Origin of the sequence: Halomicrobium mukohataei DSM 12286 (assembly GCF_000023965.1) — an archaeon.
Classification (GTDB): domain Archaea; phylum Halobacteriota; class Halobacteria; order Halobacteriales; family Haloarculaceae; genus Halomicrobium; species Halomicrobium mukohataei.
In genome coordinates this window covers 1-221,862 of sequence record NC_013201.1, presented here as the reverse complement: position 1 = coordinate 221,862, position 221,862 = coordinate 1, and the positions used below count along the sequence as shown (strand labels likewise).

Here is a 221,862-nt window from a genome sequence, read left to right as displayed (position 1 = left end):
ACAGTTTCCGACAATAGGTTTATTGTCCGTCTGGAGTGAGTTCGAAGCGAATGAGCCGAAGTCCTCAGGCGCTCGCGGCCGCAGTGACCGAACCGGCGCTTCCCGACCGATACTTCGAGCGGCCCGAGCGAAGCCAGGAACAGTTAGAACGGGCGTTGACGGACGCGATCGAGCGGATCGGCGAGAACCTCGACCGGTACTACGACCGGTTCCCGACGGCTTCGAGCGACGACCTCGTCTACGGGTCGACCGACAACACCGACGGGTGGACGACCGCCTTCTGGACCGGACTGTGCTGGCTCGCCTACGACGTGACCGGCCAGCGGCGGTTCAGAGACGCCGCCGAGGCACAACTGGAGACGTTCGCGCACCGCCTCGACGACGGCCTCGTCGAGACGCACGATCTGGGCTTTCTGTACACGCTGTCGGCGGTCGCCGGCTACCGGCTCACCGACGAGGAGCGGTATCGATCGATCGCGCTCCGCGGGGCCGATCTGCTCACCGACCGCTACTGGCAGGCTCCCGGGCTCCTCCAGGCCTGGGGGAGCATGGACGACGAAGACGACGAGAACCGCGGGCGGATGATCGTCGACACGATGATGAACCTCCCGCTGCTGTTGTGGGCCAGCGAGGTCACGGAAGAGCCGCGGTACCGAGCTATCGCGGCCTCCCACGCCCGCACGAACGCCGCCCACATCGTCCGCCCGGACGCCTCGACGTTTCACACGTTCCGGTGTACCGTCGATGACGGGACGCCACTGGGTGGTGAGACGGCCCAGGGGTACGACGACGACTCCTGCTGGTCGCGCGGGCAGACGTGGGCGATCTACGGCTACGCGGTCGCCGCCGACTACCTCGACACCGCTGCCTACGCGGGGCTCTCGGCCAAGGTCGCGAACTACTACCTCTCGCACGTCGAGGACGACCACGTCCCGCTGTGGGACTTCGACGCCCCGACTGACCCGGCGATCCGAGACAGCTCGGCCGCCGCCGTCGCCGCCTGCGGGCTGGACGAACTCTCCCGACAGCTGCCAAGCGGCGACGAGCGCGTCCCGGCCTACCGCAACGCCTCGCTGGCGACGCTGGCCAGTCTCACCGAGCACTACACCGCGGGCGCGGACTCGAACGGACTCCTGACCGACGGTGCGTACCACCCGTCGGACGGCGACTACGGCGAGTGTTGCATCTGGGGCGACTACTTCTACGTCGAGGCGCTCGTCCGGGCGACCCGACACTACGACCGGTTCTGGTAACCGCCGACCGACCTCTCGGTGCGGTGGCCGCGGCGAGCGGCCACCATCACGACGCTTCGACGTTCGCGAGCTGTGCCGCGCCGACGAGCCCCGCCGCCGACAGGAGCACGAGACCCAGCATGCCGAACGCGACCGTCCAGCCCAGCCGATCCGCGACGCCGCCCGTGACGACGCTCCCGAGCGACCCGAGCAAGACGTACACGGTCCGCACGAGTCCGAAGCCGGTGCCCCGCTCCGCTCGGCCGAGCTGATCGAGAAAGAGCGCCTGGATCGGCGTGCTCCAGCTCATCGCGTACCCGGCCAGCGTGACCCCGGCGACGACCGGCACCAGGCCCGTGGCACCGACCAGCAGGGCGTACCCGGCGACGCCACTCGCCAGGGCAAGCATCGTCGCTCGGGCGCGACCGACGGCGTCCGACAGCCAGCCGGTCGCCGGCTGGGCGACCGCCAGGACGACGAAGTAAAGCGAGAACAGCAGGCTCGCTCGCTGGAGGGACAACCCCTGTGCCGCCACCAGAAAGGTCGGGAGAAACGACGTGGCCGCCATCCCGACGAACTCCGCGAGCACGGCCACCGCCGTCCCGTAGGCCAGCACCGGCCGAGAGAGGATGTCCCGGAGCAAGCCCGCGTCGAACTGTCGACGGACGCTCACGTCCGGCCGACGCGGCGGCGTGGGCCGGACGGCCGCCCAGAACAGGAGCAGTATCGGCGCGGCGACGACCCCGACCAGTAACCCGGCCCGCCAGCCGAACCGGACGCTCACGGCCGCGACCGAAATCGGGGCCAGCAGGCCCGCCGCCTGTCCGCCGATCCGATGGACGCCGATCGCTCGACCGACGCCGTCGAACTCCCGAGCGAGGAGCGTCGTCCCGGCGTTGTAGTACAGTCCGACGCCCGCGCCCAGGGCGACGACGACGAGGACGAACAGCGGGAAGGTCGCCACGACGGCGAGCAGGACGCTTCCGACGGCCGCCGTCGCGAGCGAGACCAGCACGACCGGGCGCTCGCCGAACCGGTCACCGAAGACACCGGCGGGGTACTGCACGAGCGCGTACGCGGCCCACATGCCCGTCAGCGCCGCACCGATCGACCCCTTCGACACCTCGAACGCCCCGGTGATCTCTGGGACGAGCGGACTGATGACGAGTTGGCCGACGCGGCTCCCGAAGAAGGCGAGCACGCAACTCGCGAGGACGACGTGTCGATAGCCCCGCTCCATCTATGCCAGGTAGAACGGCTGGGTCCAGGCCGCGTCGTCGCCCCGGCCACGACATTCCACTCGAACGTAGCTGTGCTCCCGTCCGTAGACCAGATCGTCCGGCAGGTGGAATCGGACCGTCTCGCCCGCTCTCGTTCGCTGGACCCGCCCCCAGTCGCTCACCAGACGGGCCGTCACGCGCTCGCTCGCGTCGAGTTCGATGCTCCCGTCCTCGACCGCGATTCGCTCGATATCGACGCCGGTCGAGACGTACGTCTGTCCGGCAGTCAGGGCTTCGAGCACCGCCGCGGGCGTTCGCTCGGCCACCTGTACGACCGTCCAGGCGTTCCCGATATCGACCGCGTCGTGGGTGTCGTCCGTTCCGAAGCCCCAGACGCGCCGCCCGGCCGACAGGAGCTGGTCCCACCGATCGGTCGCCAGCGGCGTGCCCGGGCACCGCTCGATGTTGCCGTTGTAGATCTCGATGCCGTGATAGCCGGTCAGCTCCGATAGCCGGCGCTGTGGCCAGTGGTCGAAGTCGGCCTCCCAGTTTGGGTGTGCGGGGATCGCCATCGCCCCCTGTTCTCGGATGTCGTCGACGACGGCCTGGCGGTCCGCCCGCGGCTCGACGACCGCCGTCGCCCCGACGTGTACCACGTGGGTGCCGTTCGCCGTCACTTCGACGGCCGGCAACAGCGTCAGCGACGTGTCCGCCCGATACCGGTCGGGATCGACAAGCAGGTCGTGGTCAGAGATTGCGAGGAAGTCGTGTCCGATCGACTCGTAGGCGTCGAGTACTTCCTCGACGGTGTCCGCGCCGTCGGTCTCCGTCGTGTGCGTGTGGAGGTTCCCTCGCAGCCAACGCCCGTCGCCGGTGTAGGGGTGTTCGATCTGCATACTGTTGGCGAATTAATCGGATGGTATTAAATCCACTGCCACTTTGCCCGCTCTCGAACACACACTCTTTTGGGTCGGAGCACGCACGGTGAGCCATGATCGAGAACCGAGCGACACTGGAGCGCAGTCCGGACCACGCTCTCGCACTCGACTGTCTCGAACGCGCGATCGCCGCCGCGGCACCCGAAGCGGCGATCCGGTCGGCCGTCTCTGTCACGGATGAAACGCTGTCGATCGCCGACACCGAGTACGACCTCACCGCGTACCGCGACGTGTTCGTCGTCGGCGGCGGGAAAGCCGCCAGCGGCGTCGTCGCCGCGCTGGAATCGATCCTCGGCGACCACGTTACCGACGGACTGGTCGTGACCAAACACCCGACCGACGGCGACCGCGTCCGGTGTGTCACCGGCGACCATCCGCTTCCGTCCGAGCGCAACGTCCGGGCCACGACCGACCTGCTGGAACTGGTGGCGGCCGCCGACGCCGAGACGCTCGTGCTCCCGGTCGTCACCGGCGGGACGAGCGCACTCCTGACGGCTCCGGCCGGCGACCTCTCGCTGACGGAACTCCGCGAGACGACGGCGCTGCTGCTCGACAGCGGCGCGCCCATCCACGAAATCAACGCGGTCCGCAAACACCTCTCGGAGGTCAAGGGGGGCCGCCTCGCACGGGCGGCCGCGCCGGCCACGGTCGCAACGCTCGTTCTCTCGGATGTCGTCGGCAACGACCTGTCGGCCATCGGCAGTGGGCCGACGGTCCCGGACGAGACGACCTACGGCGACGCCCTGGCCGTGCTCGAATGGTACGACGTTACGCCGCCGGACGCCGTCGCCTCGCACCTCGCGGCCGGGGACGCGGGTCGGCGGTCGGAAACGCCGACCACCGCTGCGCTGTCGGCCGAGCGCGTCCGGACGCACCTGGTCGGGGACAACGCGCTGGCGCTCGACGCGGCCCGCGATGTCGCACGCGAGGCGGGGTACACGCCGCTCGTGGTGACTTCGCGCCTGCGTGGCGAGGCCCGCGAGGCCGGCACGACCTTGCTGGCCGTCGCCGAGGAGATCGCCGCCACCGGCGACCCGATCGAACCGCCGGCAGTCGTGCTGGCCGGCGGGGAGTGTACCGTCTCGATCACCGGCGAGGGCGGGACCGGCGGTCCCAACCAGGAACTCGCGCTGTCGGCCGGGATCGAACTGACCGGCGAGACGATCGTCGCCGCCGTCGACAGCGACGGCGAGGACGGGAGTTCGGCGGTCGCTGGCGCGCTCGTCGACGGCGAGACGGTCACGGATCGGGCGGCCGCCCGAGAGGCGCTCGCCGCCAACGACGCGGGCCGGTTCCTGAGCGAGACGGACGCGACGATTCGGACCGGCCCCACGGGAACGAACGTCAACGACATCGTGGTCCTCGTGGTTCCCGATCGCGCCTGATACCGTCGGCTGTCACTTCGTAACGGGATTCGCTGTCGGGATATCGAAATCGCGGACAGATGGACGGCCGACAGTACGACCGACTCCGCCGGCCGCGCTCGTCGCCCCTATCGGCCGACGACCGGATTCCGAAGCGTTCCGATACCTTCGATCTCTGCCTCGACCGTCTGGCCCGGTTCCAGCACCTCGACCGGATCGCGGAAGATGCCGACGCCGCCGGGCGTCCCCGTCGAGATCACGTCGCCGGGCCGCAGCGTCATGGCATCGCTGATGTAGGCGACGAGCTCGCCCACGTCGAAGATGAACTGCTCGGTGTTCGAGGACTGCTTCGTCTCGCCGTCGACGCGCAACTCCACGTCGAGGGCGTTCGGATCGATGTCGTCGCCGGTGACCAGTCGCGGCCCCATCGGGGCGAACGTGTCGTAGCTCTTGCCCCGGAAGAACTGCCCGTCTTCGTTCTGGGCCGTTCGCTCGCTCACGTCGTTGAGCACGGTGTAGCCGGCGATGTGGTCGTAGGCGTCGGCCTCGTCGACCGAGGAGATCGTGTCGCCGACGACGACGGCCAGTTCGACCTCGTAGTCGACCTGGGGCGGCCCCTCGGGATCGGGGTGGACGATCGGATCTGCCGGGTTGGTGACGGCGGTCGGGGCCTTCCCGAACAGCATCGGGCTGTCCGGCACCGTCTCGTCTTGCTCCTGGGCGTGATCGTGGTAGTTGAGGCCACAGCAGACGATCTTGCCCGGCTGTGGCACCGGTGCGAGCAGCGACACAGCGGTGGGATCGATCTGCGTCGACGCCCCGTTCTCGATGCGGGCTGCGACGTGTGATCGGTAGCTGGGGTTCGCGAGGTCGTTCAGTGACGGCTCTCCCCACGGGAGATCGGACAGTGCGTGAATCGTCTGTTCGCGTTCCAGACCCCACGCTGGGGTCGTTCCGTCGGTGTATCGAACGAAGCGCATCAGTTCGATAGGCGGCAGTTCGACCCTTAAATCTTGAGATCCGTCGACACCCGCCGACCGGCGGTATCAGCCACGTTTATGACGCTCTCGCCACACAGTGGGCGCATGGAGCGAAACCAAAGCGCCAGCGAACTCTCGGTTCCGGAGGCGACGATCGTCGACGCGTGTGGCGATCTCGACCTCCCGAAACTCGGTGTCGTCGAACAGGTCTGGGAGACCGATCCGATCCCGGCCGCGGCCATCGACGCCCACGTCGAGAGCGCCGTCGATGCTCTCGAACTCGACGACGTGCCCGCGGGCGGCGAGATCGCGCTGGGCGTCGGCAGCCGGGGAATCGACAACGTCTCCGAGATCGTCGCAGCGGCCGTCTCGACGCTCGAAGACAGGGGGTACGATCCGTTCGTCTTCCCGGCGATGGGGAGCCACGGCGGCGCGACCGGCGAGGGACAGGCCGAGATGCTCGCGGAACTGGGCGTCACGGAGTCGTCGATCGGCTGTGAGATCCGGTCCAGCATGGACGTGGTCGAGGTGGGCCGAACGCCCGAGCGGGACGTGCCGGTCGTCGCCGACGCCCACGCCGCCGGGGCCGACGCCATCGTCCCGATCAACCGCGTCAAGCCCCACACCGACTTCGACGGGGCCGTCGAGAGCGGGCTCTCGAAGATGCTCGTCATCGGGATGGGCAAGCAACGGGGCGCGAAGATCGCCCACGAGTGGGCCGTCGACTGGTCGTTCCGGAACATGATCCCGGAGATCGCCGGGCAGCTGCTCGACGCGTTGCCGGTCGTGGGCGGGATCGCCCTGCTGGAAGATCAGCACGACGAGACGACGCTGATCGAGGGCGTCCCACCGGGTGGCTTCCTCGACCGCGAGCGGGAACTGCTCGAACGGGCCTACGATGTCATGCCGACGCTGCCCTTCTCGGAGCTCGACGTGGTCGTGTTCGACAGACAGGGCAAGGACATCAGCGGCCAGGGGCTCGACACGAACGTCATCGGCCGTCGGGCCTTCGCGATCAACGAGCCGGCACCCGACGAGCCGACGATCAAGCGCATCTACACCCGCGGGCTGACGGCGGCGACCCACGGCAACGCGATGGGCGTCGGCTCGGCGGACCTGATCCACGAGGACGTGGTCGCCGAGCTGGACGCCGAGACGACCCTGATCAACGCGCTCACCGCCAGCACCGTCCGCGGCGTCCGTCTGCCGCCGGTCGTCGAGAGCGACAGGGCCGGTCTCGTCGCGGCGCTCTCGACCATCGGCGTCGTCGATCCCGAGACCGTTCGCGTGGTCCGGGCGCGTGACACCATGCACCTCGCTCGCTTCTTCGCCTCCGAGGCCCTGATCGAGGACGCACGCCAGCGCGAGGACCTCCGGGTCGTCGAGGAAGCGACGCCGATCGAGTTCGACGACGGCGCGTTCAGCGCCTCGCTGGCGGACTGACGGTCGCTGCTACTTCTGTTCGAGACTGACTGTCTGTACCGTCTCTCCCTCGCCGTCGCCGACGGTGACCCCCGACCAGGTCCACTCGACGGTCGGCGGTTCGGTCCAGGCCGTCGGGCTGGCTGTCCCCGGCACGCCGAGGACGGCCGACGCGAACCGGTAACTGCCGGGCTCGAAGGAGCGAGAGAGGACCGGGACCGCGGTACGGGGATGCTGGACGTTCGTGTTCGGGACCGGTGTGGTCACCGCTGGCTCACAGCGGTTCCCGCCGCCGACGGCCCGGAGACCGCTGAAGTCCTCGAACGACACCGCCGCCATCTGTCCCTCGGTCGTCTCTCGTACGTCGTCGGCGTACCGTTCCTCGGTCGTCGGCAGCGCGAAGCCGCCCTCCGCGGTCTCGATCGCTCGCGCGGCTTCGAGCTGGTGGATGCGGACGTGCCACGGTCCGACCGGGAGCACCTTCGTCCTGACTGTCACGTCGTCGAAGGGGTCCCACGTCGACGCCGCGACGCCGTCGTCGACGCTGCCGTCGAGGTCCGCCGTCCGTCCGCGGAAGTGCTCGCCGTCCGTACTGACCACGAGCGTGCTGTCGATTCCACAGGCGTCGAGTCCGGCGATCCCGTCGTCGACGCCGAACCCGAAGTGACTGGAGTAGGCGAACTTGTCGTACTTGTTCCGGTAGCGGGGCGTGGCGGTGTCGCCGGTGAACGCGACGACGTGGTCCGGCCCGCGCCGGACGAGCAGGTCCGCCGCCTCGATCGGCCGCTGGCGGTCGAGTTCGGGCAGCGGCCGTTCCTCGGCCGTCCAGAAGGGGTGGTCCGCGTCGGCGATCAGGGGCAGGAACGCCCGAAACGCCCAGTACGGCGAGGACGGGGAGTTGTACCGCTCGGTCATCTTCTGTGAGGGGTAGCGGTAGCCGACGGTCAGCGTCCCGTCGGCGGCGAAGATCGGCTGGTCGAACCACCACCGGAGATTCCGGAGCCACAGCCCCCTGATCTCGCCCCACGGGAGGTCGGCGTCTCGACCGACGAGCGCGAGCGCGCCCCAGAACGCGGCCTGGGCGAACCGGTAGGTGAGACTCCGGCCGTAGGGGACCGCGCGCCCGCTGGGCTCGAACAGGTGGCGGTACTCGCTTGCGAACTCGACCGCCCGCCGCCTGAACCGGGCCGCTCGCTCGGCATCGTCCTCGGCCAGCCAGGCGTAGAGGAGCCCCTCGACGTGCATCGTCCACGCACAGTAGTAGTCGACCGGGGCGTCCGGACCGTCGGCGTACCAGCCGTTCTCCAGCGCGAACGTTTCCAGACGGTCCAGGTCGGTCGCGACCTGCTGGCGGTCGAACGAGGCACCGACCGACGACAGCCCGACGTTGGCCAGCACCCGGAAAAAGCGCCAGTTGTTGTCCGGGATCCACTCGCCGTTGGCCGCCGTCAGCCAGGTCTGTACTCGCTCGCGTTCCGCCTCGTCGAGTGGCTCCCAGAGCCGCTCGGGGACGAGCCCGAGCGCCATTCCCAGACAGGAGCCCTCGACGACCTTCTGTCGCCCGTCGGCGATCGTGCCCCAGTACTCAGGGTGATCCGGGTCCGTTCCGTTGACCAGTCCCGCCCGATACCGTTCCCACCCGTCGAACTCGCCGCCGCCGGCCGCGAGTGTGGCGAGGCCCCACAGCGAGCGAGCGTACCCCTCGATCCCCGCTTCGTGGTTCGGGAACGACGCGCCGGCCGCGCCGACGCGAACGAGTGCCCCGCCCGGACTGTGGTGTGCTTCCAGGGGTGCGACGAGCTGTCGCACCGCTCGCTGTACGTCCGACCGCGTCTCCAGTGGGTTCTCCGTGACTGGATTTCCCATACCACCCCAACCGCGCTGTGGACAATGTATGTTGTGGCTCTGCCCTCGACGCGCGGCCGGCCCTCCGACCGCCGATGTGGCCGACAGCATGCTCTCGTTCGGTGCGGAAACTCAAGGATTTATAAATAGCGGTGTCGAAAGAGCTTCGCATGGGTCAGTCGAGCAGTGGCTCCAGCCATCCGGCTTGACTCGACGACGCAGAACCACAGACCACTATGAGCTACAACGCAGCGATCATCGGAACGGGCGGTATCGCCGGCATGGGCATCCTCGGGATGCACGACGAGGACGCCATCGGAAACGAAAAGATCGACGCCAGTCACGCTGGCGGCTACGCCAGCACGTCGGAGATCGAACTCGTCGCCGTCGCGGACGTAGACGAGGACAAGCTCGACACGTTCGGCGACGCGTGGGACATCCCCGACAGTGGCCGCTATCTGGACCACGAGACGATGCTCGCGAGCGAAGACCTCGACGTGGTCTCGATCTGTACGCCGTCGTATCTCCACGACGGCCACGCGATCGACGCCGCACAGTCGCCCGCCGATCCGGACGTGATCTGGTGTGAGAAGCCGATCGCCTCGGACGTGTCCCGGGCACAGGAGATGGTCGACACCTGCGCGGAGACGGGGACGGAACTGGTCGTCAACCACTCGTTTCGGTTCACCGAGAAGCTCCAGCGGCTCCGCTATCTCATCCAGCACGAGAACATTCTGGGCGACGTGCGGTCGGTCAGCACCCAGTACCGCATGGAGCTGATGCGCAACTCGACACACGTCCTCGACACGCTCGTCTTCCTGCTCGATACGGTGCCACGGGAGGTCAACGGCTACATCACCGGCGAAAACGAGGCCGTCGACTCGCTCGACGTCGACGAGACGGTCGACGACGCCGGTGGCGGCGGCTACGTGGTCATGGAGGACGGGACCTTCGTGACGGTCGACTGTACGATTCCCCGCGATATCTCTTCGATGACGCTGAACTTCGTCGGCACCGAGGGGAAACTCTATCTCAACAACGACGACGGCGAGTGGCGCTACTGGCGGCTCGAAGACGGCGAACACGTCGAGACGCCACTGGACAGCATCGACGGCGAGTGGACCTGGGACGACGACTACAAGAACTCCTTCGCCAACGCCGCCGCCCACGTCCAGGACCTCCTCGCGGGTGAATCGGAGAACTACTCGCCCGGCGAGGAGGCCGTGCGATCCCTGGAGATGATCGTCGGCTTCTACGTCTCACACTACACCGGCGGCGTCGTCGACGTTCCCCTCGACCGACCGCTGCGTGACGTGACGATCACGTCCTGGTGACACTGTCGGCCGTCACTGCTTCTCGATCGCGGTCGCGAATTACTGGACGATCGCCGGTTTCAGAGCCACGGCGCGCCGTCGCGCTCGACGAACCGCTCGGTCCGGTCGATCGCCTCGATCGCCTCGACGTCCTCCTCGTCGAGTTCGAGTTCGCGCGACGCGAGGTTGTCGCGGATGTGTTCTTCGCTCGACGCCTTCGGGATCGGCGTCACCACGCCTTTGGACTGGAGCCAGGCGAGACTGACCTGTGCCTCACTGACGCCGTGTTTCTCCGCGATCGACTGGAGTTCGGGCAGCTCGAAGACGTTCCCGCGTGCCAGCGGCGAGTAGGCCACGAGGTTGTAGTCGTGTTCGCGTGCGTGAGCCAGCAGTTCGTCCTGCTGGAGCAGCGGATGCATCTCGACCTGGTGGGCAAACAGCGGGGCGGAGAGCTCAGCAAGCGCCTCGTCGAGGAGTTCGGCCGAGAAGTTGCTCAGGCCGACGTGGTCGATCAGGCCCCGCTCTCGGAGTTCGTCGAACGCCGGCATCGTCTCCGCGGGATCGTAGTTGCCCACCGGCCAGTGGACGTACAGCAGGTCAAGCGAGTCGAGTCCGAGGCGGTCGAGGCTGGCTTCCAGTCCCTCGATCACTTCCTCGTGGGCGAGTCCGAACTTCTCGGCGTGGACTTTCGTCGCGACGAACACTTCCTCTCGGGGCACGTCGGCCTCGGCGATGCCCTCTCCGACGAGCCGTTCGTTGTCGTAGTACTGTGCGGTGTCGACGTGGCGGTAGCCCGCTTCGAGTGCGAGACGGACGCTCTCTCGACAGGTGTCCGGGTCGGTGTTTTGCCACGTACCGAGTCCAATCGCTGGCATCTGACGCATATCTGGTCGATTAGGCCCCACTCATTTAGCCTCTTTGGAAGCCTCGACCGCCGGTGTCCAGCCCCTAGCAGCCGATTTTTCGTGGGACACGGACCACCGCCCGTTCGGACATCGGCGACCGCCGTTCAGTATTGGTGGAGTAGCTTTATTATCACACACGGGAAAGACGACACCGATGCCCCAACGGAACAACTCCGGCGAGATACAGTCAGTGCAAACGGCCTTCCAGATCCTCGAAGAGTTGCGCCGCCGCAACGAGGCGAGTCTGATGGAGCTGACCGACGCCTTCTCGCTGTCGAAGAGCAGCATCCACAACTACCTGAGCACGCTCGAAGGGGACGGCTACGTCGTCAAGGACGGCAGCACGTACCGGCTCAGTCTCAAACACCTCGCGCTCGGGGGCAAGGCCCGACACAGAGAGCAGATATACGACATCGCCCGTGACGAAGTGACCGACCTGGCCGAGGAGACCGGCGAGATGGCGAACCTCCTCGTCGAGGAGAACGGCAAGGGGATCTACATCCACCGGGATCACGGAGCCGACGCCGTCAAGACCGACTCCTACGTCGGCCAGCGGGTCAACCTCCACAGCACGGCGCTGGGTAACGCGATCCTCGCACACCTCCCCGAGGAACGCGTCGACGAGATCATCGAGCAACACGGCCTCCCGGGGATGACCGAGAACACGATCACCGAACGCGACGAACTGTTCGAGCGCCTGAAACGCGTTCGAACCGAGGGCGTCGCCTTCGACGACGAAGCCCGCGTCAAGGGCCTGCGGTGTGTCGCCGTCCCGATCGTGAACAACGACGACGTCGTCGAGGGCGCGATCAGCGTCTCCGGACCGACGAGCCGACTCCAGGGAGATCGCTTCCGTTCGGAACTCCCTGCGAAGCTCAAGAGCGTCGCCAACGTCATCGAACTCAACATCACGTACACGTAGTCCGACACCGGGTAGTCCAGGGCCTTGCCGCACCAACTGGAACGCTGCTGTCCGACGGTACGGTCGACCGTCCACGCGCGTCGACGCACGGCGAAGCCGAAGTCGTCCCACGGAGAACATCCACTTATGCCATACGATCGTCCAATATCGCTCGAAACTGCCTGTATGCGGGAGAGCGGTCACGCTACCGCCGCTACGTCTCGACGAACTCCGCGTACGGTCTGTGTTGGTAAATACTGTACAGTAAAACACGACCAATATTATCTAAAAGAGAACAAAAGTCTGTATGGTAACACGATATTCGTCATATACAAATCCCATCCAGTTAGCTACCGTCGTCGAGTCGACCATTGTAGGACGCTCTCGACGGGATCACACTCTGACCAGTGTCCTCGCTCGCCCGTGCTAGCAGCTAGTTGCCACCAAGCTTTACAGAACTAAGCGTGTAAAGCAGGCCGTCGGCCGGTGACGAGCAGCGGGGGACGCCGCTCCGCTATCCCGTCGGGTCCGATGTTCGTTCTTTTCCCACTGCGATCCAGCATCGTTGGACTAGCGTACTGTCGTCCGGTATCGATCACTGTTCGTCGAGCGATGCTCGACGGTCGCTCGTTCGCTTCCCCAGTGCAGGATGTCGTTCGTCTTTGCACGAGTTCTGTCTTGTATGGCTCGATGACTGCCACTGATGCTGTAAGAGGTCCCGATACTGTCATTCGATGTGATAGATTCTCCAATACGCGCCGTCCGGTGTCGCTTTCGGGAAACCCGCCGACTAAACGTCACTCGACAGTCACGTCTGGCCACTCTCTCTCGCCGGATCGCCACTTCCGCTCACCCTCTGCTGGCTCGTCAGGTATCTGCCGTCGCCAGATCTCCGAGGACGCGATCACCGAGCGCGAGGACGAGCACTGCGCCGACGAGGTCGAACAGCAGATCGAGCAGCGTATCGCGCTTGCCGTAGTTCACGAGGACCGGCTCGACGCCGATTTGATCGGCTCCGACGTGGATGGCGTACTCGACGAGCTCCCACAGCAGGCCGCCACAGGCGACGGCGGCGACGACTCTCGGACCGGGATCGCGGCCCGTCCGCCGACAGATCGCGAAGACGGCCCCGCCGAGAATCGTCGCCGAGTGGATGTGGGTGACGTGGTCCCACCACTGGATGTCGTCGTAGGGCCCCAGCATTCCCACGGCGTGGGTGATCATCGCGGTATCGACGTACAGGTGGTGCCACGGTTGCAGTTTCACGCCACACGTTCGCTCGACGAACTCGGTCAGGTAGGTGCCGATCACGCCGACGGCGGCGTTTACCACCGTCCCAGGGTCGCGACGACGGAGCCCCAGGACGAAGACCGCTACTAACCCGTATCTGATGGTCCGCTCGATCTCTCGTTCGTCCGGTGGCATCGTGATCGTACTGCTCGGTCGACACACATAGCGGTGTCGCGTGCCACCGCCGCGCGGTCGTCGACGTGCTCATACTGCCGGCCGTACGTCTGTACAGACTGTTGCGACCCCGTGGTCGCGACCCTCTTGACACAGTTACAGCCGGCAGTATCAGGACGATTCGACCGGCGTCTTCACGACCGTTACGGGCCGTTCCGACAGTCGAGCAACCCGCTCTGCGACGCTGCCGAGCAGCCGACGGTACTCTCCGGCCCGGTTTTTCGACCCGACGACAGTCAGGTCGATGTCGGCTTCGTCGCCGTACGCGAGGATCTCCTCGTGTGGGACACCGTGGCGGATCTCGCTCACCGTGTCGATCCCCGCGTCGGCCGCCCTGGCGGTGATCGCTTCGACCGCGTCGCGGCCGGCTTCTTCGAGCGCGTGTTCCAGTCCTTCGAACTCGTGGACGTACTCGTCGCCGGGGTAGGAGCTGTAGGCGTCGGCGTCGACGACGTACAGCACGTGGAGGGCGGCGTCGTATCGCTCGGCGGCGTCGATCGCGTGCTCGATCGCCCGGTCGACACCGGGGCTCATGTCCGTCGGGAGGAGGATTCGGTCGTACATCACCGCGATGTTCGCCCAGCAGTCAGATAAATCGGTGGCATCGCTCCCGACCGCAGAGACTACTGACTCTCGCGGTAGCGCTCGGGGACGTAGGACAGGACGGGTGTCGGGAGCAGGCCGACGAGGTGCTCGGCCAGCGTCGCCAGCGACTTGCGCACCAGGACGTACACGGCCGAGACAGCCAGCAACGCGACGGCGACCGCGGTGACGGCACTGCCGGCGACGGCGGCGAGTGACACGGTCGCGATGCCGGCGACGGCGAGATCCTCGGGAGCACCGTCGTAGCGGACCCACCGCCGGGGACGGATCCAGCGGCCGTGATAGTGGCTGTAGACGGCCCGATCAGAGTCGGCGAGCCACGGTCGGAGTTCGAGGCCACCGCCCGCAGCGTCGGTGACGGCGTGGAGCGCCATCGCGGTGAGGCCCACGGCGATCCCGACCGTCACCGTCGAGGGCGTGGCGATCGCGAGTGTGACCGCCGGGACAGCGGCCAGCGGCGCATACACCGGATAGTGCAGCGTCTTCCGGTGGCCGGCGTAGAGATCGAGGTCGGGGAGCAGACCACCCGCGAGTCCCGCTCCGAAGGCTACCGGCGCGAGTGTCGGCTCGCTCGCCAGGACCGGCAACGCGACCGCCATCCCCCAGAGCGCGTGGGTCGTCGCCATCATCGTGACCGCTCGTAGCCGTCGGAACGCTAAATAGTTCTCGGCGGTGGACTCACAGCTCCGTCATCGGGACACAGCAGACCGGCACGTCGGCGTTGCGAACGACTGTCTCGGTCACGCTGCCGATGAGGTACCGGTCGATACCGGAACGGCCGTGGGTCCCCATCACGATCAGATCGATGTCGTGGTCGCCGCTCTCGGCGAGGATCACGCGCGCGGCCGGTCCGCTCCCAATGTTGCCCGCGACACTGATGTCGGCCGCCCGAGCACGCCGTCGGACCGCATCGAGCGCGTCTCGGCCGACCCGTTCCAGCGCTCCGTGGATCTCGCTCGCTCTCTCGGACCCGGACAACAGGCTCGTATCGACCGAGTAGATGGTGTATACCATCGCACCGTACAGCGTCGCCAGCGTCATCCCCCAGTCGATCGCGACCGACGCGCCATCGCTGTTGTCCGTCGGCAGCAAGATGTTCTCGTAGCTTCCCTCGCCGGGCTCGATCTCGTCGGCGGTCGACGGGACTGCAACGACCGGGACACTCGCAGTCCGAAGGACCTTCTCGGCGACGCTGCCCAGCAGGAGTCGCTGGAGGCCGGTCCGTCCGTGGGTCCCCATCGCGACCACGTCGATGTCGTGTGCCTCGACGTACTCGTTGATCGCCTGGAACGGCACGCCTCGCTCGACTGTTCCGGTGACTCGACCTGAGAGGTGTGTCCGTGCGAGCCCGGCGACGCTATCGACTGCCCGCTTGGCCTCGTCCTCGAACAGCTGTTCTCTGTCTGAACGGTCCTTGCCACCGAACCGCGACAGCGGCGGCTCGATCTCGCGGGTGTCGACCACCGACAGCACGTGTACGTCCGCGTCGGCCGTCGCCGCCAGGTCGATCCCGCGCTGTGCGCCGACTGTGGCTCCCTCGCTCCCGTCGGTCGGCACGAGTATCGAATCGATCGCTGGGCTCATACCGACTATTCGCTCCGCTGGGGCTTATACTGTTGGCTGTCACTTCGTGACGATACTCACCACCCAGGGGTGGGGAAAGCGTTCGCAGATGTACAGCCGGCGGTAGTAACTCTGGTCCGATCCCGCTGTGGCGACCCATTGCTCGGCGCTCCTCGCGTGCGACAGCGACCCCACCGACAGTGCACTTATTGTGTTCCCCGCCGTCCTGTCAATCATGGCGAAAGACACTCCGGTCAGTATGTCGGCCGCGGAGCGCGACGAGATCCTCGACAGCGGCGGGACGGGCGTCCTCTCGCTCGCTTCCGGGGACGAGCCACCGTACTCGATCCCGGTGTCGTACGGGTACGACGCGGCGGCCAGTACGTTCTACTTCCGACTGGCCGTGGGCGTCGACACCACGAAAGGCGATCTCGACGACCGGCCGGCGTCGTTCGTCACGTATCGGGAGGAGTCCGGGGACTGGCAGAGCGTGGTCGCCCGCGGCAGACTCGAAGACGTCGAGCGCGAGGGTATCGAGACCGAGACGCTGGAAGGACTCGAACACGTCGACATCCCGCTGGTGGACATCTTCGAGCGACCACTCCGAGAAGTGTCGTTCGAGTTCTACCGGCTCGTTCCCGACGAACTGACCGGGCGGACAGAAGTCTAACGGCGATACGGCTTCAGAAGACGAGTACCAAGTAAGAATACGTCTAATTGGTCACAGACATCTATTTATGTGTCTGATCTGTCTAAAATGAGTGTAAAAGCGGCGAAACTGTCGCTAACTCCCGCTGTTCTCTGGCCGTCTCACGGTCATCACGGGAGCCGACGACGTTCGGACGAGCTTTTCGGTGACACTGCCCAGCAGGAACCGCTCGACGCCGCTTCGGCCGTGGGTGCCCATGACGACCAGATCGATGTCGTTCTCCTCGACGTAGGTCCTGATCTGTCGGTACGGATCGCCGAACTCGACGGCGGTTTCGATCGGTCCGAGCGACGCGTTCGCGGCTCGCTCGGCCACGTCGTCGACGGCCGACTGGGCCCGTTCTTCGAGTGCCTCCACGATGACGTGTGACCGAACATCGACGCCCATCGACAGCGGCTCTATCGCCGAGAGCGCGTGGACGCTGGCGTCGTACGCACCGGCGATGTCGAGGGCCGGACCGATCGCCGCGTTCGCGGCGTCGCTGCCGTCGGTCGGGATCAGCACGTCTTCGAAGGGCGTCGGGCGCTCGTCGGCGTCCGCTTCCCGGACCGTGAGCACGGGCGTCTCGGCCAGCCGGAGCACCTTCTCGGTGACGCTGCCCAGCACGTATCGCTGGACGCCGGTCCGCCCGTGCGTGCCCATGACCACGAGGTCGACCGACGCCTCGTCGGCGTACTCTACGATCACCTCGTGTGGCAGTCCCCGCTCGACTGCTTCTACGACGCCGATCTCTGCCGAGAGATCCTCGCTGGCGTCGCGAACGATCGTCTCGTGTGCCGCGTGCTGACTCTCGTCGCCGACGGTGTGGTCCTCGATCCGTGAATCGGCCACGGACAGGAGATGAATCGTCGCTCCGTATCGCTTCGCTACCTCTTCGGCGGCGCTGAGCGCGACCGCTGCACAGGTACTGCCGTCCGTCGGAACGAGGATGTCGTCGAACACAGTGTTCCCGATTCGCCCGTCTGGAGTATGAACGTACCGCCGCTCCGTGGGCCGTCCGCTCGGTCGACGCCACGACGTGGCGAGCCGGTCGAGTCACACCGCTGTCGCTACACGTCGCTCCCGGCCGCTGTGCTCGACTCTGGATACGCTCGTTTCCAGAGTCCCCGCAGCGTGAGGGTGGCGAACGGCAGCACGAACACCCCGTACAGCAGCGCCGTCGACGAGGACAGTGCCGGCACGAGCACGACGGCCACTGGAGCGAGGACGATCACGCCGACACAGCCCGCGACGACGGCGGCTACCCGCCGATCGATGGGCGCGAGTGCCGTCGTCCTGACGGGCAGGTCGAACGCCGTCACGAGGGCCTCGGCGTCGGCGACGGGTCCGAGCGAGCGCCGCGGATCGTCGCCCCAGCCCGCCGCCAGCGAGACCGTGCGCGTCCCCAGCAGCCGGTCTGGGAGCCGATCGGACGCGACCTCGGCGTCGCGCAGCGACCCGATCGAGGCCCACCACTGGGGCTCGTCGAGCAGGCTGTCGTACGCCACGATTCGGTCGTCGTACCGACGGTATTCGAGCGGCCCGTACCTGAGGTAGAACGTCCCGACACGCAACGCCAGGAGCGCGACGAACAGACAGACCAGGACGAGACCGGAGCCGAGCGCGACTTCTCGGGACGGCTCCTCCCCGCCGAGGATCACGAGCGAGAAGAGCCAGACGATGACGAAGGACGTCGCGTAGACGGGGGCTCGCTCACTCAGCGCCCGGAGTGCGCCGGTGTACAGCACCGCGCGGTCGTCCGTCCGAACGCGCGCGTCGGGCTCACCCTTGGGCACGCCGTCGACCTCTCGCTCACGGCCCGACTCGTCGGGTCCGGAGAGCCACCCGGTAAGTCGCCCGCCGTCGCCGTGGCTCGCTCGATAGCCCGACCACTCCACGAGGATCTTGACGACGACGAACACGCCAAGCGTCGCACCCGTGCCGGCCACGGCCGTCACCGGGACGACGAACAGGACGAACGCCAGGAAAAACGCCTGCCGGGCCGGCGTCTCGATCACCGCGTACGGCGTGGTCGTCTCGTGGTGTCCGTTCCGCAAGTCCCGCCAGGTCTCGACGGTCTGGCCGACGACCAGTGTGCCGACACTCAACAGGACCTCGGGGCGGCTGACGACCGCGGTGATCGGGATCGTCTCGTTGACCACGACGCCGATGGCGATCCCGAACCACGCGGCGACACCGCCGACGGCGAGGGCGAAGGGCACGTTCCGCGGGTAGACCGGCGGCAGCCACGGGACCACCGTGACGCTCCCGCGCTTTCGGGTCAGCTCGTCCGAAACGCTGATCACGGTCGACCCCTCGTGGTCGGTCCGCGGCGGTTGCTGTGCGAACAACGCCTTCACGCCCGCCAGCGGGAACGCGAACAGCACTTCCAGCGTGTAGACGATCACCAGCGTTTCTGGCTCCCAGCCCAGTCGGACGACACCGACCAGCGGGACCAGATTCGCGAGGGCGACCGGAACGAACCCCGCCGCTGTCGGCAGGTGCTCACTGCTCGTGGAGGGCATCGCCGGGGAGTTACGGACAGTGGCTCATAAGCGTACTGACCGGGGTGGGAGTCGGCGACGCTCCCGGAGATCGACGAAGACGAGTGCGAGCGTGTCCTCGACGTGAACCAGACCATCGTCTGGCTGTGCTCCGACGAGGCGTCGTTCGTTACCGGCCACGCCCTCCCGGCCGACGGTCCGATAAAATATAGCTTAGCTACTAAGCTAAGCTGATTTGTAACGCTCCGCTGACTTCCGGCCTCACGACAGCACAACGTATACCTCGGGCCGGCGTAGCTCGGCCCGTGACACGAGACGAGGAAGGCTCCGAGACCGAAGACGGAACAATCGAGTGTCTGGACCGTCTCGTGAACTTCCTCGCGACCGACCTGCCCTGACGCGCCTGTCCGCGCGCAGTCATACGGACGGTTGTAGCAATGTACCGGTGAACGTCGCCACGGGAGAGACGCTCACCGGTACGCAACGACGACTTTCCGTATCAGGCGGTGTCGACGACGGCGACGCCGTCGGGGTCGATCGCGACCGAAACCGTGGTCCCGACGGTCGTCTCCTCGGCGGTGCCGTTCAGGCGCAAGCGCAACTGCTGTCCGTCGGGCAACTCGCCGACGGCGCTGGTCGTCTCACCGAGGTACTGGTACTCCCGGATCGTCACCGGGATCGAACCGCTGCCGACCGCGATGTCGTCGGGTCGGACCACGACCGTCGCGTTCCCGCTCGTGTCGTCCGTGACCGCGTGCAGCCGCGTAAACCCCAGATCGACCGTGCCGTCGTCGAGCTGTGCGTCGAGTAGGTTCGCCGAGCCGACGAATCCGGCGACGAACTCGTTTGCGGGCGACTCGTAGATCTCGCGAGGCGTTCCGACCTGTTCCAGGCGGCCGTCGTTCAGCACCGCGATCCGGTCACACATCGCCATCGCCTCCTCCTGGTCGTGGGTCACGTACAGCGCGGTGACGCCCAGTTCGTCGAGCAGGCTCCCGATCTCGCGCCGGAGCCGATCCTTGAGCTTGGCGTCCAGCCCCGTCATGGGCTCGTCCAGCAGGAGGATGTTCGGCTCGATCGCGAGCGCACGCGCCAGCCCGACCCGCTGCTGTTGTCCGCCGGAGAGGGTTTCGGGCGCTCTGTCGGCGAGTTCGGCGATGTCGAGCAGCTCCAGCAGCTCCATGGCGCGGTCCCGTCGCTCGGTCTTCTCGACGCCTTGCATCTTCGGGCCGAACGCCACGTTCGCGAGGACGCTCATGTTGTCGAACAGCGCGTACGACTGGAACACGAGCCCGACGTTTCGCCGCTCTGGTGGGACGTGGGTCACGTCCTCGTCGGCGAACCGGACCCGACCGGCCGTCGGCGTCTCGAAGCCGGCGATCGTCCGCAGCGTCGTCGTCTTGCCACAGCCCGAGGGGCCGACGACGCCGAGGATCTCGCCGTCGGCGACGGTCAGGTCGAGCCCCTCGACCGCGACCTCGTCGCCGTAGGTCTTGCCCACGCCGTCGAGTTCAACGGCGACCATGCGTCTGCCTCCCGTGAGTGTGTGTTCGAGCGTTCATGTCGTAGTGAATCCGTGTCGGCCGACGGTCTGTAGCACGAGGATGGCGGCGACGACGAGACAGAAGTACATCGAGATGGCCGCCGCCGACTGCAGGAACGGAGCGCGACTGATGTTCTCGTAGAGAAACAGCGAGAAGGGCCGTGGGCCGCGGGTGTACACCATGTAGGTGAAGTTGAACTCCGCAGCGGCCAGCGTCCACGTGATGATCGAGCCCGCGAGGATCCCGCCCCTGGCGTTGGGGACGATGACGGTGACGAACGTTCGGGGCCACGACGCTCCGAGCGAGCGGGCGCTCTCTTCGAGTTGGCGGAGATCCATCGACTGGAACGCGCTCTGGACGGTCAACACCATGTACGGCGACTTCAGCAGCGCGTAGCCGACGACGAGTCCGAAGGCCGTCCCGGCGTTGTCGGGATAGGTTCGCAGGAACGCGATTCCGAGGATGATCCCCGGCACGAGCGGCAGGACCGCGAGCGTGTTCAGCCACTCTCGGCCCCGGAACTCGTAGCGGGTCAGCGCGTAGGCGATCGGCACGCCGACGACGAGGTTGACGACCATCCCGCCGGTCGCCAGGAGGACGCTGAACCACAGGCCGGAGCCGATCCCTCTGCGCGCGCCCACGTCGGTCAGGCCGAGCGCCGTCCGCCAGTGTTCGGCGGTGACGAAGCCGGTGGGAACGACACCGGTGGCCGACTGTGCGAACGAGGAGACGAACGTCACCGCGATCGGGACCACGAGTACCGCGAGGACGAGTCCCGTCACCAGCGTGACCGCGGCCTTCCCGAGCGACTGGGGCGTCCGGAGCGTCGTCATCGCCGGATCACGTCCGCTTCGGTGTAGCGCAGGCCGACGAACGTGACCGCGAGGATGAACGCGAAGTACACCAGCCCGATGCTGGCGGCGATCTGGCTCTCGTAGCCGACCGAGATCACCTGACTGAGCTGGAGCGTCGCGACGTTCAACCCCTGCAAGACCAGGACCGTGCCGAAGATCGCCAGTGCCGTCCGGAACGTGAGCAACAACGCGGCGACGATCCCGGGACGGATCTCGGGCAGCGTGACGTAGTAGAACGTCCGAAGCGGATCGGCACCGAGCGCTCTGGCCGCCTGCTCGGCGTCGGTGTTGACCTCGGCGTAAGTCCCGCGCAGGACCATCGTCGCCCGCGGGAGCAGCGAGTAGACGTACCCCACGAACAGCCCCGTCACGGTCGTCGCGGTCGCCAGGTCGATCGGCCCCTGACCGCTGAAGAACGCGACCGCGTTCGTCACAAGTCCCTGTCGGCCCAGCAGGGCGACGACCATGAACGCGACGACGATTCCGGGGAGCGCGATGGGGAACGAGACCACCGAGACGAGCACGCGTTCGAAGGGTAGCGAGTACTTCGCGAACGCGTGTGACACCGCGACGCCCAGCGCGACGCTGACGGCGCTCGTCGCCGCGGCGAACCAGAGCGTGTTCACGGCGACCCGTCGATACAGCGGGTCCGTCGCCAGCGTCCGCCAGGCCGACACCGAGAACCCGACGTTCGCGAACCGGTCCGCGGAGACGCTCATCCGGATCATCGTCGCCAGCGGGACGAACGCGGCCACCGCGGCCAGGACGAGGAAGGGCGCACACAGGACGAGGATGCGCCGCCGTCGCCGGTCGCGCTCGGTCTCGGGTGTGAGGGTGTCTCTGGCGGCAGACAGTTCGAACCAGGTGGTGGTGCTCATAGCTGCCCCCGAGTTACCCCTGGATGCCGGGAATGTCCGACTCCGAGGTCACCTGATCGATGATGGACTCCTGTCGCTCGACGAGATCCAGTTGGTCGACGGTGAACTCCGCCGCCTCGTAGGTCGTCTGGTCGGGGAACTCGTCTGGCATCTCCAGCTCGCCGGCCCGGATCGGGCGGACGAACGCGTCGAAGAACAGCCGCTGGCCCTCCAGTGAGAGAACGAAGTCCATGAACAACTTCGCCGTCTCCGGATTCGGTGCGCCGTCGAGCATGCCGTAGCCGTACGGGATGTTCATCGCTCCGGCGTCGCCCTCGGGGCCGGGCAGGATCGCGACGCCGACGTTCTCCGCGGGCACCTCCTCGTGGTTGTACTTCATCTCCAGGGCGGTGTAGTCGTACTGAGCGACCGCCGAGACCTCGCCGCTGGTGAAGTCGCCGGTGATGTTGCGACGCACGTCTGCCCCCTTCTGGGCGATGTCGTCGTAGTACTCGACGACCGGTCCCAGATCGTCCATCGTCCCGCCGTAGGCGTTGTTGATCGACAGCGCCGTCGCCAGCCCGTTGGCCGAGTGGGGCGGGGTCACACAGAAGTCCTTGGCGGCGTCGGGGTGTTTGAAGTCCTCCCAGCTCTCGGGCTCGCCCAGCCCGCGCTCCTCGTAGATGTCCTTGCGGTAGGTGACCGCCGTCGTCATCTGCCGGGTCGCGGTGAGGTGGCCGTTGTCCGTCTTCAGATCCGGCGGAACGGCGTCCCAGTTGGCCGGCTTGTAGTCCGTGGTGAACCCCTCCTCCATGGCGGTGATACCGAACGAGTAGCCGCCGTTGTACGCCGAGTGGGTGGGGTTCTCGGCGTTCGATCGGATGTGTGTGAGCGCCTCGCCGGAGGTACGCTGGTCGTCGTTCAGCTCGACGCCGTACCGCTCGTCGAAGGCGTCCATGACGGCACCCCAGTTCGACCACCCCGTCTGGACGGCGTAGATGTAGAGTCTGTCCGAGGGGAAGTCGCTCTCGCTGACGGTCGTCTGGTAGTCCCCGTGGCCGACCTCGTAGGTCTCGCCGCCACCGCCGCCGATGGCTTCGGTGCCGCTACACCCTGCGACCGTGGCGGCCGTCGCCGAGCCCGCCACGGTCAGGAACCCGCGTCGTGTGTGATCTGTCACACGCGGTGGTCCGGCAATCCCGATAAAGGTGCTTTATATTATATCTCTATACCGCGATCATCGGGTGGGGACGGTACGTCGTGGTACCGACCGGGCGTGAGGGCTATATAGACGCCGGACCGCTGGGCCGACCGAGGGGGCCCCGCTGTCAGAGCGACTGTCCCGCTACTCGTCGGCGAGACGGCCGGGCGTCCACTCGCCGTCGAACGCTTCGTGGGTGAAGGCTCTGGCGTCGTCGCCCGCGTAGGTGGCCACGAGCTGGCCGTCGCCTTCGAGGTAGTACTTGTAGGTCGTCAGCCCGGCCAGGCCGACCGGGCCGCGAGCGTGAATCTTCCCCGTCGAGATGCCGACCTCCGCGCCGAGGCCGTAGCGGTAGCCGTCGGCAAAGCGCGTCGAGGCGTTGTGGAAGACGCTCGCGGCGTCGATGCCGGTCATGAACAGCTCGGCGGTGTCGGCGTTCTCCGTGACGATCGACTCGGTGTGTTTCGAGCCGTGAGCGTTGACGTGCTCGACGGCCTCGTACACGTCCGAGACGACCTTGATCGACAGTTCGAGGTCGCCGTACTCGCTGTCCCAGTCGTCGTCGGTCGCCTCGCCCACGTCGACGATCTCGCGGGTCGCCTCGTCACCGCGGAGTTCGACGCCGGCCGCCTCGTAGCGCTCGACGATGGCCGGCAGGAACGTCTCTGCGACGCTGTCGTCGACCAGCAGCGTCTCGACGGCGTTACAGACCGCCGGGTACTGGACCTTGGCGTCGAAGGCGATCTCCTCGGCCTGTTCGAGGTCGGCGGCCTCGTCGACGTAGACGTGACAGACCCCTTCCGTGTGCCCCAGCACGGGGATCTGGGTGTTGTTCTGGATGTAGGAGACGAACTCCGAGGAGCCACGGGGCATCAGCAGGTCCACCTTGTCGTCCATCTCCAGCAGCGCGTCGACCTCCTCGTGGGCTTCGATGAGCTGGACCCAGCCGTCGGGCAGCTCGGCGGTCGCCTCGCGGATGAGTTCGTAGAGGACGCGGTTGGACTCGCTGGCCTCGCTGCCGCCCTTGAGGATGACGGCGTTGCCGGACTTGAGCGCGAGGGCGGCGATCTGGACCAGCGCGTCCGGCCGCGACTCGAAGATCGTGCCGACGACGCCGATCGGCACGGCGACCTTGTACAGTTCGAGGTCCTCGTCCAGCTCCCGGGCCGCAAGCGTCTCACCGAGGGGATCTTCCCGTTCGGCGACGCTCTCGACCATCTCGGCGATGCTGTCGAGTTTCGCGTCGTCGAGCTTCAGTCGGTCGACGAGCGCCTGGGTGTACTCGCCGCGTTCGAGCATGGCTTCCGCGGCCTCCACGTCGGTCGCGTTGGCCTCGCGGACCTCGGCCTCGTGGTCGCGAATGGCGTCGGCGATCGACTCAAGCGCCGCGTCGCGTGTCTCCTCGTCGACGTTCGCCAGCCGCAGTGCGGCGTGCTGTGCATCGGTCACCTGGGATTCGGTGTCGTACTCAGTCATCTGTGGCTCCGTTTATCGGGACGAATAGCGTGCCCACCGATTTGGCAGTAGCGATCCGTTCCAGTACGTCGCGGTCCGCCGAGCCGGCGATGATCGCCGGTGTGCCGTGTTCGCTCACGTCGCGCGCGCCCTCGACTTTCGTCTGGATGCCGCCGAACTCGGCGGTCGTGCTGTCGTCGACGAGCGACTGGACGGCGTCGTAGTTCGCGCCGACTGCCTCGATCAGCGCCGCGTCGTCGTCGTCTTTCGGGTTGCCCGTGTAGACGCCGCCAACGTCGGTCAGGGTCACCAGCAGGTCGGCGTTGACGCCGATGGCGACCGACGCCGAGAGCATGTCGTTGTCGCCGATCTGGATCTCCTCGGTCGCGATCGCGTCGTTCTCGTTGATGATCGGCACGATCCCCCAGTCGAACAGCGTCTCGATGGTGTTGCGGACGTTCGTAAAGCGCTCGGGGTTGGCCAGATCGTGCTCGGTCAGCAGGATCTGTGCGACCGTCTGGTCGTAGCGGTCGAAGCTCTGGGTGTAGTGGCGCATCAGGTGGCTCTGTCCGACCGTCGAGAGGGCCTGGCTCTCCTCGACGGTCTCGGTCTCCTCGTCGATCAGCCCCTTGCCCGCACCGACCGCGCCAGACGAGACCAGCAGCACGTCCTTCCCCCGCTTCCGGAGGTCCATGATGTCGCTGACAAGCTTGTCGAGTTTCACGCGATCGAGCTGGGAGTCCTCGTCGGTCAGCGAGTTCGTCCCCGCCTTGACGATCACGCGCTGGGCGTCGGCGGCCTGCTCGCGCGCCTGCTCGACGGTCGCCTCGCCGACGCTCTCGATCGCCGACTGCTCACTCATCGTCGAACTCCTCGGCGAGTTCTCGGGACCGCTGCTCGGCGGCTTCGACGGCCTCGATAACCGCCGCGTCGGCGTCGCTGTCCCACAGGACCTCCATGCCCTCGATGGTGGTCCCGTTGGGCGAGCAGACGGCGTCGATGAGCTCGGAGACGCTTCGGTCGTCCCGGAGGACCGTCTCGGCCGCGCCCTTGAACGTCTGGGCCGCCAGCGTCTCGGCCTGCTCGGGGTCGAGACCGCCGTCGATGCCGGCCTCCTTCATCGCGTCGATGAGGTAGAAGGCGAAGGCCGGGCCGCTGCCGTTGACCGCCGTCGACACGTCCATCAGCTCCTCGTCGATCTCGACGAACTCGCCGACCGCGTCCAGCAGTTCCCGCACGTTGTCGTCGATCCCGTCGCGGGTGGCCGCGGCGGCCATGTCGCCGGTCTCGGCCGCCAGATTCGGCATGATCCGGACGACGGTCGCGTCGGTCTCCCCGGCGACGAACGACCGCGGGACGCCCGCCGCGATGGTGAGAAGCGACTGGTCTGGTCGGAGATCGAGATCAGCGAGGACTGCCGAGACCGCCTTCGGTTTGACTGCCAACACGACGATCTCTGCCTCCCGGGCCGCGTCGATGTCGTCGGTCGTCTCGTCGGCGTCGTCGGCGACTGACGCCAGCGCTTCGGGATCGAGGTCGATCGCTGTCACTTCGTAGGCTCCGGTCTGGGCGAGCCCCTTCACGAAGGCCCCACCCATGTTGCCACAGCCGATAACGCTCACGTGTGTCATCCTATCTCCACAGGGGAGACTGAGGTACATACCAACTACGGCTTCATCCGAGCAGCGCGACGCTGCCCGCTCGACCACACGCTACCTGGCCTCACGCCGTGTACTGTTCGACGAGCGACCGCAGCTCGTCTTCGCCCTGGACGCCGACGATCTCCTCGACCTGCTCGCCGTCGGCAAAGAGGACGAGCGTGGGCACGCCACGGACGCCGTAGGCCGTCGCGAGCTGCTGGTTCTCGTCGACGTCGACTTTCGCCACGGCGGCGTCCGTCTCGGCCGCCAGCGTCTCGACGACCGGTTCGAGCATCTGGCAGGGGCCACACCAGTCGGCGTAGAAGTCCGCCAGAACGACCTCGTAGTCGGCGACCGCGCCGTCCAGCTCGGACTGGCCGTCGACGTGGACTGGCTCCGTGGGCGTACCTGCTCCGGCTTCGGCTTCGATATCTGTTGTCATCAGTTCACCGTAGGCGACTCTCGTAGTTAAGGGTTTTGGACGTACTAAACAATACTGTCCCCAGCACGAGCCGGCCGACGACGGGCTGTCGCACTACCTACAGCAGCTGCGACCTCGGATCGCGAAGACGGTGAAAATCCACAGCGGGCAGTCCCAGCGGGAGGGGTGTCGCGTGGGGACCTCGTACGGATTATTGTCGCCGCTTGCCCGGCCGACCACACGACGGCGTGGGGCTGCTCCGGGAACGATCGACAGTAATCCGTAGCAGTGGTCCGTCGAACTGGGGGCTCAGCCCTCGACCGACGGCGCTGTCGCGTCGCGGTCTTCGTACTTCGTCTCGAACTCCTGAATGAGCTGGCCCATCTTCGCGTACCAGTCGTTGAGGAGCCGCTGCATGTCGTCCGCGATGTTCGCGGGGTCGGTCGGTCTGTAGACGTGGTAGTACCCTCCCTGGTCGTAGTTGACCTGTTCTTTCTGGATGAATCCGGCCTGGAGGAGCCGCTGTACGGCCCTATATGCGGTCGAGCGCTCACGGTCGACGGCGTCTGCGATCTCGTCGACGGTGAGCGCGTCCTCGGTGTCGACGAGCGCCTGAAAGACCTCTCGATCGAGCTGTTTGAGTCCGTGGAAACACTCCAGAAGCCCCTCACACTCCATGTCCCGCTGAAGCTGTTCGGACATCGAATCTGGCATCGGTATCGGGTGAACGTACGGTCCTCCTCGTTAAAAGACTTGTGTGCGAATTTCACAATGCCGCACGAACACTCACCAGACTGGCGACGACACGGTGCCGGCGGTGAACGCAGACTCTCTGCCGGCTACCGGTCTTGTTTCTTCTGGAAAATACTGTCTCGTGCAGACGCCCGGGACGCCGTTCGCTTTCCGACGCAGATCGATCGGCTGCCGTCTCGACGTGTGACCGCGCGGTGTCTCCGCTGGTGCCTACAGTAGCAGGGACGCGGCGACGTACGCGAGCACGAACGACAGGCCGAACGACCCTGCCCACGCTCCCACGGTCACGAGTATCTTCCGTGCGTCCACCGCGTCGCGTCCGCCGACTGCGGCACCGCTCCCGATGATGGCACTGACGACGATCTCGTTGAACGACACCGGAACGCCCAGCAGCACGGCCAGTTGTGCGATCAGGAACGACGGCACGAGTGCCGAAATGGAGCGCCGCGGTCCCAGCGAGGAGTAGTCCCGTGCCAGCGACTTGATCATCCGGGGCGCGCCCGTCCACGACCCGGCGAGCATTCCCAGCCCGCCGCCGACGAGCACGGTCATCGTCGACACCATCCCGATCTCGTCGAGCAGGGGCAGCAACGGCCCGACGGCGAGGCCGACCTGACTCCCGCCCGCGGAGAAGGCGACGAGCGAGCCGAGCGCGAGCAGGACGCGCCGCAGGCCGCCGCGTTCGTCACGGCGAACGTCCCATCGGACGACGGCGGCGACGGCCAGCGCGACGACGCCGGTCACGACGAGCCCCGACGCGAGACCGTCCACTGCCAATACGCGTTGCCCGAGCCCGCGGACGGTCCCCGACGCGGTCCCCTCGCCGAGGAAGCTGAAGTCGACGTTCACGAGGACGGCCCCGACGAGGCCGGCAAGGAGGGGGATGCTGAACCGTTCGGGGACGTCGGGACGGGGCAGGAGGCTGGCGATGACGAACGCGATGCCGCCGCCGACGACGGGCGTCAACACCCAGACGGCGGCGATCTGCTGGTACTTCGGCCAGACCGGCGTCCCGCCCAGTGCGAGGCCGACGCCGACGACGGCACCCGTCACGGTGAACGCGGTCGCGATCGGATAGCCCGTCGCGATCCCGACCGCCATCAGCCCCGCTCCCAGCACGAGCACGAGGATGACCCCGCCGACGGGCAGACTGATGCCGCCCACGAGACCGCTCCCGACCGCCTTCGAGACGCTCCCGCCCTGTGTGACCGCCCCTGCGAATCCGAAGATGCCGACCAGAAAGGCGGCCCGCATCGTCCCGATGGCGTTCGCGCCGACGGCTGGTGCGAAGGGAGTCGCGCCGCTCGATCCAGCGCCGATGACCCACGCCATGAACAGGCTGGCGACTGCTGCACCGACGAAGAGAGCGATGAGTGCGGGGTCCATAGAACTGGCTAGTCCGCGCCGGTGGCGGTGTCACGCGCTCGATTCTGACTCCGCCAGTACCCCTGAGCGTACGCGCCCAGGAACATCCCGGCCAGCGCCCAGAGGATCGTGACGTTGCCGACGCCGAGGCTCGCGTACGCGGCACCCGGACAGATGCCCGAGAGTCCCCAGCCGACGCCGAAGATGGCTCCGCCGACGAGGACGTTCCGGTCGAACGGCTTCAGCCGACGCTCGTAGCGGTCGCCCGTCAGGGGTGCCACGTTCCGAATCCGGGGCATCACTGCGAACGCGATCCCGGAGACGACGGCCGCGCCGAACATGACGAACAGCAGTCCGAAGTCCTCGAACTGGAGGAAGTTCAGCACCACTTCCGGACGCGCCATCTGACTGAACCCGAGTCCGAACCCGAAGATCAGGCCGCCGACGAAGATCAGCGGCTCGAACAGCGGATGTCGGTCGTCGCTCACGTGTCGCTCCCTCCGTTCGCTCCCGTTCGCGTCTGTCGAGGCCTCTCGCTGGTCGGCCTCGCTGCCCACGTGTCGCTCCCTCCGTTCGCTCCCGTTCGCGTCTGTCGAGGCCTCTCGCTGGTCGGCCTCGCTGCCCACGTGTCGCTCCCTCCGTTCGCTCCCGTTCGCGTCCGTCGAGGCCTCTCGCTGGTCGGCCTCGCTGCCCACGTGTCGCTCCCTCCGTTCGCTCCCGTTCGCGTCCGTCGAGGCCTCTCGCTGGTCGGCCTCGCTGCCCACGTGTCGCTCCCTCCGTTCGCTCCCGTTCGCGTCCGTCGAGGCCTCTCGCTGGTCGGCCTCGCTGCCCACGTGTCGCTCCCTCCGTTCGCTCCCGTTCGCGTCCGTCGAGGCCTCTCGCTGGTCGGCCTCGCTGCCCACGTGTCGCTCCCTCCGGTCGCGCCTCGCTGCGCTCGCGTCTCGCACATCACGGGCTCACCCCCAGCGCGGCGACGACCTGTGCCGTCCCGATCGCCACCGTCAGGAAGGTGGCGACGCCGACGAGCGAGGTCTTCGACGCCGACCCGACGCCACAGACGCCGTGGCCCGAGGTACATCCCTTGCCGACGCGGGTGCCGATGCCGACGAGGACGCCGCCGACGAACAGCCGCCACGGCTGGACGTTCGTCGTCCAGAGCGTCACGCCGCCGACTTCGTACAGCTGCCCGGTCGTCCCCGTCTGGTAGAGCGCCGTCGACACCAGACCGGACTGGACGGTCGCGGCGAACGCCAGTCCGCCTAGGACGATCCCGAGCGTGAACACCACGCGCCAGTCCCGCGAGCCCACGTACTGCTGGAACCGCGACTGGTCGGAGACGTACGACAGCGTCGACTCCAAGAACGTACTCGCCCCGGCCGGAATGCCGGTCCCGACGTAGATCACGACCGCGCCGAGGCCGACGAGCAGTCCACCGACGGCGTAGCGGCCGATCCCGTTTGGAAACAGCTCGGCGGTCACCTGAAGCGCGAGTGGATCAGTCATCATCGCCCTCCTCAGTCATCCGCCAGCGAGCCCTGGCTCGCGGCGCAGTTGTTCGGGCCGAGTTCGAGCGTGAACGCCTTCTCGTCGTCGACGGCGTTCTGGCCGAGGTTCGTCGCGATGATCTCCTCGTAGTTGGCCGGCCGCGGCGGCATGTCCGAGAGGATCAGGTCGACGAACGCCTCTTCGTCCATCGTGAGCGCGTCCATCTCCGCGACGAGCTCGCCGATTGGGGCGGTGTAGGTGCCGTCGTCGGCGGGTTCGGCGGCGTCGCTGAAGTGGGCTCCGCCGATCAGCGTGTCGTCGGGCAGCGTCAGCACGCGCTCCTGTAGCGACTCGTAGAGCGTGCGCGCGGCGTCGGGCGCGCCGTCGTCGCCCTCTTCGAGGTCGGGGCGGGCGACGCTCTCGATGAACAGTCCGTCGCCGGTCGCGAGCAGGCTGTCGTCGATCAGATACGAGGTCATCCCGGTCGTGTGGCCGGGCGTGTGGACGGCCTCGATGGTGGCGTCGCCGACCTGGAAGGTGTCGCCGTCCGCGGCCGTGGTGAGGGCGTCTGCGTCCTGCCGAGCCTGCGAGGCAGGGCTCGCGGAACTTCCGTCCGCGGCGTACGTGACGCCGCGGTCGACGGCCGCCTCGGGAATGACGCCCTCGACACCCTCGTCGTCGAGGGCGCGCACGCCCGAGATGTGGTCGGCGTGGACGTGGGTGTCCAGCGCGTACTGCAGGTCGACGCCGAAGTCCTCGTCCTGCCGAGCCTGCGAGGCAGGGCTCGCGGAACGGAGTTCTGCGGCGTCCGCGAGATAGCGGTCGGTGAACGCCCGCAGCGGGTCGATGACCGCCGCCTCCCCGTCGTCGTAGAGCAGATAGCCCAGACAGCCCGTGGAGGGTCGCTGGTACTGGAGTAGCGTTCCCGCCCCGTCGTAGCGCTGGACCTCGACGGCCTCGTAGATGCTCGCCCAGCCGTTCATCCCGTCTTCGAGGTGGTCCACGTCGTAGCCCTGCTCGACGAGCGTGCCCGCGACGTACTCGCTGGCACCGCCCTTCGCACAGAGGACTGTCACTTCGCGGTCGTCGGGGATCCGGTCGAGCACGCTCTCGTCGATCTCGTCGTCGAGGAACTCGAAGTAGGGGACGTTGATCGACGTGACGTTCTCGCCGTCGACGTGCCACTTCTCGTACTCCGTGCTCATCCGCGCGTCGAGCAGCGTCACGCTCTCTCCGTCGTCGATTCGATCCTTCAGCGTCTCCGGCGCGACGCTCGCAACGTCGGCGTCGGGAGTCGGGAAGTCTTCGGCGTTCATGTCGTACACCCCCAGCTACTGGGTCGATGCAGAAAAGGGTTTGCAAAGAATTTCACTAACTACACAATACAGTGGTCTGGGTAAGAGAGGAGGAGATCTCTAAAATCCTCTAAAGGCACTTTGAGGACATTATCGTCTATATTCGACTGTGTGGAATGTTGCAGTACACACAATAACCAACATTCTTTTAACCCCGAAGACGATATTGTGCGATAGCTCCAATACGACTCAACGGAGCAGATACACTATGAGTGCTGAATTCGACATCGCGGAGACGCTCGACGTGAAAGGTGCATCGTGTCCCATGCCAGTGGTGAAAACGAAGTCCGCCATCGACGACCTCTCCGAGGACGCCGTCCTCGAAGTGCTCGCGACCGACGCCGGCAGCATGAGCGACATCGACGGCTGGGCCTCCGGAACCGAGGGCGTCGAGCTGCTCGACCAGGAGGAAGGCGACGACGTGTACAGACACTACGTCCGCAAGACGGAGTGACGATGAGCACGGACACGCCAGACGCGCCCGGCGACGAGACGCCCTCTCGTGCGGAGCTCGCCGCGCGCGTCGACGAACTGGAAGACGAGCTCGCCGAGGCCACCAGCGAGGACGACGGCAAGAAGATGAGCATCATCGCCACCAAGGGGACGCTGGACATGGCGTACCCGCCGCTCATCCTCGCCAGCACCGCCGCCGCCTTCGGCTACGAGGTGACGGTCTTTCACACGTTCTGGGGGCTGGAGATCCTCCACGAGGAGCGCTCGAAAGACCTCAAGCTCAGCTCCGTGGGCAACCCCAACATGCCCGTCCCGAACGCCGTCGCCGCGCTCCCCGGCATGGACCGCGTCACGACGAAGATGATGGAAAAGAGGATCGCGGACAACGACACCGCCACCATCGAGGAACTCGTCGAGACGAGCCTCGACATGGGCGTGGAGTTCCAGGCCTGCCAGATGACGATCGAACTGATGGGCTACGACGAATCGGAGTTCTACGACGGCGTCACGACCGGCGTCGGCGCTGCGACGGCACTGCAGGACATGGCCGACGCCGACATCCAGCTTCTCGTCTGACCTTCACTATTTTTAGGTACACCTAAGGATAGAAATTCTTTTGTGTTATTAGGCTGGCCTAAAACTCATGGACGACGACGAGACACAGTCCGACGTACCGACGCGGCGCGAATACATGAAATACGGCAGCGCAGTCGTTGCCGGCGGACTCCTCGCCGGTTGCAGTGAGCAGTCCGGTTCCGAAGCGACACCGACACAGTCGAGCACTCCCACGGCATCGACGCCGACGGAAACGTCGACACCGGAGACAGAGCGCTACTCTGTCACGATGGAACCGGTCGGCACGCTCGAATTCGACGGCGTCCCGGAGAGAGTCGCACCGTTCACCGCCGACTACATCGACATGATGGTGGCGCTTGGCCACGGTGATGCCGCCCAGTCGATCTGGTACCAGGGTCGGTACAAGACACGCCACTACGAGGAGCTCGACGGCGTTTCGATCGACCTCGACTCGCTCACGCAGATCTGGAACGACGGGATCTCCAAGGAGACGTTCTACGACATCGACGCCGACCTCCATCTCATGGATCCCTCCGCGGTCACCGACTGGTTTCAGGCCTGGGATCAGCAGGATCTCGAAGAGATCCGAAGCAACGTCGCCCCCTTCATCGGCAACGTCATCTTCCGGCGGACGGACTCGTGGCACGACTACCGGTACTACTCGCTGTACGAGGCCTTCGAGAAGGTCGCCGAGGTGTTTCAGGAGCGCGACCGGTTCGAAGCGATCCGGTCGATGCACGACGAACTGGTCGCGACGGTCCAGTCGCGTCTCCCCGCCCCCGACGAGCGGCCAAACGCCGCGCTCGTCTTTGCCGGCGAAGAGCCCGAAGAGTTCTCGCCGTATCGGCTGTCGGGCAACGGTGCGAACAAGGAGCACTACCACACGCTGGGGTTGTCGGATGCGTTCGCGGGGAGCGGCGTCGACGGGCTCTCCACGACCGACAGGGGGACCATCGACTACGAAACACTGCTGGAGATCGATCCCGACTCGCTGCTGTTGCGCTATCACAAGCGGGGCAAGAGCCGCGAGGAATTCGAGGACACGATCCTCTCGTACATGCAGGACCATCCGGTCGGCAGCCAGCTGACCGCCGTTCAGGAGGGGCGGGTGTTCCGTGGCGGTCCGATCTATGCGGGGCCGCTTCACAACCTCTTCATGATCGAGCGCTACGCGACCGGCTACTTCCCCGAGGCGTTCACCGAGGACGAACTGTTCGATCGACAGCGCCTCGCCGACATCATCAACGGCAACGTCTGATACGGAACGTTGTCGTTGCTTACCGGTGAGCGTCTACCCCGTGGCGACGCCCACCGGTACATTCCGACAACCGTCCGTACGACCGCTATCCGGTTCGGCGCGCACCTCGACCGTGGTCGTCGAGCGCGTGTCCCAGCACGCTGGCTGGTCGGGCTACTCGCGCTGTCTGCCGTCTGGTACAGCGGTCGTTCCGACGGTGAGACAGCTCCCAGTAGGCCACGGACCGTAGCGTTTTGTCTCCGGGGTTCAATTGTCAACCATCCATGTCCACGTCACGTACGCGCGACGTTCGTCGCCGACGCTCTCTCTCGTCCCGCCACGACGAAACGGCCTGCGACTCACTCGCCGGTCGCTGATGGCTCTGGACTCACTCGCGTCTGCACGCATTCTGCTGGTCGGGTCCTCGGAGTGGGTCGACGACGCTGCGACCGCGTTCGACGAGCGGACGACGCTCCTGCGGGCCGACACCGCCGACGCGGCGCTCACGCTGGTCGCCGAGCAGTCGCCGGACTGTCTGGTCACGGCGTACGACCTCCCCGACTCGACCGGGGTCGCCCTCCTGGGAGACGTTCGCGACGTGGCCCCGACGCTCCCGGTCGTCGTCGGTGCGGCCGACGGCAGCGAATCGGCAGCCAGCGACGCGATCGCCGCTGGCGTCGACGACTACGTCGTGATCGACGAAGCGGCCGACCGACCGAGCGACGTGCTCCTCGACCGGACGAGGGGGGTACTGGAAGCGACGCCGGACCGCGACGGTCACGAGCGACGGGCACGCCAGTTCGAGGCGATGTTCGCGGACGCGCGGACCGCGACGTGGGTGCTCGACCCCGACGGCTCGCTCGTGCGAGCGAACCAGACCGCTCGCGAGATCGGCGACGACGCGGCGTCGGCACAGACGGGTGGCCCGTTCTGGACGCTCCCGTGGCTGTCGGGCGACGAACGCACCAGGGCCGACGTGCGACGCCTCGTGGAGCGTGGCGTCGACGGGGCGTTCGCCCACGCCGTCGTCACGCTGGCGGCGATCGACGGGCCGTCGCGAGTGTTCGACCTGTCGGTCCGGCCGGTCGACGACGGCGGCAGCGTCGATTCGATCGTCGTCGAGGCCGTCGACATCACGGACCGGGTCGAACTCGAACGCGACCTTCGCCGATCCGAGGAACTCCACCGAGTGACGCTGAACAACATGACCGACACCGTCCTCATGACCGACGAGGACGGGGAGTACACGTACGTCTGCCCGAACGTCCACTTCATCTTCGGCTACACGGCCGCGGAGATCCGCGAGCAAAAGCCCATCGAGGAGCTGCTGGGGGAGGACCTCTTCGACCGCGAGGAGCTGGCTCGGCGTGGCGTCTGCAAGAACATCGAGTGTACGGCCACGGACAAGGCCGGACGCGAACACACGCTCCTGGTCAACGTCCGGGAGGTGTCGATCCAGGACGGGACGCTCCTCTACAGCTGTCGGGACATCACCAAACGCAAGCGCCGCGAGGACGCGCTGGCCGCGCTGCACGGGACTGCACGGCGGTTCCTCTACGCGGAGACCCACCAGGAGATCGCACAGCGCGTCGTCGACGACGCCCCGGCAGTCCTCGGCGTCGACGCCGTCGCGGTGTACCTGTTCGACGACGCGGCCAACGAACTCCGGCCGGCGGCGTACTCGCCGTCGGCGACAGAGCTACACGGGCCGCTCCCGACGGTCGCGGTCGACGACGAGACGCTGCCGGGACACAGCTTCGTCGCGGACGACACGCTGTTTTTCGACGACGTTCACCACGCGGACCGACTGGACAACCGGGCGACGGAGTTTCGCGGGACGACCTACATCCCGCTGGGTGACCACGGCGTGTTCGTCGCCGCCTCGCCCGAGGTCGGTGCCTTCGACGACGTGACCCGAGAGCTGTCGGACCTGTTCGCTGCGACCACCGAGGCCGCACTCGACCGCGTGGCCCGCGAGGCACAGCTCCGCGAGCGAGATCGGCAACTCCAGCGCCAGAACGAGCAGCTGTCGGCGCTGAACCGCATCAACGACACGATCCGCGAGATCGGGCGGACGATCGTGCGAGCGGAGACCCGCGAGGAGATCGACCGGGCGGTCTGTGAGCGACTGACCGACGGCGACCGGTTCAGCTTCGCGTGGATCGGCTCCGTCGACCCCGCACACGAGGTCCTCGAACCGCGGGCCTGGGCCGGCGACGAGCAGGGGTATCTCGACTGCCAGTCGTTCGCCGTCGGCGCGTCCGACGCCGAACCGTCCGGCCAGGCCGCGGCGACGGACACCGTGACTCTGGAGACGAACGTCGCGGCCGGACTGCGAGACGAGCCCTGGCGAACGGAGGCGCTCCGGCGCGATTTCACGTCCGTCCTGAGCATTCCGCTCGTGTACAACGACCTCAGCCACGGCGTCCTCTCGGTCTACGCCGACTCGAAGGACGCCTTCGACGAGACGGCGCGGGCGGTGCTCGCCGAACTCGGCGAAACGATCGCGTCGGCGCTCAGCGCTCTCGAACGGAAGAACGCGCTCCTCACGCCGTCTGTCACCCGCGTCGAGTTCGCGGTCGACGATCCGACCTTCCTCCTCTCGCGGCTCGCCGACCAGGCGGAGTGTACGGTCAGCTATCAGGGCGGCATCCGACAGACCGACGCGGGTAGCGCCCTCTTTCTCACCGTCGAGGGTGCGCCGGTCGACGCCGTCGTCGACCACGCCACCGAGATGGCGGCGGTCGACGAGGTGCAGGTGGTCAGCGCCGACGAGAACGGCGGCGTCGTGCGGCTCGTCGTGGCGCGCTTTCTCGCACAGGAGCTGGCCGACCACGGCGCGCTCCTCCGGGAGGTCACCGCCAGTCAGGGGGGCACCGAGCTCCGTGTCGACGTGCCAGAGCGCATCACCGTGCGGGAGATCACGGAACTGATCGGCCAGACGGTGTCCAACGTCGAACTCCGCTCCAGACGGAGCGTCGAGCGACCCACACAGCACGACGTTCGCTCGACCGTCCTCGACGAGATGACCGAGCGGCAACTGGAAGTGGTCCAGACAGCCTACTACAGCGGGTTCTTCGAGTCGCCCCGAGAGACCAACGGCAAGGAACTCGCGGCGATGCTCGACATCTCCCCACCCGCGTTCTACCAGCACGTCAGAGCCGTCCAGCAGAAGCTGTTCACGGCGGTGTTCGAGGCATACGGACTCCTGGAGTCTGGCAGGTTCAATAGTTAACCACGACCACCGCCATGCACCTCGATAGTGAACCACTGAATACTCCCTAAAACACCTAATACTCCTTAACCGAGTGCCGCCGATGGCACTCGTGACCCTACATGAGAGATGTCAATCAGGAGCCCGAAGAAGAGACGCCGTACGAGTGCTTCGACTGTGGAACGATCGTCGTCACCGAGGACAAGCCGACCGCCTGCCCGGAGTGTGGCGGCGAGATACGGAACCGCCTGACACCGATCGAGTGATGGCCTCAGAATCAGTAGCGGCCGACCGCGACGAGTCGGAAGCGGCGTCGGACCCGGAGTCCGCCGTCGAAACGGCGCGCCGACAGCTCTACCGAGCCGCGGCCCACCTCGACATCGATCCCGCCATCGTCGAGCGGCTCAAACACCCAACGAAGGTCCAGGAAGTTACCGTCCCCATCGAGCGTGACGACGGCTCTGTCGAGGTGTTCACGGGGTATCGAGCCCAGCACGACAGCGTCCGTGGACCTCACAAGGGCGGTCTCCGGTACCACCCCGAAGTGACCAGAGACGAGTGTGTCGGCCTCGGGATGTGGATGACCTGGAAGTGCGCGGTCATGGACATCCCCTTTGGCGGAGCGAAAGGCGGGATCGCAGTCGACCCCAAGCGACTCAGCCCGTCCGAGAAAGAGCGGCTCACGCGTCGATTCGCCGAGGAGATCCGTGACAGTATCGGCCCGAACAGGGACATTCCGGCCCCGGACATGGGCACCGATCCACAGACGATGGCCTGGCTCATGGACGCCTACTCGATGCAGGAAGGCGAGACGGTGCCCGGCGTCGTGACGGGGAAACCGCCGGCCGTCGGCGGGAGCTACGGCCGCGACGAGGCCCCTGGCCGGAGCGTCGCGATCGTCACCCGCGAGGCCGTCGAGTACTACGAGACGGACCTCTCGGCGACCACGGTCGCGATCCAGGGGTACGGCAGCGTCGGCGCGAACGCCGCCCGACTCCTCGACGACTGGGGCGCGACGGTCGTCGCCGTCAGCGACGTCAACGGCGCGATCTACGATCCGGACGGCCTCGACACCCACTCGATTCCCAGCCACGACGAGGAGCCAGAGGCGGTTACGCGCCAGTCGGTCCCCCACACGATCACCAACGACGAACTACTCGAACTCGACGTCGACGTGCTCGTTCCGGCCGCGCTCGGCAACGTCCTGACGGCCGAGAACGCCGCCGACGTGCGGGCCGACCTCGTCGTCGAGGGTGCCAACGGACCGACGACCAGCGCCGCAGACGAGATCTTCGCCGACCGCTCGCTCCCCGTGATTCCCGACATCCTCGCGAACGCGGGCGGCGTCACGGTGTCGTACTTCGAGTGGCTCCAGGACATCAATCGCCGCTCCTGGTCCAGAGAGCGCGTCAACGACGAACTCGAAAGCGAGATGCTCGCCGCGTGGCGCGACGTTCGCGACGCGTTCGACGAGCGAGACGTTCGGTGGCGCGACGCCGCCTACACCGTCGCCCTGGAGCGCATCGCAGCGGCCCACGAGGCCAGAGGTCTCTGGCCCTGAGCTGTTCACTCTGCCCGGCTCCCGCCGGGGAGGACGAGTGTGACGGCGCTCCCTCGTGGCTCGGCGTCGTCGAACTGGAGTGTGCCGTCGACGGCGGTCACGATCCGTTTGACCAGCCAGAGCCCCATTCCGCTGCTGGTAATCGACCGCAGCGATCAGTTCACTCGCACCCTCGATCGCGTGCTCGTACTGCCGGAGCTGGGACTCTCGCCGACGCTGTTCCGTCGTGTCGTTTTGAATCGCGACGTACGACACCACCTCACCGTCGTCGTCGGTCAGGGGGGCGATCGTCTGATGGGCGTAGTACAGCGCTCCCGACTGCCGGCGGTCGCGGATCTCTTCTTCCCACACGTCGCCGCTCGTGATGGTCGACCACAGGTCCTCGTAGTACTCCTCGGACATCGTGCCAGAGGAGAGGATCGCGGGCGTCTTCCCGAGCACGTCGTCGCTATCGTATCCCGTCATCTCCTCGAAGGCGGGGTTGACGTAGGTGATCGTGCCGTCCGGGTCGGTCATGTAGATGGCGTGTCCGGCCGCCTCGACGGCTCGCTGGAACTGTCGGAGCATCTGCTCGTCGGCTCTCCGTTCGTCGATGTCCCGCACCACCAGCACGGTCGCCGGGCCGTCGCTCCAGCGGACTCGCGTCGCGGTGACTTCGACCGACAGTTCTCGGTCCTCGCTGGTCGTCAGGGTCGCTTCGAACTGCTCGACTGGCTGGTCGCCCGACTGTACGGCAGCCAGCGACGCGGTGAGGTCCCGTCCGTCGGGCGGCGACAGCCACGACTCGATGGGACGGTCGGCGGCCTGACCTCGGTCGTCGAGGGCCAGCAGATCGAGGCCGGTCGCGTTGACGTACTTACACTGACCGTCGCGAACGACGCTGATCATGTCGTTTGCAGCGTCTAACAGCGTAGTAGCTCGCGTCTCGGGATCGAACAGGCCCTGCTGGCTACGGTGGTAGTCGACCGCGTCGACGACGAGCGTCGCCAGCTGATCCCACTGGTCGTCGTGACGCCCCTTGACGAGATACTCCGTCACGTCGGCGGAGATCGCGTGGCTGGCGATCTCTTCGGTCCCTTCGCTGGTGAACAACACGAACGGGAGCATCGGTGACTTCGTCCGGACCGATTCGAGAAACGCGAGCCCGTCCGTGTCGGGCAGATCGTGGTCGCTGACGATGCAGTCGACACCCCTGTCGCCAGCGAGTCGTTCGATCGCCTCTCCGACCGTCCCCGCCGTGGTGACGGTGAGGGAGTCGTGTTCGCCGAGGTGGCGCTCACAGGAACTCGCGAACGAGGGGTCTGCCGTCACCGCGAGCACGCGCACGCGCTCACTCCTGTGGGTGGTCATACTCGGCCGGAGTGGATTGACCGGGATATGTCTTTCAGGACGGGCCGAATATGTTCAACGACACCACGGGCGGTACGCGCACGCCGAGGCGCTCACTCGCCGAGTCGCTCCGCCGTCTCGCTGATCTCGCGGATCGTCTTCGTTTGCTCTTCGTTTGCGGCTGCGACTGCCTCTACCTCGTCGGCGACCTGGTCGGCCTGGTCGACGAGTTCGTCCACCATACCCGCCACCGCCTCTGCAGAGGCCGCCTGATCGTCGGTCGCGTCCGAGACCTCGTGGATTCCACGAGAGGCCTCGGCCACGACGTCGACGATCTCCTGGAGGGTCTCGGTCGCCGATTCGACCCGCTCGATTCCGCGGTCGACGTCCTGCGCGGTCGCTTCGAGACTGGCGACTGCGTTCTCGGTGTCGGCCTGGATCTCCTCGACCATCTCCTCGATCTCGCTGGCGTGTGTGCGAGATTCCTCGGCGAGGCTCTTGACCTCGTCTGCGACGACGGCGAAGCCGTCGCCGGCCTCGCCGGCACGGGCGGCCTCGATGGAGGCGTTCAGCGCCAGCATGTTCGTCTGATCGGAGATGTCGTTGATCATGTCCACGATCTCGTCGATCTCTGCGACGCGCTCTTCCAGCCGGTCCACGTCGCTGACGACGTCTCCGGACGACTCCTGAACTCGCTCCATCGCCTCGATCGCGTCGGCGGCGGCGGTCCGCCCGTCCTCGGCGAGTCGCTCGGCACGCTCGCTCGTGGCCGCGACCTCGTCGGCCGTCGAGGCGATCTCCTCGACGGTCGCGCTGACGTTGCTGATCTCACGGCCGACGGTTTCGGTCGTCCCTGCCTGTTCGCGAGCGATGTCGCTGATTTCGTCGGTGCTGGTGGCGACGTCCTCGGCGGAGTCACGGAGCGTCCGAATCGGATCTGCGAGGTCCTGTTCGATATCCGTCATGAGCTGCTCGCGCTCTTCGATCGACTGTTCGAGCTCCTGACTGTAGGAGTGGATGTACGTGTCGGCGACGACCTGCATGTCGAGGTTGACGATCCGCAACACCGCGAGGATCTCTTCGAGGCCGCGATCCAGTTCTTCGCCGACGATCTCCTCGACCGACTCTCGGGTTCCTGCCTCGACCGCCTGGGGACCGCCGTCGCCCGCGAGAGCCGCTGTGTCTGTCAGTCGGTCGACGAGCCGTTCCTCGATCCGGTCGAACAGGAGCGGGAAGATGAGGTCGTAGTAGACGCCGTACTGACCGATGTAGTGTTTCATCGGCATTTCGAGCAGATCGTGGATCTTGCCGATCCGTGCCCGGTCGCGGAAGTAGTCCATTCCGTACTCTCCGCTGGCGAGGGTCACGAGATACGCGGACTGGGTCTCTTTGAGCTGCTGGAGGGACTTGTCCGACCGACCGATCACGTCGCTGGTCTGCTGGTGATCGGTCAGGTTGTCGTAGAAGCCGTCTGCGATCTCGTCGGTGTGGGCCCGAAACAGCTCTTCGAGCTCCGAGAGGTGCTGTTCGTCGGTCTCGTCGAAGCCGACGAACTCCTTTCGCCACTCGATTTCCGACTCGTCTATGCCACACGCGGCGACGAGCGAGTCGACGTCGAGGAGGGCGTTGAGGCCGCCGTCTCCGAAGGTGTTCGACCAATCTTTCATACCGAGAGAGAAAAAACGCCCGAAAGTAAGCCTGTCCCTCCGTTCCCAGCAGTGATAACTCCAGGGCATCCGGGCAATCCGAAGGGCCCACTGCCCGAGACCAGCTCTGTCGGGAGTTGTCGAGAGACAACCTCTGATTTACTTTCCGGTGTGGTGTACTGGACTCTATGACACGGATCCCGCTCTCGTGGCTGCCGCTGGTGGGACTGCTCACGATCCCGTCGGCACTCGCGTTCGTGATCTGGCTGGAGCCCGTCGCGGTGCTCGCGATCCTCAATACTGTCCTGATCGTGGTCGCCGTCCGCATCATGTTCGATTCGGCGGACGAACTGCGTCTACCCGGCGGCCTCGCCTGACTCGATGTCTGTCCCGCAGGTGTCTGGTGCCCTCTCTGGGCAGGTCGAGCTGGTCGTCTTCGCGCTCGTCGGGCTGCTTGGTGGTGTGCACTGTCTGGGCATGTGCGGACCGCTGGTGACTGTCTACGCCGATCAGATGGGGACAGACGGTCCGGCGACCTGGCGGACGATCCGCCAGCACCTGCTGTTTAATCTGGGTCGGACCGCGAGCTACACCGTTCTCGGGGTGCTGTTCGGCGGGCTGGGTGCGCTGCTGTACGACGCTGCGGCGGTCGCGGCCGTCGCGAACGACGTTCGCGCGGTCGCCGGTCTGGTGATCGGCGGTGTCATCCTCCTCGTCGGCGCGAACTACTTGTTGACGGGAACTGGGGGACTGTTCGGTCACGCCCCGACACCGGCGGTCTTCGAACGGGTGAGTACTGCGTTGCTCGACCGAATCGAGCGGTGGGTTCGTGGCCCCCAGATCGTCGCGCTCGGCGCGGCCCACGGGGTCCTCCCGTGCCCGTTGCTGTACCCCGCGTTTCTGTACGCCTTCGCGACGGGATCGCCGGTCCGTGGCGGCGTCGCGCTCGCCGTGCTGGGGCTGGCGACGGTGCCGACCGTCTTTGCCTACGGCGTCGCGTTCCAGTCGATCTCGCCGCGATTTCAGGGACCGCTCCACCGCGTCCTCGGCGTCACGTTCTTGCTGCTTGGCTACCTCCCGCTGGCACACGGTGCGATGTTACTGGGCATCCACCTCCCGCATTCGAGCATTCCGATCTACCAACCACTGGGATAACTATGGGCGAGTGTACTCTCTGTGGCCTGCCGACACCCGATCCGCCCCACACCGCTCCGGACGTGGACGGTGCCTTCTGCTGTCAGGGGTGCCTGACGGTCGCCCGCACGCTCGACGACGCGCCCGCCGACGCCGATCCCCAGACGGCCGTCGACACCGGGCCAGACGTGGACTCCGTCGATGGCGATCGGGCCTACTTCGACGTCGACGGAATGCACTGTGCCACCTGCGAGACCTTCCTCGAAGCCACCGCGACCGACGCTCCGGGCGTTCGGGCCGCCGAGGCCAGCTACACCGCTGGGATGGTCCGTGTCGTCTTCGATCCGGCGACGGCCGAACCCGACGCGATCGCGGACCGCATCTCGGGGCACGGCTACGACGCGACCCAGGAGGGCGCGGCGTCGGCCGACGACGCCCAAGAGACCGTCGGTCGTCTCATGGTCGGTGGCTTCTTCGGGATGATGGTGATGGCCTGGTACGTCCTCTTTCTCTATCCCGTGTACACGGGCGTCGCGCCGTCGTCGCTGCTCGTCGACCTGGACGGTCCCGCGGGTGGGTTCCTGTTCGCGAACGTCTGGGTCATGGCGACGGTCGTGGTGGCCTACACCGGCTATCCGCTGTTCCGTGGTGCGGTCGTGAGCCTGCGGGTCGGCCACCCGAACATGGACTTGCTCGTGGCGATCGCGGCGGCGACGGCCTACGTCTACAGCACGATCGCGATGGCGCTCGGTCAGACGGATCTGTACTTCGACGTGGCGGTCGTCGTCGTCCTCGCGGTGACCGTCGGCGACTACTATCAGGAGCGTGTCCGCAGACGGGCCATGGGCCGCCTCGCAACGGTCTCCGACGAACGAGCGGACGCGGCACGCCGCCGGACGGCCGACGGCATCGAGTCGGTTTCTCGGTCGGCAGTCGACGGCGGTGACGAACTGGTAGTCAAAGGTGGCGAACCGGTCCCCGTCGACGGGACGGTCGTCGAAGGCACGGCCGCGGTCGACGAGTCACTGGTCACCGGCGAGTCGCTGCCCGTCTCGAAAGCCACCGGGGACGCGGTTCTCGGCGGGACGACGGTCACGGACGGTGGGGTCGTCGTCCGCGCTGACGAGGACCCGACGAGCACTGTGGACCGACTCGCAGAGACGCTGTGGGAGGTACAGAGCGCGACACCCGGCGCACAGCGCCTCGTCGACAGGATCGCGGCGGTGTTCGTCCCGCTCGTGTTCGTCCTGGCTGTCGGGACGCTGGTCGTCCACCTGCTCGCGGGCACTGGAGCGACCGCGGCACTGTTGACCGGCCTGACCGTCCTCGTCGTCTCCTGTCCCTGTGCACTGGGTCTGGCGACGCCGATGGCCGTCGCCGCTGGGATTCGAGACGCTCTCGACGCGGGCATCGTGATCACCGACGACACAGCCCTGGAGACGGCACCGGCGGTCGAGACTGTCGCGCTCGACAAGACGGGCACCCTCACCACTGGATCGATGACCGTTCGGACGGTCGTGGGCCACGACGAGAGCCTCGCGTACGCCAGCGCCGTCGAACAGTTCGCGACCCACCCCGTCGCGGAGGCGATCTCCGAGGCGGGGACACCGCCCGACGAGCCCGTCACGGCCTTCGAGACGATCCCCGGACGGGGCGTGCAGGCGACAGTCGGCGACAGGACCGTGCTGGTCGGCGACGAGTCGCTGTTCGCGGCGCGGGACTGGACCGTCCCCAGCGGCGTGGCCGCCACCTACGACGGTGCCGGTGACGACGCGATCGCGAGCTACGTCGGCTGGGACGGGCGCGTTCGCGGTGCCGTCGTCGTCGGTGACGAGGTGCGCGAGGGGTGGCAATCGGTGCTCGATCGCCTCGCGGCCGACCGCCGCGTCGTCGTGATCACGGGCGACGACCGGGCGGCAGCCGAACAGTTCGCGTCCCACCGCTCGGTCGACGAAGTCTTCGCCGGTGTCCCGCCCGAGGCCAAGGCCGCGGTCGTCGATCGGCTGGGGGTCGACGGCACCGTGGCGATGGTCGGCGACGGGAGCAACGACGCGCCGGCACTGGGGGCAGCTGACCTCGGGATCACCGTCGAGAGTGGCACACGGCTCGCGTTCGACGCGGCGGACGTGGTCGTCACCGACGACTCTCTCGCCGCGCTGCCAGAGGTGTTCGCCACGACGGAAGGGACCCGCCGACGGATCCGCGAGAACCTCGGCTGGGCGTTCCTGTACAACGGGATCGCGCTGCCACTCGCCGTCGTCGGTGTCCTGAACCCCCTGTTTGCCGCCGTGGCGATGGCGACCAGTAGCCTGCTCGTCGTGCTCAACTCGACCCGTCCGGTCGGTAGCGAGGCGGGGTCGTAACCGTCGACCACGGTGCCGTCCTCCCGAAGTTGTCCTGTGACAACCCAGAGTACATGTCAGTTCGCTCGAAGCCAACCGAGTATGAGGGGTCTCCAAATAGCACTGGCCACAGCGTCGGGTGGTGGTTCCGGCGGGAGTCGCATGTTACTTCTGACGACCGCGATCGGCCTCGGAGTCACCGCTGGTATTCTACTACTCAGCTATCGGTTCGGGTGGCACGATCAGCCCGACACGTCGTTCGAGTCGCACGGCGACGAGCGAACGGACACACAGCGAGCAGCCGGGGTGATGTACGAGTCGTCGGTGGCCGAATCCGAGACGGAGTCGGTCGACCACGACGCGTTCGACCCCGTCGGGACGGCGACGTTGCTGGCTCTTTACTTCGCCGTCGTCTCCCTGACCTGGCTGTTCATGTACTTCGTCGAGTTCCTCGACAACGGACCAACGGTGATCGGGTGACTATGCACGTCCACAGATTTGAACGCATCTGGCTGGTGGGATCGCTGCTGTTGATCGCTCTGTTCGTCGCGACGGTGACCTACGGGGCCGTCGGTGCTGGCTACGGGATGGTCGACGCGGAGGGTGGACAGGTCGACGGGACCGACCCCACCGCGAGCGAGAACGTCCGCGAACCCGGTGTCTACAACGGGAGCGAAGACGGCCACTACGACGTCTACGTCGAAACGCAGCGGTTCCTGTTCGTCCCCGGAACGAACGAGCCAATCCGCGTGCCAGCCAACAGTACCGTGACGTTCCACGTGACCAGCCGTGACGTCCTCCACGGGTTCGAGATCGTCGGCACGAATATCAATACGATGACTGTTCCGGGACAGAAGGCGATGGTCACGGCCGAGTTCGACGAGCCCGCGGAGTACGGCATCGTCTGTAACGAGTACTGTGGCAGCGGCCACCACACGATGGAGGGATCACTGCAGGTGGTCCCACCGTCGGAGTTCAACGAGACGAGTGAGGTGCAGTAACGATGGCACATGCACACGACGACCCGACCAGCGAGAGCCGAGCACAATCCGAGCTGACTGCCGGCAATCGAGTTGCCTTCGTCGACCAGTATCCCACCGCGGCACGCGTGACGCGACTGTGCTTTGGCGTCTCGTTTACCGCCCTGTTGATCGGTGCGGTGCTCGGGATCGTCCAGGCGCTGCACCGAACGAACGTCTTTCGGGGCGTGATCAGCTCGGTCGACTACTACACGGTGCTGACCGGTCACGGCGTCTTGCTCGCGCTGTTCTTTACGATCTTCTTCCTCTCTGGGGTCTTCTCCTGGGGCGTCGCCCGGAGTCTCGACCGCGACCTCCTCTCGCGGCGCTTCTCGCTGTTCTGGTTCGGGCTCCAGCTCGTTGGTGCCACTGCGGTCGCCCTGGCTATTTTCGGCGGCTTCGTCGGCGAGATCCCGTTCGAGGCAGACGTGCTCTACACCTTCTATGCGCCCCTGCAGGCCCATCCGCTGTTCTACGCTGGACTGGCGGCGTGGCTCGTCGGCACGTGGCTCGCGGGAGCCGACTGGATCCGCCTGTACGTCCACTGGCGGCGTGACAACGGCGGTGAGCGGATCCCACTCCAGACGTTCATGGTGTTGACGACGACGCTGATGTGGTACATCGCTACCATCGGGGTCGCCGTCGAGGTGCTCGTGTTCCTCCTGCCGCTCTCGCTGGGGCTGATCGACAGCGTCGATCCGCTGTTGACTCGGACGCTGTTCTGGTACTTCGGCCACCCGGTCGTCTACTTCTGGCTCATGCCGGCGTACTTCGCGTGGTACACGATCCTGCCCAAGCTCGCCGGCGGCCGGCTGTTCAGCGACCCGCTCGCGCGCGTCGTGTTCGTCCTCTTCTTGATCCTCTCGACGCCCGTCGGATTCCACCACCAGTACGCGGACCCCGGGATCGCGGAAGGGTTCAAGTTCGTCGCGATGACCAACACGATGTTCCTGTTGCTCCCGAGCTTCCTCACCGCGTTTACCGCCGTCGCGAGCATCGAGTACGGCGCTCGACAGCGCGGCGGGAAGGGCTACCTTCGCTGGATGACCGCCCTGCCGTGGTCGAATCCGGCCTTCGCCGGGTGTGCGCTCGCCGGCCTGATGTTCGCCGCGGGCGGGTTCTCCGGGATCGTCAACGCGGGCATGAACATCAACTCGCTGATCCACAACACGCTGTGGGTGCCGGGCCACTTCCATCTCACCGTCGGGACGGCCAGCGCGCTGACGATGATGGCGATCAGCTACTGGCTGTACCCACAGGTCACGGGCAAGCGCCTCCAGTTCTACGGTCTCGCACAGATCCAGCCCTACGTCTGGTTCATCGGGATGGCCCTGATGTCCAACGCGATGCATCGGGCGGGACTGGCCGGCGTCCCGCGCCGGACCGCCGAGCCGCAGTACCAGCAGTTCTCCTTCGAGGCGGTCTTCGGATCGGTCCCGGAGATGCGGCTGCAGATCGCGGCCGGCGCTCTGCTGTTGACGATCGGTGCCCTGCTGTTCGTCACCGTGATGGTTGGCACCTGGCTCGCAGAGCGTGGCCGCGGACGGCTCCGTGTCGACAGCCACCTCCCCGAACCGATCTCTGGGGTCTCGGACAGTCCGCGCGTGCTGGACAACATGAAGCTGTGGGTCGTCGTGGCCGTCGTCCTCGTGGCTATCGCATACGGCTTCCCGATTTACTCGATGCTGGCAGACGGGGCGTTCAATCCGGCTGCTCCGCCGGTGCCCGTCTGATCTGCGACCTTCTCGATCGAGACCGAGACGCCGTCACGTCGACGAGAGGAAGGCGTCGACCAGTTCCGCCTCGGCTCGCCTGAGTCGGTACGAGACGGTCGAGCGGGGCTCGTCGAGCCGCGACGCGACCGCTTCTAGCGTCGTTTCCCGCGGCGTCTCGTAGTATCCCATCTCCGCTGCGAGTTCGAGCACACGGCGCTGTTCGGGGCGCAGCGACAGCGAAGCCAGTGGGTCCGCCGGTGGTGTCGTGACCGTTTCGAGGTGTTCGAACCGGAAGGTAATTCCTTCCCTGAGCTTCCCGCCGATCGTATCGTAGAGCAGTCCGATCCGCTCGTCGGTCTGCATCAGGACGCGCCAGCGCTCCTCTGTCCCCCGCCGCGTGACTTCGATGAGGACCGCACCCGGCAGATAACGGTTCGCGACCAGCGAGACGGAGTCACAGCTGCTCGCGTCGACGATATGTGTGTACACCGTCGCCTGACCGCCCGAGGACGCGAGCACCTCGCTGTGGCGATCGCCGCCACAGCGCCTGTCGCTGATCGAGAACCCGCCGTACTCGTCGCTCGTGAGCAGCCCGGCCGCTCGCTCGACCGACTCCTGGCCGCCGCTGAGACGATCCAGCCGCCAGAACTCGCGGTCGGTCATCGGACAGATCAGCGTCGTCGCGTGCATCTCGGGAGCGTCGATGAACACGTCCATCACGGCATCGGCTCCCTTCGCGTAGTTCAGTGTGAAGACGAACTCCCGCATCTAGCTGCACTGATTTCCCGAGGGGCCAGTCTCTTTCGGTCTCCCCGTCGACTGACGGTTGTCCTGGGCCAACGGAGGATTCACGTAGTCGACTCCCCGACGGTGAGGTATGAGCGATACGGGCACTGGTGAACAGTCGATGCCGTGGTTTCTCAAGATGATCATCCTCGTTGCCATCCTCGTGGTGCTTTTCATCGTCGCCATCGATCTGCTGACCTTCGCGGGAGCGCTGTAACGGCCGGTCGGGGTGGCCGTGTGCCGGCGTTTCCGTCGGCACCCGCTCTCTGTCACCTACGGAACCGTCAGTTGCATTCGGCTCCAGTACCGAGAGTCGGTGATGAGCGACGGGCCGACAGCGGTGACACCCGACGCCGACGACGTGCCGACGACGACGGACGGCTGTGTCGTCTGGCACCGCCGCAATCTCCGGACGACCGACCACGGCGCGCTCTCGTACGCGGGCGAGGAGTACGACACCGTCTTGCCGCTGTTCGTCTTCGACCCGCAGTTCTACGGTAACGACGGACTCGCCTGTGACGCCAGACTCCTCCTCCTCCACGAGTCCGTCGAGAGTCTCCGGCGACTGTACGAGGCTGTCGGGGGAACGCTCAGCTACGCCCACGGTGATCCGCTGTCGGTGCTCTCGGCTCTGGCAGCGGCCGGCTGGGACATCGTCGCGACGGCCGACCCGACCGCACGCTACGGGCGTCAGCGAGACGACCGGGCCGCGGCACACTGTGACGTGCGCTTCGTCGACAGTGACGGGCTGGTTCGAGACCAGGCGTGGCCGCGTGCGGGGTGGAGCGACCGCGTCGAGGCGTGGTTCGAGTCGTCGCCCCACTCCTGGGACCCGGCCGACGTTTCGTTCGCCTCGCTGCCGGGGACGGTGTCCGTCGCCGATATCGAGCGTACGTACGACGTACACGCGGCGAAGACGACGGTCCCACCCGGCGGCCGAGCGGCGGGGGCCAGACGACTCCGACAGTTCGTCGCAGACATCGAGCAGTATCCCGGCAACATCTCCGCGCCGACAGACGCACGGACCGGTACCAGCGGGCTCTCGCCGCACCTCCGGTTCGGATCGCTGTCGGTACGGGAAGTCTACCGGTACGTGATGGACAACGCACCGCCGTGTACCGGCCGCGAGATGTTCGTCTCCAGGCTCTACTGGAACAAACACTACCACCAGAAACTGGAAGACTGGAGCGGCTGGACGACGACGGCGGTCAACCCCGCAATGCGAGGGTGTCGGGCGGAGTCACACGACCCCGAGCTGGTGACTGCCTGGAAGCGGGGGACCACCGGCTTTCCCATGGTCGACGCGTCCATGCGGTGTCTCGTCGAGACCGGGTGGCTCAACTTCCGGATGCGAGCGATGTGTGCGAGCGTCTTCGCCGACCTGTTCCAGCAGCCCTGGCAGATCGGCGCGGACTTCTATCACTACCACCTGATCGACGCCGATCCGGCGATAAACTACACCCAGTGGCAGTCACAGGCCGGTACGGTCGGAACGAACCTCATGCGCATCTACAACCCGATCAAACAGGTGCGTGACAACGATCCCGACGGCACGTTCGTCTCGACGTACGTCCCGGAACTGGCTCCTCTCCCGGCCGAGTACCTGCCACGCCCCGAAAAGACACCGCTCCACGTTCAGGAAGCGTGTGGCGTCGAGATCGGCACGGACTATCCGTACCCCGTCGTCGAGTACGAGGCAGCCAGACAGCGTGCGATCGAGCGCTACGAACGTCTCGAACCGGCCGCCCGCCAGGCCCTCCAAGAGCCGGCGGTCGCTCGACGAGCGTCACTGTCCTCGCAGTCACGGCCACCGGACGGGTCGGACGACACGTCGACGGTGACCGAAGCGGGTCCACAGCAGCGCGGCCTGGACGCGTACACGGAGACAGACAAGGAGTGAACGCCAGCGCCGGTTCGGCCAGTACTCGGCGTGACCACGCCGTCCCCAGTGACGGTTTTCTGGCTCGGAAAACCGGCGTCCGGGGTTATGCCGTCGGGCGGCATCTGGCTATCTATGGGTGTCCTCCAAGCACTCCAACGTACGCCCGGCGCACTCAAGCGTGCCCCCGGGCTGTTGGTCCCCCAACTGATCGTGTTCGTACTGTTGCTCCCCCAGTTGCTGTTGCAGTCGGCAGCGCCGCTCCTCTCCTCGCTGGTCTCGCTTGGCGTCTCCGGAATCTTCCTCGTCGTGACGCCCTTCATCCAGGGCGGGATGTTCGGCATGGCCGACGAGGCACTGCGGGGCCGGAGTTCGCTGTCGCGGTTCTTCACCGACGGGAAGTCGAACTACGTGCAGTTGTTGCTCGCCTACGTGCTCTTGCTGGTCGTCAACGGCGTTCTCGGCGTCGTCGCCGTGTTCGCTGGCGTCGGCGCGTTGCTGGGCCACGGCACTGCCGGACTGGTGCTCCTCGCCGTCGTCGCCGTCGTCGGCCTCCTGTACCTCCTCGTGACGTTCTTCGTCCAGTTCTACGGACAGGCCATCGTCGTCGACGGGGAGTCCGCGATCGCTGCGTTCGCGCGGAGCTACCGCGTCGTCCGGGCGAATCTGCTCGGAACGATCGGCTATCTGGTGATCGCGGTGCTCGTCGGCGGAGTGGCCGGCGGACTCTACGGCGGCCTGTCGGTGCTGGCGACGCCCGAAGCCGCGGCGTACGGCCTGCCGTCGCTCTCGATCCCGCTGCTCGTCGTCGTCGGCCTCCTGGCAGCGGTCGTCGGGAGCGTCGTCTCGGCGTTCTCGCTGACGTTCTCCGTCGCGGTCTACGACGAGTTCACGGTCTGACGCCGTCGGGAACGGTCCGTCACTTCGAGTGGCGGATGTCCGGCAGCGAGAGTCACGTACTGTCGTTCTCGTCATTTCGGACTGCTCAGTACAGAGAACTCACGGATCGCTGGGTACGGGGAAACCAATGTGTAGAGAGTAGTCATCAGTATATCTGAACGACATGCCGACTTTTATATCGAATGGCTGAAAAACCACATTGAGGTGACTGTATCGATGGGTATGCTTGAGTCGTTCGGCGGCCTCGTCAGTAGTATTATCGCATCAATCATCATGCTCGTGTTCGCCATCCTCAGTTTCTTCGTCACCGTCTTCGTCGTCAACGCCGGAGCAGGACTGGCTGGTGTTACTCCGGATGAGGGTGGGTTCATCGTTCTCGCTGCCGCAATTATCGCTGGCGCTGCGATTGCCGCTGGTGCTGCACCGCTGACCGGACTGAGCAGAGACGATACCTGATCAATCAGTTCGCACACATCTCAGTATCTGGTTACGAAATGGGTAGAAGTGTGAACGACCCCGAACTAATCGCCATCCGTGGGTGATATCCAATATCATCGTAGCCTTGATCGTCAGTCATGAAGATAATTATATTGGGTGGACCGTCGGTCACGGTCTTTGAGGAGACATTGCTTTGCGGTGCTTGGCAACCGGCAGCTATTGTGGATACTGATGAGGTCGCAGCAAGGAACGCACGCCGGGTCGGTTTCGGGTTCTCGCGTGTCGACGAATGATCAGACGTTGTCACTTCCCGGTAATTAAGTGCCGCAGCTAATAGTTCCAGTGGAGGCTAAGTCTCGTCGTGGGAGGACGAGTTTTGCACCTCACGGTAGGTTCAAAACGACCGAAGGGTATGCGACTTTCACCAATCGCATTTGTTCACGAGATACTCTACGTCCGTTCTATAACTGAGTCCTGTCCCGTCTATAGTAGCCATTGAAAATCAATGCACACCCGATCGCACGACGGCAGTGCGATCGGTGTGTAAATCGTTTCAATTGTTACTATAGTTCGCATATCGACAGAAACCACGCGCAAATGGATTGAAAGCGACATCCAGAGAACTGCACTCCGGTAGCCTTCGAACTGGTGACGGCCGTAGTGCCGGCTCCCCATGCCGCCGAATTAGGTGCGGCGGTACAGGGAGTAGAGGATGGTGACGAGGCCGACGACCTCGATCGTCCTGGTGAGAATCGGAACGTAGTAGCTGTAGACGATCGGCCCGAAGCCGAGGACAGTTCCGGCCGACGTGACGACCAACGAGACCACGAAGGGGACGACCGTGAGCAAGACCAGTCCGACCGCGAGCAACAGCATCGGTTGGCTGTCGTTGCGCCGGTACCCGCGATACGCCTGGAACACGATCGCGAAACTGAGAACCAGGCCCAGCAGCGTTACTGCCAGTAGCGCGAGGTAGTGTGCGTACAGTCCCGTGCTGCCGGTTTGTATCATGTTAGATCCCCTCCCAGAGGTTGGTAAAGCGGTCGGCGGGGTCCTCGGGTTCGCCCGCGTCGATCGTCACCGAGAGCTCTCCCTCGTCGAGTTCGACGGTGAGTCGATCGAGACACGCCTCGAAGACAGTGTAGTGGTGGCCGTTCTGTCGCACTTTCGTCTGTTCTACGAGCAGGTCACACTCGACGAGCCGTTCCGTCCGCCGGTAGATCGTCGGCAAGGACGCGTCACATCGGTCGCTCAACGTTTTGGCTGACATCGGTTCGACACTCGTCTGAGTAAGGATCTCCCGTGCGTACTCGTCGTCGAGGAGTGCGAAGATATCCTCGTCGGCGGGATCCTCACTCACGGTCGGCCCTTCTGGACGGACCAAGTAATAGCTACCACTTCTTTTCCAGCTCGGAAAATCGGGTGGTGCTCATACTGCCGGCTGTACGTCTGTACAGACTGTTGCGACCCCGTGGTCGCGAATATTTTGAAACAGTGACAGCCAGCAGTCTCAGATCGCCGCGGTCCCTTTCTGGCCTACAGACACCGACCGCCCTCGCCACGCTGGACGGATCTGTGTCGGAGACGCTCCTGCCGGTCGACTGTTCCGACACGGAGACAGTCCGTAGAATTGAACTCAGCGGGTGACAAATCCCGCGGCATGGCCCTCCACGTTCGACAGACGATCACCGGCGGTCTCGCACGCGCGCTCTCGCGAAACGGCGCTCTCCTCGTGGCGACGTTCTTCGTTGCGAGCGTCCTCCAGGGCGCGTTCGTGTGGGTGCTGGCGACGACGTACATTCCCCTCGGCACGAGCGGGGCGATGACACCGGCCAACACGCCGGCACCCGGGACGGCGCTCCCGGCGTTGGCGTCGGCGGGCGCTGCGCTGCTGGGTGGACTCACCGGCGGGATACTCACGCTTCCCATCCAGGTGGTCGCCGTTCGTGCGCTCGTCGACGACGGGCGCGATCACATCCCCGAACAGTTGGTCTTTCGATCGCTCGGCTGGGCGACGCTGCGGCTGTTCGTCGCCTCCCTGTTGAAGATAGCTGTCATATTTGTTCTGACGATGCTCAGTATGATCGCCGTCTTTCTGGCGGCGATCGGGGTTTTCCTGGTGCTCCCGGAATCACTGCAGACGACACTCGTCGGCTCGTGGTACGCGTCGCTGCTCCTGGTCCCGGTGTTCTTGCTGGCGACCCTTCCGATCGGTGTCGTCGTCGTGGTGTTCGCCTTCGTCGATCACGAGATCGTCGTCCGGGACGCGTCGGTCCCGTCGGCGTTCGTTCGGAGCTGGCGCGTCGTCGCCGGCAACCGACTGCGACTGGGACTCGCACTCGTCGTCCCCTACGGGGTGAACATGGCCTTTAGCCTGCTTTTCGGACAGCTCACGCCGGACGCGACGTTCCAGTCGCCGACGTTCCTGGCCAGCCAGGCGATACTCTCGCTGGAGTCTGCGGTGGTCTCGATCGTCGTTCTCGGTATCACCGCTCAGGCGTGGGTCCAGCTGACCGGTGTCGACGGCCCGCTCGAAGCGTACTGGAACGCGAGCGACACGGGATCGAGTCCCGCTCCAGACGGTGCCGCGACGGACGCGGTCGAGTGAACGCCCGCTCCGTTCTCGACGGTATCGACACTGTCTGTGATTCGATCGTTTCCGAGAGTAGGCGCAGGCGGTCGTCGTACCCATCTGGATGGGCCCCATCCGTGGTCTTTGTGTGAGTGGGATCGGGGTGAAGCGCTGGCGAGTCAGTGGTGTCTCTGAGAGCGACTGGACGGTCGGCTGGCCCTGTTGTTGGAGATGGTGGAAGAGTTCCTCCTCGTCGGTGACCGATAGCGACGGTGATGGTATTCCGGATTACCGCGAAGAAGCCGGCCTGCTAGTAGGTAACGGAACGAGAATCGAGACAGACCCGACTGCGGCCGACACCGACGGAGACACCCTCACTGACAGTCAGGAGTTCGACTTCGACGATCCCGAGACCCATCCGACGACAGATCGGGAATTCTATGACACTGTCAGCGATCCGAACAAGCGGGACACTGACGGTGACGGTCTGAACGACGACATCGAACGGGAGGGCTGGGATATTCCGGTCGTCTCAGCTGACGGCGCTGACAGACCGCTCCGCTTCGACTCAGCGTGCCAGCAGCGAGAAACGGACAGCGGGACCATCGAATGGAAGGGAGAAGACTGTACGCCAAATGACGATGTCCTTCAAGTCTCGTCTAGCCCGCTTACCGCAGATACCGATGGAGACGGTCTCACGGACGATGTCGAGCGTAACCGAACCTACACCGATCCGACCGCAGAGCAGACGTACGCGATTACCGATCGTCACGAGCAGTATCTCAAGCCCGTGCTGGAAGCGAAGCTCGAAGGGATCGGCGTGCCGGTTTCACGAGTCCGCAGTGGCGACGGTGATATCGAGCTGACGGACGCAACCGACGACTTCGACTTCCAGTTCGACCGCGTCGAAGGCCCCGACGAAGACTTCGATGCACCAGGCCGGATCGATCGTCTGACGCTCGAAGAGACAGACCTGAGCGGGGCTCCAACTGACACCTGGTACGCGAACAAGCAAGAAATCCGCACAGACCCTTGGGTTTCAGATACTGACGACGACGGACTTACTGATGGACAAGAAGCTCGGTACCTGACAAGAGTTGAATGAATTCTCAGACAAGGCTGGCGGCCTGACACGGATCCAACTGCGCCAGATACCGACGGTGATGGACTGATCGATGGTGAAGATAGATGTCCCACAGAGGCGGCAGTACAGGGCCAGACTGGTTGTAAACCCGGTTTCAAAACGACGACGACGCTCTCCACAGACGCCGAGGACACGCTCCTGCACTTTAGAGCGCGGCCACGTGAAGAGCGAACGAATCATGGTGGCCAGTACATTTTCACTGTCAGTGACTCGTCTGGAACCAGCAAGCGTGTAGCGGCCTCAACACCAGCCAACAACGATCCCGGAAGTGGTCTGACCGCCCCTGTCATCACTCACCGCGCTGACCTCGGAGAGTTTGCTGGGGAGCGCGTTACGATCGAACTTGAGCCACCGGGGAGAGCACAATTCACGCACTTCGAAGTGGGAACGGACACCGACCGCGATGGAGTCATCGACGCCGTCGAGGACCGGCAGTGGGTCCTCCCCACGCTCAAGGAAGACGGGTCACTGACGAGCGAGTTCGAACTCGACAGTTCGAGGGCGGATACCGACGGGGACGGGCTGATTGACGGTCGTGAGGTGACGTTCTACCGTGTTGACGGACAGTGGGCGGTCTACGGCCCCCAGTCGTTTTCGAACCCGAGCCTGACCGACTCTGACAAAGATGGGCTCGGAGATGCTGAAGAAGTCGGACCTCTCTGTCCGAGCGCGGTGGTCGTCGACAGTGACTCCGACGGGCTCACCGACAAACGTGATCCGAATCCTTGTGACTCCGAGAATATCGGCGCAGCACTGAACGAGAACGGCCGCGCGATGATCGAAGGGGCCGCGCTGGGTGAAACTGGAATGCCTGACGGTGTGGTCACCAGCGGTTACAACGACAACCCTGGCTACCTGATCGGCTGGATTGGCCTATCAGTAGTCCCCGTGATCGACATTCCGGCGGACCTCCGTGACGCCGCACAGAATACCGGACAAGGTGATTACGGGGACGCAGCTCTCGACGCTGTCAGTCTCGCTCCCTTCTTGGCATCTGACGCACCGAAGGCTATCAAAATCAGTAGCAAGTGGGCCAAAGTCAACCCAGGGAAGTCCGACGAGGCCTATGCAGCACTCCGGAAGTCGGGACTGACCAAGAATCTCAAATTGGATGATCGGGTCAAAATCGCATCGGCCTTCAAGCAATATGACGCAGCGATCATCCGCATTGGTGAAGAATCGGACAAAGTATCATTAAATACAGCAAAAGCACTGGCAAGTAATCTTGGAAAAAAGAATGCAAAGTATTTGGTCACCTACGACGGTCCGTATGCCCTAAGTATCAAACGGTCAGTCGTGGGATTCTATGGAGAAGGGCGGACAATCAACGGCAAATTCATACCATATATGAATCGAGGCCAGATTGACCGCTTTGCTGACGAACTGCGATATCTCCAACGCAGTGATATCGAATATAGAGAAAGTATAGCAGATATTGCGTCACAAGACGGATTTAAAAAAGGAATTGGGATCCTATAAAAGGATATATGTTTGAGACCCGTCTGGGTGTAGCGCTATCGAAACGGGGAGAAGACGTGACAGCGATAGGAAAAAATGTCGAGTATCCATCATGGACTAAATTAACGGATAGCGAAAAGCAGAAGATACTAAATAATATGCCGGATGAGGTTTCCAAAGGTCGAGTTGCGCAGGCATTAAATGGAAAAAGTATGGACCTCGACGTGATAGCAAATGGGAATTACGTTGAGGCGAAAAATACACCCTCAACTAATAGTAGAGTGAAACCAGAGAAAATACTCGACAAATATATCAGATTCAAGGCTCTTCAAGCACTCGGAAAAGCCCCAGATGGTCAGATGATTATACGCCCAAGTAATATCGCCGATAAGAATAACGCTCTCTCAGAAGTTCGAAACAGCAAGAAAATTAATGGAATAAATGATATAAAAATAAAAAGTGGTGAAAAAGCTAACGAGTTCTATCTCAATGACGACGTAAAAAATAGTCTGACAAGCCAAAAATCAGACGCTAAATACCTTGACTCACCCTCTAGTAAACAAATTAATAATGCGGGTTTAGACAACATTGAGAATGATAACTCTGTGACCCACACCGACGAAGTACCTAACAGTAGAGGGAAGCTTCAATCGGCACGTCGATCTTCGGTAGAACCCGCCACTGGTGACTAACATGCTAGAAGACGAAGCTCGGTCAGTTATCGCGATACCGCAAGAACAGACAGAGTATGGTCTCAGTCAGGTGACTGAGCTACTAAAAGAGAGTACTGAAAATAAGGTTATAGAGGTCCAGAGAGACGCTTTTCACGGCAAGCACGAGGTTTTTTTCTCCGTTGGCGACGTAATAATGAGCATCTTAGTCATCGATGGCCACAAGATCGAGCATTATCCAGGGTACTGTCTTATAGAGTTCACAAACAATAACGTCCGGGATCTTGAAAATACGAGCGATTTCCTTAATACAGATCACATGGACATAATGGTAGCGACTGCGACCGATCTGTACGACCGTCTAACTGAACTCCCGAAGGTAGGATTTGGGATTGAGACGTACCAGAGCGAGGGAATCCCAATCAGTGGCGAGTCGTTCCCACCAGCGGATCGAGATTTCTTGACGTGGTTCGACATCTTTTCGCCGGCGGAAGTCGAGGCAATCGGCCGTGAAACGCTCCTGTCTGCGCCGGCACCACGCGTCGAAGCGCTTGAAGATGGGAGCATTTTGCTTATCTCAAAGAATCCCGTAGACAATGCACCGCCTGAAGAGGTCTCCGAACATGTCGGTATCCAGACGATGACGGACTACTCCGATCACGTCTCTCGAAGTGAATTCTACGACGAATAACGCCGTCCTGGCTATCTTGGAATTCCGGTAGTCAGCCGTTCTCCTGCTTCACAGATGCGAAAGAAATATATTAGACCTGACAGAACGTAGGTGGTTTGGATGATATAAAATCGGCCTAACAGGGCTATAAATTAGTTTTACGTCAGAGATAGAGTGGATGACAAACTGGTATGCAAAGAAGATTCGTCATCTAACATCCGTATCGGACCAGTCACTGATGAAGAAAGGCTACAGGTCGAAGCTGATAGAAATATCGCTCAACCAGATCTACATCCTCCCAATCAAAGAGGCTTTGCAGTAGGCACTCGACCATCAGTACGAGCCGCTGCTCAAGGATAACATGCTAGAAGACGCGATCAGAGTGATTGTCGCGGTTCCAAAAAAAGAGAGAGACCATATGTCCGAGCAGGTTACTGAACACCTGAAACAGAATGAGGCCTATGAAGTTGCGGATATACTACCAGAAGCATACGAATATATGACTGAAATAATCTTCTTTCGTGGAGACTTCATCTTGAGTGTCTACATTACTGATGGATTCCGACTGCAGGATTATCCGGATTGTACGCTAATAGAAGTGGATCTCAACATTGGCCAAGAGATAGACGAATCTTCGGAATCGGACTTCCTTGCTACAGACGAAATTCAGGCGTTGATTGAGACGACGGTCGATTTATACACTGGGCTCAGTACGTCGCCAAAGGTTGGATTCGGCGAAGAAACGTATCAAAGCGAGGTCTCACCTATCAGTGGCGAGTCGTTCCCGCCGGAAGAGCGACGGTTCCTGACCTGGTGCGATATATTTTCGCCGGCAGAAGTTGATGCAATCGGCCGTGAAACACTCCTATCTGCGCCGGCGCCACGCGCTGAGACACTCGCAGACGGGAGCATTCTGCTTATCTCAAAGAATCCCGTAGACAATACACCGCCTGAAGCGGTGTCAGAACACGTCGGGATCCAGACGATGACGGACTACTCCGATCACGTCTCCCGAAGCGAATTCTACGACGAATAGCTCCGTCTTGGCTATCTCTACATTCCGATAGCTGCCGGATTCCTGCTTCATAGAGACGAGAAAACTAGACAATAGACCTAATCGGGGAGTATTTGTTTAACAGAACGATGGCAAGAATAGTTCACGTCGCCAAAAGTCTACCAGTAGAGGAGACCTACCAGAGACTGCTATCAGACACCGATAGTAGCGATCAGTACACGCTCCGAAATAATGGCGAAAATGCGTTCGGAGAAAAGCGTATAAATGTTAAGAAAGATGCTCTCAGGTTTAAAATCGTCATCTCAGAGGGGACAGGGCATGAATACCCGGAAGGAACAATCGTCCGGATATTTGCGCCGTACGATACCTTTGAGCCTGAAACTGTAGTAGACGCAACGAAGGCCTACGATGCACTCATCAAGACGGCAAAGGAAACGTACGCAGAAATCGAGACCGCCGCAAAGGCGTCGTACGGTATCGAGGAACACCAGCCGATGCATCACCCGGTGTCGGCGGACGACCTGCCGCCGTCGGATCGACAGTTCCTGACGTGGCTGGATATCTTCCCGCCAGCGGAGGTCGAGACCATCGGTGAACAGCGTCTGTTGACCGCGCCGGCCGACATCAGTGAGCAACTCCCAGACGGGAGTATTATCCTCGTCTCGAAGCACATGCCAGACCACCCAGAGCCACTCGACGACATCGCAGACCACGTCGGGATCCGTTCCTGGCAAGACTACCCGGAAGAACGCGTCTCTGAGACGAATTTCGAACGCTAAGTGCCGAAACCGGCGGTTGATGGCAATGTCGTGGTTGATCGATCTCGTGCTCGACAACGGGTGTTCTCTGATCGTCTCGAACCATCCGCTTTCCGACGATCTCATTGAGGAAATCACAGATCACATCGGAATTCAGTTCTGGGGAGAAGACCAGGAATTCGTGCCGTAGCCAGCCCCCGAACGAACTGATATGCGGACACATAGCCGTCCTACTGTTGCTTTTGCTTGAGAATGGTGATACCAACCTTCGCCTGCTTAGCATTCCGATGCTCTCCACCTCTATGCCACTCCAAATTCGGCAATCGCGATGAGTGACACATTTCCCACTGCAGTACTTCGACGACGCGCCCACGAATCCGATACGGCGCAAACACGTATCAGCCGTTCGCTTACCGTAGCTACTTGTGGTACCGATCAGAGACGGCGAGGGTGATCACGACTATCTTGATCATCCGCGAGACACGGGTCGTCCGTCGCGTTTCGACCACTTGCCCCGCCGGATCAGCTTCTCGGCCTTGGTCTCTTCCCAGATCGGTTCGGGCACTCGTTCGAGTACCCGCCGCTCGATCGTTTCGGCGTCGGCGGGCATTCGACCCTCGGCCTCCTCTTGGGCCGTCTTGGCGAGTCTCGACCGCGTTTCGTCGACGTCGACGATCCCATACCGGAGCAGATCCGTCGCGAACGACCGCGCGACACTGGGGTCGGTCTCACCCCGTTCGAAGAGGTCGCCGGCGACGCGACAGACGGTATCGGTCAGGGCGTCGGGATCCTCGTGAGCGAGCTGGACGGCGTTCACGTCGGCGTAGTACCGCACCTCGTCGTCGGCCGTGTCGAGCTGATAGGCCCGGATCTGGACCTGACTCGGCGTCGTCTCCTGATTCTCCCACTGACTCACGCGGTAGCGCAGCCGGCGGAACAGCATGTAGACGCCACGTGCAATGATCTCGGCGGCAAACGACAGCGCCAGGCCGGCGACCCACGGCAGGCCAAAGCCCAGCGCCAGCAGGTAGACCGTCACTATGACGACGATCGGGACCCCCCACCGGAACAGTGCCAGCCGAACCGCCGTATCCGCCCGGAGGTTCGCCAGCGCGCCGCGGACCTCGGGCGCGGAATCGCGGGCGACCCACGCGGTCACGCCCAGTGAGACCAGCACCAGTAGCACGGTGGCGGCCTGGACGGTCGTCGACCCAGCGAGGAATCCCGCCCAGTTGGCCGTTGATCGCGGCCGCGAGAAGGTAGATCGGCACTAGCGGTGCCGCGACTGACGCAGCGAGTGCGCCGACGCGCCGGACGACCAGGTAGGCGACCGCGTCGCGGTCGGGATCGTCGGCGACACACACGAGTGTCCGAATGAGTGAACCCATGAACGAGGCGGAATCGCCCGATAAACAGTCACCCTACAGACTGAATAAAAATCATATTACCACAACTGGTATGGCCGGTCTAGTCTCACTCCGTGGGCGACCACGCTCGTGATCGCACTGGTGGCCGCAGCGGCTCTTCCGGGACGCTGGTACGTCCTGCTGGGTGCCATCGGCGGCGGCCTAACCGAGGTGTTCCGCTTCGATGGTTGATCTCGCCTTGGATCCGGCCGTCGTCGCCGTCGTCCTCGCCATGAGTCTCGTGACCTACGCCACCAAAGCGGGCGGGCTCTGGGTGCTGGGCCACGTCGACGTCTCACCCCGGCTCCAGTCTGTCTTAGAAGTGCTTCCCGGTGCTATCGTCGTCGCGATTGTTGGTCCTGAACTCGCGACCGGTGGCCCAGTCGAGTGGATCGCGGGCGGTGTCGTCTTACTCATTATGTGGCGGACGGAGAACGTCCTCATTTCGTTACTCGCTGGTATTGCCACCGTTCTGGTGCTCCGACCACTAGTGTAGCATCGCAGTCCACGCCGGATCACTGGGACGTTCCCGAATAAGCTGCGTAATACTATCACTGGCGTACCTTCGTCGGAATTACCCATACCTACAAGCTAGTGTAGTGGGTAGTGTTCAGATTAGCTGATTCATGCGAAGCTGAAGGATCTGACCCAGTCGTCAGCTGTGTCTGTATCGACGTGTCTGAAACAGTTTGAAAACGAAGGGGTTTGTCGCTTTACCTCTCGAAGGACACGTCCAACGCTATTCCGATTTCCATGTTTTTGGTGGTCGACACGCTACGAGATGGAACCCTCTTTCGCGTGTTCGTGCTGAAAGAACTTTGTACTCAATTTGGCGAGCGGTCGATTTGCACGTCCAAGTTGAGTTGACGGGCGAGTACGAATACGCACCGATTGTGCAGCTGACAATACGCTCACGCTGCTGAAGATGGAAACCGGAATCAGATAAGGAGGTACTCTGTACGGGGTCAGGGTGGATTCCTGAGTGGCAACACTGTCCGAGATCTCGGAAGTCCACCGATTCAGTTGGTAGTGCAACATGAGTAGGCTATCGAGAGGAATCCGAAGCAGCTTCCACTCACAAATTCGTCCGAAAAAGCGCATCACAGCCCCGATAAAGCCGGTGTAGTCTCAACTTCCAACTGGTGACAGTAGTTGAGACTGGTGTTCTCAATGCATATGGTCCCAATCATCCGCGCCCACTAATCAAGTCTAATTGTACTACATCAATCCTATTGGGGAAGTTTTATCTGACAGCCTTTACCACCATATATTGCGGTTAAAATCGAGAAGTACCACATATAGGGTTAAGACCATAGAGGATTAAGTAGTGACAACTATGAACTGCCCGGACTGCGGGAACGAGCGAACACGCGTCATCGATACAGAAACCAGTGCCGACGGAACCTCCGTCCGACGGCGTCGCGAGTGTCAACGCTGTTCGTTCCGCTTTACCACCTACGAACGTCCGGAGTGGGAGTCCCTCCAAGTGAAAAAACGCGACGGAACCATCGAATCGTTCGACCGACAGAAACTCCGCGCAGGGATCGAGCGAGCCGTTGAGAAGCGAGATGTGACCGAGACAACAGTGACTGCTCTCGTCGACGATGTCGAGAGCGAACTGCAAGGTCGAGAGGCACGTATCGTCTCTTCGAGTCTCATCGGCGAACTCGTCTCTGAAAGCCTCCGCACGCTCGATAAGGTAGCCTACATTCGATTTGTCTCCGTTTACAAAGCATTCTCTGAGCCGCAGGAATTCCTGAGAGAACTTGATGCAGTCTTGGATGCGGAACTCGATGACTTCGAAGCCTCGAACAGTTCACAATGACACAAATATACGCAGATCAAACGAATGTTCGGTCAATTCCTGACCGGGCGAGCATGGCCCACGTCCAGGCGTACAGAAAGCGACACGGGTGCCTTCGAACGCACCGAACGAATGAACGACGGCAACAGAAGCCAACCAACAGAGGGCGACTCCTCCGGAGTACGTGCCAATGACTGAAAACAAAACCACAGGCGGAGATACGGAGACCGACATCTTCTCCGAACGGACACAGCTCAAACCGTACGAGTACCCTGACGTCCTCGAGTACAAAGACGCGATACGGAACAGCTACTGGGTTCACACGGAGTTCAACTTCTCGGGAGACGTGCAGGACTTCAAGGTCAACACGACTCCGGCAGAAAAGGCCGTCATCAAGCGGACGATGCTGGCCATCGCGCAGATTGAGGTCCAGGTCAAGACCTTTTGGGCAGACATCTACGACGAGATGCCCAAAGCGGAGGTCGGGAACGTCGGCATGACCTTCGCCGAGAGCGAGGTCAGACACATGGACGCGTACAGCCATCTCCTCGACATCTTGGGGATCACGGAGGACTTCGAGGAGGTGACCGATGTCCCCGCAATCGAGGAGCGGATCGACTACCTCGACGAGTACCTCGAGAAGAGCGAGAGCGACGACACACAGGAGTACGTGATGAGTCTCCTGCTGTTCTCCACGTTCGTCGAGCACGTCTCGCTGTTCTCGCAGTTCCTCATCATGACGAGCTTCGACAAACACGAGAAGAAGTTCAAGGGGATCGCGAACGCCGTCGAAGCGACCAGCAAGGAGGAGCAGATTCACGGACTGTTCGGTGTCGAACTCGTGGAGACGATTCGCGAGGAGAATCCGGACCTCTTCGACGAGGACTTCGAAGAAGAGGTCCAAGCGGCCTGTCAGCAGGCGTTCGAGGCAGAGATGAAGATACTGGACTGGATCTTCGGTGAGGGCGAACTGGAGTTCCTTCCCCGGGCGCACGTCGACGCGTTCCTGCGGGACCGTTTCAACCAGAGCCTCGAGAACGTCGGTGTCGAGCCGATCTTCGAGCCGGACGAGGACCTGCTCGAGGAGACGCGGTGGTTCGACGAGGACATCATGATGACGAAGGACAACGACTTCTTCAGCAAGCGGTCGACCACGTACAACAAACACGCACAGAGCGTCACCGCGGAGGACATGTTCTAACGATGGTACAAACAGAACCAGCACTCGACGAGGTCAACCAGCAGCACGAGGAACCGTTCTACTGGCTGAACGAGGACAGCCGGGCGTTCCTCGACGAGGGGTACCTGATCGAGGGCGTCACGGCCGAGGAGCGGGTCAGGGAGATCGCGGAGCGAGCCGAGGAGATCCTGGACGACGACGGCTTCGCGGACAAGTTCTACGACTACATGAGTCGGGGCTTCTACAGCCTCGCGAGTCCGGTGTGGTCGAACTTCGGTCTGGACCGGGGCCTGCCCATCAGCTGCTTCGGTAGCTACATGGAGGACAACATGGAGAGCATCCTCTACACGCAGGCCGAAGTGGGCGAGATGACCAAGCTGGGCGGCGGGACCAGCGGGTACTTCGGCGAGATCCGGCCCCGAGGTAGCCCGATCACGAACAACGGCAAGAGCAATGGGAGCTACAGCTTCACCGAACTGTTCGACACGATCATCAACGTCGTCAGCCAGGGCGAGACGCGGCGCGGCCAGTTCGCGGGGTACATCGACGTCGAACACGACGACCTGGACGAGTGGCTCAACATCAAGACCGAGGGCGACCCCGTACAGGACATCTACTACGGCGTCATCATCGGTGACGATTGGTTCCGGGCGATGGTCGACGGCGACGAAGAGAAGCGAGAGACGTGGGCAGAGATCATAGAGACGCGGATCAACATCGGTGTCCCGTATATTATCTTCCGGGACAACATGAACGACGGGAAGCCACAGGTCTACAAGGACAGGGGCTACGAGATCAACGGCTCTAACCTGTGTACCGAGATCGCGCTGCCGGCCACGCCAGACGAGAGTTTCGTCTGTTGTCTCTCGTCGATGAACGCGCTCCACTACGACGAGTGGAAGGACACCGACGCAGTAGAGACGCTGACGCGGTTCCTCGACGCCGTCATAGAGGAGTTCATCCAAGAGGCGGAGGGGACGCAGTTCATGGAACGCCCAGTACGGTTTGCGAAACGGCACAGGGCGGTCGGCATCGGCGTCCTCGGCTGGCACAGCTACCTCCAGAGCGAGATGATTCCGTTCGACAGCATGGAGGCGATGGAGAAAAACGAGGCAATCTTCCGCACGATCAAGGAGCGAAGTTACGAGGAGAGTCGTCGGCTCGCCGACGAGTTCGGCGAGCCGGAGGTACTCGAGGGCTACGGTCGCCGGAACGCGACGACGATGAGCGTGGCCCCGACGAAATCCAGCAGTGTCATCCTGGGGCAGGTCAGTCCGAGCATCGAACCGCTGAAATCGAACTACTTCGTCCGCGACGGTGCGAAGCTGAAGTCGACGCAGAAGAACCGGTTCCTTGAGGCGATACTGAAAGAGCGAGGCAGAGACGAGCGCGAGGTCTGGGACAGCATCGCACAGAACGACGGGAGCGTGCAACACCTCGACTGCCTGACCGACGAGGAGAAGGAGGTGTTCAAGACCTTCGCCGAGATCCCACAGATGGCGATCATCAACCAGGCGGCGCAGCGGCAGAAACACATCGATCAGGCACAGAGCCTGAACGTCTCGATCGATCCGAGCGAAGTGAGCGTCAAGGAGATCAACCAGCTCTACATCGAGGCCTGGAAGAAAGGGGTGAAGAGTCTCTACTACCAACATAGCGTGAACGCCGCACAGAAGTTCAGCCGAGACATCCTCGAATGCAAGGCCTGTGAGAGCTGATATCCCATCGGCCGGTATGATAGAGTGGTCCATGTAAACTACGCCACCCTACCCCTCGGCGTATGCGTACCTCGGTCGTTGACGGCTTCGGAGTGGATCTCATCAGACAGATTTGGTCGGAGAATCCCGGCGTGTGGACCGACGAGTTCGGCGACGAGGTAGCCGACCAGATTACTGAAGCGGTCGAGATAGAGAAAATTACACCTATGAGGCGTATCCTGACGAAATACTTGGCATGAGTGCCGAGCAGTTCGCCGAGTACGTCGAACACATCGCCGACCGGCGCCTTGGACAACTCGACTTACCGGAGCAGTACGGGACTGACAATCCGTTCCCGTGGATGTCCGAGCAAGTCAACCTGAACGCGGAAGAGAATTTCGAGACGCAGGTGACCGAATACCAGAGCGGGGGTGGCCTCGACTAGTAGCATCCGACCGCGTTCCACATAGCAATATGGTCCCCTAGCTGCCTTCGAAGCATAGCTGTCTCTCCTGACTGAAGAGACCTTACAACTGCTCTGTTGAAGAGCGATCTTATCAACTGGTATCACCGGTTTAGAAGGCTGAAGCCGAGGTGATCGAACCTGGCATGGAAATCGATATCCTCGACTTCATTGAGCAGTGTCGTCACCTGGCTAAACAAGCGTTGGGGAAGCACGCGGACTACGGTCAAGCGATACTATCAGTTGCACGTGGCGTCCGCGATGACGAATCGGACGTTGTCCAATCGGGTATCGAGTCGATGCTCTCGTTCCACGAACAGGACATGCACGAAGACAACGTCGTCGACCAGATCATGTCCGTCCAGGCAACTGCACACGTCATCCTGGCACGGGCACTGGGCTACTCACCAACACTCACGTCACCGTTCATACCCGAGAATCTCGTCGAAGCAAGTCTCAGTACGATCGATTTGTGAGCTACTGTTGGATTCCGGCAGCGTGAGTCAGTCAAGAGTGCTGGAGTGCATTCGATACTGAAGCTAAACCCCCTGAACAAGCTTCATGACTCAATCAGGTCTCGTACCGCTCGCGCAGTTCCCGTTCGTGCTCGTTGAGGAACCGGTCGATTGCGTCGCGGCTGTCGCCCGAGAACGGGGCCGAACGGTCGATGTGGTCTGCCGCGAAGGTGTAAGGGCGATCACGACAGACGTGAACGCCGGGAGCATCAGTGCTGTCCTCTCGCGACTCGAAGATCGCGGGCTCGTTCGCCACGAAGCAACTACTGGGCACTTGGCGAGGCCGACGACGTCGCACGATTCGAGTTCGTTATTCGAGACCTCTCAAGGCGTTCGGTCAGAGAGGTCGATACCACGTTCTTGCATGACTGTGATTACTTCCTCGTGGACGCGTTCAGCGGGGTGTGTACCGCCGGAGAGAATCTCGAACTCATCCCCCGATTTTCGTAGATCACGTTCCCGCTCTGCGAACGCAGCTGACATCTGGCTTCGCCCCACATTCTGTACACACAAATCCAAACTTCGCCAATAATGCTGTACCATAGATTGTCTCCTTTATTATACCGTGTCAAGCACTCCTCTGTGGATTGTTCTTGGATATATCACCCATCATCTATCATAGCGAACGATGGCTATTACCCATTGCTGACGGCTCACTCGAAAATATCGTCCGACCAAGCAATGGGGTGTTAGTTCATCAACGGGCCGTATTGATCGCTCCTGTGTACAATCATAGCTCCCGCGATCCATCCAGAGCGATGAGAACGGCGTTGGCTCGTGCTGTCGCTCGATATTTCCGCCACTTCCCCTCTTTTCGGCGAGTGATGAGTCCAGCGTCGGTGAGTTGGGACAGTGCATGGCTAATTGCGCTGTCACTGACGTCGAGCAGCGGCGCAAATTCACAGACGCAGAGCTCTTCGCCAGCGATATGGAGGATACGAACAATCTTGTACCGAGTCTCGTTCGCAAGCGCGGATAGCAATTCAACGTCTTCGTCCAGTGCAGGCCCACCTGCGGCCGCGTCTATCTCTTCGAGTTCCGATAGACGCTGGCATACCTCTTCGTCGCCACACCCACCTCGCTCGTCGGCAAGGTACCGTTGTAGCCGCTCGGTTGATGACATACAAATCGATTAAGCAGATAACGAATTAAGTATTCTGGAGTGGCTTATGCACTGGGACACTCGATTCCAGTCTTGTTGCTTTAGCACTCCGTGAGATATACTGGAGATCTACCGACAGAGGCAAACGACTCGACGAGAAGAACCATCTGTTCAGTGCCTTTAGCACGATTAGAGTATTGACTACGTCTGTGCGAGCCGAAGATCTTATGAGCATGATTGAACAAGTACTCAATTGAATGCGATGGAACAACAGCTGCGATATGATCGGTGACCGCCGGACTGATGGCCAGACAATTGAGAAAACACACCTTTCAGCTCAATGACTGAACTTTCCCTGTACGAAGAAGCGATGTGTTGTTCCACCGGCGTTTGTGGACCTGACCCCGACGACGAACTCGTCGAGGTCAGCGCCGCACTCGATCAGCTCGAAGCGGAATTCGAAGATGTCGATATCTCTCGGGCGAACATGCAGCACAATATCGATCAGTTCCTCGAGACCGAGTCTATCTCCGACCTCGTCGAGGAACACGGTCCATCGATTTTGCCGATCACTGTCGTTGACGACGAAATTGTCGGCAAGTCCGAGTACCTCTCGTACGACGAACTCGCGGCAGCACTCGAAACAGCCACTCCGACCCAGGAGGCCTAACGCATGAGCACGACGCCCCCCGACGTACGAGCGGTCGTAGAGCCGACCAGCAAGGAGACCGAATTCGTCTTTTTCAGCGGCAAAGGCGGTGTCGGTAAGAGTACTGTGAGCTGCGCGACGGCGACTTGGCTCGCGGACAACGACTACGAGACGCTGCTGGTGACGACCGATCCTGCACCGAACCTCTCGGATATCTTCGGCCAGGAGATCGGTCACGATGTCACTGCTATCGACGACATCGAGAACCTCTCGGCCATCGAGATCGACCCAGACACGGCGGCCGAGGAGTATCGACAGGAGACGATTGAACCGATGCAGCAATTGCTCGACGACGAGCAACTCGAAACCGTCGAGGAGCAACTCAACAGCCCGTGTGTCGAAGAGATCGCCGCCTTCGACAACTTCGTAGACTTCATGGACTGCCCCGAGTACGATGTGGTCGTCTTCGACACGGCGCCGACCGGTCACACGATCCGGTTGATGGAGCTGCCCTCCGACTGGAACGCTGAACTGGAGAAAGGCGGCTCGACCTGTATTGGGCCGGCAGCCTCGATGGAAGAGCGCAAACAGGACTACGAGCGTGCCATCGACACGCTCCAAGACGGCGAGCGTACGTCCTTCGCGTTCGTCGGCAAGCCCGAGGACTCCTCAATCGACGAAATCGAGCGCAGTGCAAGAGACCTCGGCGAGCTTGGGATCGAGTCCCAACTGCTGATCATCAACGGCTATCTCCCCGAGCCGGTGTGTGAGGATCCGTTCTTCCAGGGGAAACGCGCAGACGAGCAGGCAGTTATCGAGCGCGCACGGACGGAGTTCGACGCCGACGCGATGGCGACGTACCCACTCCAGCCGGGCGAAATCGCAGGGCTCGATCTACTCGCAGATGTCGGTGGCGTACTGTACGACGGCGACGAGGCGACCGTCGACGTTGGGACGGCGACCGATGTAGACGCAGAGACTGCGGTCGACTTCGAGTCGATGGCTGACTCCGAGGCGGTCGCCGACCAGCTCCAACCGGGCGATGAGACGCGGTATCTTTTCTTCACTGGGAAGGGCGGCGTCGGCAAGAGTACGATTGCCTCGACGGCGGCGACGAAACTCGCCGAAGCTGGCCACGAAACGCTCGTCGTCACAACTGACCCGGCCGCCCATCTTGAGGATATCTTCGGCGAACCGGTCGGCCACGAGCCGACATCGGTCGGTCAAGCAAACCTCGACGCGGCACGGATTGACCAGGAGAAAGCGCTCGAAGAGTACCGCACGCAGGTCCTCGACCACGTCACCGAGATGTACGAAGACAAGGAGGACACACAGATTGACGTGGACGCGGCGATTGCGAACGTCGAAGAGGAACTGGAGTCTCCGTGTGCCGAAGAGATGGCCGCGCTCGAGAAGTTCGTGAGCTACTTCGACGAAGACGGCTACGATGTCGTCGTCTTTGACACCGCTCCCACGGGACACACGCTCCGACTGCTCGAACTCCCCTCCGACTGGAAGGGCTTCATGGATTTGGGTTCGCTGACAAAGGGTGCCGCGCCCGCGAAAGGCGACCAGTACGACGAGGTCATCGAGACGATGAAGGACCCCGAACGGAGTACGTTCGCGTTCGTGATGTACCCTGAGTACACCCCAATGATGGAAGCCTACCGGGCCGCCGCAGACCTCAAAGATCAAGTCGGGATCGAGACTTCGCTGGTGGTCACAAACTACCTGCTCCCCGAGGAATACGGTGACAACGCCTTCTTCGAGAATCGCCGCGCTCAGCAGGCGGAGTACCTCGGCAAGATCAACGATCGGTTCGACGTGCCGATGATGCTCGCCCCGCTACGTCAGGACGAGCCGATTGGACTGGACGAACTACGCGCGTTCGGTGAAGAGATCACCGGACTGGACGCACTCACTACGGAGACGGAACAGGAGGTGACGGTGTCGTGAGCGAAAGTGTATCGGAGGCACCAGCCGTCGAAGCGTCGTTGCAGGCGTTCATCGAGACGCTCCGAGACTCGGAGACCTATCAGCAGTTCGTCGACGCGAGCGAACAACTCGAGGCCGACGAGGAGGCGCAGTCTCTGCTCGAAACGTACCAAGAAAAACAACAGGAGTTACAGCGAGACGAGTTCGACTCGTCAGTCATGAGCGAATTACAGGAGCTACAGACCGAACTCTCGAACAACGAGACGATCCAACAGCATCGGGCAGCGCAAGAGGAACTCGTGGCGCTACTCGAACAGACGAACGATGTGATCAGCGAACAGATCAGGCGGGAGTTCGCGCAGTCATCCGGAGGTGGGTGCTGTTGAGCGCCTCCGACGATGAAGTTCTGATCGCCGCTGAAGCGCTCGGTGAAGACCTCGATATGGCACAGTCGGAGGTGACTGCTGACGAGTTCGAGTCACTGCTGACCGAGTGTAACGAAGCGATCAACGACGGGATTGGTCTCGAGTACGGTGAGGTCTGCGGCGCTGGAAGCGACTGCTGCTAACAGCTACTCTGGTGACTTTTCCAGTAGTGTGAATTTCGAGAGGCGGTTGCTAAAGCGTCTCGAACGATTCTTGTCAAAGCCCAGACCGCCGGCGTTACTTTCCCGTGGGAATTAGAACTACCATCGGCAGTTCCGTGAGAGCATCCTCCTGTTCACGCTCAACAATATCAAGAAACTCGCCGAGACACTATGATCCCACTCCCGTCCCGCATTTTCGATAGAGCAGTGGAGTCCAATCTTGGCGACTGGCACAAACCAGCCAAATTTGTGCGAATGCAGCATTATTTGAATGTCTAGGACGACAATAAATCTACTAGCGGCAGTTTCGTCCGCCGGCCTATATTTTAGGTAAGACTAAAAATTCGACACGCTTTTGTATTTTAAGGTTAGCCTAAAATTATGGCGCTGGATGACACCACGCACCGGGTACCGACGCGCAGAGAATACATCAAAGGCGGCACCACACTCCTCGGCGTCGGCCTTCTCGCCGGCTGTTCCGAGAGCGAATCGGAGTCGATCTCGACGGAGCAACCGACGACCTCTGAGACCCAGGCCGAGACCACTACGGAGAATCGGTCGTACACGGTCACGATGGAACCAGTAGGCGACGTCGAGTTCGACAGTGTCCCTGAGTCGGTGACGGTCTACAATCCGGACTACATCGACATGATGGTTGCACTGGGCCACGGCGATGCAGTGGAGTCCGTCTGGTACAAGTCCCGTTACGTTACGCGTCACTACGACGAACTGGATGGGGTCTCGATAGACGTATCAGCACTGACACAGCTATACAGCGACGGTATCGCCAAGGAGGTGTTCTACGACATCGGAGGGGATTTGCACCTGATGGATCCGAACCTCCTCGTCAACAAGTACAAGAACATCGAACAGTCAGACATCGAGGAGTTAGAGTCCGAGATTGCACCGTTCTTCGGGAACACGATCTTCCGCCGGACGGACGACTGGCACACGTATCGCTACTACACCCTGTACGAGGCTTTCGAGAAAGTTGCGGCGGTCTTCCAGGAACGCGAGCGCTACGAGGCGATCCGGTCCATTCACGACGACGTCGTCGCCGATGTCGAAGCTCGGGTGCCGGGGCCGGACGCGCGGCCGAACGCTGCGCTGGTGTGGCAGGGCGAGAACGAGCCCGAAGAGTTCTATCCGTACCGGCTCTCTGGAAAGGGCGCGAACAAGGAGCACTTCCACACGCTCGGGATCACCGACGCGTTCGCTGGTACCGGCGTCGACGGCCTCTCGACCACGGACCGAGGCACTCTCGACTACGAGACGCTGCTCGAAGTCGACCCGGACGCAATCCTCCTCCGTGGCCACGGCGACAAGTCCAGAGAAGAGTTCCGTAACACGGTCCTCTCGTTCATGCGAGAGCACTCCGTCGCCAGCCAGTTGACTGCCGTCGAGAACGAGACAGTGTTCCGTGGCGGTCCGATTTACGCGGGGCCGCTCCACAACCTCTTCCTGCTCGAACGGTTCGCCCAGTCGTTCTTCCCAGACATCTTTACGGAGGACCAGCTGTTCGACCACCAGCGCGTCGCCGAGATCGTCACGGACAGCGCCTGATCCTCCGCGAGTCTTCGGTGATGGAGTGGGAGTAACTGTCTTTTCACGAACTGCTCCCGCCTGAAAGGTCGTGTGGGACCGTCAGTCGTCGTCCGCCGGCTCTGGGCCGGCGTCTCCCATCAGGTCGGTGCCCCGCCACGTCCCCCGGGAGTACCAGGCGAACGCAAGGAGGCCGCCGACGACGTTCGACAGTGCGAACCCGAGCCAGATCCCGGTCGGTCCGAGGATGTCGGCCGCGCCGTAGGCTGTCGAGAGGCGAACGACGCCGAGGACGCCGACGACGATGATCGCGGCGGTGCCTGTCTTGCCGGCGCCGCGAAAGCCCGCGTTGAACGCCCGCCGGACCCCGATGAATCCGAACGTCGGAGCGACGAATCGAAGGAAGGTCGCCCCGGCTGCGACGACATCCGGGTCTCGGGTGAACACGTCCACGATGACAGGTGCACCGACCCACACGACCAGCCCGACGAACGTCAGCACACCGAACAGGGCGACCGCCGCGAACGAGACGGTCCGCTCGGCGCGGTCGTGTTCTCTCGCGCCGATGTTCTGCCCGGCCATCGTCTCGACGCCGCTCGCGAACGCGACAGCGGGGAGGACCACCAGCGAGAAGACGCGGATGCCGACGCCGTAGCCCGCGACAACGGCCGTTGGGAACAGTCCGACGATGAACAGCATGAGGTTGATAGCGAGCGCACGCGCACCCTCTTCGACGGCAGACGGCAGCCCGACACGACCGATCTTTTTTCCGAATTCGATATCGGGGATCATCTTTGCGGGCCGAATCTGTAACCCCTGGGTCCCGTACAGGAGGAGAGCGACGCCGAAGGCTGCCGCGAGTCCACGACAGGCGACCGTCGCAAACGCAGCACCCCGAATTCCGAGCTCGGGCACTGGACCCCATCCGTATATGAGGATCGGGTCCAGGGCAACGTTGAGGACGACGGAGCCGAACATGACCAGCATCGGCGTGACTGTGTCGCCGTAGCCCCGAAGCAGCGAGATGAACACGACGAACGTGAAGAGGAACCCGATGCCCAGCGAGATGATCCGGAGGTACGCGGTCGCTTCGGTGAGGACGGCCCCCGAGGCACCCAGTACCGCCAGCAGGTCGTCGACGAAGAGGTAGCCGATCGCACCGAGAACGACGGAGGCGACGGCCGCGTACGTGATCGTCTGCGAGGCGACGAAGTTGGCTTCCTCCGTGTCTTCAGCGCCCGTGTGCTGGGCGACGAGGACACTCCCGGCGACCGACACGCCGAGACCGAGAGACAACAGCAGGTACACCATCGGAAACGCGAAGCTCATCGCGGCGAGGGACGTGGTGCTGTATCGGCCGATCCAGAGCGTGTCGGCGAGGTTGTACGCCGTCTGGAGCGCGTTCGTCACGGCGATAGGGATGGCAAGCCAGAGCAACGGCCTGGCTATCCCGCCGGTCGTTAGGTCGTCGGTCGGGCCGTCGAAGAGAGCACGGAGTCGCCCCCACAGAGTCATGTCGGACACCCGTCGGGGAAGGTCGTCGCGAACGCCTCCGGCCGGTGCTCATACTGCCGGCTGTACGTCTGTACTGAATTTCGCGACCCCGTGGTCGCGAATATCTTGAAACAGTTATAGCCGGCAGTCTCAGTCGACACGCGGCACCGATCCGGTTGGCTCTCGCTGCCGTCCCGGTCTGTCGTCGTTGTCAGTTCCATGGCTGTCCGTTCAGACGACTGATTCGTGCCAGTGCGAGGCAACGTCCGCGCACGTCCCAACCCAGGTGTCGTCGGTAGCGAGCACGCGTTCCAGCAGGCGGTCGAGCATGTCTACGCGACTCGCTCGGCCCACGACTTGGGGATGCATCGTCGGAACGAACAGCCGACGGCGATCGTAGAGCCCCTCGAATTCGGCCCGCCAGGCCTCGAACACCTGCTGAACCGGCGCGATTCCTGCCTGGAACTCAAACGCCGGGGACATGTTGTACCCCCAGTAGACAAAGTCGTCCAGCAGGTAGCAGTTCGGGATCTCGACGAGGTCGCCGCTGTCTCGCAGATACGGTACGTCCGTCGCTTGCGAGGAGGCGTCGTATGTCATTCCGGCGGCCAGAACCAGTTCCATCGTCTGATCCGTCGTGCCACCGGGTGTCCGGTAGCCAGTGGGCGTCTCCCCGAGGAGGTCGTCGAACAGGTCGAGTGCCTGCTTGAACTCGCGCTCCTCACGTTCCGGGGGCATGTTCCGTGGCGAGTCGTGGGTGTATCCGTGGTGAGCGATCTCGTGACCCGCCGCGTGTATTCGCTGGACGACGGCCGGCCAGTCGGCAGCGACTTTCCCAGGGACGAAGAAAGTACACTGAGCATCGTGGCGGTCGAACACGTCGAGGATCCGCGGGACGCCGACTTTGGGACCGTACTCTCCCCGATAGCTGATCCGTGCGAACTCCGGGTCGACGCTCCCTGCCGCCCGCCACAATTCGCCTGCGTCGAGGTCGAACGTGAAGGTTGCGGCCGCCTGGTAGTCGTCTGGCCAGGGATCCTGGTCGGTCTCCCACGGGACGCCCTCGTCGATTAGGTCGCGCTGTTCGCCGGTCGATCCGTCGGTGGCTACTGTGGTGTCGTTTGTCATCGATTTCTCCGGTGAAGTGGTCGTTCGGTCGGTCGTCGGTCGTCGGCTCTCCGAGTCACAGCTGACTTGCCTCCTGTGTCGCGACAAGTGGGTTGTCAATCTCGGTGTAGACCGACTGTGTCTCGGGCGACCCGGTGAGTTCGTCCATGTCGTGGAACCGCGTCAGTAGGTTCGCCTTGCAACTGATCGTTTCTGCAGTGAGCAGGTCAGTCAGGAGCGACGATGCTGCGTGGTCGTACTGTCGGAGGTGTTCCAGTTCCGTCCGGAATACGTCGAGCAAGGCCCGCTCGTCGACCAGACCTGCGGTCCCGAACGCGTTGACGACGCCAAAGACGTTGTTCAGGACGACGTAGTAGCGCACCCGTTCGTCCGCGATGGCGTCGGGACAGACGGTGTCCGTTCGATCACACACGCCTGGCAGGAGCGCGTCGAGGTCGTCGGCCGCGGACTCGGGGATGTAGTACCCCTGGCTGTCGCGGTACGCGAAGCTCGTGGGATAGCCGTCTTCGAGTTCGAGCACGCCGTTTTGCTGGTGGGCTTCAACGCCGAGTCCGCAGTCGAGGTACAGCCAGAGGACGGGGCGGATTGCCGTCTGCAGGTATTGTTCGAACCAGTCCTTGCTGACCGCCTCGGTCGTACGGCCCTCACGCTCGGCCAGCGTCCGGACGATCGTCTCCAGCTGTGAGATGCCAGCGACGCCGTCTTGACAGAGGGCAACGACTGGCATGACGTTTGCTCCGGCGTCGCCCTGGTATGGGTTCTTCCGGAGGACGGTCTCGAATCCGGATTCCGGCCCGCCTCCCACGTTCACTGTCAGGTACGCCGGGTCGTGGAGCATGTCGAATGACGGGAACTTTCGGTCTACCGTCCGTCCGAGTGCCGTATCGAACAGTTCTGTGATGGCGGCTCCTCGGTCCAACTCGCGCCGCTTGTTCACTCGCTTGGAGTTCGTGATCCGGACGCCGAGGGACGTCTTGACCATGAACGGCGCGTCTGGGCTGTACAGCGTCCGGACGGAGGAGGTCGGATGGAAGACTTGACCGACCGGGCCGAGCGAGACGATGTCATCACCCAGGTGCTCTCGAACGTGTGGCTGTGATTCAAGATAGTCAGCCTGCCAGGGATGGGCCGGGATCAGGATGCCGTCTCCGTCAACGTGGTCGGCGACGAAGGACTCGTCGACGGCATCGTCGGCACGGAGCGCCCGTTCGATCCACTCCGGCGCGCTCTCGGTCAGCGCCGAGCCGTGCTCTACGAGCGAAGGGGCTACCTCGAAGTAGTGCAGTCGAAACGAGCCGCCGAGTTCCGGCGCGTACGTCTCGCGCTTGTGTGGTGGAATCCCTTCCCGGCTCTTCGGCGTCGGGTGGAGGTGGTGACCGAAGACGAGCGACTGTTCGGCTTCGAGAAACGTCGTCTCGAAGCTATCGAGCCCGTCACCACGGCGTGCTTCAACAAACCGTTCGACGTTCTTGCAGCTCTGGATGACCCGCAGTAGCAGTTCGTCGGCGGCACCCGAGCCACTCCGCGCCGCTGCCAGTTCCGTCGTCACCAGCGTGACGAGCGTCGGATAGGTGAGTTTCAGTACCTCGCCGTCCGGGAGCCGGTAGACGCCGGGCAGGTCGAACAGGTGGCGGCCCGTCGGGGACTCGTACGCCAGCGGGACGAACAGGTCGACGCCTTGCGTCTCGAAGTGGACGTGGATCGCCTCCTCGGGATCCGCGTCGAGCGGGGTATTCTCTGCCGAGCGAACGGCGTACGCACCCGTCTCACGGAGATAGCAGTTGAGGAAACTGTGCGTCGTGGCTGCCCTCGCACGTTCGTTCGCGTTCATCGGCGGCCTCCGTAGTGGTTGCCGACGCGCTCGGCGGACGTATCGGCGAGGAACTGTTCGACGTCGAAGTCCTGGAAGACCGTGTCCTCGTCGATCGGATACACCTCGCGGCCGGTGAGCTGTTCGACGATGACGGCGTTGCGGTAACAGCCCAGACCCAGATCCGGGGTGCCGACGCCGTGGGTGTGGACCCCGGCGTTCTGGACGAACAGCCGCCCCGTACAGTCGCTCTCGACGCGGTACTCTTCGGTGATACGGAGCCGCCCCTTCGGATCGCGTTCGAGCGCGTCTTCTAGCGGTCCCAGGAACGACGGCGTCGGCCGGTGGTAGCCGGTCCCGAGGACGACCGTCGCCACCTCGTGGACGAATCGCTCGTCCTGCTGGGTCTGGTGGCACGTGAGACGGTACCCGTCGTCGGTCGCCTCGATATCCTCGACGGCGGTCGTCGCGAGCATCCCGAAGTCGGGATCGCGCGAACCGATAGACCGCTCGTACAGCGTGTCGTAGATCCGTGCGCTCGTCTGCACGTCGATCCCCTTGTACAGGAGGTCCTGCTCGGAGAGCGTCTCGTCTCTGGTCTCCCGATCGAGGTCGGAGAAGTATCGCGTGTACTCCGGGGTGAAGTGTTGCAGGCCGAGCTTCGAGTACTCCATCGGGAAGAAACCGTCCGACCGGGTGAGCCAGTCGAGGCGGTAGCCGTGATCGGTCTGGCGTTCGAGCAGATCCAAGACGACCTCGGCGGCGCTCTGGCCGGAACCGACGACGGCGATCGCGTCGCTGTCGAGAGCGCCGTCGCGGCGGTCGCGGTACTGTGCGGTGTGAAAGACGGCGTCGCCGAGACAGTCACGGAACTGCTCTGGAACGTAGGGCCGTGAGCCGACGCCGACGACGAGGTCGTCGGCAGTGAACGCGTACCGCTCGCCGGTTTCCGGGTCGACGGCTTCGACCCGGAAGCCTGCATCGATCTCGGTGACACTCGTGACCCGGCGGCTGAACCGACAGCTGTCGAGTCGATCCGCGACCCAGCCGAGGTAGGCGTCGTACTCCCGACGAGGCACCTGGAACGTCTCGTAGAAGTAGAACTCGTAGATGCGGTCGGTCTCGCGCAGGTAGTTGAGGTAGCTGTACTCACTGGTCGGATCGGCGAGCGTGACCAGATCCGCGAGGAACGGCACTTCGAGGGTCGCTCCCTCGATGAGCATCCCCTCGTGCCAGGCGAACGCCGACGCCTGTTCGAGGAACGCCGCCTCGACGTCCGTGTCCGCGAGCAGGGCCGCGAGCCCGAGGTTGAACGGTCCGAGTCCCACACCGAGGACGTCGACGTGGCCACGGTCGGTCTCAGTCATTCGCTCTCACCTCCGCCACTGCGGCGCGGCCGTCGGGCCAGATCGTCTCCTCGAAGGTCTCGCGGTGGCAGTACATGAGCATCGCGTCTTTCTCGTCCATGGCGATCTCTCGGACCGGTTCGAACCCACAGCGTCTGAACACGTGTCTGACGACCTCGTTGCGAACGTCGGGCTCGACCACGATCCGGTCGGTCTCGGCGTGTGTGAACTGAAAGCGCAGCATCGCTCTGACGAGCGGGACGGCCAGCCCCTGTCCGACGAACTCCGGCGGGCCGACGAGGAGGTGGAGCCCCTGGTCGGTCGGGTTCGCGTCGAAGTGCTCGCCGACCTCGTCGTCTGTCGCCCAGTAACACTCCCAGTAGCTCATCGGGACGTGATCGACCGATCCGACGTAACAGCCCACGCCCTCGGTCGCCAGCTTCCCCGCCATCGTCTCTCGAAACACCGACAGCGGTTCTGCCAGGTCCCAGAACGGCTGGACGTGTTCGGCGTTGAGCCACGCGTGCAGCCGGCCGAGATCCTCGGACAGCGAGACCGGACGGAACGCGATCGTCCGGTCGATCGTCTCGTCGTGGGCCCGGAAGCTGTCGTCGCGGCCGACCGACGTGGCGGGCGCGGTCATCGCATCACCGCCTGTGAGAACTCCTCGACCAGGGGATTGGGGACGGCAGCGTACACCGACTGGTCGTCCAGCGAGGGGGCGTCGAGTTCGTCGAGTCCGCGGAACCGCGTGAGCAGGTTCGCCTTGCGTGGGACGGTCTCGGACTGGAGGAGCGGGTCGAGCAGCGACGAGGACGGACGGTCGAACTGCCGGAGCGACGAGAGGTGGTCGCGCAGGAGTTCGAGGAGCCGACGTTCGTCCACCAGCCCGGCGGTACCGAAGGCGTTGATCACGCCGAAGGCGTTGTTCAGGACGACGTAGTAGCGGATCCGCTCGTCGGCGACGGCGTCCGGGCAGATCGTGTCGGCCCGCTGGCCGACGCCGGGACAGACGGCGTCGATCCGATCGTAGGCACCCTCCGGGAAGTAGTACCCCTGGTTGTCGCGGTAGAAGGCACGGTCCGGATAGCCGTCGTCGTCGAGCGTCAGGACCGTGTTCTGCTGGTGGGCCTCCAGTCCGAGCCCCCATTCGAGGAACAGCCAGAGGACCGGCCGGATCGCCGTCTCCAGATACCGCTCGAACCAGTCGACGCTCACCGCGTCGGGGCTTTGCCCCGTTCGCTGTGCGATGTCGCGAACGACCCGCTCCAGGCGGGACGCCCCCGCAATGGCGTCCTGACACAGCGCCGCGACCGGCGTCGCTCGCCGCCGGCCCGACGGAGCGAACGGGTTCTCTCTGAGGACGACCTCGAACCCGGACTCGGCGCTCTCGCTCTGGACGGTCAGATAGGCGGGGTCTCGGATCACGTCGAACGCGGGGAATCGATCGTCGATCGCGTCTCCGAGTTCGGTGTCGAGCAGTTCCGAGATCGCGACGCCACGGTCCAACTCCGGGCGCTTGTTCGTCCGCTCGGCGTTCGTGATCTTGACCGCCAGCGAGCCCTTGACCATGAACGGGGACTCGGGCGCGTACAGCGTCCGCACCGAGGAGGTCGGTGCGAACTCCCGGCCGATCGCTCCGAGCGATTCGAGACGCCCGTCGGCGAGCAAGCTCCGTGCCGGCTCCCGGTCGAGCAGGTACTGGGCCTGCCAGGGGTGAAGCGGAACGAGGACGCGCCCGTCGTCGACGTGGCGGTCGACGACGTCGTCGGAGACGGTCGGATCGTCTCGGAGGGCCGACGCGACCCACTCGGCGGCGCTGTGCTCGCGCGTGGACGCCTGCTCGACGACGGCCGAATCGGCGCTGACGTAGTGCAGCGAGAAGCTCGTCCCGAGCTCGGGCGCGTAGCGCGGCCCGTCTCGGCCCATCCCGCGCCGGCTCTTCGGGGTCGGGTGCATGAGGTGGCCGAACACGAGCGACTGTTCGGCCTCGCGGAACGTCGCCTCGGGATCGGTGAGCGCGTCGTCGCCACGACGGGCGTCGACGAACCGCGCCGTCGCCCGACAGCTCGAAACGACACGGGCGAGCAGCTCGTCCCGATCGGCGTCGCCCCCGCGCGTCAGTTCGAGCTCCTTGGTCAGGAGCGTCGCGAGCGTGAGGTAGTCACAGTCGTGGATCGTCTCCTCGACGCGGTACTGCACCGGCGTCTCGAAGAGGTGGCGCCCGGTCGGCGAGCGGTGTGCGACCCGCGCGTACAGGTCGATGCCCTGGGCTTCGAGGGGACAGTACAGGACGGTCCCCTCGGTGTCGATCGGCGTCTCGTCGGCGGGTCGAAACGCCCCACTGGCAGTCTCGTGGCAGTAGCAGTTCAGGAAGCTGTGCGTCGTGGCGTGGCGCGCGATCTCGCGCGCCGAGTCGTCGTAGTGTCGTGTCAGTCGCGTCATGTCGATCTCTCTCGTTCGATCTCGGTGCCGTGTTCGACGACCGATTCGAGCAGCGCGCGGAGCGACGAGCGCGTCGCGCGCGGGTTCAGCAGGGTGAACTTGAGCGTCGCCGTCCCGCCGACTTCGGTGCGGGCGATCACCGCCCGCCCCGCCCGGAGGAGCCGATCGCGGATGGCCGGGTTGATCTCGTCCGGATCGCCCTCGTCGGGCCGGTAGCGAAACAGGACGGTGCTCAGCTGTGGTTCACACACCAGTTCGAGCTCGGGGTGGTCACGAACGTCGTCGCCGACGGCGGTCGCGAGGTCGACGACGTACTCGACCCAGTCGGCGAGGCGCTCGCGTCCCAGCGTTCGGAACGTCACGTACGGTTTCAGGGCGTCGAACCGACGGGTCGTCTGGAGGGACTTCCCGACGAGGTTCGGGACGCCCGCCTCGTCGTCGGCCTCGGGGTTGAGGTACGCCGCGTTGCGGTCCTGTAGCCGGAACTGGCTGCCGTCTCCGAGCAGAAAGGCCCCACAGCTGATCGGCTGGTAGAACAGCTTGTGGAAGTCGACCGCGACGGAGTCCGCTCGGTCGATCCCGTCGAGCGTCGACCGCTCGCGTTCTGAGAGCAGCAGCGCACCGCCGTAGGCGGCGTCGACGTGGAACCAGAGGTCGTGCTCGGCTGCGCGGTCGGCGAGTGCCGGGAGCGGGTCGACGGCACCGTGGTCGGTCGTCCCTGCGGTCCCCAGCAGCGCGAACGGTCGGCACCCCGCCGCTGTGAGATCCGCGAGGGTCGCGTCCAGCGCGTCCGGGTCCATCCGGTAGCCGTCGTCAGTTGGGACCTCGACGACGGCGTCCTCGCCGAGACCCAACTGTGCCGTAGCCTGGGCCGCGGTGAAGTGAGCCGCCTCGGAGGTGACGACTCGGAGGTCGTCGGCGTCGGCGGGGAGCCCCTCGGTCTGTACGTCACAGTCCAGTCGCTCCCGACAGTACCACTCCCGGGCCAAGAGCAGGCCCTGGAGGTTCGACTGGGTGCCGCCGCTCGTGAACACGCCGTCAGCGCCGGCAGGGAACGACAGGAGGTCACAGAGCGCGTCGACGACCCGCTCCTCGCAGACGGAGGGCGCTGGGGCCTGGTCGAACGAGTCCATCGACTGGTTCGTCCCCGCGACGAGCGTTTCGGCCGCGAGTCCGGGGATCGTCGGCGGACACTGGAGGTGAGCGACACAGTCCGGGTCGAAGACGCCGACGACGGACGAGAGCACCTCGTCCGTGACCTCGCCGAGCGTCTCTTCGACAGACTGCCCGCGCTCGGGGAGGACACGCCGTCCCGCGAACCGGTCGCGGAGCGTGTCGGGGTCAGCGCCGGAGTACGGCGTCGCGCGGTCGGTCGCGGTCACGACGGCGCGTGTCGCCGCGTCGGCCGCAGCCGCGTACGCGCGGTTTCCCTCGTCGCTCCCGAGGAACGCGTCGTCGACCGGTGGCTGGTCCAGGCGCTCCGTCGCGTCGGGAGCCCCGCCGCTCATGCGAGCACCTCCGCGCGTTCGTCGGCGTCGATCGCCGCGCGAACGCTGCGGTGGAACAGCTCGGCGATGTCGTCGACCTGTCTCGGGGAGACGACCAACGGCGGGAGGAACCGAGCGGTCGCGCCGTCGCGCCCGCCGGTCTCGACGATGAGCCCGCGATCGAACGTCTCGGCCTGAACGCGCTCTGCGAGGTCGCCGTCGGGCGGGTAATGGCCCTGCGGGCCGGGCTCGCCGGCCGGATCGACGAACTCGACGCCCAGCATGAGGCCACGTCCCCGAACGTCTCCGACCGCTTCGCTGATCGCAGCGGTGTCTTCGAGACGCTCGCGGAGCCGCTCGCCCATCGCTGCGGCGTGTGCATCGAGGTCGTTGTCGAGGACGTGTCGCATAGTCACCGTTCCGGCCGCCATCGCGAGCTGGTTGCCACGGAACGTCCCCGCGTGCGCTCCCGGCTCCCACCCGTCGAGTTCCTCGTCGTAGACGACGACCGCGAGCGGAAGCCCACCGCCGACGGCCTTCGAGACGGTGACGACGTCGGGGACGATGTCGGCGTGCTCGAAGCCGAACAGCTCTCCGGTGCGACCGAGCCCGGTCTGGATCTCGTCGGCGATCAGCGGCACGTCGTGTTCGTCGGTGAGACGCCGGATCTCGCGCAACCACGGGGCCGGCGCGGGAACGGACCCTCCTTCGCCCTGGACCGACTCGAAGATCATGCCGGCGGGCGAGACGACGCCGCTCGCGGGATCGTCGAGCACCCGTTCGACGTACCGGGCGCTGGTTCGCCAGCACTCGTCGCCGCCCGCCCCGAACGGACACCGGTACGTGTAGGGGTACGGGAGATGGTGGACGGCCGAGGACAGTCCGGGCAAGGACTCCTTCGGTCCGGTGTTGCCCATGAGGCTCAACGCCTCGCCAGTCATCCCGTGATAACCGCCCTGGAAGCCGAGGATCGGCCGATTTCCGGTGGCCGTTCTGACGAGCTTCAGTGCCGCTTCCACCGCGTCGGTCCCTGCGGGGCTACAGAACTGGACCTTCGCGGTGTCTGTCAGCTCGTCGGGGAGACAGTCGAACAGCGTGTCGACGAACCGCTCTTTCTCCGGCGTCGTGATGTCCAGCGTGTGGATGGCTCGCCCGTCGGCGAGCACGCGCTCCATCTCCTCGACGACGGCCGGATGGTTGTGTCCGAGAGCGAGCGTCCCCGCCCCCGCGAGACAGTCGTAGTACTCGTTGCCGTCGACGTCGACGACCGTCAGTCCCGAGGCGGTCTCGATCGCCAGCGGAAGATATCGCGGATAGGTCCGCGCGCTCGATTCGCGAGCGGCCTGCTGGGCGAGCAACTGGTCGGCCGTCGCGTCAGCGTAGTTCACTCACGATCACCTCCGGTCCGGGAGGCCGTCCCTCCGGACAGCGTGTGATGGCTCGTCATCGATTGTTTTTAGGCCTGCCTAAAAACAAAAAGCTACTGGTAATAGTTGGAGTTCTAGTAAAAAATCGCGGAAAAGTCCTAGAAACTCGAAATATTCGAAATAATACACCGAGAGCTAACCGACCGTCAGCAGCCGGCGGATAGACTGGAACCGTCGAAAGTCACTGCACGCCCGAGCGCGACGGCAGTGCGGTCGGTGAGCGAACCGTTTCACACGGTTTATTCTCGTCGCTTACCGGCTATCGTCGCCCAACTCGGCGAGCGTGTTCGTCACGGTCCCGTGAGCGGTCACACCCGGTGGCTCGGGATCGTCGCTGTACCCGTAGTCGGTCAGGCGGCCGCGGTTCAGACAGAGGCGGGTAAACTCGGGTTCGAACAGATCGAAGCGGTCGAAGCGCTGCTCCAGGTCCGGGTGTGCCGACTGGTACCGCTCGATGCTGTCCCGGACCTGCCGCCAGAAGGTCGTCTCCTCGTAGCCGACTTCCCGTTCGAGGAGGTCGGAAACGTATCGGAGGACACAGATGAACACGGTCCCAAAGATGTGCTGACACAGCGCCTCTGGCCCCTTCTGATGGAGGATGTCGGGATGATCGTACAGATCGTCGGGAATCGCGGACGCCTCGGGGAGGCGTTCGTCGCTCAGCGCGATCTCGTCGACGTAGTCCTTGACCGCGATCCGGACCGGGCGTCCGTCCCGGTGGATCACGAGGACGTTCGTCCCGTGTGGCATGAACACCAGTCCGTACTTGTACAGGTAGTGCAGCAACGGCTCGAAGAGGACGTCGAGGAACTCGTCGATCCAGTCCGACAGCGAGAGCCCAGCCCGAGAGGCGAACTCGGAGACGATGGGCGAGCCGTCGAGATCGCGGTGGAACAGCGCGGAGAGTGGTACCGCCCGCTCGGAGGCCGTCGTGAACGACTGGACGCTCTCGCGCCAGACCGCGCCCAGCAGCTCCTGGTACTGGTAGGGCGCGCCCGAGAGCTGGGAAAACTGGGGGTGCTCGTAGTTGATACTCGCGATCTCGCCGGGGAGCACGAGGTCACACTCGTCACTGAGGAACGGGTCCCGATCGCGAATCTCCTTGACCGCCGCCGTCACGCGGGGCGCGGCCAGCGCTTGCTCGCCCGGTAGACCGCGATACACGATCGTGTTCAGTATCCGCATCGGAAGCTTGACGTGTGGTTTCGTCGGGTCCGAACGGTTGGTGAGGGTCCGGATCGACTGCTGAGGGAGGTACGTGTCGGGGCCGTCTCCGAGTGGCACGATCTCGTCGGCCGCGATCGCGGGCGCGAACAGCTGGGCCAGCGTGTCCCGCCACTGCCACTCGTGGACGGGCATGAGGTAGTACCCGGCGGGTTCGAGACCCTGCTCCGAGACGAGGCGTTCGAACTCGCCGACGTGGTCGCCGAGGTGTGTCTCCATCAGCCCGTCGTAATCGAGCCCGTCGACGCTCGCGAACGTCGCCTCGGACCGGCGAACTGCGACCCACTGCAGTGACTGGGGACGCTGGTTCTCCGGCGCGTACCGGAGATAGTCCTCGTAGTCGAAACCGACACGCCCCTTGTTGACCGTGAACCACGGGTGACCCCGCATCTCCCCTTCGATCTCCATCGCGTCGAGATCCAGGATGCTGTCGGCGGCGTCGGCGGCGTCGGCGTCGATGTGTGTGTCCGCCAGGAGCGTGTTGTTGTACTCCCGGACGAGGTAACTCGCCGTCTGATCGTCGATCCCCAGCGTCTCGCGAGCGTCGAGCAGGAACTGGATCGCGTCGCTCGCCGCCGTCCACGCACCGTCGCCGACGCGTTTCCGGATCGACGACGAATCGACGCGGTAGCTGTCGAAGACCCGCTCCTGTGCCCGGAATTCGTAGGTGGTGTCGCCCAGCGGGACGCGATAGACGCGCCAGTCGCCGTCGACGGCGTACTCCTCGGGGTCGAGGAGTTTCTCGTAGGTGAACTCCGCGAGCATCTTCGCGAGCAGCGCACGATCGGCGCTCTGCCAGCGGTCCGTCTGCAGGGTCGTCCGGAGCCGCTCGACCGCTGTACTCGAGACGCCACGACTGGCCTCGTCTCTCATGTAGAATTTCACCCGTTGATCTTTAGGCTAGCCTAAAACGTAATAAGTGTTTCTCTCGCTCGCGTCCGTCAGGTCGTCGTCCGGTGGTTTCGAGCGACTGGAACGCCGGAGCGACCGGTGCAGCGAGACAGCGAAAAGACCGCGGATCAGCGGTTAGTTCGACCCGGTGACGGCCGCTGCGAGCGCCTCGCGGTCGAACAGCCGTTCGTCCCCTGGTATCGTCGGCAGCTCGTCGGCGGTGACCTCGCCCGACCACTCGCCAATATGCATTTTCTTCGCGTCGGTCGTGCCTCGTCTCCGCCGTCTTTCACCGTAGGTTTTAGTCCATCCTAAAGTGATAAATGGCCTTCGATTTTAGGATAGCCTAAAATCTACAACAGTTGGCGAACGTGGCAGCGCCGTACAGTGACTCTGAGTGGCTGAAAGGACGATCCAGAACCGTCGGTGAGAGCGACGATTCCCCACCGGGCGACTGTTCGGCCGCTCGAAAACATCTAGCAGAACGGAGTTCGGCCTACCGTCTCGTGGCGATCACGAGGAACGTCTCAGGGCGAACGGCGTCGTGTTCGATGGTGAAGCCGGCGTCTCGGAGTGCGTCCGTCGCCTGCGACGCCGTAAAGCGCTCGTCGAGAGGTGGACCGGCGTCGCCGCTGCCACTGGCCGCCCAGTCGGCGACGACGAGTCGCCCGCCGTCGGTCAGCACCCGTGCGATCTCCGCGAGGGCAGCCTCGTCCGCGAACTCGTGGTACGTCATCGTCGAGAACGCGGCGTCGAGACTGTCAGTGGCCAGCGGGAGGTCGGCGACGCCGCTGGTCACCAGGTCGACGTTGTCTGGAACGCCCTTCTCCCGGTAGTAGTCGTGCATCTCGCTCTGTACGTCGACGGCGTACACCGTGTCCGCGATGGCAGCAGCGTCGTCGGTGTAGAAACCGGTCCCGCTGCCGAGATCCGCGATCACGTCGTCGCCGTCCAGCGAGAGCGCCCAGAGCAGTTCCTCGGCCGAGAGAGCGCGGTACCGCCGGGCCGCGTCCTCCAGCTTGTCCGCCCGCGCGGCGTCGAACGTGTGAAATCCCATCTCAGAGGTTCTCGAAGGCTTCGTCGACCATCTCTCCGGTGTCGGCGACGATATCGGCCATCACGTCGTCGTCGGGGGCCATGCCGACCAGGCGCGCGAGACGCATGATCGAGACGTGGTAGACGCGCTGTCGGCCGGGCGCTTCCTCCCAGACGACGACGTTACAGGGCATGAGCGCGCCGAGCCGGTTGTCGGTCGCGTCGAGCGCCCGATCCGCGACGGCCGGGTTGCAGGCACCGAGGACGTAGTAGGGGTCCCGGTCCGCGTCGACCTTCTCGTTGAGCATCTCCGACGGCGAGAACTCGACCGGAACGCCGAAGCCTGCAGCCGTAAACACCTCTCGGACGTGTTCGACGGCGTCCTCGTGGTCCATCTCCAGGGTCGTCTGGGCCTCGCCGATGTCGTCGGGATCGATCTGTGTCGGGTCGATAGGGAGCGTCATTCCTGTCGAATATTGGGGCCACTCAGAAAAACTCTTTCGCCGTCGTCCCAGCGCGGCGAGCGAGACCGCCGACGGCGAACGGGGGAGACGCCAAGAAATTCGACTTCGTTGGCCGCTTTCTCGACACGAGCGAACGGGACGGTAGAGACTGTTCGTCGGTACGACACTGTGACGTGATAGCTGTCGAAAAGGGGCGATCGAACCCGGGTCCAATATTGCAGTTTCGATGAAAATCTATTCGAGAAGACGGTCACATTCGTCGGACGCTCGTTTCGACGTCTCAGTGTCGAGAAGGTGATCGAGGCGTTGCCGAAATTCCTCGTGGCTCAGTTCGCCTTCGGCGTATCGCCGTCGCAGGGTTTCGACTGGTGTCTCGGCCGCGTCGTCTCGCTCGTCGTGAAATCGGGGTTTCGGGGCGTCGTTCGCCTGCTTGACGACACCGACCGTTAGCTGCGCGGCGACGTAGAGCATCGCCAGAGCGGGGACGAGGAGCAAGAATCCGGCCACGAGGTTACCGACCAGTCCGAAGAACCCGACGACCGCTGCCGGCACGCCAATCAGAGACGCGACGACTGCGACGGCGGTTCGGCCAGCGGGACTCTCTGGCGCGTATCGATGAACCCGTTCAGACTGCCTTGTTGAATCCAGGGACGGCGTAGCGATCACTCCTTGATGGCTTGTTCGAGGTTGTAGACGGCGACGGTGAGTACCAGTTCTCGGAATTCGCGGTACCACGCGCTCGGCCCGACAGCGGACCAAATCGGCGCTTGATGGCCGAGAATGCGGTCTCGGCCATCCATCGCTGCCCGTAGAGATCGCTGTCCAACCGTGCGTTGTGGGCGTGATCGTAGTGCGCGAACAAGCGGTGTCTGATGACCGGCCGGACGCCTTCGGAACGCAGTGCGTCCCGCAGTGACTGATCGTCGTAGCCTTTGTCACCGGCGAGACTCTCGATTTCAGTGGTATTGCGCAGCGCCACTTGACGGCCGACCTGTGTATCGTGGGGCCAGTGTGCCGAGCAGTGGAGGTCGAGGACGGCACACGCCTCCGTGTCTACGAGGGCCGTCGTTTTCAGCGTGCGTATGTGGCGATCCGACCGGTCGACGTAGTGGCTGGATGCCGCTTCACGGTCGAAAAACGTGGCATCCAGCGCCCCATGATTGCCGGGATCGCAGCGGGTCGCCGACCGACGGAGCAGTTGCCGCCAGATACGGATCGGCACCCGTTCGAAGGATCGACACAGCGTCGAGGGGGCCGGGAAGTCGGTCCGAGCCAACTGCAACAGGCCACGAACGCGATCCATCTCACTCGCCCAATCGACGATCTCGCGGTAGCTCGCGTCCATGTGGATCCGCAAGAAATGCAGCGTCAGATGCTTCCAATCCGCAAATCCGTTGCCAGCCGGGTCACTCACCACCGCCGTGGGGCTGGCGGCACAGCGTTTTTGAGCCAGCGATGCGGCTTGTGTAACGAAGCGGAAGAGTGGCATTGGTACATTCACTCTCTCCGCTTCGCTTCCACCTTCACAGCAACGCTATCCAATCGCCGTCATCGGATTCAACAGAGCACAGCGGTCAGATCGCATCGATTTTCGATCTCATCATCAGTAACCGTTAGTCGGCGGCAAAATCCTGAACAGATCTAGTGGAGAACTCCTCTGGGTACCAAGCCATCAGCTCCCGGTGTCGGGAACGAGTGTTCCATTCTGCTGTCTCAAACCCTCAGTCACAAGCGGCCGCTGATCGGCGTTGTTGAACGATTCGTACTCGATCGTTACGTGTGCCGGTGTCTGTGCGAGCGTGATGGTGATCGGGGATTTCCAAGCCGAATCGTTGCCGGTTGTGGCTATCAGCGTGCCGACTTGCACAGTCCGATAGATGGCTGTCGTGTTGTAGAACAGCACACGGACACCCTTTACCGAATCACCCATTATCCCGCCATGTAACTCTGCTCGTCCATCGAAGACGACTGTCTCATTGTCCTGCTCAAGTTCACCATGCACGTGGAGACTAGCGGGTTGCTCTGGTGGTGGGCGAGGATAGACAAACGAGGCAGCGATAGCGGCCCCGAGCACCACTCCAACGAGGAGTAGCATCGTCGCGAGCAAGCCGAATCGGTGGCGATTCAATGATTCGAGATTGATCATGCGGGGCCTCTCGCTAAACCATGGGTTTCTCCGACAGCATTATTGAATTCGATCGTCAGCAGTTCCTCTATACTGTATGGGGTATAGTTCCCGTTCATTGGGGGAGCCAATGATTCTGTCTCTCTCCAACCTGCACGCATGACGCTCCACTGTGTGTAGCGCTGTTGCTCTTCTTCAGTCTCCAAGATCACCCGCTCGGGGGTGCCATCGTCCGGACTCCCACTATACCGTTCGCGTGGACTACCCAAGAAGTCGTTGGGATCATCGTTTTTCCCCACAGACAGCACATGACCAGTTTCGTGAGAGATCACCTTCTGCAATTTTGCCACTTGGTTCGGCGGTGGGCTACTGAACTCAAAAATCACAATACCGTAGTCCTCCAAGAAGTTTCCACCACCATCACTGGAGGCACGCCCTCCGGTTCCTGCCCACCCTCCGGCACCTTGAGTCGTTAAATAGAGGTAGACGCTATCCTGATTGTTGTGGAACTTCTCCTCAATCTCGTCAATATCGTCACGAGATGTGGGCGGACGCTCGTCGTCCAAGTCAAGTCTATCAGCTGCAAGATCTTGGTCGTCTAGTTCCTCATCAATATTGTATGATACATCCATACCATACAACCGATAGAACTTCTCCGACCAGTTGATCCCATCAAAGGCGGCTTGATCGACATCATCGTCGTAGTCAACTTCAACAGTTATACAGGGGGATGGCGTAGTTTCCTCATCGTTCGGGTGCCCCAGTTGGCTATCGTCGTAGAATTGCCAATGTAGCTCACCGATATGGATGTTCGAGTGTTCTATGTCATCGTCGCGATCAAGATCTGCTCCAAGTGCCGAAGAGACTTCTTCAATATCGTGGACGCCTGCCTGCTCGGAGACCATCTCGTCTGCTTCAATCCCGTCGCCACTTTGGAGATGGTCGCGATACAGTACGACGTTGTCAGTCCGTCCAACGTCGTAGACACCGATCCAACCGTCCCAGTACCCATCACCGTCACTGTCTGGGTTCGTCGGTTCGGTCGTGAACGTCACATCTTCATCTTCTTGCAGGTAGTCGCCGATAGTCCGGTCTTGTGTGAGTCCATGGACCTCCTGTCCGTCAGTGAGGCCATCATCGTCCGAGTCGGGGTCCCATGGATCCGTGTTCTCAGAACGCTCTTCGACCGAATCGAGCCAGCGGTCTGTCCTCTTATCGCCATCAAGTGCAGTGAACACTGCTTGATCGCGCGGCGAGTCGCCATCGGTCATGACGAAGTCGAAGTCGTCAGTAGCGTCGGAAAGGTGGAGGTCAGATAGTGCTTGGTTCTCGTCGATAATTTCGAGCATTCTCGCCAGTCGTAGATTCCCATTCGACTCGATCTGATTTACGAACTGTTGGTGGCTGACGGTCACCTGATACGTGCGCTCGGCGGTCGGATCGGTGTAGGTTCGGTTACGCTCGACGTCGTCCGTGAGACCGTCTCTATCGGTATCTGCGGTAAGCGGGCTAGACGAGACTTGAAGGACATAGTCATTTGGCGTACAGTCTTCTCCCTTCCATTCGATGGTCCCGCTGTCAGTTTCTCGCTGCTGGCACGCTGAGTCGAAGCGGAGCGGTCTGTCAGCGCCGTCAGCTGAGACGACCGGAATATCCCAGCCCTCCCGTTCGATGTCGTCGTTCAGACCGTCACCGTCAGTGTCCCGCTTGTTCGGATCGCTGACAGTGTCATAGAATTCCCGATCTGTCGTCGGATGGGTCTCGGGATCGTCGAAGTCGAACTCCTGACTGTCAGTGAGGGTGTCTCCGTCGGTGTCGGCCGCAGTCGGGTCTGTCTCGATTCTCGTTCCGTTACCTACTAGCAGGCCGGCTTCTTCGCGGTAATCCGGAATACCATCACCGTCGCTATCGGTCACCGACGAGGTGTTGGTCTCGGTCACCTGGATATTGTCGACTGTGAAGTACGTGTCTTTGTGATCGGAGTTGCTACAGTAGACCGATGGACGGAGCGTGAACTCGATCGGAACCTCGCCGTCGACCGCCGCGCGAGCCACGAGAGAGCCCGTTCGTGACTGGCCTGGATTATCGACGCTACTGACATCTTCACCCTTGACGATAGTGTAGGGAATTCGCTCACCAGTGTTGGCATTACGGAATGCCCACTCGGGATACTCCCAGTACCCGTCTGCTGCGTGGCCCCAGTCGAACGACACTGTGATGTTTCCCTGGACGGTCCTGATGGGTCGCGAAGCCTGCGCCCGGGAACATCTGTAGACGCGCATTTGGAGCTGGTCGTTCTGCACCGTAACCAACGCATCGCCAGCCGTCGAGGTGTTCCATCCGTCAAGCTGGCCGTCGTCAAACGTCTCGTTGAGCACTGTCGTGTTCTTGATCTCTGCGCCGCGTCCCTCATCTGCATCTGGCGGATCCTGCTGGAATGGTGCCAGCCATGTTTGACGATGGAACACGACGTACCGCGAGAAGTGCGAGACGTTCGCTGTCACGGTATCTGAGTCGGTATCGACTGTTGAGTTGACTGGCGTGAACGTTCCGATCGACTCGTTGTACCAGAATACAGATAGATTCGACTCGTCACCAGCTGGCACGGTCTCGTCATCGTACTCGAACGTCAGCGTCGCGTTATCGAATGATCGCTCACTTTCGAAGGACGTCACTGACGTGACCGCAGCATCTGCAATATGCCCGTTCTGTAGGTAATCTTGCTGATTCTCGCTAACCGAGACCGATTCCGCGACGTTGCCCCGACCGGTTATCTCGACCGAGACACCGAGTGACTCGTTGGTCGCGGTCGTCGTGAACGTCTCGTTGCCGTCCAGGACGCCGTCGCCGTCGGTATCCGGATCGAGCGGATCGGTGCCGAGTTCGATCTCTTCACCGTCTCCGAGGCCGTCCTCGTCGGTGTCTCGGTTGGTCGCGTTCGTGCCGTACTCTCGAGTCTCTTCACCGTCGGTCAGTTGGTCACCGTCGGTGTCGGCGATCTGGGGCAGGGTTCCGTTCGCGTACTCGGCGGCGTTGTGCAGGCCGTCTCCGTCGGGGTCTTCAGCACCGTCGACAGTGCCGTCGTCGTCGGTGTCCGCGACGACCGGGTCGGTCTGGGTGAAGGCCATCTCGACACGGTCTGCGAGCCCGTCACTGTCGGTGTCCGCCACGAACGGATCGGTCCCGGTCTGGCGCTCCTCAAGTGTCGTGAGGCCGTCACCGTCGAAGTCCTCCCACCCGTCGACTGTCTCGTTGGCGCTCTCGTCACGGGCTGTCTGCGAGGAGTTGCTGTTCGGATTCAGTGGATCAGTTCCGGCCACCGACTGCTCGTAGGTGTCGGGGAGTCCGTCACCGTCGAGTCGGAGCACGGCCGGTGACTCCGTCTCTCCGTCGGTCGTCACCTCGATCCGGTTCACCTGCTCGGTCAGATTGATCGTCGTCGTGTACGAACGGTTCAGACCGTGGCCACCGCGGCGTGCCGTGGCGTTGGTGGTAACCGTCTGATTGTCGTTGATCGTGATCGTCACCTGTTCATTAGCGGCGGGGTCGACGGTGGTGACGTTCCCCGCGATGCGGTACCGCCGGGTGTCGTTGCCGGACCGAACGGGATCGACACGTCGGTCGATCGTCGCTGTCGTGTCGACATCGCGGCCGACAAACTCGACGACTTTCTGTGCATGCTGGTAGGCAGTCCGGAGATGCGGGATTGCCGTCGCACGTGATTTGTAGAACGCCTGGCCCTCTGCGTCGCGAGTGCCCCACTTATTTGCTCGGTCGAGGGCCGTCTCGGCAACCTCAAGTTGGCGCTCGGCTCGCTGGCGGTTGGCCGCCGAGAGTTCACCCTCGTAGTGGTTCAAGACGTAGCGTGCGTCTTCGACGGCCATGCGAGCACTCTGGTTGTCGGCCTGGTAGACGAGGCTGACAGCGCGCCGGGTCTCGTTGCTGTGTCCCGTTTGAGCGGGACGCATCAACGCCCGCACCGCGATACCGTCGTCGGTGAATACCTGTCTACTCGAGACACGAACTGGTCCACGATAGTCAGACCGCGTTCCGTTGATGCGATCGCGTGCGCGTGCAACGTGACGCGAGTTACTGGCGTTGATCCGATCGACAATCGCCAGTGCGGCCGACTTTTTCAGTCGGGGCGGTGCGTTGTCGGGGACCGACACCTTGGAACGGTTTCTCGTCTCCGTCGGCGTTACCGGTATGGCGGTCTCTGTCGTCGCCGTCGGCGTACTCGTTGGAGCCCCAGAGGTCGTCGTTTCTGTTGCAGTTGTTTCCGACTCAGTTTCTGTTGCAGGAGTCTCCGTTCGTGTCTGTACGTCTGTCGGCGTCTCGGTGTCGGTCGGCTGATTGCCGACACTATCGATCGGCGTCGACTCGTTTCCGACACTACTCGCTGGTAATCCTGCTGCTACTGCTGGCGTGAACGTGGCGGTCACGAGAAGTACCGTCAAAAAGACAGAAATTACTTTCGTTCGTGTAGCCATACAAACTCATTTTCCATCATATATTTATTCATTTCTATATCAGAGATTCTAATAAATTATAGTAGCGTATTTTATATTTCTAATTATGGTTTGACGCTCTTGCGAAGGAGATTGTTGATAGCGATGGCTGGAGCTGAAAGTCGAAGAGGGCAAGGGCACCGCGCTAGCGGTGCCCGATATGTTCCCAATAAGCCGGTTCGTGTCGGAATCGGCTGCAGCGGACCTGCTGGAACAGGTTCGCTGGCGTGATGGCGTCGAGTGCCCCCGCTGCCGTTCTGACCTGACGGTCAGAAACGGCAGCTACCGGGTGTATCAACGGTATCTGTGTAAGAATTGCGGTCGCACGTTCAACGACAAGACCGACACGATCTTCGCTCACTCGAAGCTGAAGCTCAAAGAATGGTACTTCACGATCTACGTGTTCTTACGGTTCAACACGAGTATTCGGCAAATCGAGGCAGAGCTTGATTGTTCCTACCGGACGGTGAGACGGCACGTCGAGCAGTTCGCCAGAACTCTCGACGCGCCTTCGATTACGCTGTCTGGACCGGTCGAAATCGACGAAGTGTACGTCTCTGCTGGTCTCAAAGGCCGCGAGCGTGACCAGGAGTCGCGCTCGCGTGGCCTGTCCACGCGTGGACGGGGATCGTACGACGGCGACAAACCGCCGGTGTTCACGCTCGTCGATCGTGGTTCGGACGAGCGGTACGTCGTGCCAGCGAAATCCGCTGACGAATCGACCGTTCGACTCCTGCTTGCTGACCACGAAGAGGAGTCACTGACCGTCTATACGGACGGATTTCGGGCCTACGACCCACTAGAAGACGACGACTCATTCACCCGCAAATACGTCGTCCACAGCGACGGTGAATACGCTGATGGCGAAGTACACGTCAACGGCTGCGAGAGCCACGCGTCGCTGACGCGACGGTGGCTCTCGCCCCATCGAGGCGTCTCGAAAGACAAGCTAACGCCGTATCTCAGAGCCTTCGAACTCCGCCGTGAACTCTACAGAAAACCAGGTGACGAAGCACTCAAACATGCTCTCAACGCCGCACTCTGAAAATCAACAACGTGCTTCACAAGAGCGATGGTTTGATCACACGCTTATATTGAATCTGTAGCCAGCACTGGAATCGTAGCTGAAGACACAGTCATCAGACTCCAGTGGTGACGAATTCGTATAATCCAACTTCGATCGATTCATACCGCATCATCGCACCGTACGGCACGCACATAACGCCAGAATCGACGATACACTCAGTGGGCTGTGATCGAACCCGTTAATTTGGCTATGAAGTATTCGCATGGTTCTGCTGGACGAGCGCGTGAATAGTACCGTGAGATTGTCCTGACGTGTACGGTCTACAACATCAAACAGTACGTGATGGCCTGATCGATGGGGTACGCCAGCGGGTCTTCGAGACAGGAGTCGTCCAGTTCGTCGAGGGCAACCATCTTCGTGTCGTTCAGTTCGGTCTCGCCGTCGAATTTGGCATCTATTGCCGAACCGTGCGGGTCGACGGCATCGGTTTACTCGTCCCCATCGTGCTGTTCGAACGCGTCACCGGTCTTCGCCGCTCGTTCTGACGCCAGGACCTCGGAGTAGGCTTCGCGAACGACCTCGGGTGAGTTGTCGAGCTGGTCGGCGGCGGCGTCGATGCCCTGCTGCAGCGCGAGCACGCGGCCGACACCGCGACGAGCGCCGTGAAGCTGGAGGTAGCCCTCGGCGACCTCGATTGCGGCGTCGGCGCAGAGTCGCTTGAACAGCCTGCGAGCGCCGTCCGTCGTGAGTGCCGGCGGACGGGCGTCGGTGTCGCGGAACGCCGCGAAGATGTCGCTGTAGCCAGAGAGTGCGTCGCTGTCAACGTCGTCGGACAGTCGGTCGTACAACGACGGGTAGTGGAAGCTGGGGAACAGCGGCCACTCCGGTTCGGGATCGTAGACGGTCAGCCAGCGCTCGATCGCGGGGCGTGCCTGTGGAGGGACCGCCCGCGTCTCCCACGCCTGACTCTTCCCGAGCACGTCGAGCGCGTCGACAGCGTTGCTCAGGTCGCCCGCGTTCGCGCCGTCGCGCCGATCGTCGTCGGGCATCGCGAGGACCTCAGCCCCACGGACGCCTGCGAAGGCCAGCAGGTAGGCGAGTGCCCGGTCTCGCGTCGCCGCGTAGGCAGTGGTGCCGTCGGCGTCGATCGCTTCGTGTGCGCGTTCGTCGAGATATGAGAGGAACGCCTCGCGGTCCTCGCGTCGCCACGTCTGTTGGCGCTCTTCGGTGCGCCCGTCCCGGTCAGGGAGCGGTTCACGGGCGTCGGTGCGGATCCCGTAGTGTTCGTCGACGAGCCCTTCGCGCTGCGCCCAGCCGATCCAGGCCGAGACGTAGCCGTAGTACTTGTGGACCGTCTGGGGCTTGAGCCCCCGCGTCGTCAGCTCGTCGCGGATGTAGTTGCGGAGATCGCCGGCGTCGATCTCGGCGAGCGATGTAGTTCCGTCGTCGCGCAAGTAGTCGGCGAAGCGCTCCAGTTCGCGCTCGGCGTTGCGTCGGTACGCCCCCGACTCGTTGTTCGGCCCCTTGCCCTTCGAGCGCAGGTAAGCATCGAGGGCGTCTCGAAGGTCATCTTCCCCGTCAGAACCCCCGGATTCGCTGGCTGTCATCGACTCGGCTTACCGGACGGCGGCCATCCACTAATATCTACTTACGATTCCTCGATGAATCAAGAGTGATTGCTGTTTCGGCTGATTCGTCTGTTCTCGTGTAGTAGAGTGTACTGAGCGTATAGTTTGCGATGTGATAAAGTGCATAGCGATATACAGAAATCCACCAGTGGGATGTTGAGACTACACCGGGGATAGCGAGCCTGTGATGCGAGGTTTCAACCGAATCCGAGATCAGAAACTGCTTCGGATCGCCTCTCAAGCGACACCGCATGTCATGCTTTCAACTATATCAGTGGATTTCTGGGAGTGCCGACAGCGTTGCCACTCAGAGAATCGGCGTTAGCCCAGACTGAGCGGCTATCTACCCGATTCCGGTCTCCTTCTTTAGCAGCGTGAGCGTATTGTCGGCCGTCACGATCGGTGAATGCTCGTACTCGCCGGTCAATGCGGCCTGGACGAGCAAATCAACCGCTCGCCAGATTGAGTACAGCAGACAGGCGAACGCGAAGTAGAAAAACCGGAGTCCAAAATGCTTCGAGGTTGTCGCGGCCATAAACCGCTTGATGTTCTTGTAGCCGCTCTCAATCTCCCACCGGTAACCGTACTCAGTGAGGTACCCGCTCTCCCGATTCGTCATGAACACCGAGTATTGCCGGTGGTCCTCGTGTTCAGAGTCCTCTTTCCGTCGGTAGGTTAGCGTTGTCTCGTGCCACTCGTTCTTCCCGAGGTGGAGCTTCCAGTCAGTCTCATATCGATCTTGATCACGGTGGAGCAATCGCTTCGCCTGCGCTTTCTCGCTGGTCTGCATCCGTTGCGGAGCGACGTAGGAAAGCCCGCGCTGGCTGAGCATCTCCAGAACGTGTTGGCTATCGAACTCCCGATCCATCAGGACGTTATCGACATGAACGAGGTCCTCAGCCGAATCCAGCAGGTCCTCGACGATCTCCTTTCGTGACTCTCCTTTCCGTACCGGGCGCGCGTCCAGCACGATTGGGACGGCGTTCCCGACCAGCTGGACCGTCGCCCACTGATAGGCGTACTCGTCGGTCTGCTCTTTCGTCCCGATGATCTCGTCTTCGTGGCCCGTTCGGTCGCCCGTGAACGGATCGGCTTCGGTGATGTCGATCGCGACGATTCCAGCTCGAAAGAACTCCTCAGTCTCTGCAACCTCTTCCAGCAGCCGACCGACGGCCTCTCGGTACATCTCCCGAACCGCTGGTATCGAAAGACAACGAATGTGGAATACTCGTCATGCGACCCGAAATCGACGTATCCCAACGGGTACTGAGAACCGAACTCTCCAATCGAGTCGTGAATGTCGTGTTCGAACCAGACTCTGGCGACTGTTCGAATGTCTGATTGGAGAGCAGATACCGAACTGCGGTCGTACAGCGGTGTCGACCCGTATACAGGCCACTCGACGTGCTGTGACTGTGCAATGGTTCGAAAGACATCCCGTCGCGATTGCTCTGTTGATGGCATTAGTCGAGAATATTCCGTCCGAGAGACGCTGTAAGGTCTCCTCAGCCAGGATATACAGCTATGCTTCGAAGACAGCTAGGGGACCACGTTGCTATGCGGAACACGGTCGGATGCTACCGGTCGAGGCTACTCCCGCTCTGGTATTTGGACACCTTCGTCTCGAAGAGGTTCTCTTCCGTGTTCAGGTTGACTTACTCGGACATCCACGGGAACGGATTGTCAGTCCCGTACTGAGTTTCGACCGCGTCTCGACATGATGGTCACTCTTCGAGAGGTATCTGGTCTCTGTTCTCGGTCCTCGGGGATCGTTAGTCGCCCCTCGATACGGATTCGGTCGTATCGATGCTGCCCATCTCGGGTGTCTCTTCCTCGCCGAAGGCGGTCTGGAGCTTCCCGAGCACGACGGCGACGACGTAAATCGCGACCGCGACGAGAACGATAACGCCCCCGGCGGTCGCTTCACCGTAGTACGACGCTCCGATGCCGAGAATGACTGCCAGTTCGGCGAGCACGACCGAGATCAGGAGAGATTCGTTGAAGCTCCGCGCGACCTGACTCGCGCCGGCCACGGGCACGACGAGCATCGCAGCGACCAGGATGACGCCCATGATCTGCATCGCGCCGACGACGACCATCGCAGTCAGCATCACCGTGATGCGGTTGTACCAGCTCACCGAGAGACCCGACACCGCAGCAGCCGTCTCGTCGAAGGTGACGTACAGTAGCTGGTTGCGTGTGAGCCCGATCACGCCGATGATGATGCCGAACAGCGCCAGCAGTATCGCCGCACTCTCGTTCGAGACGGTGGACAGATTGCCGAAGAGGAACTGATTCACACCGACAGCGAGCCCGCCTGCGTTGATGCTGATCAGTGTCGTCCCCAGCGCGAAGCCAGTCGAGAGCACGATCGCCATCGAGACGTCGTTGTAGGCGTCCGTCGCCTCCGAGATGAGCTCGATGAGCAGGGCTGCGATCATCGCGACGACGACGGCCGTCAGATACGGCGAGACCCCCAGGTCGATGACGGCGTTCAGGAACAGTCCGACCGCGACGCCGGCGAATCCGGTGTGGGCGAGTGCGTCACCGATGAGCGCGAGCTGGCGGTGGACCAGAAACGTCCCGATCAGCGGTGCCATCACGCCAATGCAGAGCCCGACCAGGATCGCCCGATGCATGAACCCGTACCGCAGGATTTCGAGGCCTGTCTGGCCGGCGAGCCACGACAGAACCTCCGACCAGGACGCCAGAATCCAGTACAGCGGCTCGAACACGGGGTCGAGCAGTCCCACTCGAAGCGGCAGGGCAGCGAGGTGAATCATCGAGACCCACCCAGCAGGTTCGCGCTGGTGCCGAATGCGCGAGCCAGAGAGTCGCTCTCGACGAACTCGGTGGCCGGTCCGTCGAAGTAGACCTCTCGGTTGAGACAGACGACGCGTTCGGCGTGTTCGGTGACCGCACCCAGATCGTGCTCGATGAGTAAGACTGTGATACCGTTGCCGTTCAGCGAATCCAGGAGATCGTAGAACGCCTCGACGGACTCCATGTCGACGCCGACGGTCGGCTCGTCGAGCACGAGCAGGTCGGCCTCGCCGGCGAGCGCGCGGGCGATGAATGCCCGCTGGCGCTGACCGCCCGACAGCTGTGTCACGCGGCGATCGGCGAACGCCGTCATGCCGACGGTGGCAAGCGCCTCGTCTACGATGCCCCAGTCCGCACTGGAGAGACGACCGAAGCCGACGTGTGGGAACCGACCCATCTTTACGACTTCGCGGACGGTGATCGGCATCTCTTTGGACGCGCTGGCGTGCTGGGCGACGTAGCCGAGACGGGAGCCGTCGTCGAACTCGTGGGAAGGTTCGCCGAAGAGCCGAGCAACGCCCTCGTCCGGTCGAACCAGCCCCAGCATCAACTTCATCAGCGTCGACTTTCCCGACCCGTTCGGACCAACGACCGCAACGTACTCACCGGGGTCGATCCGAAGCGAGACGTCGGCGACGACTGGGGTAGACGTGTATCCGAAGTCGACGCCGGACAGTTCGATGATCGGCTCGGTACTGTCGGTCGATTCCGAGCTCGTGGTGTTCTCGGGGGAGTGTGTGCTCATTGGCGGTCACTCGAAGTTCAGCCACTCGTCGGCCCAGCCGTCGGGTCCGGCTTCCTCGGGTCGTTTGTTGCCGAGGACGACCTCGAACGTGGGCATGTTGATGTTGTAGGCGATCTCCTCGTAGCCCCAGTCGTTCTCGACCCAGTCTTCCCGGACCCCCGCGTAGGGGGTGACGGGGAGATAGCCGGCGACTCGCGTTTCGTCGAGCAGTTGCTTCGCCGGCTTCCGTGACTCGAAGACGCCGTTTGCGATGTAGTCGATGTCGTTTCGCTCGATGACCGCCTTCGCCTCGGTGATGTCCGAGGGCTTGACGTCACCGCTGGCTGCGAGGTTCGTAACGAGGGGGACCATCTCGGCGTCGTATTTGACGCCGATGTACTGGAAGGCGTTGTGCGCCGCGAGCTGCACGACGTTTCGGTCGGCGGCATCGAAGATGGCCCGGTAGTCCCGGTCGATCCGTTCGAGGGTGTCGGATTTGTACGTCTCGGCGTTCGTTCGGAGAGTGTTGGCTTGGTCGGGCGCGAGTTTCGCGAGCCCGTCGGCGATGTTGTCTACCGATTTCTTCGCGCGGTCGGGATCGAGCCAGAAGTGTGGGTCCTTCCCTTGCTGCTTTCCGACCCCCTCTTCCTCGGGGTCCAGCGTCGCGGCGAGATCGACCATTTCGACGCCCTCACGGGCGTTGATCAACTGTGTGTCGACGGCGTCGTCTTCGAGCGTCTGAATCGCGCGGTCGGCCCACGGCTGGAACCCCGGACCGACGTGGAGAAACGCGTCGGCTTCGACGATCTCTTTCGTGACGCTCGCATTCGGCTCCCACCCGTGACCGTGCAGTCCGGTCGGGACGAGGTTTTTCACTCGAAGCGGTGTCCCGTCGACGACGTTCCGTGCGAAGTCGTAGAAGCTGAAAAAGGAGGCGACTGCGACAGTGGGGCCGTCTCCGTTCGCGCCGCCCGCGTCGCTCGCGGGCGTGGTATCGCTGCTACCGACGCTGTTCGTGCATCCGGCGAGGCCGGTGGCGAGAAGTCCTGCACCGGCAGTAATGGCTCTCCTGCGTGAGAATCTGTCCCGCGTTCGAGACTGCGGTGTGTCGTCCATCGTCGACTAGCTAGAGATGGGTCGAAGAATATAGTAGTTTCTATCAAAGCTAAAGATTAGACTAGTCTAATTCACGGTCGCAGATTCCTTCGCCGAGATGTCGCTGGCAGCGACTCGTACGGGCGGTTGTCGTTGCGTACCGGTGAGCGTCTCCCCCGTGGCGACGCTCACCAGAACATTCCTACGACCGTCCGTACCAGCGAAGTACCGGGACGCTTTCCATATAGTAGGCTGGCCTAAAACTCATGGAAGGCCACAGCAGCGGCTGGGAGCCACCGACGCGACGAGATTGCTCGCCGGCTGTACGGGCGATAGCGGGTCCGGCGGAGACCCCGAGTCGACGGACGCCGGGACCCCAACGTCGGAGGCCACAGAGACGGTGACAGAAACCGACGCCGACACCAGTTACTCGGTAACGATGGAACCGATGGGCACCGTCGAGTTCGACGCGCCCCCCGAGCGCTGGGTGAGCTACCTCAGTACGTACGGCGACATGGGTATCGCCCTGGGTAAAGCCGACAGCCCCGAGGCGTTCGGCGAGTGGAACGGGATAGAGACACTTCGAGAGGCTTCGCTCACGCTGTTCGACCGACAGCGGGTCGCAGACGTCATCATCGGGGATCACTGAGCGTACTCAGGACGGTCCGAGAGACACGGCCGTCGGCGTCGACTCGGCCGGGACCTTCGACTATCACGAAAGAGAATTGGCACATGTGATTGATTAAACAGCACTGCCTTTGTACAGTAATGAATTATACAGAGAACGCCACGTCGGAGGAGATTCGCCTTCTGTATGTGAACGACGACACCGACTTCGTCGACCTGGCACGTGCCAAACTCCAGAGTCACTCTTCGGCATTCGAGATTTCGACTGCTGGCACAGTCGCAGCCGCCCGTGACCAGATCGAGACGGCGGCCATCGATTGTGTCGTCACTTCCTACTCGCTGCCGGACGGAACGGGAATCGAGCTCATAGAGCAGATTCGATCAGCGGACACCGAGTTGCCGACGATCCTGTTTACCGGCAGAGGCAACGAGCGGATCGCCAGCGAGGCGACGCAGGCGGGTGTCTCAGATTACATCCCGCTGCGGGCAGACCAGCACAACTTCGAGCTACTCGCACGTCGCATCCACACGCTGGTCGAAGCGGCACGCAAAGCGGCCATCGCACAGCGGCTCTCCGATCGATTCCAGCGGACGCTCGAACGTGCCACCGACGCGATATACGCGGTGGATAACGACTGGCGGATCGAGTACATGAACGAGAAGATGGCCGACCGGATCGACAGGGACCCGGAGAGCATCGTCGGCAGCAGAATCTGGGACGAGTTCCCCTCGATCGTCGGCACAGAACTCGAAGAGCGGTATCGCACTGCCATGGAGACCGGCGAGCCGGTGTCGTTCGAGCAGCGCCTCGGCGACCCCTTCGAGTACTGGGTCGAGGTGCGGGCATTTCCCGACGACGACGGCCTGACCGTCTTCTCGCGTGAGACCACGGACGAACGGGAGCGAGAACGAGAACTGGAGCGCAGCGCGGCGATCCTCGAAAACATCCACGACATCGTGTTCGTCGTCGACGAGGACGGCGTCGTGAGGTTCGCGAACGGAGCCGGCAAACGCTTGGTCGGGGGAAACCAGTCGACGACAGTCAACCGGCGACAGCTCGACGCGGTCGTCGAGGAGCGACTCTCCGAGGAGGAGGCAGAGCAGCTACGAAGCGTCATCGACGCCGCGCTCGACGGACCAGAGGGCGACGGTGGCCTGACCGGCCTGTACGACTCGGATCTACAGGTCGAGATGGCGATCGGGAACGACGAACGGACCTTCGACATCCGCGTAACGCCGTTCCGAAGTGGCACCGGCGAGCAGGTCCTCGTCGTCGCCCGGGACATCACGGAACAGAGCGAAGTCAAGCGACGAGCACAACGAGAACGGGACGCGCTCCGAGAGCTCCAGGGCATCATGGCAAAGAGCGACGTCTCGGGCGAGACCCGGCTCCGGGAACTGCTGGCAGTCGGCTGTCGGACGCTGGACCTAGAGATCGGGATCGCTTCGCGCGTCCGCGGCAGCGACTACACCGTCGAGGCAGTCCACGCACCGGAAACCGACATCGAACCGGGAGCACAGTTCGAACTCGAAGCGACGTACTGTGCAGAGGTCATCGACGATGACGGAGTCTGTGCGTTCACCGATGCGGTCGCCGACGGAAAGCGAACCCATCCAGCCTATCGCGAGCTCGGACTGGAGTCGTACATCGGTGCGCCACTCGTCGTCGACGGTGAGCGCTACGGAACGATCAACTTCTCGAGCCCGAGCACACGAGTCACGCCCTTTGGCCCACTCGAACAGACGTTCGTCGAACTGTTGTCGGAACTGGTGAGCACCGAGATATCCCGCAACCGCGACCAGACCGAACTCGAACGGCAGGACTTCCTCTTCGAGCGGGTACAGGACATCGCGGAGATCGGTGTCTGGGAGTACTTCCCATCGACGGGCGATCTCGAATGGTCCGACGGGGTCCGTCGAATCCACGGTGTCGAGGACGACTACGACCCGTCACTCGAAGACGCGATCGACTTCTACCATCCCGACGACAGGGAAACGATCGCGACTGCGGTCGAGCAGACACTCGAACACGGGGAGGCCTACGACCTCGATCTCCGGATCGTTCGAGCCGACGGCGAGATCCGCGACGTGCGCGTGTGGGGCGAACGCGTCGACAACACACCCAACGACACGACCGTGCTCCGTGGCGTGTTTCAAGATATCACCGAGCGGAAGACCCAGGAGCGCGACCACCGAGAACTCGCAGAGGAGTACGAGGCACTGCTGGAAACGTCCGGTGACGCGATCTTCCTGCTGAACGTCGACACGACCGACGCGGATCCGGCATTCGAGTTCTCCCGGCTCAGCCCGGGGTACGAAACCCAGACCGGGCTGACGACCGAAGACGTTCGACATCAGACGCCGAGCGAGGTGTTCGGAGCGAAACGCGGCGCAGAGCTCGAAGCGAACTACGGCCGCTGTGTCGAGCAACGAGAGCCGATCTCGTACCGAGAGGAGCTGGCCATCGATGACGGTGCACGGTTCTGGGAGACGAGCCTCGCACCGGTGATAATCGACGGGGAGATCGTCAAGATCGTCGGCATCGCACGCAACGTCACCGAACAGGTCGAACGCGAGCGGAATCTCGAAGCGACGAACCAGCGGCTCGAATCGCTCATCGAAGCGACGCCACTCACCGTGATGGAGATCGACCGTGACGGCATCGTCACTCGCTGGAACGACGAGGCAGAGAAGATGTTCGGCTGGTCGCGAGCGGAGGTGCTCGGTGAGCCGAACCCGATGATCCCCCAAGACAGGCAGGCCGAGTTCGACGAGCATCGACAGCGAGCCATGAGCGGCGAGCGGATCCGCGGCGAGGAGATACGACGAAAGACCAAGGACGGCGACGAACTGGACCTGCTCCTGTCGGTCGCCCCGATCAGTGATCCCGACGGCGAGGTAACGAGTATCCTCGCAGTGCTCGAAGACATCACCGAGCAAAAAGAGCTGGAGGCGAAACTGCGCTCGCTACAGGAGACGTCCCAGCGGCTCAGCAGGGCACAGTCTGGCAGTGAGATCGGGGAAATCGCCATCGAGGCAGCCGTCGAGATTCTCGGCTTCGAGCTCACAGGAATCTGGGAGTCCGACCAGCGAGCGGACGAACTCGTTCCGCTGGCGTCGAGTGCGGCCGTCCGGGACCTGCTCGGCGAGTTGCCACGGCTCCAACCAGATGAGAATCTGGCCTGGGAGGCGTTCGAGTCCTCGGAGCTGCGGACGTACGACAATCTTCAGGAGGAACCGGGAATCGACGACGCAGCCGCATTGCCGACGAGTGGGCTGTTCGTCCCGCTGGGTGAGTACGGACTCGTCGGCGTCGGGACCTCGAACGAACGAGGGTTCTCCGAGACGGATGTGGACCTGTTTCGCATCCTCGGTGCGACCGTCGAAGCCGCCTTCGGTCGGGCGAACAGAGAGGCGAAGCTACAGCGCCAGAACGAACGGCTGGACCAGTTTGCGAGCGTCGTTGCCCACGACCTCAGGAACCCACTCAGCGTCGCGATCGGGTTCACCGATATCGTCCAGCAGACACAGGATCCGGCACACTTCGAGAAGGTCGAGACCGCACACGAGCGCATCGAGCGTCTGATCGACGACCTGCTCACGCTCGCACGTGGCGAGTCGACCGTGACCGAGACCGAAGAGATCGACCTCGAAACGATTGCGACGGAAGCGTGGGGGTACGTCGACACGAGTGAGGCGACGTTGACGGTCGAATCTGTCCCGGTCGTCGCGGGCGACAGTGGTCGCTTGACCCAACTGTTCGAGAATCTCTTCCGAAACGCAGTCGAACACGGTGGCGAGGAGGTTTCGGTGAACGTGGGACGACTGACGGAAGCGGACGGATTCTACGTCGAAGACAACGGTGTCGGGATTCCGCCAGAGAAGCGAACGACTGTGTTCGAACACGGCACCACCACGAACGAGGGTGGCACCGGCTTCGGACTCTCGATCGTCGAAGACATCGCGAAGGCCCACGGCTGGACGGTCAGTGCCACCAGCGGGACGACGGGTGGAGCGCGGTTCGAGATCGAGATGACCCCGTGACACTGCCGGCAGTCTGTCTATAGTAGCCATTGAAAATCAATGCACACCCGATCGCATGACTGCAGTGCGATCGGTGTGTAAATCGTTTCAATTGTTACTATATCACGGATATCTCCACCCCACGAGATCCGATGTCGTACAGCGGTGCCACCGGATCCGACGGCGAACAGCAACGGACGTGCGAGTCGCGCTGAAGGTGCCGGCAAAAGTATTTGGCCGTCCTAAACCACAGCCCATTTATATTATTAGGTTAGCCTAAAATCATGGTCGAAGACGAGACATCGACTCGACGTGACGCGATCAAATACGGGTTCACCGTCGCCACATCGGGCCTGCTGGCTGGCTGTACCGATCAGGAGAGTTCGGGTTCGGACGTGACCGAGACGGCGACGCCGACCCCCGAGCCGACGGCGACGGCGTCGAAGGAGGACACGCCCACTCCCGAGCAGTCGTACACGGCGACGATGCCGCCCGTCGGCGAGGTGACTCTCGAAGAGCCGCCGTCGTCGTGGATCGGCGGGCTCGGGTTCACTGCCGACGTACTGACGGCGCTCGGGCAGGCGGACGGCGCGGTCGGGATGGTCGACCCGAGCTTCTGGTACACCGGGTTCTACGACTTCCTCGACGGCGTGACCGCACCATCGGAGGACGAACTCACCCAGATCACGACCGAAGACCGCGAGACGGACATCGAAATGGTGTACGAGCTGGACCCGGACCTCATGGCGGTCGACCCGAACGCCCTGATGGGGATCTACGGACTCGACGAAGCGGGGGCGCGCCGGATCCAAGCGGACGTCGCCCCCTGGTTCGGCAACGAGAGCAGGCGAAAGCGCTTCGACGGCTGGACACACTGGCCGGTCGGAGAGCCCTACGACTACCTCTCGCTTCCCGAGTACATTCCGAAGTACGCGGCGCTGTTCGGTGAACAGGAACGCGGAAACGCACTGCTGGAGCTGTACGAACCGTTCGTCGAGTCGGTCACTGACCGATTACCGCCCAGAGAAGACCGGCGGTCGATGGCGCTGATCAACGGCCGGTACAACCCCGAGAACCGGGACGGATGGGTCGTCTACAATCCGAACTCCGAAGTCGAAGCGACGTGGGGGAAAAAGCAGTATCGAGACCTGGGCGTCGTCGACGCGTTCGACGGGGCCTACGACGGCCAGTCGTCGGTGACCGTCGACCACGAGGGGCTGCTGGAGTACGATCCGGACGTGATCATCTTCAACTTCGGGATCACCTACCGAGCGTTCGACGGCACGAACTACATCCAGCAGCAACGGGAGTTGCTCGAAGACCACCCCGTCGGAAGCAGGGTGACCGCGGTCGACAACGGGGACCTGTTCGTCGGGGGCACGCCCTACCAGGGGCCGATCATCAACATGTTCCAGACCGAGATGGCCGCAAAGCAGCTCTACCCCGAGGAGTTCGGAGCGTATCCGGGCTACGGGGAGCTGTCGGCGGACGAACAGCTGTTCGACAGACAACGGCTGGCGGAGATCGCGACCGGCGATTTCTGATACTGCCGGCCGGAATCTGTACAGATTTTGCGACCCCGTATCGCGAATATCTTGAAACAGTTACAGCCGGAGGATGGGGGCTCACGCGAACCGCGCGAGCCACGACTCGATGTCGTCGACCGGCGCAGTGCCGGCCGTCGAGTCGACGCGCTCGCCCACGCACGTGATGCGCCCCCGGACCGTCGCGTCGTCGAGCTGGCGTTCGAGCAGCCAGGCGTAGAAGGCGGTCTGGAGCGCGTATCGGTCCCGGGTGGCGTCGGTGTCGGCGAGGACGAGCTTGATGTCGTCGACGTACCACGTGCCGTCCGGAGCGCGCGAGACGATGTCGGCGTGGTTCCGGGTCTCGATGGTGTGGTCGGCCACGGGAAGCACGGCGTCGAGTGGCTCCTCGACGTAGACGGCGCTCGACTGCAAGCGCTCCCAGACGCCGGTCGAGGCGAACTGCGGGCAGACGGTCTCGCGGACGTAGCTCGCCACCTGCTGGCGCTCACGGCCGCCAACGTCGCGGCACTGCTCGTCGATAGCGGCGTCGAGCCGCCCCGCGAGCGGTTCGGCACAGTCTTCCAGCGTCGCGGTCGAGACGCCTCGATCGACGGCGGTCGTGAGCACGTCGTGTGCGATCGTCCCGAGGTCGTCGGGGCCGACCGCGTCGAAGGCCAGCGGGAGGCCGTCGTCGGGAGCGGGACGGTCGCTGTGGAGCGGGGCCCCCTTGAGGTGGGCGAGCCAGTGCTCGTCCAGTCCCGTCGCCAGCGGGTAGAGCGTACTGCCGTTGACGAAGCGGGGCGTCCGGCCCGTCCGAGTCGGCGACGGCGCGAGCGCAGTCCGCGGCGTCGGGCGACTCGACTGCGAGACGCTGGCGTCGTAGGCCACGTCGAGACAGCCGATCGCCAGCGGGTACTCCCCGGTCGGTCGCTGGAGCGCGGTGTCGATCCGGCCGCGCTCCAGCGAGTCGGGGAGAGCGAGTGCCCGCCGGATCGTCGTCACCCAGCTGTCCTGTGGCGGCGTTCCGTGGCTCGTCGCGTCCCGTGGCACCGAGAGGACGAGGTGGTCCCGGGCCCGCGTCATGGCGACGTACAGCGTCCGCCAGCGGTCCGCGCGGTGTGCGGCGGCGAGCTCGCTGAACACCGGCGGTCCGCCGAGTCGCGGCTGCTCGTCCCCGACCCAGCGGTTCGTCGCCCAGCGGAGCCGCGGCACCGACTCGACGCCGTGAGCGCTGGGTTCGTCGACGGGAACCGACGGCGCGGTCGCTGGCGGTGCGAGCGCGAGCGTCTCACCGCGGGCCACGAACGAATCGCGATGTGGGCCGTGGACCCCGAGTGGTCGGCTCAGGTCGGCCAGGCAGACGATATCGGCCTCGTCGCCTTTCGCGTTGTGGATCGTCCGGAACACCACGTCGTAGTCGCTGTCGTCGGGCACCGGGACGAGCGGCCCGTGAGACGGGGACGCGCGGTACCGCTGGAGGACGCCGGCCAGCTCGGACAGCGAGTAGCGGTCGGTCCCCTCCCACGACTCGACGGTCTCGACGAGCGTATCGAGGACGGCGAGACAGCGCCGCGGATCGTCGACCTGGTCGAACGGGTCGGTCCCCAGGGCCAGCGTCTCGACGACGGTCGCGACGACGAGCGCCCCCGGATCGGCCGTCCGTCGCGCGAGCCGCCCGCGGAGTTCGGCGAGGTCGTCGAGGAACGTCTCGACGCGGGCCGGGAGTCGATCGTCGGCCCCGATCTCGTCGAGGCGATAGTCGGCTGCGGCAGCGATCTCTCGGACGGTCGACCCGTCGTCGCAGGTCACCGCCGGAACCGCGCCGTCGAAGAGCGCGCGCGTTCGCTCCGGGTCGAACGGATCGACGAGCCACTCGACGACGCCGACGACGAGTTCGACGAGCGGGGTCTCGAACAGCAGTTCGCTGGCGTCGGCGACGGACAGCCCCTTCGCTTCCAGACGAGCGGCGAGCGAGCGCATGTTCGTCCGCGTCGGAAAGAGGACCTCCACCGGGCCGTCGGCGTCTCGGCCCGCGAAGCCGTCGTCGGCCAGCGCACCGTGGAGGTAGTTCGAGAGCGGCGCTGCTTCGCTCTCCTCGAACCACGTGGTCGTCCCCGGAGAGCCCCGCGCCCGGTAGCTCGCGACGTGGACCGCCGGCTCGCTCGTCGCCTCGCGGTCGGTCTCGACGGGCGCGTAGCCGTCGCCGGTCCGGTGTACGGCACCGCGTGCGGGATCGGTAAAGACCGTCTCGAAGACGGCGTCGACGGCCGCCGAGACGTCCGGTCGCATCCGATAGGTCCGTGCGGCGTCGGCCCGCTCGTGGGGCGTCCAGGAGCGCCCGAAGTACGTCCCCTCGTCGAACGCTCGCGTGAACAGCGCCGGCCGGGCGTCGCGCCAGGCGTAGATACACTGGTCGGTGTCCCCGGCAAGCAGGACGCGGGCGTCGTCGGGGACCAGCGGCGCGAGCGCGTCGTGCTGTGCGACGGACACGTCCTGGGCCTCGTCGATGACGAGGGTCTGGAGGGCGTGAGCGTGGCGCTGTCGGACCCGCTCGCGGAACGAGTCGTCGGCGTCGCCGGACTCGTCGAAGAAGTCGGCGACCCAGTACGCCACGTCCTGGTGGGCGAGCACGCCGCGCTCGCGACACCGGCGGTCGTACTCGGTCTCGTAGGCGACCACGAGCGAACAGAACTCCTCGACGCGCGCACGCCAGCGGTCGAAACACGCCCGGGACTGGGCCGTGACCGCCGCCTCGTCGTCGTGGCGTCGCCGGAACGCCGCGGCGGTCTCCTCGTCGAAGAACCGCGCCACGTCACGGACCACGGCGTCGAACGTGGCCGGGCGACCGTCCGGAAAGGCCTCGTCGATCGCGCCCAGGAGTCTGTCGCGGAACTGCTCGTCGGAGAGCCTGCGGGCGCGCTTGGCCGAGCGGGCCGTTTCGAGCAGCGTGTCCAGCGTGCGCCCGTCGGCCCCCCGTCCGTCGCTGGCCGTCTCGTCGCCGTAGGCCTCGTCGAGACGGTCGAACCGGGCCGTCAGTGACTCGCGACCACGCAGGGCGTCCAGCGCCGCTTCTCGGAGCGAGGAGAGTCGCGCGTCGTTGCCGACCGTCGGCATCTGCTCGAAGCCGTACTCGGCGTGAATCTCCGTGAAGACGGTGCGAAAGATGCTGTCGATGGTCCCGACGTGGTCGGCGTGGCGGACCCGCTCCTGGAGCCGCCGTGAACGCTCGGGGCTGATAGTGGTCGCCGTCGGCTGCTCGTCGTCGGCGAACGCGGCCAGCGCGGCAGTGATCCCCGGAACGATACCGGCAGCGTCCTCGCGGGAGAACGAGACGACGCAGAGCCCCCGTTCGGGAGCGGCCGCTTGCGCGCCCGCTTCGACCAGCGCCTCGGCGGCGACGCGCTCGACGGTCGTCGACTTGCCAAAGCCCGCCGTACAGTCGAGGACGAACAGCCCCCGGTCGTGAGCGAGGAACGCGTCGCGAATCCGGTCCTGTGCGCCCTCCAGGGGCGGGACGCCGTCGGTCACCGGCCGCCACCCCCCACGCTCGTGCCGTCGTCGATCCAGTCGTGGAGCGTCGAGGCGTCGCCGGCCCGCAATCGACGGACCCGCTCGGGCGCGAGGCGGTTGGCGTCCAGGTGGGCAAGCAGCGGCGACCGATCGTAGCGGACGCCGTCCACGTCACGGGTGTAGCGAGTGACGACGAGGTGATCGGTGGCGGCCCGGACCGCGTCGGCGAAGTGATCGAGGTCGCGCTCTGTCGACCAGGCCCCCCGGACGGGGAACTGACGGGCCGACCGTGTCTGGCCCCGGACGATGGCCGCCCGCAGTTCGGCCGGCAACTCGCCGTGGGGGCGCTGTGGCCACTCGCCGTCGACGAACCCCAGCGCGATCACGAGCGAGTACGTCCGGAGCCAGGCGTCCGTCGCGTCGAGCACGTCGATGCGCTCGGCGTTGGCGTGTTCGCGCCGGCCGGGCCGGGCGGTCGCGAGCGCGTCGAGGACCGTCAGGACGGTGTCCCACGACGGATCGAGGTGGCCCCGTTCGAGCCAGTCGGCGTACTTCGCGCGCGTCTCGCGAAGGAGGTGATCGCCGTCGTCCGTGCCGGCGACCCGCTCGACGGCGCGGGCGGTCTGGGCGGTCTCGGTGTAGTCCGGCCCGTCGGACGCGGCCCGCCGGGGCAGGACGCCCTCCTCGAACGCGTCGACGACGGGCTCCAGAACGGAACAGATGTCGGCTGGCGCGGGCTCGGCGGGCTGCTGGCCGATCCAGTTCAGCAGGCCGGCCGCCGCTTCGCGTGCGGTCGTATCGACGCCGTCGAGTTTCCCGACGGCCGTGAGCCACCCGACCCGCGAGCGAGACGCGCCGTCGAGCGCACGATCGAGCGCGTGTATCGTCGACGGTGGCGTCGGGCGGTCGCGACGGCCGCGCGGTGCGATCCACTGGAGCGCGAGCGGTTCCACCAGCGTGTCGGCGGCGATGTCGTCGGCCGCGGCCGCCCCCAGCAGCTCACAGACGGCGGCGACGAGCCGGTAGGGGAGCGTCCGGGTCAGCGGGAGCTGCGTCCAGACCGACGGATGCCGTCCGTACGTCGACAGCGCGCGCCGGACCGGCCGCTCGTAGCGATCGACGTCCCGAGCGACGAGCGCGACGTCGTCGACGCCGGCACCCGCTTCGAGCGCCCCGTCGACGATCGCCGCCGCGGTGCGGGCCTCGTCGTGTCTCGTCTCGACCGCGATCTCGGTCGTTCGCGGCGGCTGGTCGAGCCGGCGGTCGGGCGACGGATCGACGCGGTCCGGGGCGGTGTCGGCGATCCCGGACCGGGCAGCCAGCCGACGGGCGATCCGGGGACCGGTCCCGGCCCGGAGGTAGTAGTGGACGGCGACGTCGGTCGCCGCCTCGACCGCCGTGAGAAAGTCTCGGATCGGCGCGCCGAGCGTGCTGACGCCAGCGAGATCGATCCGCTCGATCGTCGGGAACGTCGCCGACCACACTGCGCCGTCGGTCTCCTCGATCGCGCTCGCACAGGCCCGAAAGACAGCGCCGGGAGCTGGAGCGGCCGCGACACGCTCGTCGAGAGCGTCGACGAGAGCACCCACCCCGGTACGGAGCGCGCGCGTGTCGGCACTGGCAGCCGCCGACAGCGACGAGCGAACGTCGTCGAGCGCCTCCGCCCGGTCGGCTCGCCCGCCGGTCAGGAGCTGGAGCTCCTCGCGAGCGACCTCGATCGACTCGGCGTGCTCGGTCAGTGCCGTGCCGTAGACGGTGGTGAGCGCCCCGACGCCCGCGGGCGGCTCGTCGAGGAGCGTCCGGAACAGCCGGAGCCGGTCGAGCCGGTCGAGCGTCTCGACCGCTCGGCCCTCGTGGGTCGAGAGGACCCGCGACGCCACGTCGATCGGCGTCCGAAACAGGACCGACGAACGGGGCCGGCTGCGCTGTGCGAGCGCCCGCTTGCAGTTGCGCTGGTGGAGCTGCTCGGGCGTCATCACGATGTCGATCGGGTCGCGGGCTCGCTGGGGACGTTCCAGGAGGGACTGCACGTCGTGGACGTGGACCGTGGGCGAACAGCGTCGAGCGGAGACGGCAGCGTCGTCCATACCTGTGAGAGAAGCGCAGTTGTGCCCTAAAGCTGCTCGCCTCGGAGTGAAAGTAGACGCGTCGTCTCGCGGCGTCACTCGATTCCGTCGGTGACGGTCCCCTCCATCTCGTCGAGGGCCAGAAACGGGTCCCGAGCGAACGCGTCTCGTTGCCCGTCGATCACTGCCGGGCGTTCCTCTCGGTCGGGCAGCTCGTCTTGAACGAGTCCCCCGAGCGTCCGCCGGCCGAACGTCGGGAAGACGCGCTACAGTACAGTAGTGATCCACAGATTGATTCCGGGGCGTCGCTACGTATCTCGTAGAGATGGCCGACACTGCTGGCGACCGGACGGTGATCGGGCGATACGAGCGCGTCGAGGTGACTGGTACCACGGGTCAACAGCGAGTGACTGCAAAGATCGATACGGGCTCCGACCGGAGTACGATCGACGAGAGCGTCCTGTCCTCGATCGGCGAGACCGGTACCGTCGGCGACGTGACGACGCGGTCGGGTTCGGCGGCCGAAACGCGCGAGATCGTCTGTGTCTGTGTCGATCTGCTCGACGTGTCCGACGAAGCGAGGGTCGTCGAAGTCGACGTCAGCGACCGGTCGGCCTACACCGGAGAGATGCTCGTCGGAGCGGATTTGCTGTCCGAACTCGAACTGTTAGTCGACGTGACCGACGACCGGATCACCGACTGAGCCAATGTCACTCGAAGAGATCAACGCGCAACTCGACGGCGACGATCCGGAGACGCGACTGACCGGAGCAGAGACACTCGCGACACTGGCGAGCGATCGCTCGTTCGATCCGGCGGACGGAGAGACGGAGCCGTTTGATCTGGCGATCGAGGCAGCGACCGCCGACGATCCGGCGGTTGCCTACAACGGAACGAAGGCGCTGAGTCGACTGGTCAAAGACGGCGCTGTCACGACCGAACTGACGACGCTCACCACGACAGACGCCGATCGGACCTACATAGAGCGGATCGCCGAAGTCGCCACAGAACGGATCGGGGAGTCGAATCCCGGACGTGTCCGGTCTCGTGGCGCACTCGTAATCAGTCGACTCGCATCGAACGACGTCGACAGTGTCGTCACTGAGACCGTCGTCGAACGGCTCCTCGACCTGCTGCAGACGGGTCAAAAGGCGATTCGAAAGCGACGGGCAGTGCTCGCCCTGACGAACCTCGGGCACTACGATCACGAGGGGCGGGCCGCCGTACGAGCAGAGATGGCGACGGCGGCCGACAGCCTGCGCGAGTTCGCGTCGGCCGACGACGACCTCTTGCAAAGCGTCGGTCTCAGGGCACTCGGATTCATGGGGCTCTCCGAACCCGAGGCCGCGTTACCGGCGACAGAACTCCACGCCGTCGTGGCCGACCACGGGAATCGGCCCCGGAACGTCAACCGCGCAGTCAGATCGCTCTGGCAGATCGGCAGAACACATCCGTCAGTCGTCGTCCCGGTCCGAGACGAACTCGAAGCGCTACTGAGCTATACGGAGGCAGACGCGAAAGACGCGGCTCACCTGTCGAAAGACACCGGAGCGTTGGCAAAGCACGCCAGGTACGTGCGGTCGAACGCTGCGATGGCACTCGCCCAGCTCGCTCGCGACCACCCCGAACAGGTCTCGGAGGCCGCCGTCGAACAGTGTGTGGACCTGCTCGAGCAGCGCGACGAATCGATCCACCGTGTCGTACGACTGCTCGGACGGGTCCACGAGGCGCACGGTGACGTGCTCGACACTGCCGACACCACCGAAGAGGTCCGTTCGTATCTGGCCGCGGAACGTGAGTCGAAGACGACGACGAAGCGCCACACGAGGGCACGAGGATACGCGGTGTGGCTCCTGACCCGCCTGTCGAGTGACGAACCACTCTCCGAGTCGGCGGTGGCGACGGCGCTGGAGTACCTCACGGAGGTCCGGACCGGGGAGCGAACGGCTTTCGGACCGCTCCGGACCGAGGCACTGGCGACGATGAGCCGGGCGTTCCCCGAACAGGTCACAGCACACGACGAGAGCGTCGACTGGCTCTGTCGACGAGCCGGTGAGAGTGCGACATCGACGGAACGGGCCGACGCCGTCACTGGCCTGCTGTCGCTCGTCCGCTCCGAAACGACCACCCCCGACCGGGTCACGTCGGTGCTGGAAGAACGCCTCGCGACCGAGTCGGTACCACGAGTGCGGCGACTGCTCGCACAGGCGCTGGGGGCAGCGTCGACGCCGTCGACCCGTCGTGCGCTCGCCGAGACGGCGGTGACCGAGTCGAGACCAGACGTGTCGACGGCCATCGACGCCGCACTCGAACACAGCGGACCGTCGACGGTGACACACGCCGGCAAGGATCACCCGCTCGCACCGACTGCGTTGCCGGTCGTGTCCGCGACAGCCTACACGCCGTGGCTCACAGAGACGATCGACTACGGCGATATCGAAGCCCATCACCGGATCCAGCACGGGGGAACGGGGACTGTGCATAAAGCGTCGCTGCATCCACCGGCGAACGCGTCTACGGAAGCGCCACGAACGATCGCGCTCAAGCGGCCACTGGAACCGGCCGGTCGGACCGTGGCCGATCTCTCGGCGTACATCGAGGAAGCCCAGAAGTGGGGCCGAGTCCACGACCACCCCAACATCGTGACGATCTTCGGCTGGGGAGCCCAGCCCCAGCCCTGGATCGCGATGGAGTACCTCGACGAGGGAGAACTGGGAGCGTTCGCCGAGGCGCGATCGCTGCCCGTGTCACAGGTGCTCTGGATCGGCGTCTGTATCGCCGACGCACTACAGCACGCCCACTCACACGGGATCTACCACCGGGACATCACACCGGCGAACGTCCTCCTCCAGCGTCGTCGCGGGTGGTCGATGCCGAAGTTGGCCGACTGGGGGACCGCACGGAAGAGACACGAACTGAGCCGCGGAGACAAGCAGTACACGCCTGGGTACGGAGCGCCCGAACAGCGTCCGGAAAGCGAACGGGCGCGTGAAGTGCCACCCGCCAAGACGGACATCTACCAGCTCGCGACGCTGGTCTACGAACTCCTGACGGGAGAGAAGCCGTTCGCCGTCGAGCAGGCAGTACAGAAAAGAGAGCGGTCCCCTGCCCCGCCGGGAGACGTTCGCGATGGCGTCCCTCCAGCCGTCGACGATCTGCTCCGTACCGCGCTGGATCCGGATCCAGCGGCGCGTCCGGAAACGGCCGCTCGGGTCCGTGACGTGCTGGCCGACCAGTGGTGAGCGTCGCTCAAAGCGAGATTGGAGTCACCGCCGCTCTCTTGTGTCGGTTACTGCAAGCGACTGCATGAACAGACGAGAGTCCCTCGCCGCGTTCGCGGGGGTCGCCGCCGCGCTGGCCGGCTGTAGCGGGTACGGCAGCGCGACCAGCGAGTCGACGGCAACGAGAGGGGCCGAGGGCGGAATGGACACGGACGCGCCGGGGACCGGGTCCGCGACGGATCCCGAGATGGTCCGCGTTCGCGAGGCGACCGATCAGGCACCGCTCTGGCTCGCCGATCAAGACGGCGAGACCGAGCGAGAGCGCGGGTCCCACCGCGAGCGGCGTCGACACTCGCGGAGCGTCGTCGACACGCCGGCCCGGGCGGAACGGCTCAGGGTCGCCGACGGCGTCGACGCCGACGGGCTCGACTCGTTCCTGTCGGAGACGGACCTCGACGGCCAGACGCTGTATCTGGAGAGCGTCGAGGTCCGAGCCTGCTTCGAGCTGGCACTGTGTCGGATCGAGTGGCAGCCCGACGAGGTGTCGACGGACTACGCGCGCACCCAGCTCCCCTACGATACGCGCTGTGAGGTCGACGACCACGTCTTCGAAGCGCGACTCATCCGCATTCCGGACAGCCTCTCGGCCGACGAGGTGCGTGGCTACGGCTCGTCGATCGGCACGGCCGGCTGTCAGAGACGGAATCGGGCCGCGGCCGAGAGCGGCGGGGGATCGAGCGCCGGGAGTGACGGTGAGACACGAACCGCCACAGCCACGTCGACTGGAGGTGACCGGTGATGGGCGAGGACGCACGGAGCACAGCAGACCGACAGCGCCTGACGCGTCGCGGGCTGCTCGCCGTGGCCGCGACGGGTGCCGTCGCCGGCTGCCAATCGATCGGCGGGCTGAGCGACGACACAGACGAGCAGATCAGCGTGTACGAGCTCCCCGACCTCGACCGGGAGTCGATCCCGTCGCCGGTCGTCGCCCCGTCGGTGCCCGTCGACATCGCGCCGTCGCACCTCACGACGGCCCGCGAGCGCGTCGACGCGTTGCTCGGCGAACTCCCGACGCCGATGGGACCCGACGACATCCCCAACGGGTACGTCCGCGAGCGCCTGACCGACAGCGCCAGCGACGCGACGGACGCGCTCGACGACGCACGCACTGCCCGGACGGAGCTGGAAGCGCTGACGGCGCTGGGCGAGGCGCGCGAACGAGCCAGATACGCGGCCGCCGGCTGGGCGATGGCCGACGGAGGACTGACGGTCGAACGCCTCCGCAGCGAGCACGGTGAGATCGTCTCGAACGCCCACGCGTTCTGGGACGAGCACACGTACCTCGGGACCGACCCCGTCCGAGCGGCGCTGGTACACGCCCGGATCGAGGACGCGTTCGATCGGCTCGCCCGGATGGACGGGCCACGGATCCACGGCGACGGCGAACTGCTGACCGTCGCCGAGTGGGGCAAGACCGTCGAGTCGGCGCGGGTCGATCTCGACGACGCCCGCCACCTCGACAGCCAGTTCGCCGAGTCGCTGCCCGCCGACGCCGGCAACGTCGAGGACGCGCTCACCAGCGGTGCCGAGACGCTGCTGGCCGACGTTCGCTCGCGCCGCTCCGACCTCCCACCGGAACCCACCCCGGAGGAGTGGGGCGTCGCCGAAAACGTCGTCAGCGACCTCCGTCGGACGGTCGACGCCGGACCGACGACCGTCGAGGAAGCGAGCGGACCGGCCAGCGCCGTCATCGACGCGACCGGCCGCATCGCGAGATTTCGAGCGCTGGAGCGGATCGAAGAACGGATCGATGCCGGCGAGATCGGCGGCGTCGAGAGCGCCGACGAACTGCGAGCACTGCGGACGACGGCCTACGACGCGCTCGATACCGCGCTCGAAACGGGTCGCGACGCCGCGCTCGCCCGGACCGTCATCAGCGACGTGTCCCGGGAGGTGACGAGCGCGGACTGGCGGCTCGCTCGGTTCGATCGCGACGTTCGGCCCGAGCGCCTCGACGACGTCGTCGAGGGATACGTGCGCGCGACGGCCGGCGCGCGGGCCGTGCCGCCAGCGTGCAAGCAGACCGTCGAGGCGCTGGAGTGAGCCCGAGAGCGTCGGCGCTTACTGTCGGCCGTCAGAGAGACGCGCCGCCCCAGCGAAGCGACAGCCAGCAGTGTCAGTCCCAGCCGTAGCCCCACGCTTCGAGTTCCGCGACGACGAGCTCCGGGTGTTCCTGGGCGACGACCATCGCGGCCTCGGTCACGTCGGTCTTGTACACGTCCTCGCCGAACTCGGCTTCCACCGTGGCGACGAGTTCGTCGATGCCCGCCTCGACGTCGTCTCTGAGAAAGACCGGGCGCTGGGTCCGGCCGTCCTTGACCCCGTCCCGGGCGTGGATGTAGGGCAGCGAGTGGCGGTGCTGATCCTCGGACTGGCGATCCGCGGACTGCTGGCCGCTTTGCTGGCTCGACGGCTCGGGGTCGAGTGACGAGCCCGTCCGTCCGTCGTTCCCGAGATCGCTCGACGACGACTGGTCGGCAGCGCCGCCTTCCGCTACGTCGGTCGGTTCGTCGGCCGTGTCCGCTCGCTCGGCGTCGGGGTCGTCGGCGAACGGATCGTCAGTCGAACCCTGCTTCATGCTTCCACCGCCCGCATCTCGCGGATGTGTGCCGCCAGCTCGTCGTACTTTTCGAGGGTGTCCAGTTCGTGGTCGCGTTCGCGCTCCCGGTGGACATCGATATAGCGGAATGCGGTACATTGTTCGGCCCAGCACCCCTCCAGCAGCGAGGACCGCTCGCGGAACTTGATCGGCAGCTCCCAGCCGTCGGCCGCCAGCTCGTCGAGGAACCGATCCTGGTCGTTCATCCCCTTGTAGCGGTTCGGGACGACCGCGAGGACGCCGACCTCGATGTCCAGCTGGTCTTCGAGCCCGCCGACCAGCTGGTCGAGTCCCTGCACGGACTCGTACCCCTTGCCGCTGGGTTCGAAGGGGATGACGACGTGGCGCGTCGCGTGGATCGCGTTGTGGAGTTTGATGTCGGCGCTGGCGGGCGGGTCGACGATCAGCGTGTCGTACGTCTCGTGGACGCCGGCCTCCCGCAGGACCCGGAGGAGTTGCTTGTTCGGGTTCCACGACTCCCCGAAGTCCGCGGCCTCCTCCTCGCGTCGGCGCAGGTGCTTCGAGGCGTATTCGAGAATGTTGTGAGCCGGTACGATGTCGATGCCCTCGCTCGTCCGGACGAGATCCGAGAAGTCCCCTCGCGGACGGTCGATCATGTGACGCAAGAGGCTGTCTACCTGATCGTTGTTCCGATCGTCGGCCACGTCGAGCAGATGTGACAGCGACGCCTCCTGCGTGTCGAGATCGACGACGAGGACGCGCCGACCGGCCCGAACCTCGGCCTTCGCGAGGTTCGCGGCGAGGGTCGTCTTTCCGACCCCGCCGGCTTCCGAGTACACTGTGTAAGCCAGCATAGCTACCCAGTCGAGCGCCTCAGCTATAAAACTCAGTCAGACGACTCGGCCAACTAAGCCAGCTAAGTCACTCAGCTAAGCCAGCCAGCTGAGTGAGCTAGCTAATCTAGATAGTTAATCCAGCCAGCTGGGAGACTCAGCCACACGGGCCAGCAGCATGAGCAAGCCAACTGGAGCGACTCGCTAGCGACTCCAGTTAGCTCGTCCCGTCGACTCCGGAGTGGGAGCGCAGTCTCTGTGCGCGTTCGTTACGAGCGTCAGAATGATCGGAGCGAAGACAGGCGTCCGCTCACTCGTCGCCCGCCAGCGCGTAAACGCCGTCCGCCGTCCCGAGATAGACGGTTCCAGCAGCCACCGCCGGAGACGCGTGAATACTGCTACCGACATCGACTGACCATCGCCGGTGGCCAGTCGTGGTCGAGAGCGCGGTGAGTGTGCCGTCGGCACAGCCTGCGATGAGCGTCTCCCCGAGGACAGCCACTGCGGTCCGGACCGACCCGCTGAGTGACTGTTGCCAGCGACTCTCCCCGCTGGTGGGATCGAGTGCGTACACGTTGTTGGCGTTGTTCCCGACGAACAAGGAGTCGTCTCTGACAGCCACCGATCCGGGAATCGAACGCTCGGTGTCGAACTGCCAGTCGAGGTCGCCGGTAGACCGGTCGAGCGCGTACAGCGAATCGTCCCAGCAGCCGACGTACACGGATCCATCCACCACAGCGGGCGACGACCAGACCGGTCGCTCCGTCTGGTACGTCCACACGGTCTCACCGCTGTGAGCATCAACGGCGTGGACGGTCTCGGCTTTGGTGCCGACGTAGACGGTCCCACCGGAGACGGTCGGTGCCGATTTGATCGCGCCACAGTCGACACGCCAGCGCTGCTCGCCGGAGTCGGCCGCGACCGCGTACAGTGTGCCGCCTCGGCCGCCGAAGTACACCGTCCCGTCAGCGACCGTCGGAGGACCGTACACGTGACTCCCGGTCTCGAACGTCCACTGCGTGTCACCGGTCACAGCATCGACGGCGTACAGGTCACCGGACCAGCTGCCGGCAAAGACCTGCCCGTCGGCGACGGCCGGTGCCGAGGCCGTCTCCAGGAGGCGTCCGCTCGTCCAGACGGTCTCTCCCGTCTGTGCGTCCAGTGCGCGCAGAGTCCCCCGTTCCGGTCCGGCGTAGACGATCCCGTCGCTGACGGCCGGCGCGACCTTGACGAGATCCGGCGTCGAGTGCGTCCAGGCGACCGACACCGCGCTCTCCGGGCCGTCGGGATCGCCGCTCGTTCCCGTCCGTGCGAAGTTCCCACCGAGTGTTGGCCACCCAGCGGTCCGAGGGGGCAGACCGGACGCCGCCCGAGGTTCGCGAGCGCCGTTCGTCGACTCGGCAGCGACGGCGGTGTGGTCGCCGGGCGAGGCGTTGACCGAGCGGTGGTTCTCGTAGGCGGCGACGCGGTCGGCCATCGATTCGCTTTCTGAGGCCGGATGGGTTCGCGGGTCGTCCGACGACGCTTCGTCGTCCGCGTGCCCGTCGGACCGCCCAGTCGTGACGCCGTCGTGATCGCCGGGCGAGGCGGAGTACGACCCGTAGTTGTCGTAGTCGGTCACTCGCTCGACCAGTTCCGGGTCGCCGGCACCCCCGTCGTTCGTCGCCGCCCGCTCGTCGTCGCGCTCCGGGGCTGGCGGCGTCGACGTGTCTGTTCGCTCCGGGCGGGCGTCCCCGGTTCGTTCTGACCGGCCGTCGAGACGGTCGCCGACGATCGGTGGCAGGTCGCCGCCGGTACGGACGGCCCGGAGCGCGTCTGCCATCACCGGAATCGCGCTGTAGCGATCCGTCTTGTCCCGTTCGAGCGCGCTCGACACGACGGCGTCGACCGCCGGAGAGAGCGCGGGCCGTTCGGCGCTGGGAGGCGACACGGGGTCTGAGGACATCGCAACCTGCATGGCCTGGAAGCGGCTCTCGGGCGCGATCGGTGTCCCGGTCAGGAGCTCGTACAGGATCGTCCCGACCTGGTAGATGTCCGTCAGCGTGTCGGGCTCGCCGAACTCCCCGGGCTCGAACTGCTCGGGCGCGGCGTAGGCGGGCGAGAGCCCCTCGACCGTGCCGGTCTGATCGGCCAGCACGCGGGCGAGTCCCCAATCGGCGACCTTCGGAACGTCCCAGACGCCGTCGGGCGTCGAGCGAAAGAGAACGTTCGCCGGCTTGAGATCGAGATGTGCGATCCCCAGGCTGTGAGCGACCGCGACGCCGCGACAGACACACTCGCCGATCCACAGCACCTCTAGGGTCGGGAGCCCGCCGTCCACGGCCGCCAGGCGGTCCGCGAGCGTGCCGCCGTCCATGTACTCCATCGCGATCCAGGGCAGGCGCTCGCCGGTGTCGACGACGCCGACGACGTGCTCCGAGTCCCGCCATCGCGGGCGTTCTCGCTCGATGCGGTCGACCGTCTCCCACGTCTCGGCCTGCGAGAGGAACCGCTCGATCTCGTCGTTTTCGAGCGTCCCCGGAGCCAGCGGTTCTTTGACCGCGATCCGGTCGGGCGACCGTTCGTCCGAGAGGGCAGCAACGGAGACGAGCGCGTTGCCGCCCCGGTCGATCAGTTCACCGGACCGAACGAGATCCGCAGAGAGGTCCCGCCGGGGCGGACTCCGGACGCGGTCGAGCGTCGGCTCTCGATCACCCATAGACGACCCAACGATGCGCGTCGGCGACCATAAAACTGCACACAGGCGCGCCTAGCCACACAGCGCGTCCCAGAACTCGTCGAGACGGTGCAAGACCGGCCTGATGTCCTCGTATCGGTCCTCGGGCTCCGGATTCAGACACCGGCGGATCACCTCTTCGAGCGCCCGCGGGATGCCGGGGCGGACCTCCGAGGGGTGCGGTGGCTCGGCGTCGCCGGCCCGTTTCGTCGTCCGTCCGTACGGGTGCTTCCCGGTAAAGAGCAAGAAGAGCACGATGCCGAACTGGAAGACATCGACCATCTTCTGGTTGCGCGTCTCGACCTGCCGGGCGTGCTGTTCCGGCGCGGCGTAGCGCGGCGTGTACTCACCGATCGTCTCACTCGAACTGCGGAGCGTGCTGGCGGTCCCCCAGTCGCCGACCTTCGGGACGTTCCAGCCGTTCTCGACGGTCCGAAAGAGGACGTTCTGTGGTTTGATGTCCCTGTGAGCGGTGCCGCGGTAGTGGGCCTCCTCGATGCCGCTCGCGATACACCGAGCGATCCAGAGCCCGTGACAGAGCGACTGGACCCCGCCCCGATCGAGGAAGTCGCCGAGATGGCCTCGATCCATGTACTCCATGGCGATCCAGGGCTGGCCGTCGTCGATCCCGTAGTCGACGAGGCTGACGACGTACTCGTTGGCCTCGAACTCGGCCCAGTCCTCCGCTTCGTCGAGGATGCGATCGATCCGTCCGTCGGTGATCGTCCCCGAGCTATCGGGCACCTTGACGGCGATCGCGGTGCCATCGGAGAGCGACTGGCGGTACACCTCGCCGTTGGCTCCCGTCGCAATCCTGTCTGCGAGCTCGAACGACAGCACGTCGAGCTCCGCCGAGAGGTCGACGGAGATCGGCGGCACGTCCGGGATCCGCTCCGGGACAGAGTCACTCGGCGTCATCGAGCACCACCCTGTCGCCGGCTCTCGTCAGGTAGCCGTCGCCACACGCCTCACAGCGGTCGCCGACCGACGCGGCCGACGGGTCGAACTCCGTCCCGCAGTTGGGACAGGTGATAGACTGGGGAGTCTCAGTCGCTTCGTCGGTCGCCGCTGTACTCCCAGCCGCTGTCTCGAACTCGTCGATATCGACGTCGGGAGTCGGACGCTCGGAACGCCACGGTGGGATTCCGTAGAGCGCGACCAACGTGGCGCTGACGAGAACGACACTGGTGATCGCGCCAGCCAGACTGGTCTGTGCGGGACCGAGCGAGAGGCCGAGAACGTCGACCGCCATCGCGACGAAGAACCCGATAATGAGACTGGCAGCGAAGATCACGAGAAAGGCGACGGATTGTGTGGACGTGCTGAGTCGGCCCATCGCAGTTACGGATTGGTTGCTACATGACGCTAATAAAGGTGCCTACCGTCACACGAGTGGGTCTGGGTGGGGGTAACTGCTCGTCACTACCACCAGTAGCCGGTACCCCGTCACTGCTGAAAAATTCGTCTATCAAACCTCGGAGCGCTCACTCGTACGCGAGTTCGTCGTAGATATCTTCGTGTTCGTCGAGATCCTGTTTCCCGAGAAACCGAATCAGATACCGTCTGGCCTCTTCGGCCGACATGTTCTCTGGCACCTCGGGGTGGTCACGTTCCGTACCCATCCTTATTCTTCACTACGCGATTCGGCGTCATAATCGTTCGGTTTACTGTGGTTCTCACCCTCAGGCGGATCGGAGACGATATTTTCTGGAATCCTGTCAGCGTCGGCAATTCGTGACAGCCACAGTTCGATCGTGGTTCTGTACTCTGGCTCAAGTGGCTCAGTGTGGTCGTCGAGATACGACAGAACCACCTCTTTCTCGACACTCGTTTCGTCTGTCGCTACCCGTTTCAGAATGTCTTTGATGCGCCGATCGTACGCGAATTCCAGTCCGTTCAACGCATAGAAGATACGGGTCGACATGAGTGCTGTTCGCTTGTTTCCGTCGACGAACGGATGATTGGCGACTATCAATCGGAGCAACTGGAACGCCTTCTCGTCGACTGATTCGGGAACGCGACCGAAGTGGCCCTCGCGAATATCTTCGGTAGCGTACTCGACATCGCCGGGCGAAGAGACACCACTCTCCGTGTCCTCGTTCGACTCGACGATCAGTTCGTGGATGGCAAGGATATCGTCTGTAGAGAGATAGTTGATCGGGTCTGATCCCTCAGTCATCACACCCGACTACTACCGATGGACGTATTCAATTACTGGTTTCAGCGGGTAACTCTCGTTCACGAGCCCGACTGATCTATTAATAGAAACTGGTTCCCGGTGAGGATATCCCTGGAGCAACGGGTCTCCAGCACCGCTGAAACGGCGTCGCCCTCGAACCCGGAGAGGCTGACAGCAGGGAGGAGCTTCGAGTAGCTGCCCTACAGCGACGGGACGAGCTGGGAGCGGGTCAGCAGCTCACAGAGCCGCTCACCGTCGACGAGGCGGACCTGTTCGCTCATCCGCTCGACGCTCTCTCTGGCGTTCTCGGTGAAGCTCGAACTGGTGACGACGGCGACGGAGTCGGCGTCGAACTCGACGAGCAGTCCGGCGGTCCGCTGGACCGTTCGCACCCCGACCGTGTTGCCCGGCTCGTACTGTTTGGCCTGGATCAGTTCGCGCGTGCCATCGGCCTGGGCGATGACGTCGATGTTGTAGTCCTGGACGTACTTCGTGGTCCGGGCGTCGAACCCGCCCTCTCGCCAGAGGTCCGCGATCAGGACCTCGAACTCGCGGTGTGAACAGGACAGCAGATCGTCGGTGGTCCACTCGCCGTCGGTGGCGGCGTTCAGCCGCTCGGCGACGGTGTCGATGCGGTCCGTGTCGCGCTCGGCGATGGCCTCGTCCAGTGTCCCGCCGAGGGTGGCCTCGGCGCGTCCGAGCTGTGGTTCGCCGACGGCCGACAGCGCGGCGAACAGCTGATCGGCGCGACGGACGACCACGGCGGTGCGGTACAGCTCCTGGGCGGCCGACCGGATCGACGAGAGACCGTCGCTCAGATCGTCCGCGACGGCGGCGTCCCCGGCATCGCGGAGTCGATCGACGGCCGTCTCGACCGGCGCACTGGGATAGCGCTCCTGGAGTTCGAACGCCAGCGCGCCGAACGCGAAGAGGGCGTCACAGTAGTCGAGAAGCGCGGCGCGGCGGCGCGCTTCGATCGACTGGTCGTTGGCCACGTCGACGAGTCGTTCGCTGATCGCCTCGGTGGGCAGTGAGACGGCCTCCTGCTCGGACAACGTCTGTCCGCGTTCGATCGTCGAGCGAAAGCGTCGTTTGCGGTGCTGTCCGACGGTCTCGCGTGGCTCGGTGTCGTCGAGCGCGGGTTCGAAAAACTCCGCGAGGTCGAAGGCGGGCTCGACGGCAGAGTGGGCCGCGTACTCGGCCGTCAGGGTCTCGACAGCTCTCGCAACCGAATCGAACATTGCCGAAGGTATGCGACCGTGTGCGCATAAAACGTCCACATAGCGCCGTCACACCGTTCTGGTCGGTGCCCGGTTCTACCTTCGAAGGAAGGAGCAGCGTGCAGTTCCGAGCGGAGATTGCCACCACAGGCAGCGTTCAGCTGTCGTCCAGCAGATCGAGCGTCTTTTGATCGCGGTCGCCGTCGTAGTACCGCTCCAGTGCCGTGGCGAACGGCGTCGGATCGTCGGCGACCGTCTCGAACAGCGTCATGGACGACCGGAACTTCAGATCGTCCGGCGAGCCGAAGATGTCGTTCGCTGAGCGCCCGTCGAGGGCGTTGACGATCGCCGTACACTCACGCAATCGCGGTCCGAGAGTGGGATGGCGCAGGTAGGCGTCGGCTTCCGCTCGCGAGGCGATGGCGAATCGCTGCGCCATCTCACTCCGGCCGAGCCCGGCGACCTGGGGGAACACGAACCACATCCAATCACCTACCTCGCCGTTCACGGCGAGGTTTGTCGGTGGACTCCCGGTCTGTCCACTATACTGTGGAAGGCGAGTAGTCGCCGTTCCCGTTCATTGTCCCCGACTTCAGGGCGAGGTGATGGGTCGCCCCTCCAGAACCAGACTTGAGCCGATTCTGGATGAATCTGTGTGCAACGTTGCGTGCCGCGTTGTAGTCGGCGTGTAGCTCTTTGCCGCACTTCTGGCAGGTGAACTGGTCGCTGTCGCGGTTGTCCTCGTGAGTGAAGCCACAGTCGGCGTGACTACACCGCTGGCTGGTGTAGGCCGGATGGACTGATTCGACAGCGATTCCTTCGGCACGGGCTTTGTATGTCGTCTGGCGCTTCAACTCGCGGAACGCCCACTGCTGGAATTTCGAGGCGTTCGAGATACGTTCTCGTATCTGTTCCAAGTCCTCGAACACGATTACCGAACAGCCCCGTGACATGGCTTCTTTCACCAGTCGTTTCGACGTTTGGTGTAGAAAGTCCTCGGACCAGTTAGCGAAGGTGTCACCGATTGACTGAATCGTGAGGTGTGCGCTTCGCGTCCCCTGTTGTTGTAGTCGGGCGCGACGACGTTCATACTCGCGGCGCTTGTGGTTCAGTAGGTCAGCGTTGCCGATGAATGCTCCTGTACTGGTGACAGCAAGATACCCGTCGACGTTCCGGTCTACGCCGAGAACTGTTCGGCTCTCGGCCTCTTCCAACGAATCTTCGCGTTCCTGTTTGACGGAAACGTGCAAGTAGTAGGTATCGGTCTGATGGTCGTATCGGAGTTTCGCGCCTTGTTTGGTCCACTCGCTACTCTCCATGTATTCGGCCTGGAGCGAGTCGTCTGGGTAGACGTATGCAGCATGAACACGCCCACTTCCGTAAGCGGCCAGCGAACAGTATCCGTCGAAGTAACTGATTGCACTGGTGTTGTAGACGGTCGTGTTCGACGTGAACACAGGTTTTGAGGTTCGTTCGCCAGCTTTCATTTTGTCTACACAGCCGGTAAGCGCGTCGGCAGCATGGTTGACGGCGGCCACGGTCAAGTCTGAGTGAAGGCCGGTGTCGTCCCGTATGTCGTCGTAGACGAGCGGTTGTAGTCGAGAGCGCGACGTTATCACGTACCCATTGTCATCTCTTTCCCATCCCCGGTCGGCAAACCGCTGTGCAGCGTCCCGAAACGTGTTCATCGTTCGTTTCAGGTCGTCGCGCCGCTGGTCGGGGACGGAAAGTTTGACGACAGCAGTACGCTGAATCTCCATCTACACATCACATGTGGGACTAACTATATATAAATAATTGGGAGTAGGCCGGGAATTGAACGGTGGATAGTCACTAGAGCTTACGCGATTCCCGCCCGCCGTGAACGGCGGGACTCCCTCGCTGAATAAGGAAGTTCCCGCTTGACCGTCCCGATGACCGATTCCTGTGCCTCGACGAAGCGCTGTAGGTCGTGAGGGTCCGCTGCACTGGGCATCGAGTGTCCCGTTCGACCCACTGGCGCTTATACTGTCGGCTATCGCTGTTTCGAGATATTCGCGACCCCGCGGAGGCGGGCAGACTCAACAGTTTTGACGCTGGCGTGCCGTCGTGGCCACATGGCAGGACTCGACTCGGAGATGGAGCGCCGTTTCGACAAGTCGACATCGGAGTTACGGGCGGAGGCCGACCAGTTCAAGACGCGGGCCCGGTCCGACCCGGCGGTCGTCGCCACGTACCTGCCGCGGCTGCGAAAGCTCCTGGAAGCTGCGGGCTACAGCCGCGACGAGATGATGGTCAGAGACGACGTTCAGCGGACGATACTGGCGATCGCGGACCAGCAGCCAGAGGCACTCTCCGACGAGTATCCCGACCTGGTGGCGGCGTTCCTCGACACGCGCGAGACGAGAGTCCTGACCCAGCGACTCCTGCACAACTGCGCCGAGCTCTGGGCTTACGGCGTGACGCGCCAGGAGATCACCGACGGGCTCGACGTGGTGGAAGGCGAGATCGTCGACCAGCTCGCAGACATCGCGGAGCAGTTCGACGACGACGGCCGGGTGCCGGGCAACGGTGCCACGGCGATGGCGCTCAGCCAGCGGGTGGCCGACTTCGCACACAGCGTCGCGGGCCGCCAGCAACTCGTCGTCGAGGCCGCCTCCGACGCGCTGTTCGACCTCGTCAGATTCCACGCCAGCGAGAAAGGGATCGACCCGATCGACGGGGCCGTCGACCTCCGATCCCGATACGAGACCGACAGCGAGCCGTTCGTACGCGGCTTCTCCGATCGGGGAACGATCGAATCGATGCGGGAGACCGAGGAGACCCAGACGAAGAACTACGTCCTCCGATACGTGGTCGACGCACTGGTCGCCACGTCTCTGATCGTCAGCGTCGAGCGAGACGAGGCCCGAATGCTGCGGATCGAGGCGGTTCTCGCCGAGCGAGATCAGTGATCGGGGGCGTCCATCGCGGCCAGCGCCGCCGCGAGGGATCGATCGTCGCACCTGGCGATCGCGTCGGCGAGTGACAGCTCGGCGGTACCGGACTCGATCCCGGCGATTGCCGCCGCGAGATCCCGCTCGCTGCCCTCGGGGAACGCAGCCGGATCGAACCAGCCGTCGGTCCGCGCAGCGCCACTCCCCCCAGCGTCGTCCCCGGACGTGTCCCCGTCTGTCTCGGCGCTGTCGTTCGAACTACCGTCCGAAGTAGACTCGCCGTCCTCGGAGCGTTCCTCCCTGATCTGCTCGACGCGTTCCCTGAAGGTCAGGTCTTCCAGCTCGCTCTCGTCCGCTTCGGCGCTGTCCCCCGAATCGTCGTCCGTCGGAGATTCGCCGTCCTCGGACCGCTCCGCCCTGATCTGCTCGACGCGTTCTCTGAAGGTCAGCTCCTCAGACTCGTCCGCCACAGAGGTGTTCGTCGTGTCGTCGTCTGCCGGAGACCCGTCGTCCTCGGATCGCTCCGCCCTGATCTGCTCGACGCGCTCCCTGAACGTCAGGTCCTCGTCGGGGTCGCCGGTGTCGGCGTCTGTCGAGTCGCCGTCGCTGGAGGCAGCGTCGGTCGAACCAGTGTCCGTGGAGGCGCTCTCGGCCGCGTCGACACGGGGCGAGCGGTCGTCTGCCGAGAGGCGGTCGGCGACGATCGGCGGGAGCGCGCGATCCGTCCGGGCCGCCCTGAGTGCCTGCCTGAAGATCTGAACGGCGTCGTAGCGGTCGCGCTTGCTCGTTTCGAGGGCGGTCGAGACGACGGCGTCGAGTGCCGGAGACGCGTCGTCGCGGTGCGCGCTCGGCGGTGCTGGCGGATCACCGTACACGACATCGTGCATGACGCTCATCCGGTTGCCGACGTAGGGCGGGCGACCGGTGAGCAGCGCGTAGACCAGTGCTCCGACCTGGTACACGTCGGTCAGCATGTCCGGATCGCCGAACTCGTCGGGTTCGAACTGTTCGGGTGCGGCGTAGGTGACCGAGAGCCCCTCCATCGTTCGCGTGCGTTCCGAGAGCGAGCGCGCGAGCCCCCAGTCGGCGATCTTCGGCACGTCCCAGGCGTCGCCCGGCGTGGTTCGAAACAGCACGTTCGACGGTTTGACGTCGAGGTGGACGACCCCGTAGTTGTGGGCGAGTTCGATCCCGCGACAGACACACTCGCCGACCCACAGGGCCTCGTCCAGTGCCAGCCCGTCGGTGCCGTCGAGGCGCTCGGCGAGGTCGCCGCCGTCCATGTACTCCATCGCGATCCAGGGCAGGCGCTCGCCGGTGTCGATCACGCCGACGACGTGCTCGGAGTCCGCCCACCGGTGCTTCTCGCGCTCGCGGCGGTCGACCAGCTCCCAGGTACGGGCCTCTTCCAGGAACGTCTCGACCACGTCACCGGTCAGCGTTCCGGGGTCTGCGGGCTCCTTGAGAGCGATCCGATCCGGCGGCTCGTCGTCCGGGACGGCCGCCTCGTAGACGAGCGCCTGTCCACCGGCGTCGAGCGGGGACTTCGCGGCGTCGACCGTCCGGTAATCGAGGTCCCGACGCGGCGGACTCGCGACCGCCGAGCGGTCGGGAATCCGAGGATCAGTCATTGGCCAGGTGTTGGCCAGAGAGCTACATCAAGCTTGGCGACGACAGCGACCGTGGTTCACTCCTCGCCGAGCGCGGACACGACGCCGTCGTGCGTGGCGACGTACGCCGTCCCGTCTGCCACTGCCGGCGATCCGTCGATGAGACTGCCGGTCCGGTAGTGCCACCGCTCGTCGCCGGTCGCGGCGTCCAGCGCGTACAGACACTCGTCCCAGCTCCCGACCAGGAGCGTGTCGTCGGCGGCGACCGGCGCACCGTTGATCTGTCCCGCCGTGTCGTAGCGCCAGCGTTCGGTGCCGCTGTCCGCGTCGATCGCGAGAACGTAGCCGTCGATGCTGCCCGCGTACACGGTGTCACCGCAGATCGCCGGTGCCGACCGGCCGTTCCCACCGGCGTCGAACGTCCAGCGCTCGGTGCCCGTGTCGGCGTCGAGTGCCACGACGCGCCCGTCGTTGGTGCCCGCGTAGAGGACGCCGTCAGAGACCGCTGGCGTCGACATCGCCGGTCCACCGGTGGGGTAGCGCCACAGGCGCTCGCCGGAGTCGGCGTCCAGCGCGGCGAGGACGCCGGTTCCACAGGAGGCGTACACCGTCCCGTCGACGACGGTGGGGACCGCGCCGGTCTTGCCGTCGGTCTCGACGACCCACCGCTCGGCCCCGGTCGCGGCGTCCAGCGCGTACACGTGCTTGTCGTAGCTGCCGACGTACACCGTCCCGTCGACCACCGCGGGCGCAGCGTCGACCATCCCGTCCGTTTCGGCCACCCACCGCTCGGCTCCGGTCTCGGCGTCCAGCGCGTACACGCGCTTGTCGTGGCTGCCGACGTACACCGTCCCGTCGACGACGGTCGCCGGCGACTGGACCGGATCGTCGGTCTCGTAGGTCCACCGCGTCGCACCGGACTCCGTCGCCAGTGCGTAGACGGCCGCATCGTCGCTCCCGACGTACAGCGTGTCGTCGACGACGGTCGGGCCGCCCCTGATCGAATCGCCCGCCTGGAACGTCCAGCGTTCGGTGACGGGTGGCGAGGGGCCGACCGCACGCTGTCGAGGGCCGGAGCGCGACGCGCTCCCGTGGAGGGTCGGCCAGTCGCGGTCGTCGGCCGTCGGCCGCGAGCGGTCCGTACTCGTCGGTTCCGGCGCGGAGTGGTCGGTCGTCGGGGTGGGGTCGCGGTCTGCCGTCGCGGGCTCGGTCGCGCTCTGCGGGTCGTCCGGCGTCGACTCCCACTCCTCGGCGATCCGCTCCAGGGCGCGACGGAGGTCGATCGTCGCCTCGTACCGATCGGCCGGGTCCCGCGCCAGTGCGCGCTCGAACACGTCGTCGAGAGCGGCCGGCAACTCCGGACGGCGCTCGCTGGGCGACCTGTGATCGGCGTCGAGGACGCGCTCGATGCGCTCTCGCTGTGGGGTGGCGGCGAGGTCGTCGACGAACGGATGCGTCCCGGTGAACAGCTCGTAGAGGACGATCGCGAGCTGGAACTGGTCGGTCCGCTGGTCCGTCGTGCCCTGGCCGTCCTGTTCGGGCGCACAGTAGCCGGGCGTCGAGATGCCGACGGCGGCCCCCTGGCCCAGCAGCGAGCGGGAGAGCTCCCAGTCGGCGACCTTCGGAATCGGCCACCGCTCGCCGGGGGCAAACAGGACGTTCGACGGCTTCAGGTCGAGGTGGACGACGCCGCGGTGGTGGGCGTGCCAGACCGCGTCGACGAGTCGCTGTGCGGTCCAGAGCGACTGCTCGACCGTCGCGTCCTCGGCGACGGCGCGAAGGTCCGGTCCGTCGACGACCTCCGTGGCGATCCAGGGTACCGACGCATCGCCGCGGAGCCAGGGGAGCGGGTCGTACCCCCAGTCGATCACCGAGACGACGTTCGGGTGGTCGTCGAGGCCGGCCCACTGCCGGGCCTCGTGATCGAACCCGTCGATGGTCTCCTCGGTCAGCGTCCCGTGTCGAGCGGGGTGTTTCACGGCGATGCCGTCCGGCCCGTCCTCGCCGGGGTGACGGACCCGATGCACGACCGTCGTCGCGGTGCGGCCGATGACGTCGTCGTGGCGCAGTGCGGACGGGTCGAGCGACATCGACGGCGTCTCTTCTCCCTCGTCGAGATCCGGTTGGTGAGCAGAGTCCATAGTCGTGGTTCGTTGGTGCTGTCGGTTCGGCTCGGTCCGACCGGCGTCTTCGACGGCGGCGCTCTCTGTGGACGCACCGTCGAGCATCGCAAGCGTCCGTTCGGCCGCTTCGCGTACGCGCCGGTCGTCGTCGTCGAGTGAGGTCTGCAGGTCGTCGACGGCCGGTTCGATCGCAGCCGGTCGTTCGCTGGCGACGTTTTTCAGCGCCTCGACGGCCGCGGTGCGCGTCGCGGCTTTCTCCTCGTCGAGGAGTGTCAGAAGAGCGTCGACGGCGGTGACGACCGATCCGGGAGCGGCTCTCGCGACGTTTTTGAGCGCGATGGCACCGGCGGCACGCGCCGTGTCACGCTCGTCGTTTCGCAGCGACCGGAGCTCCGCGACCAGCGGCCGGATCGATTCGGGATACTCCGCTGGCGTCACGGTGGCGCGTGTCTCGGTACGCGCCTCGGAAAGGAGCGTCCGGAGGCCGGGAACCGCCGGTCGGATCTCCTCGGGACGTGCCTCGGCGACCGCAGCGAGTGCGAGAGCGGCGTTCCCACGCAAACCCGGATGGGTGTCGGTGAGACACTGTCTGAGACCATCCACGGCAGGAACGACGGCGTCCGGTCGGTCCCGAGCGACGGCCGCAAGTGCCAGAGCCGCCCCGGCGCGAACGTCCCCGTCGTCCAGAGGAGCCTCGGCCGATTCCGCGGGCGACGCTGGAGCCGTCGGTCGGCGATACTCCAGCAGTGCAGTGAGTTCCTCGATCTCGTCTGTAGCGACGGTGTGGCGCTCGGAGTCGGCTTTGGATCGGAGACGAGACGCCCGTTGCAGTGCATCGACAATCATGCTCTCAGCGAAGCCCCATCTCTCAGAGAGTACGTCGGAACGGGTGTTGAACGTTTTCGTGAGGCAGTGACGGCCGACGGCGTCATACGGACGGTTGTAGGCATTTACCGGTGAGTGTCGCTACGGGATAGACGCTCACCGGTACGCAACTACAAGTTTCCGTATCAGTTGATCTCCGGTTCGATGGTCAGCATCGTCCCCGAGATTCCCAGCGCCGCGCCGATGCCCGCCAGGACGACGATCAGTCGCTTCTCTTCGAACGTCAGCGAGAACAGCTGTGCGCCGACGGTCGCCTCTGCGTAGACGACGATGCCGCCGATGACCAGCCCCGCGATGGCCCCCAGCAGGATGCGCTGCTCCATCAGCGTGAACACGCCCAGTACGAGGACCGCACCGAGTACGAGGTTGACGAGCAGTGCCAGCGCCAGCGTCCACAGTGATAGTGCCATGTTGGATCGCTCCCAGTACATCGTCCGACGGGCACCAGACACATAAAGATTTGGCTTTTAGAGATGTAATATTGAGTCTCCAAAGTGGAGACAATTGAGCTCGGAAACGCGACGGACCACCGTCGAAAGAGGCGCGTCGAAACCCCGAACGGGCACCAGACACGCGGGACAAGCTATTACTTTTGGCACGCGGATGCTGTGATAATGACGGATTCCGAGGAGGAGGAGACGCCGACGCTCACGGAGATGTTCGAGACGGTCGAGAGCGAGGCCGAGCTCACCGGGCGGAATCTGACCGTGCTCCGAACCGTCTTCGAACGGGAGCCCGCGGGCATCACCGATCTCGCCGACGTGCTGGACCACCCCCACAACGAGCTCCGATACTCGCTGCGAGTGCTGGAAGAGGAGAACCTCATCGAGCCGACCGCAGAGGGCGCGGTGACGACCGGTGACGTTGTCGGGACGATCGAAGCGGCGAACGCCGGAGTCGAGGAGCTTCAGTCCGGACTCCGGGCGTGTGCAGCCGCCTTCGGCTCGGACGAGGGGCAGTCGATCGAGGCGACGGGAGCGGATGCCCTCGAAGGAGAGAGACAGACGAAAGGGACAGCAGACCGGGCAACAGCACAGACGGAAGGACGGCAGGCGGCCGACTCGTCGCCGGGCGAAGCGAGCAGCGAATCCGCGTCGACGGCCGAGACGGAATCGGCGACCGAGACGGAATCGGCGGCCGAGAACACCGGGGAGACCGAATCGACGGCAGCCGCCGAGGCGTCGGCCGACACGCAGTCGTCGACCGCAACGAACGTCGATACGGCCTCGATGGTGCCCGACGTGGCGAGCGTTCAGAGTCCGGCCCGAGAAGAGCTTGCGTACGCCGACTTCGAGATCGAGGGGCAGCTCGGACACGGGGGCAGCGGCGTCGTCCACGAGGCACAGTACCGCGTCAACGGAGAGACGACGACGGTCGCGCTGAAGGTACCGAACTTCGAGGGAACGATCACGTCGTCGGTGGTAGAGAGCTTCGAGCAGGAGGCGGAGACGTGGTCGCTGCTGTCGCCCCGAGACCACGTCGTCGGCGTCGTCGACAGCGGGACGCGGCCCAAGCCCTGGATCGCGATAGAGTACATGGACGGCGGCACGCTGCGCGAGCGGCTCTCGGAGTTTTCCATCGAGCAGGCCGTCTGGACGTGCGAACGGATCGCGCAGGGAGTCCGCCACGACCAGACCGGCGTCCTCCACCTGGATCTCAAGCCCGAGAACGTCCTGTTTCGCCGGACCGGAGAGGGGAGCTGGGACGTACCGAAGGTCGCCGACTGGGGGCTGGCACGCACGCTCAAGGAACACCAACCGACCGTCGAGGGCATGTCGCCGACCTACGCCGCCCCCGAGCAGTTCGACGCCGACGAGTTCGGCGACCCCAGCAGCAAGACGGACATCTACCAGCTCGGCGTCCTCATGTACGAGGTGCTGACCGGCCGGCCGCCCTTCGAGGGCAACGGCGTCGCGCTGATGAACGCGATCCTCACCGAGGAGCCCGAGCCACCGGCGGCGGTCGACGATCGCGTCCCGCAGGCCGTCAGCGACGCCGTGATGAAGGCGCTGGAAAAGCAGCCAGCGGAGCGGTTCAGCACCGTCGAGCGCCTCCAGTCCCAGCTCCGGGCACAGCGCTAAGCTACAGCTCGTCGAGGTGGGCTCCCAGCCGCGACTGCATCCGTTCGATCGTCTCGAAGCGGCGCTCGGGGTCCGTCGCGAGGGCCGTCTCGACGGTGTCGTCGATCCCGTCCGGGAGACCGTCGACTCGCTCGCCCGGCAGTGCGGGCTCGTCGGACAGAACGCTCTGCATCACGTCCACGTCGGAGCCGGTAAAGGGCGGCTCGCCCACGAGCAGCTCGTAGAGGACGACCCCGAGCTGGTAGATGTCCGTCCTGCTGTCGGGCGTCCCGTAGGTGTCGGGGTCGAACTGTTCCGGTGCCGCGTACGTCGCGGTCATCCCGCCGGCAGTCGCACCGTGCTCGTTCAGCAGTCGGGCGATTCCCCAGTCGGCGACCTTCGGCACGTCCCAGACGCCGTCGGGCGTCGACTCGAAGAGGATGTTCGCGGGTTTGAGATCGAGGTGTGCCATCCCGGTCTGGTCGTGTCGGACCGCGTTCGCGACGCGCTCGCAGATCCACAGCGTCTGGCGGTAGTCACACTCGCCGACTCTGGCCGCCAGCGAGCCCCCGTCCATGTACTCCAGGGCGATCCAGGGGAGGGGGTCGACGTCCCAGTCGACGACGCCGACGACGTGAGCACGGTCCGAGAGTCGGTCCCACTGTCGCGCCTCGCGCTCGAAGGCGGCGATGTCGTCTGCCGTCTGTGTCCCCTCGGTGACGGGCTCTTTGACGGCGACCGTCCGCGACTCCCCGTCGATCTCGACGGTCCCCTCCCGGACGACTGCGTTGCCGCCACGGCCGACGACTCGACCGGTCTCCACGTCGCCGTAGTCCAGCGACAGCGACGGGGCCTGTGTCGGCTGGCCGGTCGGTATCGCCGTCGAAGCGGCCTCGCTGGTGGTCTCAGACCGGTCGTCGCGGACCCGGCGACCGGTCGCCTCGGACCGTGCTCCCGCCGGGCGCTCCGAACCGGAGCCCGCGTCAGCCGACGACTTCGAGTCCGACTCGGGCGAACCGTCGGGGTCGTAGTCGAGCGCCGCGAGTGCCGCCTGGGCGGCCTCCCGAACGTCGTCGTCGTAGTGTGTGCGGAGTGGCGCGATCCGTGCAGCCGCCGGCTCCGCGCCGAGTGCCGCGAGCGACTCGCAGGCTTCGACGCGGGGACGGGGATAGTAGTCGTCGAGCAGGTCGACGAGCGGATCGCGAGCGACACGCAGATCCAGACCGCTCGCCGCGAGCGCGCCGATCGCCTCGGCCGCCGCCGCTCTGACCGTCTCGCTGACGTGCCCCACGCTGGTGACGAGCGTCGAGACGTGATCGTCGGTCACCGCGTCGGGATGGGCCGCGCCGATCCGTCCGAAAGCCCGGAGCGCCCGTTGCTCGACGTGTGAGTCACCGTCGTCGACGGCCCCGAGAACGGCTGGAAACACGACGTCGGCCAGTTCCCGATCGGCCGCGCCGATCCGTCCGAGGGCGTGGACAGCGTCCGCACGGACCGAGTCCTGCTCGTCGTCGAGGAGACCGAGGAGGGGCGTCGACCCGGTCGAAGCGATCAGTCCCGACGCGTCCCGCTCGACCAGCGGGCGAACGGCGTCGGGCCGTTCGCTACCCAGCCTGCCGAGCGCGGACGCTGCACTCGACCTGACGCCCCACGACTGGTGATCGAGGTGGGCGACGATCTCGACCAGCCCGCCGACGACCAGGTCCGGACAGTGCTCGGCCAGCCGGCCCAGCTCGCCCAGCACCGTGCTCTTCCGGAAATCCGCCGCCGACTCCAGAGCCGCGAGGTGCGCGCGGGCCGCAGGTTCGGCCGCCTCGGCCAGTCGCGACTCCAGCGGCGCGAGAGCGCTCACGACCGCGCGTCGTATCTTCGGGTCGGGATCGTCGGCGGCGGCAACGAGGTCGTCGGCGACGCGGTCGAGGACGGCCGGCTCCGTCTCGCCGAGCGTCTCGAACAGGCCGATCGCCTGCTTCCGGACCATCGTCTCGTCGTCGGTCAGGAGCAGCGTGAGCCGGTCTGTGTGGTGATCGAGAAGAGCCGGGCGCTCCTCTGCGATCGTCTCGAGCGCGCTGACGACGTGCCAGCGCTCCGCCTCGTGGGCGGCACTGTCGACGCCGGCCCGGTTCGTCGCCTCGACCAGCGGCTCGACGAGCGTCAACCCCGCGTCCGAGCGGCAAGTCACGAGGTTCCCCACGCCGTACACCACGCCTTTGTTCGGGAGCGACCCGCGGTCGAGTTCGCGCTCGAACCGTTCTATGACCCGTGCGCGCACCTGATCGTCTTTGCCCGCGATCGTCCCCAGGGCCTTCCCGGCGGCCTCACAGAGCAGGCCGACATCGTCCTCGGCCGGTTCCAGACAGTCGAGCAGCGTCGGGACCGTGTCCCGGACTTCCTGGGGAAAGAGGTCGTAGATCGCCGCGAGTGCTGCCGCCCGTTTCGAGCGGACGAGCTCCTCGTTTTCGGTGTCGGCCAGCGTTCGGTGGTACTGGCCGACGGGGTCGGCCCGCGCGACCGGAGTCCGGTCGAACTGGGGATCGGCCGCCGCGACTCGTGTGCGATCGAACTCCGCGATCGCGGCCACCAGTTCCGGACGGCGGAGCCCGTCGGTGTGGACGACCGCGTCGATCAGCGGTTGTACCAGCGGTGCCATCGCCTCTGCGTCCCGTGCCGTCGCCTCTCTGACCAGTTGCGCCGTGACGTGGACGACGCCGTGGTTGTCAGACAGCAGCAACTCCTCGATGCGCCACCGGTCGGCCTCGGTGTAGGCGGCCGGGTCGTCGGGCAGCGTCGCGAGGAACGCCCGGGCCTCGTCGAGTTGGACTTCGTCCTCGTCGGTGTCGCTCACGAGTCACACCTCTGCTCGCCCGACGCCGTTCGACGGTCGCCGAACGGCTCACTCCTCGGTGACATCGATCACCCCATCCACAGTGAGGACGGCGACCCCGACGAACCTCCGGGCCTCGATATTTTCGAAGTTAGCGACCATGGTGTGGGTAACCAGTGGACGATGTTAAAACCAGAACTCTCCACGAAGCGGAAGAGTTGAGACGCTGGCCCGGAAACAGTGGCGACGACAGAATGCTCGCAACGTCGTTCGGAACAGGCCTCGTCGGAACCGCCGGTTTCCATCGGAGCACGCGATGACGGACGACGAGCCGCCGCAGTTCGTGACGACGACAGGACAGTTCTCGAGGGATTTCGAGACGACGACGGTCGAGTCCGAGCCGGTGCTCGTCCACAGCCTGGAAGGGGAAGGGGGCCGGGCGGTCGTCGGGGTCTACTCGACCGAAATCTACGAGGGCGAGTGTCACCTGGCGGTCGGGATCGACGAGGCAGTCTCACAGCAGACAGCCGAACCACAGGACCCAGACACCGCAGCGAACGACGAGCCCGACACCCCGACGACGGTCGCCAGACCCGCCGAGAGGGTGCCCGAGCCGGTCGAGCCGTCGCTGCCCGAGTCGGTCACCTACAGCGAGCTGACGATCGGCGAGCGCATCGGCGACGGCGGATTCGCTGAGGTCAGGGCTGCGACAGTCGAGTCCGAACCGGACGCGGCGCTCGCGGTCAAGCGCCTGTCCGACGAGGGGACGCTGACCGGAGCGACGATCGACCGGTTCGTCGAAGCGGGGAAGCTGTGGGCCCAGTGTGACGACCACCGCCACGTCGTGAGCGTCGTCGACTGGGGGAAGGTTCCCCGACCCTGGATCGCGATGGAGCGTCTGACCGGCGGCGACCTGCGCCAGCGCCTCCGCGACGCCGACGACGGGCTCGCGATCGACGAGGGGCTGTGGATCGCGAGCGTGCTGGCCGAGACCCTCGCCGACGTACACCACCTCGGGGTCCGGCACTTCGATCTCCGGGCCGAAAACGTCCTCTTCGCCCCGACGCCGGAGGCAGCGTGGGACCTCCCCAAGATCGGCGACTGGGGCGTCGCGAAGACTCAGCGCGGCGGCAGCGATCCGGCAGCGCTCGATCCGCGCTACGCTGCCCCCGAGCAGTTCGAGTCCGACCGGGAACTCGACCACCGGACGGACATCTATCAGCTCGGCGCGGTGCTCTACGAACTGCTGACCGGACGGGTGCCGACGGCGACGGGAGCCGAGGGCGAGTCGGTCGCCGAGCGGTCGCTGCCGACGCCGCCGTCGGAGCTGCGCCCAGAACTGCCGTCGTCGGTCGACGAGGTCGTACAGACCGCGCTCGCACCGGCCCCCTCGGAGCGGTACAGTCGGGCGGTCTACCTCGCCGACGCGCTGGACGATCTCGTCGACGACACGCCGTAGCAGCCGTGGAAAGCGACTTCGCTGCCCCGTGGTGGGGAATACACGAACGAGAGGACAGCCGCCAGTATTAGACAGATAGAGACTCGAACGCGGCGATCAATATCCTCTCTCGCGGTCTGAGCCAGCTAGGAGTGGGACACTCCGAAGGAACGCCTGTGGAGACTGCGCTCACTGTAGATACACTTGTATCTGCAAAGCGCGTCTTAGAAGCAGGAAGCCCCACCCTCAAGGAGCCAGCGGTAGCTGGCGAGTAGGGTGGGGTAGTTCACATGGGAGTCACTGCAACCGAGTGCCATGTTCCGGCAGGAACTCGGCGAGTGGATCGAGAGCGAGTTCGGCGCGCGTGACGAGCGGCTGTTGGACGCCGATTTGGAGGCAAAGCGCCTCGAACTGTTCGAACGCGAGCAGGCGGTCGAGTACGAACTCGTCGGTGAGGAGATGGCCGAGCTATAGTAGCCATTGAAAATCAATGCACACCCGATCGCACGATAGCAGTGCGATCGGTGTGTAAATCGTTTCAATTGTTACTATAGAGGAGCGATTCGAGGAGACGCTTCGGGCGGGTGCCGACGCCGACGGCCACGAGCGGGAACGACACGAGGAGAGAGCCACACGGCTCACGCAGAACTACGAGCAGCGAGCGGAAAGGCGCGACAGGCACGGGCGGCGACTCACCGCGACACAGGTCGTCCGCGCGCTCCGTGCGGTCGAGGGCGAAGCGCCCCAGGCCGTACAGCAACGAGTGAGCCGGGCACAGGCGAACTGCGGCGTCGAGTTGCGCCGGGCCGACGAGTATCTCGCCGCCGTCGCAGACGCACTGGAGATCGACGATCGGTACCTCCCCGACTGGTCGCTCGACCCGGAGCCGATGCCGGGGCCGTTCGACGGGGACGACGGTCCGTCGTTCGATCCCGAACCGCTCGAACAGGCCGACGGCGAACCGACGCTCGATTTCGAAGGGGCCGACGACGAGTGGACGCTGGACGACGTGATCGACCTGGGCGAGTGACGCGACGCCCTCCGAGCGCCACCGCGAAACAGGGGTGAGCGCGACGGAGACCGAAGCGTCGCGTCCGGACCATCGGTTCCGACGGACAGTTGTGTCCAATATGGAGAAATTGTTTATAGTTGGAGGTGGAACGTTGTGCCAGAGAGATGAGAGACGCGACGAAGGGGTGTGCGAGTCGGTCGACGCCGGTCGGCGTCGCGACGGAGCACCCAGACCAGTGGAGGGCAGCACCGAGATGAGCGAGGACGGTGCGTACCTCGTCGTCGTCGACTACGAAGACGAGCGCGAGCGAAAGCGCGCGGAGTACCTGCTCGACAACTGGGAGGACGGGACGATCGAGTCCCTCGACGGCATGTCCCGCGTCGTGAGAGACGTCGACATCGACGAGCTGTACGACCAGCTGGCGGCGAAGGTGCCAGAAGAGGAGCTGTCGGCGTACGAACTGAACCGCGTCGACACCGAGGCGACGCAGGTCCAGGCGACGATCGACGAGACGTTCGACGACGTCGAGGCCGAACGCGTCGAGTGGGCGATGGAATCGATCATGAAAAAGCGAAAGGCCGTCGACCAGGGGTCGACGACCGACGGCGAGAGTCTCTGGGCCGTCTACACGAAGAAGGGACGAGCCGAGATCCAGTACGACATCCGAGAACGAGAACAGAACACCGTCCGACTCCACGTCGTCATCGACGGTTTCGGAGAGGCACCGGAGTTTCTCCGTGAATTCATCGAAGAGGAGATCGGGTACATGATTGCCTAACAATGGGAACGATCAAAGACAAACGCGAAGAGCTGACGTATCCGGCCCACCAGGTCTTGCAGAAGGACCTGGTCGAACTAGCGAACTACTCGGCACAGCGCCGACGAGACCTGTACAACCAGCTCGAACAGAACAAAGAGGTGTACGAGTGGGACTTCTACCCCGAACACCGGGAGTCGATCCCCGAGGCCACCAAAGAGAACGAGGTGGCCTCCTTCGAGGCCGCGAAGCTGCTCCTGGCGACGGCGATCGAGGAGGCAGGCGAGAGCGAGCCCGAGTCGAAGGGGTTCGTCGACCAGTTCGAGGCGGGAGAACGCGAGTTCGTCAGGCAGTTCGACGACTTCCGCCGGAAGTTCAAGCAGATCGACGAGGAGAACCTGGAGACCAACATCAAGAACAAGGACGGGAAGGTCCACCAGTTCGTCACCGAGGAACTCGAAGCGCAAGCCGACCTCCGGGAGTCGCTGCTGGACACGTCGTCAAACGAGATCCGCGGCGCGACGATCTCGTACTTCCAGCGGGAGTTCGAGGAGTTCTTCGAACTGGCCGACGAGGCCGTCTTCCTCTACATCAAACACCACGGGCTCCCGAACACCATCGAGGGTATCGTCAGTGCCGCGGAAGCGGCCCGGGACGCGAAATCCGAGCGAGAGGCCATCGAAGCGACGGTACGGGACGAGCTGGAGTCGCTCTCGGAGACGGTCCACCACAGCCTCCAGGAGCAAGAGCGATCCCTCCGGACCGAGATGAGCCGACTCCAGTCGGAGATGGCGACCGGCGGCGTCGACACGGACGCCGTCGAAGGCGAGCTCGACGAGATCAAAGACCAGATCGCGACCCTCTCGGAGCAACGCTCCGCGGACAGACGAGAGATCTCGGAGAAACTCGACACGATCTCGACGCTGGAAGACGACCTCGAAGCACAGATCGAGCAGCTGGAGGCGGCCCGCGAGGAGACCCGCCAGGAGCTACAGGACGAGGCCGCGTCGAAAGCCGCGTCGCTGCTCGAAGACGAACTCGACCGCCTCTCGGAGCGGAAAGGCGATCTCAGCGCCGAAATCCAGCGGTTACGGAACGAACGCGAGCGCCTGGAGACGACCGGGGATCGACTGGACCGGGAGTTCGGCGACCTCGAAGAACGGGTCGCGACGGCCGAACAGCGGGTCGACCGAGTCGACGAGCTGGACGAGCGCGTCGGAGAGATCGCCGAGTCCGTCCGGAGTCAGCGCGAGGAGCCCGACGGGAAGGCGATCCGCGCGCAAGTGGCGCGGCTGTACGAGATGGACTACGTCACGCGGTTCGAGACCTCCGTCGAGGAGGCGACCCACCTGACGCTCCCCGGTGGCGATCGCTTCGAGATCCCGGAGGGGTTCTGGGAGGATCGACGCCGACACTTCACCGGGGACCACCGATCGATCGTCGCAGACGTACTGGACGACGAGACCACGGCCGATCGGTACCCGGTCGGACGGTTCTCGACCTACCGCGTGCGGACGAACAAGTTCGTCGCGTTCTCGGAGACGAAACTGGTCGTCGAGGCCGTCGTCGCCGCCAACCTCGAAGCCTTCGCCGTGAACGGCTTCGACGCGCGGCCCGCGGGCATCGACGACCTCATCGATGTCGTCAACGAGACGGTCGCCCGCGCCGAGTCGAACGACACGACCCACCTGATCGGCATCGCCTCACCCACCGGCTGGACCGACGACGTGGAAGCGTTCGTCCAGAACGAGGACGCCGCGCGGTCCCGGTTCGACCAGCAGGTGAGCGTCTGTCTGGTCGACATCCAGTCCAACGAGCTGATCTACGACCGAAACGACCGCCTCGTCTCCGAGAACGTCGATCTGTTCACGCGTGCGGTGGACAGCGAGCGCGTCGCCGACTGCATCGAGGTCCTGCGCGACGACTACGTCGACGACCCGATGACCGAAGTCGTCCAGCACCACGCGGTCGTCGACGAACACGACTTCGGCCCACACATCGTGCGGGCCGCCTTCGAACGGCTGGCCGAAGACGGCTACGGGACGACCGGCTACCCCGCCGCCGCTGACGGGCTCTGTTTCGTCGCCGACTGAGACTGGCGAGTGGAACGATAGACCGGTGTCGTCGACCCCCGTGGCGACGATCGCCGGTACGCAACGACGATACACCGTATGAGATGGCGCTGTGAGTGTACGGCATCGGCCACTCCGGGGCGGCGAACTGCCGACGGACGCTGTCCCCGAGGCGGCGACGAAACGGACACCGCAGTGTGGCCTACGCCGTTTCGGTCCGGCAGAGACCGACGGTGACGTTGTCCGGTCCGCCTCGGTCGTTGGCTTCCCGGATCAGAGCCGTCCCCGCGGATTCGAGCGACGCGGCGTCGAGACAGGTCGCCTCGATCGTGTCCTCCGGAACGGGATCGGTGAGCCCGTCCGTACAGAGCAGGAGCCACCCCTCCGAGAGCGACTGCGTGTACAGGTCGACGTCGAGGTCGTCGGCGGTCCCGACCGCCTGGGACAGCACGTGGCTCATCGGGTGGTTCGTGGCCTCTTCGGGCGTGATCTCGCCCGCCTCGACGAGTTCCTGGACCTGCGATTGGTCGGTGGTCACCTGCCGGAGTGCGTCGTCGACGTAGTAGGCGCGGCTGTCTCCGACGTTGGCGATCGTCGCGGTGTCGTCCGCGACGAGTGCGGCGACGAGCGTCGTCCCCGGCGTCTTGCGCTCGCCCGCCGCGAGATCGGTCACGGCGTCGTGTGCGGCCCGGAAGCCGCGTTCGAGCACGGCCTCTGGCCCGTCGTCTTCGGGCGTCTCCGAGGTGACCGTTTCGAACAGTCGCTCGACAGCCGTTGCACTCGCCTCGGCACCCTTCGGGTGGCCCCCCATGCCGTCGGCGACGACGACGAGTTCCCGCCCGTCGTCGAGCGACGCACAGCGGGACGCATCCTCGTTTTCGGAACGCTGCTGACCGACGTTGCTGTGGCAGTACGAGATCATAGTTGAGCGGCGACGAACGGATCGTGACCGATCGGTTATCACGCGTCGCAGATAACTGTACTGCCGGGCGAGGGAGCGACGGTCCGCTGGCTCTCGGCGACGCGCGTCCAGTGGCCGGGCCATCGCATCGATTTTCACCCCGCTGGACCAACACCGAGACGATGGCGGACACGACAGTGACAGTGTACACCCGGGAGGAGTGTCACCTCTGTGACGACGCGCTCCGGACGATACGGACGGTGGCCGAGTCGGTGGCTCGGTCGGTCGACATCGAAGTCGTCGACGTCGACGAGGCGTCGCTGCGCGAGGAGTACGGCGACCGCGTCCCCTACGTGCTCGTCGACGACCGGCCGGCGTTCAAGTTCCGCGTCGACGAACGGGAGCTGCGACAGAAGCTGGTGGCCTGACGGCGGTCGCGTTCGATCCGGACGGCGGACTGGGGGGTTGTTCGGGGGCCGGGACGTTACACGGGGGCGTCTCGCTACGGCCACCGCAGACGTCGCGATGCGCGGTCTCGACCCGGTCGCCGCGGGCGTTCGGATACTTCACCTCACGGCGTTTGCGGTGTGGGTCGGCGGCGCGGTGTGGAACATCTTCGTCGCCGTTCCGACCGGACAGAAGCGGCCGACGATCGGCGTCGTCCGGGCGGCGGGCCAACAGCTCGAACGGTTTCGGTGGGCGGTTCGGTTCATCGTCCCGACGCTGCTCGTGACTGGCCTCTTCCAGGCCGTAGACAGTCTGGGAACCGCCGTCACGTCCTATCTCGGGAGCGGCGTCGGCGTGGCCGTCCTCGCGAAGGTGGGGTGTATCGGTCTGCTGGTCGTTATGTTCAAGCTCTGCCCCATGTGGCGGGCCTGTTCGCCGATAGAAGGCGTGTGTGAACTCGACGGCCTCGGCGAGAGCGACCCCGGAGAGAACGAACCGACGGACGACGAACCGCACACGGAGGTGACGAGCGATGTCTGAACCGACGATCCCCGACACCGCGCCGGATGTCGAGCCGGAGATGACCGTCGACAACCGAGGTCGTGGCTGTGCGAGCGGGATCGCTCGGGTACAGCGGGCGCTCGAAGACTTGCCGGACGGTGCCGTACTGGTCATCCGGAGCACCGACAGACGAGCCAAACGAGAGTATCCACAGCTCGCGGCGCAGACGCCACACGAACTGCTCGCCATCGAGAGCGAGCGCGGACGCCTCCTCCGCAAGGAGTACACCACCTACCTGGAGATACGTCGAGAGTGAGCGCGCCCGGTTGATTTCGAGACCACTGGCGACGATCACCAGCCCGACGTGGACGCGCTCGTCGACCGGGGGGACGGACTCCACATCGTATAGGTGCGTACCGTCGTGTCCGGGAACCCCGAAGAAGGTCACTCCCGGACGGATCGACGGCTCAGGCGTGTTCGACTTCGACGTGCCAGAGATCGGGTTCCGGGTTGGCCGCCTCGTAGGTGAACCCGCGCTGTTCGAGCACGTCGTACAGCGGTTCGGGCTCGAAACTGTTGATCAAGAGCAGCGACTCGTCGTCCTCCAGTTCCTGTACGGCAGCCATGATGTCGCCGAACGGTTCGCCGTCGATCTCCCGGACATCGAGCCGACGATCCGCCTCGGCCGGTTCGAGACTCATGAGGGAGGGTAAGCACGGCCGAGTGGTATATATTCTCCCGATTACGTTCGTGTTGCCGGCTACGATACGCAGGTGTAACGCCCCTCGGCCGCCGGACAGACCGCGAGTCATCTGTATCGGTTCTCGGGGAGAGACACATCGGTGAGTTGCATCCGATCGTGGGATGCGCCCGGCGAGTCGACTCGCTCTGGGAGGAGAACGTGACGGCGACCGTCTCCGTGTCGGGATCGGTTCCGCCTCGACGAGCACGTCGGCGACCGTCAGAACGGCGCGTTCGACGCGTCGCCGGCCGCTTCTTTCCCGCTGGACGGTTCGCTGCCGGCCACTCTCGTCTTCCCGATCAGCACTCTGAATTCCCCGGGCTCTTTCTGTCGGTACTCCCAGCGGAACTCCGGCCCCGTCTCGGCCTCGAACTGGTGGTACAGCGGTTTGGGGTCGTGGTCGTTGACCAGCACGAACCCCGTTCCCTCCGTCAGGTCGTCGTACGCGGCGAAGATACGCTCGTGGCGCTGGGCCGGCGGCAGATCGCGCACGTCCAGCTCTTCGAGGATCTCGACCGCCTCGTCGTCGGCCTCCGCCTCGTTCGTGTCCCCGGAACCGTCGGCGTCGCCGCCGGCCTCTTTCGTGATTTGGACGCGACAGCGACCGGGCTCGCTCTCGACGACCTCCCAGGAGAAGGCGTTTCCGTACCGTTCCCGGAACTCGCCGCGGAGCGGTCGCGGCTCGTGGGGAGCGATCAGTTCCATCGTCCCGCCCTCGGGGATCATCCCGTAGCGATGGTGGATCGTCGGATGGCGCTCTTCTTTGGGGATGTCGCGAACGTCGTAGCGGGTGACGACGCCCTCGTCGTCGGCGTCGGACTCGCCGGTCTTGACGACCTCGACGCGCCAGCCGTCGTCGCCGCGGCTTCTGTACTCCCAGTCGACCACGTCGCCGTGCATCGACCTGAGCTCGTGATACAGCGGTTTGGGGTCGTGGTCGTTGTGCAGGACGAACCCCTCGTCGGCCCCCAGTTCGTCGAAGATCGCGAGCAGCGCCTCGTGACGGCGCTGGGGCTTCAGGTCGCGAACGTCGATCGTTCCCAGGTCGGCCTCCAGCGGATCGCGCTTGGTCACTGTGAGTTCCCGGGGCTCCGCGTCGGGATCCGCGTACGTCCACTCGATCTCCCGATCGCGTTCGATCTGGTAGCGGACCAGGTGGAGATCGAGGTCCCGATTCGCCACGACCTCGACGGTGTCCCCGGTCTCTATCTCCGACAGCGTGTCGAACAGCGTCCGGCGGTGCTCGTCTTCCGGGTGCTCTCGCAGGTCGAGTTCCGTTGCCATGTCTACGGTCCGTTTTCGCCCCGATCCCATTACCTCCGTGGCGAATCCTTTCGGGACCGTGATCGAGGACCCGACAGTCGAGAGCGACCCGCGGGCGGAGATATTCGGCCGAACACACTCGACCGTCTCGCTCGAAGCTCGTCGACACGGAGACGGTGTCCGTCGGTCGGGAGTTCGACGCCGTCGGCCGCTCGGACGAAAGTCGGTACCGCGTGGCGAGTCCGTCACGCGGTCACGACACCGACGAGGGCAGTCGCGTGTGTAGACCACGGAACACGAGTCTGCCGGCCCGTAACACCCCACCAATGGACGAAGCAAACACGGTCGACGACGCAGTCCCCGTCGAGTGGCGGCAGGTCCCGCCAGACGGGGTGTCGCCCCCCGTCGTCCAGGAGCACCCGTATCTGGAACTGAAACTCGAACATCCCGGGCTCGAACCGACCGAAACCGGTGACCGGTTCTTTCCGGACGCGGTGCCGTACGAACTCGACGGAACGTCGCGCGTCTTCTACTGGCGACCCGCGGTAGCGTCCTCGACTGCGGAGCCGCGAGACTGGGAACTGGCCTGTGGGACCACGCACGAACTCGTCGGGTTCGACTCGTTGCCAGCGGAGGGGCCACCGCTCGTCACGGAAGGTGCGAGCGGGACGACGGTCGTCGTCGATGGCACCATCGGCGGGGACGTGACGACGAGCCACGTCGGAGCCTACGTACCGCCGGCCGTCTCGATCGAGCGACACGTCGAGTCGGCGGTCGAACTGATGGTCGACGGGACCCGGCACGATCTCTCGCCGGGGCAACGGCGTCGAATACGCCTCGGCGAGCAGCGCGTCGAGCCCGTCGGCACGGACGGTCGCCCGAAGACGATCGCTCCGGAGCTCGTCGTCCGCTTCCCCGGCCGGCGCGAACTCCACCACCCCGCACCGGGAGCGACGTACCGACTGTTCCCGGCTTTCGGTCTGGACCTCGAAGCGCTCCCGAATCCGCTCTCGGTCCCCACGACGACCGGCGAACTCGACGATCTGGCGCTCGCGGCGGCGCTCGGCGTCGACCTATCACGGCGACCGTACCCCGAACGCGCCCTCTGGCAGGCGTTTGCCTACACCGCGTTCGATCCACACGCCGACGCGACGCCCGAGCTGACGCAGCTCGCGACCGGGCAGATCGTCCTCGAAACCGGCGAGTGAAGCCGCGGTATCGGCCACAGTCCCCACGTGAGGAGAGAGGCGTGAGAGGCCTCACTCCGTCCGTCTGTACGTCGCCGCGACCATCGCGGTCAGGGTCGTCAGAACGAGGAGCTTGAAGCCCACGAGGTGGCCGAGGCGCGAACCCAGTACCGCCGACGGTGCGAGCCCGAGGAGGCGGTCGGTCTGATAGAGTCCGGTCAGGAACACCAGCGCGATCACGGCCGGCAGGTGGCGGCGGAACGCTCGCGCCTGTGACCGCAGCGCGTCACCGGCGTCGGGACGGGATCGCACCGTCGGGAGGACGACGAAGTTGTGCCAGCCGGCTCCACCGATCCAGAGGGAGAAGGCCCCGAGGTGTCCCGCCCTGATCGCCCAGTCCAGAACCGTCGTGTTCGTCTCTATCCAGGCGAAGCTACCGAGAGAGACGAGAACGGTCCCCAGAAGCACCGATCGAAGTGTCCTCGTCAGAGCCGAGTCCGCTCCGACGTATCGGACGCCGAACCACGGCAGGAGTCCGGCGACGAGACCGGTACCGAGTAGCCGAGTTCCAAACGACGGGCCAGCCGTCGCGGTGACGACTGCAGTGGTGCCAGCGAGCGCAGAGCCCACGACTGCGACCGTCTCCAGCCGTCGCCACCGACGGCGAACGTACCGACGATCGCCGGACGCCTCGAATCTGCTCTGGTCGAAGATGACGAGTCGCCAGTAGAGACCGCCGCCGAGCAACCCCGCAGTGACGACGAGCAGCCAGAACAGTGTCCGAACCCGGAGAGGATCGCCCGCGTGCGTGAGCCAGACGCCAGCGAAGGAACCGCCGAGTAGCAAGCCGAGGACGAGCCGTGGTCGGAGGGCCCGCATCGGAACGGCCCTGCCCAGGACCGTCGGCCCGTCGCGCTCGTTTTCGCTCGTCTCCATACCACCCATTTAGGACCGCCTAAACTAAACGGTGCGTCGGGAGATGTTCGGCTCGACCGAACGCACGTCCGGCGAGTGGCGTCGTTCGGCCGGCGGAGTATCCGAGACGGTACGAATCGGTTCGGCACCACGCTTTCACACGTGTCCGGGGAATCGTACGGTATGTCTTCGGAGTCCCAGATGGAGCCCCCGTCGTTCGGGCCGTCGCTGTCGGAGACCGAGCGGAGTGGGGCACGCTACCTCTTCGCGATCTCCGTCCTCGCCGAGTCACGGACCGATCGGGTTTCGACCGGCGACCTGCGGAAGTACATGGGCGTGACCGCCGCGAGCGTCACGGAGATGGTGGCGAAGCTCGACGATCGAGGGCTGGTCGAACACGAGAAGTATCAGGGCGTGGCGCTGACAGAGCGGGGAGAGCAGGTCGCGACGCAGGCCGGCTGGCGACTCTGCGTCGTCGCGACCTTCTTCGATTCGGTACTGGACGTGACACTCGACGAGGAGACGGCGTTCGACATCGGGTTCGCGCTGCCAGAGACCGGCGTCTTCCGCCTGCGTGCGCTCGCCGATTCGGCCTGTCTCGGGCTCTGCCCGGATTCGGACGGCGACCCAGGACAGTGTGTGGCCTGAGAGCGTCGGCGAGCCACAGTAGTGGTCGACCGACGGCCCCAAAGCGCGAGCCGATCGAGCCGGTCCGCAGTTTCCGCGTGGTCCGCCTCCATCTCGGCGATCTCGACTGATCTCGATTAGTAGCGATCCCGATCAACAATCCGCTTCCGAAGAGCAAAAAGAGAGTTCGTTTAATATAGACTCACTGAAAACCATACCAGCGACATCCTCGAAAATTTGGGGCTCACTCTGTTCATGCGATGTTCGATCATAGGTATCCCAGTCTAGTTCTTCTATTGATTCAGCAACTCCATCAAGGATAGTATCTTGAGAATCAGTCCTATCGGGGATAGCGCCGCCATCTAACTCTCGTTCAAATTGTGTCTCAAACGTCTGGTGGTCGTCTAAATCGTCACGTAGTTCCTCGGCCATTTCCGCTTTAAATTCATCATATTCAGAGAGGCCCACATCAGCCAAGGAACGATAGTCATTATTATCCAGATATACAGCCGTATTTTTAACAATGCACAACATCACATATTCTTCAAATAGCTCGACGTATTTCGCCTTCTGCTGTTCGAACTCTCTTAGGATTGTTCTGGCTTTACGATATTTTTTAAGCCGTCCGGGTTCCGAAGCAGACTCTGCAGCATCGATCATTTCTTCAAACTCCTCCTCTAATTTGCCGAGCTGCTTTCCAGTTATCCCCAGCTCTGTCTCATATTTCCTTATCTCTAAGTTTAAATCCTCCAAGTCCCACGGAAGTTCCTCTAGAATGTCATTAGAGGGGCCTGATTCTGTAAACCAAGTTCTCAATTTCCGCCACATGAGACCTACTTAAATAGAGTTGATCATTTTGAAGTATAATAGTTATGTTAGATTAGTGATAATGATCCCTGATTCGTCTGAATCGTCGTCGAGGGCGTTCTTGAGGGTTCACCCGAACAGTTCCGACCAATTGACGGCTGACTTCGGTCGATCGCACGTCCGAACCAGTTCGGGGAAAGAGTCAGGTTCGATCCGCCGCCATGCGAAGACGCAATAATTTAGGTCGGCCTAAAATGATTCGAGAACACGTCACACACATCAGGACGGCGGTGGATCGGCGGTCGATTCCCACGCGAGTCGGGATCACGGTGCTGGCACTCCTGTCGCTGCCGTTGCTTGGCACGGCGGTTCGAGCGGTCGGTCGGGCTCTCGAACTGGGGTGGCTGACGACCCCGCTGCTGGTCGTCGCTCACGTCCCGGTCGTCGTCGCGCTGATCGCGCTCTGGTCGATCGGCTGCGACATCTGTCGGTGAGGTCGATATCCGGAGACCCGACGATCCAGCGACGGCCGAGCGCGGTCAGCTGGACGACACCACGACTTCGGAAGGGGCCTCGTCGTCCCGATACTCTTTCAGCACCCGTCCTTCGGCGCGGTGAAGGATCTCGCTACAGGTCGACTTCGCGACGCCCAGCTCGTCGGCGAGGTCGACGAGCGTGGTACGTCGGGGCGTGTCGTAGTAGCCCCGTTCGATCGCCTCGTCGAGCACCCACTCCTGGCGTTCGGTCAAGAGCGAATCCGATTCGGACTCCTGTTGGATGCGCTCGACGGTGTACCGGATACCGAAGTTGTCGAGCGTCTCACCCAGTTCCGAGAGCGTCTCCTGTGGGAGCGTCGCTTCGAGCGTCATCCGTCCGTCCACGACCTCGAACGGCATCTCCAGCGGTACCCCGGAGTCTTGCAGCGAGGTCAACAACAGCGGGACCGTCGTCTCGACTTGCACGCGGGTCGCCTCGGCCTCGGTGTCGAAGACCGTCAGATCGGTCACGGCGTCGTACTCCCGGAACTCCGCACAGACCGTCTCATACGGTTTATTGTAGTTGCTTACCGGTGATCGTCTACTCCGTGGCGACGATCACCGGTAAATCGCTACAATAATCCGTATCAGAGGCGTCGCCGAGAATTTCGATTCTGGCGACGCCGCTCGCGGTGCTGGCCGTCGCCGCAAGCACGCGAAACCGCGTGTCGGGATACGCACGGGACAGTTCGCTGATCCAGACCGTCTCCGGAACCGTGATCGTGAGTTCTGCGTAGGGCATGGTGGAATCGAGGTGCTCACCGGCGTGTCCGAAAGGACCGCTCCGGTTCTGTGTACGGCCAGGTTTTAGGCGAGACTAAAAATACGTTGGCGTGAACATCATCGGGTCTGCCTGAAGTGCGCGCGATAGGCCGACCGTCGGCAGAACTGCGCCGTTTGAACCGACCGGTCGCGACCGTCTGATCGGTGGAATCCGATGGCAGCGGTACGGTCGCGTCGATCTGAAATCCCGCCATCGGCGCGGACCTGCGGCGCAGCATCCGACTCGCCGCCGCAGAGAGTCACCACGCGGTCGGCGTGAGCCTCGAACGCGTCACAGCCCGCCCGGTCTCCGGCTCCAGCTCGTCGATTCCACGCCCGAACTCGCCGGCCACCCCCGAGTGGGCGATCGGCATCGACCGCGTCCACGGCTGGTTGGAGGACCGCGCCGACTTCGTCAAGACCCCGAGATGCACGGTCGACGGCGGAACCACGTGCAGTCTCCGGACGCTGAGAGCACCGGTGTGGTCGAGGTCGTCGATCCCGTAGAGAGCCCGCAGTTCTGCACGAACTGCCATCGCATCCGTGTGACACACGGCGGGGACTGGGTGCGCAACGAAACCTGCGTCGAGACGACTGCTGCAATGGGCTCTTCAGAGAGACACTGGCGGCCGTCACTTCCGAAAGTTTGGAGCGCCGAGGTCGCGGCTGCGACACTGACAGACGGCGGCAGTGGAGACACGTCAACGCCACCCGTTCGTTCTCAGTAAGTGAGAACCAGCCGGGTTCGTATACCGACGCTAGCTGTAGAGACACTTATAGGATATGCAAGGTTCCACGACAAAACAGGGAGACGACGGCCGGGATCTGTATGTCGCTTTCGAGATCAAACCCGTGCTCGACAGTGACTGTCCACTCGACGAGTTCGAGGACGCCGACGGCGACGTCGTCGAGGTACGACAACAGCTGCTGCACGACCAGTGTCAGACCGAGATGACGATCCAGTCGGAGGAGACTCCCGTATCTCCGGGTTGCGAGGAAGCAGACATCGTTCACTCGGCGAGTGAGGTCGATGGAGCCTGTTTCTGTGCTGTCTTCGGTGCGTTCGACTGTATTCCGGAGATCGTCGATGTGACCGAGGAGTCGGTCTGCGTCGAGACGTATCTCCCGGACAGGAACCGGCTCACCGAGTTAGTCGAGTCGTTGAGAGACGTAACGCGTGAGTTGCACCTGCGACAGTTGAAACGAATCGACGCGGGAACGGGCGAGACGGGCGGACAGACCATCACACTCGCTCTCGACGACGTTACGGAAAAACAGCGTGAAGCAGTTACGAGGGCCGTCGCCGCCGGGTACTACGCGACGCCACGCGAAACCTCGCTAGAAGCGCTAGCCGATGACCTCGGCATCTCGAAGTCGGCGTGCTCGCAGCGTTTGAACGCCGTAGAATCGACGCTTGCTGTCAGCGCATTTGCGAACGCTACCACCAGCCGCTAACGGAGGTCCCCCGGGAGAATGACGATCAGTGTGCCGGCCGTCCGTAGCAGGCTTCGCCGGCCCCCACTTGAATCGCTTCATAATTCACACGAAGGGATATCGACGAGAAGCGGCGACATTGAACTGTATGACAAAAGAATCTCGATCCGCCCACGAGCCGATACCAGAGTGGGACGAGGTTGCCGACGAGATCCTCGATGGGTGTGGATACGATCCGGATCTCGGGAAGCGGATGGCCGAAGACGCCATCAAGATCACGAACGGTGAGCTAACCGAGCAGGAGTTCCACGAGAAGTACCACGAGGAGGTCAAAGCGGAGTTCGGAACCGACGAACGACCTACGAAACCGGAGGGGTTCGATGACTGACCAAGAGTTCACGGCGTCCCGCCGGGACGTTCTGAAGAGCGGTGTCGTCGCCGCAGTCGGACTCGGCGGCGCTGACAGCGTTCTCTCGACGCTCCAGCCCGCCGACGACTCGGGAGAAGCTGCCAGTCAGGTCACCAGCTTCCTCGGAGAAGATCAAGTCGTAAAGACCGCCTGTTCGCCGAACTGCCGCGGGAAGTGTCCGCTGGACGTTTACATTCGGGATGGGCAGGTGAAGAAAGTCGAGCAGCAGGTGCCCGCTGCAACTGAGTTCAAGCGTGGCTGTACGCTGGGCATTTCACACTTACAGCGGGTGTACAACGCGAAGCGGTTGAAGTACCCGATGAAACGCGCCAGCTGGTCGCCGGATACCCCCCAGCCCGACAAGCGTGGTGAAGACGCAGACTTCAAGCGAATCAGTTGGGACGAGGCACTTGACCTAGTGGCTGAACAGATACGGACCACCAAGGACGAACACGGGACGGAAGGCATTTTTTGGCACTCCGGATCGGGTGACGGTGGGACGACTGGCTTCGGTCGCCTGAAACAACTGGTTGGTGGCATTCAGGACAGCTTCGTCTTCGGGATCGACACTAACGTCGGCCAGGGCTTCAACCGAGTCACCGGCGAAGGTGGCGTCTTCATGCCACCGACGAATACCGCTGAAGACTGGGTCAACGCCAGGACGATCATCATCTGGGGGTCGGACATCTTCGCGAGTCAGTTCCAGATGGACGCCGAGTGGGTCCTCGAAGCCAAGCGCAACGGCGCGAAGCTTGTCGTCGTCGACCCCATGTACACGAACACGGCGGAGAAATCGGACCTCTGGTTACCGATCCGCCCGGGAAAAGACACGCACCTCGCTCTCTCGATGATGCACTACATCTTCGAGAACGAGGTTTACGACGAGTCCTTCCTCCGGCAGCGGACGAACGCACCAGCACTCGTCCGCACTGACGACGGAACACTCCTTGACCCAAGCCGGGTCGTCGACGATCCTGCCGATGACGCAGTCGTCGTGATGAACGAGGAAACTGGCGAGCCAGAGGTTGTCGGCGCTGAAACTGGTGGTCCGTTCGCGCTCACGGGCGAGTGGTCCATCGATGGGACGACCGTCCGACCCGGCCTGGTTGCGCTCCGTGAACAAGCCGCGAACTATCCCCCGGACAAGGTAGCCGATATCGCCGGACTGACCGCTGAAGACATCGAGACGGCAGCCGACTGGTTAGCTACTCGTGGCGCAGGCGGAATTATGCCGAGTTACGGTGTTGGCCGGTACCTGTACGGACACGTGTTTGGGCAGGCCTACGCGACGCTACTGGCACTGACCGGCGACTACGGCCGTCACGGAAACATCCACGCACAGCACCCGTCGTACAACGGCTCTTACCTTCAGAAAGGCGATTGGGGAAGTCCAGACGATGCGGTCGGTGTCGAAACGTATGGGTACCAACGCGTCCTCGATCTGCTTGAGGACGGCGGCCCCGCCCAACCCAGGTTCCTCTACGGAATGAACTCGAATATGCTCGGGAACCAGTTCCCGGATAGGGACCGCTGGCTGAACGCGATGGAGAATCTCGACACCATCGTGTGGGCGGACATGTACCACACGCCGACGACTCAGCAAGCGGATATTATCTTGCCGGCCGCTCACTGGTTCGAAACTGAGGACTTGCTCACGACGTACACCCACCCCAATCTCAGTTACCGGCAGCAGGCCCACGAACCACTCTGGGAGGCCCGTGACGACTACTACATCATAGCTGGGTTAGCCGAGCGACTCGACCACGGAGACAAATTCCCCGATGACAAACACGAAGTACTCGACCAGTTCGTACAAAACGACGACCGCCTCTCCTGGGAACAACTTCAAGAGACCGGAACGGTCGCCACTGACGAAACCCCGGATGTCGCGTACACCGATGAGTTTGGAACGGAATCCGGTCGGATCACGGTGTACGACGACGACGCGCCAACTGAGAAGGGGCCGGGACTGCCCGACGAGGGGGTCTCGCTTGAAGTTCCGGAACCATTAGAAGCCAGAACCGACGAGGACTGGGAGAAACAAGATGAGTACCCACTGGTGTTCATGCAAAAACACTCGAAGTGGCGGATCCACTCCCAGTGGGCCAATGTCCCATGGCTCAGAGAGGTCAACCGGGAGCCACAGTTGGACATTCATCCGAAAGATGCCAAGCGCAGAGGGATTTCGGATGGAGACTACGTGCGCGTCCACAACGACCGTGGCTCGGTGGTTGTCCGTGCGAAGTACAACAAGGGGATTCGTCCTGGACTTGTGAACACGGACCAGGGATGGTGGGCCGAGGACTTCGTTGAAGGGCACTACCAGGACCCGATCTCCGCGGAGACTGCAAAAGTCGGACGCACGTTCGCCTTCTACGATTGCAGAGTAGAAGTCGAACCCGCAGCTGATGAGTACCAGTCCAACCAGTACACGCAGGACAATCCACACGGTACGGCTGGCAGCTCGGCCGGAGGTGATTGAAAATGACAAATTATGGACTCGTAATCGATCAAGAGCGCTGCATCGGCTGCCACTCCTGTGCCATGAGCTGTAAGCAAGAGAATAACGTCCCGATGGGACAGGCCTGGAATCGCGTACTGACCGTCGGTGGCGATCACATCGATACACCCGAAGGCTCGTATCCAGAGGATGGAGACGACGGAACGCTGGAGATGAGCTATCAGCCGACGGCCTGTCAGCACTGCGAGAACGCACCCTGCGTGAAGGTCTGTCCGGTCAACGCGACGTACAAGCGCGAGGACGGCATCGTGGAGATCGACTACGACAAGTGCATCGGCTGCCGGTACTGCATGGCCGCCTGTCCCTACAACGCTCGGGTGTTCAACTGGGACGAGCCACAGCACCGCCCCGAAGAGGGCACTGGTGACGTCGAGGAACGGCCCCAGGGCGTCGTCGAGAAGTGTACGTTCTGTAGCCACCGCGTCGAGGAAGGACTCGATCCCGCGTGTGTCGTAAACTGTCCTGCCGATGCCCGAATCTTCGGGGACCTCGACGACGATGAGAGCACCGTCTCAAAGTACGTCGCCGAATACGATACCAACCGACTGCTCGACGAGAAGGACACCGATCCGAAAACGTACTATATCCAGGGCGAGATGTCACCCGGTCGGCCCTGGAAGGGCAAAGAACTCGAATCGGAACTCGACGAACAGCCGACCCCCGAGGAGGCCGACGACCCCGACAGCGAGGAATCGATGCGACGTGCTACTGCCGACGCAGTGTGGGGTGATGACTGATGAGTGGTGAAGTGACCGAGAGATCGGCGACGTCGACAGTGCGGAGCCCCGTGGTGTCCTCGTTCGGGACCGTTTCGAAGGTCTGGCTCGGCCTCCTGGGTGTGCTCCTGGTCGCCGGACTCGGGGCGTGGGCGTACCAGCTCCAGCAGGGTCTGGTCGTGACCGGGATGCGGAACGTGTTCTCTTGGGGGCTGTACATCATGCTGTTCGTGATGTTCGTCGGGCTGTCTGCGGGCGGGCTCATCATCTCGAGCGCGCCGAAGTTCTTCCACTCGGACCGGTACGAGGGGTTCGCACGGCTCGGCGTCCTCGTGAGTCTGGCCTGCATCATCGTCGCAGGACTGCTCATCCTGCCCGATATCGGTCGGCCAGAGCGGCTGTACCAGTTCTTCACGTCGCCGGACTTTCGTTCGCCGATGGTCTGGGACTTCGGGATCGTCGTCCTGTACGGCGTGTTGAACGTCTGGTACCTCTGGCTGCTCACTCGGCGAGACCTCGCTGCCCGCGGATCGCGACTGGCCTTCGGAGCCGAAGACACACAGGCCGGCCGGGATCGGGACCGGACGCTGCTGTTCTGGACGGCCGCGGTCGCATTGCCGACGGCGGTGATGCTCCACTCCGTGACCGGCTGGATCTTCGCGACACAGGTCGGCCGCGGCGACTGGTTCAGCCCGCTCGTTGCACCGGTGTTCATCGCCAAAGCGCTCGTCTCCGGCCTGGGCCTCCTGCTCGTGGTCTCGATACTCGCCGACCGCTACACGGGCTTCGACGCCGACCGGGACGAGCTGACGAGTCTGGGGAAGATGCTGGGGATCTTCCTGGCGTTTCACGTCGTCTACCTCCTCGCTGCCGAGCGCCTGCCACACGCCTGGGCAGACCACTTCGGCTTCTGGGCGATCACCAGCGAGTTCCTCATCGGGGACTCGGTCTACTTCTGGCTCTGGACCGGCGTCGGCGGGGCAATACCGCTGGTGCTGTTGGCGACACCGCAACTCAGGAAGCGACTGTCCGTGATATTCGTCGCGGGCGTACTCGCCGTGTTCGGCACCCTGTTCGAAGGGGTTCGACTGGTGTTCACCGGCTACGAGAGTGTGAACATCGACGCCGCGCCGGGCATCTCGCTGGGCGGCGAGTACGCGGGCGTCACGACGGACGTCTGGGCCACGACGGGGGTGTACACGCCGACGGTGATCGAGTTGGTGGTGACCGCGGGAATCGTCGCGTTCGGCGCACTGATCGTCACCGTCGGGCTCCGATACGTCCCGCTCCAGCGGCGGACCGAACAGGAGAGATACCCGGCAGACGGCGGAGGTGGTGGGTGTGACTGACGACACCGCGACGGCGGTCGACGACGCGACGGAGGAGACGAGACGGCCGACGGCCGACACCCTCGCTACCCTGGCAGTGTGCTGGCGCGAGCCGTCCGAGGAGTTGCGTGGTACCGTCGAGTCGGGCGCAGTCGCGTGGCTCGACGAGAGCGAGGCAGCCGTCGATCTGGACGACCTGCGCGTAGAGTACACGCGACTGTTCATCGGCCCCGGCCCCGAACAGTGCCCGCCCTACGAGAGCGTCTATCGGGACGGCGACCACGACGGCGACGGCCAGAACGTCGGTCCGGTGTACGGGCCGGCGACACAGGCGGTTGCGCGCTGGTACGCCGAGTACGGACTGGCGTTGCGGGACTCGAGATCGGCACCGCCGGACCACATCGCGACGGAGCTCGAATTCGCCGCCTACCTCGCCGCCACCGAGGACGACGACACGGTCGAGCAGTTCCTCGACGAACACCCGCGAGCGTGGATCGAACCGTTCACTGCGCGACTCCGGGAGAACGATCCGGGGCCGTTCTACCGGGCGGTGATCGAGAGAACGATCGAAGTCGTCACTCGGTGATCGCGCCAGCAGCGTACCGTCGATGTCACACTCCGGGACAGACGGCGGCGTCCGTCGCGGAGTCGACCCGGGAGTCGGGCAGCTCGCGCGCTGTGCGAAGAGCCCCGGGCCGCCGTCTCCGAGACGGCCGTCATCGCGTGATAGCTACTTGCACGCACATTTATGCACCTGTGACCAAAGATAGCAACTATGTTTGCTACCGTGAAGTCGTGGTTCGGCTCACTGTTTGGCGACAGTGACGACGGCCACCTGCTCGATCGTCCGAAGGAGGACCATCAGGTCAAGCGACAGGAAGCCGAACGGAAGCTAGACGATCTCAAGAGTCGCCGAGAGGAGCTGAAAGAAGCGCTCGATGACAAGCGCTCGAAGTACGAGTCGGCGAAGGAAGCCGGTAACGAAGAGCGAGCACAGGACTTCCTTCGCGACGCAGAAGAGATCAAAGAAGAGCTCGAAACCGTAAGAGGGCGGATCGACGAGACGAGCAAACAGCGGAATCTGGCCTCGAACCTGGCGAACATCAAGGAGATCGGCGAGAGCCGGGGCGACGACTACTGGAGCCAGCTCCGGGAGATGGACCAGAGCGAACTGGTCCGACTGTTCCAGCAAGAGGAGATGAAAAACGAGGAGCTACACGACGTGCTCGGTCAGACGGATACGCTCTCTTCGAACGCACTGGACTCGTTCAGTGAGGGCGCGAGCCAGCTCCACACCGGCTCCGAACTCGAAGAGGAGTGGAGCGACGACACATCCGAGACCGACGAAGAAGTGAGCGAAGAGCCCACAGAGGTGGGGAACATCGAAACGGAATCCGACGTACTGAGCGAAGACGGCGACGACGAGACCGTCGAGTTTTCGTAGCAGCTTTCTCCAATATGGAGATCCAGTAGAGTGGGTTTAGTGCCAAAGTTTTATTATGGTGCCTACCATGTACTCGTATATGGTTCAGTTCAGAGACTGGATACCAGGTAGCTGGGGCGGCAGTTCGAACGAACTCATGGAGAAAGACGCCGACGAACTCGACCTCGAAGCACGAACCTTCGAGACGCAGATCGAGCTGAAAGAACAGGAGCTCGAACGGCTCGATCACCAGTTCGAGCAACTGGTCGAGAAGGGGCGAAAGGTCGCCGGACCTAAAAAAGAGCGACTGAAGCGAAAGGCCAAGCAGCTCAAGCGGGACTACGAGAACAAGGAAGCCGCGTGGCAGGAGATGCTGGAAGAGTACACCACCCTGCTGGCTGCCAAAAACGCCAAGAAGCGGCTCGAAGAGCAGCCCCAGTCGTCGCTCCGGGACATGAGCGAGGAAGACGTACAGGAGTTCATGAACGACATCGTCCGCGAGATCGAGAAGCGCAACAAGGACACGGAGTGGATCCAGCGCAAGGGCGATCAGCTCAACCGGACCCTCACCAGCGTCTCGCAGGACTTCGGGGCGACGATGGAGGAGTCGGAGATCGACACGCTGTTCCAGGACGCCAACGAGGACCCGGTCTCGCTGAGCGAGCTCACGAAAGAAGAAGACGAGAGTGAGAACATCTTCAACGAGGAGCTGGGCCGCTAACGCGCTCACCGCGTCCCGTCACCCAATTTTGTAACTATGGATCTCGGACAGTACAAAGAGGACATCCTACAGGAACAGTACGAAGAGTACCTCAAGAAGGGGAAGTCACACCTCGATCAGGAGAACCACGAGAAGGCCGCGAAAGCGTTCTCACAGTCTCTCGATCGGTTGGAAGAGCTCGAAACGATCCGGGAAACGACGTATCCGGACCGCAAAGAGCAACTGGAGTCGTCGATCTCGAAGCTAAAGAGCGGCGAGGCCCTCTCCGAAGAGGACATCGGCGAGAACCGCGACGGCGGGGCAGAGGACGCCGAACAGCCGGAGTCGGACTTTCGTGAGCAAGTCGAATCGTTCATCTCCCAGACGGAGGTCACGTGGGACGACATCGGGGGCCTCGACGAGGTCAAAGGCGAGTTGAAGCGGACGATCACGCTGGGCGGCATCGACGACAAGCCCGACGCCGTCGCCGCGACCGATCGCGTCCTCCTGTTCGGCCCGCCGGGAACCGGGAAGACGCTGCTGGCGTCTGCGGTCGCCGGCTCGCTCGACGCGACGTTCTTCGACGTCAAGCTCGGAGGGCTGCTCTCGAAGTACTTCGGCGAGACGAGCAAGCAGATCACCGCGCTGTTCGATCTCGCCGAGGAGATGAGCCCGAGTATCGTCTTCCTCGACGAGATCGACGCGCTGACACAGTCACGCGAGTCCGACCTGGACGAAACGTCTCGCCGCGTGTTGAACACGCTGCTGTCGGAGCTGGACGGGATCGACAAGAACGACGATAGTTTCGTGATGGTCCTGGGCTCGACAAACACCCCGTGGGACCTCGATCAGGCGATCCGTCGTCGCTTCCCGCGACGGGTGCTGATCCCGCTGCCCGACGTGGGCGCGGCCGAGGAGATCGTCGCGATCAACACCGTCGAAGGCGGGATTACCTTCGAGGGGAGTCCATCGGCGTTCCAGCTGTCGGACACTGGTCGACGCGTCGACACGCCCGTCGAGGCGATCGCAAGCGAGTGTATCCACCGCGATTTCACCGGCAGTGACGTGGAGGCGGTGTGTCGGACCGCGGTCAACGCCATGATCAACCGGTCGAACACGGGACTGGCGTCCGTCGCCGACCGTGGCTTCGACGCCGTCAGAGAGTACGACCTCTCGGTCGACGCCGTCCGGCCACAGGACGTGCAGGTGGCGTTCGAACGCACCTCGGCCTCGCTCTCCGAGGAGAGCGTGCGGCGCTTCGACGAGTGGGATCGGGAGTTTGGCTCCGGGGCGTGACCGGCCACACAGTAGCGCCTTCTTTCGAACGGGAACGGGGCGGAGCGACAGCACGAAGAGCAAGCGACCGGGGGCGTCACACTACCGGCTGTACATCTGTCACGGATTTCGCCACCCCGAGGTGGCGAATGTCGAAACGAAGGTACAGCCGGCAGTATCAGGAACTGAGGAAGTAGTTGCGAGCCCGTTTGGTCGCACTGGAGACTTTCTGGACGGCCTCGGTCGGTAGCTCGTCGCCTCTCGTGTTCTCGACGTTTTCGAAGGCCGTCTCCACGTCGGCGAGGACGTTGCGGTACCGCTCGTCCGAGATGTCGGCCGCGTGCATCATCTCTTTGAGCTCTCGCAGTTCGCTCTTGACCTCGTTGGTCGACCTGACATCGCAGATCTTGAGCACGAGGTCGGCCTTGTACGGGATCGGACGGTCGTTCCCACGGGACTGCTCGACCTCGACTTCGAGTGCCGTACTGTAGCCGATCTGTACCGTACAGTCGCCGGTGATCAGCGAGGGCTCGCCGTCGGAGAGGTCGATCTCGCCGAAGGCGTTTTGCTGTACCGTCTCGCTGCTCGAACCCGCGTCCTGGACGTACAGCTGGCTGTCCTCCTTGTAGAACTCGATGTATCCGGGCTCGCCGTCGTCGTCGAACTCGCGGGACACGGAGATGTCGTGGACGCCCAGCGAGGTGACGGACCCGTCCTTGTCGGCGACGACCGCCTCTCCGCGCTCGGGGACGCGGTAGACGCGTACAGCCGACTCGTCTGTGACGGAGAGAGACGCCGTCGACTCGGGATCGGCCGCACGGATCGTTGCACGCATACCAGATAGTTGGCAACCGTTCAATTCAAGCTTACGAGTCGAGCGTGAACTGACGAATCAGACCCGGTGACACCGGAAAAGGATTAATGAGATCCGGCCAGACAGCAGAGACGATGAGCGATCGGAACCCACCCGACATCGAAGCTGTCACCAGTCCCCCGCGTCGATCGCTGCGATACGAGCACATCGAGACCAGCGACGAGCCGATCGGTCGAGGGGGACAGGCCGTCGTGTACGAGGGACGGGTCACCGACGAGGAGCCACCGGACAGAATCGCACTCAAGGAGCCACCCCGAGCCGGGACGCTCACCGGCGACGCGATCGAACGGTTTCTCAGCGAAGCCAAGCGCTGGGAGACGGTCGACGGTCGGGAACGGAACAAGCAGCGCTGGACGGATTCGGACCACATCGTCGGCGTCGTCGACATCGGCGACCGGCTGCCCTGGATCGCCATCGAGTACATGGGCGGTGGCACGCTCGCCGATCGCCTCGACGCGAGCGACGGCGGACTGGAACTGACCCACGCGCTCTGGATCGGCGAATGTCTCTGCCGGGGCCTGGCCGTCGCCCACGCCTACGGGATCGTTCACCTCGATCTCAAACCGGCGAACGTCCTCTTTCGCGAGACGGCCGCCGGGACGTGGGACCTCCCCAAGATCGGCGACTGGGGGCTGTCTCGGGTCCTCTCGGAGCAGACCGGAACGATGGACGGACTGTCGGTGGCGTACGCCGCGCCCGAACAGTTCGAGTCCGACGAGTTCGGCGATCCCGACACGCTGACGGACGTGTATCAGGCCGGTGCGATCGTCTACGCGCTGCTCACCGGCGAACCGCCCTACACCGGGAGTCAGACCGGGATCATGCACGACATCGTCTACGGAGACCCGCCGACGCCGCCCAGCGACTACCGCGACGACGTGACCGAGGCCATCGACGCGGTCGTGCTGACGGCACTGGAGACCGAGAAGCGGTCGCGATACGAGAGCGTCCAGTTGTTCGAGCGAGCGCTACGCGCCGTCCGGAGCGGTGGACGGCTGCCGACGATCATCGCAGAGCGGGTCGACGACCCGGTCGATGCCGGCGAGAGAGTGCGCCACGAGGCCGGGCAGTCCAGCGAATCACAGCACAGCCACACCCAGCAGACGAGCGACTCGGGACGGAACGAGCAGACGGCAGAGCACCAAGCAGAACCGACAGACACCGTATCGACGGAGTATCTGCTCGCAGTCGTCGACGAACTCACCGACAGCGGGGAGCGGACGGTGTCCAGCGAGACGATAGCAGAGCACGTCGAGGCCGGGCGACAGTCGGTGCTGGATCGGCTCGACGAACTCAAGCAGGCGAACCTGGTCGAGTACACCTCCGACGGACCCTCCGGCTACAGGCCGACCCGGCGCGGGGTCGAGCGCGCGAGGGGGACCGAGGTCGACGTGTCGAGGGCCGACCAGAGCGGCGATCGAGAGACCGGCGGGTCCCAGCACAGAGCGTCGAGCATCGGGGCCGAGGCGGTGTACGAGGCGATCAGGGACCGATCGCGACGGGGCACCACGCCGGTTTCGAGCGCCGAGTTGGGCCGAGCGCTCGACGCGAGCCGTGGAGCCGTCCTCGACGCCCTCGACGACCTGAAAGACGACGGCCGGGTGGCGTATCGCTCGGACCCCAACGGCGGCTACCACCTCACGGGCTCGCGGGGTGCAGTGGAGCGATCGAGCGACCGGGGTTCGACCGCGTCGTCCTCGCGGACGGCGACCGTCGAGTACCTGAACGACGAAGTCGTCGCAGATCGAGGGTGGGACCCACGAGACGGAGAGGCGTTCACGCGGGCCGCCACGAGCGATCTTCCGCCGGAGGACTACGGGACGATCGAGGTCGAGCGAGACGAATACGTCCTCGAGGCCGCCGAGGCGGCGGGGCTCGATTGGCCCTCCTCCTGTCGTGCCGGGGCGTGTACGAACTGCGCGGCCGTCGTCGTCGAAGGCGAGATCGACATGGAGCTGCAACAGATCCTCTCCGACGAGGAGGTCGAACAGGAGGACGTGGTCCTCACCTGCATCGGGACGCCCGCGTCGGACCGGGTCAAGCTCCTGTACAACGCCAAACACAGGGATCGGCTCCAGAACAGGGTGATCTGAGAGCGGCGACGCTCGGGCGACATCGGCTCGGAGCGGTCGGCAGGAGTTATATGGGTGCCGGGCGACGGTGATTCATACCGTTGGCTATACTCGCTTCGAGCCGGGCGGCTCCAGAGATACCGAATCGTTTTATGCGCGGCCAGACGGCAGTATCGGGAGAGACAGAATGCTCGGAACCGTAGCCATCGTCGGTATCGTCGTCGCCGTGTTCGTGGGGTTCAACATCGGCGGCTCGTCGACGGGGGTGGCGTTCGGCCCGGCGGTCGGCTCACGCCTCGTACGGAAGACGACAGCGGGTGCGCTGTTCGTCGCGTTCGGCTTCCTGGGTGCCTGGACGGTCGGGCGAAACGTCATCGCGACGATGAGCAGCAGTATCGTGCCGGCGGCCCAGTTCACGCCCGTCGCGAGCGTCGCGGTGCTGTTCTTTACGGGCGCGTCGCTGTTGATCTCGAATCTCTACGGCGTCTCGGCCTCGACCTCGATGACGGCCGTCGGCGCGATCGTCGGGCTGGGCCTGGCCTCCGGCACCCTCAACCAGGCGCTCATGTTCGTGATCGTCTCGGCGTGGATCGTCGCGCCGCTTCTGTGCTTCGTCATCGGCGTCGTCGTCGGACGGTACGTCTACCCGCATCTCGACCGCTACGTCGCGTTCACGAAGTTCGACCTCCACTTCGTCCAGCTCGACCGCTCGGGAACGATCCCGCGTCCGTATCTGAACGTGAACGCGTCGCCACAGGACATCGTCGGCTCGCTCCTGGTGATCGTGATCGCCTGCTACATGGCGTTCTCGGCGGGCGCGTCGAACGCGGCCAACGCCGTGGCCCCGCTGGTCGGAGAGGGTGGATCGCTGACCGTCAACCAGGGCGTCTTGCTCGCGGTGGCGGCCTTCGGGCTGGGGAGTTTCACCATCGCTCGGCGGACCCTGGAGACGGTCGGCGACGACATCACGGAGCTGCCGATTCTCGCGTCGCTGATCGTCTCCGTGGTCGGTGCCTCGGTGATCACGGTGCTGTCTTACTTCGGGATCCCCGCGAGTCTCGCGGTCAGTACGACCTCGACGATCATCGGGCTGGGCTGGGGGCGGGCGAGTCGAGCCGCGACGTTGAAGCAGCTGGCGACGCCGACCCCCGAGCGCCCGGATCTGGAGGTCACGACGGGCGCGCTGGTCACCTCGCGCGTCGAGGAGGCACCCACCGGTCCGACCATCGGGGATATCGCCCGCGAGGAAGAGCCCGCGGAGAAGCCCGAAGAGGTGCCGGACGTGCCAGACGTGGGCGCGGAGGGCCCCGCGGATCTCGACGAGCGGAGCCTCTTCGATCCGGGCGCAGCGAAGCGGATCGTGACGATGTGGCTGTTGACCCCGTCGCTGGCGATCGCCGCCTCGTATCCGGTCTTCGCGTTCCTGCTGTGAGCGGTACGGGCGCAGAGAGGGTCCGGGCGGGAGTGATTACCTCGGGTCGTCCAGTTCGGAGAGACACGTCCGGAGGTCATCCGCCACCTCGCCGTCGGCCCGCGTTACCCGACGTTCGAGTCGCTCGCGGTGGGCGGCGAGTGGCTCCGGATCGATCGCCGCGATCGCGGCCAGGTCCTCGCCGGCCCGTTCTCTCGCCCAGCGGTCCGAGTCCGACAGCGCCGCGAGCAGGGTCGCCACCGCTCGCGAGCGGACCGTCGCGTGGCGCGTCGCCAGTCGCCCGAGCAGCCAGACGGCGAGTCGGCGACGCGCTGGTCCGCCGCGTTCGTACCGGACGGCCATCGCGGTGGCTACCGTCTCGGGCGTGCGTTCGGCGTGGCCCAGCAGGTCGAGGACCGCGTCGACGATCGCCTCGTGCGTTCGCGGTTCCCGCCCGGGCCGTCCCAGCAGGTGACCGATCGCCTCGTCGGCCGGGAGCACCGCGGTGGTTCCGAGCGTCGCGATCGCCTCGATGGCGTCGACGCGAACCGCCCAGTTGTGGGCCTCGCAGGCGTCGAGCAGCGTCGCGACGCCGCGGCGGTGCAGCCCCTCGTCGTCGCTCAGCGGGAGGAGCCGGGTGAGCGACGCGAAGACGGCCTCGTAGCGGTTCAGGTTGACCGACTGGGAAAGCAGTGCCGCCAGAACGTCGTCGCGGTCGGCGGGCGCGACGTGATTCTCGATGTGTTCGAACGAGCGGTCCCGCGTCTGGTCGTCGACGAGGACGAGAAACTGCGCGGTCACCGCCGGCTCCAGGGACGGTTTCGTCGGATCGCCCGGCCACGATTCGAGGATCGTCTCGTAGGACGAGTCGCCGCCGAGCCCCGCCGCTCGCGCGGTCACCGTCGCCAGTCCGTCCGTGGTGACGCTGTCGCGCGGGAGGTCGTAGTGGGGCGAGGCCGCCGCGGGCGAGGTGAGAAAGTCGACGGTCTCGGACAGCGCCCACGCGAACGACTCCGTGATCGTGTGGTTGGCCCGCGCGCAGGTGGCGACGACCCGAAAGAGCCAGTACGTCGACAGCGGGCTGGGAGCGATGTCCCGGAAGTTGGTGACGATCTCGCCGTCGTACTCCTCGTGGAGGCGCTCGCCGACGGGGTGGAGCCGTCCGTGAACGGTGCCGGGCGCGTCCTCGGCGACGGCGGCGAGCAAGCGACCGGCGGCACGGGTGACGGTCGGAGAGGTGTCGGAGACGAGGGCCGTCAGCGACGGCTCGACGAGTGAGTCGAGTGCCACCGAGCACTCCGTCACCAGGATCGTCACCACGGACAACAGAGCGGGCCGCGTCACGCTGTCGGTCCGGATCCGGTCACACAGCGTGTCGGCGACCGGGACGAGCGCAGCCGGATCGGCGTGACCGATTCGGGCGAGCCCACCGGCGGCCGAGCGCCTGACGCCGCGCTCGCGTGCGCGAAGGTGCGTCGTCAACGCCGCGACCACGCGGTCCGTGACCGACGGCTCGATCGCTCCGCAGTGACCCAGCGCGCGACAGGCCGCGAGCGCGACGTATCGAGGGCCGTCGACCGCGTCACAGAGCGCGTCGACGAGGGGCGAGGAGACGCGCAGGGAGTCTCCGACCAGCGTGGCGGCCGTGTGGGCGGCCTGGGCGCGAACAGCGTCGGACGGGTCGCGCAGTCGCTCGATCACCACGTCCGCGAGCGCCGCCGGCTCGTCCGTCGCCCCGACACGCAACGCGGACAGTGCAACGTCGCGGACGCCGGGCGACGGCGCGGACGCGTACCGACAGAGCAACGCCCCGACGCTCTCTGCCGGTGGAGCCGAGGAGGCCGTCCGCTCAGAGGGGGTCTCGACGCGGGGAGCGAGCGTCGACAGCGCGCCGAGGACGGCGACGGGCGAGGCCGTCTCCCGGAGCGTGGGGGTACTGGCGAGGAGCTGCTGACGGACGGTCGGACGCAGGGAGGGAGCGTGGACGGCGATCGAGACCAGACGCTCGCAGGCGCGGCGACAGCGGTCGCGAGACGCCGCGGCGAGGCGGGACGCGATCTCGTCGACGGTGTCGGCCGTGGCCGCTGCCGGGTCGACCGTCGAAGCGCCCCGCTCGGCGTCCCCGTCTGTGTCTGGGTCACCGTCCAGCAGCGCGCAGGCGGCGTCTCTGACCGCGGGACTGGGGTGGTGTCGCCACGCATCGTCGGGACCGCCCGGGAGCGAGTCCGCGCGGCCCATCGTTTCGAGCAGGGACGCGGTCAGTTCGCCGTCGTCGGTCCAGAACCGCTCTGCGAGCCAGTCAGTCGCCGAGACGGTCTGGGGAGCCGTCTCGGCCAGCGCCGTCGGCCACGCCGTCCGTCCGGGGCGCTCGCGCTCGCGTGCGCTCTCGGGGAACGGCGACCAGCCGGTCCGACAGCGCAACAGGAGTCGCGGGTGAGCGGTGACGAGCCTCGCCAGTCGCCGGGCGCGCGACTCCGAGAGCGTCTCGCCGGGCGGACAGGAGCCGAGCACCTCGGCGACGACGGTCGGCTCGTGGTCGACGAGCACGGACAGACACGCGAGCAGCGGCGTCTCTTCGCGTCGCTCGGCCAGGGAGTGGAGGCGGTCGCGTGCCCGTCTGCGCGCTGCCTCGTCGCCGTCGAGGAGAAGGAGCGTCGAGAGCCACGCGAGCAGCGGCGGCGCGACCGGGTCCGACTGGACGACGGCTTCGAGACGCCGAACGGTCGCCGTCGTGAGTCGGCCACCCTCGGCGACGGCAGTAGCGAGGGCCTCGGCGACGAGCGCGTCACACTCGTCGTCGCCGAGGAACTCGACCAGCGTCGGTGCCGCCTCGGTGACGGCCTCCGGCGCGGCCTCGGCGAGTCGCTGGAGCGGTTCGGACGCCGGGTCCGGATCGAGAATATCCATCCCGTCGCCCTCGTCCTCGGCGTCCCGGCGGTCCCGGAGGACGCGACACTGCACGGCGACCGGTCCGGTGTGGTGCTTGGCGTCGGTCTGTCCGGTGGCTGCGAGCACCGACACGGCCTGGGGTCGCACCGCGGGATCGTAGGCGGCCACGGGCCAGGCAATCCGCCCGAGCAGCGAGCACAGGGTCGGTTCGATCTCGGCGAGTCGTTCGAAGACAGACAGGACGCGCCGCCGCACGTGCTCGTCCTCGTCGGCGAGCATCGACTGGAGGACGCCGACGGCCGCGAGCCGATGGCTGTCGGCGTGGCGCGCGATCGCGTCGCAGATCGAAACGCCCGCGTGGCGCAGCGAGTCGTCGTCGGCGTCTCGGAGCGTGCGCGTGACTTCCAGATACCGGTCGAGATCGGCGAGTGCGGCCAGTTCCGAGCCCAGTTCGTCGAGTGGATCCGGAACGCCCAGCCCGCTGTGGGGCGACAGCTGGAACCACACGAGCAGATCGACGAGATACCGTGCCCGTCCGGGGTGGTCCGAGCGCAGTGCCCGGACGGCCGTCAGGAGCACCCCGACGGCGGCACCCAGAACGTCGTCGTCTCCGTCGGTCAGCCGGGGTACCACCCGTCGCTGGAAGCGCGCGAGATCGATCGTCGACGGATCGAACGTGTCACCGATCGCGTTGAGGGCCGTGTGCCGAACGCGGCGGTCGTCGTCGTCGGTCGCGGCCAGGAACCGCTGGGTGTACGTCCCAGCCAGGCGTGGCTCGTGGCGAGCTACCCGTCCCAGCGTCTTGAGGGCCGCTGCCCGGACCTGTGGCTCCGGGTCGGTCGCGCGCTCGGCAACGGTGTCCAGAAAGGGCTCGACGCGGGCCGGTGCTGAGACGCCGGTGTCGAACTTCGTACCGCGTCCCGCCGTCTCCCCGAGGGCCTCGATCGCGGCGGTCCGAACGTCCGGGGACGGGTGGTCGAGCAGCGACGCGATCGCGTCCAGTCCCGCGAGGTGGGCGGGCAGGAACTGTCCGATCCGGCCGAGCGTCGCGAGCGCGTCACGGACGGTGGCCGGGTTCTCGCGGTCCAGCTCCCAGACGAGGCCGGCGACGAGGGGCCGAAGCATGGCCGGTTCGCTCGTCGCGACCCGCACGACCGCCCAGGCGGCCTCGTTTCGGACTGCCGGGTGGGCGTCGTCGGCCGCGTCGACCAGCGGGCCGAGCAGTGGCTTTGCCACACCCGGAGCCGCGGTGCCGAGATCACCGAGGAGCGCCGAGAGCGCGGCGGTGTCGACGGCGGATTCGCCGGCATGCGTGAGGGGCCGTCGGAACGTCTCGACCAGCGGCGCGAACGCCCGCGGCCGACGGCAGCCCAGATCACGCAACGCCGCCAGCTCTGCCCGCGTCGGGGTCGCTCCCGGTCCGATCGACGACTCGACCGCGTCGACGACTTCGGTCGTCCGGTCGGGCCGTGAGTCGGTGGCCGCCGCGAGCGCCGCGAGCGCTGCTCGTCGCCGCGCGATCGTCTCCGAACCGAGGGCTGGGAGCGCGCGGTCGATCACCGACTCGCCCGAGAGGTGTCCGGTCTCGAAGCCGACACGGAGCGACCGCGGCGTCCGATCGAACACGGTTCAGGCCTCCGTCGAGAACAGCGCCCTGACGAGGCGCTGCATCGTTCGTGCGAGCGTGTCGGTCTCGGCGTGGACGATCCGGTCGAAGTACTCGGTGTGAGTGCCCGGTTCCGACCCGATGTAGACGCCGAACACGGGAACGGTACACGCCGCCAGCTGCGACTGGTAGCGGTCGGGGTGGTCCGGCGCGCCGTCGGTCACGACGACGACGAACGGGTGAGATCCCCGGCCGTCGTCGAGGCGCTCACGGGCGACGGCGACGGCCGTCGAGAGCGGCGTCCCCCAGTCCGCACGTTCGGTCATCAGCCGGTCGACGTGCTCGGACGGGCGACCCCCGAAGGGGAGTTCCAGACACGGATACCCCTCCCAGATCGACAGCACGGACGCGTCGACCCCGACCGCGAACAGCGCGTGGACGAGCTGGGCCGTCGCAGTCTCGGCCGTCCGGATCGGTTCGCCGTCCATCGATCCCGACCGGTCCAGCACGACCAGACAGGAGTGGTCTTTGGCCGTCCCGGACTCCCGGCGGGTGAAGACCCGCTGGGCCCCGTGGCTCGCGCCGACGAGTCGCCGCCCGTCGAGTCGGCCGGTGCGATGACCAGGCTCATCTCTGGGACGGCGCTCGCGGCGAAGCTGCGTCGAGAGGTCCCGCTGGAGTTGCTTCGAACGCCCGACCGCGTCGTCCCAGCGGTCCCGGTCGCCACCGTCCTCGGCGGGGTCGACGACGATCACCTCTTCGAGAGCCGTCGACTCGTCGTCGACGACATCGAGGAGGTGTCGGGCCTCGCGTTCGAGGGGTGACCGGCCCGAGCCCGCCCGGTTCGACTGGGCGCGCACGCTCCGTCGCCGGACCCGTCTGACCGTGTCGTCCTCGACGCGGCCCGGCGGCCGCCGGTCCTCGTCCGGATCGGCGACGCTTCCCGCACCGCTGGCTCCGGAGGCGGACCGGTCGTCAGCAGCGCGATCTCGGGCGACGTGCGCGCTGGCCGCCCCGTCGTCGGGCAGCCGGTCCGCCGCGTCTGCGGTCCAGCCGGCGCGGGCCCGGGCGTCGCTGGGCCGGACCGGCGCGGTCTGGAGCCGACCGTTCTGTCGCGGCGGGAGCCCAGCGAGGGTGTCTCTGGCGGTCTCAAAGAAGTCGTGGGCCCGGTCGACCCGCCGGGTGCCGTCGGGCTCCGAGAGCACGTCGGCGACGAACTCGTCCATCGCCGGGACGAGGTCGACGAGCGCCTCCCGCTGGCCGTCGTAGACGACACGCCGGTCGTCGTCCGGGTCGACGATGGCGGCGAAGCGACCGCTGTCGACGAAGCCACGGTCGAGCAGCCCGACTGCGAGGGCTTCGAAGACGGTGTAGGACTGGACCGGCTCGCCGTCGGCGGTCGCGAGGTCGAACAGGTCGACGTACGCGCGGTGTCGCTCGTCGGCCCGCGAGACGAGCACGTCGTTGAGGAGGACGAAGTCGTCGGTGACTGAGAACTCGTTGGCGATCTGAGTCTCGACGACGCCGTCCTCGGCGGTGTTGTACACCATCCGAAACAGGTCGCGCCAGCGCCCGTCGACCCGCTCTAAACAGTCGCCGAAGCGATCGAAGTCGGAGTAGTAGACGTGGCCCAGTTCGTGGAAGAGAAAGGCGACCTGGATCGAGCGATCCCACAGCCCCGGCGGCAGCTCCGTGCCGGGCTGCTCGTATTTCTCCGTCGGCAGCACGATCTCGTAGGCGTCCGGGCCGGCCCCCTCGGCCGGCCGAGCGAACGCTCGCTCCTCGTCGAAGGCGATCGAGATCGTCCTCTCCCTGTCCGTACACAGCGACGCGAGGCGTTCGAGCTCTCGGCGGCGCTCGCTGGAGGCCCGCTCTGGCGTCGAGAGGGCGGCGAGGTCCGGCGGCTCGGTCTGTGCTGTCAGTCGCATCTACAGTCGTTTGTCGATGAGGGTTCGGACCAGCGACTCGTCGTACTCGTCGACGCGCGCGACGAGTTCGCTCCTGGCCGCCTCCCCGACGGTCATGAAGTCGTCTTCCATGAACCGGGCGATTCGAACGAGCTCCCGGGTCGTGACCGGCGTCGACAGCTCTCCGTCGACGTACGCCTCCCGGAGTCGGCTCGCGAACGACACCAGGTCCCGGATCTGAGCTGCTTTCCCCCTGTCGAGGTCCGTCCGGTCGAAGACGAGTTCGACCTCGACCGACTCCGGGAGATAGGAGAGCTTGACGTGGCGAAACCGATCCTCGAAGGCGTCGTTGAGCTCGTAGGTCCCCTGATAGCCGGGGTTCGAGGTCGCGACGACGCGAAACTCCTCGTGTGGGACGAGCTGCTCGCCCGTCTGTGGGATCGTCAGCGACCGGGTCGCGCGCTGTTCCATCACGGCGTTGAGAGCGGCGACGGTGTTGGCGTCGGCGGCGTTGATCTCGTCGAGCAGGAGGACCGCTCCCTCCCTGACCGCACGGGTCAGCGGCCCGTCGATCCACTCCGTGACCGTTTCGCCGCCGTCGCCGCTCACGAGATGGAGGTGACCGAGCAGGTCCTCGCGGTACGTCGTCTCCGAGAGCGTCACGCGGTACAGCGGTCGGTTCGTCATCGCACAGACGTACCGCGTGAGGAAGCTCTTGCCGACGCCGGGGGGACCCTTGAGGACGACGTTCATCCCCAGTTCCAGCGCGCGGGTGACGATCTCGACGTCCGTCCGATCGCCCTCGATCTGGCGGTGGTGGTAGTCGTCGCGCTCGATTTCCGGTACCTTCTCGTGCCCGGTGTCTGCCAGCACCGAGAGCTCGCCGAACTGCTCGCCCGTGCGTTCACCGACGGTGTCGGCGTCCGCCGTCGTCTCCGGGACCGTCATCGTCCCGAGTCCCGCTCGGCCGACGCGGGCGTGTGCCCGTCGTCGGGTCCGGTCGGTGCGCGATCACGCGACGAGAACGGCGTCGTTCCTGAGAAAACCACGTTGCTACGCACGTTTCGGTTGGACCGGGAAATGTTTTGTTCCGGCATGGGGCACAGACTCATCCGGGACCGCGCCATCTGAAACTACGGCATCCGGGACTGTGATATCCGGGACCGTGCCATCGGAGATCGCGGGCGAACCGAGTCGTCACGCCTGGCCGGCGAGCGCGTAGAGGGTCCCGTCACGCGTCGCGGCGAAGAGGTGTCCGTCCAGGAGAACCGGCGACCCGGCGACCGTCGAGCCGAGCTCTCGTCGCCAGCGTTCCCGCCCGGTCGTGCCGTCGAACGCGACGACCGTTCCGTCACCGAGGCCCGTGTACACGATGCCGTCGGCGATCGCCGGTGTCGTTTCTGTCCCGAGACGACTCGTCGAGCCGTCGAAGCCGTAGGAAACGATCTGCTCGCCGCTGTAGATCTCGATGCCCCTGACTTCCGTATCGGTCACGTGGTAGGCCGTCCCCTCGTCGACGGCGGGCAGCGACCGGACCCCGCGGGCGAGCGTATCGACGACGGTCTCGCGCTGTAGGTCGACCAGCGTGTCACCGACCAGCACCGTTCCGGAGTTTCCCGGCGCGACGATCGGCGTTCGGATGCGCCCACGGCCACTGATGTCGATCGTCGCCTGCTCGGAGCCACCCTTCGTCAGGACGTGTACCACGCCGTTGTCGTCACCGACCAGCAGCCGTCGCCGGCCGTACTGGGTCACCGGAACGCGAATGCCGGGCGTCGTCTCGACGGCCCACATTTCGGTTCCGCTCTCGGTGTGGATCGCCGCGACAGCGCCCGAACGTGCGGTGACGACGACGCGGTCGTTGGCCACCACCGGTGGTGCGTATATCGCGCTCCCGGTGTCGTAGGCCCAGCGCTCGGTACCCGCTTCGCGGTCGATCGCGTACACGTGGGCGTCCTTGCTCACCGCATACAGCGTCTCACCGGCGACGACCGGCGCGGCGACGACGTCGTTTCTCGTCTCGAACTGCCAGCGTTTCGTTCCCGTCCCCGCGTCGAGTGCGACCGTCGTTCCGTTCGAGCACCCGGCGTAGACGGTCCCGTCGGCGACGACCGGCGGCGCTTCGAGACCGCTCCCGATCTCCGCCTGCCACAGCACGTCGACGGAACCGTCGGGACCCTGTTGGTCCGTTGCGTGCGTGCGGCCCTGATCGTTCCCGGATCGCGGCCAACTCCCTCGTATCGGCCGGGCGCTGTCGGTGGCTGGTGTTTCCTCCGCGGGTTCGACCTCTCCGGCCGGGGAGGATTCCCCCGCGGGTTCGCCCTCTCCGGTGTCGTCGGCCGCGACGGACGCCGTCGCGTCGAGTTCGTCGATCGGCACCACCTGCGAGACGTCACTCGCCGTCGGATCGGATCCCTCGTAGCGAAGCGCGACCGCGTCACCGGTCTGGAGGGTCGCCTCGATACCGCTGAGGTAGAACACGCCGTCGGTGGCGAGGTCGGTCTCGACGGCCGCCTTGCTGTCGCCGGTCGTGTCGATCACCACGCCCTCGCCGAACGTCTCGCTGTCGCCCACTGCGGGCGGCTCCTCGTCGCTCTCGACGGGCTGGACCTCGATAATGTCGCTCGCTCCCGGATCGTCCCCCTCGTAGTAGAGCGAGACCCGTTGGGTGGGTTCGAGATCGTGGTCCAGATCGCTCAGGTAGAAGGTCCCGTCGTCTGCCAGGTCGGTCCTGATCGCCGCCGCTCCGCGAGCAGTGGTGTCGAGGACCACGCCAGTGCCGACGCCGACACCGTTCCAGTCGGCCGTCTGGGTCGGCACCGAACGGGAGTCAGGACGGCTCCGAGCGGCCGGGTTCGGCTCCGGTTCCTCGGAGCGGTCGTCGCCTGGCTCGATCGCACGCAGGTCGTTCCGGACCTGGAGCATCGCCTCGTAGCGATCGTCGGGGTCCTTTGCCAGCATCGTCAGGACCACGTCGTCCAGCGCCGACGGCACCACGGGTCGACGCTCGCTGGGCGGGACGGGATCGTTCCGCAGGATGCCCGTGATCAGTGCCGCTTCGGGTGCCGACTCGGGACCGTCGACGAACGGATAGGTCCCGGTAAACAGCTCGTAGAGGACGATTCCCAGCTGGAACTGGTCGGTGAGCTGGTCGGTCGACTCGTTGTGGGCCTGTTCGGGCGCGACGTACTGTGGCGTGGTGACGCCGACGCTGTCGGAGTGGTTCAGGAGCGTCCGGGCGAGCTCCCAGTCGGCGATCTTGGGCACGTCCCACTGTTCGTCCGGCGTTTCGCGGAAGAGGATGTTCTCGGGCTTCAGATCGTGGTGGATCAGGCCGCCGCCGTCGTGGTGTGCGTACCAGACGGCGTCGGCGAGTCGCTCGGCGACCCAGAGCTTGCCCTCAATGGAGAGCTCCTCCGTGTACTCCCCGAGATCCCCGCCGTCCATGTACTCCATCGCGACCCACGGCACGTCGGCGTCGTGGTGGAGCCACGGCAGCGGGCTCTCGCCCCAGTCGACGACGCCGACGATGTGGGGGTGGTCGGCCAGTTGAGCCCACCGTTTGCCCTCCCGTCGAAACGAATCGAACACGTCACCGCCCAGGGTCCCGTGGGTCGCCGGGTGTTTGACCGCGATCTGATCGTCCGCGCCGACCCCGATCCGGTGGACGACCGTCGTGGGAGTTCGACCGATCACTGCCCCGTGATCGAACGAGTCGGGCGACAGCGACCGCCGACTCGGGCTCTCGACGGTCGAAGGGTCCGGCTCCCGTGAGTCACTCATCTGCAGGTCGTTGGACTGGGAGTGGCTTCAACGTACTGACCGAGAGGAACGTGACCGAGGAGTGTCCGTATTCGCTCCGATTCGAGAGGTGTTCTAGTGGGAAGATAATTTGAACTGGAGATCCTACGCCGAGAGGAGCGATGGACACCGACGAGGATTCGACTCGTGAGATCGACAGTCTGCGGCGTGACGCCGATGGCGCTCCGGCCCGGGTAGATCTCGACGCGGCCGGTCGGTTTCTCGACAGCAACCAGCCCAAGAACCGCCAGACAGCTACCTACGTGTTCAAGCAGGTCGCCAAATCGGACGCACGGCGAGTGAGGGGCTATCTCGACACTCTCGAACCGCGTCTCGAGGATTCGAACAGCAAGACGCGAAACTTCACGCTGTTCGCGTTCAGCGAGGTCGTCGAAGTCGACCCCCGGCGAGTGAGTGACTATCTGGACGCCATCGAACCACGCCTCAACGACGAGAGCGAAAATACGCGAAATCTCGCGACCTACGTCTTCAAAGAGGTCGCCCAGGAGGACCCCCGGCAGGTAATCGACTCTCTCGACGCGGTCGAACCGCGACTCGACGACGCCGAGGAATCGACACGAAACTTCGCGGTCTCCGTGTTCAGCGAAGTGGTCGAAGTCGATCCCCGTCGAGTGAGCGACCATCTGGACGCGATCGAACCGCGGCTCGACGACAAGAGCGAAAATACGCGAAGCCTCGCGACCTACGTCTTCGGAGAGGTCTCTAGGGAAGAACCCCGACAGGTGATCGACTATCTGGACGCGATCGAGCCACGGCTCGACGATGCCAAACAATCCACTCGGAACTTCGCGACTACCGCGTTCAGCGAAGTCGTCGAAGTCGCCCCCCGGCCAGTGAGTCGTTCTCTGGACGCGCTCGAACCACGACTCGACGACGAGAGTGAGAACACGAGACACCTCGCGGCCTACGTTTTCAAGGAAGTCGCAAAGGAGAAGCCACGCCACACGAGCGGCTATCTCGACGCGCTCGAAGACTGCCTCGACGACCGGGGAGAGAAGACGAGGAACTTCGCAGCGTACGTCTTCAAGGAAGTCGCCAAAAAAGAGCCACGCCTCGCGTATGACTATCTCGACGCGCTCGAAGACCGCCTCGACGATCAGAGCCAGGAAACGAGAAACTTCGCAACCTACGTCTTCAAGGAAGTCTCCAAGGAAGATCCACGGCTGACGATTGACTATCTCGACGCGCTCGAAGATCGCCTCGATGACGAAAGCCAAGGAACGAGAAACTTCGCGACCTACGTCTTCAAGCAAGTCGCTAACGAGAAACCGAACCAGGTTCTCGACTCTCTGGACGCGCTCGAAGACCGCCTCGACGATGCGAGTGGGAACACGCGGAACTTCGCGACCACCGCGTTCGGCGAAGCCGTCGAGGTTGCCCCCCAGCGAGTGAGTGGCCATATAGACGCCCTCGAACCGCGACTCGACGACGAGAGCGAGAACACGCGAAACCTCGCGGCCTACGTCTTCGGAGAGGTCTCCAAGGAAGAGCCCCGGCAGACACTCGACTACTTAGACGCGCTCGTACCACGGCTCGACGACCCCAAACGACCGACGCGAAACTTCGCGACCACTCCGTTCAGCGAGGGCGTCGAGGTCTCCCCTCGGCGAGTGAGTGGCTATCTGGACGCACTCGAACCGCGACTCGACGACGAGAGCGAGAACACGCGAAACCTTGCGACCTACGTGTTCACGGAAGTGGCCAAAGAAGAGCCCCGACAGGTGGTCGACCATCTGGACGCGATCGAATCGCGACTCGACGATCCGAAGCGATCGACACGAAAGTTCGCCGCCTCCACGTTCGCAACCGTATCCGAAGAACACCCGTCACGGGTCGCCGACTACCTTCCGTCGATCGTCCCACTACTGGCAGACGGGAACGACACCATCGAGGACTACGCAGGGTCCTGTTTCGCCCAGGTCGCCAGACACGATCCGGAGCCGTTGCGAGACCTGCTCCGCTCTGGCGAGTCGAAGCGGTTCGGAGCGGCGACGGTCGAGCGAGTAGAGGCAATTCTAGCTGCAAACACGTCAGAGGACGACGATGACGACAGCTCAGCGTCGGTCCACGTCGACAAACGGCGACCGGCAGACATTCCGGGTGCGCCAGAAGCGGAGATCGCCCTCGACGAGATCGAAGAGGAACGGACGATCGGACAGGGAGGCAACGCCGACGTGGTGGAGGCGTCGGTTTCGAGCGGGACGGAAGACACGTCGATCGCGATCAAGAGACCACGGATGTCGGGGACGATTCACGGCGAGACGATCGAGCGGTTGCTCGACGAAGCCGAGCGGTGGGACAGGCTGGACGGACACGACCACATCGTCGGCGTCGTCGACTGGGGGGCGAGCCCGGTCCCGTGGATCGGAATGGAGTTCATGGACGGCGGACACCTCGGCGAACGGGCTGGAGAGATGAGTCTGGCCCAGAAGCTCTGGACCGCGCTCGCAGTCACGAAGGCCGTTCGCCACGCACACAAGCACGGCGTCGCTCACCTCGATCTCAAGCCCGAGAACGTCCTCTTTCGGACGGTCGAAGACGCCTGGGACGTGCCGAAAGTAGCGGACTGGGGACTCTCGAAGCAGTTGCTCGAACACTCCCAGAGCGTACAGGGGCTCACGCCACAGTACGCCGCACCGGAGCAGTTCGACGACGACTACGGGACCAGCGATCACAGCACGGACATCTATCAACTCGGCGCGGTCTTCTACGAGCTGTTCACCGGACAGCCACCGTTCGACAGTAATCCATCGAAGGCGATGTACCAGATCCTGGAGAGTGAGCCGACGCCGCCAAGCGAGATCGCAGCGGTCCCACCGCGCGTAGACGAGATCCTGTTGACGGCACTGTCCAAATCGAAAGCCCAGCGGTACGACGACATCCTGTACCTCCGGGACGCTCTACAGGAGGCGTGTGAAGACCTGTAGTCGTCGACTGTTTAGAGCACTCGAAGTGGGTGAGCGAGTAAGTAGGTGAGTGAGTGGGTGAGTGAGTGGGTGAGTGAGTGGGTGAGTGAGTGGGTGAACCCCCTCACCCCGTGTGCGATATGAAATCGGTGAGAGAGTGGGGGTGGGGTGCTAGGGAGAGCGGGCGAGCTGAGACAGGAAGCAGCCAATATCGATGTTTTCAGCAAAGAGAGAGTCTGAAAGACCAAAATAGAAAATAAGCTAGTACAATAGGAATACTTATTACTAAGAAGGAAAAACCAAAGCCGTACTGCAAGAAGAACTGAGAAAGAGAATGAAAATATGCTAGATAGTCTAGATAGCTTAGATAAAATACACATAACATATACCGACGATCTAAAACGACTGCAGTAACCTATCGATCGTCAGCCATCCCTAGATACGTCTTTATAGACCTCTAACGCGGCTCCTCGACCACTGCGACGATATCCGTCACTGACTCCGGCTGGAAGGGGACTCTCCTTCTTTGCCGATTTCATCTCGCACACGGGGTGTGGGGGTCAACTTCCCCATTCTGTTCTCCACGGCGATTCACTTCGCACACGGGGTGTGGGGGCGACGGATCCCGACCGCCGTCGGAACTCGACTCTCTACCAGTACCTTTCCGTTCGTCTGCATTTCATTTCGCACACGGGGTGTGTGGGTCCGCACGTCGTCCGAATCGGGACGCAATCCGAACCCGCTGAAACGGTGTTCCCTCGATCTTCACAGTCGTCGTGGTTTCCGGATTCTCGTTTCATCTCGCACACGGGGTCCGTGTCCTCTCATCTCCTTCTCTGCACATCTCCTTCTCTACACACCCCCTTCTCTACACTCGTCCGTCTCTGCACACGTCGGTATTTGACTTTGCCCACGGTACGTCCCATCTCCATCTCTTCGCAGATATTATCGACTCTATGCGGTATATTCTCTACATTTAATCTCGCAGGCGGTTCCAAATCTTTATTTGCGATGTGGATTATATCACGGTATCATGGGTGACGGCGACGACCAGCAGTCACTGTCCCAGTCTATCAAGGGACGACTTCAGGAGGGCGTCCAGGACTCCGTTTTCAGGGACAAGGGTCTCCTCGATCCGGACGCCGTTATCGACGAGGACCGCATCGTCGGTCGCGACGAACAGCTCGAAGACATCATCACGTATCTCCGGCCGGCGCTGCAGGGCAACCGCCCGCCGAATATGCTACTCTACGGCCCGTCTGGGACCGGCAAGTCCCTGATCATCAACGCCGTCTGCCAGCAGGTGATCGAACTGGCAAACAGCCAGGACATCGACTTCGGCGTCGTCGAAATCAACTGCCAGACGCTCAAATCACACGATCGAGCCGTCTACCAGCTCGTGGAAAACGCCGCGGCGAAAGCGGGCGTCGAGGTCGGCGTCCCACAGAGCGGGGTCTCCACGAGCCAGAAGCTCAACCGTTTCTACGACATTCTGAGTGAACACTTCGAGTCGGTCATCATCATCCTCGACGAGGTCGACCTGCTCGTCGGTCGCCAGCGGGATCCAAACGACGAACCGGCGTACTCGAAACTCCTGTATCAGCTGTCCCGGGCCTCTCAGCTGGGCCGGATCGACCAGCACGTCTCGGTCGCCGCCCTCACGAACGATCCGCGCTTCATGGAGGAACTCGACGGTCGTGCCGAGAGCTCGTTCAACCCTCAGGACGTGGTGTTTTCGGACTACGACGCCAACCAGCTGCAGGCGATCCTGGAACGCCGACGCGACGCGTTCCAGGAGGGAGTCCTCGAAGACGGGATCATCCCGCTCAGTGCTGCCTTCGCGGCACAGGATCACGGCGACGCGCGGAAAGCGATCGACCTGTTCCGGACGGCAGGCGAGATCGCGGACCGTGCCGGCGACGACACGGTCCACGAACAGCACGTTCGCGACGCACAGGAAGAGGCCGAACGCGACCGGACGCTGACCCAGATGCAGGGCCTCTCCTCCCAGAAGAAGCTCTCGCTGTACGCGACGGCGATCGTCCCGGTCTACTCGAACCGCAACCTCAACGCCGTCCCGAGTACGGTCGCCTACCGCGTCTATCAGTATCTCACGGAGCTTCTGGACACGGACGAGAAGTCTCGAGACTCCTACCTCCGGTACATGGGCGAGGCCGAGACCTACAACTTCGTCACCTCGGAGAAACGGGGCCGTGGCTACGGCAGCGGCGTCCACAAAGAGTACACGTTCGTCGACGATCCAGAGGTCGTCGCCGAAACGCTGCGCTCGGACATCCGACTCGAAGAGGTCGAGCAGGACGAGTCACTGATCCAGTCCGTCGTCAACGCTCAGATCGAGGACTTCTTCGAGGGGTGAGGCCGCGCGGACTCTGGGATCCTCCGATCCGGCTCGCACACGCCGGTCGCTGTCTCTCGCTCACGCTGACAGTTTCATCTCGCACACGGGGTGGTCATCTCGCAGACGGTGTGTTGCCGACCTCGCGATCGATCATTTCGCAGACGGAGTGCGCCCAAGTCACTTCGCACACGGGGTGGGTGTGTACCACTCACTGGCGGCGGCGACACGGCTCCGGCGCGAACCCAGCACGGAACAGCGCTTCACTTCGCACACGGTGTCGGTCCCGCTTCCGGCGCGATTCATCTCGCACACGGGGGGTGGTGTTCCGGATACGACCCGAGAATCACTTCGCACACGGGGTGTGTTGCACCCGTCCCAGCCACTGTCGCCTCGGGCGACGACTACGCCGGATCAACGGGACCTTCGTACTGGGAACGGATCTGCTCGCCGTCGCGCCACTGCCAGTAGTAGTAGCGGTTGTCGTTGATCTCCTTGATCGTGATCGTCGCCTTCGACGGGACGCCGTCGGGCGAAACATATCTTTCCTTATGCACGACTGTTCGGTGGTCAAAGTCCATTTCTCGATAGGCTTGGAGTCTATCAGTCCAGACCTCTCCCAGCAGCTGGGAGAGGTCTTCAGCCTCCTGAATGACTGGTTCAAGATCACCGCTGTAGTCGATACCACGTTAGCCGCGAATCACGCGAAGCGAGTCGCGGCACGCCGCGACGAGCGTCAGCTGATCACCGTGACGTCCCCGCCAGCGTGATCGCCAGTCTGGGACGAGCCGCCGCGGGAACGGCTGTTCCACGGCGGCTCTTGGCCTTTGTAGCCCGAACAGGCCATCCCAGATTCGACGACTTGCGTCGGTCCATCGTTGCTTGAGCTGGGGAAGCAGTCAGAAGAGGCCAGTACACCGTCAGCGTTAGAACTGGGCAGAGATCGATCCGAAAACAACGACAGTGTTGACGAAGACGAGTAGTCTACTTCTTTCCCAAGAGGAGTTCGTTCAAACTCTCCGATAGCGACTCAGCTTCCCCGACTGTCGAACGGGAGTCAGCTTCCTCGACGATCGTCTCCTCCGACAACACGGAATCAACATCTACGTCGACATTTGCATCCGAGGTATCGGTTTCCTCCCACTCGGGAGTATCATCCTCTCGGGGCAGCTCAACCAGTCTGTCCGCCACCTTTTCGACGTGGTAGTCTTCGAGGAACAAGTAATCCGCACCGTCACGATCCGCCAACATCACTTGGCTGACCATACCCTGAACTTCGTACGTACCCGGTTCTTCAGGGAAGGGGATTTCGTCACCAGCACTCAATTCGAGAGGCAAATCCCGATACGGGCGGTCAACTGCGAGATTGCCTTCCTCGTCCTGCAAGACGCGAATCCGCACAGAATCTCCCGAACCGGGAGCAGAACGCCCGTCGACGAGATTGTGTCCCATACCTGAAAGAAGGCCTGGAGGGGTATTTGAATCTGTCCACCGAATCATCAACGCGACCAGAGTGAGCTGTTTTTACCGTCCCAGGTAGCAGTAGTTCTGATTTTACCGAGCCTGTCATAGAAACCATCTCATAGATTGAGCTTCTCACAGACAGGGTCGTCGCCTCGCTCAAAATTGGTGATTGCAATGACGACTCGGAGACACAGTGCAAGGAACGGATGTCGTAGGCGCTGTCTCCGAGCATCCAAATCGGTGTATCGACGGCGAGCGCGTCACGCGTGACGCGCATCGCCGTCTCCTGATCAGCTTGCTTCGTTTGTGTGGACTCTGCGGCGATCGACCAGTATCTACCTGAGTCCTTCTATAGTAGCCATTGAAAATCAATGCACACCCGATCGCACGACAGCAGTGCGATCGGTGTGTAAATCGTTTCAATTGTTACTATATCGCCTCCTTGCTCCGCTACCTCGACACGCACGGCGAGATCGACGACGATCGGCTTCCGGAGTGGGACGTGTTCCAGGAGCTGGTGGCTGACTACGGGGTGTGACTTTCCTGAGACTGCACTTCGTTACCCCAATCGTGTCGTCTGTTTGTGTCAGTTTGGATCGTAGGGATTCGTCGCTGTTTCGAGCCGATAGACGTCCTCGACAGCGTCAAAATCGTCATCAAACGCATACAGGTAGCCGAGACCCTCGGTTTGCATATACGCGACAATACAGGCATCGACGAAGGAGAGGGGTTCGTGTTGGCGAAAGAGGGACTTTCCTGTCGCGAGGGCATCGATGGTGAGTGTGTCGATGTGGAAGCGGGCGTTTTCTTCGATGCGATCAAGGAGATCGACCGCTGCGTCGTGGCCGGCGTGTGTCGTGAGGCCGTTCAGCGTTTCGGCGAGAACGTAGTCGAGGACGACTGCCTCAGGAAGCGTTCCAGTATCGATGCCCTGGAGCACTGGAAGTGCGCCGTCGTGTGAATTATCTCGCTTGTACGCGGCTGCAAACAGGACTGACGTATCGATGAGTGCGCGGGGCATTTACTCGACGTTGACGCCCCAGGCGTCGTGATCGTTGGTCACATCGGTTGCATTTTCACCAGCGTAGCCGTCGAAATCGGTGAACGTGCCCGTCTGCTGTTGGATGACTTCGACCCGGATACTCCCATCACTTTCAAGCTGCCAGCGGAGCTGATCACCGTCGTCGATATCGAGTTCACGTCGAATCCGGGCGGGGATGTTTGCCTGATTTCCAGATACCTTGCTTTCGGCGTCGATTCTGTCGCTGCTCATATCTCCGAGTAAGTGACCGACCCTGAAAAGCCTAGTGTGGCGCCACACTACCGGCTGAATACGTGCTTATCCCGTATTCGGGCGAGGGGCGTTCTCGTACTTCGTGCTGGGGAACCACGACCGGGAGCCCCGCCGGTTGAACCTCGTGATCGACCGACTCAACCGCCGACAGGACCGCCTACGCCTTCCGGATGGTCGACATCCGCGCCGAGTGGGACGATAACATCCAGAAGTTCTGCCTGATTGGTGATATCGTGACCTACCTTGTCGGCGTCGCCGAGAGGAACTGAGCGACTTCCTCGTCGAACAAGGGTTGCTCGTCGGCACGACCGAGTTCTTCGCGAAAAGCCACGTCCTCAAACGGGAGTACGAGGACGAGAAGCATCTCTTCGGCTGGATGCAGGACGGTGTCTTCGATCTGTTCGAGCAGGAGGGACGGCTGTATCGCTGGCAGACCGACGAGGACCTCGTCGACCTAACAGATGGCCTTCCGTGACATCGGCCCGGATAGTGGCTGTGTGCGTCGCTCTTATGTAGAGCTACGGAAAGGCCGTATAGTTACACTGAGCCAGCCATAATTGGGGAGTATATCTTCTGCTCAGCCGGCGTTCGGCGGGATGTTTCGAGAGCTGATCGAGCTGGGCGTCGTCGAGTTCGACACGGAGCCGCTCGATGCCCGCATCGAGCAGCGACTCAAGGAGTTCTGGAAAAAATATGTCCTGTCCACGGTGCGGGCACACTGCCATCCAAACGTGGCCCCATCTCGACCGCGTGTGGTGCCGAGACTGCAACTTCAAGCCAGTCTACACCTACGAAACTCCGTTTCACGAGAAGCATCTCACCTGCGGCGAGGTACTTCTCGCGTTTACACTCTATGCCGATACGTTGCTCAGCATCAACCAGATCGCGCCGTTGTTCGGGCGGGCCTACAAAACGGTTCACACAGCGATTCGAGAGGTGGAAGCCGCGGTTCAGCGCGGCTTCCCGTGGTTTGGGAACTGCTCGACCAGACCATTGACGGACCGACGCAAGCCGACGAATCTGGTGAGGTCTTTCCCGGGTATAAAGGCCAAGAGCCGCCGCGGAACAGCCGTTCTCGCGGCGGCTCGTCCCAGACTGGCCGACCACGCTGGTGGGGACGCCACGGTGATCAGCTGACGCTCGTCGCGGCGTGCCGCGACTCGCTTCGCGTGATCCGCGGTCAACGTGGTATCGACTACAGCGGTGATCTTGAACCAGTCATTCAGGAGGCTGAAGACCTCTCCCAGCCGCTGGGAGAGGTCTGGACTGATGGACTCCAAGCCTATCGAGAGATGGAGCGTGACCATCGGACAGTCGTGCACAAAGAGCGGTATGTATCGCTCGACGGCGTCCATATTAACCAGGCTGAGTGCTGTTTTCGCTCGTCCAGCCGTGGCTGCGGAAGTTCCGCGGCCTGTCCAAGCAGGGCTTGGAGCAGGCCGCTCACACCTTCGGCATCGTTCGGTTACTCACTCTAGCTGGGGAACCCACCGAGTCAATGATTGACTGCCTCGCTATCGGGGCTTTCCGCAGTTCTACATAAGAGCGAGACGGTCGAAGAGACCCCTCTGTCGCCGACTTCTCGCCACGTCGGTGGTGTCTCGCCTGCGTACTGACCGAGGAAGTTCGCGTTTCCATCGACCCCCGGGGGGTTCGAGGGGTATCGAGGGTCGACGGAAACGATGAAGTGCAAACGGCAAGTAGCAGTGTATACGTGGTCAAATCGACCATGGTTTCAGACGGACCCTTGTGGGATTGAAGCGAGTGAGTGATGGCTCCTGAAAAAAAGAAACGTGTGTTTCAGACGGACCCTTGTGGGATTGAAGCGGCGAGTAGAGCATCGCCACCAGTGTACCCGGAGTGTTTCAGACGGACCCTTGTGGGATTGAAGCAGTTACTGGTAACCCCTCTGACACCACGTCCGCAGCGCGTTTCAGACGGACCCTTGTGGGATTGAAGCTGACTTCTGGAGCGCACGACGGAGGTCGTCGAGCGTAGTTTCAGACGGACCCTTGTGGGATTGAAGCTGCCTTCTCAGTTTTCGCCTTCCAGTAGAAGTCTGGTTTCAGACGGACCCTTGTGGGATTGAAGCAACATGAGCACGAACACTATCGACGCAGTCCGACGCGTTTCAGACGGACCCTTGTGGGATTGAAGCTCCAGGGACGGCCCGTCCTCGATCGTCGGGTTGCGGTTTCAGACGGACCCTTGTGGGATTGAAGCGGCCAAGCCCAGCCCATGAAATGTTGAAGACTCCATGGTTTCAGACGGACCCTTGTGGGATTGAAGCGCGATCTCACCGAGCTGCGTGTCACCGGGACGTGGGTTTCAGACGGACCCTTGTGGGATTGAAGCTACAAGCACACGCACGGCCTCGTGTGTGTGGTCGTCAGTTTCAGACGGACCCTTGTGGGATTGAAGCCAGCTGGTCGCTGGTCTCCGTCGCGACCGAGCGCTTCGAGTTTCAGACGGACCCTTGTGGGATTGAAGCTACGAGCTGATCACCTGGAAGGCAAAGCTGGGTCTCGTTTCAGACGGACCCTTGTGGGATTGAAGCGCAGCTGCACTGGTAGCAGGCTACCTGATCATCTAAGTTTCAGACGGACCCTTGTGGGATTGAAGCGAGTTGTGTGAACTCGCTTTGCGTCTCGGTCGTTTCGTTTCAGACGGACCCTTGTGGGATTGAAGCGCGCCGCCGGCCCCGAGGGTGTCGGTGACGATCGTGTTTCAGACGGACCCTTGTGGGATTGAAGCTGCGAGTGCTGCGGGGAACCGACTCGGGTAGGCCAGGTTTCAGACGGACCCTTGTGGGATTGAAGCTTTGGACGCACCATGCTTGTGTGCCTCTTGATGAAGTTTCAGACGGACCCTTGTGGGATTGAAGCAAGGTCAATATTGGCGTCAGAGGTAAGCACGTCGCGTTTCAGACGGACCCTTGTGGGATTGAAGCAATCGTTAGCTCAAGACCCTCAGTGGGAAGGTCGTAGTTTCAGACGGACCCTTGTGGGATTGAAGCCACTCTGACGGTGCGGTATCGCGTAGACAGATACTGTTTCAGACGGACCCTTGTGGGATTGAAGCTCGCGGTTGATGACCGCTGATTGGAGAGATGCTCGTTTCAGACGGACCCTTGTGGGATTGAAGCCGGATCGTCGTGTCGCTCATGTCCATCCGCTCCTCCGTTTCAGACGGACCCTTGTGGGATTGAAGCGCAGTGGTGGTCGTCACGGGCGTCCCGGACGTATCGGTTTCAGACGGACCCTTGTGGGATTGAAGCCTGACTTTCCGGGGTGGCCCAAAGTCCGCTCGAAGTGGTTTCAGACGGACCCTTGTGGGATTGAAGCCTCATGGGAGGGCGGGGGCAGCTTATCCGCGAGATCTGTTTCAGACGGACCCTTGTGGGATTGAAGCCGATACGCTCGGTCAATAGAGCGCGTTGAAGCGTTGTTTCAGACGGACCCTTGTGGGATTGAAGCGACCCCGAGATGCACGGCCACGCGGCCGTCGAGATCCGTTTCAGACGGACCCTTGTGGGATTGAAGCGCGATTCGCGAGCTGCCAGCATCTTCGACCGTGTCGGTTTCAGACGGACCCTTGTGGGATTGAAGCCAGCCCGTAGCGGTCGGCGGCCTGCCGCTCGACGAGTTTCAGACGGACCCTTGTGGGATTGAAGCACACGCTTCAAGCTGTTCGTCCGACAACTCGCCTGAGTTTCAGACGGACCCTTGTGGGATTGAAGCGGTCGGATTGCACTCCCGATCATTGCACAAGGGCTGTTTCAGACGGACCCTTGTGGGATTGAAGCACGCCGAGTGGGATCGCTACGAGCTCAACAGCATCGTTTCAGACGGACCCTTGTGGGATTGAAGCACAGCCCGGACGCCGTTGATGATCGAGGCGTACTTGTTTCAGACGGACCCTTGTGGGATTGAAGCCCATCGCCGTCCTCGGTCCGGTTGCCGACGTAGAAGCCGTTTCAGACGGACCGTTGTGGGATTGAAGCTCGAACTGGAGGGCGCGGGCGGTCGTGGTCTTCCCGGTTTCAGACGGACCCTTGTGGGATTGAAGCAGCCATGCGGTTAGTCAGGCGCTTCTGAATGTCCGGTTTCAGACGGACCCTTGTGGGATTGAAGCCCTCTCCTCTCGGAGGGTGATCGGCTGGATTTCCGTGTTTCAGACGGACCCTTGTGGGATTGAAGCATCACACGGACTCGGTGTTTCGCTAGCTCACGCAACGTTTCAGACGGACCCTTGTGGGATTGAAGCTCTTCTCTCCAGATCACCCACGCAGCGGCCCCTCCGGGTTTCAGACGGACCCTTGTGGGATTGAAGCAGACAGCACCCGGCCCCGTCGTCTCGGTCCCCGAGTTTCAGACGGACCCTTGTGGGATTGAAGCAGTATCAGCGAACGAGTTCGCGCCGATCTCGTCGAGTTTCAGACGGACCCTTGTGGGATTGAAGCCCGTATCCGGATCGTTCGTCACTTCATATTCCGGATCGTTTTAGACGGACCCTTATGGGATTGAAGCGATGTCGATTTTTCCGTATGACATTGTTTTAGATCTGGTTTCAGACGGACCCTTGTGGGATTGAAGCGGAAGATGCACAGCTAGAGAGGGAACACGTCTCGGAGTTTCAGACGGACCCTTGTGGGATTGAAGCAAGAAGCCTCGACGAGACGAATCGTCGCCGGACTGGTTTCAGACGGCAAACTGAGATCGAAGCTAGACGGTATCGTCCGGCGACTTCCACAGGGCTTCCAGATCGTCTCGCAGATACCGGATCGATTCGTACCGATCCCGTTTTGCCGTCGCCAGCGCCGTGCGTACGATCTCGTCGAGTTCGGGCGGCACGTCGTCACGATCGGCACTCGGGGCTGGCGGTGGCCCGTCGTCGCGGACGATTCGCTTGCGGACGGCGAGGCGGCCGCCGCTCACGGGTGGCTCGCCGCGTAGCATCGCGTACAGCACAGCGCCGACCTGGTAGATGTCCGTGACGGCGTCCGGTTCGCCGAAGGTCTCGGCGTCGAACTGTTCGGGCGCGGCGAAGTGTCGGGAGAAGCCTTCCATCGAGTCGGCTCGGTCCAGCAGCTTTCTCGCGAGGCCCCAGTCGGCGAGCTTCGGCAGGTCCCAGCGTGACGGTGTCGTTTCGGTGAAGAGGACGTTCCCCGGCTTGATGTCCAGGTGGGCGATCCCGTACTCGTGTGCGACTTCGAGCGCGCGGCAGAGACACTGTCCGATCCACACGGCCTCCTCGACCGGCAGCCCCTCGGTGCCGTCGAGTCGCTCGGCGAGGTCACCGCCGTCCATGTACTCCATGGCGATCCACGGTCGGGTGTCCCCGACGTCGACGACGCCGACGATGTACTCGTGGGAGCGCCACCGGCGACTCTCTCGCTCGCGGTCGTCGACGGTCCGCCACGTCTGTGCCCGCTGTAGAAACGAACTGATCGCGTCGTGTGTCAGGGTCCGCTCGCCGCGAGCCGGTTCTTTTAGCGCGATCCGGGCCGGCGACTCGATCGCCGGGTGGGTCGTCTCGTACACGACTGCCTGGCCGCCGGTTCCCAGCGTCGCGCTGATCTCGAAGTCCTCGTAGCTCACCGACCGTCGTGGTGGGCTCGGGAACTGCTCGACGGCCGGGGCGCGTGCGTCTCTGATCGCTCGATCGAGTGTATCGCCCGACCGGTCGGGATCGGTCTGCCCCGTGGCCGCTGTGACACGTTCCGCTGGAGAACCGGCGCTGACGACCACCGTCGCCTCCCGGCACACCGCACCGTCGCGCTCGTATCCGATCTGCTGGACGGAGACGATTCGCCCCTCCGGGACGGAGCTCTCTGTTGAGGAGACCACTCGATGGCGGTACGGGTCCGTCTCGGCCCCGCCGTCGGGATCGACGAGCACGAGTCCCGCCGCTTCGAGCCCGCGGTCGATCCGGTCGACCAGCGCTTCGAGGTCGTCGAACGCCAGCCCCGTCGACGTGTCCTCGTCGAGCAGTGCCCGCAGCGAGTCCTCGACGGCCGCCAGCTCGCCGACGAGCCGGTCGCCCACCTCCTCGCCGTCCTCGTCGCGTTTGTCCGCGCTCTCCGTGTTCGTCCCGACGATCGACTCGATGTTTCGGGTCGTCTTTTCGAGGTTGTCGCGGAGATCCGCCACCTCGTTGTCGATCGACCGGCGACAGTAGAGGACGCCACGATGGAGCTGGTTGCGTACGTCGAGGGCCTCGTCGATCAGCGTCTCCAGATCCCTCGCGGCGCTCGTCTCCGGGCTTTCGTCGGATGCCGTCGCCTCGTCTTCGTCCCGAGTGGTAACCAGTCGGGGTGCGGGCCGTTCCTGCTCGGACTGGCGTCTCGTTCCATCCCGCAGCGATCGCTCCGTCGCGGGATCGATCGTGATCGCTTCACTGTCGCCGTCGTGGTCTGCCTCGACGTTGATCCACCGGTTCTCGTCGATGCTCACCGTGACCTCGATCGCCGGCGTCCCGGCCGAGGTCGGCGGCACGTCGGTCAGTACGAACTCGGCGAGCAACTCGTTCCGTGTGGCGGTTTCGTGTTCGCCCTGGAACACCCGTATCGGCACCGCCGTCTGGTCGTCCACCGTCGTGGTGAACTCCACTGACTCGACGGTGGGGATGGTCTCGCCTCGCTCGACGATGCGCTCGAACCCACCGCCCTCGACCGCGATGCCCAGCGACAGTGAGGTCACGTCCAGCAACACCACGTCGTCGACCGCGCCCGAGAGGATGCCCGCCTGCACGGCCGTCCCGAGTGCGGTGACCTCCTCGTTGACGCGTCTGGCCGTCTGCTGTCCGACCAGCGTCTCGATTCTGTTTCGGACCTGCGGGAGCCGGCTCGCGCCGCCGACGAGGAGGATCTCGTCGATGTCGTCCGCGCCGTGTCGACTTCCGGACAGGACTGCCCTGACCGACTCGACGACGCGCTCGACGAGGGGTTCGGTCAGTGACGCGACGGTATCGCGGGTGAGCGTCGCGTTCAGATCCAGCGGGCCGTCGTCCGTCGCCGCGACGTAAGGTACGTCGATCCGCGTCCGCTCGCGCGAGGCGAGTTCGATCTTCGCGGCCGCCGCTGCGTCGGCCAGCCGTCTGCGGGCCTGTGGGTCCTCGCGCAGATCGATGCCGTGGTCCGCCTCGAACTGGTCGGCGAGGTGGTCGACGATCGCCGCGTCCCACTCGTTGCCCCCCAGCTCGTCGTCTCCGCCGTTGGCCACGATCTCGTAGATGTCGTTCTCCACGTCCAGCAGCGAGACGCTCAGCGAGCCACCGCCGAGATCGCAGACCAGCACGGTCTGTTCTCCGTCGCTCCCGTAAGCGTATCCCATCACCGCGGCCGCCGCGTCGCCGATCGTCCGTTCGATCTCCAGGCCGGCGATCTCGCCGGCTCGGTCGATGCGGCCCCGCTGGCGAACCGACGCCACCGCGGGGACGGTGACGACCGCCTTCTCGACGGGCCGCCCGACGGCGCTCTCGGCGTCAGAGCGCAACTTCTCGAACAGCATCCCCGCCAGCTCCACGGTCGAGTACTCTCGCTCGCCTAACTCGACCGTCCCGTCCTCGCCCAAGAGGACACGCTTGACCGACGCGATGGTCTGTTCCGGTCGAGAGATCGCTCGCTTCCGGGCCGCTTTGCCCACCAGCAGGGTTCCGTCGTCGTCGACGGACAGCACGGAGGGTGTCGCACGGTCTCCCTCGCTGTTGACGACGATTTCGGGCTCGCCGTCCACCGGAACTGCACAGACGCTGGCGGTCGTCCCCAGATCGACGCCGAGTATCACGTCGTTGGTCGGATCTGCGTCGGTCCTTCCCGCCGTCTCGACCGCGACGCCGTCGAACTCACGCTGTCCCTCGATCTGGAGTGTCGCGTCGCCGGTGCCGTTCTGGACCGAGACCTGCAGGACTCCCGCTCTGTCGACGGTGAACGTGACTGCTACGTCCGGCACGCCCGCGGGGGCAGGTACGAGGCCGGAGACCGTACACTCTCCGAGCAGCTCGTTTCCCTCGACACGTTCCTGATCGCCCTGGAACAGACGAATCTGGACCGTCTGCTGGTTATCTTCGGCCGTCGTGAAGGTCTCTGTCGCCGACGCCGGCAGCGACTGCCCTCGGGAGAGCAACTGCTCGCAGTGGCCGCCCTCGATCTCGATGCCGACGCTCGCGGCCAGCGTCGCTCCTGGCTGTGTCCCTCCCATTCGTTGTCTGCCTTCTCTGGCTCCTCTGAGATAGGTATTGGGGAGTGTCCCCGCGAGCCCGGCCGATCAGGGCGCGCCGTCGAGGATGTCGGTCAGCTTTTCGGGCTCGATGTTGCGGCCCGAGATCGGGAACACGATCGTCGACCCCGCCAGTTCGTCCGCGCGCTGTCTCATCGCCGCCAGGCTCGTCGCACAGGCACCTTCGATGGGCAACCCCTCGTTTACGAACAGATCGCGAACGCCTCGCCGGAGGGCCGCTTCGCTCACGAGCCGGAACTCGTCGAGTCGCTCGCGGAGGACCGTCGTCGTCAGCGCGAACGGGACGCGCGTCGCGACACCCTCGGCGAACGTCTCCATCCGATCGTGAGGTTCGAGCGTGTCGTCGGCCCAGGCCCGGCGCATCGCCGGTGCCGCCTCCGACTGGGCTCCGATCACCGTGGCGTCCGTGAGCGCACCCACAGTCAGACAGTAGCCGGCGGCGCTCGATCCGCCACCGACGGGACAAAACAGATAGTCGAGGTCCGGCAGCGTCTCGACGATCTCGAGGCCGGCGGTCCCGACCCCGGCGACGAGGCTCGGCTCGTTCGCGGAGTGGACGTATCGATAGCCCGCCTGCGCGGCCAGGTCCTCGGCGTGCTCTCGGGCCTCGTCGAAGTCAGCGCCGCGGAACTGCACGTCGGCACCGAGCCGTTCCATCGCGGCCACTTTCGCGGCGTTGGCCGCCTCGGGCACCACGATGGTCACCGGCACGTCGAACGCACGGCCGGCGTAGGCGACCGACTGCCCGTGGTTGCCGGTGCTCGCGGCGATCAGGCCCGACTCGCGGAACTCGTCGTCGAGGCGCGACGCGAGAGTGACGCCGCCGCGGACCTTGAACGCCCCGGTCGGCAGGGTATCCTCGCGCTTGAGGTACACGTCGGCGTCGAACTCGGCCGAGAGGGACTCGTTCCGGACGAGCGGCGTTCGCGGGAGGTGGTCGTCGACGACGCGACGGGCCTCGTACACGTCGGCCGTCGCTGGCGGGGTGAGATCGTGATACGGGAACACGGTCGTCGCATCGGGGGAGGGAACAGGGCTGTACTCGCTCACGGGGGCCTGTTACAGGCGCTCCGAATTAACCTTTCACATCGTCTGGCCGACGGTCCCGGCCCGCCGCCAGCGCGGTCGACAGCGGATCACGAGAGGACGACGACGTTCCCCATCCCGCGGCGCTTGCGCTCGATGAGGTCCCTCGCTTCGAGGTTGTCCAGCGCCCGGCTGACGGTCGCTTTCGACACGTCCGTCCGCTCGACGATCTCGCTCTGTGGGAGCACGCCGTCGGCGTCGAGTACGGCCTCGTAGACGAGCCGCTCGTTGTTCGCGAGACGGTCTGCTATCTCTTCCCACTCGCTCCGCCGGGCCGCAAGCAGCTCCGAGGGCGCTGTCTGCTCGCTGTCGGCTGGGTCGTCGGGCTCTGTGACGGGTCGGTCCGCTGGCGACACAGGCTCGCCGTCGACGAGGAGGACGGTCGCACTCGCACCAGCGGCGAACGCCGCGACCGTGAGTGCGATCGCGTCGCCGGGACGAAGCGACGGACCCACCCTCCCGGCCCGCACGGTGGCGTCTCCCATCGCGACCGTGATCGACGGCGGCGTGACGAGGCGGGCGGCTATCGCGACCGTCACAGCCGTCGCGGCGACGAAGATCCCGGCGGCGACGAGCGCTCGGCGGTCGCGGCTCTCGTCGCTCATCGTCCACGAGGGGACGTGCCGGACCCCTCTCTGAGCCGGACGAACGCGTCGACCGTCTCGTTTTCCAGATCCACGACGACGCTGTACCGCGTCTCTCGTTCGACCGGATCGACGACCACCAGCGCTCGCCGGTCGCTGACTCGCCGTTCGGTCCGCTCGACGACGACGCCGTCGGCTCGCTCTCGCAGGGTGAACGCGGAGTCGTTGGCCGGCGCGAGCTGCGTCCACGCCGTCTGTGGATCCGCTCCCGCCACTGCGGCGGTGTCGCTTCGAACGGACTCGGGGATCGGTCGGATCGTGTACACTGCACCGTCCGGCGTGGACCCGTCGGCGAACGCCCCCGCCGTCCGCACGATCTCTTTGGCACGCTCTCGGGTCGCGAGCGGGAGCTCTACCGGCTCGCGCGGTGTCGTCGCCACGACGAGGTGGCTCCCGCGACCGGTGATCTCGACTCGCTCGACGGTACGCAGATCGGCGACCACCGTCCGGTCGCTCTCACCGCTCGTTTCGACGAGCTGTCCGTCGTCGATCGCGAACTCGTGTTCCGCGGGTGGTGTGACCGCCGCAGTGACGCCGGTCACGGTCGCGAACAGCGCGATACTGCCGCCGAGGACGCCGAGTGCGAGGACCAACACCACTCGGGACCGCACGACCGTCTTCATGTCTTTCGAGACCGAACGTCCTCCCAAGAAGGTGCTGGTTTCCACCGGTTTGAAACGCCTGAAACGGGTTCGAAACGCGTTTCAGACCTGTTTCACGGCCGTTTCCAACGGACACTTACAAGCCCTTTCTGTCAACCGATAGGCAGTGCGATCGGGTCGGCCCCCGTGGGCGGTCGCCGTCGACGGTCGGTCGAGATCCCGTCACACGCTCTCCACGAGCCGCTCTCGGGCCGGTCCGATCGCCACACGAACACACATGACACGATCAAGTCCCCGCCAACGGAGTGGTACAGATGCGACGTGAGTATCGGCTTGCAGCCTACGCGCTGGCCGTTTCGGCGCTCCTCCTGGCCGCCAGTGGCGCGGTCGTCGTCGCCGACGGCAGCGTGGCCGACCCGACGGACGAGTCGCCCGAACCGACGAACGACACCGTCTCCACGTCCGGCACCGACACGGAGACCGTCGACGTATCGGTCACCAACACCAGCGCAACGACGTTCACGGTCAGTGAGGACGGCCGTACGTGCGGCGGCGCGCTCCGGGTCGACGATCCGAACCGGACCCGGACCGACGTGCGCGTCGACGGCGTCACCGTCACGCTGATCGAGGCACACGGCGGCGAGGCCTTCGACGAGATCGACCGACAGCGATTCGCGGCGCTGGTCTGGGACGAGTTCTCGACCAGCGCCGGACTCGGCGAGTACGAGCACGTCGAACTCCGAGTCAACCAGTACTACGAGAGCGTCGACCGCGAGGAGCCGACCGACACCGTCGGCGTTCGCGCCAGTCCCGCCGACGGCTGTCTCCCGAGCGTCCCCGGGACGGTCTCGCTCGACGACGAGTCGGTCGACGTGCGCTCCGCACGGCCGACGCTCGACGGTCTCGACCTGACGGTCACGGACACGATCGGCGTCCTCGACGACGAGGAACGGACGCTGGTCGAGCGACTCGTCGAGAACGACTCACAGGCCAGCTACACCGTCCAGCAGCGGTTCGACGATCCCAGTGCGCTGGCTGCGACCGTCGTCGAAGCGACCAACGACGGCGAGGTCACACTCGAACTCACGCCGCCCTCGGCTGACGGTCCGACCGTCGTCGTTCGGATCGATCTCGACACCGAGAGCGTCGTCACCGCCTACACGAAGCTGTCGATCGAGAGCGTCGACACCGATACCGTCGTCGTCGACGGCAACGAGACGATGACCTTCGAGGCGAACGGTACCACGTCGTCGGCCAGCGACGACTGATACGGAAAGTTGTAGTGCTTACCGGTGACCGTCGCCACGGGGTAAACCGTCTCCCATTGCCGGTATCTCTGGTGCAGGAATCGGCGGGAGAGTGGTAACAAACCGCGAGTCTGGTGAGGCGTCGGACGGCGCTCGAACCGTCAGCGCCCCCCAGCGCCGACGTGATGCCACACAGTCGCCGTGACCGCGCTACTCGAACTGTTCGACGACCTGTTCGTAGCGCTGGCTGGGCTCTTCCCAGTCGACGACTTCGAAGAAGTTGTCGACGAACTCGCCGCGGGCGGGTCCGTAGTCGTGGTAGTAGGAGTGTTCCCACACGTCCAGCGCGAGGACGGGGTGGCTCCCCCAGAGTGCGCCCTGGTCGTGCTTGTCGACGACGACGTTCCGGAGCTGGTTGCTGAACGAGTCGTACACCAGCAGCGCCCAGCCACCGGCGGCCGAGGCGGCGGCCTCGAACTCGCCTTTCCAGGCCTCGTAGGAGCCGAAGTCCTCCTCGATCCGGTCGGCCAGCGCGCCCGAGGGCTCGTCGCCGCCGGTCGGGCTCATGGACTGCCAGAACAGGTCGTGGAGGACGTGCCCGGAGCCGTTGTGCGTGACGTTCCGGAGTGCGCCCGACGAGGAGGAGAAGTCGCCCGCCTCGCGGTTCGCTTCGAGCGTCTCTTCGGCGGCGTTCCAGCCGTTGACGTAGCCCTGATGGTGGGTGTCGTGGTGCCAGGTCAGGACCTGTTCGCTGATGTGTGGTTCGAGTGCGTCGTAGTCGTACGGCAGCGGCGGCAGTTCGTGTTCGCTCATTGCATCCGATAGAACGCCCGAAAGCGACTTGAACGTTCTCTGAACGAGATTTTTGTAGCCGAACTGACCGCTCTACGACCCTCTCTCACTCCTCGAAGAAGCGATCCGGTGTGACTCGGGACAGTCGCATGGCGTTTCCGGTGACCCCGAGGCTCATTCCCATGTCGCCGACGACGACCGCCAGCGCGACGCTGACCAGTCCCAGGGGCACACCGAGTGCCAGCACCGCCTTCACGCCCAGACTCGCCCAGATGTTCTGTCGGATGACGCTGTTTGCTTCGTTAGACAGCGCATACAGGTACGGAAGCTTCCCGATGTCGTCGCCCATCAGCGCGATGTCGGCCGTTTCGAGGGCGGTATCGGTTCCCGCGGCTCCCATCGCGACCGCGACGTCGGCGGTCGCCAGCGCGGGCGCGTCGTTGATCCCGTCACCGACCATGGCCACGTCGCCGTGGCTGGCCTGTAACGACTCGACGGCGTCGACCTTCTCGTCGGGCAGCAGTTCGGCGCGGTACTCGTCGACCCCGACGCGGTCGGCGATCGCGCGGGCGGTCCCCTCGTTGTCGCCGGTGAGCATCACGACGTGTTCGACGCCGAGTTCGTGTAGCCGCTCGATCGCTCGTGACGCTGCCGGGCGAACCTCGTCGGCGATGGCGACGACGCCGAGCAGTTCGGTGGCCGTGCCGACGAGGACGACCGTCTTCCCCTCCGCTTCGAACTGCGATATCGCGCCGGCTTCGAGGTCGGCACAGTCGTCCCGGTCACACTCGTCGTCGGTCGCCTCGACGACGGTACCGCCGTCGGGACGGGCGTGGGCGTGTGACAGATCGAAGCCCAGTTCCTCGAACAGCGCGGGCTTGCCGGCGTAGTACGTCTCGCCGTCGCTCTCCGCGCGGAGCCCCTTTCCGGTGATGCTCTCGAACGCCTCGACGACGGGCAGCTCGCCGACCGCCGATTCTCGGGCGCGCTCGCGGATCGCCTCGGCGATGGGGTGCTCGCTGCGCTGTTCGAGGGCGGCGGCGTACCGGAGCAGCTCCGTCTCGCTCGCCTCGCCGAGGGGAACCACGTCGGTGACGGCGAGCTCGCCTTTCGTGAGCGTCCCGGTCTTGTCCAGCGCGACGGCGTCGACGCCGCCCATCGCTTCGAGGTGGTTGCCGCCCTTGATGAGGACGCCGTTCTTGGCGGCGCTCGTGATGCCCGAGACGACCGAGACGGGCGTCGAGATGACGAACGCGCACGGGCACGCGATGACCAGCAGCGTCAGCCCGCGGACGAACCATGTCTGCCAGCTCCCGACGAACGTGTGGCCGATCCCGGCGACACTGACGGTCGCGCCGCCACCGATGAACAGCGGCGGGAGCGCGGCCGTCAGTATCGCCAGCACGACGACCGTCGGCGTGTAGTAGCCGGCAAAGCGGTCGACGAACTGCTCTTTCTCGGTCTTCTTTTCCTGTGCGCCCTGGACCATCTCGATGATCTGGGAGAGCGTCGACTCCGAGGCCGACGACGTGGCCTCGAACTCGAAGTACCCCTCCGCGTTGATGCTGCCGGCGTACACCTCGTCGCCGACGTTCTTGTCGACCGGGACGCTCTCGCCGGTGATCGGCGATTCGTCGACCGCGCTGGTGCCCTCGACGATCGTGCCGTCGAGTGGAATCTTCTCGCCCGGGCGGACGACGACCGTCTCGCCGACGGCCACGTCCTCGGCGGGCACGGTCTCCTCGTCTCCGTTCCGACGGACTGTCGCTTCGTCGGGGGACAGTTCCATCAGTTCACGCAGCGAGTCCCGCGCTCGGTCCATCGCGTAGTCTTCGAGGAGCTCTGCGATGCTGAACAGGACCGCGAGCGTCGCGGCCTCCACGAAGTACCCGATCCCCGTCGCGGCGATGATCGCCGTCCCCATCAGGAGGTCGATGTCGAGGCTCCTGTTTTTCGCCGAGTAGTAGCCTCCGCGGACGACCGGGTAGCCACTGACGACGATCGCGACGAGGAACAGTCCGTCGGCGAGATGAAGCGAGAGCTCGAAGACGCTCCCGAGAGCGACGTTCTGGCCCCCGAGGACGAACTCGAAGAGGAGTCCGAGCGTCACGAACGCAGCTCCGATCCACGTCTTGACGGCCCGCGAACTCCGCCAGATCTCCGCCGGAGGAGCGACCTCGATCCCCTCGCCGGACGAGTCGCCCGGCTCTCCGCTGACCTCGTAGCCGGCGCTCTCGATGGCTCCGCGGACTTCGGCCTCGCTCGTCTCGCCCGTATCGATGGTCATGATCGCCGTTCCGGTCGTCGGCTGGAGAGTCGTCTCACGCACGCCGTCGACGCGCTGGAGGCTCTTGTCGACTTTCTGTGCACACGACGGACAGTCCATCTCGGGGACGGTCACCCGGACGGTCGTCTCACCGGGGTCCTGTCCACCCTCTCCCGCCGTCTCCGATTTGCTCGTCATTACGCAATCGTTCGGGCCACAGTTCGATAAGCCCTTGTTGGAATATTCCAACCTCGTCGTCGGCCGCGCTCGCTGGCTATAGCAACAATTGAAACGATTTACACACCGATCGCACTGCCGTCGTGCGATCGGGTGTGCATTGATTTTCAATGGCTACTATAGCTCACGCCGTCGACCGTCTGCTTCTGGTGCTCTCCTCTCGGCGTGCCGTCCGTCGTCACAGGCCGACAGCCTGCAATCACATACTGCGAGCTGTCGGCGTTTCTCGACGGCCGTCACACGAAGGTGTCGTCCATCGTCACAGGCCGACAGCCTGCAATCACATACTGCGGGCTGTCGGCGTTTCTCGACGGCCGTCACACGAAGGTGTCGTCCATCGTCACAGGCCGACAGCCCGCAGTATCAGTAGTCGCTCGCCAGTTCACCCATCAACTGCTCGTCGGCCACGTACTGCTTTGCCAGTCGCTCTTCGGCCCGTCGCAGCCGGTAGGTGAGCGTCGACCGCGGCACGTCCAGGTGAGAGGCGAGTTCGCCCACGTCGACCTCTCGGGGCGATTCGTAGTAGCCGTGTTCGACGGCGGCCCGGAGCGCGGCCTCCTGTTCGGCCGAGAGCGAACCCGATCCGCTCGTTTCGCTCTCCGCTGGCGTCTCTGCCGTCCGGAGCATCTCCGTCCGAGCGCAGTCCCCGACCGCCGCTTCGAGTGCGTCGAAGAAGGTGGCGACGTCACCCGCTCCCGAGTGTATGATCCGCCACGTGTAGTGGCGACTCTCGTGGCGCGTCTCGAAGAGGACACCGTTACCGAGGTGGTCGCGCGCGATGTGGGGCACGGAGTCACAGTCCGGCGTCCGCTCCCAGTTCGAGTAGAGCACGAGCGTGTCGTCGTCGTGATCGAGCACCTGCGTCGTCTGGGTCGCGCCACAGTGGTCGGTCGCCAGACAGTCCGCGTAGTAGTCCGCGTCCAGAACGGCATTTTCGAGGGCGCTCAGCGCCTCTGGCGATCCGGTGGCGTGGTCGACCCGCCAGAGCCGATCCGCGGTCGCGTGCAACGAGAGCGACCGAACCCGGGCCTCGGGGTGGTCGGCGAGCGTATCGGCCACCCTGTTGCAGCCGGGTTCGTACTCCAGGGCGAAGACGAGTTCGCGCATACCCTCGCTACGGGTCCCCGTGACTTGACGGCTTCTCTGTGGCACCCCCTCTCGGCGACGCGTCCGGAGACCGGCGACTCGCCGATGCCGAACCGCTTCGGCACAGGTGTCTTTCCCTCACTTCGGGAACTAGCACGGGATGACCGTAGCGATCGACCTGCGAGATCGGCCGCTCGACCGATCCCGTCGACGCCGTTCGAACCGTGTGGAACCACGAGTGACCTCTCGAACGAACGCCCGCTCTCGGTGGCCCTGACAGCCATGACTGAACACGACCGACTGGAACGGACCGGACCGGGGACCGACTTCGACTTCAAGAACGACGTGCTGGCCGAGTTCAAATCCCAGACCGGCCTGACCGAGCAGACCGTTCGCCTCATCTCGGCGGAGAAAGACGAGCCCGAGTGGATGCTCCAGCGGCGGCTGGACGCTCTCGAACGGTACCGACAACTGCCGATGCCCGAGGGGTGGCCCGGCCAGCCCGACCTCTCGGAGATCGACGTCGACGGGATCGTCCCGTACCTGCGGCCCGATCTGGAGACCGACGACAGCGTCGACTCGTGGGAAGAGCTCCCCGACGACATCGCGGCCACGTTCGACAGGCTCGGTATCCCGGAGGCCGAGAAGCAGGCGCTCTCGGGTGCCGGTGCGCAGTACGAATCCGAAGTCGTCTACCAGAACATGCAAGACCACCTCGAAGAGCAGGGCGTGATCTTCTGTGATATGGACACGGCGGTCCAGGAACACCCCGAACTGGTCCGCGAACACTTCATGACGACGTGTGTCCCACCGTCGGACAACAAATTCGCGGCGCTCCACGGTGCCGTCTGGTCGGGTGGCTCGTTCGTCTACGTTCCGGAGGGCGTCACGGTCGAGATGCCCCTCCAGGCGTACTTCCGGATGAACGCCGAAGGGATGGGACAGTTCGAGCACAAGATCGTCATCGCGGAGCCCGACTCCGAACTGCACCTCATCGAGGGCTGCTCGGCACCCCACTACGGCACGCACAACCTCCACAGCGGCTGCGTCGAGGTGTTCGTGGGAGAGGGTGCTCACGTCCAGTACTCGACGGTCCAGAACTGGTCGACGAACACGTACAACCTCAACACCAAGCGCGCCATCGTCGAGGCCGACGGGACGATGGAGTGGGTGTCCGGTTCGATGGGGTCGAAGGCGACGATGCTGTATCCGGCGTCGGTTCTCAAGGGCCCCGGCGCGACGGACAACCACATCACGATCGCGTTCGCGGGCGAGGGACAGAACATCGACACCGGTGCGAAGGTCTATCACAACGCGCCCGACACTCACTCGACCGTCGAGTCGAAGTCTATCAGCAAGGACGGCGGCCGGACGAACTACCGCGGCCTCGTCCACATCGCGGACGGCGCGGAGGACGCGTCGACGAGCGTCGAGTGCGACGCGCTGATGTTCGACAACGAGTCCACGTCGGACACGATGCCGTACATGGAGATCCAGGAGTCGAAAGTCGACGTGGCCCACGAGGCGACCGTCGGCAAGATCGGCGACGAGGACGTGTTCTACCTCCAGAGCCGCGGTCTGGACGACGACGACGCCAAGCAGATGATCGTCGCCGGCTTCATCGAACCGCTCACGGAGGAACTGCCCATCGAATACGCGGTCGAGATGAACCGCCTCATCGAACTCGAGATGGAGGGAAGCCTCGGCTGACCGTCGCCCGCTCACGTCGCCGTTCGAGTGGCAAACTGTTCAGGGCCGCCTGCATTGTGTGGTCCGCGACGACTCCACGTAGGCCGGCCAGGAGACGACAGCCGGCCTGTGACGTGCTCGTGGACTCAAAGCCGTCTTTGAATCTTCCACAGACCAACGTCGTTCCCACTCTTACTGTCCACGTCCACGCGCATGGCCTTCTCCGGCGTCGTCACCGACGTGTCTCGGCCGACGCCGTCGCCTCACGCACGCTCGGGGACGGTTCGGCTGACGAGGGTCCGGAGGATACGACACACGGCGTCACCCTCCGAAACGAATCGGATCGGACGTGGACGGCTCGTCTCCTCGTCGACGGCGACGCTGGTCCCCTGTTTGACGGCGTGTACACCGTCGCCCCGGGCGGACGTGTCCGCCTCACGCTCGCCGAGCGTGGCACCAACTCCGTCTCCTTCGACGTGCTCGAAACCGGTGGGACTGCGACCGAAGCGGTTCCGTCTTCCTCGTTCGACTGCAACGAGTCCTCGACGCGGGCGACGATCGACGCCGAGGCGAACTGTCCGTGAGTACGATGACGACGCTCATGGCCTGTCCCGAACCGACGCCGGACACGACGGCGAACTCCTCGTCGTAGTACGACCTGGCCACGCTACGGGCTATTTTCACTCGTTGGGGCGTCGCAGTGCTGTTCGACTCCCGGACATCGTCTGGTCGATCCTCCTCTCGTTGCCGTGGTTGCCTGTCGTCTCGGAGATGCCCGACGAGCGTCCCCCTACCACGTCAAAATGGCAATTCCGATCCTCACAATCTCCCGTCGCTGTCTTGTGGTTTCATTACCCACGCCGCCACCGAATCGTTGGCCTTTTATAGTCTCCTCTCTCACGATTATATCCGTACGAGGGATGACGGACGCCGGGTCGCTGCCCGCTACGTCACCCCGGCTCTCGGCGACTTCGGTCGTCGACGAGCTAGCGAGCGAGCGTGTCTCTGATCGCCGCCTCGCGGTGGTCGACACTCTCGCGAAGTATGAGGATCCCACCCCTGCGGTCCGCCGTCAAGATGGGATCTGATGTGAGCCCTGACGGACCCAACACGATGTAGCTGGGGAAGGATACCCCAGCGTTTGCTTCCGACGGAGTGACACCTTTCCGCCGCTGACTATGTCAGCACATTCCGGTTGATCCTGCCGGAGGCCATTGCTATCGGAGTCCGATTTAGCCATGCTAGTCGCACGGGCTTAGACCCGTGGCGTATAGCTCAGTAACACGTGGCCAAACTACCCTATAGACCATGATAACCTCGGGAAACTGAGGCTAATCGTGGATATCGCATTCACGCTTGAACTGCCGAATGCGAGAAACGTTCCGGCGCTATAGGATGTGGCTGCGGCCGATTAGGTAGACGGTGGGGTAACGGCCCACCGTGCCAGTAATCGGTACGGGTGGTGACAGCCAGAACCCGGAGACGGTATCTGAGACAAGATACCGGGCCCTACGGGGCGCAGCAGGCGCGAAACCTTTACACTGCACGACAGTGCGATAGGGGGACTCCGAGTGCGAGGGCATATAGCCCTCGCTTTTCTCGACCGTAAGGTGGTCGACGAATAAGGACTGGGCAAGACCGGTGCCAGCCGCCGCGGTAATACCGGCAGTCCGAGTGATGGCCGCTGTTATTGGGCCTAAAGCGTCCGTAGCTTGCCGTGAAAGTCTATCGGGAAATCGACGCGCTCAACGCGTCGGCTTCCGGTGGAAACTGCACGGCTTGGGGCCGGAAGACTCAGCGGGTACGTCTGGGGTAGGAGTGAAATCCTGTAATCCTGGACGGACCACCAATGGCGAAAGCACGCTGAGAAGCCGGACCCGACAGTGAGGGACGAAAGCCAGGGTCTCGAACCGGATTAGATACCCGGGTAGTCCTGGCCGTAAACGATGCTCGTTAGGTCTGCCGTGCACTACGAGTGCACGGTGAGCCGAAGTGAAGACGATAAACGAGCCGCCTGGGAAGTACGTCCGCAAGGATGAAACTTAAAGGAATTGGCGGGGGAGCACCACAACCGGAGGAGCCTGCGGTTTAATTGGACTCAACGCCGGACATCTCACCAGTCCCGACAGTAATAACGACGGTCAGCTTGACGAGCTTACCCGAGTTACTGAGAGGAGGTGCATGGCCGCCGTCAGCTCGTACCGTGAGGCATCCTGTTAAGTCAGGTAACGAGCGAGACCCGCATCCGTAGTTGCCAGCGATACCCCGAGGTAGTCGGGTACACTACGGAGACCGCCGACGCTAAGTCGGAGGAAGGAACGGGCAACGGTAGGTCAGTATGCCCCGAATGGACTGGGCAACACGCGGGCTACAATGGTCGAGACAATGGGTCGCGATACCGAGAGGTAGAGCTAATCTCCCAAACTCGGTCGTAGTTCGGATTGTGGGCTGAAACTCGCCCACATGAAGCTGGATTCGGTAGTAATCGCGTGTCAGAAGCGCGCGGTGAATACGTCCCTGCTCCTTGCACACACCGCCCGTCAAAGCACCCGAGTGAGGTCCGGATGAGGCCATCATGCGATGGTCAAATCTGGGCTTCGCAAGGGGGCTTAAGTCGTAACAAGGTAGCCGTAGAGGAATCTGCGGCTGGATCACCTCCTACTGAACGGGACCAGGCCGACGTGCCTGGCCCACCTGCTGTTACCGTTGGTCGAGCGCGACCAACAATTTGGTCGGAAGACCGTGTTGGGCCGTCAGGGCTCACAAGACCTATCCGAGGCGGATCTCCCTTCGGGGAGGCCGGGTGCAACTCCCGGCGGGTCCGTACCTCGTAGCAGCTCCGAACCGAGCCCCTTAAGTGTGGGACGGCGCTCGGATCTGGTACGAAGACCAGTGCACTACTCCGTGCAAGCGTGGGTAGGAAGGGTCGATGTACAGACCGGGTCGCACCGGCTGTACTGATGACACCGCGTGTACGTGCGATCCAGGCGTCCACTGGACTCGTGCAATTTCATCGAGTCACAACCAAATTTGACGTTGGCTACTGTGCCGCCTGGTGGATAGCTCGGCTCGGAAGCCGATGACGGACGTGCCAAGCTGCGAAAAGCCATGGGGAGCCGCACGGAGGCGAAGAACCATGGATCTCCGAATGGGAATCTCTTTACAATTGCTCCGCGCAATGGGGAACCTCGAGAATTGAAACATCTTAGTATCGAGAGGAACAGAAAGCGCAATGCGATGTCGTTACTAACCGCGAGTGAACGCGACACAGCCCAAACCGAAGCCCTCACGGGCAATGTGGTGTACGGACTACCTTTCATCGGCCGACCATCTTCACGAAGTCTTCTGGAACGAAGCGTGATACAGGGTGACAACCCCGTAGTGAAGGTCAGTACGTCGTGTGGTAACTCCAGAGTAGCGGGGGTTGGAAATCCCTCGTCAAGACGGCAGGCATCGACTGCCAAGGCTAAATACTCTCCGAGACCGATAGTGAACAAGTAGCGTGAGCGAACGCTGAAAAGCACCCTCAGACGGGGGTTGCAATAGGGCTTGAAATCAGGTGGCGATCGAGCGACGGGGCTTACAAGGTCCTGTAACAAACGAGAGCGGCGCGAGCCGTCAGTAGGACTTACGGGAAGCCGAAGTTCCGTCGTGCGTTTTGAAAAACGAGCCAGAGAGTGTGCCTGTTTGGCGAGTCTAACCCGATAATCGGGGAAGGCATAGGGAAACCGACATGGCCGCAGCATTGCGAGGGCCGCCGTCTTCAAGGGCGGGGAGTCAAACGGGCACGACCCGAAACCGGGTGATCTACGCGTGGGCAGGGTGAAGCGTGCCGAAAGGCACGTGGAGGCCCGTTAGGGATGGTGTCCTACAATACCCTCCCGTGACCTACGTGTAGGGGTGAAAGGCCCATCGAACCCGGAAACAGCTGGTTCCAACCAAAACATGTCGAAGCATGACGTCCGCCGAGGTAGTTCGTGGGGTAGAGCGACCGATTGAGGTGCTTCACTTCGAGAGAAGTGAACACTTCTGTCAAACTCCGAACCTACGAACGCCGTCGACGCGGGCAGTCCGGTATGCGGGGTAAGCCTGTGTACCGTAAGGGAGACAACCCAGCGCCGGGTTAAGGTCCCAAAGTGTGGATTAAGTGTGATCGAAAGTGGTCTCAAGCCCTAGACAGCCGGGAGGTGAGCTTAGAAGCAGCTACCCTCTAAGAATAGCGTAACAGCTTACCGGCCGAGGTTTGAGGCGCTGAAAATGATCGGGACTCAAATCCACCACCGAGACCTGGCCGCTCCCGTGAAAGGGAGATCGAGTAGGTTGGCGCTCCGATTGGATGGAAGCAGGGGTGAGAACTCCTGTGGACCGATCGGTGACGACAATTCTGGCCATAGTAGCAGCGATAGTCGGGTGAGAATTCCGACGGCCGAACGAGCAAGGGTTCCTCAGCACTGTTCGTCAACTGAGGGTTAGCCGGTCCTAAGTCCCCCCGTAATTCGAAGGGGACGACATGGGAAGCTGGTTAATATTCCAGCGCTCGTATGCAGTGAAACCGACGCCTCGGGGTCGACCGAGCCGGGCCTTCGCCCGGTCGAACCGTCCAAATCCGTGGAAGCCGTAATGGCAGGAAGCGGACGAACGGCGGGATAGTGAAAATCGGTTCAACCTGGGGCCCGTGAAAAGGGAGCATACGATCCGTACCGAGATCCGACACAGGTGCTCGTGGCGGCGAAAGCCAAGGCCTGTCGGGAACAACCGACGTTAGGGAATTCGGCAAGTTAGTCCCGTACCTTCGGAATAAGGGATGCCTGCTCCTGACAGGAGCAGGTCGCAGTGACTCGGACGCTCCGACTGTCTAGTAACAACATAGGTGACCGCAAATCCGCAAGGACTCGTACGGTCACTGAATCCTGCCCAGTGCGGGTATCTGAACACCTAGTACAATAGGACGAAGGACCCGTCAACGGCGGGGGTAACTATGACCCTCTTAAGGTAGCGTAGTACCTTGCCGCTTCAGTAGCGGCTTGCATGAATGGATTAACGAGAGCGTCACTGTCCCAACGTTGGGCCCGGTGAACTGTACGTTCCAGTGCGGAGTCTGGAGACCCCCAAGGGGAAGCGAAGACCCTATGGAGCTTTACTGCAGGCTGTTGCTGGGACATGGTCGCTACTGTGCAGGGTAGGTAGGAGCCGTTACACAGGTACCCGCGCTAGCGGGCCACCGAGGCACTCATGAAACACTACCCGGTAGTGACTGTGACCCTCACTCCTGGCGGAGGACACCAATAGCCGGGCAGTTTGACTGGGGCGGTACGCGCTCGAAAGAATATCGAGCGCGCCCTAAGGCCATCTCAGCCGTGACAGAGACGCGGCGAAGAGCGCAAGAGCAAAAGATGGCTTGACAGTGTCACTACCAACACGGTGACGCTGACGCGAAAGCGTGGTCTAGCGAACGGATGCGCCTGCTTGATGCGGGCCGATCTACGACAGAAAAGCTACCCTAGGGATAACAGAGTCGTCACCGGCAAGAGCACATATCGACCCGGTGGCTTGCTACCTCGATGTCGGTTCCCTCCATCCTGCCCGTGCAGCAGCGGGCAAGGGTGAGGTTGTTCGCCTATTAAAGGAGGTCGTGAGCTGGGTTTAGACCGTCGTGAGACAGGTCGGCTGCTATCTATTGGGGGTGTAACGGAATCTGACGGGAACGATCGTATAGTACGAGAGGAACTCCGATTGGTGACCACTGGTGTACCGGTTGTCTGAGAAGGCACGTGCCGGGCAGCCACGTCATACGGGGTAAGAGCTGAATGCATCTAAGCTCGAAACCCACCTGGAAAAGAGATTCCACCGAGGTCACTCGTAGAAGACGAGATAGATAGACTCGGGGTGTACGCGTCGAGGCAACGAGACGTTGAGCCCGCGAGCACTAATCGACCGAAGCCACACACTCATTGCACTGTGACTCATTGCGTTGCACGAGTCCAGGCGTTCACTGGATCGCACGTAGACGCGGAGACCGAGACAGGTATCCTCGTGGTTCGATTCCACGACTCGGCGTAAAGGCGGCCATAGCGGCAGGGAAACACCCGTACCCATCCCGAACACGGACGTTAAGCCTGCCAGCGTTGCGGTGAGTACTGGGGTGTGCGAACCCCTGGGAAAGCCGGTTCGCCGCCTGCCATTCATACTACAGAGCCCGCAGCCATCGTGGCTGTGGGCTTTTTTCATGTCGATCGACAGCGGCAGTGCTCGCTTCGAGCGACATCGTTCCGTTCGGTAACTGTCGGTGTAGCTGTGTGTGGACCACGTCGGTATCACTTCGGTCAGGTCGGTGATCGCGACGAGGACTACCGGGCGCGACGGCGCTTCGACGCGTGCAAAAAGTGGGTCGCTGGTCGTGCGTGTCGTCTCCGATCGCTTCGATTCGCACACCTGTGAGTCCGTCGCGGGTCGCTGCGTAGATGTGGCCTACGAGCTCAGGCCTCCGGTGAGGGTCCAGAACAGACTCTCGATGGACTTGCCGAGGAAGTATCCGACGATGACCCACAGCACGCCGCTTTCGACGCCGTACAGTCCGAACCCGACAGCACCGCACAGTAGCGCGCACGCGATCTCCGGCCGGTCGATCACCGATTGCTTCATGCGGATCGCTGTTGCCCGACGACCGTGAGCATTTTGCCGAACTGATTCGCCAGTGGCGACACCGACCGTCGCTGGGAGCTATGTGTGGCCATTTGAAAGTCCGAACAGCAGATATGGCCTCGAGTGAGACAAATATGTTAGCATATTCTCGATAGAGAGAACAAAAATTACGATATGTATCTGAAAGCTCGCAGGAGAGCACTTATCACTGAAATACAGGGCTAGTATGGCAGCTATCTTTGGTGACTGGTGAAAAGCTCTCTAGGTTCGTCGTATGTGTGGCTGACTCGGAGAGTCTGCTTCTGGTCGCCGAGCCATGGTCGTTCTACCAGCGATCGGACGGGGTACCGGATAACCCGATTGCATTACAGAACTAATGCTGTAATGAAATTCGCTGGTCCGATATACAACTACATTCGACAATAGGGGATTCTATACATTATAGGCAAACATTGATCGTCATGAGACATTCACTCGCAGTTTTCTGGCACAGGCCTTGTTCTCGCAGCGAACTGTTCAGCCATGCTGGACTGTCGTCGTCAAAACTGAACTCGTACTGTCTATCCCGGCGGCTGTCGTCGGTCTGGTCACGCCGTGGGCGGCTAGGACGGTCCCCGACTGTGGATGAAGGAGTTCGCCGTCCGGCTACGAGGTCTGCACCCGAAGCGTCGGCACCTTCTCGTCGGCGTCCCGGCTGTTGAAGTCGGTGTACAGGCCGCTCTGTGGCTGCTGGACGGCCAGACTGACGACGCCATCGCTGCTGGCCTCCGATCGGACGAACTCGGTCACGTCGACGGTCCACCACTGTGGCGTCCGGGTGACGATCACGGAACCGAGTGCCGAGCCCACCTCGGGCTTCGTGTCCCATGTAACTCCGTCCTCCGTCCAGCTGTCGTCGTCGACGGCGTTGATCGCACAGTCGACGGCATCTCCGCCGCTGTCGTCGGTGACCGCGCCGTAGAGGTAGAGAACGGCCTCGTCGACCGAACCCGACAGCGCGCTCAGGTCGAAGGTGAGGTACCCCTGGCGACTGTAGCCGGTCGACGCGTTCTTGACGACCAGCGAGGACCACGACCCGTAGTTGTCACCGGAGTACGACCCGTTCCGGACGAAGGTGTCTGCTGTCGGGGTGAGTGCCGTCGTGTCGGGGCGACTGGTCGTGACGCGCAGTGACGGCGGGTTCTCGTCTGCTTCTCGGCTATCGAAGCTGGCGTAGCGCTCGTCGTTCGGTTGCCGAAGCGCGACGCTGGCGGTTCCGTCACCGCTGGCGGCTGTCTGTACGAACTCCGTCACGTCTTCGCGCCACCAGCGGCGTTCCCGTGTGACGGTCAGAGAGCCCAGCGACGAGCCCAGATCGGGTTTCGTATCCCAGGTGAGTCCGTCCTCCGTCCAGCTGTCGTCGTCGACGGCGGCGACTGTACAGTCGACGGACGCTCCGCCGTTGTCGTCGGTGACCGCGCCGTACACGTCGAGCATGGCCTCTTGAACCTCGCCCGCGACCGACGCCAGGTCGAACGCGAGATACGACTCTCTGCTGTAGCCCGTCGGACCGCCTTTGACGACCAACGAGGACCACGACCCGTAGTTGTCGCCAGCGTACGAGCCGTCGCGAACGAACGTGTCTGCACGCGGTGAGAGCTCTGTGACGGGGGCGTCGAAGGTCGCCGAGTGGGTCGTACCGCGAGTTCCGCCGACGGCGACCTCTATCGTGACGCGTGGTTGGAACTGCGTGACACCGACCGCCGAGTCAGTACCGACGATCCCGTCCGTGTAGTGATCGTACTCGACAGTGACCGTCTCCTGTGTTCGGGAGGGGTCGGCGACGCCGACCACGAGTTCGTCGTTTCGGTGTCTGACGACGACGGCTGCCGGGCCGCTCACCGAGAGCGTTCGCTCGGTGCCGGGGACCGTGATCGAACCGCTACTCCAGAAGTTGGCGGCCGTCAACCCCAGACGGGGCACCGTGACGGCCTGGACCGTGGCGTCGTTGGCGACGATCTCGAAGCCGGGCTCCTGACTCCGCTGTCGCGTCTCGGACGCGGTGTGGCCCGGGAGCAGTGCGTACGCGTACGTCTCGGCGCTGGGATCGACACCGTGGTCGAGCCAGAGGGTCTGGTACTCGCGGGTCAGCGCCTCGCTCGGTCCGCCCGCGTTGATCTCCTGCCAGGAACCGGTGCGTTCCTCGCGTTTGGCTTCGAGGGTCGGTTGGTTCGGGAACAGGTAGCCACCGACGCCGTCGAGGTGCGCCCAGGACACGTCGGTGAGCGTCTCGGACCAGTCCGGTGTCGTGGACTTCTCGGTTTCGTCGACGGTGAGCGTCTCGCTTCCGTCCGTGTGGAGATTCCGGTTCTCGACGGTGGTCTCGATCGGGCGACCGTCGGAGCTGGTGATGTCGGCTCCGAGTGCGACGACGGTGTCGTCGAGGAGTAGCCAGGACTTCTTGCCGGTGAGCGATGCGCCCTCGGCGTCGAACTCCATTCCGGCGATCCCGAACTCGTCGACCGACGCGCCGCCGACCCACTGTGTCGACGGTCGTGGGTGGTGAGTGCCGTCGAGGGCGGACCGATCGCGGGTGTCGACGGTCGTTCCGGGGAGCCGGTAGGGGTCGACGGTGGGCCAGTAGCCGTCGGTGTAGTGGCCGAGGTCGTCGTTGTACAGCTGGGTCATCCCGGCACCGGTGTACCAGCCACGGAGGTTCTCCTCGTTGATCGCCTCGTAGCGAGCGATCCGCTCCGAGCACATGCTGATCGTGTAGGCCCACTCCGAGCGGTTGTGTACGACCCGGTCCATGTTGTGGAACACGTCGTGTCGGACCGGTTCGTCGGCGGCACTGATCGTCGAATCGTCGAGGACCGCCGTCGCGTTCGCGATGTCGGGCACGTCTGCATCGCTCAGGAAACTGTCCCACGTGTCGTTCTCGATCCAGCCCTTGGCGAGCGACCGGAACTCGCTGGCGTAGGGTTCCGGTGCGGTATTCGCCAGCCGAAGGACGGTCGCGGTGATGCCGTGGCCGCGTACGTGGTCGGTCTGGTCTGCTCGCGAGATCGACCGGCCGCTGACCGCGTCCATCATCAGCCCTCTGTACATGAACGGGGCGACCGCGTCACCGACGGCGTCGTAGATCACGTCGTGGTCGACGGCCGTGATCTCCCAAGTCGTCCCGTCCAGAACCGTGAACAGTTCACCGAGCCCTTCGAGCAAGATTGCACCGTACGACCCGATGTAGGGTATCTCCTCGTGATAGACGTAAGATCCGTCGCGGTAGAGTCCGTTGCCGCCGCCGCTGGTGTTGTACTGGAAGATATCGCTCTCTTCGATGCAGTCTCGGGCGAGAGCGATCGTCGAGTCCGTCCCCGAGATCGCGCCACGGAGCGCGGTGATGATACACATGTCGACGCGGTTGGCACCGCCACTCGTCACGTCGTACTCCGTGTACTCGTAGGGCGTTCCGGTGTGAGCGCCGACGGCGTTCGTGTAGTTTGTCTCCTGTGTCGAGGACAGTTCGTCGCCGACCAGCGCGCAGACGCTGACGAGACGCATCGGCGAGCCGATCTCCCAGTGCCACCAGTTGCCAAACTGAGACTGGTCTTCGTTGTAGACCCGATCGTAGAGGAAGTCGAGTCCGTCGACGACGTCTGTCACGAGCGCGCTATCGTTCTCCAGTGAACTCCCGTTCGTGGCGTAGGCCATGGCCATCTCCTGGAGGCGGCCGTAGCTGTCGGTGATGTTGCTCTCGCTCGCGCTCGCACTGGACGACGCCGGGATCGGGAGGTCGGACCAGAGCCGATCACGGTCGGCGCTGGTGTCCATCGTCTCCCAGTGGTCCTGTGCCGTCTGGTCCAGCTCGGCCAGCGGATCCTGATACTCGGACTGTGTCTCGTCGAAGTCGCCACCGGTGAGCAACTGTGCCCACCGCTGTCTGAGCGTCTCGTACTCGCTCGCGCCGGTCACTGTCTCGGTCGTACCAGACAGCGAAACACCGGCCAGCGACAGTCCCAGACTGGACTTGAGCACCGAGCGGCGTGACCAGCCGTCAGACATCTGTCTCCCGTTCGTCGAGTGCTGTTTCCCCACCACTACTGTCTACTGCGAACAGTTGCCACATCCTTCGCATACGCCTGTTATTGAAGATCGTTATATTAAAACTTCTGCCAAGCAACAACGGGCTGTCACTCCTCACACCTCACACGCCGTGTCTTCGGTGTAGACCGCGCTGCAGTCCGATTTCCAAAAGAATGAATAGCTGACCGAAACAGTGGACAGACAGCATGCCCGACTGGACAGATCCGCGAGTAGTCGGTCGTAACAGGCTCGCACCACACACTGACGTGTTCCCGTTCTCGGACGAGCAATCTGCACGCCGGGACAGCGTGACTGCCTCGCCGTGGGTTCGGCGATTGAACGGCGAGTGGCAGTTTCACCTCGCCGAGACCCCTGCGGACGCGCCAGCGATCCCGGGCGCGACGGACGACGTCGACTGGGACCGAATCGAGGTCCCGCTGAACTGGCAACTCGACGGCCACGGACACCCACACTACACGAACGTCGTCTACCCGTTCCCGGTCGATCCGCCCCACGTTCCGACCGAGAACCCGACGGGGACGTACCGGCGCTCCGTCCACGTCGACGAGGACTGGGACGGTCGACAGATCCGCCTGCGCTTCGAGGGGGTCGACTCCGCCTTCCACCTCTGGGTCAACGGCGAGCGCGTCGGCTACAGCGAAGGCGCGCGTCTCCCCGCGGAGTTCGACGTGAGCGACTACGTCGAGCCGGGGGAGAACACGGTCACTGCACGGGTCTACAAGTGGTCTAACGGGAGCTACCTCGAAGATCAGGACATGTGGTGGCTCAGCGGCATCTTCCGTGACGTCACCCTGTACGCCGTGCCGGAGACTCACGTCGCGGACGTCGACGTCCGTACCGAACTGGACGACGACTACGTCGACGCCCGGTTCTCCGCGGCGGTCGACATCGAATCGGTAGCCGGTGGCGACGCGACGGGCCGTCTCCGCGCCTCTCTGGTCGACGAAGCGGGCGACACTGCCGCCACCTTCGCGGAGTCGTACGCGCTGACCGACGGTGAGACGACGCTCTCGCTGTCGACGACCGTCGAGGACCCGGACAAGTGGACCGCAGAGACGCCGGACCGGTACACGCTCCTGGTGACGCTACTGGACGACGGAACGCCCGTCGAGACCGTTCGCGAGACGGTCGGCTTTCGCGAGGTCGAGATCGACGGCGGCCAGTTCCTGGTCAACGGCGAAGCCGTGACGATCCGCGGCGTGAACCGCCACGACTTCGATCCCGACCGGGGGCGGGCCGTCACCGTCGACCAGATGCGCGCGGACATCGAGCTGATGAAACGGCACAACGTCAACGCCGTCCGGACCGCTCACTACCCCAACGACACGCGGTTCTACGACCTCTGTGACGAGTACGGGCTCTACGTCATGGACGAGACCGACATCGAGTGTCACGGGATGGAACGCATCGACGCCGTCCAGCATCTCAGTGACGACCCCGCGTGGGAAGACACCTACGTCGATCGGATGGTCCGGATGCTCGAACGAGACAAGAACCACCCGAGCGTCGTGATCTGGTCGCTGGGCAACGAGTCCGCAGTCGGGGCCCACCACGAGACGATGTACGAGCTGACACGCGAGCGCGATCCGACGCGGCCGGTCCACTACGAGCAGGACCACGACCAGCGGGTCAGCGACATCGTCGGGCCCATGTACACCCCGCCCGAGGACATCGAGGCCCTGGCAGTCGACGATCCGGACCACCCCGTGATCCTCTGTGAGTACGCCCACGCCATGGGGAACGGTCCGGGCGGGTTCGAGGAGTACTGGGACGTATTCGACGGCCACGAGCGACTGCAGGGCGGGTTCGTCTGGGACTGGATCGACCAGGGCATCCGCCAGACGACCGAGGACGGAGCGGAGTGGTTCGCCTACGGCGGCGACTTCGGCGACGAGCCCAACACGGGGAACTTCAACATCAACGGTCTCGTCTTTCCCGATCGAACGCCCTCGCCGGGCCTCACCGAGTTCAAGAACGTCGTCGAGCCGGTCACGTTCGAGCCCGCAGCCCTCGAACGGGGCGAACTCGTCGTCGAGAACCGCTACGACTTCCGCGGGCTAGATCACCTCCGCGCCCGGTGGCGCGTCGAGGCCGACGGCCGGGTCGTCCAGAGTGGCACGCTCGACCTCCCAGCCGTCGCACCCGGCGACAGCGAACCCGTCACGGTGCCGTTCGAGGATGCTGGCCGGGGCGAGCGGTTCCTCGTCGTCGAGGTCTCGCTGGCCAGTGACACGTCGTGGGCACCGGCCGGCCACACGGTCGCAACGAGCCAGCACGAACTCCCGACGAGCGAGGCACCGACGGTGCCGGCCGCGACGCTTCCCGCACCGCTGTCCTGTGAACGCAGCGACGACGAGATCGTCGTCTCGAACGCGGAGTTCGAGCTCCGGTTCGACGCCCGATACGGCGTCGTCGACTCGCTGTCCTACCGCGGTCGGTCGGTCGTCACCGAGGGTCCCGAGGTCGGACTCTGGCGTGCCCCGACGGACAACGACAGAGGGTTGCCGCTGGTCCCGACTTTCTTCACGCGCTTCCTCGAACTACACGAAAACGAGGAACCGATCGCCGACTGGGACGCCCGGACGGTCGGCTTCGCACAGATCTGGCGCGAGCACGGTCTCGACAGCTTGCAGTCCCGCGTCGACGCCGTCGACACCGAGGTCGGGGAGGAGACGGTCACGATCACCGTCGACGGTCGCCTCGCGCCGCCGATGTTCGCCCACGGGTTCGCGACGACGCAGACGTACACGATCCACCCCACCGGAGCCGTCGAGATCGAGACGGATCTCGACCCTGAGGGCGACCTCTCGATGCTCCCGTCGCTGCCACGGATCGGACTCGACCTGACGCTCGACGGGGACTTCGACCACGTCACGTGGTACGGCCGCGGCCCGGGCGAGTCCTACGCCGACAGCGAGCAGGCGTCCCCCGTCGGTCGGTACGAGGCCGACGTTGCCGACCTCCACACGCCCTACGTCAGGCCCCAGGCGAACGGCACTCGCAGCGACACCCGCTGGGTGGCCGTTACCGACCGCAACGGTACCGGGCTCCTCGCGACCGGGGACTCGCTGCTCGACGTGACCGCACACCACTACTCGACCGAGCAGCTGGAGGCCGCCGATCACGAACACGAACTGTCCCGCGAGGACGACGTGTTCCTCTCGCTGGACCACGCACACTCCGGACTCGGGTCGGGCAGCTGTGGGCCCGAGACGTTCGAGTCCGACCGCGTCCAGCCCGAGCGGACCTCGTTCACGGTCACGCTCCACCCGTACGTCGACGACTGATACGGTTTATTGTAGTTGCTTACCGGTGATCGTCGCCACGGAGTAGACAATCACCGGTAAATCGCTACAATAATCCGTATGAGGCCGCCAGTTGTCACTCTTTGATGGATCTCGTGACCGCAGGGGTCGCGACTTCGCAGCGGTCGCCAGCGGTGTGGGCGACACACGCGCTCTTTTACCGGGCTTCGATCGCTGGCTACGCGTCACAGCACTCGCTGGTGCTTGGCAGTCGTCGATCGATCCGGGCGCGAACCGTCGACTTCGAAGGAGAATGCGAGCGGCGACGAGTTAGAACTGCGCCGCCTGCGGTTCGATCTCGTCGGTCTTGGTCTTGATCGCCGCACCGGTTTCGCTGTCGAAGAGGTACATCGCCGATTCGGCGAAGGAGATGCCGACCCGCTGGTCGGGCTCTGGGCGAACGGTCACCGGGGTCCGGGCGACGACCTCCACGTCGCCGACGGTGCCGTAGATGAAGTTCTCGTTGCCCATCTTCTCGACGACGGTGACGGTCATGTCGTCCCCACCCTCTTCGATCGTCAGGTCTTCCGGTCGGATCCCGAGGCGGACGGTGTCGTCCTCGACGCTGTGGTCTTCGAGTTCGTAGCTGAACCCACTCGGGGCGGTCAGCGTCTGTCCGTCGACGCTCACGTCGAAGAAGTTGATGCTCGGGCTCCCGATGAAGCCGGCGACGAACTCGTTTGCGGGACGCCGGTAGATCTCTTCGGGCGGTGCGACCTGCTGGAGGAGCCCGTCGTTCAGCACGGCGATTCGATCGCCCATCGCCATCGCCTCGGTCTGGTCGTGGGTGACGTACACCGTCGTCACGCCGAGGTCGTTCTGGAGCTCCTGGATCTCGGTGCGCATCTCTGCCCGAAGCTTCGCGTCGAGGTTCGAGAGCGGTTCGTCCATCAGGAAGATGCCCGGTTCGCGCACGATCGAACGCCCGAGCGCGACGCGTTGCTGTTGGCCGCCCGATAGCTCGTCCGGCGTCTTCGAGAGGAGGTCCTCGATCCCCATCATCTCGGCCACGTCGGTGACGCGACTGTCGATCTCCGGCGTCGTCAGCGTCGACGAGAGGCGCAGACCGAAGCTGATGTTCTTCCGGACCGTCATGTGGGGGTACAGCGCGTAGTTCTGGAACACCATCGCCACGTCGCGGTCGCGCGGCCGGAGATCGTTGACGACCGTCTCGCCGAACCGGATCTCTCCGCCGGTCGCGTCTTCGAGGCCGGCGATACATCGCAGCGTCGTCGACTTCCCACAGCCCGACGGACCGACGAAGACGAGGAACTCGCCGTCCTCGATTTCGAGGTCGACGTCCTCGACGGCGACGATCTCGTTGTCGGGGATGTCGTCCATGTCAGTCGCGTCGTAGCTCTTCGTCAATCCATCGAGAGTTATTGCTGTCATCGTGTATCACTCCTTGACTGCTCCGCCGAGTATACCGTTTACGAAGTGGCGCTGGAGCAGGATGAACACCACGAACATCGGGACGATCGCCATCGCGGACGCGACCATCAGCTGGTCGTACGCGATCATGTCGTTGCTCATGATCTTCGAGATCGCCACCGGGATCGTGTACTTCCCTTCGCGCAACACTACGAGGGGCCACAGGAAGAGGTTCCACTGGAAGAGAAACAGGATCACCGCCAGCGCGGCCAGCGACGACTTCATCGACGGGAGCACGACGCGGTAGTACAGTTGGAACTCCGACGCGCCGTCCATCCGTGCGGCTTCGAGCAGCGAGTCCGGGATCGACTGCATCGCCTGTTTCATGAAGAAGATCCCCAGCGGATACGCGGCCCACGGGAGGATCACGGCCCAGTAGCTGTTGGACAGGCCCATGTTCGAGACGAGCAAGAACAGCGGGATCACCAGCAGATTCGTCGGGAGCAACAGCGTTCCCAGAATCCCCATGAACAGCGCCCGCTTGTACTTGAAGTCGTACTTCGCCAGTGCGAACCCGCCCATCGAACAGAACAGCAGCGCCAGGCCCGTGTAGACGACGGCGATCACGAGACTGTTGAGCATGCTCCGGTAGAAGTCGACTTCCGGACGGGCGGCGAGCGCCTCGGCGTTCGCCAGGAAGTTCGTCCCCGGAATCAGCCGTGGCAGTTCGCCCGCACCGCCCGCGAAGATCGCCGACTGCGGCAGCGTCGAGGCGACGACGAGCCAGTAGATGGGAAACATCATCACCATCGTGACGGCGACGAGGAATCCGTAGCCGCCGAACTGCCACAGCGCCTCCTTTTCGAGTTTTTCGTGCATCTTAGGACACCTTGAATTGGATGAGCGACAGGGTCATGATGATCGCCACGAGGGCGACGGTCAGCGCGCTCCCGTAGCCGAGTTCGAGGTTCTGGAACGCCACCTGCCAGATGTAGTAGACGATCGTTCGCGTCTCGTTGATCGGCCCCCCGGAGCTGATGACGATCATCGGCTCGGCGAACTTCTTGAAGACGCCGATCGTCGTCGTCACGAAGACGAACAGCATGATCGGCTTCAGCTGTGGTAGCGTGATGTGGCGGAACTTCTGGATCTTCGTCGCGCCGCCGATCTCTGCGGCCTCGTACAGCGACGGCGAGATCGTCTGCAGTCCGGCGAGGATGATGATCATGTTGTACCCCGTCCAGCGCCACACCGACATGAACGCCACGAGGTTCCGCGCCCAGAAGCCGTCGCTGATCCAGTCGATCGGCGGGATACCGATCGCTCCGAGCGCGATGTCGGCGATCCCGCCTTCCGCCGCGATCACGATGAACACCGCCGAGTACGCGACCGTGTTCGCCGACACCGGGAGCAACAGGAGGCTCCTGAAGATGCCCTTGTACCTGGTGTAGGCGGCGTTCAACACGAGCGCGAGCCCGAGTGCCAGCGCGACCATCAACGGCACCTGCACGACGAAGATGATCGCCGTGTTCAACAGCGACTGGTAGAACACGCTGTCGGTGAGCAGGCGTCGATAGTTGTCCAGACCGACGTACTGGAGGTTGGCCATCTCGGGGATCATGATCTGGTACGCGCCGACGTCGATGGCGAACAGCGCCTCCGTCGAGACGCCCTGGAACGTGAAGAAAGACAGGTAGAAGGTGTAGAACACCGGAATAGCGAGGAACACGCCGAACAGCAGGAAGAACGGACTCAAGAACAACAGCGGCGTTCCAGGCAGCGTCGGGAGTCGGTCTTTCAACTGCTCGCGCTTGAATCGAACCTGATCGAGCAGCGGAACGAGCAGCTGACGGCTCATGTTAGGCGACTTCACGCCCGGTCTCGTTGGCGGACTGGGTGACCCACTCCTCCAGTGCCGACTCGGGATCGAGGTCACCGTAGACGACGTCCTGCAGGAGCGGGTTGAGCAGGTTCATGATCTTCGGCGAGTCGAGCGTGTAGCGGTACGGCGGAATGTCGTCGGCGATGTCGGTCCACAGCGTACCGAGGGCCTGTCCGCCGAAGAACTCGCGGGGGTTCTCGAAGGCCTCGTCGTCCCACGCGGGCATGTACGCGCTGATGTTGCCCTCCTCGGCGAACAGGTTCGCCATCTCCTCGACGTTGGTCGTCGTGTTGACGACGAAGTCGAAGGCCCGGCGTGCCGTGGCCTCGTCGTTCTGGTCCGGGAAGCAGACGCCGGAGCCGCCGATGTTGCTCGCACGGGTGCCGCCCGACTCCAGGGCCGGGATCTTCATCCCCCGCCAGTCGCCCGCCGCCTCGTCCATCGAGGACATCAGGGTCCCGCTGAACCACGCCCCCGAGAGGTAGGCCGTGACGGTCCCCTCGTTGAAGCCGGCGAACCACTGCTGGCTCCAGCTCGCGGTGTCGTCCGTGATGCCGGCGTCGGCCAGTTCCTGGAGCTGGGCCATCGCCTGCACCGCTTTGTCGTTGTCGAACGCGAGCCGCCCTTCCTCGTCGAACTCGACGCCGCCGAGCTGGCGGTACATCATCCGCCAGAACACCGAGAGACCGCTGCCCGGCAGCGACAGCAGCGAAACGTCGTCGGGGAGCTTCTTGCCCTCCTCGATGAACTCGTCGTAGGTCTCGATGTCGTCGCTGAGCCCGTGTTCGTCCCAGATGTCCTTGCGGTAGAACAGCGTCGCCGGTCCGATGTCGTAGGGGACCTCGTACACTGCGTCGCCGTCGCTGACGACCTCCCAGATCCCCGACGTGAAGTCGTCGCGGATGTCGGCCTCGTCGATCCAGTCGGAGACGTCACGCAGCCCGCCGGTCTTGGCGACCTGCTTGAGCGAGGTGTACTCGACCATCGCGGCGTCGGGCGCACCGGTGCCCGAGAGCAGCCGCGTCTGGAGGTTGTCGAGCAGTTCGTCCGGACCCATGTTCGTGTGCTCGACCGTCGCGTCGGTCTCGGACTCGTAGCGCTCGATGTGTGGCCCCCACGTCTTGCTCAGCTCCCAGAAGCTGAACGAGTCGGCCATCGGTACCGGTGTGGCCTCCCCGCCCTCCTCGGTGGAGCCGTCCCCGGACGAACCGGTGGACCCGTCTCCGCTCTCGCCCGAGCCGTCCCCGTCGGAACCGCTTTGGCTGATACAGCCAGCCATACTTGCGACACTGAGCGTGCCGAGCGCCTTCAGTAGCTGTCGCCGATCGCTGCTCGCATTCTGGTCTGTCATTGCGGACGTGGGAATAACTATGACGTTTATACATATAGTTTTCGGATGGCACACCCCG

Annotated in this window: 170 protein-coding genes, 3 rRNA genes, 16 pseudogenes and 1 CRISPR repeat array; of the genes and pseudogenes, 87 read left to right on the top strand and 102 right to left on the bottom strand. The window is 64.2% G+C overall.

Features of this window, described 5'->3' with window-relative positions; translation table 11 throughout:
* Positions 1 to 50 precede the first annotated feature (50 nt).
* Positions 51 to 1,253, top strand: a complete 1,203-nt coding sequence (locus HMUK_RS16465) for a glycoside hydrolase family 88 protein (protein ID WP_015764199.1) — start codon at positions 51 to 53, stop codon at positions 1,251 to 1,253.
* A 46-nt stretch (positions 1,254 to 1,299) separates the two neighbouring features.
* Here the strand turns inward: HMUK_RS16465 and HMUK_RS16460 are convergent, their stop codons facing one another.
* A complete protein-coding gene (locus HMUK_RS16460; protein ID WP_015764198.1) occupies positions 1,300 to 2,472 on the bottom strand; it encodes an MFS transporter in 1,173 nt (390 codons plus the stop codon).
* Positions 2,473 to 3,348: a CehA/McbA family metallohydrolase gene (locus HMUK_RS16455; protein WP_015764197.1), complete on the bottom strand. Its 876-nt coding sequence runs from the start codon at positions 3,346 to 3,348 to the stop codon at positions 2,473 to 2,475.
* A gap of 95 nt (positions 3,349 to 3,443) precedes the next feature.
* On the opposite strand from HMUK_RS16455, the gene HMUK_RS16450 reads away from it, so the two are divergent.
* On the top strand, positions 3,444 to 4,775 hold the full coding sequence (locus tag HMUK_RS16450; RefSeq protein ID WP_015764196.1) for a glycerate kinase type-2 family protein: 1,332 nt from the start codon (positions 3,444 to 3,446) through the stop codon (positions 4,773 to 4,775).
* A gap of 107 nt (positions 4,776 to 4,882) precedes the next feature.
* On the opposite strand, the gene HMUK_RS16445 is transcribed toward HMUK_RS16450, so the two are convergent.
* A complete protein-coding gene (locus HMUK_RS16445; RefSeq protein ID WP_015764195.1) occupies positions 4,883 to 5,734 on the bottom strand; it encodes a fumarylacetoacetate hydrolase family protein in 852 nt (283 codons plus the stop codon).
* Between the two features lie 105 nt (positions 5,735 to 5,839).
* Between HMUK_RS16445 and HMUK_RS16440 the strand changes: the two genes are divergently transcribed.
* Entirely contained in the window at positions 5,840 to 7,177 is a 1,338-nt protein-coding gene (locus tag HMUK_RS16440) for a nickel pincer cofactor-dependent isomerase, group 22 (protein WP_126967182.1), read from the top strand.
* A gap of 9 nt (positions 7,178 to 7,186) precedes the next feature.
* On the opposite strand, the gene HMUK_RS16435 is transcribed toward HMUK_RS16440, so the two are convergent.
* Positions 7,187 to 9,022 carry a DUF2264 domain-containing protein gene (locus HMUK_RS16435; protein WP_015764193.1) on the bottom strand — a complete coding sequence of 612 codons (1,836 nt, stop codon included), beginning with the start codon at positions 9,020 to 9,022 and terminating at the stop codon, positions 7,187 to 7,189.
* A gap of 215 nt (positions 9,023 to 9,237) precedes the next feature.
* Between HMUK_RS16435 and HMUK_RS16430 the strand changes: the two genes are divergently transcribed.
* The gene (locus HMUK_RS16430; RefSeq protein ID WP_015764192.1) at positions 9,238 to 10,335 is read left to right on the top strand and encodes a Gfo/Idh/MocA family protein; all 1,098 of its coding nucleotides are present in this window, start codon (positions 9,238 to 9,240) and stop codon (positions 10,333 to 10,335) included.
* Positions 10,336 to 10,394: 59 nt separating this feature from the next.
* On the opposite strand, the gene HMUK_RS16425 is transcribed toward HMUK_RS16430, so the two are convergent.
* Complete coding sequence (locus HMUK_RS16425) at positions 10,395 to 11,198, bottom strand: aldo/keto reductase (protein WP_015764191.1); 804 nt, start codon at positions 11,196 to 11,198, stop codon at positions 10,395 to 10,397.
* A gap of 175 nt (positions 11,199 to 11,373) precedes the next feature.
* Between HMUK_RS16425 and HMUK_RS16420 the strand changes: the two genes are divergently transcribed.
* Positions 11,374 to 12,141: an IclR family transcriptional regulator gene (locus HMUK_RS16420; RefSeq protein ID WP_015764190.1), complete on the top strand. Its 768-nt coding sequence runs from the start codon at positions 11,374 to 11,376 to the stop codon at positions 12,139 to 12,141.
* Positions 12,142 to 12,987: 846 nt separating this feature from the next.
* On the opposite strand, the gene HMUK_RS16415 is transcribed toward HMUK_RS16420, so the two are convergent.
* The 4 genes from HMUK_RS16415 to HMUK_RS16400 form a co-directional block, all read right to left on the bottom strand.
* On the bottom strand, positions 12,988 to 13,545 hold the full coding sequence (locus tag HMUK_RS16415; RefSeq protein ID WP_015764189.1) for a hypothetical protein: 558 nt from the start codon (positions 13,543 to 13,545) through the stop codon (positions 12,988 to 12,990).
* A 150-nt stretch (positions 13,546 to 13,695) separates the two neighbouring features.
* Positions 13,696 to 14,148, bottom strand: a complete 453-nt coding sequence (locus HMUK_RS16410; RefSeq protein WP_015764188.1) for a universal stress protein — start codon at positions 14,146 to 14,148, stop codon at positions 13,696 to 13,698.
* A gap of 59 nt (positions 14,149 to 14,207) precedes the next feature.
* A complete protein-coding gene (locus tag HMUK_RS16405) occupies positions 14,208 to 14,816 on the bottom strand; it encodes a metal-dependent hydrolase (protein ID WP_015764187.1) in 609 nt (202 codons plus the stop codon).
* A 49-nt stretch (positions 14,817 to 14,865) separates the two neighbouring features.
* Positions 14,866 to 15,771, bottom strand: coding sequence for a universal stress protein (locus tag HMUK_RS16400; protein ID WP_015764186.1), 906 nt, complete (start codon positions 15,769 to 15,771; stop codon positions 14,866 to 14,868).
* A 214-nt stretch (positions 15,772 to 15,985) separates the two neighbouring features.
* Between HMUK_RS16400 and HMUK_RS16395 the strand changes: the two genes are divergently transcribed.
* Positions 15,986 to 16,420, top strand: coding sequence for a pyridoxamine 5'-phosphate oxidase family protein (locus tag HMUK_RS16395; protein WP_015764185.1), 435 nt, complete (start codon positions 15,986 to 15,988; stop codon positions 16,418 to 16,420).
* A gap of 114 nt (positions 16,421 to 16,534) precedes the next feature.
* On the opposite strand, the gene HMUK_RS16390 is transcribed toward HMUK_RS16395, so the two are convergent.
* The 15 genes from HMUK_RS16390 to HMUK_RS16320 form a co-directional block, all read right to left on the bottom strand.
* Positions 16,535 to 17,401 carry a universal stress protein gene (locus HMUK_RS16390; protein ID WP_015764184.1) on the bottom strand — a complete coding sequence of 289 codons (867 nt, stop codon included), beginning with the start codon at positions 17,399 to 17,401 and terminating at the stop codon, positions 16,535 to 16,537.
* Between the two features lie 107 nt (positions 17,402 to 17,508).
* Positions 17,509 to 18,963, bottom strand: a complete 1,455-nt coding sequence (locus tag HMUK_RS16385; protein ID WP_015764183.1) for a DUF6498-containing protein — start codon at positions 18,961 to 18,963, stop codon at positions 17,509 to 17,511.
* Between the two features lie 478 nt (positions 18,964 to 19,441).
* A complete protein-coding gene (locus HMUK_RS16380; RefSeq protein ID WP_015764182.1) occupies positions 19,442 to 20,467 on the bottom strand; it encodes an ABC transporter ATP-binding protein in 1,026 nt (341 codons plus the stop codon).
* 33 nt (positions 20,468 to 20,500) lie between these two features.
* Positions 20,501 to 21,319 carry an ABC transporter permease gene (locus HMUK_RS16375; RefSeq protein ID WP_015764181.1) on the bottom strand — a complete coding sequence of 273 codons (819 nt, stop codon included), beginning with the start codon at positions 21,317 to 21,319 and terminating at the stop codon, positions 20,501 to 20,503.
* Positions 21,316 to 22,218, bottom strand: coding sequence for an ABC transporter permease (locus HMUK_RS16370; RefSeq protein WP_015764180.1), 903 nt, complete (start codon positions 22,216 to 22,218; stop codon positions 21,316 to 21,318). The genes HMUK_RS16375 and HMUK_RS16370 overlap by 4 nt, the downstream gene beginning before the upstream one ends.
* Before the next feature lie 13 nt (positions 22,219 to 22,231).
* Positions 22,232 to 23,377, bottom strand: coding sequence for an extracellular solute-binding protein (locus HMUK_RS16365; RefSeq protein WP_015764179.1), 1,146 nt, complete (start codon positions 23,375 to 23,377; stop codon positions 22,232 to 22,234).
* A 165-nt stretch (positions 23,378 to 23,542) separates the two neighbouring features.
* A complete protein-coding gene (locus tag HMUK_RS16360; RefSeq protein ID WP_015764178.1) occupies positions 23,543 to 24,874 on the bottom strand; it encodes a glutamate-5-semialdehyde dehydrogenase in 1,332 nt (443 codons plus the stop codon).
* Positions 24,867 to 25,715 carry a glutamate 5-kinase gene (gene proB, locus HMUK_RS16355; RefSeq protein WP_015764177.1) on the bottom strand — a complete coding sequence of 283 codons (849 nt, stop codon included), beginning with the start codon at positions 25,713 to 25,715 and terminating at the stop codon, positions 24,867 to 24,869. Before proB ends, HMUK_RS16360 begins: the two co-directional genes overlap by 8 nt.
* Positions 25,708 to 26,484, bottom strand: coding sequence for a pyrroline-5-carboxylate reductase (gene proC / locus HMUK_RS16350; RefSeq protein ID WP_015764176.1), 777 nt, complete (start codon positions 26,482 to 26,484; stop codon positions 25,708 to 25,710). The genes proB and proC overlap by 8 nt, the downstream gene beginning before the upstream one ends.
* 91 nt (positions 26,485 to 26,575) lie before the next feature.
* Entirely contained in the window at positions 26,576 to 26,935 is a 360-nt protein-coding gene (gene trxA, locus HMUK_RS16345) for a thioredoxin (RefSeq protein WP_015764175.1), read from the bottom strand.
* Positions 26,936 to 27,223: 288 nt separating this feature from the next.
* Complete coding sequence (locus HMUK_RS16340) at positions 27,224 to 27,628, bottom strand: helix-turn-helix domain-containing protein (RefSeq protein WP_018258919.1); 405 nt, start codon at positions 27,626 to 27,628, stop codon at positions 27,224 to 27,226.
* Positions 27,629 to 27,877: 249 nt separating this feature from the next.
* On the bottom strand, positions 27,878 to 29,053 hold the full coding sequence (locus HMUK_RS16335; protein ID WP_015764173.1) for an inorganic phosphate transporter: 1,176 nt from the start codon (positions 29,051 to 29,053) through the stop codon (positions 27,878 to 27,880).
* An 8-nt stretch (positions 29,054 to 29,061) separates the two neighbouring features.
* Complete coding sequence (locus tag HMUK_RS16330; protein ID WP_049940923.1) at positions 29,062 to 29,520, bottom strand: YeeE/YedE family protein; 459 nt, start codon at positions 29,518 to 29,520, stop codon at positions 29,062 to 29,064.
* 460 nt (positions 29,521 to 29,980) lie between these two features.
* The gene (locus HMUK_RS16325) at positions 29,981 to 30,538 is read right to left on the bottom strand and encodes a YeeE/YedE family protein (RefSeq protein WP_049940918.1); all 558 of its coding nucleotides are present in this window, start codon (positions 30,536 to 30,538) and stop codon (positions 29,981 to 29,983) included.
* An 8-nt stretch (positions 30,539 to 30,546) separates the two neighbouring features.
* Positions 30,547 to 31,833, bottom strand: a complete 1,287-nt coding sequence (locus HMUK_RS16320; protein WP_015764170.1) for an MBL fold metallo-hydrolase — start codon at positions 31,831 to 31,833, stop codon at positions 30,547 to 30,549.
* Between the two features lie 247 nt (positions 31,834 to 32,080).
* Between HMUK_RS16320 and HMUK_RS16315 the strand changes: the two genes are divergently transcribed.
* From HMUK_RS16315 to gdhB, 6 genes are all read left to right on the top strand, one after another.
* Positions 32,081 to 32,326 (top strand): sulfurtransferase TusA family protein, encoded by a 246-nt coding sequence (locus HMUK_RS16315; protein WP_015764169.1) that lies wholly within the window; start codon positions 32,081 to 32,083, stop codon positions 32,324 to 32,326.
* 2 nt (positions 32,327 to 32,328) lie between these two features.
* Positions 32,329 to 32,901: a DsrE/DsrF/DrsH-like family protein gene (locus tag HMUK_RS16310; RefSeq protein WP_015764168.1), complete on the top strand. Its 573-nt coding sequence runs from the start codon at positions 32,329 to 32,331 to the stop codon at positions 32,899 to 32,901.
* Positions 32,902 to 32,968: 67 nt separating this feature from the next.
* A complete protein-coding gene (locus HMUK_RS16305) occupies positions 32,969 to 34,159 on the top strand; it encodes an ABC transporter substrate-binding protein (protein ID WP_015764167.1) in 1,191 nt (396 codons plus the stop codon).
* A 355-nt stretch (positions 34,160 to 34,514) separates the two neighbouring features.
* Positions 34,515 to 37,373 (top strand): bacterio-opsin activator domain-containing protein, encoded by a 2,859-nt coding sequence (locus HMUK_RS16300; protein WP_012807544.1) that lies wholly within the window; start codon positions 34,515 to 34,517, stop codon positions 37,371 to 37,373.
* A gap of 101 nt (positions 37,374 to 37,474) precedes the next feature.
* A complete protein-coding gene (locus HMUK_RS17370; protein WP_012807543.1) occupies positions 37,475 to 37,618 on the top strand; it encodes a rubrerythrin-like domain-containing protein in 144 nt (47 codons plus the stop codon).
* Entirely contained in the window at positions 37,618 to 38,913 is a 1,296-nt protein-coding gene (gdhB, locus tag HMUK_RS17980) for a glutamate dehydrogenase GdhB (protein WP_012807542.1), read from the top strand. The genes HMUK_RS17370 and gdhB overlap by 1 nt, the downstream gene beginning before the upstream one ends.
* Positions 38,914 to 39,120: 207 nt before the next feature.
* Here the strand turns inward: gdhB and HMUK_RS17975 are convergent.
* Positions 39,121 to 40,263, bottom strand: a pseudogene (locus HMUK_RS17975) (PAS domain-containing protein); the annotation flags it as partial.
* Between the two features lie 92 nt (positions 40,264 to 40,355).
* The gene (locus HMUK_RS16290; RefSeq protein WP_012807541.1) at positions 40,356 to 41,909 is read right to left on the bottom strand and encodes a globin-coupled sensor protein; all 1,554 of its coding nucleotides are present in this window, start codon (positions 41,907 to 41,909) and stop codon (positions 40,356 to 40,358) included.
* Positions 41,910 to 42,076: 167 nt separating this feature from the next.
* Here HMUK_RS16290 and HMUK_RS16285 point away from each other — a divergent pair, with 167 nt between their 5' ends.
* The 6 genes from HMUK_RS16285 (at position 42,077) to HMUK_RS16260 (ending at position 48,116) form a co-directional block, all read left to right on the top strand.
* Positions 42,077 to 42,265, top strand: coding sequence for a hypothetical protein (locus tag HMUK_RS16285; RefSeq protein ID WP_012807540.1), 189 nt, complete (start codon positions 42,077 to 42,079; stop codon positions 42,263 to 42,265).
* Between the two features lie 4 nt (positions 42,266 to 42,269).
* Complete coding sequence (locus HMUK_RS16280; RefSeq protein ID WP_012807539.1) at positions 42,270 to 43,043, top strand: sulfite exporter TauE/SafE family protein; 774 nt, start codon at positions 42,270 to 42,272, stop codon at positions 43,041 to 43,043.
* A gap of 2 nt (positions 43,044 to 43,045) precedes the next feature.
* Positions 43,046 to 45,385, top strand: coding sequence for a heavy metal translocating P-type ATPase (locus tag HMUK_RS16275; RefSeq protein WP_012807538.1), 2,340 nt, complete (start codon positions 43,046 to 43,048; stop codon positions 45,383 to 45,385).
* A gap of 141 nt (positions 45,386 to 45,526) precedes the next feature.
* Positions 45,527 to 45,844: a hypothetical protein gene (locus HMUK_RS18095; RefSeq protein WP_012807537.1), complete on the top strand. Its 318-nt coding sequence runs from the start codon at positions 45,527 to 45,529 to the stop codon at positions 45,842 to 45,844.
* A 2-nt stretch (positions 45,845 to 45,846) separates the two neighbouring features.
* Positions 45,847 to 46,365 (top strand): cupredoxin domain-containing protein, encoded by a 519-nt coding sequence (locus HMUK_RS16265; RefSeq protein WP_012807536.1) that lies wholly within the window; start codon positions 45,847 to 45,849, stop codon positions 46,363 to 46,365.
* A 2-nt stretch (positions 46,366 to 46,367) separates the two neighbouring features.
* The gene (locus HMUK_RS16260; RefSeq protein WP_012807535.1) at positions 46,368 to 48,116 is read left to right on the top strand and encodes a b(o/a)3-type cytochrome-c oxidase subunit 1; all 1,749 of its coding nucleotides are present in this window, start codon (positions 46,368 to 46,370) and stop codon (positions 48,114 to 48,116) included.
* Positions 48,117 to 48,149: 33 nt separating this feature from the next.
* On the opposite strand, the gene HMUK_RS16255 is transcribed toward HMUK_RS16260, so the two are convergent.
* Positions 48,150 to 48,866 (bottom strand): helix-turn-helix domain-containing protein, encoded by a 717-nt coding sequence (locus HMUK_RS16255; RefSeq protein ID WP_012807534.1) that lies wholly within the window; start codon positions 48,864 to 48,866, stop codon positions 48,150 to 48,152.
* 109 nt (positions 48,867 to 48,975) lie between these two features.
* Here HMUK_RS16255 and HMUK_RS18065 point away from each other — a divergent pair, with 109 nt between their 5' ends.
* The 4 genes from HMUK_RS18065 to HMUK_RS16240 all read left to right on the top strand — a co-directional run bounded on the left by HMUK_RS18065 (position 48,976) and on the right by HMUK_RS16240 (position 52,119).
* Complete coding sequence (locus HMUK_RS18065) at positions 48,976 to 49,101, top strand: hypothetical protein (protein ID WP_012807533.1); 126 nt, start codon at positions 48,976 to 48,978, stop codon at positions 49,099 to 49,101.
* 102 nt (positions 49,102 to 49,203) lie between these two features.
* Entirely contained in the window at positions 49,204 to 50,784 is a 1,581-nt protein-coding gene (locus HMUK_RS16250) for an FAD-binding domain-containing protein (protein WP_012807532.1), read from the top strand.
* A gap of 114 nt (positions 50,785 to 50,898) precedes the next feature.
* Positions 50,899 to 51,663, top strand: coding sequence for a DUF7847 domain-containing protein (locus tag HMUK_RS16245; protein WP_012807531.1), 765 nt, complete (start codon positions 50,899 to 50,901; stop codon positions 51,661 to 51,663).
* 216 nt (positions 51,664 to 51,879) lie between these two features.
* Positions 51,880 to 52,119 carry a hypothetical protein gene (locus HMUK_RS16240; RefSeq protein WP_012807530.1) on the top strand — a complete coding sequence of 80 codons (240 nt, stop codon included), beginning with the start codon at positions 51,880 to 51,882 and terminating at the stop codon, positions 52,117 to 52,119.
* 666 nt (positions 52,120 to 52,785) lie between these two features.
* On the opposite strand, the gene HMUK_RS16235 is transcribed toward HMUK_RS16240, so the two are convergent.
* Both HMUK_RS16235 and HMUK_RS16230 read right to left on the bottom strand, forming a co-directional pair.
* Complete coding sequence (locus tag HMUK_RS16235; protein ID WP_012807529.1) at positions 52,786 to 53,112, bottom strand: DUF7521 family protein; 327 nt, start codon at positions 53,110 to 53,112, stop codon at positions 52,786 to 52,788.
* Position 53,113: 1 nt separating this feature from the next.
* Positions 53,114 to 53,461, bottom strand: a complete 348-nt coding sequence (locus HMUK_RS16230) for a winged helix-turn-helix domain-containing protein (RefSeq protein ID WP_012807528.1) — start codon at positions 53,459 to 53,461, stop codon at positions 53,114 to 53,116.
* 300 nt (positions 53,462 to 53,761) lie between these two features.
* On the opposite strand from HMUK_RS16230, the gene HMUK_RS16225 reads away from it, so the two are divergent.
* From HMUK_RS16225 to HMUK_RS16200, 7 genes are all read left to right on the top strand, one after another.
* Complete coding sequence (locus tag HMUK_RS16225) at positions 53,762 to 54,709, top strand: hypothetical protein (protein ID WP_012807527.1); 948 nt, start codon at positions 53,762 to 53,764, stop codon at positions 54,707 to 54,709.
* A gap of 112 nt (positions 54,710 to 54,821) precedes the next feature.
* Complete coding sequence (locus HMUK_RS16220) at positions 54,822 to 55,778, top strand: hypothetical protein (protein WP_126967183.1); 957 nt, start codon at positions 54,822 to 54,824, stop codon at positions 55,776 to 55,778.
* A 420-nt stretch (positions 55,779 to 56,198) separates the two neighbouring features.
* Positions 56,199 to 57,296 (top strand): hypothetical protein, encoded by a 1,098-nt coding sequence (locus HMUK_RS16215; RefSeq protein WP_012807525.1) that lies wholly within the window; start codon positions 56,199 to 56,201, stop codon positions 57,294 to 57,296.
* 8 nt (positions 57,297 to 57,304) lie between these two features.
* Positions 57,305 to 57,967: a hypothetical protein gene (locus HMUK_RS16885; protein ID WP_012807524.1), complete on the top strand. Its 663-nt coding sequence runs from the start codon at positions 57,305 to 57,307 to the stop codon at positions 57,965 to 57,967.
* Position 57,968: 1 nt separating this feature from the next.
* Positions 57,969 to 58,637 carry a hypothetical protein gene (locus HMUK_RS16210; RefSeq protein WP_012807523.1) on the top strand — a complete coding sequence of 223 codons (669 nt, stop codon included), beginning with the start codon at positions 57,969 to 57,971 and terminating at the stop codon, positions 58,635 to 58,637.
* Positions 58,638 to 58,977: 340 nt separating this feature from the next.
* Positions 58,978 to 59,652: a hypothetical protein gene (locus tag HMUK_RS16205; RefSeq protein ID WP_012807521.1), complete on the top strand. Its 675-nt coding sequence runs from the start codon at positions 58,978 to 58,980 to the stop codon at positions 59,650 to 59,652.
* A 107-nt stretch (positions 59,653 to 59,759) separates the two neighbouring features.
* Complete coding sequence (locus tag HMUK_RS16200; RefSeq protein WP_012807520.1) at positions 59,760 to 60,410, top strand: hypothetical protein; 651 nt, start codon at positions 59,760 to 59,762, stop codon at positions 60,408 to 60,410.
* Positions 60,411 to 60,858: 448 nt separating this feature from the next.
* Here HMUK_RS16200 and HMUK_RS16195 read toward each other — a convergent pair whose 3' ends face one another.
* Positions 60,859 to 61,575, bottom strand: a complete 717-nt coding sequence (locus HMUK_RS16195; RefSeq protein ID WP_012807518.1) for a hypothetical protein — start codon at positions 61,573 to 61,575, stop codon at positions 60,859 to 60,861.
* Between the two features lie 404 nt (positions 61,576 to 61,979).
* Between HMUK_RS16195 and HMUK_RS16190 the strand changes: the two genes are divergently transcribed.
* A complete protein-coding gene (locus tag HMUK_RS16190) occupies positions 61,980 to 62,291 on the top strand; it encodes an AzlD family protein (protein ID WP_012807517.1) in 312 nt (103 codons plus the stop codon).
* 114 nt (positions 62,292 to 62,405) lie between these two features.
* Here the strand turns inward: HMUK_RS16190 and HMUK_RS16875 are convergent.
* A pseudogene (locus HMUK_RS16875) lies at positions 62,406 to 62,560 on the bottom strand (IS6 family transposase); the annotation flags it as partial.
* Between the two features lie 571 nt (positions 62,561 to 63,131).
* On the opposite strand from HMUK_RS16875, the gene nrdR reads away from it, so the two are divergent.
* The 5 genes and pseudogenes from nrdR (at position 63,132) to HMUK_RS16165 (ending at position 67,415) form a co-directional block, all read left to right on the top strand.
* Positions 63,132 to 63,620 carry a transcriptional regulator NrdR gene (nrdR, locus tag HMUK_RS16185; RefSeq protein ID WP_012807516.1) on the top strand — a complete coding sequence of 163 codons (489 nt, stop codon included), beginning with the start codon at positions 63,132 to 63,134 and terminating at the stop codon, positions 63,618 to 63,620.
* A 169-nt stretch (positions 63,621 to 63,789) separates the two neighbouring features.
* Positions 63,790 to 64,800 (top strand): ribonucleotide-diphosphate reductase subunit beta, encoded by a 1,011-nt coding sequence (locus HMUK_RS16180; protein WP_012807515.1) that lies wholly within the window; start codon positions 63,790 to 63,792, stop codon positions 64,798 to 64,800.
* A gap of 2 nt (positions 64,801 to 64,802) precedes the next feature.
* Positions 64,803 to 66,497, top strand: a complete 1,695-nt coding sequence (locus HMUK_RS16175) for a ribonucleoside-diphosphate reductase subunit alpha (RefSeq protein ID WP_012807514.1) — start codon at positions 64,803 to 64,805, stop codon at positions 66,495 to 66,497.
* 83 nt (positions 66,498 to 66,580) lie between these two features.
* A pseudogene (locus tag HMUK_RS16870) lies at positions 66,581 to 66,921 on the top strand (ribonucleotide-diphosphate reductase subunit beta); the annotation flags it as partial.
* Between the two features lie 221 nt (positions 66,922 to 67,142).
* The gene (locus HMUK_RS16165; RefSeq protein WP_394324823.1) at positions 67,143 to 67,415 is read left to right on the top strand and encodes a hypothetical protein; all 273 of its coding nucleotides are present in this window, start codon (positions 67,143 to 67,145) and stop codon (positions 67,413 to 67,415) included.
* Between the two features lie 94 nt (positions 67,416 to 67,509).
* Here HMUK_RS16165 and HMUK_RS17780 read toward each other — a convergent pair whose 3' ends face one another.
* From HMUK_RS17780 to HMUK_RS16155, 3 genes and pseudogenes are all read right to left on the bottom strand, one after another.
* The gene (locus tag HMUK_RS17780; RefSeq protein ID WP_012807512.1) at positions 67,510 to 67,710 is read right to left on the bottom strand and encodes a hypothetical protein; all 201 of its coding nucleotides are present in this window, start codon (positions 67,708 to 67,710) and stop codon (positions 67,510 to 67,512) included.
* 71 nt (positions 67,711 to 67,781) lie between these two features.
* Positions 67,782 to 67,997 (bottom strand): annotated as a pseudogene (locus tag HMUK_RS16865) (arsenate-mycothiol transferase ArsC); the annotation flags it as partial.
* A gap of 187 nt (positions 67,998 to 68,184) precedes the next feature.
* The gene (locus tag HMUK_RS16155) at positions 68,185 to 68,577 is read right to left on the bottom strand and encodes an ArsR/SmtB family transcription factor (RefSeq protein WP_012807511.1); all 393 of its coding nucleotides are present in this window, start codon (positions 68,575 to 68,577) and stop codon (positions 68,185 to 68,187) included.
* 319 nt (positions 68,578 to 68,896) lie between these two features.
* Between HMUK_RS16155 and arsD the strand changes: the two genes are divergently transcribed.
* The 5 genes from arsD to HMUK_RS16130 all read left to right on the top strand — a co-directional run bounded on the left by arsD (position 68,897) and on the right by HMUK_RS16130 (position 73,289).
* On the top strand, positions 68,897 to 69,226 hold the full coding sequence (gene arsD, locus HMUK_RS16150; protein WP_012807510.1) for an arsenite efflux transporter metallochaperone ArsD: 330 nt from the start codon (positions 68,897 to 68,899) through the stop codon (positions 69,224 to 69,226).
* Positions 69,227 to 69,229: 3 nt separating this feature from the next.
* Entirely contained in the window at positions 69,230 to 71,161 is a 1,932-nt protein-coding gene (arsA, locus tag HMUK_RS16145) for an arsenical pump-driving ATPase (protein WP_012807509.1), read from the top strand.
* The gene (gene hcsL / locus HMUK_RS16140) at positions 71,158 to 71,526 is read left to right on the top strand and encodes a halo-CC-star protein HcsL (protein WP_012807508.1); all 369 of its coding nucleotides are present in this window, start codon (positions 71,158 to 71,160) and stop codon (positions 71,524 to 71,526) included. The genes arsA and hcsL overlap by 4 nt, the downstream gene beginning before the upstream one ends.
* Positions 71,517 to 71,708 carry a halo-CC-star protein HcsS gene (gene hcsS, locus HMUK_RS16135; protein WP_012807507.1) on the top strand — a complete coding sequence of 64 codons (192 nt, stop codon included), beginning with the start codon at positions 71,517 to 71,519 and terminating at the stop codon, positions 71,706 to 71,708. Before hcsL ends, hcsS begins: the two co-directional genes overlap by 10 nt.
* Positions 71,709 to 72,107: 399 nt before the next feature.
* On the top strand, positions 72,108 to 73,289 hold the full coding sequence (locus tag HMUK_RS16130; RefSeq protein ID WP_012807506.1) for an ABC transporter substrate-binding protein: 1,182 nt from the start codon (positions 72,108 to 72,110) through the stop codon (positions 73,287 to 73,289).
* Positions 73,290 to 73,370: 81 nt separating this feature from the next.
* On the opposite strand, the gene HMUK_RS16125 is transcribed toward HMUK_RS16130, so the two are convergent.
* The 15 genes and pseudogenes from HMUK_RS16125 to HMUK_RS17775 form a co-directional block, all read right to left on the bottom strand.
* A complete protein-coding gene (locus HMUK_RS16125) occupies positions 73,371 to 74,783 on the bottom strand; it encodes an MATE family efflux transporter (RefSeq protein ID WP_012807505.1) in 1,413 nt (470 codons plus the stop codon).
* A 210-nt stretch (positions 74,784 to 74,993) separates the two neighbouring features.
* Positions 74,994 to 75,890 (bottom strand): polysaccharide deacetylase family protein, encoded by an 897-nt coding sequence (locus HMUK_RS16120; RefSeq protein ID WP_012807503.1) that lies wholly within the window; start codon positions 75,888 to 75,890, stop codon positions 74,994 to 74,996.
* Positions 75,891 to 75,945: 55 nt separating this feature from the next.
* Positions 75,946 to 77,721, bottom strand: coding sequence for an IucA/IucC family protein (locus HMUK_RS16115; RefSeq protein WP_012807502.1), 1,776 nt, complete (start codon positions 77,719 to 77,721; stop codon positions 75,946 to 75,948).
* Positions 77,718 to 79,067, bottom strand: coding sequence for a lysine N(6)-hydroxylase/L-ornithine N(5)-oxygenase family protein (locus HMUK_RS16110; RefSeq protein WP_012807501.1), 1,350 nt, complete (start codon positions 79,065 to 79,067; stop codon positions 77,718 to 77,720). The genes HMUK_RS16115 and HMUK_RS16110 overlap by 4 nt, the downstream gene beginning before the upstream one ends.
* Positions 79,060 to 79,689 carry a GNAT family N-acetyltransferase gene (locus tag HMUK_RS16105; RefSeq protein WP_012807500.1) on the bottom strand — a complete coding sequence of 210 codons (630 nt, stop codon included), beginning with the start codon at positions 79,687 to 79,689 and terminating at the stop codon, positions 79,060 to 79,062. Before HMUK_RS16105 ends, HMUK_RS16110 begins: the two co-directional genes overlap by 8 nt.
* Positions 79,686 to 81,491 (bottom strand): IucA/IucC family protein, encoded by a 1,806-nt coding sequence (locus HMUK_RS16100; protein WP_012807499.1) that lies wholly within the window; start codon positions 81,489 to 81,491, stop codon positions 79,686 to 79,688. The genes HMUK_RS16105 and HMUK_RS16100 overlap by 4 nt, the downstream gene beginning before the upstream one ends.
* Complete coding sequence (locus HMUK_RS16095; protein WP_012807498.1) at positions 81,488 to 82,999, bottom strand: pyridoxal phosphate-dependent decarboxylase family protein; 1,512 nt, start codon at positions 82,997 to 82,999, stop codon at positions 81,488 to 81,490. Before HMUK_RS16095 ends, HMUK_RS16100 begins: the two co-directional genes overlap by 4 nt.
* Positions 82,996 to 84,366 carry a diaminobutyrate--2-oxoglutarate transaminase gene (locus HMUK_RS16090; RefSeq protein ID WP_012807497.1) on the bottom strand — a complete coding sequence of 457 codons (1,371 nt, stop codon included), beginning with the start codon at positions 84,364 to 84,366 and terminating at the stop codon, positions 82,996 to 82,998. The genes HMUK_RS16095 and HMUK_RS16090 overlap by 4 nt, the downstream gene beginning before the upstream one ends.
* Before the next feature lie 291 nt (positions 84,367 to 84,657).
* On the bottom strand, positions 84,658 to 86,502 hold the full coding sequence (locus tag HMUK_RS16085) for an IucA/IucC family protein (RefSeq protein ID WP_012807496.1): 1,845 nt from the start codon (positions 86,500 to 86,502) through the stop codon (positions 84,658 to 84,660).
* A gap of 514 nt (positions 86,503 to 87,016) precedes the next feature.
* On the bottom strand, positions 87,017 to 87,577 hold the full coding sequence (locus tag HMUK_RS16080) for a class I SAM-dependent methyltransferase (protein WP_012807495.1): 561 nt from the start codon (positions 87,575 to 87,577) through the stop codon (positions 87,017 to 87,019).
* A gap of 1 nt (position 87,578) precedes the next feature.
* The gene (locus HMUK_RS16075; RefSeq protein WP_012807494.1) at positions 87,579 to 88,019 is read right to left on the bottom strand and encodes a DUF302 domain-containing protein; all 441 of its coding nucleotides are present in this window, start codon (positions 88,017 to 88,019) and stop codon (positions 87,579 to 87,581) included.
* A 234-nt stretch (positions 88,020 to 88,253) separates the two neighbouring features.
* Complete coding sequence (locus HMUK_RS16070) at positions 88,254 to 88,571, bottom strand: SHOCT domain-containing protein (RefSeq protein ID WP_012807493.1); 318 nt, start codon at positions 88,569 to 88,571, stop codon at positions 88,254 to 88,256.
* A gap of 110 nt (positions 88,572 to 88,681) precedes the next feature.
* Positions 88,682 to 89,508 (bottom strand): annotated as a pseudogene (locus HMUK_RS16065) (IS5 family transposase).
* 183 nt (positions 89,509 to 89,691) lie between these two features.
* The gene (locus tag HMUK_RS16060) at positions 89,692 to 90,165 is read right to left on the bottom strand and encodes a hypothetical protein (protein WP_012807491.1); all 474 of its coding nucleotides are present in this window, start codon (positions 90,163 to 90,165) and stop codon (positions 89,692 to 89,694) included.
* Entirely contained in the window at positions 90,162 to 94,634 is a 4,473-nt protein-coding gene (locus HMUK_RS17775; RefSeq protein WP_174259140.1) for a hypothetical protein, read from the bottom strand. The genes HMUK_RS16060 and HMUK_RS17775 overlap by 4 nt, the downstream gene beginning before the upstream one ends.
* Before the next feature lie 178 nt (positions 94,635 to 94,812).
* Between HMUK_RS17775 and HMUK_RS16050 the strand changes: the two genes are divergently transcribed.
* Positions 94,813 to 95,697: an IS1595 family transposase gene (locus HMUK_RS16050; RefSeq protein ID WP_012807489.1), complete on the top strand. Its 885-nt coding sequence runs from the start codon at positions 94,813 to 94,815 to the stop codon at positions 95,695 to 95,697.
* 470 nt (positions 95,698 to 96,167) lie between these two features.
* On the opposite strand, the gene HMUK_RS16045 is transcribed toward HMUK_RS16050, so the two are convergent.
* The 6 genes and pseudogenes from HMUK_RS16045 to HMUK_RS16025 all read right to left on the bottom strand — a co-directional run bounded on the left by HMUK_RS16045 (position 96,168) and on the right by HMUK_RS16025 (position 101,970).
* On the bottom strand, positions 96,168 to 97,286 hold the full coding sequence (locus HMUK_RS16045) for a tyrosine-type recombinase/integrase (protein WP_012807488.1): 1,119 nt from the start codon (positions 97,284 to 97,286) through the stop codon (positions 96,168 to 96,170).
* A gap of 364 nt (positions 97,287 to 97,650) precedes the next feature.
* Positions 97,651 to 98,771: pseudogene (locus tag HMUK_RS16040) on the bottom strand (transposase).
* A gap of 113 nt (positions 98,772 to 98,884) precedes the next feature.
* A pseudogene (locus HMUK_RS17960) lies at positions 98,885 to 99,007 on the bottom strand (ribonucleotide-diphosphate reductase subunit beta); the annotation flags it as partial.
* Positions 99,008 to 99,079: 72 nt separating this feature from the next.
* The gene (locus tag HMUK_RS16035; RefSeq protein ID WP_012807487.1) at positions 99,080 to 100,090 is read right to left on the bottom strand and encodes a metal ABC transporter permease; all 1,011 of its coding nucleotides are present in this window, start codon (positions 100,088 to 100,090) and stop codon (positions 99,080 to 99,082) included.
* Complete coding sequence (locus HMUK_RS16030; RefSeq protein WP_012807486.1) at positions 100,087 to 100,875, bottom strand: metal ABC transporter ATP-binding protein; 789 nt, start codon at positions 100,873 to 100,875, stop codon at positions 100,087 to 100,089. Before HMUK_RS16030 ends, HMUK_RS16035 begins: the two co-directional genes overlap by 4 nt.
* A 6-nt stretch (positions 100,876 to 100,881) precedes the next feature.
* Positions 100,882 to 101,970 carry a metal ABC transporter substrate-binding protein gene (locus HMUK_RS16025; RefSeq protein WP_012807485.1) on the bottom strand — a complete coding sequence of 363 codons (1,089 nt, stop codon included), beginning with the start codon at positions 101,968 to 101,970 and terminating at the stop codon, positions 100,882 to 100,884.
* 157 nt (positions 101,971 to 102,127) lie between these two features.
* On the opposite strand from HMUK_RS16025, the gene HMUK_RS16855 reads away from it, so the two are divergent.
* From HMUK_RS16855 to HMUK_RS16010, 3 genes are all read left to right on the top strand, one after another.
* Positions 102,128 to 102,598: a hypothetical protein gene (locus HMUK_RS16855; protein WP_126967201.1), complete on the top strand. Its 471-nt coding sequence runs from the start codon at positions 102,128 to 102,130 to the stop codon at positions 102,596 to 102,598.
* Between the two features lie 119 nt (positions 102,599 to 102,717).
* Complete coding sequence (locus HMUK_RS16015; protein WP_012807483.1) at positions 102,718 to 106,620, top strand: PAS domain S-box protein; 3,903 nt, start codon at positions 102,718 to 102,720, stop codon at positions 106,618 to 106,620.
* 263 nt (positions 106,621 to 106,883) lie between these two features.
* Positions 106,884 to 108,143 (top strand): ABC transporter substrate-binding protein, encoded by a 1,260-nt coding sequence (locus tag HMUK_RS16010; RefSeq protein WP_012807482.1) that lies wholly within the window; start codon positions 106,884 to 106,886, stop codon positions 108,141 to 108,143.
* Positions 108,144 to 108,224: 81 nt separating this feature from the next.
* Here HMUK_RS16010 and HMUK_RS16005 read toward each other — a convergent pair whose 3' ends face one another.
* Together HMUK_RS16005 and HMUK_RS16000 are read right to left on the bottom strand one after the other, a co-directional pair.
* Entirely contained in the window at positions 108,225 to 111,653 is a 3,429-nt protein-coding gene (locus HMUK_RS16005) for a UvrD-helicase domain-containing protein (RefSeq protein WP_012807481.1), read from the bottom strand.
* Positions 111,650 to 113,722, bottom strand: a complete 2,073-nt coding sequence (locus HMUK_RS16000; protein ID WP_012807480.1) for a hypothetical protein — start codon at positions 113,720 to 113,722, stop codon at positions 111,650 to 111,652. The genes HMUK_RS16005 and HMUK_RS16000 overlap by 4 nt, the downstream gene beginning before the upstream one ends.
* 304 nt (positions 113,723 to 114,026) lie before the next feature.
* On the opposite strand from HMUK_RS16000, the gene HMUK_RS15995 reads away from it, so the two are divergent.
* From HMUK_RS15995 to HMUK_RS15980, 4 genes are all read left to right on the top strand, one after another.
* The gene (locus HMUK_RS15995) at positions 114,027 to 114,404 is read left to right on the top strand and encodes an aspartyl protease family protein (protein WP_012807479.1); all 378 of its coding nucleotides are present in this window, start codon (positions 114,027 to 114,029) and stop codon (positions 114,402 to 114,404) included.
* Positions 114,405 to 114,408: 4 nt separating this feature from the next.
* A complete protein-coding gene (locus HMUK_RS15990; RefSeq protein WP_012807478.1) occupies positions 114,409 to 116,943 on the top strand; it encodes a serine/threonine-protein kinase in 2,535 nt (844 codons plus the stop codon).
* Positions 116,944 to 117,007: 64 nt separating this feature from the next.
* On the top strand, positions 117,008 to 117,721 hold the full coding sequence (locus tag HMUK_RS15985) for a hypothetical protein (RefSeq protein WP_012807477.1): 714 nt from the start codon (positions 117,008 to 117,010) through the stop codon (positions 117,719 to 117,721).
* On the top strand, positions 117,721 to 119,025 hold the full coding sequence (locus tag HMUK_RS15980; RefSeq protein ID WP_012807476.1) for a hypothetical protein: 1,305 nt from the start codon (positions 117,721 to 117,723) through the stop codon (positions 119,023 to 119,025). Before HMUK_RS15985 ends, HMUK_RS15980 begins: the two co-directional genes overlap by 1 nt.
* Positions 119,026 to 119,098: 73 nt before the next feature.
* On the opposite strand, the gene HMUK_RS15975 is transcribed toward HMUK_RS15980, so the two are convergent.
* The 10 genes and pseudogenes from HMUK_RS15975 to HMUK_RS15935 all read right to left on the bottom strand — a co-directional run bounded on the left by HMUK_RS15975 (position 119,099) and on the right by HMUK_RS15935 (position 128,250).
* Positions 119,099 to 119,560: a hypothetical protein gene (locus tag HMUK_RS15975; RefSeq protein WP_012807475.1), complete on the bottom strand. Its 462-nt coding sequence runs from the start codon at positions 119,558 to 119,560 to the stop codon at positions 119,099 to 119,101.
* Positions 119,557 to 120,396 (bottom strand): ParA family protein, encoded by an 840-nt coding sequence (locus HMUK_RS15970; RefSeq protein WP_012807474.1) that lies wholly within the window; start codon positions 120,394 to 120,396, stop codon positions 119,557 to 119,559. Before HMUK_RS15970 ends, HMUK_RS15975 begins: the two co-directional genes overlap by 4 nt.
* 289 nt (positions 120,397 to 120,685) lie before the next feature.
* The gene (locus HMUK_RS15965) at positions 120,686 to 123,073 is read right to left on the bottom strand and encodes an outer membrane protein assembly factor BamB family protein (protein WP_012807473.1); all 2,388 of its coding nucleotides are present in this window, start codon (positions 123,071 to 123,073) and stop codon (positions 120,686 to 120,688) included.
* A gap of 51 nt (positions 123,074 to 123,124) precedes the next feature.
* On the bottom strand, positions 123,125 to 124,009 hold the full coding sequence (locus HMUK_RS15960; RefSeq protein ID WP_012807472.1) for a serine/threonine-protein kinase: 885 nt from the start codon (positions 124,007 to 124,009) through the stop codon (positions 123,125 to 123,127).
* Positions 123,996 to 124,427, bottom strand: a complete 432-nt coding sequence (locus HMUK_RS15955; RefSeq protein ID WP_012807471.1) for a hypothetical protein — start codon at positions 124,425 to 124,427, stop codon at positions 123,996 to 123,998. The genes HMUK_RS15960 and HMUK_RS15955 overlap by 14 nt, the downstream gene beginning before the upstream one ends.
* Positions 124,428 to 124,575: 148 nt before the next feature.
* Complete coding sequence (locus HMUK_RS17730; RefSeq protein ID WP_012807470.1) at positions 124,576 to 124,713, bottom strand: hypothetical protein; 138 nt, start codon at positions 124,711 to 124,713, stop codon at positions 124,576 to 124,578.
* A 2-nt stretch (positions 124,714 to 124,715) separates the two neighbouring features.
* Entirely contained in the window at positions 124,716 to 125,270 is a 555-nt protein-coding gene (locus HMUK_RS15950; protein ID WP_012807469.1) for a type II toxin-antitoxin system death-on-curing family toxin, read from the bottom strand.
* A gap of 200 nt (positions 125,271 to 125,470) precedes the next feature.
* The gene (locus HMUK_RS15945) at positions 125,471 to 126,511 is read right to left on the bottom strand and encodes a restriction endonuclease (RefSeq protein WP_012807468.1); all 1,041 of its coding nucleotides are present in this window, start codon (positions 126,509 to 126,511) and stop codon (positions 125,471 to 125,473) included.
* A gap of 136 nt (positions 126,512 to 126,647) precedes the next feature.
* A pseudogene (locus HMUK_RS15940) lies at positions 126,648 to 126,977 on the bottom strand (DUF1810 domain-containing protein); the annotation flags it as partial.
* 55 nt (positions 126,978 to 127,032) lie between these two features.
* Complete coding sequence (locus HMUK_RS15935) at positions 127,033 to 128,250, bottom strand: RNA-guided endonuclease InsQ/TnpB family protein (RefSeq protein WP_012807467.1); 1,218 nt, start codon at positions 128,248 to 128,250, stop codon at positions 127,033 to 127,035.
* Between the two features lie 336 nt (positions 128,251 to 128,586).
* Between HMUK_RS15935 and HMUK_RS15930 the strand changes: the two genes are divergently transcribed.
* A complete protein-coding gene (locus tag HMUK_RS15930; RefSeq protein WP_012807466.1) occupies positions 128,587 to 129,423 on the top strand; it encodes a TCP-1/cpn60 chaperonin family protein in 837 nt (278 codons plus the stop codon).
* Here the strand turns inward: HMUK_RS15930 and HMUK_RS15925 are convergent.
* The 3 genes from HMUK_RS15925 to HMUK_RS15915 form a co-directional block, all read right to left on the bottom strand.
* Positions 129,417 to 131,036, bottom strand: a complete 1,620-nt coding sequence (locus HMUK_RS15925; RefSeq protein WP_012807465.1) for a serine/threonine protein kinase — start codon at positions 131,034 to 131,036, stop codon at positions 129,417 to 129,419. The two genes, HMUK_RS15930 and HMUK_RS15925, sit on opposite strands and share 7 nt — an antisense overlap.
* Positions 131,037 to 131,092: 56 nt before the next feature.
* The gene (locus HMUK_RS15920) at positions 131,093 to 133,984 is read right to left on the bottom strand and encodes an outer membrane protein assembly factor BamB family protein (RefSeq protein WP_012807464.1); all 2,892 of its coding nucleotides are present in this window, start codon (positions 133,982 to 133,984) and stop codon (positions 131,093 to 131,095) included.
* A 164-nt stretch (positions 133,985 to 134,148) separates the two neighbouring features.
* Entirely contained in the window at positions 134,149 to 134,433 is a 285-nt protein-coding gene (locus tag HMUK_RS15915; protein ID WP_223270982.1) for a hypothetical protein, read from the bottom strand.
* Between the two features lie 204 nt (positions 134,434 to 134,637).
* Between HMUK_RS15915 and HMUK_RS15910 the strand changes: the two genes are divergently transcribed.
* On the top strand, positions 134,638 to 136,104 hold the full coding sequence (locus tag HMUK_RS15910; protein WP_012807462.1) for a protein kinase domain-containing protein: 1,467 nt from the start codon (positions 134,638 to 134,640) through the stop codon (positions 136,102 to 136,104).
* Between the two features lies 1 nt (position 136,105).
* Here HMUK_RS15910 and HMUK_RS15905 read toward each other — a convergent pair whose 3' ends face one another.
* The gene (locus HMUK_RS15905; protein ID WP_012807461.1) at positions 136,106 to 138,928 is read right to left on the bottom strand and encodes a protein kinase domain-containing protein; all 2,823 of its coding nucleotides are present in this window, start codon (positions 138,926 to 138,928) and stop codon (positions 136,106 to 136,108) included.
* Between the two features lie 295 nt (positions 138,929 to 139,223).
* Between HMUK_RS15905 and HMUK_RS15900 the strand changes: the two genes are divergently transcribed.
* From HMUK_RS15900 to HMUK_RS17725, 3 genes and pseudogenes are all read left to right on the top strand, one after another.
* Positions 139,224 to 140,366: a serine/threonine-protein kinase gene (locus tag HMUK_RS15900; RefSeq protein ID WP_012807460.1), complete on the top strand. Its 1,143-nt coding sequence runs from the start codon at positions 139,224 to 139,226 to the stop codon at positions 140,364 to 140,366.
* Positions 140,367 to 140,440: 74 nt separating this feature from the next.
* Positions 140,441 to 140,620 (top strand): annotated as a pseudogene (locus tag HMUK_RS16850) (RNA-guided endonuclease TnpB family protein); the annotation flags it as partial.
* Positions 140,621 to 140,660: 40 nt separating this feature from the next.
* On the top strand, positions 140,661 to 140,819 hold the full coding sequence (locus HMUK_RS17725) for a hypothetical protein (RefSeq protein WP_012807459.1): 159 nt from the start codon (positions 140,661 to 140,663) through the stop codon (positions 140,817 to 140,819).
* A gap of 64 nt (positions 140,820 to 140,883) precedes the next feature.
* Here the strand turns inward: HMUK_RS17725 and HMUK_RS17815 are convergent, their stop codons facing one another.
* Positions 140,884 to 141,027 carry a hypothetical protein gene (locus tag HMUK_RS17815; RefSeq protein WP_218916815.1) on the bottom strand — a complete coding sequence of 48 codons (144 nt, stop codon included), beginning with the start codon at positions 141,025 to 141,027 and terminating at the stop codon, positions 140,884 to 140,886.
* An 81-nt stretch (positions 141,028 to 141,108) separates the two neighbouring features.
* Here HMUK_RS17815 and HMUK_RS15895 point away from each other — a divergent pair, with 81 nt between their 5' ends.
* From HMUK_RS15895 to HMUK_RS15885, 3 genes are all read left to right on the top strand, one after another.
* Complete coding sequence (locus tag HMUK_RS15895) at positions 141,109 to 141,375, top strand: hypothetical protein (protein ID WP_012807458.1); 267 nt, start codon at positions 141,109 to 141,111, stop codon at positions 141,373 to 141,375.
* Between the two features lie 217 nt (positions 141,376 to 141,592).
* Positions 141,593 to 142,135 (top strand): hypothetical protein, encoded by a 543-nt coding sequence (locus tag HMUK_RS15890; RefSeq protein WP_223270986.1) that lies wholly within the window; start codon positions 141,593 to 141,595, stop codon positions 142,133 to 142,135.
* Positions 142,136 to 142,137: 2 nt separating this feature from the next.
* Entirely contained in the window at positions 142,138 to 144,207 is a 2,070-nt protein-coding gene (locus HMUK_RS15885) for a hypothetical protein (RefSeq protein WP_012807456.1), read from the top strand.
* A 181-nt stretch (positions 144,208 to 144,388) separates the two neighbouring features.
* On the opposite strand, the gene HMUK_RS15880 is transcribed toward HMUK_RS15885, so the two are convergent.
* The gene (locus tag HMUK_RS15880) at positions 144,389 to 145,108 is read right to left on the bottom strand and encodes a PP2C family protein-serine/threonine phosphatase (protein WP_012807455.1); all 720 of its coding nucleotides are present in this window, start codon (positions 145,106 to 145,108) and stop codon (positions 144,389 to 144,391) included.
* 161 nt (positions 145,109 to 145,269) lie between these two features.
* On the opposite strand from HMUK_RS15880, the gene HMUK_RS15875 reads away from it, so the two are divergent.
* The 3 genes from HMUK_RS15875 to HMUK_RS15865 all read left to right on the top strand — a co-directional run bounded on the left by HMUK_RS15875 (position 145,270) and on the right by HMUK_RS15865 (position 146,351).
* Positions 145,270 to 145,515, top strand: a complete 246-nt coding sequence (locus HMUK_RS15875) for a glutaredoxin family protein (protein WP_012807454.1) — start codon at positions 145,270 to 145,272, stop codon at positions 145,513 to 145,515.
* A 97-nt stretch (positions 145,516 to 145,612) separates the two neighbouring features.
* Positions 145,613 to 146,074 carry a hypothetical protein gene (locus tag HMUK_RS15870; RefSeq protein ID WP_012807453.1) on the top strand — a complete coding sequence of 154 codons (462 nt, stop codon included), beginning with the start codon at positions 145,613 to 145,615 and terminating at the stop codon, positions 146,072 to 146,074.
* The gene (locus HMUK_RS15865) at positions 146,067 to 146,351 is read left to right on the top strand and encodes a sulfurtransferase TusA family protein (protein WP_012807452.1); all 285 of its coding nucleotides are present in this window, start codon (positions 146,067 to 146,069) and stop codon (positions 146,349 to 146,351) included. The genes HMUK_RS15870 and HMUK_RS15865 overlap by 8 nt, the downstream gene beginning before the upstream one ends.
* Positions 146,352 to 146,502: 151 nt before the next feature.
* Here the strand turns inward: HMUK_RS15865 and HMUK_RS15860 are convergent, their stop codons facing one another.
* A complete protein-coding gene (locus HMUK_RS15860; RefSeq protein ID WP_012807451.1) occupies positions 146,503 to 146,736 on the bottom strand; it encodes a DUF2249 domain-containing protein in 234 nt (77 codons plus the stop codon).
* Between the two features lie 260 nt (positions 146,737 to 146,996).
* Positions 146,997 to 148,061, bottom strand: coding sequence for a DUF2249 domain-containing protein (locus tag HMUK_RS15855; protein ID WP_012807450.1), 1,065 nt, complete (start codon positions 148,059 to 148,061; stop codon positions 146,997 to 146,999).
* Positions 148,062 to 148,366: 305 nt separating this feature from the next.
* On the opposite strand from HMUK_RS15855, the gene HMUK_RS15850 reads away from it, so the two are divergent.
* Positions 148,367 to 149,248: a hypothetical protein gene (locus HMUK_RS15850; protein WP_012807449.1), complete on the top strand. Its 882-nt coding sequence runs from the start codon at positions 148,367 to 148,369 to the stop codon at positions 149,246 to 149,248.
* A gap of 51 nt (positions 149,249 to 149,299) precedes the next feature.
* Here HMUK_RS15850 and HMUK_RS15845 read toward each other — a convergent pair whose 3' ends face one another.
* Entirely contained in the window at positions 149,300 to 150,163 is an 864-nt protein-coding gene (locus HMUK_RS15845; protein WP_049940910.1) for a hypothetical protein, read from the bottom strand.
* Positions 150,164 to 150,325: 162 nt separating this feature from the next.
* Between HMUK_RS15845 and HMUK_RS15840 the strand changes: the two genes are divergently transcribed.
* Positions 150,326 to 150,790: a metal-dependent transcriptional regulator gene (locus HMUK_RS15840; RefSeq protein WP_012807447.1), complete on the top strand. Its 465-nt coding sequence runs from the start codon at positions 150,326 to 150,328 to the stop codon at positions 150,788 to 150,790.
* A 132-nt stretch (positions 150,791 to 150,922) separates the two neighbouring features.
* Here the strand turns inward: HMUK_RS15840 and HMUK_RS15835 are convergent, their stop codons facing one another.
* Complete coding sequence (locus HMUK_RS15835) at positions 150,923 to 151,585, bottom strand: hypothetical protein (RefSeq protein ID WP_126967197.1); 663 nt, start codon at positions 151,583 to 151,585, stop codon at positions 150,923 to 150,925.
* Between the two features lie 245 nt (positions 151,586 to 151,830).
* Here HMUK_RS15835 and HMUK_RS15830 point away from each other — a divergent pair, with 245 nt between their 5' ends.
* Positions 151,831 to 152,070, top strand: a complete 240-nt coding sequence (locus tag HMUK_RS15830) for a hypothetical protein (protein ID WP_012807445.1) — start codon at positions 151,831 to 151,833, stop codon at positions 152,068 to 152,070.
* 45 nt (positions 152,071 to 152,115) lie between these two features.
* Here the strand turns inward: HMUK_RS15830 and HMUK_RS17950 are convergent, their stop codons facing one another.
* Together HMUK_RS17950 and HMUK_RS17945 are read right to left on the bottom strand one after the other, a co-directional pair.
* The gene (locus HMUK_RS17950) at positions 152,116 to 152,583 is read right to left on the bottom strand and encodes a helix-turn-helix domain-containing protein (RefSeq protein ID WP_223270985.1); all 468 of its coding nucleotides are present in this window, start codon (positions 152,581 to 152,583) and stop codon (positions 152,116 to 152,118) included.
* Between the two features lie 70 nt (positions 152,584 to 152,653).
* Positions 152,654 to 152,854, bottom strand: a complete 201-nt coding sequence (locus tag HMUK_RS17945) for a hypothetical protein (RefSeq protein ID WP_223270984.1) — start codon at positions 152,852 to 152,854, stop codon at positions 152,654 to 152,656.
* A 322-nt stretch (positions 152,855 to 153,176) separates the two neighbouring features.
* On the opposite strand from HMUK_RS17945, the pseudogene HMUK_RS18170 reads away from it, so the two are divergent.
* The 10 genes and pseudogenes from HMUK_RS18170 to HMUK_RS15775 all read left to right on the top strand — a co-directional run.
* Positions 153,177 to 153,434: pseudogene (locus HMUK_RS18170) on the top strand (GTP 3',8-cyclase MoaA); the annotation flags it as partial.
* 223 nt (positions 153,435 to 153,657) lie between these two features.
* Entirely contained in the window at positions 153,658 to 154,329 is a 672-nt protein-coding gene (locus HMUK_RS15815) for a helix-turn-helix domain-containing protein (protein ID WP_012807443.1), read from the top strand.
* Between the two features lie 127 nt (positions 154,330 to 154,456).
* On the top strand, positions 154,457 to 154,696 hold the full coding sequence (locus HMUK_RS15810) for a 4Fe-4S ferredoxin N-terminal domain-containing protein (protein ID WP_012807442.1): 240 nt from the start codon (positions 154,457 to 154,459) through the stop codon (positions 154,694 to 154,696).
* Positions 154,689 to 157,199, top strand: coding sequence for a molybdopterin-dependent oxidoreductase (locus HMUK_RS15805; protein ID WP_012807441.1), 2,511 nt, complete (start codon positions 154,689 to 154,691; stop codon positions 157,197 to 157,199). The genes HMUK_RS15810 and HMUK_RS15805 overlap by 8 nt, the downstream gene beginning before the upstream one ends.
* 2 nt (positions 157,200 to 157,201) lie before the next feature.
* Positions 157,202 to 157,975, top strand: coding sequence for a sulfate reduction electron transfer complex DsrMKJOP subunit DsrO (gene dsrO, locus HMUK_RS15800; protein ID WP_012807440.1), 774 nt, complete (start codon positions 157,202 to 157,204; stop codon positions 157,973 to 157,975).
* The gene (gene nrfD / locus HMUK_RS15795; protein ID WP_012807439.1) at positions 157,975 to 159,303 is read left to right on the top strand and encodes an NrfD/PsrC family molybdoenzyme membrane anchor subunit; all 1,329 of its coding nucleotides are present in this window, start codon (positions 157,975 to 157,977) and stop codon (positions 159,301 to 159,303) included. Before dsrO ends, nrfD begins: the two co-directional genes overlap by 1 nt.
* Complete coding sequence (locus HMUK_RS15790) at positions 159,296 to 159,868, top strand: TorD/DmsD family molecular chaperone (protein WP_012807438.1); 573 nt, start codon at positions 159,296 to 159,298, stop codon at positions 159,866 to 159,868. Before nrfD ends, HMUK_RS15790 begins: the two co-directional genes overlap by 8 nt.
* Positions 159,869 to 160,057: 189 nt before the next feature.
* Complete coding sequence (locus HMUK_RS15785; protein WP_012807437.1) at positions 160,058 to 160,726, top strand: hypothetical protein; 669 nt, start codon at positions 160,058 to 160,060, stop codon at positions 160,724 to 160,726.
* Between the two features lie 79 nt (positions 160,727 to 160,805).
* A complete protein-coding gene (locus HMUK_RS15780; protein WP_126967198.1) occupies positions 160,806 to 161,426 on the top strand; it encodes a hypothetical protein in 621 nt (206 codons plus the stop codon).
* A 36-nt stretch (positions 161,427 to 161,462) separates the two neighbouring features.
* Positions 161,463 to 162,701: an ATP-binding protein gene (locus HMUK_RS15775; protein ID WP_012807435.1), complete on the top strand. Its 1,239-nt coding sequence runs from the start codon at positions 161,463 to 161,465 to the stop codon at positions 162,699 to 162,701.
* A gap of 157 nt (positions 162,702 to 162,858) precedes the next feature.
* On the opposite strand, the gene HMUK_RS15770 is transcribed toward HMUK_RS15775, so the two are convergent.
* Positions 162,859 to 163,515 (bottom strand): hypothetical protein, encoded by a 657-nt coding sequence (locus HMUK_RS15770; RefSeq protein ID WP_012807434.1) that lies wholly within the window; start codon positions 163,513 to 163,515, stop codon positions 162,859 to 162,861.
* 86 nt (positions 163,516 to 163,601) lie between these two features.
* On the opposite strand from HMUK_RS15770, the pseudogene HMUK_RS17330 reads away from it, so the two are divergent.
* The 3 genes and pseudogenes from HMUK_RS17330 to HMUK_RS15760 form a co-directional block, all read left to right on the top strand.
* Positions 163,602 to 164,441 (top strand): annotated as a pseudogene (locus HMUK_RS17330) (serine/threonine-protein kinase); the annotation flags it as partial.
* A gap of 771 nt (positions 164,442 to 165,212) precedes the next feature.
* Positions 165,213 to 165,647, top strand: a complete 435-nt coding sequence (fer, locus tag HMUK_RS17325; protein ID WP_049940919.1) for a ferredoxin Fer — start codon at positions 165,213 to 165,215, stop codon at positions 165,645 to 165,647.
* Positions 165,648 to 165,813: 166 nt separating this feature from the next.
* A complete protein-coding gene (locus tag HMUK_RS15760) occupies positions 165,814 to 167,058 on the top strand; it encodes an inorganic phosphate transporter (RefSeq protein WP_012807432.1) in 1,245 nt (414 codons plus the stop codon).
* 36 nt (positions 167,059 to 167,094) lie between these two features.
* Here the strand turns inward: HMUK_RS15760 and HMUK_RS15755 are convergent, their stop codons facing one another.
* The 4 genes from HMUK_RS15755 to HMUK_RS15740 form a co-directional block, all read right to left on the bottom strand.
* On the bottom strand, positions 167,095 to 171,552 hold the full coding sequence (locus HMUK_RS15755; protein WP_012807431.1) for a HEAT repeat domain-containing protein: 4,458 nt from the start codon (positions 171,550 to 171,552) through the stop codon (positions 167,095 to 167,097).
* A 3-nt stretch (positions 171,553 to 171,555) separates the two neighbouring features.
* A complete protein-coding gene (locus HMUK_RS15750; RefSeq protein ID WP_012807430.1) occupies positions 171,556 to 173,460 on the bottom strand; it encodes a vWA domain-containing protein in 1,905 nt (634 codons plus the stop codon).
* On the bottom strand, positions 173,461 to 174,387 hold the full coding sequence (locus HMUK_RS15745; protein ID WP_012807429.1) for an ATP-binding protein: 927 nt from the start codon (positions 174,385 to 174,387) through the stop codon (positions 173,461 to 173,463). It lies immediately after the preceding gene.
* A gap of 249 nt (positions 174,388 to 174,636) precedes the next feature.
* A complete protein-coding gene (locus HMUK_RS15740; protein WP_012807428.1) occupies positions 174,637 to 177,222 on the bottom strand; it encodes an outer membrane protein assembly factor BamB family protein in 2,586 nt (861 codons plus the stop codon).
* Positions 177,223 to 177,362: 140 nt separating this feature from the next.
* Here HMUK_RS15740 and HMUK_RS15735 point away from each other — a divergent pair, with 140 nt between their 5' ends.
* Together HMUK_RS15735 and HMUK_RS15730 are read left to right on the top strand one after the other, a co-directional pair.
* On the top strand, positions 177,363 to 180,188 hold the full coding sequence (locus HMUK_RS15735; RefSeq protein WP_012807427.1) for a protein kinase domain-containing protein: 2,826 nt from the start codon (positions 177,363 to 177,365) through the stop codon (positions 180,186 to 180,188).
* Between the two features lie 1,012 nt (positions 180,189 to 181,200).
* Positions 181,201 to 182,544, top strand: coding sequence for an orc1/cdc6 family replication initiation protein (locus HMUK_RS15730; RefSeq protein WP_012807426.1), 1,344 nt, complete (start codon positions 181,201 to 181,203; stop codon positions 182,542 to 182,544).
* A gap of 500 nt (positions 182,545 to 183,044) precedes the next feature.
* On the opposite strand, the pseudogene HMUK_RS16840 reads toward HMUK_RS15730, so the two are convergent.
* From HMUK_RS16840 to HMUK_RS18165, 3 genes and pseudogenes are all read right to left on the bottom strand, one after another.
* Positions 183,045 to 183,400: pseudogene (locus HMUK_RS16840) on the bottom strand (IS1595 family transposase); the annotation flags it as partial.
* A 107-nt stretch (positions 183,401 to 183,507) separates the two neighbouring features.
* Positions 183,508 to 183,975, bottom strand: coding sequence for a hypothetical protein (locus HMUK_RS15720; protein ID WP_049940908.1), 468 nt, complete (start codon positions 183,973 to 183,975; stop codon positions 183,508 to 183,510).
* 205 nt (positions 183,976 to 184,180) lie between these two features.
* Positions 184,181 to 184,312: pseudogene (locus HMUK_RS18165) on the bottom strand (IS5/IS1182 family transposase); the annotation flags it as partial.
* A 108-nt stretch (positions 184,313 to 184,420) separates the two neighbouring features.
* Between HMUK_RS18165 and HMUK_RS17320 the strand changes: the two are divergent.
* Positions 184,421 to 184,525: pseudogene (locus HMUK_RS17320) on the top strand (transcriptional regulator TrmB); the annotation flags it as partial.
* A 48-nt stretch (positions 184,526 to 184,573) separates the two neighbouring features.
* On the opposite strand, the gene HMUK_RS15715 reads toward HMUK_RS17320, so the two are convergent.
* A complete protein-coding gene (locus HMUK_RS15715) occupies positions 184,574 to 185,008 on the bottom strand; it encodes a PIN domain-containing protein (protein ID WP_012807423.1) in 435 nt (144 codons plus the stop codon).
* Complete coding sequence (locus HMUK_RS15710) at positions 185,009 to 185,260, bottom strand: AbrB/MazE/SpoVT family DNA-binding domain-containing protein (protein ID WP_012807422.1); 252 nt, start codon at positions 185,258 to 185,260, stop codon at positions 185,009 to 185,011.
* 94 nt (positions 185,261 to 185,354) lie between these two features.
* On the opposite strand from HMUK_RS15710, the pseudogene HMUK_RS15705 reads away from it, so the two are divergent.
* Both HMUK_RS15705 and HMUK_RS15700 read left to right on the top strand, forming a co-directional pair.
* Positions 185,355 to 185,756: pseudogene (locus HMUK_RS15705) on the top strand (hypothetical protein); the annotation flags it as partial.
* Positions 185,757 to 185,847: 91 nt separating this feature from the next.
* Positions 185,848 to 186,824 (top strand): annotated as a pseudogene (locus HMUK_RS15700) (IS1595 family transposase).
* A 189-nt stretch (positions 186,825 to 187,013) separates the two neighbouring features.
* Positions 187,014 to 189,943: a CRISPR direct-repeat array (repeat unit 30 nt; unit sequence GTTTCAGACGGACCCTTGTGGGATTGAAGC).
* Positions 189,944 to 190,005: 62 nt separating this feature from the next.
* On the opposite strand, the gene grpE reads toward HMUK_RS15700, so the two are convergent.
* From grpE to HMUK_RS15680, 4 genes are all read right to left on the bottom strand, one after another.
* The gene (grpE, locus tag HMUK_RS15695) at positions 190,006 to 193,482 is read right to left on the bottom strand and encodes a nucleotide exchange factor GrpE (RefSeq protein WP_012807418.1); all 3,477 of its coding nucleotides are present in this window, start codon (positions 193,480 to 193,482) and stop codon (positions 190,006 to 190,008) included.
* 66 nt (positions 193,483 to 193,548) lie between these two features.
* On the bottom strand, positions 193,549 to 194,571 hold the full coding sequence (locus HMUK_RS15690) for a threonine ammonia-lyase (RefSeq protein ID WP_012807417.1): 1,023 nt from the start codon (positions 194,569 to 194,571) through the stop codon (positions 193,549 to 193,551).
* Between the two features lie 86 nt (positions 194,572 to 194,657).
* A complete protein-coding gene (locus HMUK_RS15685; protein WP_012807416.1) occupies positions 194,658 to 195,212 on the bottom strand; it encodes a helix-turn-helix transcriptional regulator in 555 nt (184 codons plus the stop codon).
* Positions 195,209 to 195,874: a hypothetical protein gene (locus HMUK_RS15680; RefSeq protein WP_012807415.1), complete on the bottom strand. Its 666-nt coding sequence runs from the start codon at positions 195,872 to 195,874 to the stop codon at positions 195,209 to 195,211. Before HMUK_RS15680 ends, HMUK_RS15685 begins: the two co-directional genes overlap by 4 nt.
* A gap of 293 nt (positions 195,875 to 196,167) precedes the next feature.
* Between HMUK_RS15680 and HMUK_RS15675 the strand changes: the two genes are divergently transcribed.
* On the top strand, positions 196,168 to 197,121 hold the full coding sequence (locus HMUK_RS15675) for a hypothetical protein (RefSeq protein ID WP_012807414.1): 954 nt from the start codon (positions 196,168 to 196,170) through the stop codon (positions 197,119 to 197,121).
* 189 nt (positions 197,122 to 197,310) lie between these two features.
* Here the strand turns inward: HMUK_RS15675 and sod are convergent, their stop codons facing one another.
* The 3 genes from sod to HMUK_RS15660 form a co-directional block, all read right to left on the bottom strand.
* On the bottom strand, positions 197,311 to 197,913 hold the full coding sequence (gene sod, locus HMUK_RS15670; RefSeq protein ID WP_012807413.1) for a superoxide dismutase: 603 nt from the start codon (positions 197,911 to 197,913) through the stop codon (positions 197,311 to 197,313).
* A gap of 85 nt (positions 197,914 to 197,998) precedes the next feature.
* Complete coding sequence (locus HMUK_RS15665; RefSeq protein ID WP_012807412.1) at positions 197,999 to 200,356, bottom strand: heavy metal translocating P-type ATPase; 2,358 nt, start codon at positions 200,354 to 200,356, stop codon at positions 197,999 to 198,001.
* Between the two features lie 402 nt (positions 200,357 to 200,758).
* The gene (locus HMUK_RS15660) at positions 200,759 to 201,502 is read right to left on the bottom strand and encodes a helix-turn-helix domain-containing protein (protein ID WP_012807411.1); all 744 of its coding nucleotides are present in this window, start codon (positions 201,500 to 201,502) and stop codon (positions 200,759 to 200,761) included.
* A 261-nt stretch (positions 201,503 to 201,763) separates the two neighbouring features.
* Between HMUK_RS15660 and sufB the strand changes: the two genes are divergently transcribed.
* From sufB to rrf, 5 genes are all read left to right on the top strand, one after another.
* Positions 201,764 to 203,191 carry a Fe-S cluster assembly protein SufB gene (gene sufB, locus HMUK_RS15655; protein ID WP_012807410.1) on the top strand — a complete coding sequence of 476 codons (1,428 nt, stop codon included), beginning with the start codon at positions 201,764 to 201,766 and terminating at the stop codon, positions 203,189 to 203,191.
* A gap of 137 nt (positions 203,192 to 203,328) precedes the next feature.
* Positions 203,329 to 203,754 (top strand): hypothetical protein, encoded by a 426-nt coding sequence (locus HMUK_RS17315; RefSeq protein WP_049940907.1) that lies wholly within the window; start codon positions 203,329 to 203,331, stop codon positions 203,752 to 203,754.
* 604 nt (positions 203,755 to 204,358) lie between these two features.
* Positions 204,359 to 205,830, top strand: a 16S ribosomal RNA gene (locus HMUK_RS15645).
* A 371-nt stretch (positions 205,831 to 206,201) separates the two neighbouring features.
* A 23S ribosomal RNA gene (locus tag HMUK_RS15640) occupies positions 206,202 to 209,119 on the top strand.
* Between the two features lie 109 nt (positions 209,120 to 209,228).
* Positions 209,229 to 209,350, top strand: a 5S ribosomal RNA gene (gene rrf, locus HMUK_RS15635).
* Together the 16S, 23S and 5S rRNA genes form the textbook arrangement of a ribosomal RNA operon.
* 288 nt (positions 209,351 to 209,638) lie before the next feature.
* On the opposite strand, the gene HMUK_RS17720 is transcribed toward rrf, so the two are convergent.
* Both HMUK_RS17720 and HMUK_RS15630 read right to left on the bottom strand, forming a co-directional pair.
* Positions 209,639 to 209,812, bottom strand: a complete 174-nt coding sequence (locus tag HMUK_RS17720) for a hypothetical protein (protein ID WP_012807408.1) — start codon at positions 209,810 to 209,812, stop codon at positions 209,639 to 209,641.
* A 645-nt stretch (positions 209,813 to 210,457) separates the two neighbouring features.
* Positions 210,458 to 213,853 carry a CBM96 family carbohydrate-binding protein gene (locus HMUK_RS15630; protein ID WP_012807407.1) on the bottom strand — a complete coding sequence of 1,132 codons (3,396 nt, stop codon included), beginning with the start codon at positions 213,851 to 213,853 and terminating at the stop codon, positions 210,458 to 210,460.
* Positions 213,854 to 214,080: 227 nt separating this feature from the next.
* On the opposite strand from HMUK_RS15630, the gene HMUK_RS15625 reads away from it, so the two are divergent.
* On the top strand, positions 214,081 to 217,182 hold the full coding sequence (locus HMUK_RS15625) for a glycoside hydrolase family 2 TIM barrel-domain containing protein (RefSeq protein WP_012807406.1): 3,102 nt from the start codon (positions 214,081 to 214,083) through the stop codon (positions 217,180 to 217,182).
* A 288-nt stretch (positions 217,183 to 217,470) separates the two neighbouring features.
* Here HMUK_RS15625 and HMUK_RS15620 read toward each other — a convergent pair whose 3' ends face one another.
* Genes HMUK_RS15620 through HMUK_RS15605 form a run of 4 tightly spaced genes read right to left on the bottom strand, consistent with a single transcriptional unit; the run spans position 217,471 to position 221,804 of the window.
* Positions 217,471 to 218,592, bottom strand: a complete 1,122-nt coding sequence (locus HMUK_RS15620; protein ID WP_012807405.1) for an ABC transporter ATP-binding protein — start codon at positions 218,590 to 218,592, stop codon at positions 217,471 to 217,473.
* A 6-nt stretch (positions 218,593 to 218,598) separates the two neighbouring features.
* Entirely contained in the window at positions 218,599 to 219,450 is an 852-nt protein-coding gene (locus tag HMUK_RS15615) for a carbohydrate ABC transporter permease (protein WP_012807404.1), read from the bottom strand.
* 1 nt (position 219,451) lies between these two features.
* Positions 219,452 to 220,429, bottom strand: coding sequence for a carbohydrate ABC transporter permease (locus HMUK_RS15610; protein ID WP_012807403.1), 978 nt, complete (start codon positions 220,427 to 220,429; stop codon positions 219,452 to 219,454).
* Between the two features lies 1 nt (position 220,430).
* On the bottom strand, positions 220,431 to 221,804 hold the full coding sequence (locus HMUK_RS15605) for an ABC transporter substrate-binding protein (protein WP_012807402.1): 1,374 nt from the start codon (positions 221,802 to 221,804) through the stop codon (positions 220,431 to 220,433).
* Positions 221,805 to 221,862: the final 58 nt, after the last annotated feature.

Bases quoted from the DNA above. Each gene is read 5' to 3' on its own strand.
- HMUK_RS16465 (WP_015764199.1), top strand. From the start codon at position 51: ATGAGCCGAAGTCCTCAGGCGCTCGCGGCCGCAGTGACCGAACCGGCG.
- HMUK_RS16460 (WP_015764198.1), bottom strand. From the start codon at position 2,472: ATGGAGCGGGGCTATCGACACGTCGTCCTCGCGAGTTGCGTGCTCGCC.
- HMUK_RS16455 (WP_015764197.1), bottom strand. From the start codon at position 3,348: ATGCAGATCGAACACCCCTACACCGGCGACGGGCGTTGGCTGCGAGGG.
- HMUK_RS16450 (WP_015764196.1), top strand. From the start codon at position 3,444: ATGATCGAGAACCGAGCGACACTGGAGCGCAGTCCGGACCACGCTCTC.
- HMUK_RS16445 (WP_015764195.1), bottom strand. From the start codon at position 5,734: ATGCGCTTCGTTCGATACACCGACGGAACGACCCCAGCGTGGGGTCTG.
- HMUK_RS16440 (WP_126967182.1), top strand. From the start codon at position 5,840: ATGGAGCGAAACCAAAGCGCCAGCGAACTCTCGGTTCCGGAGGCGACG.
- HMUK_RS16435 (WP_015764193.1), bottom strand. From the start codon at position 9,022: ATGGGAAATCCAGTCACGGAGAACCCACTGGAGACGCGGTCGGACGTA.
- HMUK_RS16430 (WP_015764192.1), top strand. From the start codon at position 9,238: ATGAGCTACAACGCAGCGATCATCGGAACGGGCGGTATCGCCGGCATG.
- HMUK_RS16425 (WP_015764191.1), bottom strand. From the start codon at position 11,198: ATGCGTCAGATGCCAGCGATTGGACTCGGTACGTGGCAAAACACCGAC.
- HMUK_RS16420 (WP_015764190.1), top strand. From the start codon at position 11,374: ATGCCCCAACGGAACAACTCCGGCGAGATACAGTCAGTGCAAACGGCC.
- HMUK_RS16415 (WP_015764189.1), bottom strand. From the start codon at position 13,545: ATGCCACCGGACGAACGAGAGATCGAGCGGACCATCAGATACGGGTTA.
- HMUK_RS16410 (WP_015764188.1), bottom strand. From the start codon at position 14,148: ATGTACGACCGAATCCTCCTCCCGACGGACATGAGCCCCGGTGTCGAC.
- HMUK_RS16405 (WP_015764187.1), bottom strand. From the start codon at position 14,816: ATGATGGCGACGACCCACGCGCTCTGGGGGATGGCGGTCGCGTTGCCG.
- HMUK_RS16400 (WP_015764186.1), bottom strand. From the start codon at position 15,771: ATGAGCCCAGCGATCGATTCGATACTCGTGCCGACCGACGGGAGCGAG.
- HMUK_RS16395 (WP_015764185.1), top strand. From the start codon at position 15,986: ATGGCGAAAGACACTCCGGTCAGTATGTCGGCCGCGGAGCGCGACGAG.
- HMUK_RS16385 (WP_015764183.1), bottom strand. From the start codon at position 18,963: ATGCCCTCCACGAGCAGTGAGCACCTGCCGACAGCGGCGGGGTTCGTT.
- HMUK_RS16380 (WP_015764182.1), bottom strand. From the start codon at position 20,467: ATGGTCGCCGTTGAACTCGACGGCGTGGGCAAGACCTACGGCGACGAG.
- HMUK_RS16375 (WP_015764181.1), bottom strand. From the start codon at position 21,319: ATGACGACGCTCCGGACGCCCCAGTCGCTCGGGAAGGCCGCGGTCACG.
- HMUK_RS16370 (WP_015764180.1), bottom strand. From the start codon at position 22,218: ATGAGCACCACCACCTGGTTCGAACTGTCTGCCGCCAGAGACACCCTC.
- HMUK_RS16360 (WP_015764178.1), bottom strand. From the start codon at position 24,874: ATGACTGAGTACGACACCGAATCCCAGGTGACCGATGCACAGCACGCC.
- proB (WP_015764177.1), bottom strand. From the start codon at position 25,715: ATGAGTGAGCAGTCGGCGATCGAGAGCGTCGGCGAGGCGACCGTCGAG.
- proC (WP_015764176.1), bottom strand. From the start codon at position 26,484: ATGACACACGTGAGCGTTATCGGCTGTGGCAACATGGGTGGGGCCTTC.
- trxA (WP_015764175.1), bottom strand. From the start codon at position 26,935: ATGACAACAGATATCGAAGCCGAAGCCGGAGCAGGTACGCCCACGGAG.
- HMUK_RS16340 (WP_018258919.1), bottom strand. From the start codon at position 27,628: ATGCCAGATTCGATGTCCGAACAGCTTCAGCGGGACATGGAGTGTGAG.
- HMUK_RS16335 (WP_015764173.1), bottom strand. From the start codon at position 29,053: ATGGACCCCGCACTCATCGCTCTCTTCGTCGGTGCAGCAGTCGCCAGC.
- HMUK_RS16325 (WP_049940918.1), bottom strand. From the start codon at position 30,538: ATGATGACTGATCCACTCGCGCTTCAGGTGACCGCCGAGCTGTTTCCA.
- HMUK_RS16320 (WP_015764170.1), bottom strand. From the start codon at position 31,833: ATGAACGCCGAAGACTTCCCGACTCCCGACGCCGACGTTGCGAGCGTC.
- HMUK_RS16315 (WP_015764169.1), top strand. From the start codon at position 32,081: ATGAGTGCTGAATTCGACATCGCGGAGACGCTCGACGTGAAAGGTGCA.
- HMUK_RS16310 (WP_015764168.1), top strand. From the start codon at position 32,329: ATGAGCACGGACACGCCAGACGCGCCCGGCGACGAGACGCCCTCTCGT.
- HMUK_RS16305 (WP_015764167.1), top strand. From the start codon at position 32,969: ATGGACGACGACGAGACACAGTCCGACGTACCGACGCGGCGCGAATAC.
- HMUK_RS16300 (WP_012807544.1), top strand. From the start codon at position 34,515: ATGGCTCTGGACTCACTCGCGTCTGCACGCATTCTGCTGGTCGGGTCC.
- HMUK_RS17370 (WP_012807543.1), top strand. From the start codon at position 37,475: ATGAGAGATGTCAATCAGGAGCCCGAAGAAGAGACGCCGTACGAGTGC.
- gdhB (WP_012807542.1), top strand. From the start codon at position 37,618: ATGGCCTCAGAATCAGTAGCGGCCGACCGCGACGAGTCGGAAGCGGCG.
- HMUK_RS16290 (WP_012807541.1), bottom strand. From the start codon at position 41,909: ATGAAAGATTGGTCGAACACCTTCGGAGACGGCGGCCTCAACGCCCTC.
- HMUK_RS16285 (WP_012807540.1), top strand. From the start codon at position 42,077: ATGACACGGATCCCGCTCTCGTGGCTGCCGCTGGTGGGACTGCTCACG.
- HMUK_RS16280 (WP_012807539.1), top strand. From the start codon at position 42,270: ATGTCTGTCCCGCAGGTGTCTGGTGCCCTCTCTGGGCAGGTCGAGCTG.
- HMUK_RS16275 (WP_012807538.1), top strand. From the start codon at position 43,046: ATGGGCGAGTGTACTCTCTGTGGCCTGCCGACACCCGATCCGCCCCAC.
- HMUK_RS18095 (WP_012807537.1), top strand. From the start codon at position 45,527: ATGTTACTTCTGACGACCGCGATCGGCCTCGGAGTCACCGCTGGTATT.
- HMUK_RS16265 (WP_012807536.1), top strand. From the start codon at position 45,847: ATGCACGTCCACAGATTTGAACGCATCTGGCTGGTGGGATCGCTGCTG.
- HMUK_RS16260 (WP_012807535.1), top strand. From the start codon at position 46,368: ATGGCACATGCACACGACGACCCGACCAGCGAGAGCCGAGCACAATCC.
- HMUK_RS16255 (WP_012807534.1), bottom strand. From the start codon at position 48,866: ATGCGGGAGTTCGTCTTCACACTGAACTACGCGAAGGGAGCCGATGCC.
- HMUK_RS18065 (WP_012807533.1), top strand. From the start codon at position 48,976: ATGAGCGATACGGGCACTGGTGAACAGTCGATGCCGTGGTTTCTCAAG.
- HMUK_RS16250 (WP_012807532.1), top strand. From the start codon at position 49,204: ATGAGCGACGGGCCGACAGCGGTGACACCCGACGCCGACGACGTGCCG.
- HMUK_RS16245 (WP_012807531.1), top strand. From the start codon at position 50,899: ATGGGTGTCCTCCAAGCACTCCAACGTACGCCCGGCGCACTCAAGCGT.
- HMUK_RS16240 (WP_012807530.1), top strand. From the start codon at position 51,880: ATGGGTATGCTTGAGTCGTTCGGCGGCCTCGTCAGTAGTATTATCGCA.
- HMUK_RS16235 (WP_012807529.1), bottom strand. From the start codon at position 53,112: ATGATACAAACCGGCAGCACGGGACTGTACGCACACTACCTCGCGCTA.
- HMUK_RS16225 (WP_012807527.1), top strand. From the start codon at position 53,762: ATGGCCCTCCACGTTCGACAGACGATCACCGGCGGTCTCGCACGCGCG.
- HMUK_RS16885 (WP_012807524.1), top strand. From the start codon at position 57,305: ATGTTTGAGACCCGTCTGGGTGTAGCGCTATCGAAACGGGGAGAAGAC.
- HMUK_RS16210 (WP_012807523.1), top strand. From the start codon at position 57,969: ATGCTAGAAGACGAAGCTCGGTCAGTTATCGCGATACCGCAAGAACAG.
- HMUK_RS16205 (WP_012807521.1), top strand. From the start codon at position 58,978: ATGCTAGAAGACGCGATCAGAGTGATTGTCGCGGTTCCAAAAAAAGAG.
- HMUK_RS16200 (WP_012807520.1), top strand. From the start codon at position 59,760: ATGGCAAGAATAGTTCACGTCGCCAAAAGTCTACCAGTAGAGGAGACC.
- HMUK_RS16190 (WP_012807517.1), top strand. From the start codon at position 61,980: ATGGTTGATCTCGCCTTGGATCCGGCCGTCGTCGCCGTCGTCCTCGCC.
- nrdR (WP_012807516.1), top strand. From the start codon at position 63,132: ATGAACTGCCCGGACTGCGGGAACGAGCGAACACGCGTCATCGATACA.
- HMUK_RS16180 (WP_012807515.1), top strand. From the start codon at position 63,790: ATGACTGAAAACAAAACCACAGGCGGAGATACGGAGACCGACATCTTC.
- HMUK_RS16175 (WP_012807514.1), top strand. From the start codon at position 64,803: ATGGTACAAACAGAACCAGCACTCGACGAGGTCAACCAGCAGCACGAG.
- HMUK_RS16155 (WP_012807511.1), bottom strand. From the start codon at position 68,577: ATGTCATCAACCGAGCGGCTACAACGGTACCTTGCCGACGAGCGAGGT.
- arsD (WP_012807510.1), top strand. From the start codon at position 68,897: ATGACTGAACTTTCCCTGTACGAAGAAGCGATGTGTTGTTCCACCGGC.
- arsA (WP_012807509.1), top strand. From the start codon at position 69,230: ATGAGCACGACGCCCCCCGACGTACGAGCGGTCGTAGAGCCGACCAGC.
- HMUK_RS16130 (WP_012807506.1), top strand. From the start codon at position 72,108: ATGGCGCTGGATGACACCACGCACCGGGTACCGACGCGCAGAGAATAC.
- HMUK_RS16125 (WP_012807505.1), bottom strand. From the start codon at position 74,783: ATGACTCTGTGGGGGCGACTCCGTGCTCTCTTCGACGGCCCGACCGAC.
- HMUK_RS16120 (WP_012807503.1), bottom strand. From the start codon at position 75,890: ATGACAAACGACACCACAGTAGCCACCGACGGATCGACCGGCGAACAG.
- HMUK_RS16115 (WP_012807502.1), bottom strand. From the start codon at position 77,721: ATGAACGCGAACGAACGTGCGAGGGCAGCCACGACGCACAGTTTCCTC.
- HMUK_RS16110 (WP_012807501.1), bottom strand. From the start codon at position 79,067: ATGACTGAGACCGACCGTGGCCACGTCGACGTCCTCGGTGTGGGACTC.
- HMUK_RS16105 (WP_012807500.1), bottom strand. From the start codon at position 79,689: ATGACCGCGCCCGCCACGTCGGTCGGCCGCGACGACAGCTTCCGGGCC.
- HMUK_RS16100 (WP_012807499.1), bottom strand. From the start codon at position 81,491: ATGACGCGACTGACACGACACTACGACGACTCGGCGCGCGAGATCGCG.
- HMUK_RS16095 (WP_012807498.1), bottom strand. From the start codon at position 82,999: ATGAGCGGCGGGGCTCCCGACGCGACGGAGCGCCTGGACCAGCCACCG.
- HMUK_RS16085 (WP_012807496.1), bottom strand. From the start codon at position 86,502: ATGAGAGACGAGGCCAGTCGTGGCGTCTCGAGTACAGCGGTCGAGCGG.
- HMUK_RS16080 (WP_012807495.1), bottom strand. From the start codon at position 87,577: ATGGGATTTCACACGTTCGACGCCGCGCGGGCGGACAAGCTGGAGGAC.
- HMUK_RS16075 (WP_012807494.1), bottom strand. From the start codon at position 88,019: ATGACGCTCCCTATCGACCCGACACAGATCGATCCCGACGACATCGGC.
- HMUK_RS16060 (WP_012807491.1), bottom strand. From the start codon at position 90,165: ATGATCAATCTCGAATCATTGAATCGCCACCGATTCGGCTTGCTCGCG.
- HMUK_RS17775 (WP_174259140.1), bottom strand. From the start codon at position 94,634: ATGGCTACACGAACGAAAGTAATTTCTGTCTTTTTGACGGTACTTCTC.
- HMUK_RS16050 (WP_012807489.1), top strand. From the start codon at position 94,813: ATGTTCCCAATAAGCCGGTTCGTGTCGGAATCGGCTGCAGCGGACCTG.
- HMUK_RS16045 (WP_012807488.1), bottom strand. From the start codon at position 97,286: ATGACAGCCAGCGAATCCGGGGGTTCTGACGGGGAAGATGACCTTCGA.
- HMUK_RS16035 (WP_012807487.1), bottom strand. From the start codon at position 100,090: ATGATTCACCTCGCTGCCCTGCCGCTTCGAGTGGGACTGCTCGACCCC.
- HMUK_RS16030 (WP_012807486.1), bottom strand. From the start codon at position 100,875: ATGAGCACACACTCCCCCGAGAACACCACGAGCTCGGAATCGACCGAC.
- HMUK_RS16025 (WP_012807485.1), bottom strand. From the start codon at position 101,970: ATGGACGACACACCGCAGTCTCGAACGCGGGACAGATTCTCACGCAGG.
- HMUK_RS16015 (WP_012807483.1), top strand. From the start codon at position 102,718: ATGAATTATACAGAGAACGCCACGTCGGAGGAGATTCGCCTTCTGTAT.
- HMUK_RS16010 (WP_012807482.1), top strand. From the start codon at position 106,884: ATGGTCGAAGACGAGACATCGACTCGACGTGACGCGATCAAATACGGG.
- HMUK_RS16000 (WP_012807480.1), bottom strand. From the start codon at position 113,722: ATGGACGACGCTGCCGTCTCCGCTCGACGCTGTTCGCCCACGGTCCAC.
- HMUK_RS15995 (WP_012807479.1), top strand. From the start codon at position 114,027: ATGGCCGACACTGCTGGCGACCGGACGGTGATCGGGCGATACGAGCGC.
- HMUK_RS15990 (WP_012807478.1), top strand. From the start codon at position 114,409: ATGTCACTCGAAGAGATCAACGCGCAACTCGACGGCGACGATCCGGAG.
- HMUK_RS15985 (WP_012807477.1), top strand. From the start codon at position 117,008: ATGAACAGACGAGAGTCCCTCGCCGCGTTCGCGGGGGTCGCCGCCGCG.
- HMUK_RS15980 (WP_012807476.1), top strand. From the start codon at position 117,721: ATGGGCGAGGACGCACGGAGCACAGCAGACCGACAGCGCCTGACGCGT.
- HMUK_RS15975 (WP_012807475.1), bottom strand. From the start codon at position 119,560: ATGAAGCAGGGTTCGACTGACGATCCGTTCGCCGACGACCCCGACGCC.
- HMUK_RS15970 (WP_012807474.1), bottom strand. From the start codon at position 120,396: ATGCTGGCTTACACAGTGTACTCGGAAGCCGGCGGGGTCGGAAAGACG.
- HMUK_RS15965 (WP_012807473.1), bottom strand. From the start codon at position 123,073: ATGGGTGATCGAGAGCCGACGCTCGACCGCGTCCGGAGTCCGCCCCGG.
- HMUK_RS15960 (WP_012807472.1), bottom strand. From the start codon at position 124,009: ATGACGCCGAGTGACTCTGTCCCGGAGCGGATCCCGGACGTGCCGCCG.
- HMUK_RS15955 (WP_012807471.1), bottom strand. From the start codon at position 124,427: ATGGGCCGACTCAGCACGTCCACACAATCCGTCGCCTTTCTCGTGATC.
- HMUK_RS17730 (WP_012807470.1), bottom strand. From the start codon at position 124,713: ATGGGTACGGAACGTGACCACCCCGAGGTGCCAGAGAACATGTCGGCC.
- HMUK_RS15950 (WP_012807469.1), bottom strand. From the start codon at position 125,270: ATGACTGAGGGATCAGACCCGATCAACTATCTCTCTACAGACGATATC.
- HMUK_RS15945 (WP_012807468.1), bottom strand. From the start codon at position 126,511: ATGTTCGATTCGGTTGCGAGAGCTGTCGAGACCCTGACGGCCGAGTAC.
- HMUK_RS15935 (WP_012807467.1), bottom strand. From the start codon at position 128,250: ATGGAGATTCAGCGTACTGCTGTCGTCAAACTTTCCGTCCCCGACCAG.
- HMUK_RS15930 (WP_012807466.1), top strand. From the start codon at position 128,587: ATGGCAGGACTCGACTCGGAGATGGAGCGCCGTTTCGACAAGTCGACA.
- HMUK_RS15925 (WP_012807465.1), bottom strand. From the start codon at position 131,036: ATGACTGATCCTCGGATTCCCGACCGCTCGGCGGTCGCGAGTCCGCCG.
- HMUK_RS15920 (WP_012807464.1), bottom strand. From the start codon at position 133,984: ATGATTGTCGATGCACTGCAACGGGCGTCTCGTCTCCGATCCAAAGCC.
- HMUK_RS15915 (WP_223270982.1), bottom strand. From the start codon at position 134,433: ATGGCACTATCACTGTGGACGCTGGCGCTGGCACTGCTCGTCAACCTC.
- HMUK_RS15910 (WP_012807462.1), top strand. From the start codon at position 134,638: ATGACGGATTCCGAGGAGGAGGAGACGCCGACGCTCACGGAGATGTTC.
- HMUK_RS15900 (WP_012807460.1), top strand. From the start codon at position 139,224: ATGACGGACGACGAGCCGCCGCAGTTCGTGACGACGACAGGACAGTTC.
- HMUK_RS17725 (WP_012807459.1), top strand. From the start codon at position 140,661: ATGTTCCGGCAGGAACTCGGCGAGTGGATCGAGAGCGAGTTCGGCGCG.
- HMUK_RS15885 (WP_012807456.1), top strand. From the start codon at position 142,138: ATGGGAACGATCAAAGACAAACGCGAAGAGCTGACGTATCCGGCCCAC.
- HMUK_RS15880 (WP_012807455.1), bottom strand. From the start codon at position 145,108: ATGATCTCGTACTGCCACAGCAACGTCGGTCAGCAGCGTTCCGAAAAC.
- HMUK_RS15875 (WP_012807454.1), top strand. From the start codon at position 145,270: ATGGCGGACACGACAGTGACAGTGTACACCCGGGAGGAGTGTCACCTC.
- HMUK_RS15870 (WP_012807453.1), top strand. From the start codon at position 145,613: ATGCGCGGTCTCGACCCGGTCGCCGCGGGCGTTCGGATACTTCACCTC.
- HMUK_RS15865 (WP_012807452.1), top strand. From the start codon at position 146,067: ATGTCTGAACCGACGATCCCCGACACCGCGCCGGATGTCGAGCCGGAG.
- HMUK_RS15860 (WP_012807451.1), bottom strand. From the start codon at position 146,736: ATGAGTCTCGAACCGGCCGAGGCGGATCGTCGGCTCGATGTCCGGGAG.
- HMUK_RS15855 (WP_012807450.1), bottom strand. From the start codon at position 148,061: ATGGCAACGGAACTCGACCTGCGAGAGCACCCGGAAGACGAGCACCGC.
- HMUK_RS15850 (WP_012807449.1), top strand. From the start codon at position 148,367: ATGGACGAAGCAAACACGGTCGACGACGCAGTCCCCGTCGAGTGGCGG.
- HMUK_RS15845 (WP_049940910.1), bottom strand. From the start codon at position 150,163: ATGGAGACGAGCGAAAACGAGCGCGACGGGCCGACGGTCCTGGGCAGG.
- HMUK_RS15840 (WP_012807447.1), top strand. From the start codon at position 150,326: ATGTCTTCGGAGTCCCAGATGGAGCCCCCGTCGTTCGGGCCGTCGCTG.
- HMUK_RS15830 (WP_012807445.1), top strand. From the start codon at position 151,831: ATGATTCGAGAACACGTCACACACATCAGGACGGCGGTGGATCGGCGG.
- HMUK_RS17945 (WP_223270984.1), bottom strand. From the start codon at position 152,854: ATGCCCTACGCAGAACTCACGATCACGGTTCCGGAGACGGTCTGGATC.
- HMUK_RS15815 (WP_012807443.1), top strand. From the start codon at position 153,658: ATGCAAGGTTCCACGACAAAACAGGGAGACGACGGCCGGGATCTGTAT.
- HMUK_RS15810 (WP_012807442.1), top strand. From the start codon at position 154,457: ATGACAAAAGAATCTCGATCCGCCCACGAGCCGATACCAGAGTGGGAC.
- HMUK_RS15805 (WP_012807441.1), top strand. From the start codon at position 154,689: ATGACTGACCAAGAGTTCACGGCGTCCCGCCGGGACGTTCTGAAGAGC.
- dsrO (WP_012807440.1), top strand. From the start codon at position 157,202: ATGACAAATTATGGACTCGTAATCGATCAAGAGCGCTGCATCGGCTGC.
- nrfD (WP_012807439.1), top strand. From the start codon at position 157,975: ATGAGTGGTGAAGTGACCGAGAGATCGGCGACGTCGACAGTGCGGAGC.
- HMUK_RS15785 (WP_012807437.1), top strand. From the start codon at position 160,058: ATGTTTGCTACCGTGAAGTCGTGGTTCGGCTCACTGTTTGGCGACAGT.
- HMUK_RS15780 (WP_126967198.1), top strand. From the start codon at position 160,806: ATGGTTCAGTTCAGAGACTGGATACCAGGTAGCTGGGGCGGCAGTTCG.
- HMUK_RS15775 (WP_012807435.1), top strand. From the start codon at position 161,463: ATGGATCTCGGACAGTACAAAGAGGACATCCTACAGGAACAGTACGAA.
- HMUK_RS15770 (WP_012807434.1), bottom strand. From the start codon at position 163,515: ATGCGTGCAACGATCCGTGCGGCCGATCCCGAGTCGACGGCGTCTCTC.
- HMUK_RS15760 (WP_012807432.1), top strand. From the start codon at position 165,814: ATGCTCGGAACCGTAGCCATCGTCGGTATCGTCGTCGCCGTGTTCGTG.
- HMUK_RS15750 (WP_012807430.1), bottom strand. From the start codon at position 173,460: ATGCGACTGACAGCACAGACCGAGCCGCCGGACCTCGCCGCCCTCTCG.
- HMUK_RS15745 (WP_012807429.1), bottom strand. From the start codon at position 174,387: ATGACGGTCCCGGAGACGACGGCGGACGCCGACACCGTCGGTGAACGC.
- HMUK_RS15740 (WP_012807428.1), bottom strand. From the start codon at position 177,222: ATGAGTGACTCACGGGAGCCGGACCCTTCGACCGTCGAGAGCCCGAGT.
- HMUK_RS15735 (WP_012807427.1), top strand. From the start codon at position 177,363: ATGGACACCGACGAGGATTCGACTCGTGAGATCGACAGTCTGCGGCGT.
- HMUK_RS15730 (WP_012807426.1), top strand. From the start codon at position 181,201: ATGGGTGACGGCGACGACCAGCAGTCACTGTCCCAGTCTATCAAGGGA.
- HMUK_RS15720 (WP_049940908.1), bottom strand. From the start codon at position 183,975: ATGGGACACAATCTCGTCGACGGGCGTTCTGCTCCCGGTTCGGGAGAT.
- HMUK_RS15715 (WP_012807423.1), bottom strand. From the start codon at position 185,008: ATGCCCCGCGCACTCATCGATACGTCAGTCCTGTTTGCAGCCGCGTAC.
- HMUK_RS15710 (WP_012807422.1), bottom strand. From the start codon at position 185,260: ATGAGCAGCGACAGAATCGACGCCGAAAGCAAGGTATCTGGAAATCAG.
- grpE (WP_012807418.1), bottom strand. From the start codon at position 193,482: ATGGGAGGGACACAGCCAGGAGCGACGCTGGCCGCGAGCGTCGGCATC.
- HMUK_RS15685 (WP_012807416.1), bottom strand. From the start codon at position 195,212: ATGAGCGACGAGAGCCGCGACCGCCGAGCGCTCGTCGCCGCCGGGATC.
- HMUK_RS15680 (WP_012807415.1), bottom strand. From the start codon at position 195,874: ATGAAGACGGTCGTGCGGTCCCGAGTGGTGTTGGTCCTCGCACTCGGC.
- HMUK_RS15675 (WP_012807414.1), top strand. From the start codon at position 196,168: ATGCGACGTGAGTATCGGCTTGCAGCCTACGCGCTGGCCGTTTCGGCG.
- sod (WP_012807413.1), bottom strand. From the start codon at position 197,913: ATGAGCGAACACGAACTGCCGCCGCTGCCGTACGACTACGACGCACTC.
- HMUK_RS15665 (WP_012807412.1), bottom strand. From the start codon at position 200,356: ATGACGAGCAAATCGGAGACGGCGGGAGAGGGTGGACAGGACCCCGGT.
- HMUK_RS15660 (WP_012807411.1), bottom strand. From the start codon at position 201,502: ATGCGCGAACTCGTCTTCGCCCTGGAGTACGAACCCGGCTGCAACAGG.
- sufB (WP_012807410.1), top strand. From the start codon at position 201,764: ATGACTGAACACGACCGACTGGAACGGACCGGACCGGGGACCGACTTC.
- HMUK_RS17720 (WP_012807408.1), bottom strand. From the start codon at position 209,812: ATGAAGCAATCGGTGATCGACCGGCCGGAGATCGCGTGCGCGCTACTG.
- HMUK_RS15630 (WP_012807407.1), bottom strand. From the start codon at position 213,853: ATGTCTGACGGCTGGTCACGCCGCTCGGTGCTCAAGTCCAGTCTGGGA.
- HMUK_RS15625 (WP_012807406.1), top strand. From the start codon at position 214,081: ATGCCCGACTGGACAGATCCGCGAGTAGTCGGTCGTAACAGGCTCGCA.
- HMUK_RS15620 (WP_012807405.1), bottom strand. From the start codon at position 218,592: ATGACAGCAATAACTCTCGATGGATTGACGAAGAGCTACGACGCGACT.
- HMUK_RS15615 (WP_012807404.1), bottom strand. From the start codon at position 219,450: ATGCACGAAAAACTCGAAAAGGAGGCGCTGTGGCAGTTCGGCGGCTAC.
- HMUK_RS15610 (WP_012807403.1), bottom strand. From the start codon at position 220,429: ATGAGCCGTCAGCTGCTCGTTCCGCTGCTCGATCAGGTTCGATTCAAG.
- HMUK_RS15605 (WP_012807402.1), bottom strand. From the start codon at position 221,804: ATGACAGACCAGAATGCGAGCAGCGATCGGCGACAGCTACTGAAGGCG.